We start from the raw sequence: 230,686 nt of genomic DNA on the forward strand, positions 1-230,686 counted from the left end.
ACCAGAAAGAGATCGCGGCAATACTCGGGGTCAATCAGTCCACGGTTAGCAGGGTCTTGAAAGCCATGAAACGAAAGTGATGCACAGTATGCAGTGCCTGCATATTCGCATGCAAAAGCATGGGGTACACAAGTTGTGGACGTTCACTCAGGCCAGTTATTTCAAGGGGTGGAAGAGGCCATCCGAAAATATGCATCTGCATACGCCATGTCCTAAATTCAGACGCAAATAGACGTTTCCTGACGGGTTCGACAGCGTAAACATTCAACCGGAGGTTCCCCGTGAGCCCTTGCCATCCGCTTCCTGCGGGCAAAAAGAAACCCGCGCTACTGGGGGAAGTAATCGCGGGCTAAGACCATTAGGAGAGGGTATGACCCTCTACGTGGCTGTAGGTCTGGATAGGTGGGTCAGGTGGTTTGGCACAGTTCTGGCACGTTTTGTATCTCTTTAACTTCCTTTTTGTACTTCCTGCCAGTGTTTAAACTGGGAGGGTCTTAAACCATAACGGGCTAATACGCCTTCGTGTAAACGGCGTAGTTCTTCAATAATCAGCGATGATAAATCTGAGCGTGAGGTTTCCTGAATATCTTCTGGTAGCAGGGCTTCAATCAGATCGATAGGGTCAGAATCCGGACTGAGAACAATTTCATTGACCATTTTTTTAATCAGGTTTCGGTGTTGGAGCCGTAATGGGTCAGGCTCAGCCAGCTGTTGCTTGATGGCCAGGTATTCCTGCGTTGAGCGTTCATAAGCCCACAGATAGAGATCACGTAATAATTCAATCCGGGTCATTTCATAAACACCCAGCGTCGCACGGCTATAGGCTTGTTCCGGGACATCCAGAAAAGTAAGAGGGCAGAGGTTCGCCCGGATTAATGGCAGGTTGGCTGCCAGACGTGAAGTCCGCTTGTTCACATCAGCAAAGGGTTGCAGATAGGGCAGGTGGACCATCATAAAGAAAGACTGTTCAAACGGGTCTTCAATCTGACTGGCTTTTTGCAACAGAATATCGAGTAACTCACTGATAAGCACTTCGCCTGCCAGTGGCCTGAAAACACTTTTTCCGATTTCTACCTGATGCTGTCGAATCCGGCCTTCATCAGCAGGATTCGGCAACAAATTTTCGGACAGTAAACTGTGAAGGTTAAGCAGAGTAAAGCGGTTGTATGAAGCGGTTTCTGCATTATCAACCAGCAACTCTATGGCAGACTTATGATTCAGAATCATCTGAGTTTCGATAGCGGCCTTACCTTCCGCAGCATGCCCTTCCTCAATAAGTCGGACAGTATCAAGGCGGCTGTAGGTATTGCCTTCCAGATGACTGGATGCCCAAGATAAGTCAATCAGAAAGCGATCCAGGATTGCACGGCCATAAGTGCCAGCGGGTTGCGATGTCTGTTTGGTGTCACCCATGCGCCAGAGCTGCTGGCGAATGGGGGCTGATAAGTAATAGGTTTCGTTGGGCTGGTAGGCATCCAGAAATTCTCGCTGATAGCCGATGGGGTGTCTGGACTCTACTGGTTGCTCTATATACGCCAGAATATCTTTACTGTCTGCCGACAGTGGAATAAATGCAGGAAAATCCTCAGGCTGAAAATCATCCTGGCTTGCCTGAGACAGGTTCAATACCTGATATCGCCTGCCGCGCCCCTCACCAACAGCAGCGATCTTATTGTCGGCCAGTAAGTTGTTTAACCAACGCTGGGTTGTACGGCGGGTAAGATTTGGGTAAGCGGCCAGCAGTTCCGAGATAGAAACTGGCTTGTTGGCTTGAATGATAGCCTGGTATAAATCAGAGAGAGTATTCATAGATGTGGCGCAATTTTGAAGCCCTTTGGCACAATTATGGCGCATTTTATCTAATCGCGCCATAATTGTGCCATTGCTGTTGCGCGATTTGCTCTTATCTTATGAGTTAAATGTCTGAATCTGGAGCTGGAAGAGTAGGAGTATGAACTTTCTCGATTGCTTGCCAGTCACCTCGCAGCTGATATCCATTATCTGAAGCCGTATCGGGGATAAACTCGCCATAGACTTTCCGAAGCATCTGCGTGTCCACATGCCCCAGTTGACGAGCGACAAAATTCTCATTTTCGCCTTCTTTCAATAACATACTGGCGTAGGTGTGCCGCATCATATATGGGCGCCGGTAGCGAATTCCGGCCAATATACAGAGCTTCTGAAAGCGATTACGGAACTGGTTAGTATTACGCCAGGGCTTGTTGCTGTAGTCGGCATGAAAAACAAACGGACTGTGGTTTTGAGTATAGGGCTGCTGCCTGACCAGGGCAGACAAGGCGGATGGCAACAGGACCAGATCCCTTTCACCCAGCTCGCCGGTTTTTATCTCCTTGAGAACTTCTCTTTCTTCAGGCTCTTCTTCAATCATGGAATAACCACGACGGAAGACTTTTGCTCTGGAAATACAGGCGATGCCCCGGCAGAAATCAATATCCTCCCAGTGCAGGGCAAACAGTTCTTCCGGGCGAAGTCCGGACCAGAAGCCAAATTGAATGATATGGGCTTCCTGTGGTCGTTCTGCAGCGGCTAATAGTTGGGAAATATCTTCCAGAGTAAACACATCCAGCTTTTTCTGTTTCTTACGGGCTCGTTTTTTCTGAAGTGTCTGGCGCGATTCTTCCGGCCATTCGAAATCCACAAATGGGTTGTACTCCACCAGGTTCTGAGATTTTGCATACTTGAAAGCGGAGCGCAGAGGCGATAGGTAGCTTTTTAATGTCGTATTACTGATATGCCTGTTGCCCATTCTGGTTACCCACTGAGTGATATGACCGACACGGAACTCCGGCAGAATCAGGTGTCCGAACTCAGGCTTGATAAAGCGATTTGTGTAGTAGCGATAATTATCTAAAGTCAGATCTGCTTTGCGATGGCTGGCATATTCTTTCAGATAGATATCAAGCAGTCCGGCGATGGTCAGGTTATCCGGGCTTCGAAGCTCAGATTTTGCCAGTTTGTGATCGGGAAAGTGTTCACTCCACTTGAATGTGCCGCTGCGTATATCACGCTTTGCTTTGGCAAGAATCCCAGCAGCCCAGTCAAGGTCGGTTTGGGTGGGCTTCAAATCAGGAAGTGTGATGTAGTGGCGTTGCCCCAGACGGCTGAAATTTATTCGTACGGTGTCGCCTCGAAGTTGAACGCCTCTTGGTATTTTTAATGCTTTCGCTGACTGTGCTCTGCCCATTCCTGCACCCTCGGTAAGTTGATCCAGCGACAACCGTCTTCCAGAACCTTGGTGTGATACCCTTCTCGCCAAATATTGCTAGCCAGCTTGGCGTTGACGGTATTTCGGGTTTCTCCAGACAGTTCACAGTACTTTTTGAGTTTGACCCAGTGAATCATACGGCTGGCTCCTTGGTGAAAAAAGGTACACAACATCAATCAGATACTGATGTTTGTTTAATGGCCTTATAAAAAGTTGGAGGTAGGTTATCCGGCTGACTTTGATACCATGTTTCGGAGGTGATGCGGGTATTATTGAACTGCTCCCGGGTGATCCACTGATGCTGAACGGCAGCCTGAAGAATTTGTTCTGTCAGCTCGGTCAGAGAAATGTTTCCCTGCCTTAACAAGACAATATGATCAGGGGGATGCATCAGAAAAAGTGCAGGGTAGCGAAGTATATTCAACTTATCAGGTGGGTGTAGTTCCACTCTGTTTGATGTGATGCCGGGGAGTAACACGCCATCTGTTGAGATAGGGACAAGCATAAATTCAAACTGATGGCAGAACTGCCGTAAAGATTTCAGCTGAAGTTCACACAAGCGACAACGCCCCTGATAGTAGAAAACCAATCCTGCTTTTTTACCGAGTTCTTTTAAAACGGATTCTTTGGCTTGATAAGCTATATCATCTTTAATCTTGGCGGCAGCTGGAGATATCGGGCGACGGACGTTTTCATCCAGCAATGGGTCACTTTCAATCACCTGTTTGCTAACACGGGCAAATTGTTCTGCTTTTTCTTTGACCAATCTATCGAGGTAAAGGTAGTTGCTGACGTTTTCCTGACTGGGGTGATCAATGGCTTTGTCCAGGTATTGACCGATATTCTTCCTGATCCATGCTGTTGAGAGAGGCTGAGCTCTTACATTTTGAGCATTGATTTCTCTCTCTTCTTTTTCTGGCTCGATGATCTGTTCATACCAGAACCAGCCTTCCGAGTGGCGATCAAACCATTGCGGATCGGCTGAAACACTGGCTGAAAATAATCCTGTTAGTAGAAGAAAGAACAGCATCAGACTTTCTTCTGCCAGTTCGCTGTCCACCATCCCAGACATAGTGCAGTCAGCCAGGCTGCAGCAGGAATCAGTAACACAGGAACGGGCAGGGGGATAATGATCAAATACAGGAATAGACCAGGAATCCATTTTGATGCCCTTCGGCTCCAGAGGTTTTGCAGGGGGCTGGTGTAATGAAAATCGTGATAGCGGATTTTTCGGATTAACAGGCCATCGATAATGGCAGCAATAAACATCACGCCCCAGAAGGGCAGACAGGCCAGCAATACTGAAACCCGATAGAACAGCTGTTGCATCAGGCTCAGAAAGTTCTTAACTACACCCTGAAAGAACTCGATCACTTTTGCCAGACCTTCTCCCATTTTTCTGTCTGGAGTTGTGCGCTCTATAAGAAAGCGCTGAATACCAGATTTCACAATGGTTGTTGCAAATAGGTGGTTCCCAGTTCGCATAATCCAGACTGCATTGTCCTGTCCCAGTCTTCGGGCATATTGCTGTTGTTCTTTTTGCAGGTACTGATTCATGCTTTGTCCGGAAATCGCCAGCCAGAGCAATATCAGGCCAAGCCCAAAGCACCAGATAGTCAAAGGACTGACTTGTTTTTGAGAATGTGTCATATGAGAGATGGAATCGAATTATCAGGATTTTGGAGCACAGAGAATCGGAATTCTGCCTTTCAATAAACGTCCGCCGCCCAGTCGGGCTACGTATTCCAGGTTGGGCAGCTCGCCCAGTAGTTGTGGTGGGAACAGGTCTCCGGTTTCTTCCAGTTGTTGCTCGCTGAGGTTGCCGGTAAATTCCATGGGATGGTTGGCATCCGTGCTGATGCCCTGATTGCGGATAAAGTAGCGATAGCGAACCGGTGGCAGTTTATCTGTAATGAATTTCTGGGTATCGGGGTTCTGTGTTCTTAGGCAGATAAGGTGATTACAGTTGTCGATGAACTGTTGGGCAGCAGCTTCCGAACCTAACTGAGCTTCAAAATCAGCCAGAGTCTGGGTGGCGACGTATAACCGGAATTTTGCCCCCCGACCTTTGTTCAGCAGGGACAGCAGTTGAGGGCAAAGTACTTCAGCGGCTTCATCTACGAACAGGTTGATAGGTTTGTCATTCTGTTGTGAGTCTTTCGATGAATAGTTGTAACGATCACCGGCGACAGCGGCCAGATCAGCCAGTAACAGCTGACCAATGGCTTTTCCCACCATGGGATCAGACAAGGAGTCGAGCCCGAAATACATCACCTTGTTTTGTTCGATCAGATTCGCTGTGTCTGTGCAGGGGCGCAGATCGTCAATATCGGTAGGGTCAGGTGATAATAAGCGAGCCAGTGGACCGCCAGTCAGCATTCCGAGAGCAGGCAGTAAGGTGGCAATCATTTTGCTGTAATGCGCCCGGTCATGTTCAAACAAGGAGATCAGACCTTCTACATCTGTGCATGGGGATTCTGGCATCATCTTCTCCCGATAGAATTCTATCCAGCGTCGTGCAACAGCCTCGGTGTTACTTTTACCCTTCGCCTCTTTTCCCTGGGCAGTATTTGGAGCCTGGGTATTATGACGGGTACAAACAATAGTGAGCGCTTTGATCAGTAGTTTGGTTACTCCTCCTTCTAATCCCTGTCGAATCATCACCAGAGTGGGACGCTGCCCACAAAGCAAATAGCCCTGAACCACCGCATCTACGGCTTTCTGGGCAAATGCCTGAAAGGGCGCATTATCACCACCAGATGGCATTAACCCTGAAATCCGACTGGCCAGTTCACTGGAACGGTTAAAATTTTGAAGCAGGTTGATTCGGATAGAATCTGCAGGAAAGCCCGGATGAAACTTCATGAACCGGTATTTATTGCCTGATAGCTCGCAGCTTCTGAGAGTGTGGCTGGCAAGGTCATGGTCGCCTTTGGGGTCGATGATGATCACTGGTTCATTTCGTAAAACAGCTTGTGTCACCAATAAATCAAATAGTCGGGTTTTGCCACTACCAGGGACACCAATAACCATAGTGTGCATTTGAATCTGTTCAAGGGGCTGGTATAACCGTTCTTCATGCTCCTCCATACCATGAATCCAACCTGCACCCATGGTTTTTTCTGATTTGGCGGGGAGGTTATCACTGCGTAATAAATCCCACGCCCGTTGTCCATGAAGCCGTTGCCACTCAAAACCCCAGCCTAACCAGACTCCCTGTTCCTGATTCTTTGTTTGCAGCGATTGGCATTGCTTCCGGGTTAGCTTGAGAAGAGCGAGCTTTTTGCCTTTTAATCGCCGGTGTTGCTGCCATCTTGGTATAGCCTGTGCCAGACGGGTAATCGTCATGGCAGCACAGAAAGAAGACGTCAGAATAAAACCAATCGGTGGTAGTGAGCTGAAAAACGACAGTGTGTGAGCGACGTTCATAGCTGAAAACCAGACAACAGCGGAACTCAGCTCATAAACAGGTCGCCAATTTTGCAGATAAGGGCGATCACTGATCATGCTGCTCTCCTGCACTCTCTTCTGCATATTCTTCTGCAAAAGAGCCTGATGGCAGCCATTGTTTGCATTGTTGGGAAATGGCGGGCTGTAGCGCAATAAACAAACGGCTGTTACGACGAAAAATGATTTTATTTCCGAAAGGAACGATCCAACCTCTCTGGTTCCACTGTTTAAGCAAAATATCCGGTTCTGGTAGTTCATCGGATTCCACAGAATCAGGCCAGGGCAACAGAAGGCTGTCTTTCGCCCACTTGATAACTTCACTGTGGAGGTTGGATATAGCCTGCTCAAGCCACTTCAGTTCATCATCCTTTCCAGCTTCTGGCTGACCATCCGATTTTGCCGGCTTCATAATCTGGTTAAGGGCTTCTCCACGAACAAAATGCAGTTTGACGCTTTTCAGGCGAGCCAGCTCAACAGCATTGATGATTTGTGATACGCCATGGCCATTTTTTTGCCCGGTCAGCGCACTGACAAAGGTTTGCCAGAGAGTGCCATTATCTCCATCCGGTTGCAGGAGATTACGAAATGCCTGTGGAGTAAGCTGCGGTAACAGCAGTAGATTGATGGCGGTATATTCTGGCGTTAATGGTTTCTCAGGATTGGTATCACACTGCTTCCAGTGAGGTGCGTAGTTTGTAATACGATGCTGTTGCAACCAGCTTCCAAGAGGCTGCTGGAAAGCTGGCCACTGTTCTGGTGAAAGCTCTCCTGCTTGCTCACTTGATTGCTGTTGAACCATAAGACAGGTCGTCATTCGCCCACTGTCATATAAAAGCCCAGCGACGCCTGCCATTAATCGCCAGAGTGGTTCCCTCGCTCTGCGCTGATCCGGATACAAATCATGATCTCTGTGAATCTGTTGCATAGCCGTGACAGACCAGAAAGCGGTTTCCAGTGCATGGCGAATTGCTCCAGATGGCTCGCAATGGTGCTGAGGATGAGCAGGTAGAAGATGCAGCCAGTGGGTGAGATTATCCAGTGTCTGGTCAAACAAGAGCTGTAGTTCTGTTGGCAGATTCAGCTGCTCATTCACCTGTTCCACTAGCTTCTGTTGCTGGTGAAGGATGGTTCCGGTGCCTACCTGATATCCGGCGCAGCCTGAACTGGATTTTATGGACTGTTCTTGTTCTTGGGCATCATTGGGCAATAGAGCTGTTTCATTGTCAGCATGATGCGGATGCAGCCAGTGATTAATAATCGATAAAGCTTGTGAAGTCGTCATCGCTAAAGCCCGAAAATGGAATTAATAATGGTGGGCGTGACCTGCAATCCAACAGCGGCACCGACCCCGGTGGCAAAGCCGATCAGCGAGTTGCGAGCCATACCGTAAGCCAGCCCGATCAGGACGAAAGAGATCGACAGTGTTCGACCCAGGTCTCCCTTGATCCAGCCCACCAAACGACCATAAATTTCTGCAAAATCACTGGAGCCTGTCGCATTGACAGGATTGGCCGCCTGCAACTCAGGAGGTAATAAAGAAAAAATGATCAGCGTTGCCAGTGACAGCATCACTTGCTGCTGTTTCACTATGCAGGGGTGTCTCTCAGAAAGGGGTAGAAGTACATGCATGGTCAATGACTCCATTAGTCATCAGAAGGTGAATAGACGGGAATGGCAGACTGCCAGTCTCTTGGAGCGATATCCGTCATGACGATTCCGCCGCTGTGCCAGTTACCCTGTTTATCAACCCAGGGGGCGATCCAGATTCTCAGGATTTGAGCGGGTGTGCGGTTCGGCACCGCTTCGGGAGTTACAATATGAAGGTTGGGTTCTGGATAGCTTTTGGGAGAAGTGGGGAGGAGGTCTTCAGAAGGCAGTGAATCAGAATCCTGATAAACTTGTCTTGCCGATTTACATACGCCCTTACCGGGTTCCGGGCAGGCATACTCAGCTTCTCCAACGCCGAATAATGAACAGCCCTGAATAATAGGTACGAGCGAAACTATCAGAAGCAATGCCCTGGTATCGTGTTTAAACATGGGGGGGAAAGTCTCGAAAGATTAGTTTTTAAGACCACGGGTTAGAATAAGGTCTACCTTGCGCTCGGCGCTGATTTCAATGACTGGCACCATCTGGTCAGCCAGCTTCAGGTAAAAGTCAGCCAGTTTTTCCAATGCTTTGTTGCTGCCCTTAATCAGTGAGCTTTGCAGGGCTTCGCTGCCTTTTAACCCAGATTGAAAAGGCGATTGGATTTGACCATTCTGGTTGGGTACCACTGAAAAGACTGGAACGGGTTTGATATCGAATGCTTCACTGACACCGCTGAGAAATCCTGCCATAGCCGCCTTGGCCATCACTTGCCCCTGTTTGCTGACCAGCCTGCCTCGTAAACCGGCCTTGCCGTCCTCTCCAGCGATATAACCCTCTAAAGGTCGTTCAATCACTTGTTCTTTACTGTTGTGTTTGAAGATGCACGACAGGGTTTCACTGCGAAGATAAGCCCGTTCGGAACTCAGGTCGCCATAACCGGAAGCCAGCACAAAGCATTCTCTGACATTGGTTCGATAGCGGTTGGGCAAAATTGCTGAGGCTTTTATACGAATAAGTACAGGGTAAGGTTCACGTCTTGCCCCTTGTCCTGTGGGAACATCCAGGCCGGTGATTAGCTGACCGGATAACAAACTGCCAGCGGGTAGGCGTAAGAGCTTTGGTTTATCTTCAGGCTTGGAATCCAGTGCCACCGCCTGAGGATATGTAGCTCCCAATACCCGGATAGGTCTGGGTGGTTGGGGAGGTGCATCATAGTAACCGGGCTCATTGTAATTGGTCGCTGGTGATTGGCTGTACTGGTTCCATTGCAAAACATCAGGAGTCTGCTGTGGAGTTGAAGGTTCAGGGACAGAAAAGGTGTTTTGATCAGGTTGCTCTGGCTGATTTAGCAGTCGGATTTCCTGTTGCAACCTCTCCATTTCCTGCTGGTGCTCTTCGTGCAAAGCTTTCTGTTGATGATGGATACGTTCCAGATCAGCACTGATTCGGTTCAGTGTTAACTCTTTTGGGGGGATGCCGGTAAAGTCAACGGATGAAGTGGTTTGCTCTGGTGCTTTGGTCACGTCTGAATCCTGCCGTTTACTGGTGACAAAAATCAGAGCAACCAGAATGATTGCCGTGCCAAGCACAATGGTATAGCGTTTTACTCTTGGCGTCAGGTAATGGTTGAGAGTATTCATTGGTTTATTTTTAATAGGTCAGCAGGGAAGGGCGTACCACAGGTGCTGATTCCTGATCGGGCGTATTCAGCAGAATAAACAGTTCTCTGCGCTGGCCGGGATGTAGAGTGTTTTTCGGCCACATGGCGACAGCGGTGGTATGGCTGCCCTGACAGTTTTTCTCATGGAAAGTAAGAGGCTTTTCGGTAGCGTTCCTGGCTGTCCCAACCAGAACCCTGAAATAATGCCCCTGGACGACCTGCCCCTTGGAGAAATCAAATGTCAGACCGTCTTGCTGACAATGCCGAATATCGGCTTTATAAAATTTTTCCAGTTCATACCCTTCTGGCACTTGCCCTTTAACAAGCATGGACAGCAGTTCAGTAATGCTCTGCTGATAGTCTCCGGCTTCCTCAAAGCGTTTGGCTGCTTCTTTATTCCTATTCATTTTCTGTTGCCATTGTTTTGATAATGAAAGCTGGATTTCTTTGGGAGGGACATCAAGTAGCGTGACCAGCAAAGAGAGTGCATGAGCTTCACTATCATGGGGTGTGATATATACGACAAAGGGCTCTTCTTGTTGGGAAGAGAGATAAATCACTGAACCTTCAATACGGATATCAGCCTGATCAATTGTTCGAATCTGAGGCGCAGAAAAGGGCGTGACAATCCGGTTTAAGTGCAGACGACTGAGCGTGACCGGTTGTTGCTGACCTGGGGAAACTTTTAATTTCACAGGGGCCGCCGCCAGAGTGAATGAGCAATACAGGCACACAACAACAGCAAAGGCTTTGTTCATAACGGATTCTCTGAAAGAAGAGGAGGGTTATTTCAAGTCAGATTCAATCTGGATGGCAGCAAGCACAGGTCGATAACGAATCAGGTTGAACTGAAAGGTAAATGTTTTCTGCCCCGACAGACGTTGATGGCCGGACGATAGAGCACTGTTACCTGTCACTCTGACCTCACGGATGGTTTCATCAAATTCAATCTGCGATGGCTCAAAGCTCAGGGAAACCTGATCTTCTCGTAACTGTTGGAACTGTTGATTCAGTGTTTCATGTACTTGTTGATACAGATTGGGCGACAGCAAACTTTGCAGCCTGGCTTCCAAAAACGACAGATTCTGTGGATTGAGGTTTCCCAGCAGTTCAGCCAGTGAAAGCCCCCACCACTCGTAATAGATCTGAGAAGCTTCACCGGATTGAATACCGATCTGCCTATCCATAAACGGCAGGCTCAACTCAACAGCCGGTTTGCGGTTCAGGCAGTGGATCAGCAACAGTACATTGCTCAGCACCAATACCAACAGAATCAGCCTGTCAACACACAGCTGTTGTCGCCATTGTTTCAGGCGTTGCAGATAATCTTGAATGGTCATTTTCGGGAAGGGTAAAAGACCCGGACATAAGGGTTGGGTAAGGTTCTGGCTTTCACAAAATAAAAGCCCAGCCAATAAAGTCGGTGACTTAGATGCCCGTCAGGATGACGATCCCGGAACCGGCGATAAACACGAATCGCCATCCAGCCAAGAAACATGCCAAGCAACAGCTGGTCAAACCAGATACCCCAGATCAGACCAACGGCTACCGGGTAGATTTCATCCAGTGACCAGAACAGGAACTGGACTGGGTCGTTGATGGTGCGCGGAATTTCCACTGACTTATTGTCCTTGATGGCGTATTGATTCTGTTTTCTGGGATTGATAGTAATTGAGGTCGGATGGGCTGATGTTGTTGTATCGGGCTTCCAATCGTTTTCGACTGTCTTCCCGGTGTTGGTCGAAATCCAGCCTTGAACCCTTACCTGTCAGAGTTTCCAGATTTAGCTGTTTCAGGGTATCGGCATTCAGCTCTGGCAGTTTGTTTTGCAGTTTTAATAGTGCCAGCCATTCACTAAGGTCAATTCGGTTCCAGTCAACTGCATGGAGTGTTTCGGGAGAAATGCCCGAACAGTCAGGATGTTCAGCAGAGCCCCATCCTGTTTTCAGCTGCTTTCTGATCTGCACTTGCAGGATGCGGGATAAAGGAGAGCTGAAGCAGCAATAACTGTTGTATTCCATGCTGGCTAACCCGAGAAACTTGGATTCGCTGTAACTTCCAACCTTGTGACAAGTTTTCATTTCTCTCTTGGCGGCTAATTCAAATTCTTCGTCTTCACACTTGTTGGTGATCTGGATAATCAGTTTGGTCATGGTGTAAGCCGTGTAGATCATGGTGACAGCACTGATGGCTGAGGTAATGGCAGGATTCATAATCAGAGTTTGCTGGCTGAGGTGTCCGCCCTGAGAAGCCAGGTTGTTGCCAACGGTTCGGAACAGCAGGTTGGTGGCATCTTCGCCCAGAATTTTATGGACGACTTCGGCCATCTTTCGCATCAGCTGTTGCTGCATATTGCCGAGCATCGTCTTCTGAGCTTCCTGCGACAGTTCTCCGGCAATAGGTTTTGCGGTGGCAGTCTGGGTATGGACTTCAGAGGGAGTTGGCCAGAGCTTTTCTGTGAGCTTGTCCCAGCTTTTGCCCATATCTGACCATAGATTTTTTGCAGGCTGGCTGAGCTTGTTGATGCCTTGCATCAGCGGTTCCCGCATCTTCTGGTAATGCCCGGTCAGCTGATTGGGAAAATTACCTTGCAGATGGATGGCTGACTTATCGAACAGGTAGCCCATCAGGAGCAGGTTCATATAACTGGCAAAATTCACGTTCGTAGGCAGGTTACAGCAGTCCACCATATTAAAAATGCCCTGTTTGCAGGTGCAGGGCTTGCCACTGAAGATCCTGCAACCACTCCCATCTTGATTGCACTGCATATCATGTGACATATGTTTTGCTGCATGGAGACCGCTGACGGCACTGGCAAAGTCGGTGTTCTCCGCATTCGTTATATTGGCCTGACACTCGCCTAACATGCACTGCATAGGCTGACCTTCACAGTGAATACTCTCTTCAATGCCAATGCGATTCAGGTTGCCTGTGTAGCCACAGTCGTAGCGATCCTCGCGGGTGTAACAAATGCCAGACTTTTCACCAAGACAGCGGCTATCCAGAAACTCACAGTTGGGATCGTTGGCATACTGAGCACAATGATCAGGCGGATACTGTGTTGATGCTGTTTTGTAGTAAAAGCAATCGGCTTCAGCTCTGGCGGTTTTGCAATCTGATGGTAACTGCGATGACAGGCTTGGTTGCAGTGGAATCACTTTACCGTGAACGGTATGTTCTGCATCATTCATAGTTTCAAGGCACTGGTACGACAGACTGCACAGTCCATCACTCTGCCATTGCTTCATTTCTTTCAGTTGCTCCAGTGCTGATGAAGGCGCCCAGCGATCATTTTCTATCAACTGGCTGATATCGAAATACAACTTAATCAGAGCAAAACCTTCGCCCTGATCACCAACAGAAGTGCGAATTTTGAAAGTGACTTGGTTACCTGCACCATCCAAGACACTGCTATCCAGTGAAACAGGACTGTTCAGGTGAAAATTAGAGTCCAGTTCACATCCTCCACCGCTTTCAGGCGGGAAATCAGAGTTGCTCTGCCAGACTTTCTTATCATTGATCCAGACCTGCAGGCGGTCATCCCAGCGGGCTTCCTGAAGCACTGCATGGCTTAATGCCTGTGGTCTGGGTAGCGTCACCGTGAAGGTTTCTTCCTTAATACAGCAACCGCAGTGATAGTAGTTATCCGCTCCCGCATCCTTGCCTAAACGAATCTGTAAGCAGCCTTCTTGATCCGACTGACTTTCACAACCGTTCATGCCTGATAGCCCAGAGCCGGAAATATATTCTGCGAAGGGCTGAACCCTGATTTTCCGGTGTAACGTAATGCTGTCGTCTGTCACCACAGCTCGTGTGCACTCACGAATATCGGGACTATGCACTTGGCGGCCTTGTTTTAGCACCAGTTTTTTCTGGTAATCACAGCCTTTAAAATGCTGTCGCAGACGGGCGATGGTGGCACTCATTTCACCGTTCTTATCGTATATGGGATTGCCCTGAGCATCGGTAGGCCAGTGCTTTTGTTTTGACCAGGTATTGGGGTGTTGCAGGGCATTAATGCTCTGTTCCACAGGATGAAGAATCTTGTGTTCGTTGGCATCGGGGTAATACCGATCCGGTGACTGATTCAGTAAACGCCATGCTTCACCTTCAGGAGATTGTTCCGTTTCCAGTTGTTGCGCCCGCTTTTCACCAAAGGACTGCAAACCATCGAAATCTTCATTCTGGTAGTAGCCTTCCAGCTTTTGGCGGTGAGAGCTGTCTGAAGGCTTCTCCATCATCAGATTTGGCACTTGGTTGGCAATAGAGTCAGGATTTCGAGTAATAGCTTCAGATTTCTGGTTGATCTGGTGGAGCCAGTTTGAGCGGGTATGTTGCTCAAATGTACGAATGGCTTCCTGAGTGGTTTCTGCCATTACGGTGTGAAAGCAGAAAGCGAATAATCCACTCAGCAGTTTGTAGAAATCAGGTTTTATCATTGGCTGGCGGTTTGACAGCAATCCCGATACTGCCAAAGCAGATACATCGCATCATCTTTACCCAATGGGTGACGGTGCATTCCCCATGTTGCCGCTGAAGCTCCGATCCAGTGTGCTTTCTGCTTTTCAGGTTCCGGCCAAAACATGCTCATTTTGTACTGGCTTTTGGGGAGCCACGGGGTGATTTTGCTATGACACTGAGCTTCTTCACCGATGGTTTTTCTGCCAAGCCCAATTCTGTGAATCTTGGCTAAAGCCCGTGTTGCCAGCAAGCTGGTGTTATCAGAAAAGTGACCGTAGGTACTGGTAAAACCGGATAACGGATAAAGGGAACCCCAGCTGCCAGCGCACCAATGCAGATTATCCATAGACTGTGAGTTCAGGGCGGCTACACCATCAGCGGTACAGGCATTCATTGCCGCAGGATTTGCATAAGCAGCAAGGTCAGGTGAAATCAGAGCTGCTAACTCAGGATGATTCCACGAAGGATCTACTTCCGACAGATTGATCAGGTCAAAGTCCACCAAATCGCTTGTACAGCCGCCAATGCCGGTAAACATATTGAGCATTTCTATCAGTGGCAGGCTGTAAACGTGGGCGTGGAGATAGGTTAAGCCTTTGGGAATATTGGCAGAACCCAGTGTTCCCCAACGACGCTGGTCAACAATAGGCAGCTTGTGACCACCCAATGCCATCAGACAGCCGGGACTGCGAGTCAGCTCTACCAGTCTTTGAGGTCGCCAAAATCCTGTAGTCACTCCGGGGTGAAACATACCTGCGCTGTCTTCACATAAACACAGTCCTGTACTGGTTTTGGCTCTGTCACTGGGTTCTTTGCCGGAACCCAGCTTTGCCAGCCCTATACGAATCGGAAACAACTCTTTCCAGGGCACAGAAGTAATCAGCTTCTCAGACAAAATCGACACATTCTGGCACAAGGCTTGGGAAGGATTATCTGTGGTCTCCAGCGCATAGGCAGATGAAATCAAAGCTTTTACCCATGACACTATATCGACCGCTGAAAACGGTAATGCTGCCGCAGTGGTGACTCTCCAATGACTATGGTTTTGAGGTGCCAGCAATACAGGCAAAGCTGTCAGTTGAAAGCGCCGGATCAATTCTGACGGCATGATATAGATTTGATGCTCATGCCAGAGGCTGGGTAGTTTCTGAAGCTGTTGTAATGAGCCATTAGAGACTAATATCAGCGCATCAGGGTATTGATATAACCACGGAAGCACCGCTTTCTGTTGCTGACGGTCGTTGATATCCAAAGCAATTATGGGGGTATGCCAATTGCCAGACACTTTCAGTATTTTGCTGGAAGCCTTTTGACTGGTTGGCAGCTTTGCTCCGAAAGAAAAGGTTTTGGTCTGCAATCGCTTCTGTGCCTTTTTCTTGAAGGGGCTTCCAGTTCTGCTGTTTGAGTCGTTGTAACAAAGATTCCAATAAATCCGGTTCGCTGATAGGCAGCGTTGAACCATAGGCACCAATATTGCCACGCTTGCCTGCGTGGTACTGGCGCATAACCCAGACAGGTGAAGTAACACCAAAAACGGTCAACTCAGTATTGCCGTTCATGACAACAGCCATCGCAGGCACTTGATATATATTCTGCTCCCGGAACAAAACAGGATTGATCTGAATGCTTTTACTGGCATCTGCCTGTTTTATCCGGTACTGCCAGCGAGTAATGCTGTCAGTCAGATTGGTATCTTTGGCACCCATTCCTCGCACGATGATATTGAGGTTCTGAAGCAATTCTGTTTCCCGTAATATCTCAACCAGGGCCGTTTCACCCATGGTTTCAGATACAAATAGATTAATGGTGAGGGCAGAAGACAGAGCTGTATTGGCTGGCAATAAAAGAACTATCATCACCAGCCTGAAGGGTAGGGGAATCATGCGTTTCTCAGAGCATCAATGCGCTGGCGAACATCAGGACGAGTCAGGTAATGCCAGACGGCTCTTGTTGCCTTCGTATCTGACAGGGCGCGATGCGCCTCTCCCTCCCATTTGTGCAGGACATACCGACTGGCCTTGTTAAGATTCTGCCATTTGTAATTGCCATAGCGATGGTTCCATTCACCGAAGTGTTCGGCAAAGAGAAGCATGCAACACTGGACGCTTTTTGCGACTCCAAGCTCAGTACCCAGGTATTGGCTGTCGTATGCCTTGTTGTAGATCACGACTTCCTGATCCTGAAACAATGTCCGGATTGTCGGGCGTAGCGCATCATACGTAGGTGCATGGGCAACCTCTTTCGGGCTGATTCCGTGAATCGCCTGAGCTTCTGGCCAACAATCATGGTGTGTTGGTTTAACCAGCGTGTTCAGTAAAGCTTCACCATTATCATCGATAATGGCTATTTCAACGATTTCGTCTTGGGCGCTCAGGCCGGTGGTTTCAGTGTCAACGTAAATAGTCATACAGCATTCCTGTCTTTCAGTACCTGCATAATGGCATCACTCAGGGAAAGCCCCTGAGATCGATAAGTTCGGATCGCACTCTCATCTTCGGGATGACTGGAGTAGAGCAGTTTTTTGAATGGGTTCAGAATCAGCCGACCAATTCCAGATCCCTGTTCAGTGAGCACCAATGCTTCTGAATACTTGCCTTCCACCGTATGAACGGTTTTTAGCAGTTTGTAGCCTTCTGGTGATAAGGGTAACCGTTGCTGTTTTTCCAGTTCATTGATGGTGGACAGCTGTTGCTTGAGTAGAAACTGAGTGGCGCTGTTATCCATTGCTGCACGCCCAGCAGCGGTTTCGTAGAAATCTTCGATCCGCTGTGCGGCCATGAGATTGGCTCCATTAAATCGTCGAAAGCGACGGAAACCGTGTTCAATGAACAAAGCGGCTCCCTGAGTGTCCCGCATCAGGTTCCAGGCTTCATCAATCACGACCAGTTTCCTTCGGCTGACATCACCAAAGTACATAATCTGCTGGATCAGGTAGATCAACTCCAGAATTACGACTCGCTGAAGGTGTTTGCGACTGTCCAGGTGCCGCAACTCCAGCACTGTAAATGACTGGTTGATATCCAGCGTATTGTCACCACAGAAAAATCGACCATATTCGCCTTTTGAAGTGAAGGCACTGAGCTGCACGGCGAGGTCGGTTATACGTTCATCCGGATGTTGCTGTAATCGTTCCTGTAATAGGTCAATGGAACTATCGGTACCTTCACCTTCCCAGAGTTCCCGAATCTGCTCCCGTAAACTGGCTTCCTGGTACGGCGTTAATGGCTCTCTTGGTGACACCATAGCAATAATCAGCGCCAGCAGAATATCACCTTCCTCTTCATAGTCATGAACCAGGGCAAAGGGGTTCATACCAATCTCACTGCCCTGATCAAAATCCAGAAACAGTCCATCAAAATGCTGGCAGAGTTTCTTGTACCCCTCGCCAATATCCAGTGCCCAGCACTGCCCACCACGAATCAGAATATTACTGATAATCTCATTGACCAGGACAGTTTTGCCCGCTCCGGAAGTGGCGGCAATAATGGCGTTGTAGTTACTATTGGATTCAAATAGCGACAGGTTCATCAGTTGCCCCCGGCGGGACACCATATTCAACAATGCTTCCTGATGCCCTGACCAGTCATCAAACAGCGGCAGTAATGGAACAGCATGACGGGTCGCCAGGGTCTTCTCATGCATGGCAATGGTTTGAGTGCTTTTCTGGGCATTACCGGGCAGGGTGTTAAGAAACATCGGAAGCATGAAATACACGTCTTCATAGAGCATGAAACCCAGTTCACGAAAGTAGCTGCAGGCGTTGGACGACAACCGGCTGGCTTCTTTAGTGGAATTGCAATAAAGCACCAGAGAAAACGTCAGTTTAAGAGGGGCATCACCCTTGTTAAGTGCTTCAAACAGCAAATCGAAATCTTTCTTGCGCTCCATAAGTCTCGGTTCAAAGCGAGTAATGGGGCTGGAGGCTTGCTGTATAGCAATGCGCTGTTTGTTGCTCAGTGACGATTGCAGCTGATTGATTGAGGGGAAATGGAGTAGTACATGAATATGAGCGTAACACTTGATACCCCGGTGTCCGTTCTGGCTGTCACCCAGATAATTGAATGCCTGTCCCAGCGGTACATAGGCTGGCAGCTTCTTGGCGATCAATACTTTTGCGACTCTGGATTTTTGTTCAGAACCCAGTTGAATCTCATTCGGTGAGACTTGCAGTGGGGTATCAGGATCGAATACCTGTCGATTCAGAGGTCTTTCTGAATCCACCTGAGCACCATCGATTGCCCAATGTCCGTGCTCATGATGATTCACAAGAATCATGTTCAGGCGCAGCCAGTCATTTTGGCTCATGGGAACAGATAACAATCCGGCGGTTTCAATCCCTCCCTGGAAGGAAGATTTAAGCCGACGGATTTTCAGTAAATCATCTTCGTTGGGTGACAGCTCTCGGGTAGGAACTTTAACGGTGAACCATAAAATCCCATGCCTCAGCATTTGTTCATTGGTGACTGGGTCATGAACGCCAGACTGCAACTGCTGAATATTCTGTTTCAGCATGGCTTTGAAACGTGGTTCAGTTCGGTCCTTCGCCAGCATCAGTTGGTGAATGGTGTTCATCACATCGGGGCTGGAGATCAGACCACACTGCAACAGAGTATCGTCAGGCCAGTCCTGATTGAGTAATCCGTTCAGCCGGTCATCCAGTCCACTGTCCAGACCGCTGAGAGGCAAGCTGAGAAATCCGAAAAACAGATGTTTATCGTCGCATAAGAAAATCTGGCTTTCAGGGTCATACGCCCGGGTAGTGAGCAGTGAATCCGTATATTGCGGTTCTACAGGCACAGTTGTATTGGCGTTGGCGAACATTCGGCATTTCCCGGCTGATTTGAACTATGTTGATTAACGCAAGTGAAAACTCAGTAGGTAGCTACTGGGAGGTGAGGATGATGAATTTGTTAAAACGGATTAAAGGGTTTGTTGCGAGTCTGGCATTGCTGACTATTTGTTGTTTGCTGTTGGAGCAGTTAGGGTACCTGGTTTTGGTTCCGGGCTATGGCTGGAAGCTTCTGAGTTCTCCGGTTCTCTGGAGCCTGTTTTCTGTTGTGTGTTTTTCTCTGCTATGGCGGTTTGACCGGAAGTACCCTGAAGATAATTCTGTTCCAATTGACTGCGAAGGCTGGAGCCCCAAAAGAAGAATAAATCCAGCGACTGGCTTGCCAATGGCAGGTGGCATTGATAGCTCTGGCGCGACTTATGGAGGGCGGCCAGAGTCAGGTTTGATGAAATCAGACAACTTCTGGCTCATATCCCTTTGAGTTCTCGATAGCTTGCTTGATGACTCTTGAAAACGGCCTTTATCCTGTCTGCCGAACACCCTCTGATTGTTATCTAACTGTCGCTGCTGAATCTCTTTCCCGACATTGCTGCCAATATGTTCAGGAGGCATAGTCGTATCAAGATAATTGCCCTCCATCGGAAGTAAAGACTGCCCTTTCAACCATTTTTCAACTGACTGTTCATACTGTCTCAGTTCTGGCTGGTAGAGCCGATTCATCTCTCCGATAAGTGTGAGTGCAGCATCGGTATGCTGCGGATTATCTGCGGCGTGGGTCAGATGATTAAATGCGTGCTGACCTAATACAGCTCCATGGTCTCCCCAGCCTCTACTGATCTCAGCAATGGATTGCCCCAGACGATGACGACGATCTTCCGGATCAGAGCTTCGTTCATATGTTGGATCACGATCTTTAACCAATGACGCAAACGTCGCAGCCTGAGTATCCGTAAGACCTTGGGATACGGCTCTATCAAAAGCTTCGTTATAGGTCAGCTTAAGCCCAGGTCCCGATGTGGAAGGGGCTGTACCATAGGCACTGTGTTTTAGCAGGCTGGTGATGTAGGGCTTACTTTGACCAGAATGGAGGAACTGGCCACTAATCGATTGACTGAACTGATTATGGGTTTTAGCCAGAGGCTGGAGAGCCTTGGGCAATTGTCGTAGGGCAGGTGATTGAAGATTTGCCTCTTGTAAGGTTTTTGATTCTGGTAGCTGGCTGGATTTTGACAGGCGTTGTTTAACCTGGTCGTCGCTTAGGGTTTCAGGTTGACGTAATGATCTATTCACAGTGCCTGCAAGACTGCCATCACTGACTGGTTGTGAAACCAATGACTGATTGGATTCAGGGCTGTGCTTCTGAGTATCTGAGCTGATTATGCCCGCTTTCTGCAAAGCTTCACCCAGCCTTCCCAAATCTGTCTCACTGGAACTATTCAGATAAGTTGAAACCAATGCCGCAGCCAGTGTTTCTGATGAGTTGGCAAACTGCCCACTGAATCGTTGAACATTGCGGTTAACCTGCTGCTGGAACTCAGGATCAAAGGGCTTTGATTGCAGTATGTTCATGGCTGGTTCTGAAGTTGCCAGGCGGTTTGTCCAGACAGCAGGGCCACTTTTCAGAGCCTGTCCCAGTTGTTGCTGTAACTGACTGGCTTGCTCATAACTCTTTTCGTTAGTAAGACTGTCCTGCGCCATTTTCTGGTAGGACTGGTTATCAGTTATACCCAGTTCTTTCATCCAGCTTTGGGAATAACTTTGACTGGCGTCCATTGAGAGGGCTTTCTGAAGTTGAGAACTCCAGTTCTTTGAAAAGCTTTCTTTGTTCAGGTATGAAATTGCATTCTGGAACACATCTGTCTTGATCTCTCGGTTGGCTCCAGTGCTTTGCTTTTGATAATTTCCGTGAACTCCAAATAAGCTGCCCAGCAAGCCATTTTTCGAAATACCAGCTCCGGTTTCAAGTATCTTTGTAGTTGCCATATCTTTAGCTGTTTGAGAGTTCAGACCAAACTGTTTTTGTAAATCTCTCGCTAAATCATCCCTCATCTGGGCGGTCTGGCTTTGGCCTGTGCTCAGGCTACTGCTGAACTGCCGTAACTCCCGGCTATCAATAGTGTCACCATACCGTTGCTGAATCGCATGACTGGTTGCCTGGCTGAAAGCCATCCCGGAAGATTTTCGTGCCGCATCTTTCGATTGCACGAGATTGGATAGGTGACTACCGGCCGATAATGCCGGAACCACCTGATCAATCTGTCCGCGAGTCGCTCCCTGTTGTGGTCCGATATTCCAGCCTGCCTGCTGGTTGATGGCAGAACCGGGCATCATAATATCTGGGGCAGAAACCTTCTCATTTACGAAATCACCGCTTTGCATTCTGCCAGCAAGGTGAGTAGCGGTTATGGCACTGCCATAGAGCAACATCAGAACCAGGGCTGGGGTAGACGCTGCCATCAGACCTCCAACACCTAACCAATATTCCAGAATCGGTCCCGACTCCATAATTCCGGTGAAACTGGTGATCGGAGCTGAAAGTGCAGCCATCGCTCCCTGTGAGACCAGAGTAATATAAAGGTTATTGATCGCAAGTACTGGCATCCACAGCTGAATCCATAACAACAGCATCAGATATTTGAAGGCCAGACGGACTCCAAACAATCCGACACAGACCAACAACCCCATCAGTGGAGTCACTGCAAACACAAATCCTTCGATATAAGCCATCATTGCCCGCATACTACTCAGAAACAAATGCTGTTCGCCTGCCCACTGGGTATTGCGCTGCAATATTGCCTGCTGGGTCATAATGGCAGCTTGCGGTTGTTGCATGTTCTGTAGTTTTTCGATGGTGGCATCGTGATATATGGGGAGCAGGGCAGAAGCCATCAGAAAATTACGGCTCGATTCGGCACCCTGGCTTAATGCCTGTAGTGCTGAACCCAAGGATAAGTTTCTGTCAGGGAAGGCGTTTTCTCTTTGAATCTGCTGATCGAACCAGCTCATCATTCTCGGCTTCAACCAGGTGAATGCTTCTGTGCAGGTCACATTGGTAGGCTGACTATTTTTATAAATCAAAGTCCCGAATACTTCAGAAGGAAATTCCAGTGCGGCTAGAATATCGCTGTTATTGAAGACCTCATGAACTGTCTTGAAATTCAGATCAATGCCAATCAGGGTGCATTCCTTGATGTAGTTTCGCCATGACTGAGCCAGCGCCGGATTGTTCTGAAACTGGTTCATAGCTTTGCTACGAGCTTCCATCATTCGAGTCAGACTGGACAAATACCCATTACGGGTGAGCTTTGCAGCATCGGTACTATGGAAAGTTTGCTCAAAGGTTTCCGTCAGCTTCCAGGTCAGTGTTGAAAGCATACTGGCTGTCAGGACGATACCAAATGGCACATTATCGACCTTGCGGTTGGTGTCGGTGTAAACATCATATATATCTACATCGATACCCTTGTAGCTCTTGCCAGCCGCAGGCAAACCAAACAGAGCTGAGTAAATCAGCAGGCTTAGCAGCAGATGTTGAAATGCCGGGAACTTGCCAGCCATCAGCCCCTGTAGAGCGAGATAAAATGCACCAATAGTGAAACCAATCTTGATGGTCATCAGGAATTCAGGATCATTGACGATCATCACCAGGCCATTCAGGACGGTGTAGAGAAATCGAGCGTCGCCAATGGAATAAATGGTTTCTATCATTTGGTTTTCTGATAGTGTGCAGAGTGATCAGGTTCCAGATGAAGCCTCTGGTATCGTTTCTGTTCAGCCACCGCCAGCATATGGCGATAATCCTGAATCAATTCACCAAATCGGCCATAGCGTTCTCCCAATCTTTGAAGTTCCTGGTGTAGCTGTGTTTTTGAAGACTTCAAAGTCTCCTGAAGCTGTTGAGCGAATGGATGATAGTCACCTTCCATTTTCACCAGCGAGACCGTGATATGGTGCAGGTCTTCCATAAACTGATGCACCATGTAAAAAGCAATATGGGGTGCTGCCTGGGCTATAAACAGTTTGGCTAACTGAACGTCGGCAGCCGTTAGGTTGCGTATCATACCTCCGGTGCCGACAGGCAAATTCTGAAGCAGTGCTGTGGCTGAAACACCGTTTACTGTAAGCAGGGAATCTTTTGCGTTGCGATGCCAGTGATCAGCCAAAGCATTCAGCAATTGGATTAAGTGCTCAGACAGCCCAGAGAGTTTCTGCTTATCCATCAATGTCATAGACAAACAACCTGAGTGGTTACGACAACGGTACAGACCCACCTGCTCAGAGCCGTAAATCAGGTCTTCCACTTTCAGCTGGTTACCGATATAACTGAAAAGCCGTGGTTGAGTATCACCAGAATCCATGGAAACAATGATCGTCCCGGTCAGGCTCATAACTGCTTCCCGATATTCATTGCCGGTAATGGCTGAAGATTTTTTCAGTGCATTCCACACCAGATTCCCCAGCATCTTTTCCTGATCCTGTGGACTGGATGATTGCCGCCAGGCTTTCACCGGATCACGGTTGGATAATCCAGTGCCGGTAAACGACTGGAAAGTATCAGCAACATTGGCACGGCTGATATTGAGCGAAGCATCGGTCTGAAACTTCTTCATGGCCGCAGGCATCGGCATACTGTTCACTATGCCTTGCCCCATTTGGCAGGAATTGGAGAACAGACTGTTTAGGTGCATGATCTTTTCCTGCAAGGCTTCAATATGCTGATACGCCTTTTCGTTCATGGCGCTGATTGCCAAACCCAGAAGATAACCAGAAGCATTGCCGGCAATGTCCCGGATCAGTTTGTTGAACTGTTCGCTGTTGATGAAAGAAAACGAGCCTCCATATAGATCAATACCACCGCAGCCTGCTGAAAACTCAGGAGGCACAAAGCCCATAAGATTGGTCTCGTTGATCCGGGTTCGGGCATGAAAAGAGCCTCCTGAAATAACTCCACGACGTTGAGTCTGATATACCGCCGGATCAGAACTGCTGGAAAGAGTGTTTAGCATTTTGTTCAGTTCCTGCTGTAGTGAACTGGCATGGACCAGCGCTATACAACAGGCAATGAGTAAACCTGTGAGCAGCAATTGATAAAATGGTTTATGGCTGCTCCTGATCTTTTGGATTGTTCTCTTCATCATCACTATGCTGGAGCTTCTGGTATTGAATGTACTGGCTGCGTAGCGGAGCAAAACGCTCAGAACAGAAGCTTATGCTCTTGCTGATGATCTGCCCCCACTCATGAATTGGTTTTCTTGACTCCATCCGTCCCCATTGCCGGGTCAGCCACAAGCGGTCACATTTCTGAATGAGAAGATCGTAATTCTTCAGAATATCGACGTAGGTGATGACCTGGGGAGTTGTACACTGGATCGTAAAATTTTTCGGCTTGTTATAACGGATCGATGCTTTGCTGTTGTTCGGTTGGGGCATGGCATCAAGAAAGTTCTGTAGGTTTTGATCCAGGCAGTCGAATTCCTGAGTGATCTGCTCAATGGCTTTGGTTGATAAATCATGCAGTGACTGATTTTCGGAGTAAACGACTTCAAGCATAAACAGAAGGTTTTTCAAACGATAATCCATCCACTGGCACATCCTCTGTCCCTGATGAGTTTTTAAACTGAAGTCCATCAGCAAAGCTGGCTGGGAACGATTTTTTCGTTTTCTCATTTCAAAATGCGGGTTGAGCTTAATGAGTTCGCACCCACGCTACCGCCCGTCCTCGACCATAGGGGAATTCGGCAAGCATTTTTTACAGACAAAAAGACACCTGTTTTTTGCAGAGAAAAAACAAAGCAGGAGGAATTGGTTAAGTTCAGCAGCTCAAAAAATGAGTAGAACTTTAACCTGATCGTAATGAAATGAGAGTTGTGACGCGGAAAATCAGCTTTGATAAAAAAGCGGAGCGCAGGGAAGGGCTCTTTAAACAGAGTAAGGTCGTCATGATACAACTCCTGAGAGAAGCTCACGCCGAAGTCACAAGCTGACTGCCAGAAAGGCAGTCTGGTGGCTTTGACATATTGGTAGTAACAAGAAACCTGACCAAGTGAAGAGGATTCTTGCAGATTTAAGATCAGGTATTTATTCGGCTAAATACCTGATCAATGGTGGATTATAGATGAGATTAAAGTTTGCCAGGGAAAAGTTGAAAGCTATTTTTTAATAAACAATATTGGTTTTTATAACTCTCTTTTGAAGACGCAAAATGCTATGAGAGAATGATTGAAATCTGTTTTCCGGTGAAACGTGATGGCAGATGCTGGTGATAGCCCTTTGCAATAGCCGCCTCAACAATATCGGGAAGGCGACGAACCCCCAGCTTAATTTTCAGCATTTCAACACGGCTTCTTGCCGCACGCTCAGTAATATTTAGAATTCGGGCGATTTCTTTTACCTTTCTGCCGCATAGCAACAAGAAAAGAACTTCAGCAATAGGATCGGTTAAATCTGCTGGACGCTGATGAATGATGGAGATATCGGATTTGCCTGTGAAATAGTTGTAGAGTCTTTGCAGCCCCATAACGCCATCTTTCCAATAATCCAGCACGTCCCGACCCTGATGTAAAGTGCCGACTATTTCTGCATCAGTGGCCCTGACGTCAGAAGGTGTAATGATCTCGTTGTCCAGTAGAAAAATGGGTGTTTTGCGGAAAATATAAACAAACCACTCGCTATCTTTACTGGGATGTATATCAAGAACCTCAATGGCTTTTCGTTCTTGCAGACAGTGATGATTTTGTTCCACAAAATCAGTGGCACAGACGTCATAGCAAGCAGCGGGAGGCTCGGTCATATGACGACCTTCAAAATCATATTTTTTATTGAGCCCTACCACTTTGTTGAGATTTTTATTGGCGTAGGCAAAGCGATTCTGGGTATCCATTATGTCCCAGACATCCTGGGGATGGTATTCCATCAAAGCACGATAGTGCGATATTACAGAGCGAGCCTTTTCCATAACAGAATGACTGTCTTTTCGGGTGATGGATGAAAAAATACGTTTGTTGTTTTGAGGAAGATAATCAAACACTCGGATGCCTATGTGACTGCTCTATGTAACGAGGCAGGGCAGCATGATCCGGTCGCTATTGAGATGTTCAGGCGGGCAGACAAACATCAGTACCAGGTCAGATGTCGCCTTGAGCTGGTGTGCGGTACCGGCGTCTATGGTGAAGTTGTCCCCTGTAGACACCTTGCGTGACAGTGTCTCGCCAATCTGACCGTTATCATCTACCGCTGCGGTATAAATAATGCCTTCGCCGGAAAGGATAGAATAGACCTCTTCTCCAGCGGTGTGATAGTGGCAGCCGACCTTGTTGCCTTCCTTGATTTCAGCACTGAACAGGCAGAAATCTTTGCCAGAAGAGAGCGGCGCAATGGCAATTCCGACATTTTCATCTGTTTTAGCCAAGTTGAGGGCTTCTTTGATATTGATAACGGTGTTCACAATACTTCACTCAATATGAATTTTTATTCGATCGCTCAAAGCATTGTTGAAGATTTGGAAAAGGCAAGATTATTGAATGGCAGTTATTAAAATGATTTGAAATTGATAATAGGCTGATTAATAACCGTTTGATACAGGAAAAATTACAGGTTTGTTTTTTGGAAAGCTGATTTATACTGCGAACGATTTGTTTTTAATGAGAGGCCACTTCTGTTATTTCGATTGAATTTTAATACTGAACCCCGTCAAATGAATTTGAGAAGCCGACCTGTTAACTCCGATACCCTTTTATCCAGAAGCGTTATCCGTAAGCAGTAAGAGACAGAGTACCCAGCCGAATGGGCACTCCGCCGATGTTCACCAATAGGGGTGAACCGGCCTCTCAACCAGCCCCTACCAATATGTCAAAGTCACAGGCTGATTGTGAAACCGCTGGTTATTATAGTCAGACCTGTGACTTGGGCGTAAATACTTTTTTGGAGTATTTATGTTCAGGTATCTCCTGTGGGCATCCTTTGTTTTAAAGGATGCCAGTTTAAACCTTCTGTTCCTCCGGTATGCTTCAAAGCATGCTCTTCTGCTGATCGTCCGATCGAGACTGTTCCGAAGTTTATACCCGATTTTCCGGTAATCGCTGTGCATCCTGCTGTTGTTTGACAGGCAGCAGATACTTTCAATCCGGCACAGCGAACTGCTCTGCTTTCCTCCCATGGAAACCATGAAAAGAAAAAGCCCGGTCACGGAACCGGGCTTTCTGTAGCAATGTTTGTTGTGTCAGTGCAGGACCATACATTGCCTGTTCTCTGTTTAGTTGAGATTGGCGTGTCTGGCAAGGTTTCTTGTCATGAACAAGTTGTCTGATGATCCGATTGATCCAACTGGCTATCTGCAAGAAAAAAAGCTGGATTTTGCGTTATTGAGTTCTCTGATTGGTTTGAGAGTTGTAAGGGACTGGTGGTATGGCGATTGTCTTGAGTATCCGCTTATAAACGTCAAAGGGCAGGTAGCTGGCTGTGAGCGAATTTATCCGCGAGGTTTGTTGAATAAACGTTGCCCAGATCGCTTCACAGCCAAAGACAACAAAAAGGTCACCAGAGGTACAAAAGTTTCTCAGAACTTTGCCTTAGTGGGTATTTTTCATGCGGAGCTGCCCAAGTACCTTGGCAGTCTGAGAATCGTTGGCGGTATGGCAGATGCGATTAATGTCTATCTGGCTACTGGTGAGCCTGTGGTTTGTATCGTCGGAGAGAATAATGCCCGGTCAATTGCGGTACAATTGACTCAGGAATGGCCGCACCTTGCCCGGAATCTGATTGTTGCTCTTGATCACGATCTGCCGGGAATAATGGCCTGTCATCGGGCAGGTTTTCGGTGGGTAGTACCGCAAAGATATGGTGAGGACTGGAGTGATGTTCGAATTGATGCCGGATTACAGAGTTTAAAGCGACAACTGAAGTGGGTGAGAGAGCCTATTCAGCCCATCGATTTAAAATCTGTACCTGCACCTGCTGTCGAGATGGCAAAGGACAATTTCTGTGGTGACTATCAAAGCGCCCTGAAGCTTCTTGCCAAGGCCAATAATGAGCAATGTGCAGCAACACTGGCGAAAGCCATTGTCAGCCGGTTTCACCATAAGGTGCCTGCCCAGTGCGATGAGCATGATTTTATCCATAGGATTCAGGCTGCAAACCCTTACCTTCTGCACCCTGATACACTAAACCAGCTTAAACGGCAGCTAAGCGGCTATTGCTTCAGACAGCAACAGGTGATTCAGGGTGAGTGCGGGTTAAGCTCTGGCAAAAAGAAGTCGCTTGCAGAGCGTTATCATTCTGTTTCAGCTATCAATCCCAAAACCGTTTCTTTGGAAAAAGGGCAGATCACCCTGATCAAAGCCCCTTATGCTTCGGGCAAGACTAAGTTAATGTCAGCATTGTCTCAGGCAGCTTTGCAAAAAGGAGATCGAGTTCTGGCAGGTACTCACCTGGTTTCCCTGGCTCATGAACTGGCAAGACGACTGGGGCTGGAGAGCTATCTCGATATCCCGGAATCGTTTATGGCAACGGTCAACCGACTGGTGACGTGCATCAATAGCTTGTGTGCGCAGAATGTCAGTCGGTTTCTGGAGTCAGGCAAGATCGATATTCTTCTGCTGGATGAATTTTCACAGCATATTTCTGTACTGGGAACCAGCCCGCATATCAAAGACCCATCAGTACTGGCGCGCTATCTGGATTTGATTGAACAAACGCCTACCGTCGTCATCTGTGATGCTGACCTGTCCTCTTATCATGTAGGACTGTTGCAGGAGTGGTTTCCAGAACGGGAAATACACTTTTATGAGATGCCATATTCTCAGGATGTAACCCTTACCTGTCAGTTTGCTACAGGAAGAGCTCAGGCAAAATCGGTCATTGATCACCAGCTATTACCGTCCATCGCCCAAGGCAGAAAAATTGCGATTGCTACAGATAGCAGGGTGTATGCAGGCAAGATGGAAAAAATCATCCGTAAACAGTTCCCTGATATTTCAATGCTGCTGTTCCATGGAAAAAACCGCAATGAACCTGATCAGGTGGCTTTTCAGAAAAACTTTGATCAGGAAGCGCAACGATACCAGGTCATCATCTATACACCAGCCATTGAATCAGGCGTATCTATCCAGGCACCGTTCGATCAGGTATTTGGTTTTTCCCATAACGTTGTCTTGCCGACGAAGTTTGTGCAAATGCTTCGGCGATTCCGGTCTGTCGAGCAGTTTACCGTTGTCGCCGATCTTATTTTCGGCAAAAAAGACAATGAAGACTGGCTGGCTAGAGTACGGGCATTGCAGTACGCAGAACGCTATGTTCGCAACACCGATGGCGTAACCGTTGGCGAATACGACGGGTTTTGTGAAGAAGAACGTAGCCGACAGATAAAGCTTAAGGCACTGGGCGGCAATGGTCTTTTTTACCTAATGCAAAGCAGAGGGTTTTCTATGGAGTATTACCAAGGCAGGCAGCAGTCTGAATATTTTGAATTGTGCTGGAAAGTTACTGAAGAGGAAGTGGAAAAAGAGGAGAGGGCGGCGATACAGCAATCGCCCATTGTGTCTGCAAGCCAGTACGATGAACTGTCTCATAAAGTAGAGCCAAGGCTGCAGGAGATATGCAGCTGTGAACGCTACCGAATATGTGAAGAGCTGGGCATTGAGGCAGTAGCCCTGAAAGAAGAAGATATAGAGTTTTGGCAAAGAGTTGGGCTGACACGGCTCAGACGATTCATGCAGTTCCCATTGCCGGATGGTAGCCACTACCAACCGCAGCCAGATCAGGAAGGCACTTCCATTTGTCACCGGCGGTTTGAATCAATCGGTGTCGATGTTTATCGAGAGCTTCTGATACCGTTATTTCCCAACTGGGATTACCAGCAATCCTGGGGGGAGTCGGAAGCAGAGCTGGTTCTAGACAGGGTTGAGGCTTACCACAACGAATATCCCTTCATGCTGAACCAGCTCAAACTGATACCGGATTCTGTAATCTTGAACACGGTGGAAGGAGCAAAATTCCAACGCCCAAAATCTGCCTGCAATTTCGTCAACCGATTACTGAGAATGGCTGGTTTGGTCATCAGTAGTCAGCAGATTCGCACAGGGGAAATGCTTCCTGACACTGGCAAAGAAAAGCGAGTAAGGCGCTACAGTATCAATCAGGAATCACTGGCTTGCATGCGTGGCTATGCCCGTTCCAGAGCGGCTCACAAGCAAATCAATCTGGCACACACTGGTGTGAATAGTATAAAAATAAAGCAAAGTGTGACACCCTACAATCAAAAGCTTGAAGGGGTACCTTCACAAGAAGATGGTATGGATAATACAGAAAAACCAGTAAGCGGTAATGTTGCTTTATGTCTCCATGAGATGAATTTTTGTGATAGGAAAAATTATCTCAGGAGATTGAAAAACCAGCAACTGAAGATATCCTCAGGTGATTTGTGAAGCTAAACAGAATTAGTTATAGTGTTTCCTGTTGATAAATGATGTTGTTATCAGTTTACAAAATATAGCCATACTTTATGGCACCTTAACCTCGATAACCCAGAATACGAATGAGGTGGAATATGACGACGGATACGTCTAGTTCGTTTAATTCGATAATTATAAATGCCATCACTAAAGCAGTAGAGCTATCTTCTGGCAAGTCCACCAAAAAACATGATCAAAAACAAAAAATTGCAGGTTTTTGTGGAGTTGGCGGGCCTACAGGCACAGGCAAGACGAGCGCTTTAACTCGATCTGGTGATGATGGTACTTCTGCTGCTCTGGAGTATATATTAAAGCAGGGCTATCAATCAGTTTTTGTTACTCACCGTTGGAACATTCTGCAAGACGTGTATCGTGCTGTTGCAAAACGTACTGACAGTCAAGGGAATCCCTTTAGAGCTAGTGTCATTTACGCCCAAGTCGATACAATACTGGCTGCATTCTTAAAAAAAACACTTCCTCATGAAATTGGTATCCAGTATGAGGATTTGCCTGATCCAGAAGAAGAGCTTTCTGTACTAGAGAAAGAAGGGTTATTCATTGACGAAGGCTTATCTGAAAAAATTCGCATCGAGTATCAGGGATTAATATCGAGTACTCAGTATCTTGAGCAGATCAAAAAATATAATCGAAATCCAAACGCTGTTACTGAGCAAAGAAATCTCGAAGAAAAAATCCAGTGGTCATGTAGTCAAATTGAACACTTGTTACTTAAAAATCTATATAAACTCGAATCTTTGCTAAAGGAGTTTGAGAAAAAATCACAAACTGATGATCCAATAACGGATGAATACAGAGAAAGTGTAAAAAAATACCGCTCAAACCCTCTGATACGCAGAATTTTTCCTGCTATAGCCTGGCATGATGAGCAGCAACATATATTGATCATGACAACCCATAAGCTATATTCTGGTTTTTACGATGGGGTATCAAAGGTTCGTCTTGCTCAAGGAGGTCTTGAAGGCAGAGTAGTTTTTATTGACGAGTTTGATTATCAGGCTGATGTACTATTGGATTTACTGGCTGAATCACAATTAATACAAGAACCACCTCAATGCCTTGGGCAGTTATTAGAAGAGGGAAGAAGAGTATTATGTAGACTGCGTTATATAAAAAGCCCTAACGTTAAGACAGTATATAAAAATCTATCTGAAATTTTGAATGAACTTGAGGAAAAGTTAGATGAGATGGGGGTCGATCTAAGATCATTACGTGCACTTGTGGTTCCTCTGGACAATGACGACAACCCTGTTTCATTTAAAGAGCAGTATCTCTTTCGTGCCGACCACTTGGTTACCAGTAAATCGCTGACATTGCGGGCGCAAGAACATGGCTATGTGGTATCTGAACGACAACCTGGGCCTCCTTCACCGGAAGATATTTATATCGAAGACTTTCTCAGGGTAATGGAGACCTATCTGAGAAAATTCACAATGCTCCTCACTGAGCTGTCTAGCTCCGAGAATGATCAGGCACAGTCGTTGGTCAGCAGGTTTAGTAGTATCCTTTTCGACTCAGTGAACGATTTTAAACCGGCATACTACAGCTCAGCACTGGCAAGAATGTCACTTAAGGCTCCAGCGAAGACAAATTTTGCTGAAATTACAGAGTTGGCAAAGGACAATATCCTCCCTAACAGTCACGCCAATATTTATGGCTTTAGCAATTGGTTACTACGAGAAAACCCTGATCATGCTGATGTGGATAAATTACGACTTCAAATAAAGCGTGCTTTCTTACCGACGACTCCAGAGGCTTTATTAGTCAGCCTGGCGAGTAGGAACATGGTATTTGGTCTATCAGCGACATCATTTATTGAGCGTGCTGTTGGTCACTTTGATATTCGCTGGGTTCGAACAGCTCTACGCTATGTAGGGGAGGCCAGAACTAAATCGCTGACAAATTCTTTCCTTGGAGTGCAGTTTAACGAGCGTCCAGAAAACTGGTTCTCTAAGCCAATTCCATATGTTGAATCAGAGTCGGATATAGAATTTCAACAATGCTCAATCAGTACGATAAAAGAAGCCAAACAATCCTTGCGGCAAACTCAGGCAGAAATTGTAATTAACAAGTTCAATACTCTGTATCAAAGTGAGCCTTTTCAGGAGTTGCTCGAAAGTTTGCCCCTAGACTTCTTCCAGAGAGGGAATTCAGAACTTAATGAATTCACTGAGAAACAGCGACATCAAGTGCTAGCAAAATTACTTGAAGTCATTCAGCTTGCTTCAGAGAGATCGCAACATAAAGGGCAGTTAGCTTTTGTAAATTCAATCTATTTTTTGCGTAAGTGGTTAACTGAACAGCAAGCGGAATACAGCTGGAATCAACTTTCTTGGTTGCATAAAGATCAAGAGTTTTATAATGAAAGCAATAAGATGCTAGAACCCTTGAAGGGTTTCGAAAGTAGCTTTGTCCCTGTGATTTGTCATAACCAGCCAATGATTCTATGTTTGCTAACCGCTCAAAATCAAAAACAACGGGGCTTTGATCGGGCTTATCAGGCAGCTTTCAATAGTGGAAGGATTGTTCTGGTAATAACCCAAAATGCATCAGCTACAAATGGCATTAATTTGGATTTTGAACATCCTGAGCTTGGTTGTATGATGGATTTGAGCTGTCTTTACTTGATAGAAGGTCGGCATTACTTTTTCTCAGCTTATAACTCTGAGGATCGTGATCCTATGGCTCATTCAGGTGTTCAAATACGTAACCTGGACAAACTCCGACGTTCTGGTGAGTTATCAAGAGAACAGCATCGGTATTTCTTGTTACCTTTAATGAACAATGATTCAAAACTCATTCAACGCTTGAACCGCCTTTATAAACAAACGAATGATTATGTAGGGAATATAGCCGCTGATGCTCAGCAGCAAGTTGGGCGTATTGAAAGAGTATGGGGTTCAGTTCCAGAGGTTGAAATCCATGTTTCAGAGCCGGTAGCTGAAGTATTAGCTCGGTTTGCGGCATTACCTTATGCCTTTGAAAATCACCGAGATCAGATCAGCGACCTGAACAATCAGTTGCTTGATTATATCAATAATTGGGCAGCGAGTCAGGGCGGTGATTTCTTTGAACAGCTTACAGCTGCTGTTCAAGATGCTAATACAGCTCAAACAATAATTGATGACTATTTGATTGGACGAATTAAAGCCAGTAGATCTCCAGAAACCAAACAGGAGGAGGTTATTGAAATATCCAAACTATGGAGTAGTTTGGGTAAGGCTGTGCTGCAAATGGATCTTCCCTGGAAAAGAAAATGCAGTGAACTCGGTCTTGACGGATTTGGTTCTATTTCCCTTTATGAATGGGCATGTATTGAATATCCAGAAAACCATATTTCAGGACAGCCGATATGGTATGACCCTGATACTTGGCAGTTTTTTAAAACGCCAGATGCTGGCAGAATCCAATATCAACCTGAAACCCTTTACCAGTGGATTCAAAAACATACTTCAATCATAGATTGGTTCAACAAAAGAGGATTTCGTACCTCCATGTATCCCCCAGCTTCAGAACTTGAGGAAAGATTTTCTTTTCATCCATTGGTTAGTCAGCGACTGTTGCAGGGACGATTGGGTGAAGAGGCTGTTAGGGGATTGCTGGAAGGGCACAAAATACAAACTCATGCATACCTGAATCATAAACAAGTTCTTGAGCTATATGATTTTACAGTAGTCGACACTGTTTACCGTGTTGATGCCAAATTTTATGGCTTGGCAAGCCTTAATATGGCTGATGATGACTATCAATTATGGATAGAAAGAGGTTGTGATGAAGATACTGCACCTCTAAGTTTGATAAAAAAACTCAAAGCTATTCGGGCAGCCGAAGGAACTGAGATATGTCTTGTAATCGTAAATTTAGTTGCTCAACATGCAGATACTAGGCTGTTGGGATTTGATCAGAATTTATCTCCTGTTAATGACGTTAATGAAGCGGATATTGTTGTACTTGGCGGCTGTCTTACAGATGATCCACTTAACCGCTTAACACCAGGTTTTGGCCAATTAGTAAATCTCCTTCGGAAAATGAGCAACTAAAAAGGGACTGACTGAAATGAATACTGAAGTAAACCCGCTAGTTCGTAAACTGCCTTTGTCCCATCTTGTATACAAGGATGATGAAGTAGATCGTGCTCTGGCTGAAAAATTGGTGGTATATCATTACCCTCTACCCAAAAGTAGCTATCGATGGAAGGAATGGGAAGGGCTATTAGATCATACCCTCTCAAACAAACAATACCCTTACTTGATGCGGAGTTATAACGGTCAGTTTGGTCTGTTTGTCGCTGTAGATCAGAAGGAAGATCAACCCCCATATATTGTCAATGCGGATAATCAGCGTATACACCCTCAGAGAATTTACTATGCCCCTTCATTAAATCCTGTCTGGATTCGCCTGATTATGCGTAAGCTCGTTGCTTTTGGTAACCATTGCAAAGGTTCTCACACGCTAGGACGCCCACTGTTAAAAGTGGATGTATGGAAAACAAAAAAAAGTACAGGTATCAATGCAATTAGTTTGGATTGTCGAACACAACAGCTTAGAGATGGAAATACTACTGAAATAGTACTTTTTTATGAAAATATACCTTTGCGTCCATTATCAGAGGATTACGAGTCTCAAAAGATAAGAAAATCACTTTGGGTTTATGCAGAGAAAAAGGTTCTGGTACGTTGGATTCCAAAAAACGGAGAGAAACCCACAAGTCCAGTATATTGTGAAATATCCAAAGACAAAAACAAACGCAAAACCAGACCGTTCATTGATTTGGCTAATGAACAGAAATTTAATACAAGCTGGCCAAATTTAATCCTGCCAGTACAAAGGGAATTCATAAAGTGTGCTGCAGGATACGGATTTGTTTTAAGGCCAAAAGTGCTTAATCTCCAAAGGTTGGAAAATAAAACCAAATATAAAACAACATCAGATAAAAATCGTACAGGATCAGTTTTCTCAAGCTTGTCACTGGATAAAGAAGTATCTGTACTAGATCTTCGTGTTAATAAAACAGTAACAACTGGACAAATCATCGACAAACTCAATGCTTTTCTGCAAAAAAGCATGATAGAAGCATCATTTAGGGTAATTGTTGGTTTTGATGAAAATAATTTAGATGACTTATCACTCGATCGAAATGATCAGCTACTGATCCTTCTTGATCAACGCCCAAAAGTTCCGGGTGACCGCTATCCTTTGACTAGTGTTTTCAAAGGCAAGGTAGCTAGTCAGCATTTGAACGTCAATCCTTATGATTTGACTGATGAAGATGAACTAGAGAATTTATCACTTGGTACAGAGGAAAAGCCAAGTCCAGCCTACTATCTGTATGACTTTGATGATTTTGATAGAGAGGGCGTTGAAAGCAATCTTAAGAGAAATGCTGAGGTTGTAATTAAAGAGTTACATCTTAAGCATCTTATTATCTCACCTAAAGCTAGAATCAGTAAATCTCTGAGTAATGAGAAGGAGCTACTCACTGAACACCTGACAGTCATTACAGACGGTTATCTTTTTACGGTTAGAAATGATCGGCCAGTGATTTTGCCTTTCAATCCATCGGATAAATCTGCCTTGAATTTATGTGACAGTGTATTAAAGAATCACAGAATATCATCCATTGGATTATTGGCACTACTAAAAGATAAATGGCCATACAGCTATAGGCCAGAAGTTGTAATGCAACAGTTTGGAACTCCGTCAGAAAAGCAAACCCGGTTTGCAAAACGACTGACATTTGTATTACTAGGAGAATCAACTATTTTACTTCAAGATCCAAAATATGATCGCCCCCATATGCTCCCTGAAGGCATGGAAGAAGTGACCCAAACTTTACGGCAACAAGGTGCAAAACTGCCGCTACAAGAGTGGAAATTACCGACTCTTAATGAAATAATAAAACGCATTGATTTGCTAACCAAAAACAAAGAATTTACAGCTGAAAATCAGAAAAAGCTCAATGCCAGCCTTGGTGATTTGACGAATTTCTGGGAAGAAGGCCGGCAACAACTGGCAGATGATGAAAAGTATGAAGCCCGTTTAAAAGATATGGTGAATGCTTTTAATAACAGTTACAAAAAGCACTTAAGGAGAGAACTCGGTTTGTCCGATGATCAACATCCTCGAGGCGATACGCAACTGCGTTCTTTATGGATGACATTATTATCAGCTCTATATAAGCGCTCCATGACAGACCCCCGGCGTTGGCTGAGAGATGTGCCTGGTATTAATGCTATCTGGCATGATCCAGAACAATCGTATTATGTAGTAGGGCAATTGGCTTCTGCTCAGAAAAAACTATCTCGCCAACCGAGCATACGACAATGGCATGCATTAAAAGGTCAAGTTGATACAGAGCTACTGGCATCGTTGATTGATGTAGACTGGGTTCGAATGAACCAGCTAGCTGGCAACCCCTGCGTAGCGACCCTAATACGTAAATGGCAGGAATGTCAGCCTGAACCTGGTGCAGCTCTAATACCACAGAAAAACAAGCCTTTATCTGTAACAGATCTAAAAGAAGAATATTCAGTCAGCATATAATTTGCACCAACGTATATGAATAGGGGAGGTATTTATACCTCCCTTTGCTCTATTAGGGATAAATCTTCTGCATCTGCCAATTTTCTTATAGGCTAATTTTCTGCACTTTTCAGCTTTTTATTGTCTTCAGTAACCCAGGCCGTCAGCCCATTAACACTCCCGCCTTTAATCAGACCAGCCGCTGCACTGGGGCTACTGAATTCATGATCTTCTGTGAAAGACAAATAGTTCTCAGTTTGTTCAAGAATACCTTTCTGAATCAAACGATCACGATATTTCCGGGCTCCGGAAGCAAAAGCTTTATTGGGTGTCAGCACAGCTTGAGAGCCTTTGAATACAGTAAACCCAGACTCTGAGCGTCTGCCTGTTGCTACCAGATTTTTGGTTTTGCAGTAAAAAACAGACTCTTTATTTTCAGATGCCTGGTTCTGTTGTGGCGTAAAGGAAATAGCTGTTGCCGGTGAAGAAAAATGATGAATTCCCAAAACTGGCAATAGCTGGATCATTCTCTCGATAAATACGTCCATTTCTGCTCTGTCGGCTTCTGGCAGTGAAGAGCCGCTGGAGGTCGCATTCATTACGGTGACCAGCTTGCTCCTTTGAGCCATCTGAATCAACTTACCTTCAATATATTTGATATGAGCCTTGGTCAGATTATCATCCTTACTGACGAAAGCAGAGGTATGAATCCAGTAATCCTTGCCCTCATTCTGAGCATGCTGCTTCAGTCGTTTGGAAACATTTTCAGCTTCGCCAATATAGATGACAGGCTCATTATTGTCGGCATCGACGCCAGTCAGAAGATAAACCCCTGGGCTACTTAGCTCAGAACGTTGCAGATAATCATTAAGATCATTCCGTGGTCCGGCAATTGCTTTGCCAGTCCAATTGGAGATTTCAGCCGTCCGAAGCCCGGTCGGACTGCCTTTGACGAGAAATAATTTTATGGTTGCTGCTTGCATAAATAGCCTTTAATAAACCCGAACATCAAAACCCAACGCTCGAAGTGCTTTACTGGTTCTGCCATTTCTTGGTGGAGCCACTTCTGGGCGAGCCCAACCAACCAGCTCCGCAATAGAGTTCAGACCATAATGAGCAATGCCATATTCTCTGGTTCTACCAGCGAGATACAGGCGCTCCCAAAGATCTTCATCGCGTCCTTCATAAAGCACGAAATGCAGCAATTTGCGAACATCCCAGCCTTTTTCATTCCTTTGCGCTAACAGCCATTCTGTAAACAATGGCAACCTGTCCTCAAGGCTCATGGATTTTACATCCGGACGGCCAAGCATTTTGGTGCTGAGCTTTATAATATGATCACAAGTGGCGTGGGTGTAATAAAGAACCTTCTCAAATTCGTCCTTTGAAAGCGTCAGAATTTTATCTTCTGCCAAATGCTCTCGAATATAGGGCGCATGAACATAAAGATTCTCATGTTCATTGGATGGTGCTTCCCTCTGGATTTTCCACCATTCCATGATTTCCCGGACAGCGGTTTGAGGGTTACTCTTGTTGGATTGGTAATAGTCCTCGTAAGGCTTCTTGTTACCTTCACCCACTTTATTGTAATAATAAGCGTGTAAAAACTGATCGACTTGCCACCCAGGCGGAATAGAATGCTCAACCCAGGCAGGGCGATAGTCTGTCAATTGCGAAGCAATACTGCGAAGTTCTGTAAGGGTTGAGTGCCATTCTTTCTGGAAATTCTCCTTTTGCTTATCAGCTGCTCTTTGTTTCTGGATAAAACTTGGTCCTTCCCAGAGAGGAATTCGTCGTTTATCTGCACCTTTCATACCCATGTCACGGCGAAGGTTTTGCAGAACCTTCATTTCTTCCACAACTTCGCGAGTCAGCGGGAAGGCTTTATCCAGTGTATTCAAATAATCAAAAAACGTTTCAAGCTCTGGAATCATGCCATTAGATTCCAGATCTTCTTCCGTCAAAAACAAACCAGCTTCAATGTTAGTCAGCCAGGCTCTGTCAGTATGATTGGCAGAGCCGATGTAAGCACCGTAACCTTTCCACCAGATCACTTTGCTATGAAGAAAATCCGGAATCAGTTTGCAGTAGACATTATCACTATGATGGCGTAGTAATCGCTCCAGCATGGGAACTACTACCGGAACGGTATGGTCATAACGCATCCAGATATCAAGCCTGAGTTTGTTATTCAAACAGTTCCCGATAAGGTCTTCATCCTCATTACTGCCATTGGAACCATAGGCAATAGCAGCAAGAACGCCGTCAATCTCATGCTCACTGGTTGGCAGGATATCTCTTAAATGGGTGTTGTTTAAGCGGTTGGCAATGAATTTCACAAATCGTCCTGGATGGCCAGAGCAGGCTGGCCTGTGATTTATCTTTATTGGAGAGGGAAGGGAGAAAAGAGTCAGCCCTGATAGTTGATGGCTATCAACCAGTCTTCAGCCGATATACCTAACAAAATCCGTCGAGTCGTAAAAAATGAAGGCCAGCGATGGCGAAACCATCTTTCTGCAAGTTGGGCTTTGTAGTGTCGGTTATTGGCTTTCCGAGCCCTTGCGGCAGCCTGGTTGAAAAACTTCAGTACTTCCCTGCGATCATCCACTAGGCGAGAACAGTTCAAATTCAAAATCCTGATGGTTTCTGCAACCAATGTTTCCAGACTGTCATAACTGTTATCAATATCCTGTAATCTGGCGCAGGCTTCCGGGTCGGGTCGCAGTTCACAGGTACGCAGGTCAAACTTAAACAAACAAGGTGTATTGATAATCCGCAGCGGGTTCAGCACATAACCTTCACAGGCTTCTGGTATCTCGCCAGCACTGATCAAATGGTCTTTGTAAGCATCACAGCTAAGATTTTCCGGAAGCTGATAGTTAACTTTATCTGCTTCAGTCTGCCTGGAACCGCCCATACAAACCCCGATCATATTCTCCCAGTCCAGAGTCCAGTTATGATCAGGATTTGATACATCCGATTTTGGATGGAAATGCTCTACTCGCTGATGATTAGACCGCTCCTCTGGCAGCTCGGTTTCACAGAAGGCACACAAGTGCCCCTGATCCTGAAAAATTTGTTGTTTAATTTCAAGGTAAGGGCCAGTGTCTCTCAGAGCCTTCCATTGGGCATCAGGGTTTTGATCACGAAACTCAGTCAGGGCAACAGGTTCAGAACTCTTACCTATCTTCTTCACCGTCTAACTCCCATTGACGGTTTTCAATATGAAGATCAGCTTCCGTCAATGCCGACTCCTCACCCTGGAAAACAGCATCCAGTTGCTGGCGTTTATCTATGGCTTCTGGAGTGTTCCATTGATCGGCATAAACCAGATCAAGGTACTGATTCAGCAGAATAGTGTTCGGATCGTTTTGTGGTCTCTGCTCCACACCGAAAATACGCTTCAGAATACGGGAAGCTTCTGCACCCTGAGTCCCCGGAGCGGCAGAATACAGCTGACCATTATTTATAATCCGCAGTTTTTCCGATGCCACTGTAGAAACAATCTGAGGACTATGGGTAGACACAATCCACTGCACATTCGGGAAGGTGCGATGCAGATCAGGCAATATTCTCTGTTGCCAGTCAGGATGCAAATGAAGATCAATCTCATCAATCATTACAACACCCGGAGTTGCGAGAATATCATCAGCTTCAGGGTTTGCGGTTGCCATTCGGCTGGCGATATCCATCACCATTGCCAGAGTGGTACGAAAACCGTCGCTAAGCTGCAAAATGCTCAGGGTTTCGGTATGACCATCAGGCTTTTTCCAATCTACAAGAAAATCAGCCGGATTAGTCTGGGTACGGGGATTAGAAAACTCAGGCAGCAATCCCTCCCGCTTGCCATTACCTGAAATAGCCTGGCGAATGGCTTCAAGCGCAGGTAAGCAATAATCAAAGTCTCGATGCTTCTCCATAGCTCGTCGTTCTTCATCTTCAAGGTTAAAGAAACGCTCAAAGAACTGTTTAAAATTAACCCGAGAATTCAGTGAGCCGGAAAAAGCTTCAAACCGTGAACCGGTTTTATGGAAACTCAATTTGGGTTCCGGAATATTGTCAAAAACACCTCTGCCAGTTCCGTAGTAGGCAATCACCGGAAGAGAGTAGGGGCTATCATCATTCTCACTATCAATAAAGGAATCAACCCACTCATTCAGTGCTTTGACTCCTTTGGCGGAAGGAATGGTTTCAGTTGTTTTTTTCGTTTTATCCCGGCGATCGGTGATATCCCATTCAATACCGCTGGTAGTTTCCAGTGCGATCCGTAGATAAGGCCGCAGCTTGCCAGCCTCATCAAGCTTTAAATCTGTGTTTTTAGTGCGAATACCACTGATCTTGGGCAGTCGCGTAAGAAAAGGTCCAAGACCACGAGCCAAGCCATCCAGAACCGAGGTTTTACCCTGACCATTCCAGGCCACCAGAACCGTGAAATCGGGTTCCAGCTCAAGGGAGAGAGAGTCGAACGCCCGAAAATTGGTTAATTCAATCTTTTTTAATTTCATGTTGCTCCAGAGGAACCAACGTTTTAACGCCTCAATCAGCCGCTGCGCCGAAGGCGCAACGAACTGGATTGATTTGTTAGACTAACGGATATTCTAGCGAACTTTACTGCCTTTGTTCCAAGCCTGTTGTATCAGAGTACCTGATCCACAAACGACTCAAAACTATCGGCCTTGGCAAAACCAACATTTTCACCTAGTGCTTTAAAGTGCTCCCGACCACAGTCAATCTTGGCCTGTTCTGTTGGGCGCAGGGAACCGCTCAGCAGTGAGCCTTTGGTTTCTACCACAAAATAAAGTGTCTCTTCATTATTATTCTCTACCAGCACCGCCCAGTCCGGGTTATAAGTACCCAGTGGAGTATCAATCTTGAACCAGTCCGGCAATTTGGCATAGACCTTAACTTCTTCGCTCTTTTCAAATGCATCGGCGAAATCATGCTCGACACCCGAGTCGTAGACCACATGGTCATACACGGATTTATCTGATTTCAGCATATTCTTGCCAAGATAACCCTTCAGCTCTTTATCCTGAAACAGCTCCTGACAGTAATAGTGCTCGTCGCCAATCTTCTGGTATTTAATACCATCCACAATAAACTGGCGCATCACCTGCTGGATAATGGCAGTAGCCTCATCAATAAATTTCTGAGGGTTATTGCGGAAGGCATCCAGCCGGTTGCACTGGGTAAGAATGCTGACAATAGAGCGGCGGGTCAGATTAGTGGCATTTTGCAGATAGCTAACAATATCCGGCAGTTTATAGTCTTTGGCATCATAAATGTAAGACTGGGTTTTGCTCTCCTCAATCTCCAACTCACTGCGTTTGATTGCCACTTTACCCTTGGCGTACTCAAACTTGGTTTTGCCCGCCACCAGATCTTTTTCAATGGCTCTGGCACATTTTTCCACCAGATCATGGTGGTTAAAATCCACCCGGTAACTGGTTTTGAACTTGATGCGATCCCAGAGATGCTTAAACTCATCGCCCAAGTAAATGGCTTTATTCAGCTTCACGGTTTCCCGCTTACTGCCATCTTTAATATTCAGGCCACCGGCCACTTTCTTCAGAACCGCCTGAATCTGTTCAGCCCTGTTCCATCACATCGTAAGGCAGGTCTACCGAGCCTTCTTTTAGCGCCCGTTTCAGATCATCCTGAACCTTGCCTTTTTTATCGATATAACCGCTATCCAGCAAATGCTGCCAGATTTGCTCCGACTTCTCAGCACCCAGGTATTCCGGCTTCTCACCCTCGTGTTTCACCACAATATTGGCAAACAGATGATCATCCACCACGCCAAAGCGAATGCCTTCTTCCTCTTCAATCTCTTTTTGCAGTGTGGCAACAAATTCTTCATAGGATTCGTTTGCCATGACCGTCAGAGTGTTTACATCAAAACCATGCACCCGTTCACCGTCCTGATTCACGGCAATGCGCAGACCCCGGCCGATCTCCTGACGCTTTTTAGTCACCGAGGTGGTTTCATTCAGGGTACAGATCTGGAATACGTTGGGGTTATCCCAGCCTTCCTTCAGAGCCGAGTGAGAGAACAGGAACTTCAGCTTACAATCCAGGCTCAGCAGACGTTCCTTGTCTTTCATAATCAGGTTATAGGCACTTTCATCAGCAGCGGTTTTTCCGCCTTCACCTTTGGCAGAGAGCTTCGACTCTTTGAACAGGGCGTCACCAGAACTGTCCTTCTTCTTATCAATGGCAAAATAACCATTATGCAGTTCACTAACAATGTCTGCCGGTGAAGTTTCCTCAAACAGGCTACGATACTTACCCTTGCGGGCAATGGTCACATATTCTTCTTCAAAGATTTTGGCGAACTTGCCCTGTTGTGCAACGCCATCCTCGTAATAGCGGTAATTCGCCACCTTGTCGATAAAGAACAGGCTCAGCACCTTAATGCCTTTAGGAATCAGCAGAAGCTCTTTTTCCAGATGTTCTTCAATGGTTTTTCGAATCTGTAACCGCTTAAATTCATCTTCATCCACGCCGCCAATGGCTTCGCCTTTGCGAATTTCTTCCGGTTTACTGGTAAAATCGATGTACTCATGGCCTTTTTCGCAATAGATATCGTTAATCACATAGCCTTCGTACACATCACGGCCACCGGAAAGCTCATATAAATCGTCATTGGTCTTAACGGTTTTAGTCGTTCGCCTGACCGAACCCGCCTGCATCACATCCATTTCAATTTTGGCAGAAATCCCACTTTTATTGCTTTTGGCATCCAGCAGCTTGATATAAGCCTTATTATGCCCGTCCCGCACATTGATATGAGCCACTTCAATCTGCTTTACCAGCTTCTGCTCATAGGCATCAATGGAATCCAGCTTATACAGCAGGTTGTATTTATCCTTGTGGGTAGCCGAATAACGGAAAGTGCAGAGCGGGTTTAACGACGCAATCGCCTCTTTGGATTTCGCCGTGGTATCCACACTCTGGGGTTCATCAATAACCACCACCGGACGGGTAGAGCGGATAAATTCAATAGGTTTCATACCATTAAGCCGGTCATCACTCCTGTGGATCAGGTTGGCTTTGGTCTCTTTGCTGGGATCGGTAAAGCTTTTACGGAAAGCATCAATATTGATCACCATGATCTGGATATAATCATTGGTGGCAAAACTTCGCACCTGCTCCCGTTTTTGGGAGTCGTACACGAAATAATCATACTGAACATTGTTGTACTGGTCTTTAAAGTGCTGCTCCGTGATTTGCAGCGACTTATACACGCCTTCCTTAATCGCCACCGACGGCACCACCACGATAAACTTGGTAAAGCCATAGCGTTGGTTCAGCTCAAAAATGGAGCGCAGGTAAACATAGGTTTTACCGGTGCCGGTTTCCATTTCAACGGTAAAGTCCATACTATCCAGCGCTTTGGACTGCTTCAGCCCCTGATTCAGCTGCACCTGCTGGGTATTTTCCAGCACTTCATCGGTCAGTAGCTCCAGCCGGTTACCAATACCCAGATCATCATGCTCGGAGCTCTGTAACATATCGGGCTGATGAGCGGCAGAAGTACCATAGGCGGGTACCGAAAAATTGGTCTGGCAGGTTTCCTGACCTTCAAACACTCCCACCACCGATTCGATGGCTACTTTCTGGTAATCCAGATCGGGATTAAATTGAATCTTCATTCTTTATAACCCCTCAGATGCTTTTCACATCATCAATACCATACTGCTTCAGTACCTGAATGGCATTGGTTTTAACCACATCATTGGCAAAGCCTGCGTCTTTAAACACCACTCGCATCATTTCAGGCTGCAGCTCTTTATTCAGCTGGCCAATGCCTTCTATCACCGGCATTTCAATCTGGTTATCCAGGCAGACCATTAAGGCACCGAAGCCGATGTTATAGACGGTTTTGTCACCAATCATGTGTTCTTCGATAGGCAAGGTCAGGTCGAGGCCGTATTTCAGCAGGATTTCGTAGAGAACGTCTTCGGCGGAGCGATCTTCTTTCAGGCTGTCGTCTGCGCCCAGAACCATTTGTTCCAAGTTGTCAAAATCGGCATCCCAGGGTTTGATGTTGCTGGAGTCGAGTTTGAAAAATTTGAAACCAATGTCTAGTTTGCTAATGCCATCCTTACTTTGGTTTTCAGAAACAATTCTTTCACCAGCAAGAGAAATTCGTTTTAAACCCAGTTCCGATATGGTTTTGTAACCATTTTTGAAAGCCGTTTTTTTGGGGTTGCAGGCTTCAGGTAATTGAACAACGATAAATTTTCTATCACCTTGGTCTTCAAGGTTTAAGTTTATGATGCTTTCTGCTGTACTACATGAACCTGCAAAAAAATCCAAAACGATATCTTTCTTCCCTAGATCACAGTACTTAAAAATGCGGGCAAGGACCTCATGGTCTTTTGGGTTATCAAATAATTTAGCCCCCATTAAATTTTTTAGGTATTTCACTGCTACTTGAGATTGCTTATACATAACGCTTGGCATGACCTGCAAACCAGCAACCACTTCTTCCTCTTCATCTTGGTCTGCAACATTCTCTTCATCAAGAACTTCCCCCTTAACAGGTAGCAAGTGAGCTTTTCGAAACGGTGGGTCTTCATGAGTATATCTGAAAGCAACGAGTCCTAAATCAATTTGTTCTTGCATGGACTCAGGGTTACTGAACCTCCAACCGGTATCAGGAACCCTGCATGGTTGTTTTGTTTCAGGATGAATCACGTCGTAACTTGGACCATTGTCTCCTGGCCAAGAAATATCTCTATCTCTCCAAGGGCCATTCTTGTCGACCCATTTATATCTACTTAACTTTTTGGATGGGTGGTTTTTTGGAAGCTTTTTATACCAGTCTCGAAGGTCACTCTGAATACTTTCATAGTCAGAACCGTATTTATCCACGAGTATTTTATACTCATCAACGATTTCCTTTGCTCCAGGTTTAGGCTCTCTCCACTTTGTCTCTCTCTCTTTCAATAATATTAAGCTTTTGGCATATACGAGGATATATTCATGGCCAATAGAGAAAAGTTTTGCATCATTCTTTCTAGTTTTTTCCCAAACCAACTGGGCAATAAAATTACCTTCACCAAATATTTCATCAGTGATCTTTTTTAGATTTTCAATTTCATGTTCATCAATGGATATAAAGATTAAACCATCATCTTTTAAAAGATTTCGTGCTAATTTAAGGCGAGGGTAGATCATATTAAGCCAATTAGAATGATAGCGTCCCGATGTTTCAGGGTTGCTAGATAGCTTATAGCCTTCATCATCGGTCTGACTTGTTAATTCTAAATAATTCTTAATATTATCCTTGTAGTTATCCGAATAAACAAAATCCTTTCCCGTGTTATAAGGTGGATCAATATAAATCATCTTCACCTTTTTGTGATAACTCTTCTGCAGCAGCTTCAGCACTTCCAGGTTATCACCTTCAATAAACAGGTTCTTGGTGGTATCCCAGTGTTTGGACTCTGCTTTGCAAGGGCGCAGGGTGCCAGTAGAAGGGGTCTGCGCCAGACGACGGGCGGCAGCTTTACCATGCCAGCTGAAGTTATAGCGTTCTTTATCGCCATCAATCACCTGCTGGCCAACCAGCTCTTTCAGCACATCGGCATCAATTTTGGCGCCATCGGCATCTTCGGTAATCAGCTCCGGAAACAGCTGTTTCAGCTTGCTGATATTGTCCGCTACAATATCCATGCTCCGGCTATTGGCATGGGTTTCGGTGATTTTTTCCATCGGTGGTATCTCTGGTAAAGGTCTGTATCAAAAAATCAGATGAGAGCGTTAAAGTTGGGTCTTCAGAGCCTGAATCGTTTGATCCAGCTGTTTGATGTGCATATTCAGTTCAACTTTATAGTTAAACCGTGTCTCTTTTTTCAACTCACTTCGCAGCTGCGCCAGCTGTTGCTGGTGGTTGCGTAACTGATCTAACCGGGCTTGCCGGTTATCTTCCGTATCGGTGCTTAAGCGATAACTGCCGGTATATCCGGCGCAGTTCAGGGCAACCACTCGCTGAACCAGATCCTGATAACACTGGTACAGATTATTAAAGCGACAGTGGCTTATGGCAAAGTCATTCAGAAAATCCTGCTGCAATACTTCTGGTTGGTGCAGGTTTATCCAGCCCGTATCAAAGCTGCGTTCAAGGGTTAGCCTGCTATTATCAGCCTGGTTAATCCGTTTGTAGGCCAGCTGAATAGCTATTTGCTGCTCATGTACAAATACCAGCACCAGCGGGTAGGGAATAGCCCGCTGAATGATATCCGCCAGTTTGCTGCGCTGGCTGTCGGAGGGTATCACTCCTTTGAGGTTGACTTGCAGCAGGGCAATTTCAAGGTATTCCCGTTGTTCATCGATATATTTGGGAATATTGATGGTGACCGGTTTCAGGGTGTACCGCCATTGAACGGTATCAATCTGTTCACTGAACCGCTGCTGGTCCGCTTTACTTAGGCTGGCATTATCGTAAAACTGCTTTTTGTAGACACGCTTACCTAAAAAACAGGAATCAGGAATAGCCAGTTGCTTATAAAAGCGTTCCAGTAACATCATGCTACTCCCTGATTGATGATCAGATAGCTCACCACTTCAAAGTCTTCCATTCCCTGAAAACTGTCCTGGGTCAGATGGGTACCACCCCGGCTGAACAGGCTGTCGATGCCTTTTTCTTCGCTTTTACCGATAATGCTGCCCACAGCGGTTTCCAGCAATTGCCGGTAGTGGCTCATATCTTTGCCGTTGTTTGTGATGGCATGAAACGTCTGGATAGCAGGCTGGTCAGGCAGATGATGGCCTTGCCCCTGTTTTCTCAGAATATCCAGCATTTTTTTGGTTTGTGTGAAAGGGTATTTCACTTCGTTATCGTCGGTTACATACACCAGATAATGGGGTGCCAGAGCATAAGCATCGGTGCTCTGACCCTGAACCGGTGTCAGCTGCTTCAGGCAGAATAATACGCCGGGTTCAATACTCTGAAGAGATAATGCTTTGTCAATTGTGCAGCAGCTAAACAGTCCGGTATACGCTGACTCTAATTCATCCAGATGTTCTTTCATATAACCGGATAAATCCATACGGAAGTCATTCAGGGTCAGGTCGGTAATGGAGACACTGCCGGAAATATCTTCCAGATCCACTACATTGTCCTGTAATTCCTGTAGCTGACGACGGCGGTATTCCAGATCGTTCATCTGTTTGCCGGTGTCCTGCTCAATCACATTTTCTTCACCGGTGGCGGAGATATCCAGCAGCACCATACGACCACTGACCCTGGCTTCAAGGTTAATGTATTCATCCAGCTCCATATTGGGCCAGAAGTTGACCAGCTGAATCACTGTGTTTTTGGAACCCAGTCGGTCTACCCGACCAAACCGTTGGATAATCCGTACCGGGTTCCAGTGAATATCGTAATTAATCAGGAAATCGCAGTCCTGAAGGTTCTGGCCTTCGGAAATACAATCGGTGGCAATGAGAATATCGATTTCTTCGGTCAGGCTGTCGTCGATTTTTCCCCGTTCTTTGGACACGGGAGAAAATGCCGTGAGCAGATTATTCAGATCACTGCCAACACCGGTCATGGTGGTTTTATTACTGCCTGAGCCGGTCACCAGTGCCGAGTGTAAACCCAGTGTCGTTTCTGCCCATGGGGCAATTTGCTGATATAGATATTGGGCTGTATCCGCAAAGGCGGTAAAAATAATGACTTTGCGATTGTTGGTGTTTAATGGGTTTTGACACTTGTTCTCAATCACCGATTGCAAACGATGCAGTTTCGCATCCCGTTCAGCATCAATGGCCTGAGCTTCTGTCAGCAGTTGCTGCAGGCGGGCACGGTCTTCTTCTAGATCCTGACGCCAGAGGATATGGTCCATATCCTTGATCAGAATTTTAACCTTTTTGCCTATCAGGTAGTCGCCGAATTCCGGGGCATCCACTTCAATATCATTAATGCTTAGCTCTTCCACTTCGTCACTGGCATGGTTGGCCAGTTTGTCCAGCAAGCCATCGACTTCCGCCAGAAGTTTTCCCAGGGTAAGGGAAAAGGAATGAATGGAGCTTTCCATGCGCTTAAGCAGATTTACTCGCATCAGATGAATAAGGCTCTGCTCACGATCCACCATTTTGAAGACCGAACCGCCTTTTACCTCAATATCGTATTTGCGGTTATATTCCTGTCGTTTATCCATTCGTACATATTTCAGGGGTGCGTAGGCACTGAGGTTAAGGCGACGGATAATTCGGTTGATCTCTCTGAGGGGTGGGAACTGACCTTGAGCATCAATATCTTCTTTGATGTTCAGTGGCTTCAGACGTTCAGGGAAAGCGCCGATTTCAGCAATATCATAATATTTCTCAATATGCTTACGTGACCGGGCAATGGTGAGCAGATCAAGCAGTTTGAAGTAATCGAAATTCATGCCGTCCAGCAGAGCTTCGGTGGAACGCTGGTGTTCTTCGAGCTTGAGCCACTGGTTAAACTGGGTCTGGGCTTTTTTCAGGGTGATTTCGATACTGGCGATACCATGCTCTTCAAGGGCAGTATCCTGACCTTCGGTAATGAATGCCACCTGATTTTTCAGGTCGTTCATGCGGTTATTGACCGGGGTGGCTGACAACATCAGTACCTTGGTTTTAACGCCGGAACGAATGATTTCATCCATCAGGCGGGAGTAGCGAGTGTAACCTTCTTTTGCGGTGCTGCTGTTACGAAAATTATGGGATTCATCAATGACCACCAGATCATAGTTGCCCCAGTTAATGGTTTCGAGATTGATCTCTCCGGACTTACCTGAGACCCGTGTCAGATCGGTATGGTTTAGCACATCGTAGTTGAAACGGTCTGAAGCCAGCAGGTTGCGTTTGTCGTTTATGGTATAAACCGTCCAGTTCTCCCGAAGCTTTTTCGGGCAGAGAACCAGTACCCGGTCATTGCGCAACTCGTAATACTTGATAACGGCGAGAGCTGAGAAGGTTTTACCCAGGCCGACACTATCAGCAATAATGCAGCCGTTATAGCGTTCCAGCTTGTCAATGGCACCAAGAACGCCATCTTTCTGGAATTTGTAGAGTTTGTTCCAGACGACGGTATCCTTAAAACCGGTTTTGCTTTTGATAATGCTGTCTTCGTCGATCTCTTCCAGAAAACCTTTGAACAGGTGGTACAAAGTCAGAAAGTAGATGAACTGAGGGGACTGGTTCTGAGTCAGTTTGTTCAGCTGATTGAGCAGCAACTCTTTGGCATTGTGGGCAGAAGGACTGTCCCAGATAGCGTCAAACCATTCCAGCATACCTTTGGTCGCACTGGGTTCCGTAAGACACATATTCATATCAAATTGGTCAGATTCGCTATAGCCAAGACCGGTACTGGTAAAGTGAGAGCTGCCCTGTATGGCCACAGACTGCTCATTCTGCTTTTCTACATGGAAAAGGTTCTGGTTAGCCATTCCAGTGGCTTTGATATGGACCTTCTGTTCTATCCAGCGAGCACATTCTTTAGCAACCTGCATCTGGTTAAGCTGGTTTTTAAAGCGTTGCTCGAAAATGTCTCCGGTCAATTCGGGGAAAGGGTTAGTGGAATCTTCGTCTGAATTTACACTTCTTGATAGCAGCAGGCGGGTGTCATCCAGCCTTGAAAATTCCTTTTTCAGTGACTCAAAGCCATAAATCGAGAACAGCCCCGAAATAATGGATAATTTTGAGCCTTTGGTGAGCTGATTGCGCAGGGTATCGCCCACCTTTCCATTTTGCTTGTTGTCCAGAAGCATATTGATTGATTCCCGAAATCAGGTACGCTACCGCCCTGAGGATTCGCTGGTGTTAGCGGTGCATGGGCCTCGGTAGCTTCAGGTACGAATTGTTAAATGAGTAAAGGATACTGAAACTCACCGGGCTTGTATCTAGTGGACTGTGCTAGTTTGTTAGTTGTCGTCTTTATCTCGAACGATGCGGCACAGGCGGTCAGTAATCAGCATAACTTCTTCAGGGGTTAATACTTTTGGCTGGTGGCTGATAAATGCGGGCAGACCTTTGGGGTTCAAAAACCAGACTGTTTTGTTGCTCTCGCCAGACTCTACATACCACCCTGGAAACAGAACCACGGGCTGAACCTGGGTATAGGTTACCCGTAGAATTCTGAAGGGTTTCCCTGAGCCATCTGGCTTCGCCCTGAGCTTGCGGGGTGATCTGGCTGTATTGATTAAAAGGTGTGTGAACCGTATCGCCTTTGACGATGATTTTGAAGCGGCCTTTTTCTGGTCGTGACAAGGTTTTGGTTTCAATGGTAAATAAGCCATATTCGCTAATGACAACATGGTCAATATTAAAGTTGTCTGCGGGAATATCGTGAAATATCTGGTAACCGTGGGCCCTTAGTTGTTCCAGAAAATGCCCTACCTCTCGCTCGCCCTCAAGCCCCTGCTGAAGCTTTTTTACTGTCTTTCTTATCTGCATGACTTTGAAGGCACAGAAAGCAATGACAATGATGGCGGTGATTGTCCAGTAAATATGAAAATAGGGTACCGGGTTGTAAAACTGTATCCATTCAAAAGCGGCTAAGGCCAGGCTGAACACAGCCATAGCGATATAACCACCGGCTTTGTCATTAATCAGGTATTGAATATGTTCTTCCAGCGACTGACCCGGAAGGTGCAGAGGCTTCTTCTTGATAGGAGATATGTTTTTGGTCATGTTCGGGGCAGGTTCCGATTCATATAGGGTTGTCATGTGAGAATCGGCAGAATTAGCCTGAGCCAAAGTCTGTATAAGCGGGGTTGAAAATGGCATTATCTTGAACATTGTTTTTCAGACAGTTGTTCAGCCATGCCCCAGACCATTGCTTTTTACGAGCAGAACTCAGATTCTTTCTTTGACTCCACGGTAACGGTGGATGCTCAGGCTTTATATGATCAGTTTCTACCACTGTTGCCAGAACAGGCGCATATTCTTGATGCTGGTTGTGGTTCTGGCAGAGACTCTCTGGCCTTTTTGAAGGCGGGTTATCGGGTTTCTGCTTTTGATGGCAGTGAGAGTATGGGGCAACGAGCTTCGGGTTTGACTGGCCTTGATGTAAAGCATTCGTTGTTTCTGGATTTCAGCTCTGATGAACAATTCGATGCAATTTGGGCGTGTGCCTCTTTGCTCCATGTTCCTTTGCAGGAATTGTCGGTAACCTTTTCTCATTTAAGTACATTTTTAAAAGGCGACGGTCTTTTTTACTGCTCATTCAAACTTGGTAACGGCGAAGAAAAACGAGGTGGGCGTCACTTTACCAATCTTGATGAGCAAGGTTTTGAGAAAGTGCTTAAGAGCACTGACCTGACCATCGCCAGAACCTGGATCACCCAAGATTTACGCCCCGGCCGTGAAAACGAACACTGGTTAAACGCTATTCTGAAAAAGGCTTGATGTTGCATGGAAGCTAGACCGCTTGATCCTCAATATTCCACTGAAAATAATTCTGCTCTACTGACTACCGGCGGGCTGAATGATCCGTTACTGCCCAAGCTGATTGATGCCATTAATCAGGCACAGAAAATTGAGATTACCGTTGCCTTTATCCGCATCAGTGGACTGAAGCTGTTGTTTGGTGCTTTATGTGATGCGGTGGATCGTGGCACAACTATTAAGGTATTGACTTCTGATTATCTGGATGTGACTGACCCACAGGCTTTGCGGGAACTGATGCTGCTGAAAGAGCGGGGCGCAGATATCCGTATTTATCAGTGCGACGGTCAGCAAAGCTTTCATATGAAGTCGTATATCTTTATTCATACCCATGAAGGCGATGTTATTGAAGGCTGTGCTTATGTGGGTTCCAGTAATATCAGTAAAGCGGCGTTAACTACTGGGCATGAATGGAATCTTCGGCTGCAATGCAAAGGTAACTCGGATGATCTTTATGTTCAGCAGTTTGCTCATATTCGTCAGCAGTTTCATGAAATTTTCAGCCACAATCTGGTTCAGCCTTTAAGCCATAAATGGATTGATAGCTACCTGAAACGTCGTCGTAAGATGCGGTTGGTGGCTGTAGAACCTGAAGAACTGATTGAAGCGCCGACGCCCAGTGATATTCAGACAGAAGCATTGCAGGCATTGCAGCAAACAAGGCTGGATGGTTATCAGAGAGGGCTGGTGGTTCTCGCAACGGGTTTGGGTAAAACTTGGCTGGCGGCGTTTGATACTCAGCAATGCAAAGCAGACAAAGTGTTGTTTGTTGCCCATCGGGAAGAAATCCTGATGCAGGCTCAGCAAACCTTTGTGCGGATTCGCCCGGATGCTCGCACCGGCTTTTATAATGGCAAGCAGCGTAATAAAGAGGCGGATATGCTGTTTGCCTCGGTGCAAACCCTTGGTCGTATGGAGCATCTGGCTCAGTTCAGTAAAAATCATTTTGATTATATTGTGGTGGATGAGTTTCACCATGCCGATGCCAGAACTTACCGTAATCTTCTGAAGCATTTTGATCCAAAGTTTTTGCTTGGGCTGACTGCCACGCCAGAACGAACCGATCAGGCAGATATCCTCAGTCTTTGCGATAATAATCTGGTATTTGAGCGTAATCTGGTTCATGGCATTAATGCTCAGCTACTGGCTCCCTTCCACTATTTTGGTATCGACGACAAATATGTGGATTACGATGAAATCCCCTGGCGTAATGGCAAGTTTGATATCGGAGCTCTGGAAAATGCCTTTGCTTCCCGTAAACGGGCAGAGCATATCCTGAATCACTGGCAGGAGAAGAAGCAGGTAAGGACGCTCGGATTCTGTATTTCAAGGCGTCATGCTGATTTTATGGCTGCGGTATTTGCCAAAGCAGGGTTTCGGGCAGCAGCGGTTTACAGTGACTCTGAACTGCGCCGGCATGAAGCTTTAAACCAGTTGGAAGCCGGGGGGCTGGATGTACTGTTTTCTGTAGACCTGTTTAACGAAGGTACAGACCTGCCAGCCATTGATACTGTGTTGATGCTTCGCCCTACGGAATCCAAAATTCTGTTTCTGCAACAGCTTGGGCGTGGGCTGCGGTTGCATAAAGATAAGCAGCAGTTGGTAGTCATTGATTTTATCGGTAACCACAAATCCTTTCTGACCAAGCCTGTTGTCTTGCACAATAGCCATTCAGTCCGACAGGTGACAGAGCAGATTAAACAACAGACGACAACTCTGCCTGATGGTTGTTTTGCCAACTATGATCCGGAAGTGATTGATTTTCTGGAGCGTATGGCACGTAAACAGAAAGCCAGCATGGTCGAGGAGTATCAATCTCTGAAATCACTGCTTGGCTATCGTCCTACTGCTACCGAGTTTTATCATTATCTGGCGGAAACAGGGACTGATTTCAACAAGGTTCGCTCTCAGAACGACAGCTGGTTTGCATTGCTTGATCATGAGAAAGAACTGAGCCAGTCAGAGTCTGAAGTTGCTGGCATTTACCACCAGTTCTTACTGGATGGCATTGAGAAGGCGTCCATGACTCGATGCTTCAAGATGATTTTGCTGGATGCTTTTCTGGAGCTGGATGGGTTTATCTCGGCACCGACCACAGAAGCACTGGCAGCTAAGAGCTGGCATCTTCTCAAGCGCCGTCCAATGCTTTATAGCTCTGAGCTTCCTGCCAAGCAGCAAGCAATGTCTGCCGAAGATAAAGGTTGGCACAGCTACTGGAAAGGCAACCCGATCAACGCTTTTGCAGAGGGAAAAAATACTTTCTTTGAAGTCAGGGAAGGGCGGTTTACTTTCAAAACAGATGTTCAGCCGGAGCATCGGGATATTTTGCATCAGCTGGTTCAGGAGCTGGTGGAGCTGAGGCTTGAGCAATATTGCGTAAGAAAAGGCTTGCGTTCAAAGTGATCGGCTACACTGCGTGACTATAAAGCAGGTAGCAGAGTATTTTTAATAGAGACCGTGTATGGATATTTTATTTTCAGCCTCTAATGCGTTTTGCAAGTATTTAAAAGAGGATCTGAACAGGTTGCCCAGTCCGGACGACAAGCGTATAGGCACTCAACCAGTCCAGACAACGCAGGAATGTATGGCCTGGCAGTGTCATGCGGTTAAACGCCCGTCGAGCCAGGGCGAAAAAATTGATGTTATTGCTGTTGAAGCTCGCAGCCGCTACGTGATCCTGTTTTCCGATCCACAGTTTGAGTCCCTTGATGCATTTTTTAAATTATTCAGAAAACGCTGGGCTGAACAAAGTGTGCATATGGCGATTGAAAGTGGAGCTGTGGCCAGTGCCATGGCAGATGATATGTTTGAGCAGTTCAAGAATACGCCGATCACGGCTCTGTTTTGTAAAAATACAGACCTGAGTATCAATGGCCATGTCAGCGATGCCCAGCAATGGCTACTGCAATCTTATGAGCACTATGGTGTAGATGATCTGGACAGGGAAGAAGAATTTGGTTTAGGCCGACATATCAACCAGTTTCGAAAAAAGGCAAAACCCTTCCCCGGTGCAAAACGGCAGGAATCGTTTCTTCCTATGTCAAGAATAGTGGATGACTGGCTATACCGATTTGCTAAAGGTTTATCTGAGTGGTCGTATCCGGATACCGAGGAAGGGCATTTTCCAAATCCATACCGGCTGGAAAGTCATCGGGAGTGTGGGCAATTTTCTGTCACAGTTGATGAACTCCTTAAGGAGTCAATACCTGATAATGTGGTTGATCTGGCCGATGCTCGCCGCAGAAAAGAAAAGTCAACGGCATAGAAGAGTATCTGTCAGGCTGCTATTCTTGTCTTTCATGTAATCTGGTTTCTGTAACGATTGGAGAAGATTTATCTTCGACGCTTTGGCTTACAGAACCAGATCATTTGCCGTGAGGCACCGACCACTCTTCGCGAGTCTTTCATACAGCTGAAAATCAGCTGAGAGGTTGCCAGTGCATAGCGACTCTGGCACACGGGTTGTTTGATGGCTTTTTCAGAAAAAGCGTCAGGCAGGTCGTCTCCAAAAGCTTGTCCATTTCTATGCAATATTGAGTTGTACGTTCGTTATCACCTAGTTCACAGGGTCGTAGAATTTTTGTTGCTCTGATTTGGGAAAGCTCATTTCCAAACAGCCATGAGCGGAAAATGTTGCCTGGTTCATCACAGATAACCAAAGCAGCATTTTCGCAATAGAGAGCCGCTTCCAGAGACCGTCTCTGTTTGTATTGGTATTCGTGCCTTGCAAACTGACCAGTGTCTTCTATCGGCTTTCTTTCCATTGTTTTGTTCGTTTTCAGGGCGAACTTTCATAAGCAGGCGTGATACTAAACCCGGCCAGTCGATGTGCTGGTTATAACGGTTATCGCCTCAGCTGCTGGCATCAGCAAAGCTCTGCTCTTTGTAGCGATGAGCGTCACTGCCCGCAACCCCTGCGTTACAGGCTGTCCCGTCTGGCCACTGCGTGATGTGGCCTCACATTAAACTTGGATCAGGGTTCCAGGGGCAGATGTCCGTCGTTTTCTGATTTTTCGACATAAGTGCCAGTTCTGGATGGAAGGGGAGAGTTATGCCTCAATTTCTGACTCATAATGATTGTAATTTTGGCTATGGTCGTGGTTTGTCCTATGCCGGACACAATGCTCTGAAGGTGGCTATGCCCGGTCAGTTTCATACGGTGGCAACCCACTCAGACCGTTGGAAGCAGTTTTGTCTCTGGGCAAAATGCATGGGGATTAGGGAAGCTCATGAAATCAACAATCACACACTCAGGCATTATGCCGAGTATCTGCGTGCCCGCCTGAATGGTGAAGGTCAGTCGTTATCTGTAGCAACGGCACAAAACCGATTATCGACGTGCAATGTGGTGTTGAGGGCATTGCGTGGGAACGGTGATATCAGCATTAAACCAGCGGAAGCATTACAGGCCAATCGACATAAGGTCAGAACGGAAGCACCGGAGCTGAGCCGTGAAAATCTGGCGCAGGTGCAAGCGGACTTGATCATGAAAGGCCATGATCGTGTAGCCGCCATATTGGGCTTATGTCGTGAGCTGGGGCTTCGTTCTAAAGAAGCGGCATTACTGGATTGCCAGAAAGCTCTTCAGCAATACAAGGAGAGTGGCAGCATTGATATTGAACTTGGCACCAAAGGAGGAAGGGGTAAGCGGACTGCAACCAGCCCATCCCGGGCTGAACGATGGGTTCCTGTCACGGATACTGCGCTGCTGGCTTTAACTCAGGCTGCCAGGCTTCAGGGAACAGCCAATAATTTGATTCCTGCCGGGAAACGGCTGCCGGATTTTCTGGCACGGGTAAGAGAAAGCAGTGGCTCAGTTCTCAAACAGTACGGACTGAAACACCGTCATGACCTGAGGGCGGCTTATGCATGCGAGCAATACCAGCGGCTGACGGGAAAACCTGCGCCAGTGATAGCGGATGATTTTGTCGTCGATAAAAGCAGGGATCTGGAGGCAAGACAGAAAATTGCTGCGCTACTTGGGCATAATCGGGTGGAAGTCGTGTCTGCGTATATAGGAAGCCCTAAAGGGAAGGGGGCTGACTCAAGCCGCACGAGAAAACACTGACTCATTCAATGCTTTCTGGTACAGCCTGGAATCAGACTTACCGTTGTGTTTGTCCTTACGCTTGTAGCGGGTTTTCAGTTCCACCTTGCGCTGCCTGAACATGGGGTTACTCATAAGTTTCAGCACTGCTGAAGCAGGGCGTTTTCGTTTGGATTTAGCCATGATGCTCTCCTTTTTAGGGAATATCAGTTTATCACAGGTCGTTTATATGATCATTTCTTGCAGGAATCGTTCGATTTTTGCGGGGAAAAATCAGATTCTTTGTCCTATAGTGAAAGTTCCTTGATACCTGCTAATCGGGAATAGACTTTCTCTTGTATGAGAGAAGTCCGTGACGTTATTGATTAACAGGTTATGAGACCACAGAGGTTAGAGTGTCGGCTGACCCGGCGGATCAGATGCTCGTAGCGGTGTGGTTTCCTTCATAGCGTGGTTGTTATGAGCGTCTCGTGATGTTGCGAGAGTATCCGGAGATGAACTGAACGGTCTGCATCTTGCGATAACAGTCTTGAAGGTTCGCAGCGAAAGCTGATTTTCAATTAAGGCAATAGTTTATCCGTTGCCTTGTCATTCCAGTCACTTTGGTGACTTTTCAAGCGACGTATGGGTTTGTCGGCTGGCTTTGCCTGTCTGAACTCTACGCCCTTCTGCATGGCAGAATTTCTCTGTCATGTAGGGAAGTTCTGTCTTGCGTCTTGTTTTCAGGAAAGTGAGAGAGCTTCTTATGAATCACTCTTGTGTTGTTAATGATGGTGGCAGCAGTGCCAACGATCTGGTGGCTCGTTTTGCGGAGCGTTATGGGTTTCGTGAAGATGAGTTGCTGAATACGTTGGCACAAACTGCGTTTCGGCAGCAGAACGGCAGTGTTCCTACACGGGAGCAGTTGCTGTCTCTGTTATCGGTTGCGGATAGTTATGGGCTGAATCCTTTCATCCGTCAGATATGGGCGCTTTCCGACAGGAAAGGTGGTGTGTTGCCTGTGATATCTGTCGATGGTTGGGTATCAATCATGAATTCTTACCCTCAGAGCGATGGTATGGAATTCAGCTATCCGGACGAGCTGATTACCTTCGATGAAGATATGAAAGCCTGTCACCCGTGGATGGAGTGCATAATTCACAGAAAAGATCGGGAACATGCCATTAAGGTGCGAGAGTACCTTGATGAACTGTACCGACCAGCGGTGATAAAGAATGGCAAGAAATTTCCAGGCCCTTGGCAGACGTGCCCTAAGCGCATGCTCCGTCACAAAAGCCAGATTCAAGCTATTCGGATTGCTTATGGTCTCAGCGGATTATTTGAACCGGATGAAGCAGAACGGTTACTGGAAACCCAGATGGGTGAGCCAGTGCCTGATCTGCGGGAATCTGAATCAAAGCTGGCAGAAGCAGCCAGTCATGACGTGAAGGAGCGTGAGAAGAAGGAGGCAGTTGAGCCTGTATCGTCCGAACTGGATGTTTTGGATGATGCACTGGCTGAAATGGCAGGGGAGTTATTGCCAGCGAAGGATATTGCGGGTGATGAAGTACCTGATCCTGGTGATCTTGAACCACAGGTTGTGTCGTTCATTGACCAGATTGTGGATCGAGCCAAGGGAACAGGAGCATTTACCGCCGCTCAGGGGTTTGCCCAGGAACGGTTTAAGGAAGATGGTAATGCTCTGAATTACTGCCTGTTCCGTTTGGATGAAGCACAAGCAGCATCCGCAGCACCGGCGGCTTAAGGTGATTTGTGATGAAGCAGGTCAATCTTGAGCAACGGTCAAAGGAGTGGCATGACTGGAGACGTTGTGGTGTTACGGCCAGTGATGCGGCGGTGATCTTAGGTCAATCGCCTTATAAATCACGGTGGCAACTCTGGGCGGAAAAATCAGGGATTCTGAAGGAGCCGGATTTCTCTTCAAACCCTCATGTTCAACGTGGGATTGATGATGAGGATGATGCAAGAATTCGGATGGAGGAAGCATTGGGCGATGCGCCTCTCTTACCTGTTTGCGGTGAGTGGGAACAGAACCCGAGGTTGCGTGCAAGCTTCGACGGGATCACCAAAGACGGTATTCCGGTAGAACTGAAAGCTCCATCGGAAAAGGTTTATCAGGAAGTGAAGGCTTTGAAGGATCAGTCAGAAGGGTATCGACGTGCATTTGCACAAGTGCAATTTCAGATGTTGGTTGCTGATGCACCAAGATGCTGGTTGTGCTTTTACCGCAATGGTATGCCGATTCTTCCGGCTTGTATCAACAGGGACGAGCACCTGATTCAACAGTTGAGGCAGGAAGCTGAATCTTTCTGGCAGCTTGTGGAAGAAGGTGATGAGCCGGAGAAAGATCCAAATCTGGATGTGTTTGTGCCACAAGGTCTGTCGGAGCAGGCGCAATGGCACAAGCTGGCAATGGTCTATCGCCGTCGTCAGTGTCGTCTGGATGAGTTGAAAGGGGAACTGGATAGCAGAAAATCTCAGCAGAAACTGTTGCAACAGGAGTTGCAGAAGTTGATGGGCGCTTTCCGTGTAGCTGAGTCTGATGGTTTACGAATCTGCTGCAGTGAGTGCAGCGGTTCCATAGATTATCAGAAAGCGCTCGAAGCATTGTGCAAGCAGCACCAGCTGGCGTTGCCTGATCTTGACTCTTTTCGCCGCAAGGCAAGGGAGCAGGTGAGAGTAACCCTGCTCGATAAAAGAGTGGACGAGAAAGAACTGGAAATCGAAGTGACTGGGAGCGAACTTTTGGTCTTAAACCCAACGGTCAGTAACCAAAGCTTCTATTTCTGAATCAACATTTCATTAACCCGGGTGGGGCAGTCGTTTTCCCCAACCGGGTGAAGATTTCTGCCCTTTTTTTGTTTTATGAGAGTGCAGGATATTTACGATGGAAAATGATGTTCAGTCTGAGCCAGCTGGTTTGCAACCGGCATTTTATGAGCTGAATGAAACCTTCGATCTGGATACTAATCAACTGATCCTGCTTGAAGGTTATAAAGAGTGTGGGCATCCCGCTGTACCGGCTGTTCAGCCTTACGTGTTTGACAGAGACCGGCTGCGAAAGCTGCTGGCGTTTCTCGATAATCCGGAAGGTGACGGCCTTTACCTCACTGGTCCCACAGGGTGTGGAAAAACCAGTCTGGTTTCTCAGGCTGCTGCAAGGTTGCACTGGCCTGTGCAGATGGTGCCCGTACATGGAAGGTTAGAGTTGGATGATTTGCTGGGGCAGAAAGTATTGGATAAGGGGTCAACTCCCTTTCAGTATGGCGCTCTCAGTATTGCGGTAAAAGATGGTCATATTCTGATATTGGATGAGATGGATGTGGCAGACCCCGCCGAACTTGCTGGATTGTATGACCTGCTGGACGGTGCGCCTCTCGTATTGGCGCAGAACGGCGGAGAAATCATTCCGGTACATCCTCGATTCCGGTTTGTTGCCACGGGTAACAGTGCCGGGGCAGGGGATGGCAGTGGTTTGTATCAGGGAGTGTTACGGCAGTCGTTAGCCTGGCTGGATCGATTCAGGGTTATCGCAGTTGATTATCCTGATGAGTTCACTGAGCTGATGATTTTGAACCAGGTAGTACCAGACCTTCCGGTGGTTGTCAGGGAGAAGATGGTGAAACTTGCTAACGAGGTTCGTCGTCTGTTTACCGGTGACTCTGTTGGAGGAACTGGCGAAGGAGAGTCGCAACTCAGTGTCACCCTGTCCACTCGTGGACTGGTGCGCTGGGCAAAGTTATCTCTTCGGTTTCAGGGCGCGCCCAGAGTGTTTGAATATGCTTTGGAGCAAGCTCTGACTGCCAGAGTGGAAGCTGCGGAACGACAGGCGATTCATCGAATCGGGCACGATGTGTTCGGCGATTTATGGTCTTCAGGAGTGGACTCATGACCGACTCTCTTGGAAAGCAGGCTGCTGTAACCAAGGTGTTAGATCAGATGTCTGTAATTGCTCTGGACTGCTCCATCTGGTCGGGCGCCCGTCGTCTGAAGCCAGAGGATCTGGTTCTGGGTAAAGGCGGGCAGCTGCCGCCTGATGAAGTGGTATCGCTGGGAAGCAAAAAACTGTGTAAACGGGAAGTGTTGAAGCCATTTCATCGACTGAGGGATCAGGCGTGCCGGCTTTGTGGCAGAGAAGGAGTGCGTTTTCTGGGTGGTTATGCCGTGCCCGATCATTATGTTTCAGGTCTGAGCCTGAAACTGGATCAGGTGCAGCAGGACTTTAATCAGGAAAAGCAGGCGTTTCTGACCGGTTATGACCAGCATATTCAGGAATGGGTGAACGCCCATCCTGATTTTGCAGAAGCCATAAGGAGTGCCGTGCCGGATGCTCAGGATGTCGGTCAGCGTTTCCATTTTGGATACACGACTTACAAAGTGGTGGCATCCCCCCAGCCGGAGAATCTGAATCAACAGGTTAATCAGCTGGGTGGCACACTGCGGGAGGAAATCAGTCGGGATGCTCAGGCTTTGTTTGAGCAAACCTTCAGAGGGAAAAGTAAAGTCACCCGGAAAGCCCTGAATCCGATACTTCGGCTCAGGGATAAACTGCACGGGTTATCTTTTGTTGATCCCGGAATTTCTCCCATAGTGCAGCGGCTGGATGCCGGGTTATCACAATTGCCGAATAACGGAGCATTAGAAGGCGAAGTGCTGACTCAACTGATGGAGCGGGTTTTATTGCTGTGTTCGATTGAACAGATGGAACGGTGTGCGGAAGGCTTGACGGCCATAGATTGCCCTTATAAAGAGCAGCCTGTGACAGCCCAGAATCAGGAGTCAACTCAACCTCAGCCGCCAGTGGTAAATAATGCAGAGATTCAAGAAGAACCTGCTATTGAGCAACAGGTAGTAGTGCCGGAGGAAACGGCTTCTACGGCCACTTTCTACTTCTAAACCGACTGGTGTAAGCCAGTCACCCTAAGCGGGACATAGTGCCCGCCTGGGCAGGAGCTATGTCCCTTTTTTCTTTCTTCTTTTTATAGGCGAGGTATTTGGATATGGCTCCTGTTTTACAGCGTGCATTACCAATCGTTGGTAGTGCATTGGGTAGAAAAATGGGCGTTCGGGTTGAAGTCTCTGGTCGGAAGGCATGCACAGATGGTGAGTGTATCTGGATTCCTGCCTTTGATCCTCAGCGGCGTGAACAGGAAACCCTTTGCTGGGGGTTCTTATCGCACGAAGCCGCTCATGTGCGTTACACGGATTTTGATCTGGACTATGAAGGCTCTGCCTTACGGTGCAGGCTCACTAACTTACTCGAAGATATTCGCATTGAAAAAGCAATCAGTCAGGAATATCCCGGTGCTGCATTTTCTCTTGCAGAAGTCGTCAGGCAGTTAGTGGCTGAGGGTCGTTTAGGTGCGCCAAAAAAGAGTGATCCACCTGTGAAGGTGTTAAACGACTCTTTGCTGGCGGTACTGAGATTTGAGGTGTTAGGGCAGAAGGCATTGGAGCAGGAAGCAGTGAAAGCCCGTGAAGTGATGAAAGCCTGCTTTCCAAGGCAGTTACTGGATTCGCTTCATGGACTTTTGGGCAAGGTGCCTGATTTGAAAAGCACGAAGGAAGCTTTGAACCAGGCTGACCAGATCATCGCGTTGTTTCAGAATCTCAGCAATGACAACTCTGAAAGCAAAGATTCAGGTGAGGAGGGTTCTGGCAAAACAGAAAATTCGTCAGGAGATCAGGAAACCAGTTCTCAGCATTCTGAAACGCAGGATCAGGAGGATAAACCAGATTCTGTGTCAGGTGATGATCTGGAATCCGATTCTGCGGAAGGCAAAGGTGATAATCCTGAGAATTTGTCTGGCAGTGATGACCAGGTCGTTTCTGGAAACGGAGATGCTTTAGAAAAGGCTGAAGACCTGCTTTCTCAGAAGGACTGCTTGAAACAAATCCTTGAGTCCTCAGATTTTGATTGGCCTGAAGACCTGTTTGAGTCTGTGGCAGGAGAGTTGGAATCCTGGAGTAGTGAGCAATCAGCAGGCTTTTCAGCGGTAACAACGACACCTGATATCGATGAAGTGGTTATCAATGATGAAGACAGGGAAGCCGCAAAGGATTTGCTCTGGAAGGTAAAGTCAGAATCAGCGCAATTAGCCGCACAGCTTACCGGCATGGTTCAGGCCAAAACCTTAACCAGAGATCGTATCGGCAAGCGAGGTATGAGAATAGAGAGTAAACGGCTGCACCGAATAGCTCTGGACGATGGTCGCTTGTTTAAACGACGATCTGAGTCCATAGAAATCAATGCAACTGTCCATATTTCTCTCGATATCTCAGCTTCAATGGCTTCAAGGATGCCATTGGCAAGGGAGGCGGTTCTGGCTCTGATCATGGCATTGAAGCCGATCAAAGGTGTCAATGTGACTGCTTCCGCCTATCCGGGCACGGCAGCCGAACGTGTTTATCCCATAGCTTCAGGCAAGGAATCTGACTTGGGAGCTGCAGGAATACTCTCTACTTTGGATAGCCATGACTCAACCCCCATGGCCACAGGATTGTGGCATGCAGTGCATCAGATTTGTCAGTCAAACGCCGAGAGACGTTTGATCCTGATGATTACTGATGGTGCGCCGGATATCGATCACCATGATGCTGTAGTTGATCTGGTGAAACGCTGCGGGTATTCAGGAATAGATGTTGTGGGATTGGGGATCAATATTCAGTTGCCAGAAGGGTTGTTCACGAAAAGTCTGATGATTGAACAACTGACACAACTGAAAACCTCTCTTTTCGATTTAACTAGAGACTGGCTAATTGCATAAAAGCAAAGCGTCACTCATTGCTCCAGCAGTGGGTGGCGTTTTTTTGATGAAAATCTACGCTGATTTCACGGGTTAGTTTGTCAATTTGCGATATGCTGTATATAAATACAGTGCCGTTAGATCAGAGTGAACCATATCAAAATAGTCAGAAAACCAGTCCAGTACCTCTTTATATTCACACATAAATGAGGTGAGTTATGTCTGAAAAAATTAAAACCAGAGCGGCTATCTGGGTGGATGGCCGCCAACGACAGAGGGTCAGTTACTTTGTTACCGCAGAAGATGCTGCTGAATGGAAAGCAAGGATAGAAAGCCTGATGCAGAGGATGAAGCTGCAAAAGCAACTATCGGGTAAAATTAGGGGCTGATCATCCCCAAGTGCAGGCTGGTAATGAGGCGCTCAGGTCAGAAGGGTGCCAGTGCTGGAGGGTGAATGATTTTTTCACTGCCCTCGAATCCGCAAAAAGAAATATCTCTGAGGCACTGGGAGATGAATACCCGATGCTAATAGATGGAAATGATCTAACAGATTTTTTCGAGTCGCGGGTAGAGCAGGGCATCAGCTTGGGAGAGCTGGATATTGAAGCATCACTGCTGAAAATAATTTTTCAATGGGGAGCAACGCCGCAACCCCATAAGGCAAACAAGGTTCAGTTTGCCTTCGAACAAGTGGTGCAATGCAACGTGCATCAGCTCCCTGCAGCAGAGGAGCCTTATCGAAACGAGCGTTTTTGTCCGGAAGATGTGGAAACTGAAGACAGTGATTCAACAGAAAGTGATTCATTAACAGTCAGGGCGTATCAACTTTCTTTGCAGGGGCTGTCACAGCGTGAGATTGCTAAAGCTCTGGAGATAAGTCAGTCATCGGTATACAGGGCTCTGAAGAAGGCAGAATTGTCATGAACAGGGTGATTCAGAAGGTGATTCCTGGGGGCTTAAATGCAGGAGGTACACAGATTGTGTACCAACTAGACCAACGTTCTCTCACAAGGGATCGGAAGAAATCAAACCCCTTGATTCAGGGTGAATCACTTTGGCACGTTTTTGGCACGTTTTGATGCGCAAATACACGCACTTTTACACACCTGAATGAGGCAAAAAATGAAAACCTGACTGATAGGATAAAACCATGAAAACTGTGTCAAGCCTTGATATTAAAGGGATTATGCTTTTTCTACAGGCAAAAAGAAACCCGCCATTCTGGGGGAAGAAGTGACGGGCTAAGACCATTAGGAGTGAAACATAGGTACACAATCCAAGTACCAGGGTCAAACTAGTGACCCAGGCTGCCTGATCGTAGGGGGAAGTCGATCAAGTCAGCAGGGGTAATTATGGTGCAGATTTATCCTGCGTCCACTTATGTATAAGACCGTTTCCGAATAATCAGCTTTTGTCAGCTCGATATCTGGATTATGAAGGGGGAGTCCCCCTGTTTTCAGACAACACGTCGGAACCTGTAACATGCAGATTTTCTGACTTTACCTGCTGTAACTCTCTGATTTTATTGGGAGTAATGTAAAACTCTGCCTCTTTGCCTTCCAGTGCGCCATGACCGTGCCAGGGCAGCAGTTTGTAATCAGAGTGGTGGGTATAGTCGAGAAAAGGGTATTTAATAATGCGAAAGTAGGGAGAGTAGTCAAAATCCCTGGGGGTACACAGTCTGGGATTGCGCTGGAACAGCTGTACACCGTGTTGACTGTCGAGCTTGACCAGCGGGAGGATCGGAAAATGGATAAAGCTGAACGCTTCAGCAATCATGCTGGAGCACACGGTTTTGGTTTCCTGTCCGGGTGAGCTTTCAAACAGGCTGGAGCGCCAGCGTCTGGGCAGAATCGCGTAAGGAAAAAAGAACCTTGCCAGATCGAGAATATGCCGGACATCATAGTCAAGCCCAAGGCGGCTGACTGCATAATGAATAACCTTCTGGCTATCGCCGTAGCTGAGGCCGTTGGGACGGCAAATGCGCAGATGATCGCCTTCGTAGCGGCTTAATGGATGAACGACGGTTCCGTAACCCAGCTCGCTTTCTATAACCAGTTGTTCGTCCGGAGAACCACCATAGGATTCCTTTATAATGTCCCGAACCCGGTCGTCTTCAATATCGTGCAGGCGACCAATATACAACATGGCGTGGGACCATGGACTCTGGGTAATCTGCTTAATAACGTTGCTGACCCTGGAACGGCCTTCGATCAGCAATACATCACAGGGTTTGATTTCGTGCCGGATGCGTTCAAAATCGCACTGAGGACTGGTGATGTCGTGCGCTTCCTGCATAAGCCAGTTCGTTAACCAGCTGGCCAGCGTTTTTATGAGCTGCATTATTGTTCCCTGCAATTGAGCTACTCCCTCAAAGATTAGCATCGGCGGTTTTCATTCAGGGGTTAATAAACATTAGCGTCCTTCATGCCTCAATTTGACGTTATAATGACCCTGTTACAACTTCGTGTAAGTTAACTTGCGGTTTTAAGTCATAAACCCGACAACCAAAACGACAATGACGGAACAGCTCGTGTCTGAAGATAAACTCACACCCACATCGCTGACTGAAACTCTGCAGTCATTGCAGCAAAAAGGCTTACCTCCGGTACATGACTGGAACCCGGGTTTTTGCGGCGAAATTGATATGCGCATCTGTGTTGATGGCCACTGGGAATATATGGGTTCACCGATTGGCAGAGAATCGATGGTGCGCCTTTTCTCCACGGTTCTCCGGCATGACGATGACGGGCATTTCTATCTGGTAACGCCTGTCGAAAAGGTACGGATAACCGTTGATGATGTACCTTTTGTGGCAGTTTCTGTAGAAACTGTTGATGAGCATCTTGTGTTTACGACCAATGTTGGCGATAAGGTAGTGCTTAACCAGCAACAGCCATTAAGGCTGTCGGATGCGGGCAGAGGTGTGCCTTATATTCTGGTCAGGGATCGTCTTGAAGCTCGTATTCATCGTAATGTGTATTATGAACTGGTCAGCATGGCTGAATTGCAGATGGTGCATGATCAGGAGCAACTATGTATAAAGAGTGGCGAACATTACTATTCACTTGGAATGGTTGAATGAGCTAACGGTTTTACTGTCATGCACTTATGTCTTGAATTCAGGCTGGATGTTTTTGTATGAACACAAACATTATTATCGATACTGATCCGGGTATTGACGATGCCATCGCCCTGCTACTGGCAGCAGCCAGCCCTGAGCTGACTCTTACTGGTGTTACAACGGTCGGGGGTAATGTTTCGCAACAGCAGGCCTTTATCAATGCGCAGAAAATACTTCAGGCCGCTGGAAAGCGGGTACCCGTGTATCGAGGTTGCGAACAGGCAATATCCAGACCTTTAAAACCGGACACAGAAGTGATTAATGGTCAAAATGGCCTGGGTGACATTGACTGGCCAGAAGCGAAGCCAGGACTGGCCCAGTCGACCAATGCAGTAGATTTTATTATTACCAGGGCTCAGGTTAATAACCCGGTTACCCTCTGTATGCTGGGACCGTTAACAAACCTTGCCCTGGCTCTGGTGATTAACCCTGATATCGCTGCTGGTATTCATAGGGTTGTCATTATGGGCGGTGCTCTGAAAGTATCCGGTAATGTCTCAGCCGTTGCAGAGTTTAACTTCCATACAGACCCCGTAGCAGCAGACATTGTATTTCGTTCACCTCTTAACATCACACTGTGTCCTCTGGATGTAACTGAAACATTAAAATGGCGTGATGGTTGGCTGGAGCCTTTATTGCGGGGCGAGTCGAAGGCGGCACAGCTGACAGCGGAGATGCTGGGTTTTTATCGGGCAGGTGAGGGTGGAGGTCTGCACGATCCGGTTGTGATTGCCTCATTAATAAAGCCTGAGATAATGCGTACCCGTCCATGTGATATTCATATTGAGACAAGAGATGAAGGGCTGGAAGGGCAAAGCAGGGCGGTCTGGTCAGACAGTGGCAAGGTCAGGGCAGTCATGGAGGCTGATGTGGATACTTTCTTCAACCTGCTTGGTGAAAGGTTAATGTCACTGCCCTGAGCTGAGTTGTTTGGTTTGAATCGAGCAATGGGGCTGCCCTGATGACAGCCCTGTTGATCACATATTAGGGTAATTGGGACCTCCGGTACCCTCCGGTGTTACCCAGGTAATGTTCTGGGCCGGGTCTTTAATGTCGCAGGTTTTGCAGTGAACACAGTTCTGGCTGTTGATCTGGAACTGTTTTTTGCCGGTCTCCTCATCTTCAATGACTTCATACACTCCCGCCGGACAGTAACGCTGGGCAGGTTCATCGAACAGAGGCAGATTGCTGGTGATTGGAATATCAGGGTTAGTCAGTTTCAGGTGGCAGGGCTGGTCTTCTTCATGGTTAGTATTCGACAGAAAGACTGAACCCAGACGATCAAAGCTGATTTTCCCGTCTGGCTTCGGGTATTCCAGTCGGGGGCAGTCCGCAGCCGGTTTCAGCTGTTTATAATCAGGCACTGTGTCGTGCAATGTAAAAGGCAGCTTACCGTTAAAGAGGTTTTGGTCAATAAAGGCAAAGGCTGCACCAAAGATATTGCCAAATTTATGCATGGCCGGACTGAAGTTACGCTGCTGTTGCAGTTCTATACCAAGCCAGGACTGATCAAACCGGTCCTGATAGCTGGTCAGGTTTTCCCGCCCTTCAGAACCTGCCTTCAGGGCATCAAACACGGTTTCTGCTGCAATAAGCCCTGACTTCATGGCTGTATGGCTGCCTTTAATCTTGGCGGAATTCATTGTTCCTGCGTCACAACCGAGTAACAAACCACCAGGGAATGACATTCGTGGAAGCGACTGCGGACCGCCTTTTGTCAAAGCCCTGGCTCCATAGGAGACACGCTTGCCGCCTTCCAGGTATTGTTTGATGACCGGATTGTGCTTATAGCGCTGGAATTCTTCAAAAGGACTGACGTGAGGGTTGGAATAACTCAGGTCGGTAATCAGGCCGACCACTACCTGATTGTTTTCAATATGGTATAGAAAACCACCGCCCATCGAGCCGCTTTCCTGCAAAGGCCAGCCCGCCGTATGCACGACAAGTCCTTCCCTGTGCTTATCCGGTTCCACATCCCATAGCTCTTTTATTCCGATACCGTAATGTTGTGGGTCTTTGCCTTCATCCAGTTTGAACTGTGCGATTAACTGTTTGCCCAGATGTCCACGACAGCCTTCGGTAAACAGTGTGTATTTGGCGTGCAGCTCCATACCGGGCATATAGCTGTCTTTCTTTTCACCATTGGCAGCTATCCCCATATCCCCGGTGGCAATGCCTTTTACACTGCCGTCTTCATGGTAAAGCACTTCTGATGCGGCAAATCCCGGAAAGATCTCAGCCCCCATGCTTTCTGCCTGCTCCGCCAGCCAGCGGCACAGATTGCCAAGGCTGATAATGTAATTGCCTTCGTTGTGCATGGTTTTGGGAACAAACAGGTTGGGAACCCTGATGCTTTTATCTGCGCTGCGTAGCACATAAATATCGTCAGCGACCACAGGCGTGTTCAGAGGAGCGCCTTTCTCTTTCCAGTCAGGAAAGAGTTCATTAAGGGCTGTCGGTTCAAAGACAGCACCTGAGAGAATATGAGCGCCGACTTCTGAGCCCTTTTCAACCACGCAGACACTGACCTCCTGACCGGACTCTTGTGCCTGCTGCATTAAACGACATGCGGCGGATAAGCCTGAGGGACCAGCACCCACAATGACTACATCAAATGCCATAGATTCGCGTTCCATGGTGATTTCCCCCTTTGTTGAGCTGATTGCCCATTTATTATTGTTATTAGAATTCAAACAGTTGTTTTATTTTGTTACGAATTATAATCGCACGTAACATGAATATCACCTATAAAATAGGTGTTTGCCGATAACGGAGGGAGTGCGCCTGCTGTTAAACAGGCGTACAGAAGACTGATGCGTTAGTGAGAGCTTTAATGAAGGTCGTTAACGGGCGAGCAATGAAGTGGCTTTATGTAACCGGAACCCGGCGATCATAGCCAGAAAAAACAGGATAATGTCAGCACTCCCCGATAACAGGCTTGTTACAGCCGGTCCCGGACAGATACCGGCTATCCCCCAGCCGATACCAAATAATGCAGTACCCAGCACCAGTGGTTTATCGACTGTTGTCCTCTCTGGCAGATGAAAGTGTTCGGCATTGGCAGGCTGCTGCCGTTTCAGAATCAGCCAGGTGGCAGGCAGGTTGACCAGAATCGCGCCGCCCATGACCAGCATCAGCGTTGGGTCCCAGAAGCCGGTTATATCAAGAAATCCCAGTACTTTATCCGGACTGGTCATACCTGAGATCACCAGACCAGCACCCATGAGCAAACCGGAGATCAGGGCTGTCACTATGTTTATCATCATGTCTCCTACATGTGCCTCATGAAATAGACGGTCACCATGGCTGACACCATGAAAACCATGACAGCTACCAGTGAACGCAAAGAAAAGCGGGATAAGCCACAAATTCCGTGACCGCTGGTGCAGCCATTACCCAGACTGGTGCCAAAGCCTACCAGCAAACCGGCAATAATGAGTCCTGAAGCCGGTAACTGGCTATCAGCAGCGGGTAAATCCAGAACCCGGTGCAGAACCGTTCCGCTAATGAGCGCGCCGGCAAGGAAAGCCAACCGCCAGCTCCTGTCACTATTGGTCAGATTACTGATAATTCCGGAAAATCCGGCAATTCTACCGTTGGACAGAAGCAACAACGCTGCCCCCAGTCCTAGCAGAATACCTCCGGCCAGTCCCTGTAAAGGTGTAAAATTAAAGATCTCAGTCCATGGCATCATGCTGCCTTCCTTTCCGTTTGCCTGAGTGTTCTTAGGGAGTGGCTTTGCCTCCACATGGCATAACCGCCAGCAAGGTTAGAGCAGCTGTAGCCTTTCTGGCTAAGAATCCGGCAGGCGAGATAGCCACGAAGCCCCACTGCGCAATAAACGATAATGGTCTTATCTTTGGGAAGCTTATGGAGCTGTTGCCGCAGATTGTCCAGCGGGATATTAGTGCTGCCGGGAATGGTGCCTGATTCTATCAGTTCATCCGGGCTTCTTACGTCCAGAAGGATACTGTCAGTCTCAGTCAGTACTTCGGTCAGGTTTTCAGAGTAAACCTGCTCAACGGATTTATTTAAAACATTAACAGCAGCAAAGCCCGCATAATTGACAACATCCTTGGCTGAACCATAAGGAGGGGCATAAGTCAGCTCCGCTTCTTCCAGATCATAAACGCTCATGCCTGCCTGAATGGCCATGGCGATGACGTCAATACGCTTGTCGACACCATTCAATCCGGATGCCTGCGCACCCAGCACTTTTCCTTCCGGGCTGAACAGCAGTTTGAAATTGATCTTGCACGCGCCAGGGTAGTAACCGGCGTGGTTATTGGCATGAATATAGACTTTCTTATAGGCGGTACCACTTTGCTGTAAGACCTTTTCGTTCAGCCCTGTACTGGCGATGGTTAAATCGAATACTTTGCAGACGGCTGTACCCTGGCTGCCACGGTATTCGGCATCTCCGCCCAACGCATTAATGGCAGCAATCCGCCCCTGTCGGTTGGCGGGTCCGGCCAGTGGAATCAGTGCAGGCTTTCCAAAGACCCACTCATTGATTTCAATCGCATCGCCAACGGCATAGATGTCTTTTTCTGATGTCTCCATACGACGGTTGACCGCTATGCCACCGGTTTTACCGGTTTTCAAACCGGCTGTAGTAGCCAGACTGGTTTCAGGGCGAACGCCAATGGCAAGAATAACGAGGTCGACGTCCAGATGTGAACCATCTGTCAGTGTTAAAGTCACGCCATGCTCATGGTGGTCAAAGCGGTTAACACCTGTATTCAGTTTCAGGTCAACACCTTGCTGGCGCAGGGTGGTATGCACAGGTTCTGCCATTTCTACATCGACAGGTGCCATGACCTGTGGTGCCAGCTCAATCAGAGAAACAGACAGGTTTCTGTGTGTCAGCGCCTCTGCCATTTCAAGGCCGATAAAGCCACCGCCAATTACGGCAGCTCGTCGTGTATTAGCAGAGTCCAGTGTTGTCAGAATCCGGTCCATATCCGCCATATTGCGTAACGTCATGGTGGCAGGATTATCAATGCCTTCAATTGAGGGGACGAACGGTGCAGCACCGGGGCTGAGGATTAACCGGTCGAAGGACTCCTCATAGGATTGACCGGTTCTGTAATCCAGAGCGGTAACGGTTTTCTGTTCTGGAGTAATGTTTGTGACTTCGGTTTGAACCCGCACATCAATATTGAACCGGTCGTGCATTTTTTCAGGTGTCTGGATCAGTAATGCTGCACGATCAGGAATATCACCGCCAATGTGATAGGGCAGGCCACAGTTGGCAAATGAGATCTCACCTCCGCGTTCAAACAGAATGATTTCTGCAGATTCAGAAAGGCGTCTGGCTTTTGCTGCCGCTGAGGCACCACCTGCGACACCACCGATAATCACAATTTTCATAACATTAGCAATATCTAAATAAGAATATACTAATATAGTAATCTGATTTGTGTTTCATTAGCAATCTCTAATATTATTTTCCTGACAAGAACGAACCTGACAACCGGATAACTATGTCTGAAGTAATGCCCATCGACATTAGAACGATGCGACAAAAAGTGCGTAATGCCGCAGCACTGTTAAAAAACATGAGTAACGAAAACCGCCTGTTGATTCTCTGTCATCTTAGTCAGGGGGAAATGTCTGTTTCACAGCTCAATGAGCGTTTTGACCTGAGCCAGTCTGCCCTGTCACAGCATCTGGCCCTTCTGCGCAGGGAAGGGCTGGTGCAGACTCGCCGGGAATCTCAAACCATTTACTACTCATTAGACAGTCAGCAGGCTGCCCGACTTATTGAATTCCTGCACAGTGAATTCTGTTCGTAACCGGCTTTAAAATAGCTTTCAAAGAATTATACGTTTGAACCCTTATTGACAGGCTGGTAGACTCCACTGTCGCAGAGGTTGTGAATATGGGCGACAAACGTAGTCTATATCCCGCATCCATATATCAAGCCATAGACAAATAAAAAGGGAAGGCTGCGAACCCATGAAAATTCTTGTAGCCGTTAAGCGAGTCATCGACTACAACGTCAAGGTCCGCGTCAAGCCGGATCATTCAGATGTTGATCTGACGAATGTCAAGATGGCCATCAACCCGTTCTGTGAAATCGCCGTGGAAGAAGCGGTTCGATTGAAGGAGAAAGGGGTGGCCAGTGAAATCGTAGCGGTTTCCCTGGGTACTAAAGCGTGTCAGGAGCAGCTCAGAACCGCGCTGGCGCTGGGTGCTGACCGGAGTATTCTGGTTGAAACCGATGAACCGCTCAGTTCCCTGAGCGTTGCCAAACTGTTAAAAGCCATTGTTGATGAAGAGAAGCCAGACCTTGTCATTCTTGGCAAGCAGGCGATCGACAGCGACAATAACCAGACCGGACAGATGCTGGCAGCATTATCCGGTATGCCACAGGCGACATTTGCTTCAGAAGTGAATGTAGAGGGTGACAAAGTGACCGTAACCCGGGAAGTTGACGGTGGCCTGCAGACTCTTGCCTTATCATTGCCAGCCGTAGTGACTACCGATTTGCGCCTGAATGAGCCCCGTTACGCCTCACTGCCAAATATCATGAAAGCCAAGCGCAAGCCTCTGGACGTTAAAACCCCCGAAGCACTGGGAGTCAGCGTCTCTTCAACCATTACCACTCTGAAAGTTGAGCCACCTGCCCAGCGCACTGCAGGTGTAAAGGTCAGCAGTGTGGACGAGCTGGTAGAAAAACTAAAAAATGAAGCGAAGGTAATCTGATGGCTATTCTCGTTGTTGCAGATCATGATAATGCAGCCCTGGGTGCAGCCACGCTGAACACTCTTGCGGCTGCCGGTGCCATTTCTGCCAGTAGCGCTGGTAGTGAGATTCACCTGCTGGTGGCAGGTTTCGGATGCGCGGGCGTGGCAGAAAGGGCTGCGGCCGTTAACTGTGTTGGTAAAGTGCTGTTAGCTGATAACGCCTGTTACGATAACCAGCTGGCAGAAAATGTCAGCCTGCTGGTGGCTGAACTGGGCAAGAATTACAGCCACATTCTTGTGTCCGCTGGCACGACGGGTAAAAACCTGATGCCCAGGGTGGCTGCCTTACTGGATGTTGATCAGATTTCCGACATTATGCGTGTGGAAAGTGATGATACCTTCGTGCGTCCCACCTATGCCGGTAATGCCATTGCTACCGTTCAGTCTACTGCGTCTGTGAAGGTGATTACTGTGCGTACGACAGGGTTTGACCCTGTGGCTACGGAAGGAGGCAGTGCCAGCGTTGAAGCACTGGATATTGTCCATGATGCAGGCATCTTCCGGTTTTGTCAGTGAAGAGCTGGCGGAGTCAGACCGTCCGGAACTGGCTGCTGCAGAAGTAGTGGTATCCGGCGGCAGGGGCATGGGTAATGGAGAGAATTTTGAAATTCTCTATAAACTGGCCGACAAGCTGGGTGCTGCGGTGGGTGCTTCCCGTGCGGCAGTAGACGCAGGCTTTGTGCCGAATGATATGCAGGTAGGACAGACGGGCAAAATTGTCGCTCCCAACCTGTATGTCGCTATCGGTATCTCGGGTGCCATACAGCATCTTGCCGGTATGAAAGACTCCAAAGTGATCGTGGCAATCAACAAGGACGAAGATGCCCCTATTTTCCAGGTAGCAGACTATGGTCTGGTAGCAGACCTGTTCGAAGCCGTACCTGAACTGGAGCAGAAACTGTAGAAACCGCGGGCAGGGGACCCTAAACGTTCCCTGCCCGTCGATTGTCAGGGATAGTCCACTTGCAAATATGGAAGGCGAAGCTCTTATAGCAACAATAACATTCGGGAGTTTGCTTTGATTCGTATTTTGATCGTCGATGATCACGACCTGGTACGAACCGGTCTTTCACGTATGCTGGGTGATATGCCAGATATTGAAGTGGTTGCTGAAGCATCCAGCGGCGAAGAAGCTATTACAGTCTGCCGGAAAGTGTGTCTTGATAAAGAGCGCATTGATGTTGTCCTGATGGATGTGAGAATGCCGGGTATTGGCGGCCTTGAAGCAACTCGTAAAATTCATCAGTTTAATCCTGCCATAAAAGTCATTGCCGTGACGATTTGTGATGATCAGCTCTACCCCACCAAGTTAATGGAAGCCGGTGCTTCAGGCTATGTCACTAAAGGCATTAATATCGATGAAATGGTCACAGCGATAAAAGCGGTGGCCAGGGGGCAGCGTTATATCAGTCCCGATATCGCCCAGATGCTGGCACTGAAATCGCTACAACCGGACAGCGACTCTCCGTTTGACGTACTCTCAACCAGGGAAATGCAAATCGCACTGATGATTGTCGGCTGTGAAAAGGTGCAATCGATTTCAGATCAGTTATCTCTAAGTCCTAAAACAGTCAACAGCTATCGTTACCGAATATTCGAGAAGCTGAATATTTCCAGTGATGTTGAACTGACGCATCTGGCTATACGACACAGTCTTGTGGAAACCGTTTAGTCCTGCCCGCTTCGAAGGGTATACTGGTCGAAATTTCTATCTCTATCATCAGGCTTTATGGATACAGGCGATCATTCCGAACGCTTCGACTACAAGACGTTTCTTGAGCAGGCTCCCAACCGCCCGGGGGTCTATGATATGCGTAACGAGCAGGGCGAAACGCTGTATATTGGCAAGGCGAAAAACCTGAAAAACCGGTTGTCCAGCTATTTCCGGCCTACCGGTCTGACCACAAAAACCATGGCACTGGTCAGCAAAATCCACAGTATCAACCTGACCATCACGCGTTCAGAAACGGAAGCGCTGATACTGGAACAGAATCTGATTAAGGACAGGCGACCCAAGTACAATATTCTTCTGAAAGACGACAAATCCTATCCTTATATTTATCTGTCGACCGAGGATGAATTTCCATCTGTCGTCTACCAGCGTGGTAAGCCGAAAAGTAAAAAGGGTCAGTTTTTTGGTCCTTATCCCAGTGGCTGGGCAGTACGGGACAGTCTTAACCTGATGCAGAAGGTTTTTAAATTACGACAGTGTGATAACAACTATTTCCGCAATCGTACCCGTCCGTGTCTGCAGTATCAGATTAATCGCTGCAAAGCGCCCTGTGTCAATCTTGTCAGCAAAGAAGAGTACGAGCAGGATGTGGCTGATACGCGACAGTTTCTCGAAGGGAAAAGTCAGCAGTTAATTCGTACCCTGATTAAACGTATGGAAACTGAGTCGGAACGCCTCAACTTTGAGCAGGCTGCCGACATTCGTGACCAGATCAACCATCTCCGGCAGGTTCAGGAAGCACAGTCAGCCGATAAAGGGGCTGCGAATGCCGATGTGGTTGGTGTGTCTGAGCAATCTGGCAGTGTCTGCTTTGACGTCCTGTTTGTACGTGGGGGCAGAGTGCTGGGGCATAAAAGTTATTTCCCTGACTTCAAACTTGAAGCCGACAGAAATGACTACCTGGCAGACTTTCTTGGGCAGTTTTATATCAAGCTGAGTGACAGTCGCGACTATCCTGCCGAGATCATTATCCCCATCGAATACCAGGAATCAGCCGTACTGGCCGAAGCGATCACGGAAGTGAGTGGAAAAAAAGTCGCTATTAAACACCGTGTACGCGGGGAACGCAGTGAGTGGCTGGAGCTGGCCAATAAAAATGCTGATATGAGCCTGGAGAGCCAGCTCGCCAGCAAAACCCATAGCCTGCAACGAACAGAACAACTGACGTCGCTTTTATCGTTGTCAGAAACCATCAGCCGGATGGAGTGTTTTGATATCAGTCATACGTTCGGTGAAGAAACCGTGGCGTCCTGCGTTGTGTTTGGCTCAGCCGGTCCTCTGAAAAGCGAGTATCGTCGTTTTAATGTCAAAGGAGTTACGGCCGGTGATGATTATGGCGCTATGCGCTTCGCCCTGCATAAGCGCTATAAAAACCTTAAAGAAAACCCTGAAAATACCCCGGGCGTGATCATTGTTGATGGCGGCAAAGGTCAACTTGGTATTGCTGAAGAGGTGATGAATGAATTGTCCCTGCAGCATATTCCCCTGCTGGGTGTCGCTAAAGGCGTCAGCCGAAAGCCCGGGCTGGAAACGCTGATTTACCAGGGCGCTGAGTTGCATTCCAAAGGAAATGAGGCAGCGCTATTGCTGATCCAGCAAATAAGGGATGAAGCGCATCGTTTTGCCATTACCGGTCACCGACAGCGTCGACAGAAAGTACGACAGAAATCTACCCTTGAGTCTATACCCGGTGTTGGAGCCAAACGACGTTCAGCCCTGCTGAAGTTCTTTGGTGGACGGCATGGTGTTATTGAAGCGCCTGTTGAAGAGCTGGCGAAGGTTGAGGGTATCAGCCGTAAGCTGGCGGAACAGATTTACGAACACTTACACTCTAACTGACTTGTGCTTCAGGTATTTGATTGTACTTGTAACAGCATCTGTGTAAGTTATGCATGTTTTTTCATTCACTGGCGACCCACATTATCCGGTCGTCAGTGGCGACTGAGATTCACGCTGGATTACAATCCGAACTATGAATGTCCCGAATATACTGACATCACTGCGTATCGTTCTGGTACCGTTTCTGGTACTGGTTTTCTACATGCCTTATGAATGGAGCTACTCGGCCTCTGCAGCGATCTTTGCTGTGGCAGCCATTACTGACTGGTTTGATGGTTATCTTGCCCGCCGCTGGAACCAGACCACTGCTTTTGGTGCGTTCTTTGACCCGGTTGCAGATAAAATCATGGTAGCCACCGCGCTCTGTTTGTTGATTGAAGAATTTGGTGCATTCTGGATGACAGTACCCTCTATGATCATTATTGGCAGGGAGATTGTTATTTCGGCTCTGCGTGAATGGATGGCTGAGCTGGGCAAGCGCACCAGTGTTGCGGTTAACAGGATTGGCAAGCTTAAAACCGCTGCGCAAATGGTGGCAATTACACTGCTTCTGTTCACACCTGTGCCTTTGGCAGGGATTATTGGTTATATTGGTCTCGCCCTGCTTTATGCTTCTGCAGTACTGACGTTATGGTCAATGTATGTGTACCTTCGTGCTGCGTGGCCTGATTTATCCCCGTTCTCTAGGGGCTGAGCACAAATGATGTGCGCAAGGTGTTGACACAACGAGAAAAATTCTTAAACTACGCAGCATCTTCAACGGGAACAACTTCCCGGAAAGATTAAGCGGGAATAGCTCAGTTGGTAGAGCACAACCTTGCCAAGGTTGGGGTCGCGAGTTCGAGTCTCGTTTCCCGCTCCAATTTAGATTTGAGTGTGAAATGCAACCTTACTAAGGTTGGGGTCGTCTCTTTATAATAAGAGCGAGTCTCGTTTCCCGCTCCAGTTTAAAAGGCGAGTTAGCAAAGCGGTTATGCACTGGATTGCAAATCCACGTAGACCGGTTCGACTCCGGTACTCGCCTCCATATTTGAAAAGACAACAGGTGTTGTTTTTTCAAAGCTTGAAGCGCTACAATGCTTCAAGCGCCCGGGTGGTGAAATTGGTAGACACAGCAGACTTAAAATCTGCCGACCGTTAGGTCGTGCCGGTTCGATTCCGGCTCCGGGCACCATACAGAAAGGCCATCGTTCATTCGATGGCCTTTTTTTTCGCCTGTTTCAGGGCTACAGCCCTTGAAACGCCTGCTTTCCCGCTAAAATATTCAACCTTCAAAAATTTTATTCCTCACTATTTTTCACCTCTTTTCACTGTGTTTTTCGTTCAAAAATTTCCACTTCCTGACCACTGCTTCCACCACTAAGCTTTTCCTGTGAGAGTAAGCCTAAGAGGGTGATTTCCATGGCTTCATATGAAGAAAGAATCCACGGGTGGTTGGTGCGAATTCATAAGTTTGGAGTGCGAGAAAGCAAAACTTTCGACACAAAAGAAGAAGCTGAGTCCTGGGCTAACAAAAGGGAAGAAGAAATAGCCGCAATGGGCAGCTCTGAACGGGAGGTTGCCAAAGTACGAAGGCAGAAGGTAACCCTGCGCCAATGCTTTGAACGATATATCAAGGAAGTAAGCCCCAAGAAAAAAGGCAAGGAGACGGCTCTCCGGGAAGGTAAGCGGTTTATGCAGTTCTGCACCAATCCTTCACACGAACCACTGGGCAGTTTGATGGATAAGAAAATGTCAAAAATTGAGCCCCATCATATTGCCGAGTGGAAACTGAATCGCTTGAATCATGTAACGAACAGCTCGGTGGTCAGGGATAAAAATTTTCTCAGCCATGTATTCAGCACAGCTAGGGAATGGGGGTATATAGAAGAAACACCGTTCGGGGGGAAAGTGAAGTTCAGTGAAGACGATGACAGTGACCGGGATCGCAGGGTCACTGATCAGGAAATTGAGGAAGTACTGTTTGCCCTGGATGATTGGGATCGGCAGAGAAAACCGGAAACACCCAGAGAGACAGTAGCGCTGTTGTGGTGTCTTTGTCTTGAAACCGGAATGCGTTTACAGGAAGTGAAGTTTCTAGAAGCGGCCGAAATTGATCTGGAATCGGGTGTGATCGATTTGCCCAGAGAAAGAGTTAAAGAGAAACGGAAAAAGTCAGTGGCTCTGACGGATGAAGCCATCCGGTTAATTCAGTTAGGCAAAACAGAGGAAAAGTATTGGTTTGATAGTAATAAACTGAATGTCAGCTCTATCTTCTCTCTGGCTAGCCGGCAGACAACCATAGAAAACCTCCAGTTCCGGGATTCCAGACATGAAGCTTTGACTCGTTTATCTGAAAAGCTGAAACCCTTTGAATTAGCCCGTCAGGCAGGGCACAGGGACATGAACAGAACCTTAAAATACTATCGCAAGACAGCCAGAGAGTACGGGCAGAAACTGCGAGATTAACTGACGGATCGCTTGCGACCTCTCTTTTTGGGATGTTGTTCACCTATATTGTCAGACTTGATGTAAGCATTTTCAGCCCACAGAATCACATCACTGTTTAACCATCGGGGTTTGCTTTTGTGGCGCTGACCATCAATAACGATTTCGTTATGCCTGGGAGGAGGGAAGCCGGTCTGTTTGACCAGAACATTACGAGTGTAATTGATAGAGTGATCAAGAAAGCGGGCGATGCTTTTTATTGACCAGAACTCGATTTCATTTTTCATCGTTCAGTACCTTTAACAAAGGGCCGGGCAACTCATGATGGGGGAAGTGGAGTGAAGGTAGCGAGTGAGAACCTGCAATTTTTGTAGCGGTGTATTCCTGTTCATCGATCCATTGTTGCTCGAAGGCTACTTCAACCAGCCGGTCAACCAACTCAGTGAAGGAGAGTGCGCCCTGACGAACCAGCTTGATATTGCTGGGCGGGCGCATCAGGAAAAGCGCAGGATAAGCAAGAATGTTCAACGCACCCGGTGGTGATAAGTCAATGTGACTATTAGGGAACTCTCGAATTGTGTTTCCGTCCGTTGATATTGCAATGATTTCAAATCCATAGTTCATTCGCAGCAAGAGAACAGCTTTGGCCTGAACATGACATAGGGGGCAACTGCCCTTGTAGTAAAATACCAGCCCTGCCATTTTAGCGATTTTTGTCAAAATGGCTTCTTTGGCTTTGTAGGCAATATCATCTTTAATTTTTGCTGCTGCGGGAGATATAGGGCGTCGGATGTTTTCATCCAGATAGGGGTCGTTTTCTATAATCCGTTTGCCAGCATGGGCAAATCGCTCGGCCTTATCTTTCACTATTTTATTCAGATAGAGATAAGCACTGATATTCTCTTTGCTTGGGTCATCTATTGCCCTGTCCAGATATTCACCGATATTTTTTCTGATCCAGCTGGCAGGAGGCTCTTTTGATAATACGGCTGACATAGCTGGATTATTGGTTTGCTCTTCTGGTTCAGGTATCGATTCATACCAGAACCAGCCCTCAGAGTGTCGGTCAAACCATCGCTCCTCCGAGATGGCGGTTGCTGGAAAAAGCAGTAATAAAAGAAGGAAGAAAAACATCAGACACGTTTCTGCCAGTTGGCTGTCCACCAACCGAGTGAAAGGGTGGTCAGCCAAGCCATTACAGGAAACAGCCAGACGGGAAAAGACCAGGGAATCATCACCAGATATAAGAACAGTCCCGGAATCCAGCGGCACAGTCTGCGGCTCCACAGGTTTCGTAGTGGGCTGGTGTAGTGGAAATCATGGTAGCGAATTTTCCGGATCAACCATCCGTCCATGACCGCAGCCAGAAGAACGATGCCCCAGTAAGGAAAGCAGGCGATTAGCAGGGCAATACGATAAAACAGTTGTTGCAGAAGCGTCAGGAAGTTCCGGACAACGCTTTGGAAAAACTCGATGGTTTTGGCGAGCCCTTCGCCCATCTTGCGATCCGGCGTAGTGTGCTTCAGTAGAAAGCCCTGAACGCCCGTTTCAAACACTGTTTTGCTGTAGAGCCTCTGTCCTGTATTGATAATCCAGATTCCATTACCTTCTCCCAAGCTTTGAGCGTATTGCTGTTGCTCTTTCTGAAGATATTGATTCATGTTTTGTCCGGGGATAGCCAGCCAGATCAGAATGAGACCCAGCCCATAGCACCAGACGACGATGGGGCTGGTCTGTTTTTGAGAATTTGTCATGGATTGTTTTGATATCAGAGGTTCAGGATTCTGGAGAGCAGATGATCGGAATACGACCTTTCAGCAGACGACCACCGCCCAGTCGTGCCACATATTCCAGGTTGGGGAGCTCGCCTAACAGTTGCGGCGGGAACAGGTCGCCGGTTTCCTCCAGCTGTTGTTCACTTAAGCTGCCTGTAAACTCCATTGGGCGGTTGGCGTCGGTGCTGATGCCCTGATTGCGGATAAAGTAGCGGTAACGAACCGGTGGCAGTTTGTCGGTGATAAATTTCTGGGTTTCGGGGTTCTGGGTTCGTAGGCAGATTAGGTGGTTGCAGTTGTCGATAAACTGTTCCGCTGCCGCTTCTGAGCCCAATTGCGCCTCAAAGTCCGCCAGTGTCTGGGTGGCGACGTACAGCCGGAATTTGGCTCCCCGTCCTTTGTTGAGCAGGGATAACAGTTGTGGGCAGAGTACTTCAGCGGCTTCATCTACGAATAAGTTAATAGGTTGATCATTTGTGGATGAGTAGTTGTAACGATCACCTGCCACAGCGGCAAGATCGGCCAGTAACAGCTGCCCGATAGCTTTTCCCACCATCGGGTCGCTTAACGAATCCAGTCCGAAATACATCACCTTGTTTTGTTCAATCAGGTTAGCCGTATGAGTACAGGGTCGAAGGTCGTCTATATCCGCAGGGTCGGGCGATAACAGTCGTGCAAGAGGTCCACCGGTTAACATGCCCAGAACAGGCAGCAGGGTAGCGACCATCTTGCCGTAGTGCGCCCGGTCGTGTTCAAACAGTGAGATCAATCCTTCTACGTCGGTACATGGATTGTCAGGCATGGTCTGTTCTCGGTAAAGCTCTATCCAGCGGCGAGCTACGGTATCCTGATTGGCCTTACCCTGTTGTGATTTTGAAGTGATTTTTTTCTCGGCTTCAGGACAGTGGCTTGAACACACCGCTGTTAAAGCCCGTATCAACAGCCGGGCAACACCACCTTCCAACCCTTGCCGAATAAGTACCAGAGTGGGACGTTGACCGCAGAGAAGATAGCCCTGCACCACAGCATCCACCGCTTTCTGGGCAAATGCCTGAAACGGTGCGTTATCACCGCCCGACGGCATCAGCCCGGCAATGCGACTGGCCAACTCGCTGGAACGGTTAAAGTTCTGTAACAGGTTGATACGGATGGAGTCCGCCGGAAAGCCGGGATGAAACTTCATAAAGCGACGTTGACTGCCTGACAGTTCACAACTTCTGAGCGTATGGGAAGCAAGGTCATGGTCGCCTTTGGGATCGATGATAATCACCGGCTCGTTGCGTAGCACCGCCTGAGTGACCAACAGATCAAACAGCCGGGTTTTGCCGCTGCCGGGAACACCAATCACCATGGTGTGCATCTGAACCTGTTCCAAGGGTTGAAACAGTGTTTGCTCATGCTCTTCCATGCCATGAATCCAGCCTGCGCCCATAATACTCTCAGATTTGGCGGGCTGGTTATCGCTGCGAAGCAGGTCCCATGCCAGCTGTCCGTGCTGTCGTTGCCACTCAAAACCCCAGCCCAGCCAGACGCCTTTCTCACTGTTTTGTTGCTGAAGGGTTTGGCACTGTTTGGCGGTCAATGTGAGTAGGGTCAGCTTTTTGCCTTTCAACCTCCGGTGTCGCTGCCATAGGGGCAGGGCTTGAGTCAGTCTGACGAGAGTGGTTGTGGCGCACAGAGCGGTGGTCACCATAAAACCAATTGTTGGCAGGGTGCTGAAAAACATCAGGGTGATGGCAATATTCATTGACGTGAACCAGAGCACCGCCGAGCTGAGTTCATAAATGGGTCGCCAGCTTTGCAGGTAGGGCTTGTCGCTGATCATGGTGTAGCCTCTGCCGCTGCATTACTGGCTGGCAGCCATTGGCGACACTGTTTAGATATTTCCGGTTGCAACGCAATCACCTGACGACCATTGCGGCGAATGATGACCTGGTTAGCGATGGGGCGCAGCCAACCCTGCTCTTGCCAGCACTCCAGCAGGGCATCGGGTTCGGGCAATCCTTCCTGACTGGAGACATCTTCCGGCCATTGCAAAAGCAGAGACTCTTTTGCCCATTTCACACTGTCGGGGTTCAGTCGGGACACCACCTGTTTTAACCACTCCAAACCATTTCCAGACGGTTGTTTTGAAGCCGTTTGTTTTAAAGCTGTCTCTTTTAACGTTGGCTGCTCTGGGGCAAGGGGGTGAGCAAGACCTGTCAGAGCTTCTCCCCGTACAAAGTGCAGTTTGACACTTTTCAGGCGAGCCACTTCCACTGCATTCACCAGTTGTTTAACCGCTAAAGGGCTACTCTGCCCCACCAGTGCGCTGATAAAGGTTTGCCAGAGAATGCCCTTATCATGGTCTGGCTTTAAGGCATAACGTAGGTTGTTGGGTATCAGTTGTTCCAGCAGTAACAGGTTTGTCCAGGTATATTCTTGTGGAATGGGCTTATCGGGGCGGGATTCACAGTGCTGCCAGTGAGGGCAGTAACGTTCAATTCGGTATTGTTGCAGCCAGCTTTGCAGACTTTGCTGAGTCGCCATCCACTGTCCGACCTGTTCATCCCTGATTGTTACACAGCTGATCATGCGTCCACTGTCATGCAGCAGTCCGGCGACACCGGCCATTAATCGCCAGAGGGGCTGTCTTGCCCGGCGTCGATCCGGGTAGAGATCATGATCCACATGGATTTGTTGTGTGGAAGACACCGCCCAGAAAGCAGTTTCCAGAGCATGGCGTAAGGCTCCGGCGGGTTCACAATGATGCAGGGGGTGAGCAGGCAATAAGTGCAGCCAGAGAGCCAGCTGATCCAGCGTCTGGTTAAACAGTTCCTGCAGTTCATCAGGCAGACAGAGTTGTTCATTGACCTGCTGAATCAATAGTTGTTGCTGATGCAATATGGTTCCTACTCCCACCTGATAGCCTGCACACCCCTCTGACGGATTGGTATCCGGTGCTGGGTGGGGTGTTGGCAGAGATTCCGTTTTTTGATGAGGGTGCAGCCAGTGGTTAACCACCGATAAAACCTGGGAAGCGGTCATGGTTAGAGCCCGAATATGGAGTTGATAATGGTGGGAGTCACCTGCAAACCAACAGCCGCACCGACGCCGGTAGCAAAACCGATCAGGGAGTTGCGTGCCATGCCGTAAGCCAGTCCTATCAGGACAAAGGAGATGGACAGTGTTCGACCAAGGTCGCCTTTAATCCAGCCCACTAATCGCCCGTAGATTTCCGAAAAATCATTGGAGCCTGTGACGGTCAAAGTGTCTGCAGCCCAGAGTTCTGGCGACAATAAGGCCAGTATCAGGATTGCTGCGGTTTGCAGCATTATGCGTTGCTGATGGAGGTGGCTTTGTAAGAAGTGGGGAGTGCTGGCAAGACAAGATAAGGAATACATGGGATACGTCTCTTAGTCAGTGGAAGTGTAAATGGGAACCGCAGACTGCCATTCCCTCGGGTAGATGTCGGTCATCACCACACCGCCGCTGTGCCAGTTACCCTGTTTATCCACCCAGGGGGCGATCCAGATTCTCAGGATTTGAGCGGGTAACCGGTTTGGGATTGATTCAGGAGTGATGACATTTAGATCAGGTTCTGCTTTGGTCATGGTGGGTGGTTGTGGCGGTGTTATGGGTTCAATGGTGGAGAGGTCGGTGTCCCTGTAGACTTGCCGTGCGGATTTGCAGACCCCTTTGCCGGGCTTCTCACAGGCATATTCACTTTCTCCTATTCCCAAAACGGAGCAGCCCTGAAGGAAAAAGGTTGAAGCACAAAGGAACAAGGTCACGACGATTTTGAAATGTTTTACGCTCATGGCTTTAACCCTCGGGTCAGGATCAAATCAACTTTTCGTTCTGCGCTGATCTCAATAACCGGTACCATTTGATCCGCCAGTTTCAGATAAAAGTCCGCCAGCTTTTCCAGAGCTTTGTTGCTTCCTTTGATCAGTGAGCTTTGCAGGGCGTCACTGCCTTTTAACCCGGATTGAAAAGGAGACTGAATTTCACCGTTTTTATTGGGTACCACTGAGAACACCGGAACAGGTTTGATATCAAAAGCCTGACTGACACCACTGAGAAATCCTGCCATCGCCGCTTTCGCCATGACCTGTCCCTGCTTGCTGACCAGTCTGCCCCGCAAACCTGCCTTGCCATCTTCTCCGGCTAAATACCCTTCCAGTGGTCGTTCAACAATCTGCTCTTTGTCTTTGATTTTGTTGCTGAAAATGCACGACAAAGTTTCACTGCGAAGGTAAGCCCGTTCTGAACTCAGGTCGCCATAGCCGGAAGCCAGCACAAAACATTCACGGACATTGGTTCGGTAGCGGTTGGGTAAAATAGCGGAGGCTTTGATTCGGATAAGAACGGGATAAGGCTCCCGTCGTGCGCCTTGGCCGGTGGGTACATCCAGTCCTGTTATAAGCTGACCCGATAGAATACTGCCAGCGGGCAAACGCAATAACTTGGGTTTTATCTCTGCCTTGGTGTCTGTTGTTGCCGGAGGCGTGAAAGTAGCGCCCAGCATGCGTATGGGTTTAGGTGACGGCGGAGCTTCTTGCTCTTCAGGCTCAGGGTATTGCAAGGGAGGGGGTTGGTTATAATGGTTCCAGCTCAAAACGTCAGGAGGCAAGGGTTCTGGTGAATTAATGGCTTCTGTAGCAATGGTTTTGCCTTGAGCCGGATCAACGCTGTTCAGTCGTTTAATTTCCTGTTGTAACAGCTCCATCTCTTTCTGATGTTGTTCATGGAGTGCCTGTTGCTGCTGATTAATGTTCTCCAGATCGGCGCTAATGCGGTTCAGGGTCAGCTCTTTTGGAGGAACGCCGGTAAAATCCACGCTCTGTGCGTTTGTCTCATCGGTTTTGTCGCCCTCCGGTTGATACTTTTTGCTGGTGACAAAAATCAGGGTGATGATGACCAGAGCACTGCCCAGCACAATGCCTAAACGTTGGACTCCGGGCGTTAAATAGCGGTTAAGGGTGTTCATGGGCTTTTTATGAAAAGAAGAATCAGTAGCTGAGTAATGAAGGGCGAACAGGAGGAGCTGACTCCGGCTCTTCAGCTTGGGAAACAATAAACAGCTCTCGCTTCTGTCCCGGATATAAACTGTTTTTCGGCCACATGGATACCGCACTGACGTAACGACCATGACAGCTCTGCTCATGGAAGGTCACCGGTTTCTCGGTGTGGTTTCTGGTGGTACCGACCAAAACATTAAAATGATGTCCTTGAACCTGTTGTGCCTGGGTAAAGTCAAAGACCAGTCCATCCTGCTGGCAAGGTTGCACAGTGGAAGCGGTAAACTTCCCCAATTCGTAGCCTTCCGGGATTTGACCTTTGACCAGTGTCTTTAAAATATCGGTGATGGTCTGTTCATAGTCTGCGGACTCTTCCCATTTTCGGGCAGCTTCCCGATTGCCCAGTAAGATTCGTTGCCATTGTTTGGACAGGGTGAGCTGGATCTCTTTTGGTGGTACGTCCAACAAAGTCACCAATAACGACAGGGCGTGGGATTCATTGTCGGGAGGAGTGATGTACACGACAAAAGGTTCCTCCTGTCGTGACGAAAGGTAGATAACAGGGCCTTCTATACGAATGTCCGCCTGATCAATGGTGCGTACTTGGGGTGCGGGAAAAGGTGTCACGATCCGGTTCAGGTGCAATCGGCTCAATGTGACCATTTGCTGTTGTCCGGGGGACACCTGCAATTTTACCGGGGGTGTTCCGGCTGCGATTAAGGGTGATCCAAATAAAAGGCAATAAATACAGACGGCAGAAGCCAGTGTTCTGTTCATAGTGAGGTTCTCCAGGGGGATTATTTCAGGTTGGAATCAATCTGAATGGCAGCCAGCACAGGGCGGTAGCGGATAATGTCGAACCGGAACGTGAAGTTTTTTTGTCCCTTCAGCCTTTGATTACCAGAGTTCATTACTGCATTGCCCGTGACCTTTACGGCTTTTGATTCTTCAATAAATTCAAGATGTAACGGTTCAAAGCTCATGCTGACTTTATCGTCCCGCAATTGACGGAACTGCCTGTTCAGTGTGTCCTGCACCTGCTGGTAGAGGTTGGGAGCAAACAGGCTTTGCAATCGGGATTCTACAAACGACAGATTCTGTGGGTTTAGATTGCCCAACAGCTCTGCCAGCGACAGCCCCCACCATTCATGGTAAGCGACAGACGCCTCACCGGAATGAATCCAAGCCTGAGTTTCCATAAACGGCATCAGTAGCTCTACCGTTGGCTTGCGGCTCAAACAGTGAACAATCAACAGGGCATTGGTAACGACCAGAATCAGCAGGATCAACCGATCCATACAGAGCCGTTGTCGCCACTCTTTAAAGCGTTGCAGGTAGTCGGTGATGGTCATTTGCGGCAGGGATAGAAAGTTCGGATATAGGGGTTGGGTAATGTTTTGGATCGGGAGAAACAGAACCCCAGCCAGTACATTCGATGGCTCAGATGCCCGTCAGGGTGCCGATCCCGAAATCGCCGGTACAGCCGTATCGCCATAATGCCCAGCAAAATGCCAAACAACAGATGATCAAACCAGATACCCCAGATCAGGCCGACGGCGACGGGGTAAACTTCGTCCAGTGACCAGAACAGGAACTGGATGGGGTCGTTGATGGTGCGGGGGATTTCCATGATTTCCACTTTTGTGAAGTTAATGTGTTTTCGAATATTTCGTTTATTGCTATTTCGTTTATTTCGATTAAACTGTAGATAATGACAAACTCAGGAAGTACGCCATCAAGGACTATCTATGACTACCAAAGACAAACTGACCCTGCCTACGGCAGAAGAGATAGCTATTGCACAAGAGTGCAGTCGGGAGATTTCGGCCTACCTGGAAACAGGTACCGAGTCACAACAAATTGCCATCAGCTCTAAGGATGGTGAAAAGCATGCTCTGTCGATTCCCACCAGAGCATTAAGCCTGCTGGTTGATATCCTGGCGCAGCTCGGACAGGGCAATGCTGTGAAAATCATTCCTATTCATGCTGAATTAACGACTCAGGAAGCGGCAGATATTCTTAATGTTTCCCGGCCTTACCTTGTCAGGATGCTTGATCAGGGGGAGATTCCACATCACAAAGTGGGTCGTCACCGCAGAGTGCGCTATCAGGATCTGATGGACTACAAAACAGCTGTTGATGCCAAAAGGCTATCGTCTCTGGATGAGCTTTCTGCCCTGTCCCAAATGCACGACCCGGAGTATTGATGGCTTCCCAATTTACAGCGGTTTATGATGCCTGCGTCATTTATCCCTCAGTCTTACGAGATGTTTTGCTGCGACTGGCTTTGACGGATACATTCAGGGCTAAGTGGACCGACAGGATTCACGACGAGTGGACTCGCAACCTAAAGGCAAACCATCCGGACATTGATGAAAACTACCTTCGAAAAACAAGACAGTTGATGAATTCCCACGTCAGGGACGCTCTGGTCGAAGGTTATGACTATTTGATTGATTCAATTGTTCTGCCTGATGAAAATGATCGTCATGTTGTGGCAGCTGCCATCGCCTCAAACGCTGATGTTATTGTCACTTATAACCTGAAGGACTTTCCCGATGAAGCTCTTGCGCCTTTCGAACTTCAGGCCATACATCCGGACAGCTTTATTCATGACTTGATCGATTTACATCCTGCAGAGGTGATCGGGGTTATTCGAACTGCAAGAGATTCCCTAAAGAACCCTCCAATGACCGTGGACGAATACCTTGGCAGGCTCAGAAAACAGCGCTTACCGGAAACAGTAACCTGGCTTGAAACCATGAAGCTGGCTTTGTGATCGTTTTTACTGACGGTTCTTAGACTTTCGCAGGTTATCCGTTTTCATTTGTTGGTAATGGTTTACGTCTTGAGTCGTTAGCCCCTGGTAACGGGAATTCAACCGCTTCCGGCTATCTTCCCGCTGATCGTCAAAATCCAGCCTGGAACCTTTGCCTGTGAGCTTTTCAAGATTGAGCTGCTTCAGTGTATCGGCATTCAATTCCGGCAACTTGTTTTGCAGTTTCAGCAGTGCCAACCATTCGCTCAGGTCTATTCGGTTCCAGTCTACCGTTTGTAAGATTTCGGGAGTGATACCTGAACAGTCTGGATGTTTGGCTGAACCCCAGCCCATGTCCAACTGCTGCCGAATCTGCACTTGCAGGATACGGGACAGAGGCGAGTTGAAGCAGCAGTAGCTGTTAAATTCCAGACTGGTTATTCCCAATAACTCGGACTCTCGATAACTGCCGATTTTGTGGCAGGTTTTCATCTCTCGTTTGGCCGCCAGTTCAAACTCGTCATCTTCACACTGGTAAGCGATCTGTACGATCAGTTTGGTCATAACATAGGCGGTATAGAGCATGGTGACGGCACTGATGGCCGAAGTGATGGCCGGATTCATCATCAGCGTTTGTTGACTCAGCTGCCCACCCTGTGAAGCCAGATTATCGCCTACAGTTCGGAACAATAGATTGGTGGCATCTTCTCCTAGCACTTTCTGGACGACTTCGGCCATCATTCGCATGAGCTGTTGTTGCATATTACCGAGAACACTCTTTTGCGCTTCCTGTGACAGCTCTCCGGCAATGGGTTGAGCTGTCGCAGCCTGGGTGTGGACTTCAGCGGGTGTTGGCCAGAGCTTTTCGGTGAGTTTATCCCAGCTATTCTCCATATAAGAAGCCACATCTGACCAGAGATTTTTTGCAGGTTGAGTGAGCTTATTAATACCCTGCATCAACGGCTCTCGCAATTTCTGGTAGCCTCCGGTCAGGAGGTTGGGATAATGACCTTGCAGGTGGATCGCTGACTTGTCGAACAGATAGCCCATCAACAGCAGGTTCAGGTAGCTGCCAAAATTGACGTTGGTGGGGAGGTTGCAGCAGTCCACCATATTGAAAATACCTTTTTTGCAGGTGCAGGCTTTACCGCTGAATATCTGACAACCACCACCATAAGGGTCACACTCCATATCGTGCGCCATATGTTTTGCGGCGTGGAGACCACTTACCGCACTGGCAAAGTCCGTATTATCAGCATCGGTAATATCTGCCTGACACTCTCCTAACATGCACTTCATAGGTTGGCCTTCGCAGTGAATGCTCTCTTCGATGCCGATGCGATTCAGTGAACCTGTGTAGCCGCAGTCGTAGCGGTCTTCTGAGGTGTAGCAGACTCCACCTTCTTTTGATGGAGAGTCTCCCAGACACCGGCTGCCGAGAAATTCACAGTCAGGATTATTGGCAAACTGGGAACAGCCATCGGGAGGTTGTTGTATGGCGGCGGTCTTGTAATAAAAACAATCAGCCTCTGCTCTTGCTGTTTTGCAGTCGGAGGGCAGTTGTCGTGACAAGGTAGGACGTAACGCTATCACTTTGCCATGAAGAGAGTGTTCTGCCTCTGTCATCCGTTCAAGGCAGTGGAACTGAAGGTTACATAATCCATCCTGTTGCCACTGTTTCATGGCTTGCAGCTGTTCAAGTTGGGAAACAGGTGTCCAGCGGTCTTCATCCACCAGTTTGTCCATATCAAAATACAGCTTTAGCAGAGCGTAACCTTCGCCCATATCTCCTACAGATGTTCGTATTTTGACCGCCAGTTGATGATCCAGGCTTTTTAAAACAGCTCTGTCCAGTGTAACGGGGCTATTCAGATAAAAATTCTCGTCCAGTTCACAACCTCCGCCGCTCTCTGGTGGAAAGTCGCCATTGCTCTGCCATACCTTCTGATTGTTAATCCATATTTGCATCCGGTCATCCCAGCGGGCTTCCTGAATGACGGCACGGGTAAGGGCTTCCGGTTTTTGCAAAGTGACAGTGAAGGTTTCCTCTTTGATACAGCAGCCGCAGCGGTAGTAGTTATCTGCGCCCCGATTTTTGCCCAATCGAATCTGAATGCAGCCTTCATATGCAGAACTACTTTCACAGCTGTTCATACCCGATAAACCTGAACCGGAGACATATTCAAGGAATGGGCTGATTCGGATTTTACGGCTAAGCGTTACGCTGTCGTCTGTGACCAATGCCCGGGTGCACTCCCTGATATCGGGGCTGTGTACCTGTCGATCCTGTTTCAGTACCAACGTTTTCTGATAGTCGCAGCCTTTGAAGTGCTGGCGCAGCTGGGCAATGGTGGCGCTCATCTCTGCATTGGAGTCGTAAACCGGATTGCCCTGAGCATCGGTAGGCCAGTGCTTTTGTTTTGACCATGTATTGGGGTGTTGCAGGACATTCACACTCAGCTCCATAGCTCCCAGAACTCGGTGTTCATTGGCATCGGGATAGTAGCGGTTGGGTGATTGGTTCAACAGGCGCCAGGCTTCGCCTTCCGGTGACTGCTCGGTTTCCAACTGGGTTGCCCGGTGTTCACCAAAGGTTTGTAAGCCATCAAAGTCTTCACTGTGATAAAAGCGTTCCAGCTGTTGTCGGTGTTGGTGGTCTTGAGATTTTTCCATGATGAGCGTGGGGGCAGAACCAATAACCGACTCCGGATTACGGGTAATGGCTTCGGTCTTATGACTGATGTCGTTGAGCCACTGGGAGCGGGTGTGTTGCTCAAAGGTTTTGGCAGCTTCTTCTGCAAAGGCAGTGGTTATGCAAAAGAGAAGAAGGCAATACACTTTGTTGGGCCGACAATACTTCACTGGCTCACTGCCGTCTGACAACAGTCCCGGTACTGCCAGAGCAGATACATGGCGTCGTCTTTACCCAATGGGTGCCGGTGCATTCCCCATGTTACTGCAGAGGCACCGATCCAGTGAGCCTGCTGTTTTTCAGGCTCTGGCCAGAACATGCTCATCTTGTATTGGCTTTTGGGTAGCCAGGGTGTAATACGACTGTGGCACTGTGCATCCTCGCCTACGGTTTTTCGGGCAAGGCCGATGCGATGAATCTTGGCTAATGCTCTTGTTGCCAGCAGGCTGGTGTTATCAGCAAAGTGTCCGTAGGTGCTGGTAAAGCCAGACAGTGGATACAGGTTTCCCCAACTACCAGCGCACCAGTGCAGGCTGTCCATTGGCTGTGAGTTCAAAGCCGATAAGCCGTCCGCAGTACAGGCATTTAAGGCTGAGGGGTTGGCATAAGCGGCAAGGTCTGGTGAAAGCAGAGCCGCTAACTCTGGATGATTCCATGAGGGATCAACTTCCGACAGATTCATCAGATCAAAATCCACCAGATCGCTGTTGCAACCACCGATACCTGTGTACATATTCAGCATCTCAATCAATGGCAAGCTGTAAACATGGGCGTGCATATAGGTCAGCCCTTTGGGGATATTGGCAGAGCCTAATGTTCCCCAACGACGCTGGTCAGCAATAGGCAATTTGTGACCGCCAAGCGCCATTAAACAGCCCGGACCACGAGTGAGTTCTATCAATCGTTGTGGTCGCCAGAATCCTGTAGTGACTCCGGGATGAAATATGCCTGCACTGTCTTCGCACAGACACAGTCCTGTGCTGGTTTTGGCTCTGTGATTTGGTTCCTTGCCGGAACCCAGCTTTGCCAGCCCGATACGGATGGGAAACAACTCTTTCCAGGGGACAGAGGTAATTAGCTTTTCAGAAAGAATCGGTACGTTCTGGCACAGGGCTTTTGAGGGATTGTCTGTGGTTTCAACGGCATAGGCTGGTTGTGTTGTTTTGGAAATCAAAGCTCTTGCCCATGACATCACTTCAATGGCTGAAAACTGTGATACTTCTGCTGTCGTCACTCGCCAGTGATTCTGGCTTTCCGGTGTCATTAATGCGGGTAAGGCTGTCAGTTGAAAGCGATGAACCAGCTCTGGGGGCATGATATAAATTGGATGTTCTTGCCAGATAGACGGCAGTGTTTGAAATTTTTGCAACGAGCCATTTGAAACCAGCACCAAAGCGTCAGGATGTTGCTGTAACCACGGAATCACAGCTTTTTGTTGCTGACGATCATTGATATCAAGCGCAATTATTGGTGTTTGCCAGTGACTGGAAAGTTTCAGGACTTTGCTGGATGCTTGCTGGCTGGTTGGCAGCTTTGCTCCGAAAGAAAAGTTTCTGCTCTGTAACCGCCCGTGTACTTTTGCCTGTACAGCCTGCCAGTCCTGTTGTTTTATGAGTTTGAGCAACACTTCCAGCAAATCGGGTTCGCTAACGGGGTAGGCCGAACCTCTCAGACCCAGATCACCCCGGACACCAATTTGAAACTGCCTTAACAACCACTCGCAGGAGGTAACGCCCGCAACTTTCAGCAACGGCTTGCCGCCCTCAGATAAAAGCAGTGTGGGAACCTGAGTTATACCTGCGGCACTAAAAGCAACCGGATCAATCTGAATCCCATGATTCGTGCCGGATTGCTCCAGAATAGTCTGCCAGTATCGTACGGTTCGGTTCAGAGGTTTATCGCCCGGTAACAGCCCTCTGGCAATGATGGAAATCGACCTGTCTTCCGGCAGAGTTCTGAGAATATCAGTTATAGTCGTTTGTCCAAGGCTCTCGGATATAAACAGCTGAACTGTTATTGCTGGCTGTTGTCCCCATGATACCCGTGGTATCCAAAGGCATAGAACCAAACAAGACAAAGTCAGAGTGTTCCTGCGGTTTTGTGCAGCTTTCGGTTTGTACATGGCTGTGTGGTGTTGATACATTGAGAGGAAAGACAGGCTTCCATCAGCCGGAGGTAGGCAATGATACCGGTCAAGAGAATTAACCATGTGGGCATTCGTGTAAGTGACCTGCAGACGACCAGGGATTTTTATGAACAGCTCGGTTTTCGGTTTCTGGCAGGCCCTGTGGGACCAGAGCCGGTTGCCGTTATGGAGCATCCCTGCGGCGTCAATCTTAACTTTATCCTGAACGCAACAGTTCAGCCGGGAGAGAATATCCTGATGGATGTTGACCAGAAGCATCTGGGCTATACCCATATGGCGCTTGAAGTGGAGGACATCAACGAGGTTCAGGAGCAGTTGCAGGGGCTTGGTATTGCCATCACAGAAGGTCCTATTACTACAGACAATGGTGCTCTATTGCTGTTTATACGTGATCCTGATCGCAATGTGATTGAGTTTCATCAGCCCGGAGATAAACTTTAAGACAGTGTATTCCTGTCTCTTAAAACCTGAACAATGGCATCACTTAAAGCCAAGCCCTGATCACGATAAGCTCTGATAGCCCCTTCATCTTCCGGATGACTGGAGTAGAGCAGTTTTTTAAAGGGATTCAGAATTAACCGACCAATACCGGAGCCCTGTTCTGTCAATACCAGAGCTTCGGAGTATTTACCTTCCACAGTATGAACGGTTTTCAGCAGCTTGTAGCCTTCGGGTGATAAGGGCAGGCGTTGCTGTTTTTCTAACTCGTTGATGGTAGCCAGCTGTTGTTTCAGCAGAAACTGGGTGGCGCTATTGTCCAGTGCGGCTCTGCCTGCGGCGGTTTCGTAAAAGTCTTCGATGCGCTGGGCAGCCATGAGATTAGCACCGTTAAAGCGACGAAAACGACGGAAGCCGTGTTCGATAAACAGGGCAGCTCCTTGAGTATCCCGCATCAGGTTCCAGGCTTCATCAATAACAACCAGTTTTCTTCGGTTCACATCGCCAAAATACATGATCTGCTGGATCAGGTAGATCAGCTCCAGAATCACCACCCGTTGAAGATGCTTGCGGTTATCGAGGTGGCGCAGCTCCAGTACGGTAAACGACTGGTTAATATCCAGTGTATTGTCACCACAGAAAAAACGACCGTATTCTCCTTTTGATGTGAATGCACTGAGCTGTAAGGCCAGATCGGTCATACGCTCGTCCGTATGATGTTTTAACCGCTCCTGCAATAGATCAATACTGCTTCCCGTACCCTCATGCTCCCATAACTCACGAATCTGCTCCCTCAGTCCTGCTTCCTGGTAAGGTGTCAACGGTTCTCTGGGCGATACCATGGCGATGATTAACGCCAGCAGAATATCCCCTTCCTCTTCGTAATCATGCACCAGGGCAAAAGGGTTCATGCCGATATTACTGCCCTGATCAAAATCGAGAAACAGGCCATCAAAATGATGGCAGAGCTTTTTATAACCTTCGCCAATATCCAGCGCCCAGCACTGCCCACCACGGATCAGGATATTGCTGATCATTTCGTTCACCAGCACTGTTTTACCGGCTCCGGAAGTAGCGGCGATAATAGCGTTGTAGTTGCTGTTGGACTCAAACAGTGACAGGTTCATTAGCTGCCCCCGTCGTGAAACAAGATTTAGCAACGCTTCCTGATGCCCCGGCCAGTCATCAAACAGGGGCAGGAGTGGAACGGCATGACGGGTCGCCAGAGTCTTCTCATGCATGGCAATGGTTTGGGTAGCCTTCTGGGCGTTGCCGGGCAGTGTGTTGAGAAACATAGGTAACATAAAATAGACGTCTTCGTAGAGCATAAATCCCAGTTCACGGTAATAGCTGCTGGCATTGGACGACAGGCGATTGGCTTCTTTCTCAGAGTCGCAATACAGAACCAAGGCAAAGGTCAGCATTAACGGCGCATCCCCTTGGTTCAGTGCCTCAAACAGCACGTCAAAATCTTTCTTGCGTTCCGTCAGTCGGGGTTCAAAGCGGGTAATAGGGCTAGACGATTGCTGAATAGCGATTCTCTGTCGGTTACCGAGGGAAGACTGCAACTGTCTTATGGGAGGAAAGTGAAGCAGCACATGAATATGGGCATAGCACTTGATGCCCCTATGCCCATTCTGGCTGTCACCCAGATAGTTAAAAGCATGACCAAGCTGTGCGTAGGCGGGGAGCTTTTTGGCCACGAGAACTTTCACGGCACGGGACTTACTGCCTGAACCAAGGCTCAGATGAACAGGGGATACTAATAGTGCAGTGTCCGGATCAAACACCTGTTGGTTTAAAGGTTTTTCGGCATCAACTCTGGCTCCATCCAGAGCCCAACTCCCCTGTTCAGGATGGTTAACCAGAATCATATTCAGGCGCAACCAGTCGTGCTGGCTCATGGGCGAGGACAGCAACCCTGCGGTTTCAATGCCACCCTCAAAAGACGATTTGAGGCGTTTAACCTGTAGCACCTCATCATCACCGGGTGTACGCTCCTTGACGGGTACTTTGATGGTGAACCATAAAATACCATGCCTGAGCATCTGTTCATTGGTCACAGGTTGATGAATGCCTGATTGCAGCTGTTCAATATTCTGCTTCAACATGGCTTTGAAGCGTGGGTCAGCACGGTCTTTGGAGAGCATCAACTGACGAATAGTCTGCATCAGGTCAGGGCTTGAAATCAGTCCACACTGCAACAGCGTGTTTCCCGGCCAGTCCTGATTCAATAAGCCATTGAGCCGGTCATCAAGCCCGGAATCCAGTCCGCTGAGTGGCATGCAGAGAAAGCCGAAAAACAGGTGTTTGTCGTCGCATAAAAAGAGTTTGCCTTCAGGGTCATAAGCCCGGGTAGTAAGAAGCGCGTCGGTAAATTCAGGTTCTATTGGCACAGTCGTATTTGAATTGGCGAACATTCGGCATTTCCCGGCTAATTTGGACTATGTTGATTGACGGATGTAAATACTCAGTAGGAAGCTACTGGGAGGTAAAACGATGAATCTTCTGAAACAAATTAAAGGGCTTGTGGCGGGGCTGATATTCCTGGTTGTTGGTTCTCTACTGATGGAACAGTTGGTCTATCTGCTTTTTTCACCAGGCTATTGGTGGACGCTTGTAGAATCTCCGGTGTTCTGGAGCTTGTTTTCTGTAGGGTGTTTTTATCAGCTATGGCTGCTTGATCAAAAGTTTCCAGAACAATATTCGGATGAGGGCTCTAAGATTCAGGACGATGAGCAACCTATGAATGAAACTAACCCGGCAACGGGCTTACCAATGGCTGGTGCTTTAGATATTGCTGGCAACCCCTATGGAGGAGATGATTCAGTCAGGTTTGACCTGATCTAAAAAGTTTTGCTTTATTTCCCTTTGGGTTCGGGACAACCGACTTGATGATTCCTGGAAATGTTCTTTATCGGGTCTGCCAAATACACTCAGGTTGTTCTCTGCCTGGCGTTGCTGGATTTGGTTTCCTATATTGCTGCCAATATGCGCAGGGGGCATAGTCGTATCTAGATAGTTGCCTTCCACCGGGAGCAGTGATTGCCCCTTCAGCCATTTTTCCACTGACTGCTCATATTCTCTTAGTTCAGGCTGGTAAAGCCTGTTCATTTCACCGATAAGAGTGAGTGCTGCGTTAGTGTGTTGTGGATTGTCTGCTGCATGAGTCAGGTGATTGAAAACGTGCTGTCCTAAAATCGCATCTTTGTCACCCCAGCCCCTGCTGATTTCAGCTATCGACTGCCCCAAACGATGACGACGATCTTCCGGTTCAGCACTTCGTTCATATCTGAGGTCACGATCTTTGACCATTGACGCAAAGGCAGCTGCCTGATGGTCTGTAAGGCCGTGGGATGCTGCTTTATCAAAGGCTTCATTGTATGTCAGGCTTAGCCCCGAACCAGAGGTGGAAGGCTGTGTTCCATAGGCACTATGCTTTAACAGGCTGGTGACATAGGGCTTACTTTGACCTGAATTCTGAAACTGACCCTGAATAGAATCGCTGGACTGTTGGAATGCCTTGATCAAAGGTTGCAAGGCTTCGGGTTGTTGTGTAGCTGCTGCTCGAAGGTTCGCATTCTGAAGAGTTTTTTGTTCAGGCAACTGTCCGGATTCTGAAATTCGTTGCCTGACTTGCTCGCTATTGATGCTTTCAGGTTTGTGAATTGCATCTGTAACTGACTTGGAAAGGTTGCTATTTCTGTTGGCTTCAGGCACCAATGACTGATTAGACAGCGGACTATCATTCAACGACCCCGAACTGATGATACCGGACTTTTGTAGAGCTTCGCTCAACCTTCCCAGGTCATTCTCGTTAGGACTGTTCAGATAGGATGATACCAGTGCGGCAGCAAGAGTTTCTGAAGAGTTGGCAAACTGCCCGCTGAACCTTTTAACATTGCGGTTAACCTGCTTCTGAAACTCAGGATCGTAAGGCTTTGACTGCAGTGTATTCATGCCAGATTCAGAAGAGGCTAAACGGTTCGCCCAGACCGCCGGTCCCGTATTCAGGGCTTTTCCTAGTTGTTGCTGCAACTGGCTGACCTGTTCATAGCTTTTTTCAGTACTGAGGCTTTCCTGAGCCATTTTCTGGTAGGACTGGCTATCGTTTACGCCGAGTTCTTTCATCCAGCTGTGAGAATGGCTATTACTGGCATCCATGGAAAGTGCTTTTTGTAATTGTGAATCCCAGTTTTTTGAAAATTGTTCACTACTAACGTGAGCCAGCGCATCCTGAAAGCTATCACTTTTAGAATCTCGGTTCATACCAGACCATTTCTTCTGGTAGTTGCCATTAATACCGAAGAGACTTCCAAGAATGCCTCGTTTTGATATTCCACCGCCAGCTTCCAGTACTTTTGAGGTAGCCATATCTTCAGACATCTGGGAACTTAACCCAAATTGTTTCTGCAAATCTCTTGCGAGATTATCTCGCATTGAGGCAACTTCACTTTGCCCTGAGCTTAAACTGCTGCTGAACTGACGTAACTCCCGGCTATCAATGGAATCTCCATACCGTTGCTGAATTGCATGACTGGTAGCCTGACTGAAAGCCATACCGGAAGATTTTCTTGCCGCATCTTTGGATTGCACAAGGCTGGACAGATGACTGCTGGCAGATAATGCCGGAACCACCTGATCAATCTGTCCCCGTGTCGCCCCCTGTTGAGGTCCGATATTCCAACCGCGCCTGCTGATTAACCGCAGCTCCGGGCATCATAATATCCGGCGAGCTGATTTTCTCGTTCACGAAATCACCACTCTGCATCCTGCCTGCCAGATGGGTGGCTGTAATCGCACTGCCGTATAACAGCATCAGCACCAGTGCGGGGGTAGATGCTGCCATTAATCCACCGACGCCTAACCAGTACTCCAGAATCGGCCCCGACTCAATGATGCCGGTAAAGCTGGTAATGGGAGCTGACAGTGCTGCCATCGCTCCCTGTGAAACCAGCGTAATATAAAGATTATTGATGGACAGAACCGGCATCCACAACTGAATCCAAAGCAACAACATCAGGTATTTAAACGCCAGTCGCACACCAAACAGACCTACGCAGACCAGCAACCCCATCAACGGAGTAACCGCAAAAACAAACCCTTCGATATACGCCATCATCGCCCGCATACTGCTCAGAAACAGGTGCTGTTCTCCTGCCCACTGCGTATTCCGTTGCAGCAATGCCTGTTGGGTCATAATGGCTGCTTGAGGTTGCTGCATATCCTGAAGCTTCTCGATAGTGGCGTCGTGGTAAATGGGCAGCAGGGCAGAAGCCATCATAAAATTACGGCTGGATTCTGCACCCTGGCTTAACGCTTGCAGGGCTGATCCCAGCGTCAGGCTTCTTGCAGAGCTGTTGTCCTGCTGAATCTGTTGATCAAACCAGGCATTGAGCCGGGGCTTTAACCAGGCGAAGGCTTCATTGCAGGTCACTGACGTAGGCTGTCCATTGCGATAAATCAGGGTGCCAAAGACATCGGATTGAAATTCCAGGGCAGTCATCACGTCGGCGTTACTGAATACCTCATGGGTGGTTTTGTAGTTCAGGTCGATACCGATCAGTGTGCATTCTTTGATGTAGTTGCGCCATGACTGCGCCAGAGCAGGGTTATTCTGAAACTGGTTCATGGCTTTTCTGCGGGCTTCCATCAACCGGATCAGGCTGGATAGATAACCATTGCGGGTTAGTTTCACCGCATCCGTTGTATGAAAAGCCTGTTCAAAAATTTCAGTCATTTTCCAGGTCAGGGTAGAAAGCATACTGGCGGTGAGGGCAATGCCGAAGGGTACGTTATCCACCTTGCGGTTGGTGTCGGTGTACACATCATATATATCCACGTCGATGCCCTTGTAGCGACTACCTCCCGTCGGTAAACCAAACAGAGCCGTATAGATCAGCAGGCTTAACAGCAAATGCTGAAACGCTGGAAACTTGCCCGCCATCAATCCCTGCAGTGCCAGATAGAAAGTACCGATGATAAAACCGATCTTGATGGTCAGAATAAAGTCAGGGTTGCTGACCATCATCACCAAACCGTTCAACACGGTGTAGAGAAAATGGGCATCTCCGATGGAGTAGATGGTTTCCATGCTAAGGGTTTGCCGGAGTCAGACGGGAAGGTGAACGCTGAGCTTTTGCCGGTGGCAGTTTCTGATAACGTTTCTGTTCCGCCACGGCTAGCATATGCCGATAATCCTGAATCAACTCACCAAAGCGACCGTAACGCTCGCCCAGCCTTTGCAATTCACGATGCAACTGAGTTCGTGACAAGTTCAGTGTCGTCTGTAATTGTTGGGCAAAGGGATGATAATCACCTTCCATATTGATGATTGAAGTGGTGATCTGGTGCAAATCCTCAATAAACTGATGCACCATATAAAAGGCAATATGGGGTGAAGCCTGGGTGATGAATAGCTTGGCCAACTGTACATCAGCTGCCGTTAGATTGCGGATCATTGCCCCTGTACCCACGGGTAAATTGTGTAGAAGGGCAGTTGCCGACACTCCGTTGACTGTTTGTAAAACACCTCTGGAATTTTGATGCCAGTGATCCGCAAGGGTATTGAATTGCTGGGTTAAATGTTCTGCCAGCCCGGATAGCTTTTGTTTATCCACCAGATTCATGGACAGACAACCGGAATGGTCTTTGCAACGGTACAAACTCACTTGCTCAGAGCCATAAATCAGGTCTTCCACTTTCAGCTGGTTGCCGATGTAACTGAACAGTTTTGGCTGGGGATCGCCGGAATTCATGGAGACAATAATGGTTCCAGTCAGGCTCATTACCGCTTCCCGATACTCATTGCCGGTAATAGCCGAAGATTTCTTCAGGGCATTCCAGACCAGATTGCCCAGTAACCTTTCCTGATCCTGAGGGCTGGCAGATTGACGCCAGGCTTTGACCGGATCTCGGTCAGACAGCCCTGTTCCGGTAAATGACTGAAAGGTATCCGCTACATTGGAACGGCTGATATTAAGTGAAGCATCGGTCTGAAACTTTTTCATGGCTGCGGGCATAGGCATACTGTTCACCAGCCCTTGACCCATCTGGCAGGAATTGGAGAAAAGACTGTTCAGGTGCATGATCTTTTCCTGCAGGGCTTCAATATGCTGGTACGCTTTTTCATTCATGGCGCTGATGGCCAGTCCCAGCAAATAACCGGAGGCATTACCGGCAATATCCCGAATCAGTTTGTTGAACTGCTCGCTATTGATGAATGAGAATGAGCCGCCGTACAGATCGATGCCGCCACAGCCTGCGGAGAACTCTGGCGGTACAAAGCCGGTCAGGTTGGTTTCATTAATGCGGGTTCGGGCATGAAACGCACCACCGGAGATTACGCCCCGACGCTGGGTTTGGTACACGGCAGGATCAGAGTGAGTGGATAAAGAGTTGAGCATCTTGTTCAGCTCTTGCTGTAATGAGCTGGCATGTACCAGAGTGATACAGCAGGCGATCAGCAAGCTAAAAAACAGACAGTGACAGAAAAATTTAAGAACTGACACCGCTCTCAGCCTGCTCACTCTCGTCACCACTATGATTCAGTTTTTGATATTGAATGTACTGACGCCGCAGAGGGGAGAACAGTTCCGAGCAGTGACCAATACCCCTGGATAAAGTTTTAGTCCATTCATGAACGGGCTCTCTGGATTCCTTCCGGCTCCATTGCCCAGTCAGCCACAGCAGGTCACACTTCTGAATCAGAAGGTCGTAGTTTTTCAGAATATTCACATAGGTGATGGCCTGGGGCGTTGTACACTGTACGGTGAAATCTTTAGGTTTGTTATAGGTGACCGAAGAACCTCTTTTGGCAGGCGGTGGCACTTCATCCAAAAAGTTTTGCAGGGAATGATCCAGTGCTTCCAGTTCCTGAGTGATCTGCTCAATCGCTTTTACAGAGAGATCCTGCAGATCGTGGTTTTCTGAGTAGACCACCTCCAGCATGAACAGCAGGTTTTTCAGGCGATAATCCATCCACTGGCACATTCTCTGCCCCTGATGTGTTTTCAGATTGAAGTGCATCAGTAATGCCGGCTGGGAGCGTTTCTCTCGTTTTTTCATATCAGACTCCAAATAAAACTGAACTCGCCCCCACGCTACCGCCCATCCTCAACCATAGGGGCATTCGGCAAGCATTTTTTGCAGACAAAGAGATACCCTGCTTTTTTTTGCAAAGAAAAAAACAAAACAGAGGAATTGATTGAGACAAACAGCCCTGAGAGCAGTTCGTAAAGTAAGTTGAGTCCTAACCTGACCTAAATGAAACAAATGTCGTATATTGGGGGAGCAGTTTTGATATATAAACAGAATGCAGGGAAGAGACTTTTGAATAGGGAAAGATCGTCATGATACAACTCCAGAGAGAAGTACATGCCGAAGTCACAAGCTGACTATAAGGACGACAGCCAAGTGGCTTTGACATAATGGCAGTAACAGAAAGTCAAACTAAAAAAAACGAATTTCTTGCCGTTTAAAAATCAGATATTTCTTAGGCTAAATACCTGATCAATGGATGATTATAGAAGAGCTGATGATTTGGCAAGGCAAAATTGACAGTTATTTCTTAATAAATAGTATTGCTCTTTATAACCTACTTAATGCCGGTGCCGGTGAATTATGAGAGAACCTTTGGACTAATGGTTTTGCTGATATTCTGGCATGGGACGTGTGGGAAATTTTACTACAGCAAAGAAAAAAAATTGTGAAATAATTCTCTGCTAGGGTATTTACAGAGTGAAGTTATGGTTTTTGATAATATGCCTCGGACAAAAAAACATATCATTGGTGACTATGCTCGTGAAAACAGGGTGACTGAAATGAGAGAGACGCTTGCTTATGTTGGTGAGGCTTTTAGATTTTTTATGGAAAGTACTAACGAGCCATGGGAGATAGTCGATTGTTACGGAAATTACTGTTTTGGAAACGCAGCATTGAAACGATTGCTTTGCCTGTCTGATACTTTTAATTTCGAAGGCAAGCACTATTCGGAAATCCCTGCACGTCCGTTCGAAGAGTGCGCCCTGGATTTCTATCAGCAAGATGTTAGGTGTATGAACACTCGCGTTCCAGTTAAAGTATTGGATGTCCATATGGATGATGATGGAGAGTGGTTTTGCTACATTTTTGAGCGGACACCGTTGGTTAATAACGATCAAGTCATAGGGTTAACTGATCACGGAAAGTCTGTCATAAAATTCTGGAAAGAATCGATGAGTTATTTGCTGGCCATGCAATATTATTTTACGGGAGAAAAGCAGGTTTCAATGCAAATATCCACTACCAACAATTTATCTCAGCGTGAATCCGAAGTATTATTTTTCTTGTTAGGCCAGATAGAACCTAAGCGTATTGCCCGGTATTTGAACCTGAGCTTAAGCACTGTCAATTCTTATATTGACCGAATGCGCAAAAAGCTTGGATGTCAGACGACACCACAATTAATCGAAAAAGCTGTATGGCTAGACCTTCATAAAATTCTTCCTGAAAAATTAATGGGTGACTGTCATATATCTTTAATTCTTGATTAAAAACCTGAGTAAAAAGCCATGTTTATGATTAAGTACCTTTTGAAGCCTAGCGGTGTAAGTGGAATTGGAGTTTTTGCAAATCAGAGCGTAAAAAAGAATGACATAGTTCATCGTGCTATGTTGTCAGATGATCTTATTCTTTCTATGGCAGAGTTCCATCAATTAACTGATGACCAAAAAACGACAGTACAACATTTTGGTTACTTTGACAGGAGATTGAAGAAATGGCGGCTTGAATCTGGTGATATTAAATTTTGCAACCATTCAGAAACACCCAATGTAACGTTAGTTAATACAGATTTACTGGCTTTGAGTGATATTTCTTCTGGAGATGAGATTTTGCATAATTATGAGGAGATTGAAGAATCGAGAGAGATTTGAAAAAACAATATAACCGTGTTTTATTGAATGTATTGTGAAGCCAGGCTGTTAAGTCCGATATTCTTTTATTTAATAGCAGTATCTGAAAGCAGTAAGAGACAGAGTGCCCTGCCTAAAGAACACTCTGTCAGCGTTCACCACAGGGGGTGAACCGGCTTCTCAACCAGCCCCTGCCATTATGTCAAAGTCACAGGCCAACCATGAAACCGATGGTTATTATAGTCAGTCCTGTGGCTTGGGCGTAAATACTTTTATGGAGTATTTATGTTCAGTTATCTCCTGAGGGTAACCTTTACTTTAAAGGGTACCGCTCAACGTCTTTTATTTCCTCAATACGCTTCAAAACATGCTTTCTTATTGATCGTCCGATCAATAATATTTCGAAGTAAAGCTATTCCTGTAACCACTGTGCATCCTGTTGTCCTTTGACAGGCAGCAGATACTTTTCAATCTGACACAGTGAGTTGCTTTGTTCCCCATGCTGAAAGCATAAAAAGAAAGGCCCGGTCACGGAATCGGTTTTTCTGTAGCAATGTCTACTGTGTCAAAGCAGAACCATACATTGCCTGCCCCTCTCTGGCTGAAGAACCGGTAGAGACTGGCGTGTCTGGCAAGGTTTCTTGTCATGAATAAGTTGTCTGTAGATCAGGTTGATCCAACCGGCTATCTACAAGAAAAGAAACTGGGCTTTGAATTGCTTGCTTCACTGGTTGGCTTGCGGCGTTCACAGGACTGGTGGTATGGCGATTGTATTGAATACCCGTTGGTAAACGTCAAAGGTCAAATAACAGGTTGCGAACGGATTTACCCCCGTGGCCTGTTGCATCAGAAAAGCCCGGGGCGCTTTGTTCCTAAAGACAATAAGAAAGTCACCAAAGGTACCAGAGTATCTGAAAGTTTTGCGCTGGTGGGCATTTCACTACCAGAGTTGCCGCATTATTTTGGCCGTCTCAGGATTGTCGGCGGCATGGCGGATGCGGTAAATGTTTATCTGGCCACTGGTGAGCCTGTGGTCTGTATTGTTGGTGAAAACAATGCCCGGTCAATTGCCGCACAGTTGACACAGGAATGGCCGCATCTTGCCGGGAAGCTTATAGTTGCCCTGGATCATGATCTGCCAGGGATAATGGCTTGCCATTGGGCAGGTTTTCGCTGGGTGGTACCGCAGAGGTATGGTGAAGACTGGAGTGATGCCCGACTTGATGCTGAACTACAGGGTTTAAAGCGACAGTTGCAGTGGGTGAGGAAGCCTGTACAGGCTATCGATTTAAAATCTGTACCCGCACCTGCTGTTGAGATGGCAAAGGATAATTTCTGTGGTGACTATCAAAGCGCCCTGAAGCTTCTTACCAAAGCCAATAATGAGCAATGTGCTGCAACACTGGCAAAAGCCATTGTCAGCCGCTTTCACCATAAGGTTCCAGCTCAATGCGATGAGCATGACTTTATTCAAAGGATTCAGGCTGCGAACCCTTATCTGCTGCATCCAGATACACTGAATCAGCTCAAACGGCAGTTAAGTGGTTACTGTTTCAGGCAACAACAGATTATTCAGAGTGAGTGCGGGTTAAGCTCTGGCAAAAAGAAGTCACTGGGAGAGCATTATCACTCAGTATCAGAACTTAACCCCAAAGCCGTTTCTTTGGAGAAAGGGCAAATCATTCTGATCAAAGCCCCTTATGCGTCGGGCAAAACAAAGCTGATGTCAGCACTTTCTATAGCTGCTCTACAGAAACACGAGCGAGTCTTGACGATTACCCATCTGGTTTCCCTCGCACATGAATTGGCAAGACGACTGGGGCTGGATAGTTATCTGGATATCCCTGAATCTTTTATGGCAACAGTTGACCGGCTGGTGACGTGTATTAACAGCCTCTGTGCCCCCAATGTCAGCCGATTTCTGGAATCCGGAAAAACAGACATTCTTCTGTTGGATGAATTTTCGCAGCATATCTCCGTGCTGGGGACTAGTCCGCATATCAAAGACCCTTCGGTACTCGCCCGCTATCTAGATTTGATTGAACAAACGCCTACCGTCGTTATCTGTGATGCTGATCTGTCTTCTTATCATGTGGGGTTGCTGCAGGAGTGGTTTCCAGAGAGGGACATACAGTTTTATGAGATGCCGTATTCTAAGAATGTAACCTTTAACTGTCAGTTTGCTGTAGGAAAAGCTCAGGCTAAATCGGTCATTGATCATCAGCTGTTACCGTCCATTGCTCGGGGCAAAAAAATAGCCATTGCCACTGATAGCAGGGTATACGCAGGCAAACTGGAAAAAATTATCCGCAAGCAGTTCCCTGACATTTCCATGCTGCTGTTTCATGGAAAGAATCGAAATGAACCAGAGCAGATGGCCTTTCAGAAACACTTTGATCAGGAAGCCCAGCGGTATCAGGTCATTATCTATACGCCAGCCATTGAGTCAGGTGTTTCTATTCAGGCACCATTCGATCAGGTGTTTGGTTTTTCCCATAACGTAGTTTTGCCAACGAAGTTTGTGCAAATGCTCCGGCGGTTCCGGTCTGTCGAGCAGTTTACTGTTGTTGCCGATTTGATTCCCGGAAAGAAGGACAATGAAGACTGGCTGGCCAGAGTCCGGGCATTGCAGTATGCCGAACGCTATGTCTGCAATACGGATGGTGTATCGGTTGGAGAATACGACGGATTCTGTGAAGCAGAGCGCAGTCGACAAGTGAAGCTCAGGGCGTTGGGTGGCAATGGTCTTTTTTACCTGATGCAAAACCGAGGGTTTTCTATGGAGTACTACCAAGGGAAAGAGCAGTCTGAATCTTTTGAATTGCGCTGGAAAGCCACTGAAGAGGAAGTGGAAAAAGAGGAGAGGGCGGCGATACAGCAGTCGCCTATTGTCTCTGAAAGCCAGTACGAGGAACTGTCGCATAAAGTTGAGCCCAGGCTACAGGAAATATGCAGTTGTGAACGCTACAGAATCTGTGAAGAGTTGGGCATTAAGCCTTTAGCTCTGAAGGAGCAGGATATTGAATTCTGGCAAAAGGTCGGACTGACTCGACTCAGGCGATTTATGCAGTTTCCATTGCCGGGCGGCAGCCATTACTTGCCACAGCCTGACCAGGAAGGAGCAGCTATTTGCCATCGACGATTTGAATCCATTGGCGTCGAGGTTTATCGAGAACTTCTGAAACCGTTATTCTCCAACTGGGATTACCAGCAATCCTGGGGAGAGCAGGAAGCAGGGCAGGTAGTGGACAGGGTTGAGGCTTATCATAACGAATATCCCTTCATGCTAAACCAGCTTCGGCTGATTCCCGATTCAGTGATTATGAATACTCCGCAGGGGGCAAAATTTCAGCGCCCGAAATCCGCCTGCAACTTCGTCAACCGATTACTGAGGATGGCTGGGCTGGTGATCAATAGCCAGCAAATTCGTACCGGGGAGATTATCACTGAAACAAATAAAGAAAAGCGTGTCAGGCGTTACAGCATCAACCAAGAGTCACTGACTTGTATGCGAGGCTATGCCCAGTCCAGATCGGCTTATAAGCAAATAGCGCTGTCACACGCTGCGGCAGATAGTATAAACATAAAGCAAGGTGTGACAGCTTATGAACATGAGCTGGAAGTAACGGCAGGCAGGACATTGCATATCGCAACGGAACCCCGACAACCTGCAAAAACTGATTACCCGGATATACTAAACACCCCATCAGGAAATATGGAAAAATCAATCATTAACTCACAGTACCAGCCGGAAATAACCTGAATGCGAACATCACAGTCACATCCCTTGCTTATTGATACTGTCTCTGTTCACGGTAGATGGTTTGATGAATAGTCAGAAACAGAATGAAGATGTGGTGGTAAGTTGTGCCAGAGCCTATAGATATTTTTGCCATACTGTTCCTACCTTCGACAGATTCCCGAGACTGGAGGCAATTCTGCAATGGCAAGCCAGTCATTTAAGCTTCATGACTATCAACGACCCGCCCTTATAGCACCTGGTCAGGCCGGTAAATTACTTCTGCACTCCTGCTGCGCTCCCTGTGCCGGGGAAGTCATGCTGGCGATACAGGCGTCGGGCATTGAGCAGACGGTATTCTTCTACAATCCCAACATCCATCCGCATGAAGAGTATGAACTTCGCAAGGATGAAAACAAGCGATTCTGCGAAAAACTAGAAGTGTCGTTTATTGAAAATCACCGATGCGGACTATGACAGGGACAACTGGTTCGAGCGGGTCAAAGGGCTGGAAAATGAACCAGAGCGGGGTAAGCGCTGTACAGTGTGTTTTGATATGCGTTTTGAGCGGACGGCACTGTATGCCAGTGAACACGACTTTCCCGTCATCTCCAGCACTCTGGGCATTTCCCGCTGGAAAAATATGGAACAGATTAATGAGTCTGGTACAAGGGCGGCATCCCGATACCCTGAAATGACGTACTGGACCTTCAACTGGCGAAAACAGGGCGGGAGCCAGAGAATGATTGAGCTGGCCAAGCAGGAAGCTTTTTATCAGCAGGAGTATTGCGGTTGTGTATACAGCCTGCGAGACACTAACCGGCATCGAAAAGCCAATGGCCGGGAGAGGATAATACGGTTGGTTAATTTCTATGGCAGCAAAGCGGATGAAGCTGAAATTATTGCCTCTACAATGACGAAAGGCACATAGTACTGACGCCAGTACACAACAATTTCGATATTGAATAAGGTGCAAAAAGTTCTCGTTTTGTCGGCTTCAGCTGGTAAGGCAGGGCATCATAACCCTGTCAGAATTTAAGTGTGAGGGTGGACACACAAACAGTAAAACCATATCAGAAGTTGCTTTCAGCTGGTGGGCCACTCCTGCCGGAACTGTAAAACTATCTCCTGCAGTCACCGGACGGAAGCAAATATCTTCAACCTCCCCCATATCACCCACAGTGGCAGTATAAATAATGCCTTCCCCCGAGAGAATGGAATAGATCTCATCACCTTCCTTATGATAATGACACCCGACTTTGTGGCCTTCTTTCATTTCAGTGCTGAACAGGCAGAACTCATTCCCCGAAGAGAGTGGGGCGATTGAGATGCCTACGCTATTATCTTTTTGGGCTTGTGCAAGGGCTTCTTTGATATTGATGATGCTGCTCATAAGAAAATAACCCGTTATTTTTTCTCTGGTTCTTTTTCCGCAAAGAAGCATTGGTTATAAATCAGGCAATATCAAGTTTTTTAAAGGTTATTGTCGGGGCTGGAATGGTTGTTTTGATGTACACTTTCAGTGAACAGCGCATTAGCAATTTTCAGTTGCTCTGCTACTCGACAGATAACTGTAAAAATATACAGTTACAGCGGTTGTGTGGTAAAAATGCAAGAATGAACAATCGGGTCATTCAGGCATTATTCTTTGAGCAATAGCAAACAAGTCGTTCAACAAGGCTTTGTGCTTAACCGCAACAGTTGGGATCACAATGGACATTCCGTTGTTTCACTGTGGGTTGTCACTGACGATGAGCCTGCACGACTGGTGATGGAGCATGAACAGCCACTGTTCTTTGTAGAATCTGGCAGCCAGAAAGAGGCTGCTAACCTGCTGGAAACAAAGAATATTGCTCACGACACCAAGCCTTTAACTCTGGCAACGTTTGAGCATCAGTCAGTGACTGCCTTCTACTTTTACACGCTCGATACCTTTTATCGGGGGCAGGAACTGCTCAGGAAAAGCGGTATCACGGTTTTGGAAGGTGATATTCGTCTTCACGAACGCTATCTAATGGAGCGGTTTGTTTATGGCGGCATTCGCTTTATCGGTAATCCAGTGTCCAGACAGGGCTTCACCGAGTATCAAAACGTTCGAATAAAACCCGCTGAATACCTTCCCTTATTCAAAGTGATCTCTCTGGATATAGAGTGTTCCGCCAAGGGCGAGCTTTACTCTATTGGTTTGTCAGGGTGTCAGGCCGACGTTGTATTAATGATCGGTAATCCACAGCCAGACAGCCCGGACTGGATTCACTGGGTCAGGGATGAGCCATCTTTGTTACGAACCTTTGAACAGGCAATCCAACACCGTGATCCGGATATTATTATTGGCTGGAATGTTATCAACTTCGACTGCCGTTTGTTATTAAAGCGAGCCCGGCAGCATGGCATCACACTGCGGATTGGTCGGAATCGTCAGGCAGCCCGCTGGCGGGAGCGAGCCGATACACAACAGGGGTTTATTACCATTCCGGGGCGGGTGGTGGTTGACGGCATCGACGCTTTAAAGTCCGCCACTTACCAGTTTGACAGCTTCAGCCTGGAATCCGTCGCCCGGCAGTTATTGGGCAAAGGCAAGGAAACCGAAGACGTTGATAACCGCATGGCCATTATCAACCATGACTTTCACCACAACAAAGTCAAGCTGGCAAAGTACAACCTTCAGGATTGCCGGTTGGTGGAAGAAATATTTGACCATACCCGTGTACTGGATTTCCTGCGGCTGCGCAACCAGCTGACCGGCCTGGAGCTGAATCGTATAGGCGGTTCAGTAGCGGCTTTCACCAACTTGTACCTGCCCAAACTGCACAGGGCAGGCTACATTGCTCCCAACTTGCCGGAAGACGGAGGGCTCGCCAGCCCCGGTGGTTATGTGATGAACTCCAGGCCGGGACTGTATCGTAATGTGCTGGTTCTGGATTTTAAAAGCCTCTATCCTTCTATTATCAGAACTTTCAAGATTGACCCGTTGGGGCTAATCGAAGGTTTAAAAGCTCCGGACGACGCTATTCCCGGATTTCGTGGAGCCAGTTTTTCAAGAGATAAACACTTTCTGCCCGATATCATCACCTCATTGTGGCAGCAGCGGGACGAAGCCAAGAAAGAAAAGGATTCTGCACGTTCTCAGGCGATCAAGATTCTGATGAATTCGTTTTATGGGGTTCTGGGTTCCGGAGGTTGTCGATTCTACGACACCCGCCTTGCCAGCTCCATTACCCTGCGTGGTCATGAGATTATGCAACAGACCGCTCGCTGGATAGAGGAGGCAGGGCATCAGGTTATCTATGGCGATACGGATTCAACTTTTGTGCTGTTGGAAGAGTCGTTGTCAGCGAAAGAGGCTGAAAAGACAGGGGATGCTCTTGCCGATATGATTAACCAGCATTGGCAGCAGAAACTGCGTGATGAATTTCACCTTGACTGCCATTTGGAAATTGAGTTTGAAACACTGTACCTGCGCTTCCTGATGCCGACAATTCGGGGCGCAGAGACCGGCAGCAAAAAACGTTATGCCGGTCTGAAATACACGACCGGTGACAAACAACTGGTGGTCAAAGGTCTTGAAACCGTCCGTTCAGACTGGACACCTCTGGCCAAAGCTTTTCAGACAGAACTCTTCCTTCATGTATTCTGCGATCAGCCTCCTGTTGACCTGGTCAGGGATTATGTTCAGCAAACCCTGAACGGTGAACGGAATGAGCAACTGGTTTACCGCAAACGGCTCAGGCGGAAACTCGATCAGTACGTTAAAAATGTACCACCCCAGGTGCGAGCAGCACGGCAGGCCGATGAGCATAATCAAAAACTGGGCAAACCCCTGAAATACCAGAACCGGGGCTGGATCAGTTACTTGATGACGGTGAATGGTCCGGAGGCAGTGGAGTATCAACAGAGTGCTATTGATTACCAGCACTATATTCAGAAGCAACTGAAGCCGGTCGCGGATGGGGTTTTACCATTTGTTGGACTGGATTTTGCGGAACTGGTGGATGAGCAGATAGGGTTGTTTTGAAAGAACGTCGCTATTAATTCCGGGCGACTTACAAGAAAATGCTTTTGTCACGGGTGGTAGTCTATGGTAACTGAAAGCAGGCTTTATCGTTAAAGAATCTCTGACTAACTTAAGCAGAAAAACCGGCATTAAACATGTTCAAACACAATAATAAACTCTCCCTTTCTCCTTCTGACCTTACCCGTTACGTTGAAAGCCCCTTTGCTTCATGGATGGATCGTCTTGCGCTGGAACGACCAGGTTCTGTGCCACAGCAAGACCCGGAAGACCCACTGATGATGGTGCTGCAACGAGAAGGTTATGCCCTGGAAGCCAGCGTTGAAGAACAATTCATGCGAGATGGGCGTTCGTTTCAAAAGATAACAGCAACTTCTCTGGATCAACGGGCAGGGTTGACCCGACAGGCACTGAACAATGGCGTAGATGTGATTGCCCAGGCGCAATTAGTCAGTGATTTCGGGTTCTGTCAGTTTGCAGGGGTTGCTGATTTTCTGGTGAAGAGTTCCGATGGCCAGAGCTATGAGGTGTGGGATGCCAAGCTGAGCACCAAGGTTAAACCGGTATTCCTTTTACAGCTGTGCAGCTATGTCCTGATGCTGGAGAGCAGTTACCGCATTAAGGTCAACGATATTGGCGTGATGCTGGGCAACGGGGAAAAAGAGCGGTTTAAGGTGTGTGATTATTTTGCGTATTTCAAACAGCAGCTCAACACCTTTTTTACGGCACAACAATCATTCAGCCCGGACCAGATGCCAGACCCCGCCGACTCAAAAAAATGGGGTAACTGGTCAGAATATGCTGAACAACTTCTTATTGAACGGGATCATCTGTGGCAGGTGGCAACCATCACACAAGGGCAGATTAAAAAGCTGAAGCATGCTGGTATTCAAACTATGCAGGCTTTGGCTGAGTCTGCCCTGAAGAGAGTAGCAGGCATCCACCCTGAAGTGTTGCAACGCCTGAAAGCTCAGGCTGCCATCCAAAAACGAAGCGCAGGCAAACCCATTCCGGACTACGAAATACTGGAACACCCAGCTGGTGAGGCAAAAGGGCTCGCACTCTTACCGCCTCGTTCCCCACTGGATGTTTTCTTTGATATTGAAGGCTTTCCGCTGGATGAGGGCGGTTTGGAGTACCTCTGGGGCAACACTTATTTTGATGAGTCGGGTACAAAGCAGTTCAAAGATTTCTGGGCTCACAACCGGGAACAGGAAAAGCGGGCTTTTGAAGGCTTTATTTGCTGGGTGTACGACCGCTGGCAGCAAGACCCGGCCATGCATATCTATCACTATGCCAATTACGAAATTGCCGCCTGTCGCAAACTGATGGGACGGTTTGGCTGTTGCGAAGACGAAGTGGATCAGTTGCTCAGAAATGAAGTATTCGTGGACTTATACAAAGTGGTCAAAGGCGGGATGTTGCTGGGTGAACCCCGTTATTCCATTAAAAATGTAGAGCATTTGTATCGGGGCAAACGGCAGACCGAAGTGGGGACAGGCGGTGATTCCGTTGTCGTGTACGATGTCTGGCGACAGGCAAACCTTAAAGGCGAAGAAGGCGATACCTGGGAAACCTCCGCCACCCTTAAAAGCATTCGGGATTACAATATAGACGACTGTGATTCCACACAGGAGCTGACCGCATGGCTTCGGCTAAGGCAGCAAGAGCGAGGTATTGGTTACGTTGGTAAATCTGAAAAGGTAGAGCCGGAGATTAAAGAGACGCTTACTCAGCGTTTAGAACTGCGGGACAGCCTGCTTGAACAGGCAGAAGCACTGGAAACCACCGACTCTAAACAGTCAACTCTGGCGAAAAACCTTGCCTGGATGCTGGAGTTTCACCGTCGTGAGTCCAAGCCGATATTCTGGAAACTGTTTGACAGGTTAGGGCTGGAACCTGCAGAGCTTCACGATGACCTTGATTGCCTTGCCCTTTGTCAGCGGACAGATCGACCACCATTCCCGCCTACTCCCAAAGCCCGTCAAATGGCTTATGAATTTCGTTTTGACCCTCAACAGGAATTTAAAGGTGCCAGTAAAACCTTTTACCTGTTGGGCGTGGAAACGGATGATGGCAAGCGGGTAAAAGTAGACTTCATCAAAGAGGCCAGTGATCTTGAAAACGGTCTGGTAGTTATAAAGTCTAAAGATGAACCGCCATCACTCGTGACCCTGATACCCGATGAATACGTGGCAACTACTGTTATAGAAAAAGCTATTGATCAGGTCGTTTCTGATTTTGCATCGGGGAAAAAACGACAAGGCGCATTGTTTGACTTTCTGAACAGGGCAAAGCCGGTTATTCGCAACACTACCGGCGGAGCCATTGCTCCCAGCACCGATCCGGACCAAAAGCGGCAGGAGATTATCAGCGCAGTAACCCAACTGGATAACAGCTATCTCACCATTCAGGGACCACCGGGTTCTGGTAAGACTTTCACCGGCAAATATCTGATTGCTGAACTGGTGAAATCTGGAGCCAAAGTGGGCATATCCAGCAACAGCCATAAGGCCATTAACAACCTGCTACTGAAAACCGTGGAGCTTTGTGAAGAGCAAACTATCAGTGTTTCGGTGGCTTGCACCAAAAATACCGGAGAAGACATCGAAAACGCAGGCATACCCGTTATTAAAAACAATGAGCTGGCTGACTATGTTGATCAGCCCTGTATTATTGGCGCTACCGCCTGGGGTTTCGCACGGGATGAGATGGTTGATACGCTGGATTACCTCTTTGTGGATGAAGCTGGGCAGGTATCGGTAGTCAATCTTGTGGGCATGAGCCGTTCCGCTAAAAACCTGGTGTTGATGGGGGATCAGATGCAGCTGGGGCAACCCACTCAAGGTACCCATCCCGAAGAAAGCGGATTGTCCATTCTGGATTACCTGCTCCATGAATCGCCCACCATTTCCGAGGATATGGGCGTATTTCTGGGAACCACCTTCCGAATGCATTCAGCCATCAACCGGTTTATTAGCCAGCATATCTACGAAGGAAAACTGCGTTCCAACTGGGGTAATGATAAACGCATCATAAAGGTTCCGGACGATTACAAAGGCGTGCTTCAGCAAGAGGCAGGCATTCATTTTGTGCCGGTTGACCATGAAGGCAACACTCAGGCATCGGATGAAGAGGTAACCGCTATCAAGGCTTTAGCAGAGGAACTGATCGGCAGAACCTTTGTGAATGAAAATGGCGAAGAACAACCCATTGACTGGGACGATATGCTGTTTGTTGCTCCTTATAACCACCAGGTCAGAAAGCTCACTGATGCGCTTGGAGGCAGGGCTAAAGTGGGCAGTGTCGATAAGTTTCAGGGGCAGGAAGCACCTGTCGTCTTTTTAAGCATGTGTGCCAGCGATGCCAGTGAATCCCCGAGGGGCTTGAACTTTCTGTTTGACAGAAACCGAATCAATGTGGCGATCAGTCGGGCGCAGTCGCTGGCGATTGTCGTGGGTCATCCCGGTTTAGGTCACCTCAATGTCAACAGTATTGAACAAATGACATTGGTGAACCTGTACAATGCGCTGGTTGATTATGGTCGAAAGCCTGATGACGATAATAACTAAAGGCAACGACAGTCAGGAAGGAAACAATCATCACCATGTACGACATTATCGGCGATATCCATGGCCACGGCACAGCACTGGTAGAACTCCTCAAAAAACTGGGCTACACAGAGAAAAACGGTGTGTTCTGTCACCCGGATCGAAAAGTCATTTTTGTTGGTGACTTTATTGATCGGGGTTCAGAACATAAAAAAGCACTGACCATTTGTCGCAGCATGGTAGAGCAGGGCAGTGCGCTGGCAGTGATGGGAAACCATGAATTCAATGCCATTTGCTATGCGACACCTGACCCTGAGAATGCGGGTGCATTTCTGAGAAAGCATTCAGAATCAAACCGGCAGGCGCATCAGGCTTTTCTGGATGAATACCCGTTTGGTTCAGCAGAACACAAAGACATAATCGACTGGTTTCGAACGTTGTCATTGTTTCTGGATTTGGAAGCGATTCGTGTGGTGCATGCTGTCTGGCATCATCCCAGCCTGAGCATCATACAGCCATGGATCAATGTTAATCACTGCCTGTTGAGCGATGCTTATGTCGAAGCTTCAAGGCGTGGAAGTGACCTTTATGATGCCGTTGAAAATCTACTCAAAGGCATTGAGTTCAGACTACCGGAACCGTACAGCATTACCGATCAAAATGGCAAGGTTCGCAACGAAGTACGCCTGAAATGGTGGGATGAGCAAGCAACCCGATTGCCTGAAGCGGCCACCAATACAGGCAATACAGAGTTACCAGACGTGGATTTGCCTAATACCATTTTCCGCTACAGAGATTCTGTGCCGTTATTTTTTGGCCATTACTGGATGCAGGGAGCCCCTGAAATACTCAGCCCAAGCATAGCCTGCGTGGACTACAGCAGCAAAAGCAAGAATGGCAAACTGGTGGCCTACCGCTGGCAGGGCGAGCAAACCCTTAATGATGATCATTTTGTCTGGGTGGATCGGGTGGGTTAATGTCACTCCACTCCACCCCTAAAATATCCCAGAGGTTGGCGACAGTACTCAGCAATATAAACAGCCCAAAAGCCAGAGCGTTCATAACCACAAAGCCCAGCGTCAGGCGTTTTGAAAATAACCGGATAAGACTGCCGATGGTTAGTTGACCCAGGAAGTACAGTGCCAGCAAGAAGAAAAGAAGTACCAAAACTTGCGCTATTGTCATAACTGCAATCCTTCATGGTTTCTGACCATTGCTGTTTTCAGGATACAGTTTGGACAGTTGACAGTCAGCCCCAAAACTCTAAAGTAAAAGTGTAGCGCCGATTTATTCCCACTTGCAGGCGCATAACAAATATCGCTAAACAGGAGAGATGCTATGTCCCAGTCTATTTTTACCACCGTCAACGGAACCCCTGTCCACGGGGTTATCACCCACTACGACCCATACGATATCACCGTAGAAATCACTCAGCCGTTTACCCGCTTCACGGCTGGCTGTCATATTCCCTACTTTGCCCGGAGCCATAAACATTACAAAGGAGAAGAGGGCATGAAGAAAGCAACTGAGTTGCTGACCGGATTGTATCGGGATCTCGTCGCAGTGAACTCAAAGAAGGCCCATTTGCAGTCAGAGATAAGAAAGCCAACAGGCTTGCTGGACAACATTCGGGCAATCCAGGAAGAACAAACCACACTCCGGCAGCAAAAATCCTCATTGAAAAAGCACTTTAAAGAGCAGGCTATTTCCCAGAAGAGCTACCAGTCGCAGCTGAAAGCACTGAAAGACAGGGATTTTGAGCTGCGCATGGTAATCGATAACGCTAAAACCGACTTTTTTGACAAGCACCTTTCCGGGCTTGGCGGCTTTGTCAGCACGGAGCAACTGTTTGATTTTCTGGCAGAGTGAACGAGTTTTTTTTCCTGATAGGGAGTAATTGAATTTATAGAAATAAAACTATGGTCTATATTGTTTGCGAGTAAAAAAAGGAGTACGAGCATGAAAAGGGCTTCTTAAGCTAATTTTTCTAATCCCGATATATCTATTTTAAACAGATGTTCCATGAATGGAATTGATATAAATGATGCCCATCATAACTAATGAAAAGGCTCAGAGCCTACTTATAAAAATAGTACGCTTTAACCATGCATGGAAAAGCGCTCAAAGACAATTTGGGCAGAATTCCGGAATTGCTACTGCCTTACGAGATCAAAAAGCTTGCCTGCAGGCTGAATTATTGAGGCATTTTGAGGAGGCTTACCTGGCTAGTGATCAGGATGTTGAAAATGGAGAGGAGCTTTACAGCGTAAGATTGTTTCAATCTAGGAAAATTGATGGTTTGACTCGAAGTGACGTTGAGCACATGCCAGTTCGGATAGCAAAAGAACTATTTACAGAACACGAACTAAGGATGTTACTGAGGCATACTAATGACTGAACTACTTTTCCAGTTGCTTAATTCCCTCGACGGACAGATTACTGTTGGGATCAGTGCTTTTATAGGTATTTGCTTTACTATAACGGTGCTGAATGAAATATGGGATAAACGAAAGGAGCTAATAGAATGGAAAAGAGTCAACAATAATTTTAGAAGTATTACTGAAAATAGCGATGAAAATTCATTATCTGATGAGTTGAAAAAGATAAAGCAGCATTATTTTTCGCCATTACGTTCAAGTGATGGAACAGTGTTATTACGGATGCTGCCCCATGTGTTTTCTGGTCCCCCTAAACCCAGCAAACGCAGGTATATGATTGTTGTTCTTAGCTCCGTTGGTGTTATTGGTACCTTCTGTGGAATTGTTGTTGGCTTATCCGGATTCGATGAAGCAACTGTAAGGGGAGGTGCAGATGAGATGCTGACCTCCATAATGACCTTACTTGGAGGGATGCAAACAGCCTTCTGGACTTCTTTAGTCGGTATGTCTGGCTCAGTTATGCTCTCCCTCTTCATCAATTGGCAAGAAAAGGCTCGCCGAATCAATCATAAGGCAGTTTCAGATAAATTTTTCGATCAATTTCGGCTTGAAACTCTGGCTGATTTTCTTGATCAATTATCGGGGCAGAATCAGGAACAGTTAGCCAAAAAGCAGTTGATTGCTGCCCATAAAAGCGCTCAAGCCTCAGAAACCTTGTTGAAAATGGGTACATCTTTGGAAAAAGCTGCCCAGAACTTTGATGCTGACAAGATAGGTGAGCATATTTCAGGCTCTCTGCAAACCATTTTTGCCACTGAAATGGTTCCTGTGTTTAAGGATATAAGTCGTGAGCTAGAAGAGCTGAGAGCTATAAAACAGGATAATGGCGAAAAAGTTATTCAAGCCATTATGGCTCAGCTCCGTTCAGAAGTGATTCAACCCCTTGCAACACAAATAAAAGAAACTTCTGGATTGGTCCAGGAATCTACTAAAGCTGTATATAGCTTACAAGAAGAGCTTGGGGATATTGCGACAAAACTAGCCAGTGCTGTTTCAACTATACAAACCTTCCAGGAAGAAACACTCGGCAGGCTTTCAGAATTTGCTCAAAAGCTACAGGGCATTTTGGGTGGATTCCAGAATGATACAAAAGTTATCCTGCAAGGTGTTGCTGACCAGCTGGATAGTGCTGTGCAGAAAAGTCTGTCTGCAATGAATGCTCAAAAAGAAGCTTTTGAGCAAAGTGTTCAACACGCAGCAGGTACATTTAAAGGAATTAGAACAGAGTTTGAACAATCCCTTGATAAGCATGCCAAGGTGCAAAAAGAAATGCTGGATGATACTGGTCGGCGTGTCGAGGGAATACTGGACCAGAGCGCTAAGTCATATCAGGCTCAACTTGAGTCTATGGAGCAGGTAGGAAAGGCTGCTTCAGATTTGATTGACTCATCACGGAACAATTTAGAACTTACCCTTAAGAACGTAGAACAAGTATTGGTACGAACACGCAAAACCGTTGAAGAAGAGCTAGAAAAATTCCGGGAGGATTATCAGACAAGCTTGACGATGTTTTTCACTGAGCAGAATAATTTATTGGAAAATACGCTTGGTGAACAGCGTGATGGAATTGCTTCAGTTGTAGAGCAATGCAGTGGTGTATTCAAAGAAGAGTATGAGCGTCGGCTAGAGCTTGGTGTCAAGTTGAGCGGTCATTTGGATGAGCTTCAAAATACTGTAGATATCATAAATAAGTTAACCCAAGCTACACAAATGCTGGATGCTGCACACTTTAACCAGATAGAGCAAACAGCAAATGCTATTGGGCGACAAGTTGGCAGGTTGGAGAAGTCGTATCAAACAACATCTGAACTGTTCGGGAATTTACTAAAACAGGTTCCGGATGCTCTAAACCAATATTTTGAAAGAGCCAATACTACACATAATGAATACTTTACAGAAATGGATAAGGCCTCTGCCAAAATTCATAACAGGTTGTTGCAATCAGCAGAATATTTGATATCAGGAGAGCATCAAAGGCGTATTATGGATGAGGATGGAGCCAATTCGTAATGAATTTTACAAATAACAATGATTGGCAAGAAGAGCCTGATGATGGAACGGGGACTGAATGGCTTTCGGTTGCTGATTTGATGTCAGGACTTTTACTGCTTTTTGCACTGTTAATTGTAGCCGCACTTTACCAGCTAAAAACAATTCAGGAAACTTCAGAACATAAACGTATAGTTATTATTCAGGCACTAGAGCGACAATTGAATGACAATGGAATAAATGCTGAGGTTAATCCTGAAACAGGAGATATTACCTTGCTTGATTCTGTTCTTTTTGATTTTGACAAATACTATCTAAAGCCAGAAGGCAAAGTTTTTTTGGATAAATTTATACCAGTATATGCGAATGTCATATTTAGCAACCCAGTTGTAACCGAGGAAATTGTAAGAGTTATTATTGAGGGGCATACCAGCTCTGATGGAATACGTTCCTACAACATGAACTTGAGTTCTAGAAGATCGAATAGTGTTTATCAGTACATAGATCAAATGAAAATTAACAATAAACCTGAATTTCTGAAAAAAATATCGATTTCAGGGCGAGGCTCTATGGATGCCAACCTTGAAAAAGGTCTTGCTGAAGACCGAAAGGTTGTATTTAAAATGCAATTCCGATCGGAAGAAGCATTTATGAACTTTCTTAAAGGAAGTTAAATCTAATGGGCAAGCTTAGCTTTAGTTCCTTTGGTCAGGCTTTGCCTTTAGAAATGCAGCTTCTAGCCCGGAAGTTGGATCAAGTACAACCAAAAGTAAATTTTGATGATCTAATACTTCCAGTACTGCCTGCACGTGACATTGATGAATTGCTGCAAGCCATATCAGAAGACAAGGCTCAAGAAATATCATTGTTAGAATGGATCGGTCTGTTTGATGGAAAGGAGGAGTGGGATCGAAGCAATAAGAGTAAGCAACAGAAAAGTAATATTTTGATCTGGAAGCACATTTGCAAATTACCGGCTGCCAGAAGACAAGCTATGTGGAGACTTTGTCAGTATCTGGCTGGCCGGACTGAGTTGCTTCCAAAGGGGATGGTGAATACATTTGACACATGTATCACCATCATTGAACGAGTCGAAAGTCAGAGAACCCGCATTATTCAAGCCATAAGGAAGCGGAAAGGGTTGGGGGTAGCCATGTTAGCATTAGAAACTGGATGTAAACCGGCGCAGCTCTTTGCTAGAGTTGGCTTCCCTCCCGAGGCAGCAAAACGACTGAATTCGCTTGATTATCTTGAGCAAGCTTATAAGGAAACAGGATATAATCAGAACTCTTCCGCTTATATAACTATTTTTAAAAAGCTATCAGTTCAAGAGCAGGATGAATCTGTCGCCAGGCTTTTAAAAGCAGGTGATAACGATAAGCTTGGAAATATTGATAGATTATTGGAATTATTAAAAAATCGTTATAGCCCTGAGATTCAGGGAAGTCGCTGGTCTTTTTTAGATACGCAGGCAAAAAGTAGTCTCCGTGAACTTTTAGGATATGCATGGTTTACAGAGTTCAGGCGTCTTGTTTATCTTTTGGCTTCGGCAAAAGTGAGTCGGGTTACCAACCTGGATGAGAGGTCTTGCAACCAACTTAAGAAGCGAGTTACATTTTGGGAAAATTACCAAAGTCGATTAAGAAGTTTTCGAGTTTTTTTTCCTGACCGGACAGCCTATCTTGCCAGTAATCAGGGAATCAGCCTTTCTAACTATGGGGCAGTTGATGGTTTTCCAAGTATCAGTCAAGAGACAGAAGTCTGTGTACTTGAGTTTGAAAAGTATATTATCATAGAGTTTCTTCGAGGCCATATCAGTGAGTTAAGAGTATTTGAGAAATCTTCAGGTAATGTAAATAAGCTTTTATCTTCATCTCGACTGAGCCTTCACCAGATTTTAGACTTAGAATGTAAGCATGAACATGACCATATGATTTTCTGGCAAAATTCTTGCGCCGATATGTTGAAAAATAAGTGTTCTATTATTCCAGATGATCATTTATGTAAATTCAAAATTGATGATGGTTTCTTTATTCCTTATAGTAAAAAAGGTGGACTCAGACCTTTGACTCAAGAACAAATAAACGACAGGGAGAGCCAGCTCAGAAAGAACACTCAGCGATCAAGGAGTAAGTCATTAAAAAAAGTTGAAGATATCAATCTTCAACCTGAAGATAAATTGTATTTTAAGGAGGACTCAAACGCTTATGCTTTTGTCGATTCTGTAAGTCCCACTGAAATCGTGGTAAGGGTTTCTAATGGTACAAAATTTAACGTTCCAAAAGACCGTATTTCTGATTTGTTTTTAGGCTTCTCATAAGATGATTAAGTAAAGATGTAGCGTCGATTTATACTCACTTACAGGCGCAGCTCAATACCCCCACCCGGAACCCCCCAGAGGCTCCCCATTCAGCAAATCCCTGCTGCGTCGCCACTGAGGTAAAAAACGATCCATATAAGCCTTGAAACGGTCGTTATGGTGCCGTTCCAGCAGGTGAACCAGCTCATGCACCAGAATATACTCCAGACACTCAACAGGCTTTTTAACCAGCTCAAGATTGATAAGAATTCTGGCCGCTGAAATATTGCAGGAACCCCAACGGGTTTTCATTTTTCGAATATGCCAGTCAGTGACCTCAACCCCGATGACCGATTGCCATTTCTGCAGTAACGGAGGGATTTGCTGTTTTAACTGCTCCCGATACCATTCCGTCAACACCTTTTCACGGTTAGCCTGACTGGTTCCGGGAGCAACGGTCAGCTGCATCCAGCGATTGTTTTTCAGCTTGAGAGAGTGTGGCCCATGCTGTTCCAACACTTCAAGGCGATAGCGTCTTCCCATAAAATAGTGGCTCTCCCCCGCAACCATTTCCCTTGGAGACTGCCTTGGCTGGGCTGCAAAAGCGGCTTGCTGTTTTCTGATCCAGGCAAGGCGGGAAATAACAGCCAGCCGGATGTTTTCGTCCGAAATGTGTTCAGGAACGGCGATTCTAACCCGTCCATCCGGTGGGTACACAGCCAGATGCAGGTTTTTAATATCCTTGCGAACAACCTCCACAGGAATATTTCGAACCACCATAAGGTTTTCTTCCGCGTTTTCTTGGGAACTCAAACAGCTATTGCCTCTTGTTGATCTCTCTCATCCATGGGTATCAATAGTCACCCTGACTTTTTACCAGCTCAACAATAGCATCCCGTTGATCGGCTCGCTCTCCCAGAGCATGTTCAATGGCTTTGCTGACTTTTTTCAACTTAAAACGCTGGTCTCGCCAACCTTCTTTTTTGGTCATCATAACCGCCTGATCCACTTGCAGGGCCAGCGCTTCATCATGGTCAAGGTTGTCATACAATGCCCGTTTGGCGGCTGTGTCCAGTGAGTTAGGGTAGCCACCGGAACCTGTTCCTTCAGGGCTGACGATTTTGCCTGCCAGCTCCTTCACTTTTTGCAGATACTTTTCATAATCCAGAGCTTCTTTCTTGCGCTGCTTAATCAGGGCATCCAGAAGTTCAGACATTTTTTCGTAATATCTTGGGTTGTTGGCCTGTTCATCAATGATCACCTTCCGCATATTGTTCTCAATGGTTTCTGCCATTGAGTCCTTATCCTTCCGGATATTTCTGGGCAGCTTCTGTAGTTCACTTAAGTCATTTTCTACAATCAGGTCAATCAGGCCCAGCTCCTCGAAATCCGCAATCGTTTCACTGTCATCGGCTCGAATGTAATTATCAAATAAATGACGCATAGCAGGCTCGTAGAGCTTCATATCGAGATAATCAGCGCTGGCCAGTTTGACCTCTTTGCAGACATCATCAAAATGAGTGACATCTTTCTTTATCTCTGCTATCTGCTCAGGCGTGAGACCCGCTTCAGGCATCTCATTGGCAAGGTTGGCATAGGCTCTGAGCAGTGAACCTACCGCTTTGTACAGGGCGACACGCCTGGGTTCATTTTCCTGCAAGGCGTCTTTATCACTGGTATCCGCCGCACAGAAATAATGCAGGTAATCTCTGGTGGCTCTTGGCTCCCTGACCGGCTCACAGATCGCTTTAACAGTTTCCAGTGCCGCTTCCAGTTGCTCCCGGGCTTTTTCCAGCCGGTCTGTTAGCAGACCTTCCACATCGCTGTCATCAAACCCCTCCAAAGCACCGTCGGTGTAATCATTGATGGCGCCTTCGAGACGTTTGAACAAATCCTTGTAATCGATGATATAACCGTATTCCTTATCATCACCATCCAGCCGGTTGACACGGCAGATCGCCTGAAACAGGCCGTGATCCTGCATCTTTTTATCGATATAGAGGTAGGTAGCCGATGGCGCATCAAACCCGGTCAGCAGTTTATCCACCACAATCAACAGGCGCATCTGTCCCGGTTCTTTGAGAAAGCGTTCCTTGACCTGAATTTCAAACTTCTCCGTCATGCCCATGGCTTTATCTTCAGGCAGGTCAAAGTGATCAGCCAGCATTTTGCGGTAGATTTCATACTGCTTAAGCTTTTCAGTCAGACCTTCACCACTCTCTTCACCCTTAATATCACTGGTGGCCGGTTTATAGCTGGTGATAATGGCACACTTGCCCTTCAGGTCGGTCTGATTGAACATTTCATAGCATTTACAGGCCTGATAGATACTTGAACAGACCAGCATGGCATTGCCATGACCATCCATCAGTCGGGGCTTGGTCTCCATATCCAGCAGAATATCCGCCACAATTTTTCGCAGACGATCCTGACTGGACAACACCTTCTGCATCGTGCCCCATTTCTGCTTCAACTGGCTTTTCGCCAGGGCAGAAAGCCCCTTGGTTTTTGCGTCAAACCACTCATCAACCTTGTTCTGGTTAGTGACGTTCTGGTCGATATCACGGGCTTCATAACGAAGGTCCAGTACGACCTCATCACTCACCGCTTCATTAAATTTGTAGGTGTGAATGTAAGTACCAAAGACCTCAATGCTTTTCTTCTTATCTTTTTTCAGTAGCGGTGTACCCGTAAAACCAATAAACAGGGCACTGGGCAGAATCAGCTTCATGGCGTCGTGCAATTTGCCGGACTGGGTTCTGTGGCATTCATCCACAAAGACAAACAGCTCGCCTTTGGCTTTAAAGCCATAAGGCAGGCTCTTTTTCATAGCCTCAATAAATTCTTCCGTTGCCTTGTCATCCTCTTTCTCTGACCGACGACCAAACTTGTGAACCAACGAGCAGACCAACCACTCACCGGGGCTGTTCAGGGTGCTGATGAGTTTCTCGCCACTGGGTGCCCGGAAGATATCTTCATCCACCCCGTTAAAGACTTTTTCGATCTGTTCGTCCAGTTCCGTCCGGTCAGTAATAATCACCACACGGGCGTCTTTGATATTTTCCCTGATCCACTTGGCCAGCCAGACCATGGTCAAACTTTTACCGGAACCCTGAGTGTGCCAGATAATGCCGCCGTTTCTGTTAGCAATACGCTTTTTAGCCGCCTGAATACCAAAGTACTGATTCTGTCGACAGGTCTTTTTAATACCGGCATCGAAGACAATAAAGTCGTGAATCAGTTCCAGAAAACGCTTCTTTTCGCACAGGCGGAGCAGGGCGCAGTCGAGGGGGTTATCAGAACGGTCACAGCCATCACCGGGCAGAAACTTATCTTCATCCGCAAGTTTTGGTGTCCAGGACGGATTTTGCTCTTTCCAGCTCAGATAAAACTTTTCCGGTGTTTCGATGGTTCCGTAGCGCAGCCCTTCCGTATCATTCCCCGCCATCACCAGTTGCTGGGTGGCGTAGAAATTACGGATAAAGTCTTTTTTCTGATTATCCAGATTCTGTCGTATGCCTTCGCCAATGGAGACTTTCGAGCGTTTCAGTTCCAACACACCCAAGGCAATACCGTTCACATAGATAACAATATCCGGTCGCTTATTGTTGACACCCTTAATGGAAACTTCTTCAGCAATAGCGAAATGGTTGTTCTCCGGATGCTTCCAGTCAACCAACCAGACCGTCTGGTTTTGTTCTCCTGCGCCTTCCTTAACCTTTACGCCGTATCGCAGCAGCCGGTAAACCTCTTTGTTGGCATCATAAAGGTTTTTCCCTTCGCCAAGCGCCGCCCCCTTATTCAACTCCCGCAGGGCTTTATTAATCAGTGTGCCGTTATATCCCTGTCTGGAGAGGAAGGTGGTCAACAGACCTTCCTCTATATTGCGGTTATTCTCCCGGGGCTCCCAGTTGCCCAGATAACCATAATCCAGATGATCCTGAAATAGCTGGACAACACGATCCTGAGTTGCCCGTTCCTTTTGGCCGACGGTGTTCATTATTCTTCCTCCCTGTACTCCAGATGTTGACGGGCGGCTTCTATAGACTGCTTCAACTTGGCTTCCAGCACCTCTTTCGGCGGCAGACTAGTCAGGTAGTCGGCGACCCGGATATTGCTTTTATCCAGTTCCATCAGTTCGATATGTTGCTGGTTTTTGCCTGTGCATTCCGCACACAGTGTGTGCTGAATCTCTGAATCGGGAAATACCTGCGCTGCCCGCAGGCAATAGCGCAGCAAGGTTTCGCTCCAACCCCGGCCATAGGTTTGGGTGAGCTGGTGGGCGAGGGTGGCGACAATCTGCTTGCCATACTCGGCTCTTTCATTAGCCAGCACTGCCTCATTGATGCGTTGCCCCACATGAAGATAGAGCAGGGTGAGTTCGGCATTAACGGCAACCGCCGCCCGTTGCCGGGCGCTGTCGATCAGGGTGCGGATATCGCTGACCAGTTGTTGCTCGTCAGAGGGCAGGGCAGATGCGGTATTAGCTGAGGGTTTGTTTTTCTTGCTCATATCAGCCGGGTTCTCCCTGTTAGCAGTTCTTGCATCATGCCTTGTTTTAGTTGTTGGGTTTTGGTGAGCTGATTCTTGACTGACTCAATCTCTTCATCCATGTCTGAAAGAATTTTACCGATAGCTACCTGCTCCTTATATGAATGAAAAACTGGCAATTCATAGTTTTCAATTGCAGACAATGGAACTCGACGGTGTCCGGCTGAACCAACCATTTCAGCTTCAAGGTCTGCTCTGAAACTTGCAAGTAAAGTTTGTTGGTAAATGTATTGAGGATCATTGCCTTTTTGAGCCCTCAGCACATGAAATTCAGTGCTACCAAAACCAACCTGAGTATTTATGTTATCGAGAAATGCACCCTTGCCATTTTCAAAGCAAGGGGTGATTTTTGCTACAAGAACATCATTCTTTTCAAAGTATGTGAATCCAGATTTTATCTCTGAGAAAGGTAAAACATTTGTGCCTTTTATACGGGCATCTTCTGAAACGTCCTGCATTCCGATAAAGGTAACATCTTCATTTTCGGAGATTGTTTTTTTACTTATAGTTTGGTCAAAAAGTTCACCGAAACGAGTGGCTGATGAGCTTTGCTCTTCAAACTCAGGCAGGCGCTTTTTCCCCGTCAGCAGTTGCTGCATGGTGGCGGTTTTGATGGCGCGCTTTTTGGCGATCAGTTTTTCCAGTGATGTGATCAGGGTGTCAACACCAGACAGAGCCTGAGCTATTAACTGTTGCTCCTCAAGAGTCGGAGGTACAGGAATAGGATAAGTTTTGAGCTTTTGGCCGTTGATGTTTGCCTGACTAACAGCAACACTCAGGATCAGTTTGCTGTACTTCTTTGCCTGATTGGTATTAAGAATGTAGTTCAGGTATTCCGCATCCAGTAACTCTTCCTTTCTGTTTATACGAATCAGATACCCAGCGAAAATAGCAGGAAATTCCCCTTTATAAATGGACGTTTTTCCAACTAAATCAACAGTGTTTGTGCGATTAAAGAGAACATCATTGTGATTCAATTGGTACTTGGAGATTTCAGCTTCATCATCTGTGTAAACAAGGTCGTCCCAATCAACTTGCCCATCCTGAAGGTTACCCATACGCAGAACAGGCATAGCTCCAGAGCTAGAAGACTTCGCAGAAGAACCATATTCAACACTATGAACCAGCTCACCTAAAGGTTTTACATCCCAATCTTCAGGAATAATCCAATGCTCAGTCTGTTTATACCCAGCTGGCAACTGCCCACTGTCCACTGACAACTGACTCACCATCTTACCCCCATCTTCTTCAGATGCCCATCCACTTTCCCAGCCAGCTCACTCACCATTGTCGTCAGTTCCGGCAAAGGCTCAGCATAACGCTCTTCCAGAGTTTTTACCCGATTAGCCAGCTGCTGGGTAACACGCTCTACTTCCGCTTTAATATCACTTTTAATGGTGGCCAGCCATTTGTCTTCGATCACCAGCTCCTTGATCTGTCGTTCATCCAACTCCGGATACTTGTCGTATACCGCCTGATCCAGCTTGGTTTGAGCTTCTTTAACGGCTTTATTGGCAGCAGCTTCTTTGTTAAACAGGCTCTGGCACTTTTTCAGAACTGCAATCTCGTCATCATCCGACAGCGAGTTTTTCAGGGCTTTCAGTCGAGCAGTCACCGTTGCCTTAGTGACTTTTTCCTTATCGTTTTTCGCTTCTTCCAGCAGACCATCGTCGCCTGCATTCTCTTCGATATAGGTTTCTACAGCCTGAGTCGCCTCATCCTTCTTCACCTGCAATGCATCCACAGTATTTTGCTGTTCTTCAAAATACCGGGCAACAATCAACGACGGAGGAATTAGGTCGGATTTGTATTTGACCTTGTTAATCACCAGGTCAGGCGTTTCTTTCAGTTTCTCGCCTTTCGCCACTTTCAGGGTTCGCAGCTCATTACCGGCTTTCCAGCCATCCTGGGTGATCACATACACATCGTCCTGCATATTCTCTTTCCAGTATTCCATCAGCAACTGGTAGATATCGTATTTATCCAGCAGGTCGGCTTTGGCAAAGCGGGTAAGCAAATCTTCAGACAGCGTGTGAATCAATGCCTTGGCATCGTCGTCAATGGCAATACTCTCCAAACGGTGCAAATGCTCCGCTTCCCACTGGTCGTAAATCCTGAGGCTGCTGGTGGAGAAAGCCTTAAACTCCTGATGGGCCAGAATGGTGTTTTTCACCTGTGTGGCTTCAATACAGGCATGGCTGTAACCACTGAGATCGGAAGGTTTGAACAGGGTGTTTCGCAAATTGGGGAATACCCGCCAGAAGTGGCTTAACGCATCAATATCCCCATCAGGAATACCACCACGCATGTGGGCGGTGAGGTCGTGCAGGTCTTCCGCTTCAGTGGAATCGATATAACGGGGAATATTCAGGTTGTAGTCGTTATCTTCAATCTCCCGGTAGTTCACCATACGAGCGTAGCCGGGCAGGGGCGTTTGATGGGTGAAGATATCAACAATTTTATGGATATCCTGGGCACGCAGACGGTTTTTATTGCCATCCTTCATAAAGCCCTTGCTGGCATCCACCATAAAGATTCCGGCACGGCTGGACGCCTGCGCCTTGTCGATCACAATAATACAGGCAGGAATACCGGTTCCGTAAAACAGGTTGGCAGGCAGACCAATAATGCCTTTGATATAACCCTGTTTAATGAGGTTCTGGCGAATACTGGCTTCCACATTGCCACGGAACAACACGCCATGAGGCAGAATCACCGCACCCTTACCGCTGCTTTTCAGGGACTTGATAATATGCAACAGGAAAGCGTAGTCCCCGTTTTTCTCTGGCGGAATACCATAGTCAAAACGACCAAACTCATCATCTGCCGGGTTCAGGCCAGTGCTCCAGGCTTTAAAAGAAAACGGTGGATTGGCTACAGCAAAGTCAAACTGTTTCAGGCGGCCATCGTCTTCTTTCCACTGGGGGGAAGAGAGGGTATTGTCCTGCCAGATTGATGCATCCACATTGTCGTGCAGAATCATGTTCATACGCGCCAGTGCTGAAGTGGCGTTGTCCATCTCCTGCCCGTAAATGGTCAACCCTCGGGGAGCCTGGTCCGCCGCTTTCAACAACAGGGAGCCGGAACCACAGGTCGGGTCATAAACGGTTAAATCCTGAGAGGTGTCTTTGGTGATACCGACCACTTTAGCCAGAATCTGGGAGACTTCGGCAGGGGTGTAAAACTGTCCCTTACTCTTACCGGACTCCGTGGCAAAGTGGCGCATCAGAAATTCATAGGCATCACCCAGCAAGTCATCACCGTGCGCCCGATTCGCCCCTAAATCCAGCCCCTGAAAAATACCGACCAGCTTGGACAGCCGGTCCTGCATCTCCTTGCCTTTGCCCAGCTTGTCTTCATCGTTGAAGTCGGCAACATCAATCACGCCTTTCAGGTCGTTCTCTTCCGCCAGCGCACCGATGATTTTGTTGATCTTGTCGCCTATCTCTTTGTCGCCTTTCAGGGCAACCATATCGCCGAACGAACCACCTTTTGGTACTTCCAGCAGAAAGTCAGGATCATTATCGGCTTTATCAGAGACGTACTTCATAAACAGCATGGTCAGTACATAATCCTTGTACTGGGAGGCATCCATCCCGCCACGCAGCTCGTCGCAGCTTTGCCAGAGGGAGGAATAGAGTTCGGTTTTTTTGATGGCCATATAAAATCCGGGGGAGGTGTCAGCCATTGTCATACGACGGCTGATACATAATAGTCTGCGGGTTTGTCAGGCAGTAGTGGATGCCTGAACGTGTATAAACGAAAATTACCGGAATTATACTGTGAGTCGCCTGTAGAACCTACCGTTGAGGGGGAATAATTCATGTGGGACAGCTATGCGGAAGGATAACCTGTTATGTATCTGACAAAGTGGAGAATGAAATAACCCACTTTGTCAGATACGCTTACGTTAGAGATACCAGCTTACGAATCGGTACTTACCGCTAAATAGGTTGGCCAGCTGCCAGAGTTGACCATATTAGCCACTTTGAACTTCTCGAACATAGAGACGATCTGGTCGTCTATTTCTGCCCGGAAATCAAACTCCATACCGTCTTTGTATGGCATTCTGGCATACCAGTAGCCCATTCCTTGATCAAGAAGAATTTTACTTTGCTTTCCTGATGCCCAATCGATAGTAATTACTCTGCCATGCATCAGCTCCTTTGGATGATCAAGAATCTGAATTTCAGGCTCACAACTAAGAACACTCTGAAGCCAGCGTGATAGAATCTCTTCCTGATCGTTAGCGTATACCCAATCATGGTTGATCCAATAACTGCTGTCACGATTGCTTGCCCGGAGACTCTGTACTGCAACCCGTTTGAGTTTTTCGCCTTTAAACAGATGTAAAAAACCACTCAAGAGCAACAATGACCAGGGTGATTTCAAATACCTGTCAGAGTAACTCACCTGAACAGCACTATCGCTTTCAATCAATGCAGCCAAGTCTGGGGCTTTTTCTTTTATTAGTTTATTAAGTCTGTTACACAAGGAAATGACCGGGCCATTCAGTTCAGTCGTGAGCTGTAGAATCGATGTGCCAGCCGCTACAGGGCTCCAGCCTGATGTATCTATTGGGCTGCTTTCTACGACACTGATCGCTTTTGATGAAATCAAAGTGTAGGTCTGTTCAGACTGTAGCCAGTTTTCTCCCGGTTGTGTCAGCTCCTTTCTGTTGCTGTAGAGACTGTAGCATTCAACATCGGAGTAGACCTGAACCAGAAGATAGGGATCACTGCTTAACCAGTTCTCGCCCATTGCGACAATACTGATGCCAAAATCACTGAGCAATTGCAGGCTACGTTTAGCCTCATCGTCCAGATGATCTGGATTTTCAACAGCCAGACGGACAGCACATTTATCCACTATTTGCCAGCTCAGGACAAGTTCCCTGAACGCTGGATGGGCTAAATCCCACTCACTGACAGCCCCTGTCAGTGCAATCTGGATTGTCTTTTGCCCGGCTTCACCTGATAGTTTGTTCATTGATGAGCGAATGAACTGCAAACTGGTTTGAGAACAGTAGGTGGCACCACTGATGGAGCTGAAGTCTTTGGGAAGCTCCAGATAAGCGCTGAATTCACAGTCTAAAAGCCACTGTTTTGCAGCGTTTCTATCCAGCTCTTCCTGTTCAACCCGGCTGTCTTTGCTGGCGAGGCAGGTAGAGCAGACGTTTTCGCAATGGGCTCCACACTCCAGCCGGTTGTGAACTTTTTTAAGCAGACTTGATATGTTGCTGACACCTGCAACAACAAAGCCCGCTCCCCCACTTACAAGATCAAATACCTGCACAACAGATCGCCCCTGACCTGTTTCAAGATCTTTATCGAGCCTGTATCCGAAGCCCATCTCTGTGCTGGCAATACCCAACTCGTCCGCTATTGCATCCCTTAAAGCAACAGCCAGAGTGGTTGCTATCACCTGGTGTGCAACAGAGTCACTGAGCCATTGGCCGGTAACGGGGTTTCTGAGATATATCTCAAGCACATCGGTCTGGATTTTATACCCCAAATGAACATGAGGCTTAACGGACCCGGTACACTCTTCCAGCCTGCCCTGACGGGGTTTCCCGCCAATGGGTCTGTGAGTATTTGGCACCGCCAAATACTGCGGAATGGTGCCGTCCACATTCATCGAGTCTGCTTTGCCACAACTCATGCAGATTGCATAGCCTTTCTCATGCTCACCCGAAGAATGGTAGAACACAGAGCCGTTATGTCCGTATTTGATAAAACCGCATCGTTTATCCGGGAGGCTTAACGCTTCGCCAGTCAGCTCTATCCTTGGACGCTCAACCTTTATAAATTTCTGAGAGCTAATATCGTTGCTGGTGGCTTCATAAAAATCAGTTGTAAAGCCAGCTGGCCGTAAGATTTCTTTTTTCTCAGAATGCCGTATCTCTGTATGGCAGTGATTGCATTTCAAGTTATCACTGTTGCTGTAGGCATTCTCAACGACACCTGTAGCACCACAGTTATTGCACCGCCAGGCAATATCAAACTTCTGAGTGTTCTGGAAGGCACTGAAAAGCTGAATGCCAGCCGAACGATAAACTCTGCCATCAATAACGATCTGGGCTCCCGGAGCATACTCCCGAATGGCTATATCCATACCACGGCTGGGTTGTTCCTTAGCTGTGAAGATATTATCTTCCCGGCTGGCTTTGTCTTTATTCTTTCGACCCCTGTCTTGCTTGAAATCTTCAACATTATAATTGTTAAAGTTAACGACATTTGTAGGAAAGCCGTACCCTGGCAAAAATGCGCGGGCAGCAAGATCCCGAAGCAGGTATTCCTCTTCATGCCTTTTCATTTCCAACTGAAGGGCGCGTTTATAAGCTGGCTCCAGATCTGCTTTCAGCTTACTTTGCAGTTTGTTAAACTCCTGTTGCCAGCGCTCCTGAATTTCCCTGAGTTTTTCCACTCCATCATTACAGATTGATACCAGTGAACGCCCTGTCAATCCTGTATTCTTTACAAGCTGCCGGATAGATTCTTCTATTTCATCAGGCTGAGATTGAAGCCAGTCGATAAATTTCTGACATTGTGACTCGTTCTCGCCACCATAGAACCATTTTACGTTCAGCTTCGTTCTGTCACGGTCAGTACTGGCGTATTGCTTAAGAAACATGGCCAATAACATAGAATTGACATGACGCTGAACAATCCGGTCAGAACTTAAAGTAATGCCTGGTGCGGGTATAGCGGTAATGAACGGCCACTTAGGATTGGTGAATGCTCTCTGGTTATGTGGGTCAGCCTTACAAAGTGTGTATGAAATGGCTCGTGCTTCATTTCTTCGTCCTGCACGTCCCGCACGTTGCAAGTAGTTAGCTGGGTGTGGAGGCACATTATTCATGACAACCGCTGAAATACCACCAATATCGACGCCCATTTCCATGGTGGTCGAACAGTTCAATACATTCACTCTGCCAGTTTTAAACCAGTCTTCGTATTGGTCAAGCTTCTCAGAAGACTGCTGGGCTGAGTGTTCAGCAGTGCGGTAATAGAATCCACCTTCTACGGTTCGGTCATTGATATCAGTCCACAGATTCTCATTCCGGGCAGCCTTAATGTCGCTGTTCTGTTCGACCAGGCGACGGATCTGGGTTAAAACAGGGACGCCACTACTATCAGTAGTCAACTGAGATAAATCTGGTATTGTGACCTTTCGGCAGCGGAAATCCTTTTCCTTGTAATTTCTGGGAAGGTAGGGAGTGAGTCCCCTGAAAGTGGTATCCAGCAAACGGTGTGTCAGTGGGCAAACCCATGCTTCTGTAGGCAGTGAGAACGTTAATGTTTCCAGTTTTAAAACCCGACCTCTGTCTACTGTTTCCAAAATCAGAGTTTTTTCGGTCAAATCTTTCCATGCCTGCCGGAGCCATGAATTTATTTTGTCCGCCTGAAGTTGTACCTTTCTATCAAAGCCAGTGGCGGTTTCTAAAAGTTTTACTAAACGATTGGGTTGTTTAGGACTGGCAATTGGCCACTTTTTAATGGTTGTACTGGTCTCAATATCAGCGTCTGAGGGAAATAGTTTCTTGGGTGTAAACCTGCTTCCCATCCAGCTTTGCATTACTGGGTCAAGGGCAATAAACGTGTTCTCCCGTATATAAAAGTCCAAAGCTACTTTCAGGAAGTCTTTCCAGTCCTGTAGGGTCAGAGTAGTTTGTGGATCAAGGAAATCGCCCGTTGCAGGCACAGCGGGCGTGCTTTCCCAATACTCTGGTGAGCTTTGTATTCTTTCAAGACCTTTATAATTTACTTTTACGAGCCCAAGCGTTTCAGAGCTGTTTTGATTTTTTGGTCTGCGGGAAAATTCCCTTGCCATAAGCAAGGCTGACATTCGAAAACCAGCCATAGAGTCACCAAACAAGATTGGGTTTGCATAGCGGTTATAATCGAGAATAAATTTGCTGATGTCTGAGGTGCTGGCAAGTTCTTTGACTATATGATCCCACTCCAGCTCAACAAAATTACGTTCAGTGCCACCTGAGTTGACCTTTTCTGCTTCTTTTCGAATCTGATCGGCAATGGTGTGTAAGCCTTTTGCTTCCATGCTTAATGCTTCTTCAATCAAGCTTTCGTAACTCAATGCAGTTTTATTCTGTGGCTCAAGATTAGCTTTTGCCTGGGCTCCTCTTAACGACGAAAAAACAAGCCCTCTTAATTTGGAACGTTCAGCCTCTTGCTGCATTCGCACAGCCATTCTAGCTGTACCCTGACGGCTATCTGTAAAGGTGATTAGCTTGCGGCCTCGTCCGGGCAACTCCTCAGGCGATTCTCCGTTACAATCTTTTTTATCAGGATCTGGGCAAAACTCCAAAACCGTAGGCACAGCATTTGCCACATAGAAGGGGGAGCCCAGATAAGCTTTCTGTAAAAAGCTATCTCGCCTGGAAGTATCCACGCCACAATTTGAACAGCACTGGTCTCTGGTTGAAGCTATTTGAATGGAAGTGCTTCTCTGGGCAGACAAACTGCCAAGTTTTAATGACTCCAGATCAAGAGATACATCCAAATATTCTGCAAATTTACTGCCATTAGATGCAATAGCAAAAGACTGTCCGGACTTTACACCTGACGATGAGTTATCATTTTCAATTGGTAGCTCATCTTCTTCGGGTTCATAAGTTAAAGAGAATTCATCACCAGAGTAGGGGCTGCATTGGTGCAGCTCTCCATGACGATCTTCAGCAACAAGGTGGGGAGCCTTACAATCATGGCAGAAAGCTAATTCATAGACAGGTGCCTGACAATTGCAGCGAGACCGTTGCGTTACATACACGTTACCAAATGGCCAGTCTTTTAAATGCCCACTCTTGGCAGTACAGGCCGGGTCGACACAACTCCATAAACCATGCAGCATTCGTTGGAAAAAGTGTGCCCTCAGCTTCAGGAATGGAGGCTCATCACTGGAGTAGCGGGTGCCGGTTAATAAGTCTAACCATTTGAGAACTTCTTGTTGCTTACTTTTCCAATCAGTGTTTTTGAGATCGGAATCAACACAATTGATCAAATCATTCAGATCAAGAGGTCTGTCATGGCTGACTACAGCGTGGCGCAAAGCAGTAGCTATATTGCTTTTCTCCAGAGCTTCAAAACGCTTTTGAGAAACTTCTTGCTCAGACTCAATGGACAACAATTGTTCCAAAGTCTGATTTTCTTTTGGGTGTACTGCAATATCAGGCCATACTCTTGAGCCACCGATTACATTGACCTGCTCTTTATCCACTCCGGCAAGACCAGCCAGATAGTCTCTTAGCTTTTCCTCTGCTTCAGCCCCAGCGATGGTTGCGGACGTTGCAATAAAACGAATGTCTCTGGCTTGTTTGCCAAATGCCTGAACTACACGTCTCAGGAGCAGAGATAATTCAGCTGCCTGCGAACCGATATAGGTATGTGCTTCATCCAGCACAATCCATCTTAATGAACCCTCTTTACGAGAAATATCAAGAATAGGGCTGTCTACCTGCCTGACCAGCATATATTCAAGCATCGTAGCATTGGTCAGCAGGATAGGTGCTGGCTCTTCTCTCAGGGATTCTCTGGACAGCTGTTGGTTAGGGTGCTCTCTTTGCAGTGTCCTTATTTTTGGTGATGACTTGCTCTCTTCAGTTTTGCCATTGTATAGGCAGAAGCGAATATCTTTGTCAAAAGCTCTGGTCCAGGCATCCAGCCGCTCTTGTTGTGAGTTTATAAGGGCGTTCAATGGGTAGAGGAATAAAGCCCTGACGCCTATCAGGGGCTTCTTACTTTCCTGCTGCTCTCTGATAAGGTCCTCAAGAATAGGAACCATAAAACACTCAGTTTTACCTGAGCCAGTACCACTGGTAATGACGGCTGATTTGGGTGTGTCATCAAGCAGAGTGTTCCATGCAGCTAGCTGATGTTTGTAAGGGTGAGCTGTTCTGGGAAATTGGTAGGCGTGGGATGTTTCAAGGGTATCTATAAGTGTTTTTGAAAGTAAGCCACCTTCGAGTTCGTTCAGAGTTTTGGCTGATTCCTGCCAGCCAAATGTATGCTCAAAAACAGGTGGAGCCAGGAAACAGCCTTCTGCACCGAGTTCATCATTCATCTGGCAGGAAAGGTGAGTTCTAAGGCCTGTGTCATTTATTCCGAGAACACTGAGGGTTGCTTCTCTGCTTCGGGACAAGCTCTGCTTAACCAAATCAGTAAAATATTGCATATCTATCTCCTATTCATCTTTGGCCAGCAGGTAAGAAACCATCAATGCATGTACTGGTGTGTACCAGTTATTTCGGTCGAAATCAGAAATATTTTGAATGTTATATTTCAAGTATGCTTCATCGGAATAAAGCGACGACATGCTCGTTTTTCCGGCGGTGACATAGGCCATAAAAATTGGCAGCAGAGTGGCAGCATGGGTGTACGTCATGCTTGACAAGAGCTTAATTGTGTCTGGCAGTTCCTGATGTTGAACCCATGCTCTTAGTTCAATACCAAGCGCTGTTGGCCATTGCCTGTCAGAGCTGTGTTGCTGGCGTAAGCCCTGATACCACTGAGGTAGAATTATTTCCAAAGGTGGCGTCTTTTGTAAACTCTCTTTTTTTCCTGTAGCGATAAAATCACCCAGAAATTTAAATCCAGAAACAACAACTAGCAGCACATTCCGGCGATTTTCTAACAGGTTTTCTAATAGGTCTTCACTCAAACCTAATTGTTCGTACCAGTTCTTGGCTAAATTATAAGATTCATGCCAAATTGACACAGAAATGCTTTCCCAGATAACTGCCAACTCATCTTTTATTCGAGAGCAGAACCTTTCGTCCAGTTGAAGCCTGAAGATGGCAGCAGCCAGCGCTTTGGGGTTTCTTGCAACAGACTGCCAGGTTTCAAATACTGACAGGGGCAGGTGCCCAAAATTCGCTTTGAGGTCTTCTAAATAATGCCAACCGCTATGTGTCAGATCCTGGCTCATCTCCTGCACCTGAATATCAATAACATCTGGATTGTCATGGGGGTGGAATAGCTGAGTTGCCTGATGCAGTGATTTTGCTTCGGTGACATTTTTATCATTATCAATTTTTGTCAGATGCAATGCAGGGCGGAACTGCGTAGAAGACTCTGAACAGGGATAGATCAACCAGGGGCCAGATTTATCCATAGCTGCAAGAATTTCATAATAACCCGTTCCAACCCCCTCGGATTTCATCTGATGAATTTCAACTGGCTTTTGTTTGGGGTCGGGCAAAAGCATGGCTTCGGCGGCGACAGGCTCACTGATGACATGACTGTTATGATCATATATGGCAAAGACATTATTACCTTGCCACTCAATAAATCCAGAGTAACGCCGGATATTCAATCTCAGAAGTGAGTGGGTAGAATCTACAGTAAGCCTGATGAATGCGTCCTGATCATCTACAGAACCAAGAAGTTGAGCCATATCATTCTGAAAACTGAATAGGCTGAGTGGTAGAGGCTCCTGACCAATCTTGAAAGAATAGTGTCTGGTTAGTTTTTCAGCATTCTTGTACTTGATATGACTGGCAACAAGCTGCATATTTAAATGAAAAGTTTGTTCAAGAGCCTGACCTGAAAACAAAACCAGTTGTGTTCCCAGCAGGTCTGACAACGTTAACTCATTATCTTGTATTTGTGTTCCATCAGAATCAATAAGTCGCGCACCCTGATAAGGATAGGGCAATATCAACTCAACGGGTTCTGTGCGTCGATCACTGGATACTTCAAGGCGAAAACGTGTTGGAACATTGTCTGAGCTATGCTCCAGAATAATGTAGTGATGCTGTCCTGTTTTTTCTTCCCTGTAAGTGATGTCATCACCAAGAACTTGAAGTAGTAGATCCCTGCCATTATGGACTCTTATTTTTGCTGGCTGACCACTAACAGCTGGTAAGGTAGATAAGTAGAACCCTTCAGGCAGTGTACTGATTCGTCGCTGCAGAAGTGTTTCGCCTTGTTCGTTTTTTATAGAGTAGGGAACCGTTCCCGCTTTCGAATAAGTATGAACATTGTCGATTTTTTCATTGTTTACCCAATGATGAAGGTCATGTATGTCGTATGAGGAATCTTCTGGAAGATTAAGTTTTGGAAAACCGACAAAAACAGTATTAGAGCGTGACTCAAAAAGGGCTATTTTACCGGTTAAATAGGGCTGTGATGAGCTGTCTGATTGAGTTTTTAGAGTCAGTCTATATATATCTGGTGCTTTATCGATCAGCAAATCATCTATTGTTTCAAACCAGTTTGCTGAATCTGGTTCCTCTGAAATCAGCTCAGGTGATCCGGATATAATGCTGGCTCCAAAGGGTAAACGCATTCTGGCCTTTGACGATGCAATTTTGCATGAGGCCTGGGCTGCCAACCACCATTCATCTTCTCTAGGCTCGAAGAAGAGTGGGCTATTTGTTAAGTCAAGAGCGCTGTTATCAAAATTAAAGATATGAACAGCCCGACCACTGTCCATAAGCTTTAGCACTATAGGTAGCACGACACGCTTTCTCTTGAGAGAAATCACAATTTCTTGAAACCTGATTTTCAGGCCATTTTCATCACTTTGAGCATATACAGCGCCACCCTTGGCCAACAGCTGATCACCCTCAAAAAAACCAAGTTCAAATCTCGTAGAAGTCAGGTTTTCAATAAACGGAATAATTGTTTCTCTGGGGAGATACAGCTCACTGGTGATAGACCAGTACGGTAGCGCTCCCTGAAGTTTATGTTCGCAAGTAAAAGCTTTTTCATTTTCCAGAGAGTTTTGTCTCTTTTGATGCCTTTGTCCTGCATCCTTAAGCCACTCATTGAGAAGTGATTGTGCATTTGCTTCATCCAAAGGCACGGGAAATGCGTAGCGCCAGTCTGGGCTTTTTTTATCAAGAAATGCAACAGGATTATCTTGTTCTTTGATGTCGAATTTTTCAGCAAGAAACATTAATTGGTCAACAATTCCAGCAAGAAGTTGCATTGTCTCATGATTGGCAAAAGCGTCTGGTAAGTAATTTTCTGACCCACTAATGATATCGAGTGTCGTTCTAAGACCACGTTCAGTTCGATAGTAATTCTTCAACCCTCGCCTGACTGTTCGGCCAAAGCCATTGTTTTCACTCTGAACTAACTGCCATGGTAACCCTCCCTCAGCAAACAAGGAGCCAAGCAGGTCTCGTCTACCATGATGATCACGAACTCTTATACTTCGACCCCAGTAGCCTACTAGTCCATTCTCAAGAAGGTGACTTCTTTGTGTCGAGGAGAAACTGATTCCAAGCCTGTTTTCCACCTCACTCCATGACCAGTCACCATCGCGTTCCCTCCGAAACCATTCTGAGACGAATAAGCAGAACCCTGCCGCCCAATGTGTTGTATATATAGGGCTCAGGGCTAAATCGCTATTTTGTCTCAGAAGCGATTCTAGCTGCTTATATTCTTCGTGAGAGGCTTGGTAGCTGAAGAGGGGCTTTCGACTCACAGGCCCTTGAAAGTGTCTTCTGGTGAATAAAAATTCACTTAACCAGTTTTTTAATTGATTTATTGTTGGCATCTACAATCACCCCTAGAGCCAGCAGAATGATAGATCAGCTGGCTACATCCTTTTAAATATCTTCGATTCCTTGCTGCGAACGAACATTAATCAGATATGTTACCTGATACCCTGAGCTTGCCCCGAGAGAGGCTTCATTAAATGTTTTTAGTCAATTCGAAGTAGAATCTCTTTATAGATAAAGCGTACAGCTAAGTTCCTATTCTAAGCAATAATTAGAGTTAGTTCCGGGATAGATAGTTGTCAAAATCACTCCTGATCTCAACCAAAGGAACTTCCCAGCAGGCACTTTGATGCCTATCTTGATACTCCTCTCCAGAGTCCTCACTGCACCAGGTTACCAAGCCTAAAATATAAGCCGTTTGTTTGTCTGGTATTTTAGCCGCACTCAATACCTGTGAACGCTTTGCACTCAGGGCTGCCAAAGCCTGATCCTGGTAAATCAATTTATGCCCTTTGGCATCCTGCTGCAGAATCAGCTGATCACCCACGTTCAGCTGACGGAGTATTGTGTGGATGCGATGATTTTTATGAAAATTGCCAGCATAACTGAGATACAAATCCTGCAATCCGAGAATCTGGTATTGTTTCAGGGGATAGTTTCCGTGGTTTTGTGTCGTGCGAACACAAAGTGCGTCTTCTACCCCTTCAGTCAGATCGTGGATATGAGGATTACTGCAATCATTTCTCCGGAAGATCACCAGCAAATCCATTGCACGGGTCATCCCCACATAAAATAACCGTCGTTCCTCTTCCTGTTCCTGTGGTTTGCGAAGCTGCCAGCTTCCATCCAGAAGGATAACCACTTTAAATTCCATACCCTTGGCACTGTGAACCGTTCCAAGGAATATGCCTTCTCCGAGCCTTTGTTCTCTTCTGGACTCCCTGAGGTAATCAACGACGTACGCCGTAAATGCACTGACAGGCGTTTCGCTCGCGGCTGTTTCCTGTTCCCAATGTTCCAACAGCGTCAAAATCTTACTTTTCCAGGGTGACTTGGGCAGTTGCAGTGCAGTGAACCATTCCCAAATTTGTCCGGTGTTAGCCAGTTCACTCTTATGTTGATCCAGTGCATTCAAAAGCTGTTGAAATTCCCTGATTCTGAAAAGAGGCAGGTTCTGGTTATTTTCCAAAGGGAGGCTGAACGGTATACCCCTGTCTTCCAGCGCAGATCGAATATGGGTCAGTTCCTGTTTGCTGATGCCGTTTCGGGCGAGGATTGCACAGTCACTCCACTGAATTCCAGGCATGATGCGCTTCAGTCGTTCCAGTTCAGCCACGCAGCCTGATGTTTGTTGCTTAATATCGTCGCACTGAATGATTTGTACCTGACCTTTACTGACAGGGTCGCTGCTTTCGAGCTTGCCTCCGGCTGGCTGGGTCAATCGGCCTTCATTGATGGTAATGTCATGACGGGTTTTCATTCGATCCCGGTTACTTTGAATCAAATGGTTTGCGGCATGGATGATGTGCTTTGTAGAACGGTAATTCTGTACAAGGTGGTGACGTTGTGCCTGATAATCCTGTTCAAACTGTCTGATATATTGAATATTGGCAGCACGGAAGCCATAAATGCTCTGGTCGTCATCGCCCACGGCCAGAATGGATAGTTTCTCTTCCCCTTCCTGCAGGGAGCGACCGGTGATGGCAGAAATCATTTCGTACTGTTGCTGGTCAATATCCTGATATTCATCCACCAGAACATGCTGAAACCCAGCCAGTAGTTTTTCCCTGATCTGGTCACCTTCAAATCCGGGTAAATTGATTTCTCCCCGAAGCAGGGCTGTGGCTTTGGGAATCAAATCGTCAAAGTTAAACTCTTCAGCTGACTGTTTTTGTTGTTTGGCATGGAAGCTGATGCCGGTCAACCGCATCGCCAGCCCGTGGAAGGTTTGTACGGTCACGGTTCGAGCTTCTTTACCCAGCAGTTTTTGCAGTCGCTTCCTCAAGGTGATGGCTGCACTGTGGTTGTAACACAAAACAAGAATGCTGTAAGGGCGAACCCGCTGAATTCGTAACAGGTAGGCACAGCGATGTACGACAATTTTTGTTTTACCTGAACCCGGCCCAGCAAGAACCAGCATGTTTTTATCGACAGGTGCCTGAACAATGGCTTGTTGGTGAGGATTTGCCAGGGAGTCAACAATATTTTTCAGGGATTTCTGGCTGGTCGCCAGCTTCAGAATTGATTTTCTGCCACGGAAATACTGGTTAAGAAAACCGGCGTTATCCTGTTCAAAATAATCCCTGACCATTCGTAGGGCTGACGTCATTTTTTGCAGACCCAGTCGAACGTATTCGTTCATCACATGAATTTGAGTGATTTTTGCTTTGTAATGCCGGAACAACGGATCGTAGTCGCCTTTGTTATAACGTCGGGAGCTGGCTTCGTTATTCAGCCGTAAGGTCATAGCTGAACGGAACACCGCCAATCCCTGTTGGAGGATGATGGCTTTTTGTTCGTGCAGAAACAGAATGCCACGCTCTATGGCGGCCATTTCTTTATCTTTGCTCACATCCAGCGTCATATCCTGACGAATGGAGTCCCGAAGGCTCTCAAGGGAAAACTCTACCAGTACCTCTGTTTGTGAGGACTGCTCTGCTGTTGGTATCGCCTGATAAAGTGTTTCCAGAATGCGCTGAGAAAGCCCGTGACGCTTTTCCATAATGGTCTGAATCTTTGACCAGGGTCTGCACAGGGTCACTTTGTAATGATCTTTGCTGATGTAATTAAGCTTGATGCTGCCCCTGGAGCCAGCCAGTCCCCGCCCGTCTTCTGATAAACTCTTTAACAAATTTCTTAATAGCGCCGGATTACTGAAACTCAAATCCTCATCAAGCATCGCCTGATTGAGCTCACGGATATTCAGAGGATAAGGCGTGTCATCGTGATCATCCGGGTGTGCTTCCCTGAGTTTCGACAGCATTGCCTTTTCCAGCTGGCACAGTCGTTGACAGGTAAGCCTGGCATTGTTTTTTCCCTTGGGGCGCAGAAAAGCGGTCATCAACAACCCGTTGGAAACCAGTCCGACATCAGCCATCTGGTTAAGGATTTTTATGATATCGGCGGTTTTAAGCTGACTGCGGACTTTCGGGTCTTTGATCTGGGTACCAATAGCTTCCGCCAGATCATCGGCTCTGATCCCCTCATCGGGTTTGGTATTGATCAATGCCTGTAAAATAATATCCCATTGTTTACGGCGAAAAGGCGTCAGGCTCAGTCGGTCCAGTTGCTCTGAAGCCTCTTCAAGACTGGAGAACAGGGCTTGCCCCTGAAACACCTGATTAGAATTTTCGTTTCTCTCCAGAAATCCTGAACGCTCCAGCCATGCTACCGCAGTTTTCACCTTGGTATCAGCGGATTTATCATCCATGTCAAAGGATGTGTCTACGGCATCTGATCTCAGTAGTTCTCCTGTAGTAACAATAATATCCTCACCCTGCTTTTTCTCAAGGAAACGGATGCCTCGCAGGAGCTGCTGTATATCGTTTTGTCGAACTTCCGAGAGAGCACCCAGCTTAAACTGGGTCTCTATATCCTGCTCATCGAAGAGCAAAATACATTCGGCGGGCTGCTCGTCACGTCCGGCTCGCCCTGCTTCCTGCAGATAATTTTCCAGTGAGCCGGGAATATCCGCATGAATAACCAACCGGACATTTTCTTTGTCTACCCCCATCCCGAAGGCGTTGGTAGCACAAATAATCTGTATATCCCCGGCTATAAATTTTTCCAGAATGTCTTTCTTCAACGGGGCTTCAAGCCCTCCATGAAAATGACTGACAGAGAGGTCTTTGCGGATAAGAAACTCGCACAACTCTTCGGTATGTTTTTGTGTCGCACAATAGACGACGCAACTTCCATCAGAAGTCAGGCGCTCTTCAATCAGCTCAGCGACACGACCGTGTTTTGCGGCATTGCTGGTGGGGTGAACCTCGTATAAAAGGTTGGAACGCTCAACACCACCCAGAAAAAGCTGTAACGGCTGATTCAGCTGCGTTTGAAAGTGCTGACAGATATCTTCAATAACATCGGCTTTTGCTGTAGCGGTGTAACAGGCTACAGGGGGTATTGACAGGTTGTTTTTAGCGGTACTTTCACGAATAAAGCGCCCGCAGTATAAATAATCCGGCCTGAAATCATGTCCCCACTTTGACAGGCAGTGAGCTTCATCAAAGACCCAGCAACCAATTTCCCGATGAGACAGTGCATTTATAACGGATTTATTTCTCAATTGTTCCGGGGAGATGTAGAGCAGGGCAATATCGCCAAGACGCACTTGTTCGAGCACTGCACCTCGTTCAGGTGGTGTCAGCATGCCATAAACCGCAGCCACTGCCATGGTTCCGGTCTTTTGACGGAGATTGTCCACCTGGTCTTTCATTAGCGCCTGCAGAGGGGATATAACCACAGTTAATAACCCTCGTCGCTGGTAGCGCACCAGTGCCGGAATTTGAAAGCAGAGGGACTTTCCTCCCCCCGTAGGAAGTATCCCAAGTAAAGGTTTTTCATTCATACCCTCTTGCACAATATCTCGTTGCAGGGGGCGTCCGTCGCTGGTCGTACGAAAATCAGGGTAATTAAAATACTTGTTTAACTGTTTGACCGGATCATGATTTTCTGAGCAGTAATCACAGGTTGAATCGCCGCAATGAATATCCCTTAACTGTTTCAAAATGTCGGAAACCTGCGGAAAAACGATGACGCACCCAGGGTGGAAGTACCGAATTACCACCAGAGACAGTCAACCATGCCAGGCTGTAAGCCATCAGAGGTTTACTTTCAGCGTTGGTAAGATGAGCAATGACCACAGTCTTGGCCTGAGCGGGGCAGGTTAACCCCAAGGTAAGGCCCTTGAAAGCCGTGATAGCCTGAACGTCCGATGTAAACGGGTTGTTAACCAGTGAGGCAAAAACCTGCTCCATGCCGTTGCAGTCGTTACCGTGGGTAGCGACGCAAGCCGAAGAAAAGCAGTAATGATAAAACCGGATCAAGTCGGGTGTCTCTTTCGCCTGTTGCTGAAAAGCCTGATATTGCTCATGGAAGATGGTAGTCGCCAGCCGTGCATCGGCCACCGGATCATTGATTGAGTCTTTGACCAGCTTGTAGTCTTTTACCAGTCGGTGATAAGGGTTACGGGGAAAAGCCAAAGGAGACAGGTATAAAGTATCAATAACCGGCTTGTTCAGTAGAGATAATTGAGGGGCGATACTCTCTATAACAGGCAGGTCATGGCCGAGCAGGTTGTGACCGAGAAGAAAAGGGCAGGGCTGACAGAAATTATCCAGGTCGGAAAGGACTGAATCCAGATTTTTTCTGGAAATCTTCTTACGCTCAAACTGTTCACTGTCAGGGTGCGACAGAGCTCCTATATGATGGATAACACCTTGACGGGTCGTTTCAAGATCCAATGCAACAAAGGATGATAGTTGATCAGACAAGCTTTTCATCATAAATAAAAAGGGCTTTTTATTCTTTCAGATTATGAACTTAGACTTATTTATACAAAAAAGCTATCGGCATAAGAATGACTGACATCAGTTAATCTGGCTGTTTCGTTTGCATCGCAATAAGACAATGGCATCATAAGTTCACTGTTATGATCCAATGACCATCTTCTTTTATGACTCAGACCATCGACTTTTACGAACAGAACGCTGATTCGTTTTTTGAGTCCACCGTCGGTGTGGAAGCTCAGGATTTGCATCAGGCATTTCTGGCATATCTCCCCCAAAATGCGACCATTCTTGATGCAGGCTGTGGCTCGGGTCGTGATACCCTGGCTTTTCTCAGGCAGGGGTATCGGGTATTTGCTTTCGATGGCAGTGAGTGCATGGCAAAAAGGGCAGCAGACTTAACCGGCCTGCCGGTACAGACGTCACTGTTTCTGGATTACACTGCCGGACAGCTGTTTGATGGTATCTGGGCGTGCGCCTCATTACTTCATGTGCCAGTGGAACAATTAGCCGTAACCTTCTCACACTTAAGCAAGTTTTTAAAAAATGAGGGCGTTTTTTATTGCTCTTTCAAGCTGGGTTCCGGTGAGGTTGTGCGAAAAGGGCGACACTTTACTAACCTCGACGAACCGGGGCTTGAAGCCATTTTAACGACAACTGACCTGGAAATGGCCAAAAGCTGGATCACCACAGACCTGCGCCCCGGTCGGGAAAATGAACACTGGTTAAATGCCATTCTGAAAAAGGCTTCTCTTAAAAAGGCTTGATAACGCATGGAAGCAAGACCTCTTGATCCTCAATTTCATCAGGATAACAACTCTGCACTCTTGACCACTGGCGGCCTGAATGATCCGCTGCTGCCAAAGCTGATTGATGCCATTAACCGTGCTCAAGAGATTGAGATCACGGTAGCGTTTATTCGTGTCAGTGGATTGAAACTCCTGTTTGGTGCATTAAGCGATGCGGTTAATCGTGGAGCCACCATTAAAATATTGACCTCTGATTATCTGGATGTCACTGATCCCCAGTCATTACGGGAACTGATGCTGCTGAAAGAGCGTGATGCGGATATTCGCATTTATCAGTGCGACGGACAGCAGAGCTTCCACATGAAGTCGTATATTTTTATCCATACCCACGATGGCGATTTTATAGAGGGCTGTGCCTATGTAGGCTCCAGCAATATCAGTAAAGCGGCATTAACCACGGGGCATGAATGGAATCTTCGGCTGCAGTGTAAAGGCAGTACTGATGATCTTTATGTGCAGCAGTTTGCCCATATTCGCCGTCAGTTTCGTGAAATATTCAGCCACAGCCTTGTTAAACCTTTAAGCCATGAGTGGATTGATAGCTACCTGAAACGCCGTCGTAAAATGCGACTGGTGGCTGTTGAAGCTGAAGAGCTGATAGAAGCCCCTACGCCCAGTGATATTCAGACAGAAGCGTTGCAGGCATTGCAGCAATCACGACTGGACGGGTATCGGAGAGGACTGGTGGTTCTGGCAACGGGTTTGGGTAAAACCTGGCTGGCGGCTTTTGATACCCAGCAGTGCAAAGCAGAAAAGGTGTTGTTTGTCGCCCATCGTGAAGAGATTCTTATGCAGGCGCAGCAAACCTTTGTACGGATTCGCCCTGACGCCCGCACTGGTTTTTATAACGGTAAAGTGCGTAATAAAGAGGTTGATATGCTGTTTGCCTCTGTGCAAACACTTGGGCGGGCGGAACACCTGCAACAGTTCAGCAAAGACCATTTTGATTATATTGTGGTGGATGAGTTTCATCATGCTGATGCCAAGACCTATCGTAATCTTCTTAAGCACTTTGAGCCTGAATTTTTGCTGGGTCTGACTGCAACACCTGAGCGAACCGACCAGGCGGATATTCTCAGTCTCTGCGATAACAACCTGGTGTTTGAACGTAATCTGGTCAGTGGTATTAATGCCCGGCTGCTAGCTCCTTTCCACTATTTTGGTGTTGACGACAAATATGTGGATTACGACGAAATCCCCTGGCGCAATGGCAAGTTTGATATTAATGCTTTGGAAAATGCCTTTGCCTCCAGAAAGCGGGCAGGGCATATCCTGACACACTGGCAGGAAAAGAAGCAGTTAAGGACGCTTGGCTTCTGTATCTCCAAACGCCATGCGGATTTTATGGCAACGGTTTTTGCCAAAGCCGGTTTCAGGGCTGCGGCGGTTTACAGTAACTCTGAACTTCGTCGGCATGAAGCGCTAAATCAGCTGGAAACAGGGGAGCTGGATGTCCTGTTTTCTGTTGACCTGTTTAACGAAGGTACTGACCTGCCAGCCATTGATACCGTGTTAATGCTTCGACCCACAGAATCCAAAATCCTGTTCCTGCAACAGTTGGGCAGGGGGTTGCGACTCCATAAAGACAAACAGCATCTGGTGGTCATTGACTTTATAGGTAATCATAAATCCTTTCTGACCAAGCCGGTTGCCCTGCACAATAGTCACTCTGTCCGGCAGGTTACGGAGCAGATCAAACAGCAGGCGACCGCTTTGCCTGATGGCTGCTTTGCCAACTATGACCCTAAAGTGATTGATTTTCTGGAGCGTATGGCACGCAAGCAGAAAGCCAGTATGGTTGAGGAATATCAGTCCTTAAAATCACTGCTTGGCTATCGCCCTACGGCTACTGAGTTTTATCATTACCTTGCGGAAACAGGAACTGACTTCAACAAGGTTCGCTCGCAAAAGGGTAGCTGGTTTGCACTGCTCGATCATGAGCAGGAGTTGAGCAAGGCTGAGTCTGGAGTGGCCCACACCCACCATCAATTTTTGCTGGAGGGTATTGAAAAGGCATCTATGACCCGATGCTTCAAGATGGTTTTGCTGGATGCTTTTCTGGAACTGGATGGTTTTATTCATCCACCGACCACAGAAGTGCTGGCAACCAGAAGCTGGCATCTGCTTAAACGCCGCCCTGCACTGTATAGCTCAGAGCTACCGGCCAAACAGCAGGCAATGGCTGCGGAAGATAAAGGCTGGCACAGCTACTGGAAAGGGAATCCTGTCAAAGCTTTTGCAGAAGGGGAGAATACCTTTTTTGAAGTTAGAAAAGGACAGTTTACCTTTAAAGCAGATGTTAGACCTGAGCATCGGGATATTCTGCACCAGCAGGTGCAGGAGTTGGTAGAGCTGAGGCTGGAACAATACTGTGTGAGAAAGAAACTACGACCACGTTGACATTTAATCCTGTCGATACCGGACGTTTGCGGGAGGCTTTTGACTTTTTTGTGCTCTGGTCTCCTGCTCAGAACCCTGACCCTCTTTGACCACAATGGGAGAGAAAATCCCACTCCGGTCAATTTTATCAAAGCCCATTTCAGCGGCTTCACTGTACAGCGCACCAATAGCCTGATCCACCTCGATATACAACTGCTTCAGCTTTTTTTCAGCCCGTAGCAGAGGGTATGAGCCCAGCGTCTGATAGAGAAAATCAGACGCAATGCATACGCGATCCCAGAACTCATAATAATGACCAGCGTTTGGCCGGATAATAGGGGCTGTCTCTACCAGGGTAGTCTCATTGTTAACCATTTTTTCCATCAGCACGGGCATTAAAAATGCCCGGTGATGGAAATGGATGTCCGCTCGCAGTTCATCAGGACAATCACCAAGACAGCTAACTGGATTTTCAGTCCAAGCTTCGACATTGCCTTCATCGTCATAATAAACTTCATGGACTGCAAACATGGATTCCGTGGTTTCTGGGTCGCAGGTTTCAATCACGCGGTAATTCCAGGTCATTGTGACTTCTCCTCTACTTAACCTTTCACATTCACAATCTGCCGCAGTGTGCGTACGACCTCGACGAGATCGTCCTGCAGGCTCATAACCTTATCGATGTTTTTGTAAGCGCCGGGAATTTCATCCAGTACGCCCTTGTCCTTCCGGCACTCAATGCCCAGTGTCTGGTCTTCAAGATCACGGACAGAGAAGGCTTTTTTGGCAGCGGTACGGGACATGCTCCGTCCTGCGCCATGGGCGCAACTGCAAAACGCTTCAGGGTTGCCTTTACCACGGATAATATAAGATTTGGCACCCATAGAGCCTGGAATAATACCCAGCTCTTTGCTTCTGGCCCGGATAGCCCCTTTACGGGTAACCCAGACTTGTTGCCCGTCATGGACCTCTTGCTCAACAAAGTTATGGTGGCAGTTAATGGCTTCATTGATGACCGTGAACGGCTTCAGGTGCTGGTGCAGCACTTTCAGAATACTGTTCATCATATGCTCCCGGTTCAGCAGGGCGTAGTTTTGCGCCCAGGCCACGGCCTCAACAAAGTCATCAAAAAAGTCAGAACCTTCTTTCAGGTAGCCAAGATCTCTGTCGGGCAGATGAATCTGCTGCCGTTCCATATCCTTGCGAGCCAGTTGAATAAAGTACTGACCAATCTGGTTACCGATGCCCCGGCTGCCTGAGTGCAGCATCACCCAGAGGTTGTCGTGTTCATCCAGACACAGTTCAATAAAATGGTTGCCAGAGCCAAGGCTGCCCATCTGGCGCACGAACTTATCCGGGTTACCCCTTTGAATAATATTTGGGTGCTTTTCCAGAATACGTTGCAAGCCACTGGCGACCGGTGAATCGCCAGCTATCTGTGCATCTTTATGCTGTCCGCCAGCCCCAAGAGGAATGACCTGTTCAATGGCATGACGAATTTGCAGAAGATTATCCGGTAAATCAGTGGCTTTCAGAGATAGCTGAACCGCATTCATTCCACAACCAATATCTACCCCGACAGTCGCAGGAATAATGGCCTCGGTGGTCGCAATAACAGACCCTACGGTTGCACCTTTGCCCAGATGGATGTCGGGCATCCCTGCCACATGTTTGTGAATAAAGGGCAGGCTGGCGACTTTGCGCATTTGCTCAAGTGCCTGCGGGCTGACTTCATCCGTCCAGATTTTTACGGGCTTCTGGGTCTCCGTACCCTCTAATAAAGTGATCACTGGCATAATGTTGTACCTCTCTCATTATTTTCAGCGGTATGGTTCAAAATAGTGCGGAACAGATGATTGATGGAATCAAATGATGCCGCTGTCGTTGGCTGGCCGCCCCTGAAGGCTTCCAGCGTAAATAGTTGTGATTCAATAAACTCATGCAGCGCCGGAATTGCCTGAATGGTTTTTGTTTCTCCGTTACTACGTTTGAGAATAAGGAGTTCCTCAATGGCTTTATTCACCGGGTGGTTAGCCCCAAGAACCGATCTTAAACGATCAAATTCGACAGGGGCTGGCTCCTGATAATGTTTCAGCCACTGTATGGCCAGTAACGGGCGCAGCACGTAGAAGTATTTCTTTAAAGGCACTTCTTCCTGCTGCAAGTACTCCCGGTAGTTGGATTTAGCCATGCTTCGGTAGTGATATATCCCTTTGTCTGTTTGATAGAGGTCAGCGACCAGTTGCCGGGCGTGATGACTGAACAGCCCGTTATCCCAATACACAACGGGAGATTGCAACCACTCCACCAAGGCAGGGTTTGAACGCCATAACAGCTTGAGGGCTTTTCTCAGTTCCCAGCCGTTGATATCCAGCTCATCGACAATGGGGTATTCAATCACATCCCGTTTCTGCTCAAGATCAACAGAGAGATACCACGATGGTGCGTGTGAATAGATAAAGCGTACATCGTAGTCACTGTCCACAGAGGCAAATCCCCAGGCACGACTGCCGGATTCAACGGCATAGTGAATAATGACGTTATGCTCTCGTTCTATGTCCTCAATACGTTGCAGGATTTCATCTCTCATACTGCTTTCCCTGAAAGTTGGTGTCTCGGTCATTGGTTCTTTCTGGTGTACTGAAGAGTTAGATCAAATACTGTGCCAATAAATTCATGGCCAACTAAAAAATCTTCTAACCTATTGATCTACAGGGGGGGTACTGCTGATTTGTGGTGATTTGACCGTATCTGGCTATTGTTTTGAATAATGAATAACTACAATAATTGATATGAATATATCTTATTCGATAGGTTCTTTTTGAGAGATCCTATGACTAGAAAAAAGAACGTTGTTGTCAGCATTCTGGGCATTGTCAAAGACAATAAGGGCAGGGGCAGCAAACGCTGGTCTACCTGGAGACCTAATGTCAGCTTGGTCAGTCAGGATAATTTTCAGGTTGACCGGCTGGAACTCCTATATAGCCCTGATTATCTCAGGCTTGCCCGTAAAGTGATGGAGGATATCCAGTCGGTATCACCTGAAACAGAGGTTGTTCTGATAGAAGCGGCATGGAAGGATCACTGGGATTTTGTTGAAATTTACAGCTGGTTGTATGATTTTGCTGAGCATTACCCTCTGAATACAGATGAAGAGAATTACTATTTCAATATCACCACAGGCACGCATGTAAACCAGATTTGCATGTTTCTGATCAGTGAAGCCAGGCTTTTTCCCGCTCGGATTATCCAGGTATCGCCAGTTCCTGAGAATGAAGATAAGGCAAAAGGTAAAATCCACATCATTGATCTGGATCTCTCCCGATACGATATTCTGGCTAAGCGCCTGTTCGAGGAACACCTGACAGGCAGTGACTTTCTGAAAGCCGGCATTCAGACTCACAGTCAATCCTTTAATCAGGTCATTGCAGAAATTGAGCGTGTGGCCATCCGCTCCCGCGACCCGGTGTTGCTGGAAGGTGCTACCGGAGTGGGCAAAAGCCAGCTGGCAAGGCGTATCTACGAGCTGAAATCATTGAATGACAAAATTACAGGCAGTTTTGTTGCCGTCAATTGCGCCACCCTGAAAGGTGAAGGAGCCATGTCCGCTCTGTTCGGCCATCAGAAAGGCGCATTCACGGGAGCGGTTACTAAGCGGGAGGGGTATCTGAGACAGGCGCATCAGGGCATTTTGTTTTTGGATGAAATTGGTGAGTTGGGGCTGGATGAGCAGGCCATGCTGTTGCACGCTCTGGAAGAAAAACGCTATTACCCTGTAGGCAGTGACAGGACGGTATACAGTGACTTCCAACTATTGGCAGGCACTAATCGGAATCTTCGTGAAGCCGTTAAACTGGGAAGCTTCAGGGAAGACTTGCTGGCTCGTATCGACCTCTGGCACTGGCAACTTCCCAAATTAAAAGATCGTCTGGAAGACCTTGAAGCGAATATTGATTATGAACTCCGGCAGCATACGCGTCTGTACAACAAGCAGGTACGGTTCAACAAAGCGGCAAGGGCTGACTACCTGGACTTTGCCAAAAGCGATCAAGCCCAATGGTCGTCTAATTTTCGAGATCTGAACGCCAGTATTACCCGAATGGTGACATTGAGTGAAAGCGGGCGGATTGATGAAGAGAATGTCATGGCAGAAGTCACCAGACTCAAAACCCGATGGGATACTTCAGGAGAAGACAAGGGTTTGTTGTTGGCAGATTATTTACCACAGGAACAGATCAATGGGATGGATTACTTTGATCAGCTACAGCTGCGTAATGTGATCGAAGTTTGTCGGCAGAGTCGCTCTATGGCAGAGGCGGGAAGAACCCTGTTTAACGTCAGCCGTCAGAGCAAGGCAAGCCAGAACGACTCGCATCGGCTGCGACATTATTTGCAGAAGTTTGGCTTGAATTTTCAGGATATTCGGGCTTAAAAAGACTGATATGAGTAAAACCTGCTATTCTTTTCGTCTCCAGCGTTTCTGTAACAACAGGAGAAGTTTTCCTTCGACGCTATGTGTTGCAGAAACTAACTTGTGCCGTGAGGCACCCACCACTCTTCGAGAGTCCTTCCACACAGCAGTACCTCTGCTGTAATGATGCCAGTGCATAGCGACACTGGCTCAGGTTGATCAGGCAGTACTTTTGCCGGATCGACTGTTACCAGACACTTATCAGATATTTGCGATAACGCATTCTGCTTTCTTCATCTCTCAGCTCACCGAGCAGCAGGACAGGCATCGCAAATGTTCAGGGTAATTGCATTTCCCCAAAAGCCGTTTCAAGAGACCCTCTCTTGGTGTATTGGCAGCCGTACCATACAGCCAGACCAGTGTCTTCTACTGGCACTTATTGACGATTTAGTGGGCTTTTTTATAAGCAGGCGAATTCGCTGAACCCGACCAATCTTCAGTATTGGTTATAACAGCCATCGCCTCAGCTGCTGGCATCAGCAAAGCTCTGCTCCTTGGAGTAATGAGCGTTACTGCCCGCAGCCCTTGCGTTACAGGATGTCCCGTCTGGCCACTGCGTGATGTGGCTTCGCATTGAACTTTGTTCAGGGTTTTTGGGGCTTATTTTCCGATGTGCCAGATATGGATGGAGGGAATAGGCTGTGCCTCAGTTTTTAACTCGTAATGAGCATAATTTTGGCTTTGGCAGGCAGATGTCCTATGCAGGGCGCAATGCGCTCAGAGAAATGATGCCCGGTCAGTGCTGTACAGTAGCAACCCACGCTGTGCGCTGGAAACAGTTTTGTGCCTGGAGTAAGACCCAGAATATTTGTGAAGCCCATCAGGTGAATAACCAGACTCTGAGACATTATGCCGTTTATCTACGCGCGAGGCTGGAGGGACAGGGTAAACTCTTAACTGTTGCCACAGCACAGAATCTGTTATCAACCTGCAATGTGGTGTTGAAGGCACTGAGAGGCAATGAAGATATTCGAATCAAACCTTCGGAGGCTTTACAAGCAAACCGAGAGAAAGTTCGAACTGAACCACCAGAATTGAGTCGTGAAAAGCTGGCACAGGCGCAGGCGGAGTTGATATTGAAGGGGCAGGAGCGCATTGCCGCAGTCTTAGGCTTATGTCGAGAGCTTGGGCTTCGTTCCAGAGAAGCGGTGTTGCTGGATTGTCATAAGGCTCTTGAGCAAAATAAAGCTTGCGGAAAAATAGATATTGAACGGGGAACGAAAGGCGGGCGTGGCAAGTCTACCATTACCAGCCCTTCAAGAGCTGAACGTCTGCTGCCAGTATCAGACTATGCTCGTATAGCCTTGGTTCGGGCTGCAAAGTTGCAGGGCAAAGGGGATAACCTGATTCCCGCCGGTAAAAAGATTGAGGATTTTCTGGCGTTGGTGCGTATGCATAGTGGCCCTGCTCTCAAGAAGCATGGACTGAATAACCGGCATGACCTTCGGGCAGCCTATGCTTGTGAACAATATCAACTGCTTACCGGAGATTTGGCACCTGTTTTATCAGGCCATATTGGAATAGATGAACACAGAGATTTACAAGCTAGACAGGACTTAGTTCAGCTACTTGGGCACAATCGAATCTCAGTAGTATCAAGTTACATAGGTAGCCGTAAAAAACAGAAGGGTTGACTCAAGCCGCACGAGGAAGCACTGATTTACTCAATGCTTTCTGGTACGACCTGGAGTCAGACCGACCGTTGTGTTTCTCCTTACGGTTGTAGCGGGTTTTAAGCTTTTCCCTGCGTTGTCTGAACATAGGGTCGCTCATGAGTTTCAGCACTGCCGATGCAGGGCGTTTTCGTTTGGGTTTGGCCATGATGTTCTCCTTAATAGCCTCATTTTTATGAACTCTGAGTGTATCACACAGGGTTTTTAGAACTGTATTCAATATTTGATTCTTTCCGGCAGGAAAAGTTCTCTCCACAGCACAGCAATCAGCATTGAATATATACCTGCCTGTCCTATAGTTAACTCTCCTTTTACCTGCTCATCAGGAGCTGGCTTTATCCACTCAGGATAAAACCAGTGACGATTATGATGATAAGGTTGTTCGATCGCACAGGTTAGAGTGTCTGCTGACCCGGCAGTTCAGGCGTTCGTAGCCGTGTGGTTTTCCCGGAGATTGGCTGAAAGGTTGTATCGCCCGATACGCTTGAAGGCTGACAGCGAAAGCTGGTTTTCTACCAAGGGTTGGTATTTATCGCTGCCCTGTCATTCTCGTCACTTTGGTGACATTTCACATGATGTATGAGTTTCTGGCTTGCTGCTGCTTGCCTGATTAATCGTACATATTCTGCATGGTAGAACCTCTCTGTCATGCAGGGAAGTTCTGCCTTTTTGTTTTAAGGAGAACTTCCATGGCTAACGCTAATGGTGTGAATGAGAGCGCCAATGATCTGGTGGCTCGTTTTGCGGAGCGTTATGGCTTTCGCGAAGATGAGTTGCTGAATACTCTGGCGCAAACTGCATTCAGGCAACAGAACGGCAGTGTTCCCACACGGGAGCAAATGCTGTCTTTGTTGTCTGTCGCTGACAGTTATGGTCTGAATCCGTTCATTCGGCAAATCTGGGGGCTATCTGATCGACGTGGAGGCGTGTTTCCTGTTATTTCCATCGACGGTTGGACGGCAATTATGAACTCATATCCGCAAAGCAATGGCATGGAGTTCAGTTATCCCGAGGAGCTGATTACCTTCGATGAAGATATGAAAGCCTGTCATCCCTGGATGGAGTGTGTGATCCACCGAAAAGACCGGGAACACGCCATTCGGGTGCGTGAGTATCTGGATGAATTGTACCGGCCTGCGGTTGTAAAGAATGGGAAGAAATTCCCTGGCCCCTGGCAGACCTGTCCTAAGCGTATGCTTCGGCACAAGTCACAAATTCAGGCAATTCGTATCGCTTATGGCCTCAGCGGGCTGTTTGAACCGGACGAAGCGGAACGGTTACTGGAAACCCAGCTGGGTGAACCAGTCCCCAATCTGCAGGAGCCGGAACAAAAGCCTGTTGAGATCACCAGAGATGAGGTGATGGAAAAGGAGCCTGAATTATCCGAGCAAGACGCTATGGATGATGCAATGGCTGCGGCTGAAGCTGAATTCATAGCATCGAAGGAAGTGATTGAGTTAGAGGCGGTTGATCCCGATGGTATTGATCCACAAGTCCTGTCGTTTATCGATCAGGTAGTGGAGCGAGCCAGAGGAACGGGAGCATTTACAGCGGCACAGGGCTTTGCCCAGGATCGCTTTAAGGATGATGGTAATGCCTTGAATTACTGCCTGTTCCGGTTGGATGAGGCACAAGCAGCATCAGCGGCACCGGCGGCTTAAGGTGATTTGTGATGAAGCAGGTCAATCTTGAGCAGCGGTCACAGGAGTGGTTGGACTGGCGGCGTTGTGGGGTAACTGCAAGTGATGCTGCTGTGATCCTTGGGCAATCACCTTATAAATCACGCTGGCAGCTCTGGGCAGAGAAATCAGGGATTCTGAAGGAACCGGACTTATCTGCAAACCCTCACGTTCAGCGTGGGATTGAGGATGAAGACGATGCAAGGATTCGGATGGAAGAAGCGTTGGGCGATGCGCCTCTCTTGCCTGTTTGTGGTGAGTGGGAACAGAACCCAAAGCTACGAGCCAGTTTCGATGGCATTACCAAAGACGGCATTCCGGTAGAACTGAAAGCTCCGTGCGAAAAGGTTTATCAGGATGTGAAGGCTTTGAAGGATCAGTCGGAAGGCTATCATCGTGCCTTTGTGCAGGTTCAGTTTCAGATGTTGGTTGCAGATTCAAACCGCGCCTGGCTCTGTTTCTATCACAAAGGTTTGCCGATTCTTCCCGCCTGTATCAACAGGGATGACCACCTGATTCAGCAGTTGTGGCTGGAAACGGAAGCTTTCTGGCAGCGTGTGGAAGAAGGTGATGAACCGGAAAAAGATCCGGAACTGGATGTGTTTGTACCGCAAGGCCTGTCGGAACAGGCGCAGTGGTACAAGCTGGCAACGGTGTATCGTCGTCGTCAGTTCTGTCTGGATCAATTGAAAAAGGAGCTGGATGCCGGAAAGTCTCAGCAGAAGCTGTTGCAGCAGGAGTTACAACAGTTGATGGGAGCCTTCCGGGTCGCTGAATCCGATGGCTTGCGAATCTGCCGGAGTGAATGCGCCGGTTCCGTGGATTATCAGAAAGCACTGGAATCCTTGTGCAAGCAGCACCAGCTGGCTTTGCCTGAGCTTGACTCTTTTCGCCGTAAGGCAAGGGAGCAGGTGAGGGTGACCTTGCTGGATCAGAACGTTGACGACAGGGAATCAGGGTTGGAAGTCGCTGGAAACGAACTGTTGGCATTAAACCCAACGATCAGTAACCAGAGCTTCTATTTCTGAGTAAATCGTTTCACGATTTACAGCTTTTTCACCCGGGTGGGGCAGTGATTCTCCCATCCGGGGGTGGTTTCTGCCCTTTTTTGTTTTTAAAAGTACAGGAATCAAACGATGGAGAATGGAGCTGCCCAGCAGCCACAGGCTGCATACCAAAATCCTGAAAGGATTTTGCAACCAGCGTTTTATGAGCTGAATGAAACCTTTGATCTGGATACCAACCAACTGATCCTGCTTGAAGGTTACAAGGAATGCGGGCATCCCGCAGTACCGGCTGTTCAGCCTTACGTGTTTGACAGAGACCGGCTGCGGAAGCTGCTGGCGTTTTTGGATAATCCGGAAGGTGATGGTCTTTATTTGTGTGGTCCGACGGGGTGCGGAAAAACCAGTCTGGTAAGTCAGGCAGCCGCAAGACTGCACTGGCCAACACAGATGGTGCCTGTTCATGGAAGGCTTGAGCTGGATGATCTTTTAGGTCAGAAGGTTCTGGAGAATGGCAATACACCCTTTTTGTATGGAGCATTGAGCACTGCGGTGAAGGAAGGTCACATCCTTATTCTTGATGAAATGGATGTGGCTGATCCGAGCGAGCTGGCTGGATTGTATGACTTGCTCGATGGTGCGCCTCTTGTGTTAGCGCAAAATGGTGGAGAAATCATTCCGGTACATCCACGGTTCCGGTTTGTTGCCACAGGTAACAGTGCAGGGGCAGGGGATGGCAGTGGGTTGTATCAGGGAGTATTGCGGCAGTCGTTAGCCTGGCTGGACAGATTCAGAGTTATTGCGGTTGATTATCCGGATGAATTCACTGAGCTGATGATTCTGAATCAGGTAGTGCCAAACCTTCCGGTGATCGTCAGGGAAAAGATGGTGAAACTCGCTAACGAGGTTCGTCGTCTCTTCACTGGTGGCTTTGATGGAAAGGCTGTGGAAGGTGAGTCACAACTCAGTGTCACCCTGTCCACTCGTGGACTCGTGCGCTGGGCAAAGTTATCACTTCGGTTTCAGGGTGCGCCCAGAGTGTTAGAGTATGCTCTGGAACAAGCTCTGACTGCCAGAGTGGAGCCAGCGGAACGACAGGCGATTCATCGAATCGGGCATGATGTGTTCGGGGACTTATGGTCTTCAGGAGTGGACTCATGACTGATCACGCTGCTGTAACCAAGGTTTTAGATCAGATGTCTGTGATTGCTCTGGACTGTTCCATCTGGTCAGGTGCCCGTCGTCTGAAACCAGAGGATTTGGTTCTGGGCAAAGGTGGGCAGTTGCCGTCTGATGAAGTGGTGTCGCTGGGAAGCAAGAAACTGTGCAAACGGGAAGTGCTGAAGCCGTTTCATCGCCTGAGGGATCAGGCGTGTCGGCTATGCGGTAGAGAAGGAGTCCGTTTTCTTGGTGGGTATGCCGTGCCCGATCATTATGTTTCAGGTTTAAGCCTGAAACTGGATCAGGTCCAGCAGGACTTTAATCAGGAAAAGCAGGCGTTTCTGACTGGCTACGACCAGCATATTCAGGAATGGGTGAACACACATCCTGACTTCGCTGAAGCCATAAGGAGTGCCGTGCCGGATGTTCAAGATGTAAGTCAGCGTTTCCATTTCGGATACACGACCTACAAAGTGGTGGCATCGCCCCAGCCGGATAACCTGAATCAACAGGTGAACCAGCTGGGCGGCACATTGAGGGAGGAAATCAGTCGGGATGCTCAGGCTTTGTTTGAGCAGACCTTCCGAGGGAAAAGCAAAGTCACCCGGAAAGTCCTGAACCCGATTCTCAGGCTCAGGGATAAACTTCACGGCCTGGCTTTTGTTGATCCCGGAATTTCTCCCATAGTGCAACGGTTGGATGCCGGGTTGTCACAACTGCCGAATAACGGAGCGTTAGAGGGTGAAGTGCTGACTCAACTGATGGAGCGGGTTTTATTGCTCTGTTCAGTTGAACAGATGGAGCGTTGTGCGGAAGGGTTGACGACCATTGATAGCCCTTATAAAGAGCAGCCTGTGAAGGTGCAGAATCAGGAATCAACTCAACCTCAAGAGGCAAATGATGCAGAGATTCAGAAAGAGCCTGCGGTAGAACAACAGATGGTGGTACCGGAGGAAGCGGCTGTATCTGCCACTTTCTACTTCTGAACCGGCTGGTGTAAGCCAGCCATCCCAGGCGGGACATAGTGTCCGCTTTGGGCAGGAGCTATGTCCCTTTTTTCTTTCTTCTTTATAGAGAGAGCGAGGTAATTGGATATGGCTCCTGTTTTACAGAAAGCATTACCGATAGTGGGCAGTGCATTGGGCAGGAAAATGGGTGTTCGGGTTGAAGTGTCTGGCCGGAAGGCATGCACTGATGGTGAGTGTATCTGGATTCCAGCCTTTGACCCGCAGCGGCGAGAGCAGGAAACCCTTTGCTGGGGTTACTTGTCGCACGAAGCAGCCCATGTGCGTTACACGGACTTTTATCTGGACTATGCAGGCTCTGCCTTGCGGCTCAGACTCACTAACTTGCTGGAGGACGTGAGAATTGAAAAAGCAATCAGCCAAGAATATCCCGGTGCTATATTTTCTCTTGCGGAAGTCGTCAGGCAGTTAGTGGCTGAAGGTCGTTTAGGTGCGCCAAAAAAGAGTGATCCACCTGTGAAGGTGTTAAACGACGCTTTGCTGGCGATACTGCGATTTGAGGTGTTAGGGCAGAAGGCATTGGAGCTGGAAGCATTGAAAGCCCGTGAAGTGATGAAAGATTGTTTTCCCGGGCAGTTACTGGATTCGCTTCATGGACTTTTGGGCAAGGTGCCTGACTTGGAAAGCACGAAGGAAGCTTTGAACCTGGCTGACCAGATCATTGCGTTATTTCAAAATTTCAGCAATGAAAACTCTGAAAGCAAAGATTCAGGTGAGGAGGGTTCAGGCAAAACAGAAAATTCGTCAGGAGGTCAGGAAACGACTTCTCAGCATTCTGAAACGCAGGATCAGGAGGAAAAAACAGATTCTGTATCAGATGGTGATCTGGAATCCGATTCTGCGGAAGGGAAAGACGATAATCCTGAGAGTTTGTCTGGCAGTGATAACCAGGCTGTTTCTGAAAACGGAGATGCTTCAGAAAAGACTGAAGACCCGTTCCTGAAACAAATTCTGGAGTCCTCTGATTTTGACTGGCCTGAAGATCTCTTTGAGTCCGTGGCAGGGGAGCTGGAATCCTGGAGTAGTGAGCAATCAGCAGGCTTTTCCGCAGTGACAACAACACCCATGGTTGATGAAGTTGTTATCAGTAGTGAAGACTGGGAAGCAGCAAAGGATTTGCTCTGGAAGGTAAAGTCAGAATCAGCACGATTAGCTGCACAGCTGACCGGGCTGGTTCAGGCGAAAACCTTAACCAGAGACCGCATCGGCAAGCGGGGTATGAGGATAGATGGGAAGAGGCTGCACAGGATAGCTCTGGACGATGGTCGTCTTTTCAAACGACGTTCTGAATCCATAGAAATCAATGCAACCGTTCATATCTCACTCGATATCTCAGCTTCGATGGCTTCAAGGGTGCCATTGGCACGAGAGGCGGTTCTGGCTCTGATAATGGCATTGAAGTCAATAAAAGGAGTCTCTGTGACAGCTTCTGCTTATCCGGGCACTGTGACTGAGCGGGTTTATCCCATAGTTTCAGGCAAGGAGTCCGACCTGGGGATTGCAGGAACACTCTCTGCTTTGGATAGCCATGACTCAACCCCCATGGCCACAGGTCTGTGGCATGCAGTGCATCAGATTTGTCAGTCAAACGCCGAGAGGCGCCTGATTCTGATGATTACTGATGGCGCACCGGATATCGACCACCATGATGCGGTGGTTGATCTGGTGAAACGTTGCAGATATTCAGGAATGGATGTTGTGGGACTGGGAATCAACATTCAGGTGCCGGAGGAGCTGTTCCCAAAAGGTCTGATGATTGAGCAATTAGGTGAATTGAAAAATGGACTCTTCAGTTTGACCAAAGACTGGTTGCTTTGCTGAAACTGAAAACGCCACCCACTCATGCTCTGAAGCATTAGGGTGGCGCTTTTCATGGATGCAGATCTGGCTGCATCGCCTCAACTGTACATATGCACAGTTGTGATTCATGCTCACCGTACAAGTGAATAAAGTATGTTATAGTTACTGTAATAATTATTACGGTAACTTGTCATGAGATTTTATAATCGCGAAGACGAGCTTGAGCAGCTTCAGGAGTGGAGTGAACAAGCCTCTAAAGGAACGGCCCACCTGACGACTGTTGTAGGAAGACGCCGGGTCGGTAAAACAGCGCTGTTAAATAAAACCTTTCCTCAGAACACGGCTGCTGCAGCTTCTATCTATCTGTTTGTATCCAGAAAACAGGAATCATTGCTGTGTGAGGAGTTTGTCGAACAGATCAGAACGGTTTTAAATATTCCCATATTTGGTCAGCCTGCACGTCTTCGGGAAGTCATGGAAATCCTGTTGCAGTTCAGCATCACGACGCCGGTTACCGTCATACTGGACGAATTTCAGGATATCCAGCGGGTTAATCGGGCGTTTTTTTCCGAACTTCAGAATTTATGGGATCGGTACAGGCAACAGAGTCGTATGCACCTGGTTTGCTGTGGCTCTTTATACAGCCTTATGACCCGGTTGTTTCAGGATGGACGAGAGCCCTTGTTTGGTCGAGCCGATCATCGCATCAACCTTCAGCCGTTGCGTTGTCGCTATATCGCTCAAATGCTGAATGACCGGCAGGAGTTTACGCCTGAAAAACTTCTGCAGTGGTACATGCTCAGTGGCGGTGTTCCTAAATATCTGGAGTGGCTGTTTAACATTGATCCTGCAACCGACCTTTGGTCGCAGCTGATTAACGAACACAGTCTGGTCATTGAGGAAGGGCATTATCGTCTGGCTGAAGAGTTTGGACCTGAGCATAGTACCTACTTTTCCATATTGGCTGCTATCGCTTCCGGTAGTACGAGCCGACCTGAAATAGAATCTTTGCTGGGTATTTCTGTGGGGCCACAGCTTGATCGCCTGGAAAATGAATTTGATATTATCAGTCGCAACCGACCAGTGTTGTCTAAACTGGGCACCCGGTTGGTTAAATATCGTATTGCCGATGCTTTCCTGGCGTTCTGGTTTCGCTTTATTTATAAGCATCGTAGTGCGGTAGAGATTGGCAACTTCCCGTTTATCCATAAAGTCATTGAGCGTGACTATCCAACCTGGAGTGGTCACTGGCTGGAAGAAATTGTCAGAGAAGTGATTGCGGAAACCGGTGAATACAATATTGTGGGTAGTTACTGGGAAAGAGGCAACCAGAATGAAATTGATCTTGTAGCGGTCAATGAACTGGATAAAAAAGTCCTGATTGCTGAAATCAAGCGTAACCCGAAAAATATCCGCAAAACGCATTTACAGGAGAAGGCCACCAAGTTGGTGCAGCAACTGAAGGGGTATGATATTGAGTACAGGGGCTTTTCTCTGGACGATCTGGCAAATTGGTTTTAAAGGCGACGCTACGCGCATAAAAATGATTTTTCCTTACCCAGTACCGTGAAATTCGCGTAGGGCGTGATTTCAAAATCATGGCTAATATGGCTATTACTGCTCAGACGGACTCAAGGCAGGGAAGAGGGTGACCACTTGACACAGAGAAGTGTTCCGGTTGGGCTCCGACCACAGGCACCCTGAAAGTATCCGGAAAACAGGCGAAGCTGGCAACGTTCAAATTTTTTGATCACAACAGGATCACCACTAATTCAGTAAGTAACTGAAAAATTGAGGATTAATTTTCCGGCTCCGGGCACCATACAGAAAGGCCATCGTTCATTCGATGGCCTTTTTTTTGCCTGTGTCCCGTCCTGATACCGTGTACTTCGCCCACCACCCGGTAATTTCTCAATACCACCTTTATTCAATAAATCAGACAGGTGTCGAGTAGCTGTTGCCTTACTGACTTTAGCTACCTCCTGATATTGGGACTCACTGATTCCAGACTCAAACCCCTTCTCACCAACATCAAGCAGCCGGTTAAGCACTTTGATCTGTTCATCGGAAAGCCCTGCGTCGTGAAATGCCTGCCAGAATCGCGCTGGACATGGCATAGAGCCGGATACTCTGGGCATCGGCTTGTGCAAGAGCAAGGTCGATGATGGCCTTTTGGTAGAGAAATCAGGTGCTCTGCATCCGGCAGTAAAAACATAATGGCTTGACGTTCGAAACCTGTGCTTTATTTCAAAAATGATTGACGCTTTGCGTTGGGTAGAGCAAAGTCAAACCCAACATTTATTCATTATAGATTTTGCGCCTACAAGGAATACAAAGATGACAATCGGAACCCCCAGAGGAAAAACCAAAAAGCAGGAAAACTTCCTGCTCAATATCCTGTTGAATGTCGCCATTCCATCCCTGATCCTGACCAAACTTTCCGGAGAAGCTCATCTGGGCGCATTTTGGGGATTGATTGTAGCTCTGATCTTTCCGATCACTTACGGAATCTACGACTTTTGCACCAGAGAAAATGTGAACTTTTTCTCTATCTTCGGCTTCATATCGACACTGCTGACCGGCATTATTGGGCTGCTTGAGCTGTCTAAATCAGTTCTCATCCTGAAAGAAACCTCAATGCCACTCTTGCTTCTGACCTCCTTGATCCTCTTCAAAGATAAAGCCAGCAATTTCCTGAAAGAAGCTTTCAGTCAGGCCATTGACTTCAATAAAATCGAGGAGACGATTGGTAGGCAAGAGCTGGATAAAAAAATCTCCGACCTTATGCTTATGTTTAAGGGGTCTTTTTTAGTATCTGCCTCTTTAAATTTTTTTCTTACATACTCCATTATCCAGAGCGAGCCCGGTACAAGCGAGTACACTGCGGAGCTGGGGCGTATGGTTGCTCTAAGCACCCCTGTTATTGCAATACCCTGTACGGCAATCATGATGATTGCAATCTACCGGTTCTTTAATTCCATATCAGCGGCAACAGGCCTCACCACTAACGAACTGATTCAGCAATAAAACAGAAAGAGTATTGTCGATGTCTGTTGCGACTCCTGGAATAAGCTGGTTGCAGAGACTGGTCGAATAGCCAGCCTCTGCTTTCGGAGCTGGGCGGTTATCGAATAGTTATTTCGTATGATTGGTATAAGACTTAATCTAAACCTTTATAACAGCAAATCTGCCTCTCTTGCCTGGGCATCCCACTTAGGCAGAGTATTTTCAATAAACTCTTTTTTCTCGGCATTCAACTTGTCCATATCCAGACCAATGTATGCCTGAGCCTTGGCTTTCGTTGAAATATCCGGCATCTTGATTTCATCATTAACACCGTGTCTGGACAGAACGCGACTGATCTCCAGCCGGGCTTCGCCGGCTTTTTCCATTGCAGACCCCAGAATTCTTAACACTTCTTCCGGTGCATGGAACGAAGCACCATGAGAAGCGATCGAATAATCCCAGCGCCACTGGGCATGACGAATTAATGTCAGGGCTTTCTGCATTTCTTTTTCGGTCGCGCCGGCATCCCAGGCAGCTTTAGCTTCAATATGAGCCCGTACCAGCTGGTCTTCGGTCTTGATCTTTATCTCTTCTACCTGATCCTGACGGGCGTAAGTCACTTCAAGCAGATACTTTTCATCCTGAGTGTGACAGGTTTTACAGGTCGCCTGCACATCACGCAATGGGCTGACAATCTGGTGATCGGTAAAGGTTACCCCCTTATCGCTACGCTTGGGCATATGGCAGTCTGCACAGGCCACATTATTACGACCGTGAACGCCTAATTGCCAGATTTCCCAACCCGGATGCTGAGCTTTCAACATAGGCGCACGGGACAGGGCATGCGTCCAGTCAGCAAACTCTCTCTGATCGAAATAAGCCTCGACACTTTCCGCTTCAATACCATTTGCCCACGGGAACACAACTTCATTGTTCTTGCCGCTGAAATAGTATTCGCTGTGACACTGGGCGCACACCAGCGACTTGTTATCCTGAACCGTCTTAGCGGCCGGATCCTTACCCATAGAAACTAGCGCATCATTCAGGAATGGACGACCAGCTTTCAATGGCATTTCTTTTTTGCTGGCATCATGGCAGTCAATACAACCGATGGTGTTCACTACCTTATTACCTTTGGAAGCCCACTTTCCCTCAAAGAATTTTTCCGACCCTTCTGTTGCAATCAGTCTTGTCACATCCGGGCTTTTACATGTCCAACAGGCATTTGGCATCGGACCGTCATCAGGTCCTTTCGGGCTACCGGTTCGCAGGGTTTCCCGCATATCTTTTAAGGCATACATGTGTCCTCTGGGTGCATTATAATCCCTGGAAAAACCGTAACCCGCCCAGAGAACCACCAGACGCGGATCTTTTTCCAGCATGTCTTCCATCTTGTTACCAAGATGCTTGCTCTCAAAATCCATATCCGACGTGTTATGCCAGGTTTCATACTGCCTTGGAAAACCATCCCGAAACAGTTCATTTCGGGCTTCCAACCCCTTGTTTGCAGCAAATGAAATCCCTGTGGTCAGAAAGGTAAGCAATACCCCGGCTGTTAGCGCACGCAATCCTGACATGCTTTTACTCCTGATATATATAATCTGTGATCGTTAAAGAGCAACTCTTTTAAATCCAAAAAAACATCTCGTTCAATCAGAAAAAGAGAGCATCAAATTTTTTATAAGACCGGTGTTGTTGGTTTAGGAAGAACCTTGGTTCTAAGATTTTGTTTGGGCAATTTATGTGCAATCCCCTGATGACAATCAATGCAGGTTTTATTCTCTTCCAGCATAATTTCGTGATTGGCTCTCGCCCATTCATACTGATGCTCAATAGCGCGTTCAAAATTGACATGACAGCTTCTGCAGTTTTCAGAGTCATTTGCCTGCATATCTGCCCAGACTTTTTCCGCCATTGCCAGCCGGTGTGCTTCATACTTTTCCGGTGTGGCAATTTTTCCGGTCACTTTTCCATAAAGTTCCCGCAACCCTTCTACTTTACGAACCACTTTTCCTAATGTATCAGCTGGTACATGACAGTCCGCACATTCGACCTGTACCCCCGAACTGTTCAGGTAATGAACTGTCGTTTTGTATTCAGCAAATGCATTGGCTTCCATTTCATGACAACTGGTGCAAAAGGCTTCCGAACTGGTGACTTCCATCACCTTTACCCCTCCACCCCAAAGTACCATTCCAACGATAACGCCCCCTGCCAGAAAGGTACCCGCAGAGTACCTGGCCAGCGACTTCCTGAAAAAAACTGACCATTTTTTTGAATTCTTCATTATCTCCCCTTATGCACAAGCAACCCTGGCCCTGACTTTTGCTGGTGTGTTTAAATTGAACAAATCATTAAAAGTTTTTAATCCATCGTTAAACTGGTTTTAAGATAGTGATGGAGACTTCTACTCATTACTTAATACTTGAACAAGCTATAGACAAAATACGTGGCAATGCTCAAATCAATTGGAGAATGATATTTTCTTGTTAATCATGATTTACCACTCTAATACTTATTATTCAGTGACATTTTAATAGTTCAAGCCAATACGATAGGTGACACAGGTCAAAGACCTCTTTTAATCTGCTTTGAGATATTAACTCGACTTTAGAGTGAGCAGGTTTCAATAGTTGCCCAAATAAAACACAAAATGATGTACTGCCGTTGAATTTTCAGGAAACCTGTAAATTGTTAGTGGCTACCAATGTTTGAATACGGAAATAGCAAACCAGGACAAGGCAGTTTAATTAAAAATTGCCTTGTCCATACTTTCCCTGAAAGACAATGGTTGATCAGGCATTCAACTTAAGACGCCGGACTGATTTCCAGATGAATAACATCCGTAGAGCCTACTTCAACAAATCTCACCTGACCTTCATAATCAGGCATGGAGATGTCACCCGCCAGACTGACACGGCCAATAAGATCCAGCGATTGAAGGTCGCCAAGACTTCCACCGTGCATCATCATGGCCGAGTTATCATCCAAAGTCACTTCTCTTGGCAGGTCAGCCACGGTCATTGGCACTGCCGCTACCGGCGCTCTCTCCCCACTGGCCCGGGCAAACACAATGACACGGGCATCAGCGGGTAATGTCTGTAGTTCGGGAGCCAGAGTGACTTTAACCCGTACTTCCGCTGCCGGTATACCCAGCTGTTGACGGGCTTCACGAATGCCTGCCAGCAGATCCTGACGGGCAATCGTATTCTGTTCAACCTGCAGTGCCTGATTCCAGAGACTGATCGCTTCCTCAAAATTATCCTGCTGGAATGCATCAACACCATTCAGGCTTAATGCTGTTGCATTGCTTTCATCAACAGCCAGTGTGGTGGCAACCAGACGCCGGATTTCATCGGTCATTACTCTGTCTCCGGCATGATAAAGTGCCTGAGCCAGTTGTTCCGCTGCCTGGAAATGACCATCCGTTGTCTGATACAGCTGACGATAAACCGTAACGGCTTCATCCATCTGACCATTGGCCCGATAACGATCCCCCAGCAGAAACATGGCCTGAACATTGTCAGGGCGTTTACGGTGCCACTCCTCAAGAGACAGGAGAGTTTCTTCAGCGGTTGTTTCCGGATTTCTCAGTATTGAAGTAGCATTCAGCTCCACCGAGGCACCCAGTTTCAAGTAGACAGGTAACGCCAGAACCGGAATAAGAATCGCCACAGTCAATGCATAAGGAAGTGCTTTGCGACTACCTGTCTGCGCAGTTTCCGATTCATTTCCTGTGACATCAGTCAAAAGCTTTTTTTCCAGCTCTGCACACAACGCTTCAGCTTCTGCCTGAGAAATCAAACCACTGTTTGCTTGCGCTTTTATTTCTGCTCTCTGTTCGTGAAAACAGGCGATATTGGTCTCTTTATCTGAAACCTCTCCGTTATCTTCCCTGCTTTTGTCCTTTCCGATAAAAGGTGCAACAACCAGTGCCATGCATAACAGCACTAATAACAGGGTAACTAACCAGAATGTTGTCATGATTGTTTACCGCCTAGTATTTTTGCCAATGTTTCCTGATCCTGCTGATTCATTTTTTCATCCGGTTCAGAAAAATTAATGCTTCTGAACACACGGAAAAGCACAAACAATCCAATCAACAATATAAAGAGCGGGCCAAACCAGAGTGCCGCCGTACGTGCATCCAGTGGCGGCTTATAAAGCACAAAATCACCGTAACGAACCAGCATGAAATCGACGATGTCACTGTCACTGGCCTGTTCATCGGTAATCAGACGGTGTACTTCACGACGTAAGTCGTTGGCAATCGGGGCATTGGATTCTCCGATAGACTGGTTCTGACATAAAGGACAGCGCAATACATCATTCATTCGGGAAAATTGTTCTCGCTGCTCAACACTGTCAAATTCATAGGTTTCGATAACGGCATAGGCGTTATTGACACCTGCCAGTAATGCGAACACCATCAGAAGGCCACTTAACCGCTTAATGACACTCACAGTTTTGCCTCCTCTTCCAGCATTTCATACAGAGGCTTCACCTTTTCATTCCAGACCTTTCCATCCAGAATGCCTACATGCTTGTAACGGATCACGCCTTCCTGGTCGATCAAAAACGTTTCCGGCGAACCATAAACACCCAGATCAAGCCCCAGCCGGCCATCTGTATCCTGAATGTTATAAAGGTAAGGACTGCCACTATGAGACAGCCAGTTAAGCGCCAGCTCAGGACTGTCCTTGTAGTTGATACCCACTATACTGAAGCCGTCACTGGCAATATTCACCAGTTGAGAGTGCTCTGCCTTACAGGCAGGGCACCATGAACCCCAGACATTGAGAAGATAGACCTGCCCCTTCATTTCATCCTGAGTCACCTGTCGTTCTTCTTCGAGAACGGGCAGGCTGAATTCAGGCAATGGACGATTCAACAACACAGATCGCAGAACGGTTTTATCTTCCATAAACAGACCTGCCAGCAGCAGGGTACAGAGGATCAGAAAAAAGCCCAGAGGCAAAAAAAGCGTCCAGCGTTTCATGCCTGACCTCCCGCTAATGAAGCACCCGTAGCCCGGGGCTGACTGATTTTTTTCCTGACCCGCACCCGGTAACGACGATCGGAGACTGCCAGCAACCCGCCCAGCGACATCAGGATTGATCCAAACCAGATCCAGCGAACAAAAGGCTTAACGTACAGACGAACCGCCCAGCTGCCATCACCCAGAGGCTCTCCCAGAGCCACATACAGGTCACGAGTTAAACCTGCATTGATGCCTGCTTCCGTCATAGGCATCTGCTGCACCACATAAAGGCGCTTCTCGGGATTCAGCACGCCAATTTCCCGACCATCACGAAACGCTGTTACACGACCATAGTCCGACACATAGTTAGGGCCGTTTTTGCGGGATACACCGTCAAACCGGAATGCATAATCCCCCACCTCAGCCATTTGACCGGGTGCCATACGCAAGTCTTTCTGAACGCTGTACCCTTCACTTAAAGCAACACCGATAAAGCAAACCGCCACACCCAGATGTGCCAGGTGCATGCCCCAGAAAGCAGGCTTGAGTTTCCTGACACCCTGTAATAAACCGGTATTGCGAGTCTTGTTCTGAATATCCCTGATCATGGCCAGCACCATCCAGAACACCAGCCCCATAGCCAGCGCTTCACTGATAAGGAACCGGCTGTCGTAAAACAGACTGAACAGCAGACCACCCAGAGCCGATACGACAAAAATCCAGCGAACCTGACTCATCAGCCACTGTGTAGAATTATGCTTCCAGTTAAGAATGACACCAAAACCCAGCGCGAATGCAAGGATCATCGCCAGGGGTACAAACACTGTATTGAAATAAGGAGGGCCCACTGAAATCATGCCCAGATCCAGCGCATCCAGTAACAGCGGGAACATCGTACCCAGCAAGACCGTGGCACAGCTGGCAACCAGTACTACATTGTTCACCAACAACAGCGTTTCACGGGAAAGAAGACCAAAACGAATAGTACTGCGCACATCCGGAGCCTTGAGTGCGAACAGTGCCAGTGAAGCACCCACCACGACCAGCAAATAAATCAGAATAAACAGACCCCGGGTCGGATCACTGGCAAATGCATGAACCGATGTGAGCACACCGGAGCGAACCAGAAACGTTCCGAACAGACTGAGCGAAAACGTGGCAATCGCCAGCAGCAATGTCCAGCTTTTGAACAGCCCGCGCTTTTCAGTGACTGCCAGAGAGTGCATCAGTGCGGTGCCTGACAACCAGGGCATCAGCGATGCATTCTCAACCGGGTCCCAGAACCACCAGCCGCCCCAGCCAAGCTCGTAATAAGCCCACCAGCTGCCAACGGCAATACCAGCCGTCAGAAATACCCAGGCAACCGTCGTCCAGGGACGCGCCCAGCGAGCCCAGGCACTGTCCAGCTGACCACCGATCAGGGCTGCGATGGCAAAGGCAAAGGCTGCAGCAAAACCAACATACCCCATATACAGCAGTGGCGGATGGATAATCATGCCAAAGTCCTGCAATAACGGGTTCAGGTCAGACCCTTCCATGGGTGGAAAGGGCAAGATACGAGTGAATGGATTTGAAGTCAGCAGGATAAACAGCAAAAAGCCAACGCTCACCATACCCAGTACTGCCAGAACCCGGGAAGACAGCACCAGCGGCAGCTTTTCGCTGCGCAGTGCAATGGCCATTCCCCAGCCCACCAGGGTCAGTATCCACAACAACAGTGAGCCTTCATGCCCACCCCAGGTAGCCGTTATCTTGTAAATAACCGGCAGCAGGGTACTGGAATTGCTGGCGACATAACTCACAGAAAAGTCATTGGTCAGAAACGCATAAACCAGGCAGATAAACGACAAAAGAACCATAAAAAACTGACCAATGGCCAGGTTCTTTCCGGTTTGCATCCAGCGAACCTGTCCGGTAAAACTCCCGACCAGAGGCAGAATGCTTTGCAGAATCGCCAGACAGGTGGCGAGTATCAGAGCCAGCAGGCCTAACTCAGGAATCATAATGCTTCCCACCTCCGGTTTCGGCATCCGACAGAGCACGTTCAACTTCTACCGGCGTATAGTTTTCATCGTGCTTGGCAAGCAGTTCCTCGGCAACAAAGCGGCCACTATCATCCAGTGTTCCGGTGCCGACAATGCCCTGATCTTCACGGAACAGGTCAGGAAGGATACCGGTATACTCCACTTCAACCTCATGGGCACCGTCTGTAATCAGAAAGGAAATCAGCAGGCTGTCCGGGTCTCGCTCTACGGTACCGGAAACAACAACGCCCCCACCTCTGATGGTCTGCCCAACGGGGGCCTCTCCCCTGACCATCTCACTGGGTGAAAAAAACAGGTTAATATTTTGACTAAGGGCAAACACCACCAGTGTTGCAGCCAGAACTGCCCCCACAATCAGCAGAGAAACCAGAGTTAACCTCTGACGACTTACTCCATCCATTTTTTTACTTCCTAAAGAACACCTAAATGGTTTATGCAACAGTCTGACGAGAGAGACGACGCAGAAGTTTCTTTCGAGACAGCAGTGGCGCAATCACGTTGTACGCGATCACTGCCATGCCAATACCGTAAGTACTCCAGACATAGATACCGTGTCCATCCATATGAACAAGGCTGGAAAAACTGTCAAAATACATCATTATTTTCCTGTGACTTCCTTTGTTATTGACTGGCGATCGCTTCACGAACCCATCGGGTTTTTGCTTCTCTTTCAAGAATTTCCGTTCTCAGTCTTACCAGCATCACCACCAGAAAGAACAAGTAAAAGGCCGCAATGCTGATTAACAGCGGATACAACATTTCCGGTGCCATGGAAGGCTTTTCGGTCAGCGTTAAGGTGGCTCCCTGGTGCAGAGTGTTCCACCACTCCACGGAGTATTTGATGATGGGGATGTTGACCACGCCCACCAGTGTCAGGATGGCGCAGGCTCTGGCCTGGGCACCGGTGCCACGAATAGCGCCACGCAGGGCAATGACACCAAGGTATAAAAACAACAGAATCAACATTGAGGTTAAGCGGGCATCCCACACCCACCAGGTTCCCCAGGTCGGCTTACCCCAGATGGCACCGGTCGCCAGCGACAGAAAGCAGAATGAGGCCCCGATGGGTGCCATGCTTTTCAAGGCCATATCGGCGAGTTTAATGCGCCAGATAAGCGTTACAGCACCCGCCATCGCCATCATCACATAAACGGCAGAAGCCAGAAACGACGTGGGAACGTGGAGAAAGATAATGCGATAGCTGTTTCCCTGCAGGTAATCCGGTGGAGCAAATAACAGCCCCCAGATCAGACCGGTTGCCATCATTAGCGCTGCCAGAATCGCCATCCAGGGTAACCACCGGCCACTGATTTCATAAAACCATCGGGGAGAACTTAATTTGTGAAAAAACGTCCAATTCATTACTTTTACTTACATCTCAGCCATCAACCACAACACGCAATGCACCGGCAATTGCCAGCGGTGCCAGACACAGCCCGGCCATTAGCAAAGCCCCCATCCACAACAGGTGTCCGGTATAGGGCATGCCTGCCATTGCGTTCTGAATTGCACCCGTACCAAAAATAAGGGTGGGAATATAAAGAGGAAGGGACAACAGCGTCAGCAGCACACCACCACGCTGTACCCGAACCGTCAGAGCTGCACCAATCGCGCCAGTGAGACTCATGAGAGGCGTACCGATTAACAGTGTCAGAAACAGTGCCGGAAAAGCCTGTGCTGGCAGGTGCAGCATCAGCCCTAATACCGGAGCCATCAACAGCAGTGCAACCCCCGTAGTCAGCCAGTGCGCCACCACTTTCGCCAGAACGAGCAACGGCAAAGGATGGGGAGACAGAAGCAACTGCTCAAGGGAGCCGTCATCGTGATCACTTTTGAACAGGGAATCCAGAGAAAGCAACACCGCCAGCAGCGCACCAATCCAGACAATTCCGCCTGCCAGCTGTGACAATACTTCTTTCTGTGGCGCGATACCCATTGGAAACAGGCTTGCCACCATCAGATAAAAAGCCACTGGATTCAGGGTTTGCCCCGGAGTACGAAAGGCCAGAGTGAGGTCACGTCGAATCAGAAATAAAAATGCCCTGCGACCGTTCAGGGATTCACGGGAAGGGTTTGACGCTATTTTACCGGAAGTCGCACTCATACTCATAAGAACACATCCTCTTTGTCCTCGTGAGCATTGCCAGATTCGGCAGGCACATAGTCATCCAGCCTGATTTTGCGAACCCTGCCTGACAGGTCCGACAATACCTGGTCCGACAATGCCTGATGACTGGTAATAATTACCATCCCTTTATTGGTAACATGCTTTGCCAGCAGTCGTTCCAGCCATTGGATGCCGTGATAGTCGATGGCTGTGAAAGGCTCATCCAGAATCCAGAGCAGCGCATTGCTGACACTTAAATCTGCCAGCGCCACCCGCCGATGCTGCCCCGCTGACAGGTGACCACAGGGCGTGTCTTCATACCCGCCAAGATTCACCTGCTTCAGTGCTTCAATAATACTCTGTTCGTTACAGTGCTCATTTCTCAGGCTGCTGCGCCAGAGGATATTCTCCACCGGTGTCAGCTCCACCTTGATAGCGGGCTTGTGTCCAAAATAAAAAGATGACAGCCGGAAGTCTGCATAGTCACGGCTCAGTGGCTTTCCTTTCCAGAAAATACTCCCCCGATAATCGTTGGAAAGGCCTGCCAGAATTTTTAGCAGTGTCGTTTTTCCGGTGCCGTTTCCACCTTCAACCTGAAGCAATTCAGCGGGAGATAATGTTATAGAGAGATGCCGAAAGAGTGTTCTGTCATCTCTTTCGCACCCAAGATCCATAAGTTCAAGCAACTGGTAATCCTTGAATTAACGATTTAATGCAGGCTTATTTGTAGTAAATTGTGCCCATTTTATTTGCCACCCAATCCAGACTTTGCACAAAACTACAACTCAACTGTCTTTAATGCCGTGATTTGTATCAAGAAATACGCCAGCCCCACCACCGATTTTCCGATCAGGCACTATTGATTCTGAGCCGGGGTGATTTTATTCACCCCGTAAACACTTTATACCCATCAGACTTTCAAACCCCGTTATGAACAAGCCATTTGAGCCCAACACAGAATATTGAACTCAAATGGCTGCACAACAGGAGATTTTGAAAGTGCGATTGGTATTAGTTCCAGTCTTTCACATCAGTCATAATTGGAAGTTCATGGGCTATCCCTTTGTGACACTGGATACAGGTTTCCCCGTTTTCCTGTGCCATGGTATGAGCCTTCTGAGCCACTCTGGACTGCAATGACAGATCCATTGCACTTTCGGTATGACAGGCACGGCACTCCTGAGAGTCATTCGCCATCATGCGATCCCATTCACGCTCGGCCATTGCACGCCGATGAGCGTTGAACTTTTCCGGTGTGTCCACCTTACCCGTCAGGTGCGCCCAGACTTCTTTGCTGGCCTGCACTTTGCGTAGCATGGCCGGACCAAAGTCAGCAGGCATATGACAACTGGCACAATCTGCCTGAACACCTGAAGCATTACTATAGTGGGCCGTCGCCTGATATTCCGGATAAGCGTCATCGGTATGACAGCTGACACAGAACTCCATGCTGTTGGTGTAGTCCATCACCGCAGTATATGTGCCCTGAAACACCAGCGCAGCCGCAAAACCAAAAGCCAGCAGCACGCCCATGGAGATTTTGCCGGATGGGCTGCGAAGCAGAGTCCAGCAACGTTTTATCAACGATTCCTTTGCCATGAATCTCTCCTTACGGCTTTAATGACTGAACCGGCTCGAAGGTGTTTTCCTTCAATGGTTTCGAGTCATGCTGAGGCACGTGGCAGGCCAGACAGAAATAACGGTCCGGGGAAACAGCCGACAGCTGTTCACCATCGCGGTTCTTGTAATGGGACACCGCAATTCGGGTTGCGCCCCACTTGCTGGCGTTGTTGGAACTGTGGCACTGCAGGCAGGTATTGGCATTCAGATCAGTCTGGGAGCGATCAATCTGGTGCGGCACCAGCGGTGGCATTTCCACAAATTCCAGATCGTAACGCTTGCCTTCAATGACTTTTGCCATTAGCTCCGCAGGTGCTTCTTCACTAATGTTGACACTGCGAAGGGATTCCAGCCCACCCAGCTCATCGGTGTTGACAAAATCAGCCACCGCCATACTGCTGACCGCTGTAGCCAGCGCTAGACTCAATAGTTTTTTCATTGTCTGTTTCACTCTTGATCTTCTGCGAAGGCTTCCGGCATTACGAAACCGGAAGTCTTACAAATTCCCCGAATCAGGCTTTTACCACTTTCACGGCGGTTTTCTTGAAGTCAGTTTCCCGGGACAACGGGTCGGTTGCGTCGACCAGCAGTTTGTTCACCAGCTGTTTCGCATCGAAAAACGCCATATAGGTCAGACCTTTCGGCATGCGGTTACGCCCCTTGGTTTCTACACGGGTGCGCACTTCGCCGTAACGGGAAATTACCTTGATTTCATCACCCCGGCGCAGACCACGTTCTGAGGCATCGTCAGGATGCATAAACAGTTGTGCGTCGGGGTAAGAGCGATGCAGTTCCGGTACGCGGCGGGTCATGGAGCCGGAATGCCAGTGCTCCAATACTCGTCCGGTAGACAACCACAGGTCGTATTCTTCATCCGGAGACTCGTGCGGTGGCTCGTACGGCAGGGCAAAAATCCAGGCCTTGCCATCGGGCTTACCGTAGAAATTAAAACCTTCACCTTCTTTCACGTAGCTGTCATAGCCTTCGCGGTAACGCCACAGGGTTTCTTCGCCATTCACCACCGGCCAGCGTTTACCGCGGGTCTGGTGATACACTTCAAAGTCTGCCAGGTCGTGTGCCTTGCCTCGACCAAAGGCGGCGTACTCTTCGTACAGACCTTTGTGGACGTAGAATCCAAAATCACGGGATTCCTGATTCAGACGTTCTTCGGGTATTTCATCCAATGAGAATTCATTTGCCTTACCGTTGGCGTACAGTACCTCGAACAGGGTCTTGCCACGCAGATGAGGGACTTTTTCCAGCAGTTCGTCCGACCACACTTCTTCCACTTTGAAACGTTTGGAGAACTCCATCAGCTGCCACAGGTCGGAACGGGACTCACCCGGCGGCTGCACCTGCTGATACCACATCTGGGTACGACGTTCGGCATTACCGTAGGCACCTTCCTTTTCAACCCACATGGCGGTTGGCAGAATCAGGTCGGCAGCCTGTCCGGTTACGGTCGGGTAGGGGTCAGAGACAACAATAAAGTTGTCCGGATTGCGATAGCCCGGCAAACTCTCGTTGTTAATATTGGGCGCTGTCTGCATATTGTTGGTACACATCACCCAGTACGCATTCAGCTTGCCATCCTTCAGCATCCGGTTCTGCAACACTGCATGATATCCAACGGTTCCCGGTATGGTGCCTTCCGGCAGCTGCCAGATTTTCTCAGCCATGTCACGGTGTGCTTTGTTATTCACCACCATGTCAGCTGGCAGACGATGGGCAAAGGTGCCGACTTCACGGGCAGTACCACAGGCAGAAGGTTGTCCCGTCAGGGAGAACGGACCGTTACCGGGCTCGGAAATTTTGCCGGTCAGCAGGTGGATGTTGTAAATCAGGTTGTTCATCCACACACCACGGGTGTGCTGGTTAACCCCCATGGTCCACAGGGACACCACTTTTACCCCGGGATCGGCATACAGTTTTGCCAGTTCTTCCAGGTTTTGTTCCGGTACGCCAGACAGTTTGGAGACTTTCTCAACGGTGTAGTCGCTGACAAACCCGGCATATTCTTCAAACGACATAGGTGTTGAATCACCATTGCCCGGGTTAGCCGCTTTTTTCTCCAGCTCATGATCCGGACGCAGGCCATAACCGATATCGGTGACACCACGACGGAAGTGGGTGTGCTTTTTAACAAACTCTTCGTTCACACTGCCGGACTGAATGATGTAGTTGGCAATGTAGTTACCAATGGCAAGATCCGTCTGCGGTGTGAAAATAATGGAGTTGTCGGACAGTTCAAAAGAACGGTGTTTGTAAGTGGACATCACCGCCACTTTGACATGGGGGTACCCCAGACGGCGGGCGGTAAGACGTGCCCAGAGTACCGGGTGCATTTCAGCCATATTGGCACCCCAGAGTACAAAGGCATCGGCGTGTTCAAAGTCGTCGTAGCAACCCATTGGCTCGTCCATGCCGAAGGTACGCATAAAGCCCACCACGGCAGAAGCCATACAGTGTCGTGCATTAGGATCGATATGGTTGGAACGGAAGCCAGCCTTCATCAATTTGGCAGCTGCATAACCCTCCCAGACTGTCCACTGTCCGGAACCGAACATGCCGACTGCTGGCATCTCATCAGAATTGCGGCTTTTGGCGATAGCCGCTTTCCACTTCTCCGCCATGATATCAAATGCCTGATCCCAGCTGATCGGCGTAAAATCACCGTTCTTGTCGAACTGGCCGTTCTTCATAAGCAGCAGCGGTGTTTGAATACGATCCTTGCCGTACATAATCTTGGACAGGAAGTAACCCTTGATACACGTCATACCCCGGTTGACCGGAGATTCCGGATCGGCCTGAGTCGCCACTACCCGACCATTCTGGGTACCTACCAGCACCGAACAGCCAGTACCACAGAAACGGCATGGGGCTTTGTCCCACTTAACTTCGGAATCCTTGCTGCTGGCAATCAGCTGGCTGGCAGAAGCCGGTATACTGACCCCGGCTGCCGCAGCGGTGGCAGCAACGGCGCTGCTTTTAATAAAGTCACGACGACTTTGTTTCATGTTTCACTCCCTGAGTAGTGACGTTATTTCGAATTCAGTCTTCAGTTCCCTGATGGGAATACACCAGTGCGGCAGACATCACACCCTGCGTCTGGTTAATACGGCTGATCGTATCGATCATGATTTTCTCGCCAGTCTGTTCCTCAATGGTGACTACCAGCTTCCCTGCCGGGTCTGTTTCGTGTACCTCAACACCGGCAAAACCATTCAAAATTTCTGTGACACTGGCACAGCACTCTGGCCGTGTGTGAACCAACAGCCCTGCAATGGTGAAAGCTTTGTCGTTGACAGGATCGATATTAGAGTGCTTCATGGGTGTCGTTCTGTTTCAGCTCTATGGCAATAACAGGGCAGGATGATGAGCATTCACCGCAGCCCCGACATAAATCGGTATTAACATCAGGTTCAGCCATACCATTCGCCCGCAACCGGAACTCAATCACTTCGTCGTCACAGGTTTCTGCACAGGTACGACAATAAACGCCTGCTTTCGCCAGACAGGCTTCTCCTATCACTGGCTTAAGTGTCCAGGGGCTTTTCGCAGAATCTGTTAAAGCACCCACCGTACAGGCTTTCTGGCATTCACCGCAGAAGTTGCAGGACGCCCTGGAAAAATCGACTTCAGGAAAACCACCACTGCCTTTTTTCAGCAAACCGTTTGGGCAGCGTTCAATGCATTCGGTACAACGAATACAGGTATCGAGAAAGATGTTCTCGCTGATACTCCAGGGCGGACGAACAGGTTTTTCCTGATTAAACCTGCCCCGTAAAAACCGACGGCGGGACAGACTGGTTTGTGACTTCATGGTGTTGATACTGAATATTTTGTTCATATCTTAATAAGTTAAAAAAACCATAAAAGACCTGAAAAGCGCGTCATGATTAGGGGGTAATACCCAGCCATACCTCTTTAGGGGTACATAAAAGCCACTATCATTCCGGCTTGGGTTTGATACACGAAGCTGTCATGCTACCCATCCCTTCTGATAAACCCCGGACAGGGTTATTAGAGGTAGGGCCTGCAAACTGACTGTTTATTGACTTGAATCAATTCAGAAACACCATTCATTAGCCAGGGAAGTATGAATCCGTTGTCGTCTCACCCTCTCAGAACCAAAGCGCTTGTTGTCATCATTAGTGTTGGCATACTGGGGCTCACCAGCGTCATGGCCTCTCTCTGGTTTGCCATGGCGACCAAATCGGATGCCGAAGCCATTAATGTTTCCGGTTCTCTGCGTATGCAGTCCTGGCGGCTCTCTGAACAGATTCTCATCCCTGAACTGACCGATACCGAATCCCTGGGTTTACTGATTGATATCTATGACAAGAGCATCAACAATCCGTCGCTGACCTCACTAATGGAGCTTAATAATCAACTGGGTAAACGTTATCGGTTGTTAAGGCAGGAGTGGTTCAGCCATATGCGACCACTGTTAGAATCTCTGGATTCGCACCCAGAGTTTATTCGTTATGTACCGGATTATGTTGACCGAATTGATGCGCTGGTGTTTGCCTTACAAAACGACACTGAGCAAAAGCTAAGAAAACTGTTTATTTTTACCGTACTGTCAATGTTCGGAATGTTGTGTATTGGTGTCATTGCCATCCGCTATATTGGCAAAAATCTGCTTTTACCTATCGAAGCATTGAGTCTTTCAGCAGAAAGAGTTCGTACCGGGCAATTCGATGCCCTGGAGCTGAACTACACCAGGCCGAATGAACTGGGGCAACTGACCAGTACGTTTAACAGTATGGCAAATGAACTCGACCAGTTGTATGGACAACTGGAAGCGCAGGTGAAGCAGAAAACCCGATCACTGGAAGTGTCAAACACAGCCCTTCAGCTGCTTTATAACGCATCGCAGACGATTGGCATTAATCCTTATGACCGGGTAAGCCTTGAAGAACAGCTGTCGCAGTGGAAGACTCTGCTGAATCTCAAAAGCTGTTATCTCTGCATAAACAACAATGCCGGAAAAATCAGCCTGCGTCGTATTGATCCTGAACATAATCCCGACAATCAGTGTTGTCAGCAAAAGCAGTGCGATGAATGTCATCAGTCATCCGTTGACGACCAGCAGTTCCCTCTGAGATTCAAGGGAAGGCAGTATGGTTACCTGCGCATCAGTGCCTGCGACCGGAAGAACCTGTCTAACGACAGCCGTCAATGGATGACAACCTTCTGTGACATCGTTGCCAGTTCACTGTATCGCAGCAGCTATCAGGTGCAGGAACACCGGCTTCTGCTGATGGAAGAGCGTTCGGTGATTGCCAGAGAACTCCATGACTCACTGGCTCAGTCTCTGTCCTTCCAGAAAATTCAGGTGGCCCGACTGCAACGCCAGCTATCGCGACAAAATACGACAGAAGTCATTGACGGAATTGTTGATGAGCTGAAAGAAGGCATTACCAGTGCTTACCGACAGCTTCGGGAATTGCTGAACACCTTCCGGCTGAATATTTCACAGGGCAGCCTGGAAGAGGCCATTCATGGCACACTGGCTGAATTTGAAAAACGTTCTGATACCATCCATTTTCATCTTGATTACCAGATTAGGTATCTGTCACTTGACGCTCATCAGCAAATTCATATCCTGCAGATTATTCGTGAAGCTCTGGTCAATACCATCAAACATTCCGAAGCATCTGATGTAAAAATAACCTGCAAAAACCATGAGGATAGGGAAGTGCATGTACTCATCGACGATAATGGCAAAGGTTTTGACTTCCCTGACAACCCATCTGCAAACCACAGCGGTCATTATGGTACCACCATTATGCAGGAGCGCGCCGTGACACTGGGGGGGCAGCTGTCGTTTGAGCCGTCGCCTGAAGGCGGTGCCCGGGTGAAACTGCGATTTGCAAACAAGGAAACAGCTAATGACTAAAACCAGAGTATTGCTGATTGACGATCACCCTTTGCTCAGAAAAGGCCTTGCCCAGCTGATCAACGATGAAGACGGTCTGGAGGTGGTTGGTGAAGCCAGTAACGGTATTGAAGGGATTGAGCTGGCAGACAGTCTGGCACCTGACCTGATACTGCTGGATCTGAATATGAAAGGCATGGATGGGCTTGAAACCCTGAAGCTGATGCGTGCCCGAAACATATTTATTAAAGTCGTGGTACTGACGGTTTCTGAACATAAGGAAGACGTAGCCGCCATGTTTCGTGCCGGGGCCGACGGTTACCTGTTAAAAGATATGGAGCCGGATGACCTGCTGGACAACATCGCCAGAGCCGCATCGGGAAAACTCGCCGTTGACGACCGTCTGGCTGAGATACTGGCCTCAGTGCTGCGCCCGCAACCCGAGAGTAACAGCAAGCTTGACCTGCTGACGCCAAAAGAGCAGGAAGCGTTACGTTTTATTGCCGAAGGGGATACCAACAAGGTCATTGCACGAAAAATGGCTATTAGTGAGGGAACCGTGAAAGTTCATGTCAAGCGACTTTTACGTAAACTAGGGTGCCGGTCACGGGTTGAGGCTGCTGTCTGGTTCATTAACCGGGCAAAGTAACGCTTACAGGGTTAAAAAATACATGGTTCAAAAACGGGGCTTGTACAGCCTGGCTGACCAAAAATGACACAAATTACTTTCTGGGAAAGTCCGGGAGGAGGCCTGGTAGTTGGAAAAATCACATTGAGACACTGAATAAGCTGGAATCAAGTCGTAGTGAGCAGCTGCTCGACAGGTAACTGTAAAAATATACGGTTACGGTTGTTTTGTGGTAAAAATGCAAGAATGAAAACACTGGTCATTCGGGGCAGTTATAGGCCTTCCATTCAACATAGGCACTGTCGTGTTCTGACAATACGGCAGTCAGCTTGTCCATTTTTCCATCAAAGTAATTTTCTCCCTTGCTGGCAAACGAAGGCAGTAACAGGGTTATTTTGCCATCAAGGTCAACTTCAATGGGTGCGTTAGATTCAGGCATAGTTTCCATGCTGCTTTTTCCGATTAACTTATCATAAGAAACAATAAAGTTTATTGGATACAGCTTTCCCACATTTTCAAACTCAGATTTCAGAAGTTTTCTTAAAATATCAAACACATGAACAGAATGGCCGGTGTTTCGGTATAAGTCATGAACTTTGTAAGCAACAATGGTGAATTTATTATTGTTTTGGTAGGTTGATCTAACCACTAAAACTTCCTTGGGCATACCCCTTACAGGGCTAATATCGATACATCGCCATATCTTCTGGTGGATACTGATGCTCATTGAAAAATCATTTTTATCCAGAATCAATACTGGAAGTGGCTTATCCATAAATATTTTACTTATCAATTAAATCAGTGAGTATCATGGGCCGGGAGCTGCTCATCCTGACTGATGTCAGCATGCAACTTTGCCCGATCAGCTTTGCTGATATATTTCGGTTTATTGTTTTTGGGCGCTAATTTGGCTTTAGCTCTTTTAGCCCGTGCTTTTAAAATCTGGTTCCCTTTTTTACGGCGGTTCATAGTGGTTAGCTCGATTTGTAAATACAGGTATCATATCAGCTTCAAATGCGAATCCAAATTTATATAAATGCGTTTGTTACTTTGATTTATTTAATTAGTTAATTAAATCAGCGGGCATCATCTTAATGCTGCCCACTGCCTTTTTGTCAGAGAACACGTTTCATCGTCGAGTATTCACCTCCGGTTGATAGAATGACTGTTACATCGGTTTTATTCCGGTTTCGGAAAAACCAGCCATGATTACCGGTAAACTCCGCAATCAGTTCCCCTTCAGAAACCCAGAAATAGATGGATCTTTCTCCCTCATTCATGACCAGCTTGACCTCAGCCTCCTCTGCCAGCTTCTCTTTTATTTCTCCCATTTCTGTCAGCTCATCATGATTATGAGAAAGCGCATGGTAGAAAAGTGCCTTGTGGGAACTGCTTTCCAGTGAATAGCCTCTGCTCAACCAGAGGCTACTCAACCAGAGACTGTAGTCGTCTAACTGATCAGATCGCTTCCGGGGCTTTCGTGGCAGAGCCTGTCAGTACCGACATCAGGCTTTGTACGACAATGCCTGTCAGACATGGAATTAACCAGCTGGTGTTGACTGTATACAGTGGCAGGTTTGCTGTAAATACAGTGTCCAGAGAAGCCGGAATAACGCCGACAATATTCATTGCGTCGACCGTGCCAAACAGAAGCGTCAGAATCATCGCTACATTATGGGCAGGCTTAACCTGCGGAAAATAGTGAGACACAAACGATGCTACCACCAGGGCAATAGCCACCGGACACAATATCAATATGGCTGGCAAACTGAAGGTAATGATCTGCTCCAGGCCAAAGTTGGCAATGATGCAGGTGACAATAACAACCGTACAGGACACAAGGTTCCGGTTTAATTTAAAGGTTGAGCTGAAATACTCCGCATTAGCCTGAGTCAGGCCAACGGTAGTACTTAGGCAGGCAAGAATAATGATACCTGCCAGCAACAACTGACCAGACCCGCCAAAGATTTCATAAACATAGAGGCTCAGGATTTCACCACCATTGGCTGCTCCCTGGGTAATCGTAGTAGCGGTTGCTCCAACGTAGCCCAGTGCAAGATAACATCCCCCCATTAATACGGAGTAAATCAGGGCGATATGCATTGTGGATTTTGCGATCTGGGCAGAGGAGGTCACCCCTTTGCTATTAATAGCCTGTATGATCACCCAGCCAAAGCCAACGGCAGCCAGAGCGTCCATGGTCATGTAGCCCTGCATCACACCTTCGGTTACAGGTGCAATGGCGTATTGACCGCCCGGCTCTGCAGGATTGCCCAGCGGGAACAACAGCGCTGCCACAGCAATAGCGGCCAGCATGAGAATCATTGCCGGAGTCATCACTTTGCCGATCAGGTCCACCAGCTTTTGTGAGTTATAAGTCAGGAGCAGAGTAATCAGGGAAAACACAATGGCAAATGGCAGCAGCAAGTCGCCCTGTACAAAGGGACGTAATCCCATCTCATAGGCAACGGTAACGGCACGGGGCATGGCAAAAGCAGGGCCGATGGCTACGAACAATCCGATCCAGAATCCACGGCTCAACACGGTTGCAAGTGGCGAGGTTAACTGGCTGGCTTTACCCACCATACCCAGTACAACCAGAGCAAAGGCAGGCAGTCCGACGGCCGTAAACAGAAACCCGGACATGGCTGGCAGCAGGCTTGTTCCTGCTTCAAGCCCCAGGGCCGGGGGGAAGATGACATTCCCTGCACCAAGAAACAGTGCAAACGTCATCAGACTGATAACGACTGTATCTTTAAAACTCAATGCTTTGTTGTTTGTTGAGTGTGCCATGAGCACTCCTGACTCTGGTTCAAAAGGTGTCCCATCAGGTGCTGGCGAAGGAAGAGATAAGTTTGGAGATGCTTCTTCCGCCAGTCATACTGACGGAAAATTACACCGCCAGCTAATAGCTAATGACTACTTGTAGTAGTACAGCGACTAGTAGCAAAGCGACGGAAATGACCAGGACGGCAGGCACAGCAATGCGGGCTTCGAAAGAAGCTTTTTCAAGACGCATGGCACAACCTGACTGCATTTACATTTCCTGTAATAACGGTGTATTTTTTCACCATAAAGCACAGGGCCTATATATGTAAACCGGTATAAATACATACAAAATGCTGACAATTGTATTCATAGCCATTCTGAATCCCTGTACGTTTTTTGTCGAGTATGCCACAGAGCTGAGGAAAGAGCCGTTGCCCCCTCTTGAAGTGTCAGCCCTGGACCGGTTTGATGAATTACCTGACTCATCAGAGTAGCCATCCCGGTATTTTTTGCGCCCTTAACGATAAGGCGTATCTTTCAAACCTGTCTAAACTGCTATTGGCTGGCTGACGTCTCCCTGTCGTTACGAAACGTTCATTAAAATACGACTTATGACGGATGTCTCTCCTTCGCCCGATGGTTACCAGTGGTCTCTATTCCCCCCCTTTCTAAAGGTTTATCCGAATGAGCACAGTAGCAGAGATTATCTCCAGAATACCGGTTCTCCAGGAACTCGAAGCGGATCAGGCAGAACAGGCTGCCAGACTGTTTTCAGTAAAGCGCTTTGCCGCAGGGGAGGTAATCCATAAAGAAGGTACCAGGCGTGATCAGCTGTTACTTATCCAGTCCGGCAGTGTCGACATCCTGCAGATAACGGAAGGAAAGCCTTCATTACCACTCATCACCTACGGTCAGGGCGATGCACTTGGTGAAGGCGTACTGCTGGGTGAAGCGGACTATTTCACCACGGCTATTGCCAGAACATCCGTGGACAGCCTCGTGGCTGATGGTGACAAACTACGGGAAATGCTCGACAGTGATGACGCTCTTAAAATCCGCGTCTATGGGCGGGTCATTAACAGCCTGCTGATGCGTATGACTCGCCTGGCACCTCGCGGTACTCCGGATTCGCTGGAGCTGTGTCCCGGTAATACCCGTACCGAGCGGGACCTGCTGGGCGACAAAGAAGTACCTGACGATGCCTACTTCGGAGTACAGACTGCAAGGGCAATAGAGAATTTCCAGATTTCCGGAATTCCTATTTCTCTCTATCCGGACTTTATCGCTTCCTTTGCCCTGGTAAAAATTGCAGCAGCCAAGGCTAACCGTGATTGCGGAGTTATTTCCAGTGAGGTGTGTGAAGGCATCGAGTCTGCAGCCCACGAAATTGTTCAGGGTAAGTTACTTGAACAGTTTTCTGTTGATGTCATTCAGGGTGGGGCAGGGACTTCAACCAATATGAATGTTAACGAGGTGATTGCCAACCGGGCGCTGGAGTTAATGGGGCATGAAAAAGGTGACTACCAGCACTGTCGACCAAACGACGATGTTAATGCTTCCCAGTCAACCAACGACGCTTACCCGACCGCTCTGAAACTGACCATGTTGACCAGCAATCAGAGGCTACTGGCAGAACTGAAACGACTGGTGTCTGCATTCCGTGCCAAAGGGCAGGAGTTTGACAATGTTCTGAAAATGGGGGCGCACTCATCTGCAGGACGCTGTACCCATGACGCTAGGGCAAGAGTTTGAGGCGTTTGCTTTGACTATTGAAGGCGAAATTGCCGGTTTAGAAGCAGGTGCCAGAATGCTCCTGCATATCAATATGGGGGGAACTGCTGTCGGCACCGGCCTGAATGCACCATCAGGCTATTCGGACAAAGTCGTGGAATACCTGCGCAAAGAAACCGGCTTTCCATTCGAGCTGGCACCAAACCTGGTGGAAGCGACATCAGATACTCAGGGTTTTGTCACCTACTCAGCACACCTGCGCAGCCTCGCTATCAAGCTCATTAAAGTGTGTAATGATTTGCGGCTTATGGTGTCAGGACCACGTTCCGGCTTTAGTGAAATCAATCTGCCCGAACGTCAGCCGGGCTCATCTATTATGCCGGGCAAGGTTAATCCGGTCATTCCTGAAGTGATTAATCAGGTCTGTTTCAAGATAATGGGCAACGACCTTACGGTCAGCATGGCGGCCCAGGCTGCCCAGTTACAACTGAATGTTATGGAGCCTGTTATTGCGGCTTCTGTGCTGGAATCAATTCGTATGATGATGAACGGATCAGCCACATTAAGGAACAACTGTATTCAGGGCATTACTGCAAACCGGGAGGAGTGCAGACATTATGTTGACCACAGTGTTGGTGTGGTGACCGCACTGGTTCCTGTTCTGGGCTACAAGCCTTCAACGGCCCTGGCCGCTGAAGCCCTGAAAACCGGCAAAGGACTGGTTGAACTGATTCGCGAAAAGGGGCTGCTGACTGAAGCGCAAATAGATGAAGTGCTTGAACCTGAACGCATGGCCTGGCCTCAGGGACGTTAAAAACTTGCATACTGGTCAAGTTTTACATACTATAGCGACGCGTTCGCAAGGCACTGTTTTAAAACAAGTTCTTGATTTTTTAAAACAAATGGATAGCATTGTAAGCGCGTCAGAGATGACAGGGCGAGTTAGCAAAGCGGTTATGCACTGGATTGCAAATCCACGTAGACCGGTTCGACTCCGGTACTCGCCTCCACTTTCTATTTTCAGCAGTTCTGATATTCATCTGAATTGCGCCCCTATAAGGCGAGTTAGCAAAGCGGTTATGCACTGGATTGCAAATCCACGTAGACCGGTTCGACTCCGGTACTCGCCTCCATTTCTACTTCCCCCTATCGTTTTTCAAAAGATTTCTTTCACTCTTCCTGTTTCCGTTATTCCTGTTTCCGTTATTGCAAAGATGTTGGATAATTCGCTGATTCGTTTATCGTGAAAATATTTTTTCTCACTGGTCAGTTTCCATGTCGCTACCTTCATCATCACCACAAGCATCACCACAGCCACAGGCTCTGCCATCACTCAGCCTGATGGTTCAGGGAACAACCTCTGATGCCGGTAAAAGCGTGATTGCTGCAGGCTTGTGCCGGGTACTGCGTCGACGCGGCATTCGTGTTGCACCTTTTAAGCCTCAGAATATGGCACTGAACAGTGCGGTGACCATTGATGGTGGCGAAATTGGACGAGCCCAGGCTGTTCAGGCCCAGGCCAGTGGTATTGAGCCTCACTCGGATATGAACCCGGTATTGTTAAAACCGAATTCGGATATTGGTGCCCAGGTGATTGTTAATGGGCGTGCCATTGGCGAAATGAATGCTGTGACTTATCACGAATTCAAGCCCAGAGTCCTGAAAGCCATACTGTCTTCCTATGATCGCCTGCGAAGCAGTTATCAGGCTGTTGTCGTAGAAGGCGCAGGCAGCCCGGCAGAAATTAACCTGCGGGAAAACGATGTTGCCAATATGGGGTTTGCTGAAGCCGCTGACTGCCCGGTGATTATTGTTTCGGATATTGACCGTGGTGGTGTTTTTGCCCATCTCTATGGCACTTACAAACTGCTCTCTCCATCGGAACAACAGAGAGTAAAAGGCTTTATTATCAATCGTTTCCGTGGGGATATTAAACTGCTTTATTCAGGACTTGAGTGGCTTGAGAAAGAGCTGGGAAAACCTGTTCTGGGGGTATTGCCTTATCTGCATGGTCTTCATCTGGAAGCGGAAGATGCAGTGGCTGAACAGCAGCTCAGCAACGACAATCAGGATAAACTGGTGATTGCAGTACCCGTCATTAGTCGTATGAGTAACCATACGGATTTTGACGTACTGCGTCTTCATCCCGGGATCGACATCCGCTTTATCAGAAAAGGTCAGGCGCTGCCTGCCTGTGACCTGATCATTCTGCCCGGTAGCAAAAGTACTCGTACTGATCTGACGTTTATCCGGGACAATGGCTGGGACAGCGACCTGCTCCGGCATCTTCGCTACGGGGGTAAAGTCATGGGTATTTGTGGTGGTTACCAGATGCTGGGGCATTGGGTACATGACCCGGAAGGGATTGAAGGAGAGCCCGGAAGTTTGGCTGGTCTTGGTTTACTGGAGCTGGAGACCACCATTGCTGAAGAAAAGCAGTTGCGTCGTGTATCAGGAGAGCTGAGTTTCCCGGATCAGCCAGCTGCCAGAGTAACCGGCTATGAAATCCATGCAGGAAAGACGTCCGGCAAAGCGCTGGAGCAACCGATCATTCAGCTGGAACAGCATGAGGATGGTGTGCTGTCAGAAGACCAGCAGATATTTGGTTCCTATCTGCATGGTATTTTTGATCATGCTGAAGCCTGTAAAGCGATTTTGCACTGGGCAGGCAGGCAGGACATCGACATTCCTGACTATAACCTGATCCGTGAACAGGGGATTGACCGGATTGCCGATGCTATTGAAGAGCATGTTGATATGAAACAGCTGTTGTCTGCAATGAGCAGCTGATACCTTTTCTAGTCCATGGCTATACGACACTGACTTCCAGAGCCGTATAACCATGAGCAATTGATTGAGTAGTGCCAGTACTGATATTCATCGGTTTACTGAATAGCGGAGCATCCACGACAAGGGTGTGAAACTCACCGTCTTCACCGCTCGGACAGATACCAAGGTTTTTAATGTCTCTGGCAAGCTGTGGAGTCATTATCTGACCCAACAGGTGATCAGGCAATCGTTCAGATTGAATGCTCACAATTATCGTTCTTATATTGGAACTCAGCATATCAGCCAGTAACGCTTCTCTGCTCTTCAGCCAGAGCGGAAAAGCGGCCTGAATACCGGCCTCACTGGTAACCCTTTCAAACCATACTTTATGGGATTCCAGATCGATATCCCCAAATACAACGGTATTAGCCTGAAATTGACTCTGACTTTCTGCAATGACCGATTTCAAGTGACGTTCATATTCTCCCCAGCCTGAAGAGCGGAACAGTATGGGCAGGCCCATTGCATTGGCCTGGGCCTGAAGCACCGACCGGCTTAAACCGTGGGCGCTGGTGTGTTCACCGTCTTCACTGAGCATGGTAAAGAGCGCAACGGGACTTGCCCCGGACTGCTGTGCGAGATGCAGTGCATAACAGGCATCTTTGCCACCGCTCCAGGAAGTGATGAACTGGTTTTTGTACGGATGATTTGCAGGCTGGTTATCAGGCATTTGTTCTTTTGTCAGATGAGGTGGAGAAAAAGCTGAAGTGTACAGCCTTTAAGCCAACCTGAACTCAACTGTTTGTCACCCGTCTGGATGCAGCTCAATCCAGAAACGTCCACTGTTGTGCAAATACAGATCCAGCACCTGACTTTTATGGACATCCTGATAGTAACGAAGGGTCTCTGGCAGATAGGCACCATTTTCAGAATAAAACTTCATACGCCTGAAATGTGTATCCATGACTCTGATGTCGATGGCATGGTCAGAATCGTCATCGGGGAATTTGATTTTAAGGTGTGCGGAGTAAAGCTGTTCACTGGCAAACCATTGGCCAATCAGCGTTAGCATCGAGTTGAATTCGATATGCTGGAAGCACTGTCCCGGCTTTAGTCTGAAGTTAAATACACGTGAGTTCTGTATAGGGCGAGGCCAGGATTCTATAGGCTCAATAGTCTGACGATAGATTGGAGAATGCAGCATAAAATCGACTTCAGCATATTGCTCAGGATTGGCTGTCAGCGTCATGACCAGTACTCCCTTCTTTCCCACGAAATTATTATTGCTTTTATCACGCTTGCCTGTGCTGGTACTCAGCATTACACAATTTAACGATGCCTTACTCCTCCATTTTGGTTATAGCTGTCATCAGTTTTACTTATTGTGACGGACTTATTATCACGCCTTTTTTTGATGGCTTTTTTTAATAGCTATGGAAGTACTGTGAAGCTGTCTGCTATGTTGTTGGATAGAAATTTAATAACGTCGGGTGTGTTATGGCTTATCAGGTTCCTCTGTTTATCAATGGTCAGTTTATAACGTCTGCCTCAACGATTACTCAACCGGTGATTAATCCTGCGACCCAGGAGGTGCTGGCAGAGTTGCCCATGGCAACTGATGCGGAAATAGAGCAAGCGGTAGCCGGTGCCAGACAGGCTTTTAAGTCCTGGAAAGATGTCCCGGTTCCTGAACGCGCACGATCGATGATGCGTTATCAGGCACTGCTTAAAGAACACCATGATGAGCTGGCGGAACTGCTGGCAAAAGATACTGGCAAAACCTTTGAAGATGCTAAAGGTGATGTTTGGCGCGGGATAGAAGTAGTCGAGCAGGCAGCTAATATTCCCGCCTTGCTGATGGGCGAAACTGTCGGGAATGTCGCCGGAGGCATTGATACCAGCAGCTACCTTCAGCCACTGGGGGTTTGCGTTGGTATTACCCCGTTTAACTTTCCGGCAATGATTCCACTGTGGATGTTTCCTCTGGCAGTGGCCTGCGGTAACACATTTATTCTGAAACCCAGTGAGCAGGTGCCGCTGACGCCTGTACGTTTACTGGAGCTGCTGGTTAAAGCTGGTATTCCGGACGGTGTGGTACAACTGGTTCATGGTGGACAAACTCAGGTCGAACGACTGCTGGAACACCCCGATACCAGGGCGATTTCTTTTGTAGGCTCTGCAAGCGTTGCACAGTCCATTTACAGGACAGGCACTTCTCATATGAAGCGGGTGCAGTGCATGGCAGGTGCCAAAAATCACTGTGTAGTTATGCCGGACGCTGATAAAGAACAGGCACTGAATCAGCTCGTTGGAGCTTCAGTGGGTGCTGCCGGTCAGCGTTGTATGGCGATCAGTGTCGCCGTGTTTGTGGGCCAGAGCAAAGCGTGGATTCCGGAATTAGCCGACAAACTCAGCACCCTGCGACCCGGAGCCTGGGATGATACCGGAGCCGCTTTTGGGCCGGTGATCAGCAAAGCGGCAAAAGCACGAATTACTGGTTTAATTCAACAGGGAAAGCAGGAGGCAACCTGCCTGCTTGATGGCAGTGATTGTGAAGTAGAAAGTTTGCCCGATGGCAACTGGGTAGGACCGACACTGTTCACTGACGTGACACCGGAAATGGCTATTTATCAGCAGGAAATATTTGGCCCGGTGCTGTGTTGTGTCTGTGTTGACTCACTGGAAGAAGCGATTCAGCTGGTTAATCACAACCCTTATGGTAATGGTACGTCTATTTTCACCCGTTCTGGTGGAGCAGCCCGGAAATACCAGCATGAGATTGAAGTGGGACAGGTGGGTATCAATGTGCCGATTCCTGTGCCTCTGCCATTTTTCTCCTTCACTGGCTGGAAAGGTTCTTTTATGGGCGACCTGCACGCTTATGGTAAGCAGGCGGTGCGCTTTTATACCGAAACCAAAACGGTCACAACCCGCTGGATATACGACGAAGAAGAGACATCTGGCCAGCCTAATCTCACTATTAACCTGAAGTAGTCACAAAAAGGTCTATAAAGAAGGACTTTCCAGATCAATTAATATGGGAGGGACTATGGATTTTTCGCTGAGCGATGATCAACAGGCGTTTATCAGTACTGCCAGGGCATTTTCAAAGGATGTTCTGGCACCGGGAGCAGCCCTTTGGGACAGAGACCATATTTTTCCTGTCGAGGTATTCAGACAGGCAGGTGATCTTGGTTTTATGTCGCTGTATGCACCAGAGGAAGCGGGCGGGCTGAACCTGTCACGGCTTGATGCGAGTCTGATATTCGAAGAACTGGCACAGGGATGTACATCCACTACCGCTTTTATGACCATCCACAATATGGCGACCAATATGATTGGTCGCTATGGCAGTAAAGCATTAGTCGACCAGTGGGGGGCGGATCTTACTTCAGGCCAGAAACTGGCTTCCTACTGCTTAACAGAGCCGGGATCAGGTTCCGACGCTGCATCGCTGACAACCTCTGCCAAAACAGTAGATGATCATTATTTGGTCAATGGCAGCAAGGTCTTTATCAGCGGTGCCGGTGCAACGGATATTCTGATCGTAATGGTCAGAACCGGCGGCAAGGGCGCTAAAGGCATTACGGCTCTGGCTATTCCGGCTGACAGCGCTAATATTCACTACGGCAAGGCTGAAGACAAGATGGGCTGGCACTGCCAGCCTACACGACAGATAACCTTTGATGGCGTAAAAGTGCCTGTCAGTCACCGACTGGGATCAGAGGGTCAGGGTTTTAAAATGGCCATGGAGGCATTGGACGGTGGTCGTATAAACATTGCGAGCTGTTCCGTTGGCACCGCCCAGGCTGCCCTTAACCATGCCATTAGCTACAGCAGAGAACGAGAGCAGTTTGGCCAGTCGATAGCTGAGTTTCAGGTGACACAGTTCAAACTGGCGGATATGGCGACGGAGCTGGTGGCAGCAAGGCAGATGGTCAGGCTGGCGGCCTGGAAGCTCGATAACAGTGAAGCAGAAGCCGGTGTTTACTGCTCAATGGCTAAACGACTGGCGACCGATCTCTGCTTTAACATCTGCAACGAAGCACTGCAGATTCATGGCGGTTATGGCTATATTCGTGAATATCCTCTGGAACGTTTTGTCAGGGATACCCGGGTACACCAGATACTTGAAGGCACCAATGAAATCATGCGAATGATCATTAGCCGTCGTTTGTTAATGGATGATGTGGCCGAGGTGATACGATGATTGAGAGTACGACGATTAAGAGTACGACTTCCAAGCTAAAACTGGACATCACTGACCATACTGCCCTGATTACTCTGGACAATCCGGGTGCTAATACCTGGGATCTGGAAAACCTTCAGGGGCTTTGCACGCTGGTTGAAAAGCTCAACGATGACCGAAGCATTTATGCCCTGGTTATCACCGGTGCCGGAGAAAAATTCTTTTCCGCAGGTGCTGACCTGAAACTGTTTGCTTCTGGTGAAAACGCCGCTGCTTTGGATATGGCCAGGGCATTTGGTAAAGCCTTTGAGACACTGGCGGCATTTCGGGGTGTATCCATTGCCGCCATTAATGGCTTTGCTATGGGAGGAGGGCTGGAAGTGGCGCTGGCCTGCGACATTCGTATCGCTGAAGAGCAGGCCCAGTTGGCACTACCAGAAGCGAAGGTAGGGTTATTGCCCGCCGCAGGAGGAACACAGCGTCTGCCGTGGCTGGTTGGAGAGGGGTGGGCAAAAGCGCATGATATTGTGCGGTGAACGTATAGCAGCTCAACAGGCTGAGCGAATCGGACTGATTGAAGAGATGGTTGCAACTGGTGAGGCCAGAGACTGTGCGCTGGCACTGGCAGCGAAAGTGGCAGAACAGAGTCCGATAGCTGTGGCGTACTGCAAGCAGCTTATACACCATGCCAGAGATGCAACCATTGCAGGAGCTTTGCCAGAGGAGCGGGAACGCTTCCTTGATCTGTTTGATACGGAGGATCAGCAGGAAGGCGTTAAGGCATTCCTTGAGAAACGTAAGCCGAACTGGAAAAACGCCTGAACGCTGAACCAGTAACCAGGAACCAGGAACGAATTAGAAGGATAATTATCATGGCAAAGATAGCTTTTATCGGCCTTGGAAATATGGGTGGCCCAATGGCTGCCAATCTTCTTGCAGCGGGTCATGAAGTGACCGTCTTCGACCTGGTCAGCGACCTGATGCAGCAATTGACTGACCAGGGGGCAAAGCCAGCAGACAGCGCACTGGCGGCAGCTGATGGCGTCGAATTTGTAATTACCATGCTGCCTGCAGGCCGGCATGTGGAAATGGTTTATCTGGGGGACAGTGGCCTTTTAGCCTGTCTTGAAGGATCACCTCTTATTATTGATTGCAGCACCATTGATGCCCAGACTGCAAAAAAAGTCGCCAGCGCTGCATCAGAACTGGGTCTGGATATGATTGATGCCCCTGTGTCGGGCGGTGTTGCTGCCGCAAAAGCTGGCACACTGAGTTTTATGTGTGGCGGTGCAGAGAAAGCTTTTAACCGGGCCAGGCCGGTTCTGGCAGACATGGGGAAAAATCTGTTTCATGCCGGCCCCAGTGGAGCAGGCCAGACCGCTAAAATCTGTAACAACATGCTCCTGTCAGTATTGATGACTGGCACTGCTGAAGCGCTACAGCTTGGCGTTGATAATGGGCTTGACCCAACAGTCCTGTCGGACATTATGCTGGCCAGTTCGGGCAGAAACTGGGCGCTGGAAGTTTATAATCCTTACCCGGGCGTTATGGAGTCAGCACCTTCCAGCCATCAGTACCAGCCCGGTTTTATGGTGGATCTGATGGTAAAAGACCTTGGGCTTGCAATGTCGGCTGCTTTAGAAAGCAGCTCTGCTGTTCCCATGGGCAGCGCTGCCCGGAATCTTTATATGGCTCATAAAAAGAAAGGTCATGGCAAGCTGGATTTCTCCAGTATTCTCCAGGCACTTAAGTAGACAAATAAATAGACTCTTCAATAAAACTCTTCAATAAAAAGGTGGCGTTGTGGATCTCAAGAATAAAGTAGCCATTATCAGTGGTGGTGCTTCAGGCATTGGGGCAGCGACCGCCCGCCGTTTTGTTGCCGGTGGCGCACAGGTAGCGGTTTTCGATATCGATCGTCAAAAAGCGGAAGCGTTACTGGAGGAGCTGGGCAGTTCTGCTATTTTTTGCCCGGTTGATGTGACAGATGAGGCGTCGGTGCAGTCAGGCATCGACACCATCAGTGAGGAGTTTGGACAGATTCATATCTGCTGTAATTTTGCAGGGGTGGCGGATGCTGCCAGAACTGTTGGTAAACAGGGGCCTTTTCCTCTGGATCAATTCAGAAAAGTGATTGATATTAACCTGATTGGGACGTTTAACGTTATGCGGCTTGCTGCAGTAAAAATGGCAGCTAATCAGCTGATCTCAGAGGAAAGTGGTCGTGGCGTGATTATCAATACTGCGTCTGTTGCAGCATTTGAAGGTCAGATGGGACAGGCCGCCTATAGCGCGTCCAAGGCAGGCGTTGCCGGACTGACCCTGCCGGTTGCACGGGATCTTGCCAGCCTGAGAATACGCTGCAATACGATTATGCCTGGACTGATTAAAACCCCCATGTTTGATTCCCTGTCTCCGGAGTTTATTGAATCATTGTCAGACAGCGTACTGAATCCAAAACGACTGGGCAGACCAGAGGAAGTCGCCCATCTGGCTCAGTTTATGGTTGAAAATGATTACCTTAATGGCGAATGCATTCGGCTTGACGGAGGCATCAGGATGCAGCCGAGGTAGTCTCATCAGAGACCGCCAAAGGCGGTCTCTAATGAAAGCATTTGTCAGATGGTTTATTAGTTGTTGGGAAGTCTTGACAGAATAAGCTTTAAAGTTTCTTTGATTTCTATGTTATCAGCTTTCAGTTCAGAGACGTCAGTCTTCAGCTCGGAGACATCACTCTTCAGTTCAGAGACATCTGTCTTTAGTGTGGAAACGTCACTCTTCAGTTCAAAGACATCTGTCTCCAGTGTAGAAACGCTACTTTTCAGCCCGGAGACATCGGTCTTCAGAACAGAAATGTCAGAACCTTGCTGGTCTATTTTTTGTTCAAGACGATCCACTTTGCTGTCGAGAACTTTAACGTCTGAACGTGTCTCACCAACGATTCTGACCAGATCGGTCAGCGTACTCAGTTGGTGATCTGGCTCATTGTCAGATGCTTTTTTAGCTGTTGCGCTCATGCTTTACTCCTGATTGGCTGAGGTACAGCATAGCAGAGAATGGTACAGAGTCAGCTGACTCTTGCCCTGATTTAGCGGTATGGTGACCGGCTGATTTTTTCAAACAGCCAGTTGCTGAGATGAAATAATTTTTCCTTGTTGGACGCATAAGAAAAATTAGGGGCTTTCAGCAGTACGGAGGGACGACCATTAATCTTGAAAAGGTATTCAGTCCAGCGGTGAGAACGATCCATATCGACATGATCAACCTCGTTAAAGTCGGTAAATATATCTCCAAAATAGCCTGACAGAATATCGACGGTATCCTGCCCTGAGACAATTATGAATTCTGGAAGGCACTGCTCCATAATGGTGTTCAGTATCGGGCGTGAATGTTCCAGAAACAGATTCTGTCTTGATAATGACAGTTCTGTCCATTTTTTGGTTTTAAACGGGCTGCAATAACAGAAAGTGGCGTTTTCCAGTTGCTGTTGTAAATGTTCATTCTGTTTAAACGCAAAAGAAGCATTCCTGAAATAACGCCGTGTAGAGAAGCCATCAAGCAGTAAATTTGTGGTTAACAGATCAGCATTAAACTCGCTGTCCTCATCAATTAGTGGTGCCAGACCTAAAAAGAGAATATTGTTGGAAGCGTAATTTTGCCCGAGAAACAGCAGCCCACCATGTCCCCTCTGTCTGGGGTATTCAGTGATCAATTTTTGATTTTGATCAAGTGCTATTTGTTTCAGTTCTTCAAGCATCATTATTATGTCTGTTTTTTACCGTGAAAGTTTTTTCATCAATGGGGTGACGAAAAAATGCTTCATGCGCTAATGGCTGTTTATATAACTCTAAACCATGAACGGTTTTACTGACAAGGTGGGGCAGATAATCAACGCTTGTCTATAATAACTATGCAAATAAACAAGCCTGTTACCCGGTTAGACCTTTCTGTTGTAGCTACCTGAATCGGCACTGTTTCACGAAAGTTCCAGATAATTAAAGGTTCTGCAACCTCATGGAAGAACAAAACACTCAGGAATCACCCCTTGATACTGAATCGCCAGCAGCTGCAGAGATTGCTCCTCAAAAGCCTGCTTCCAGAATTGAAACCGCTGTTGCCAACAAGGATTACATCATTGATGCATCCCTGGAGAATGTTCGTCTGGAAGTTCGAGGGCCGGACTTTGCCATTATCCATGAGGACGGGTCAGAGCTGACTGTGTTAATGGGGGGTATCCTGACAGCAACGGGTCAGCCCGTTCGCTTCAGGTTTGCCGATGGCAAGGTACTTGATGGCGATGATTTTCTTGCCAAAGCCAGTCATCATAAGAACGTTGATGTGCAGCATGTAGCACAACATCAACCAGAATCAGAACCAGAGGCTGAGCTGGGAGAATATCCTGACAAGTCAGAAACTGAGCCTCAGCCAGAGCTGCCAGAGCTGGCACAGCAACCGGAAGCTGCCAGTGAATCAGCATTTAATAAGAATTTTGCCGAAGAAATCGGAAAACTGAAAGAGAATGTCCAGAGTTCCGGTCGTGATGCTCTTTCTGAGTTCCAGAAGCTGCTCGCCAACGAATTTAACAAGCTGGAAAAAATCACGATTCAGGATGTGCAGGATACCCCGGAATCTACAGATAACTCACCGCCCCCTTCTGATTCAACCCCCAGTGCGCCGGAAGTAGAGCTGCCCGAGGTCACCGCCACTGCCGGTGTCGGGCCAGGTTCCGGTGTTGGTTTTGACTTCACTGTTTCTCTGACCAACTATGGCTCGGTGGAGACAATAACAGGTTTCCATGTTGGCGGTGGTGGTTCAGCGGAATCAGCGACCAATAGTGAATACAACATTCAACTGGATAATGAAGTCATCAACTATCCGGATTCTGACCAGATTTCTGGCTTTGATGGAATCACGGTCACAGGAGATAACAGCACTTACTTCACCACGTCAACGATCAGCAGAGTGTTGTCAATCAACGGCGGTGATCTGGCAACGGATGTTCAGGGTGTCACCATCTACAGCCTTCCTGATGGCTGGACCATTGAGAATGGTATTTTTAGTGAGGGTGATCCTGATAACGGCATCCCTCCATCCTGGTCGGTAGGAACATCGTCCTTCACCATTATCCATCCAACCAACATCCAACAAGGCATATCTACATTTGAACTCCGCTTTGAAGTCAGCTTTATTGAGGAAGCGGCTCGTGAACCCGAAGTTTTCCTGGTTCCCGCCTATGTAACAGAAGGCAAAATAGCTGATGATTTACAGGGCGAAGTTAAAGGCCAGTCCGCACTCGTATTCAACTTGTTGCACAATGGAGACGAGATCGATCTGGGTGCCGGTAATGATGTGGTGGACGCCTCAGTTGGGGACGATATTATTCGCACCGGTGCAGGCGATGACACTATAAAAGGCGGTCCGGGGGCTGACATTATTGATGGTGGAGCCGGAACCGACACCCTTGATTACAGCGGCAGTGTGGCAGGGGCTATATCCAGTGGGGTCGTGGTTGACCTTGGAGCGGGTACGGCCACGGATGGTTATGGCGATGTCGATACTGAAATCAAAAATATCGAAATCGTTCAGGGGTCTGCTTTTGGTGATGAGCTGACCGGTAGTGGCAATAATGACGAACTCTATGGTCTGGGCGGTAATGACACACTGAAAGGCGCTGGTGGTAATGATTTGCTGGATGGTGGTGACGGTGAAGACACCCTGAATGGCGGAGCTGGAGCAGATACCCTGAATGGCGGGGCTGATGACGATACCCTCAATGGCGATGGTGAAGCCGATATTCTCAGTGGCAATGCAGGCAATGATACGCTGAATGGTGGAGCTGGGGGGGATACGCTATATGGCAATGAGGGGAATGACACACTGTATGGCGATGGAGAAGATGACGAACTCTTCGGAGGAGCCGGGGAGGATACCCTGTACGGTGGCGATAACGATGATACCTTATCCGGTGGGGATGATAAGGACACATTATTCGGGGGCGCAGGTAACGATAATCTTTCTGGTGATGAAGCTGATGACACGCTGTTTGGTAACGAAGGTAATGACACTCTGACCGGTGGTAATGGTAACGATACTGTTGAAGGAAACAACGGAAATGATACTTTTATCAGTGGAGCCGGGACTGACTTTTACTATGGCGGCGATGGTGATGATAAAGCGGACTACAGCAATCGCAATGCAAACATCGTTGCAAACTTAACGAAAGGCGAGGTGATCAAACGAGATACCGGGGAGTTTGATACTCTGGACAGTATCGAGGATATCGTCGGTACTAATTATAACGACACTCTGGTCGGTGATGGTTCTGGTAATGAATTATCGGGAGGCGAAGGCGATGATATTCTGATCGGTGGTGATGGAGCCGATTTATTAGACGGTGGGCAGGGTACTGACACCGTGGATTATTCCCTCAAAACTGATCTGCTAACCCCTCAGACTAATGCGATTATCATTAACCGGGCAGATTCTGAAGTCACTGTCGAGGATGGTAGTGGCGCAACGGATACTCTAAAAAATATAGAAAAGATCATTGGTTCCGCAGGCTCAGACACCATTGATTACAGCACTCTCACTAGTGGAGTTACAGCATCGCTTGAGAGTGGCAACGCTGAGTTTACTGTTGCCAGCCAGACTTATACGGATCAATTCAGCAGTATCGAAAACATCACAGGGTCGGAGCAGAGCGATACGCTGACGGGTAGTGATTCCGACAATACATTACTGGGCGGCGATGGTGACGATACCCTTATTGCACGAAGGGGTAGCGACATTTTTAATGGTGGTGATGGCAATGATGATACCCTGGATTTCTCAAACTCGGACTTTGCTATAACCGCTGACCTGTCCACCGGTGTTGGTAGCGATACCAGCGGCGATGCCGATGACCAGATTCTGAATATTGAAAATCTGGTGGGCAGTAGTAAAGGCGATACCCTGACAGGTGACAATGAGGTAAACGATCTGCAGGGCGGTGGAGGTAATGACTCCCTGTCAGGCGGTGCCGGAGCTGATACTTTAGATGGTGGCGCAGGCGAGGATACTGCTGATTATTCTTCAGACACTAATGCTATTACGATTAACCGGGGAGATAGTTCGGTCTCCGTTCTGGATGGTAGCGGCGCAGCTGACACACTGACTGATATTGAAATCATCACTGGTTCCACAAACTCTGACACCATTGATTACAGCTCCGTTACAAGTGTTGGTGTTATCGCTTCCCTTGAAAGCGGCACTGGTACGTTTAACGGCGTTACAGATACATTCAGCAGCATCGAGAACATTACGGGATCGGGTCAAGACGACGTGCTGACAGGGAGTAGTTCCAACAACACATTACTCGGTGGCAATGGCAACGATACCTTTTATGCAAGAGGTGGCAGCGATATTTTTAATGGCGGTGTTGGTAACGATACCCTGGATTTCTCAAACTCCGCCTATGCCATAACCGCAGACCTTTCTACCGGAGTTGGCAGTGATACCAGTGGCGATGCCAATGACCAGATTATTGATATAGAAAATCTGGTGGGCAGTAATCAAGACGATACGTTGACCGGTAACGGTGATGTAAACCATCTAAAAGGCGGCGGAGGTGTTGACACCCTGAGCGGTGGAGCCGGTGATGACGTATTAGAAGGTGGAAGTGGAAACGACATTCTGACAGGTGGCACCGGAGCCGATACGATAGACGGTGGCGAAGGCAGTGACACTGCTGATTATTCTTCAGACACGGCTGCTATCACGATTACCCGGACAGACAGCTCGGTTTCCGTTCAGGATGGCAATGGAGACAATGATGAGTTGATTAGCATAGAAACCATTGCAGGTTCCGACCATATAGACACCATTGACTACAGTGCTGTTTCCGCTGCGGTTGAGGTTTCACTTGTTAACAATACGGGAGAGCTTCGTTATAGTAATCAGTTTAAAGATTCTTTCAGCAGTATCGAGAATGTTATCGGTACTGACTATAACGACAAACTCACCGGTAATGGTTCTGACAATGAGTTACGGGGTGGCGACGGCGATGATACTCTGGTCGGCGGTGCCGGAGCCGATGTCTTAAATGGTGGCGTCGGTAATGATACTGCTGATTATTCAGAGGATGCTAATGCCATTACAATTAACCGGCTAGACGCTTCTGTCACCGTTCTGGATGGCAGTGGGGCAACAGACACACTGACTGATATTGAAATCATCACTGGCTCCTCGCACTCAGACACCATTGATTACAGCAAAGTTACTAGTGGTGTTGTCGCTTCTCTTGACGATGGTACCGCTGAATTTACCGTTGGCAATCAAACTAATACTGATCAGTTCAGCAGCATTGAAAACATCACGGGGTCGGATCAGATCGATGTACTGACGGGTAGTGATTCCGACAACACATTACTGGGTGGCAAAGGCGACGATACCTTTTACGCAACAAAGGGCAACGACACCTATGATGGTGGTGATGATATTGATACCCTGGATTTCTCAAATTCCGATTTCGCCGTGACGGCTGATCTTTCCTCAAGCTCTTATACCAGCAGTGGTGGCGGCAATGGCCAGATTTCGAATATAGAAAACCTGGTGGGCAGTAGCAAAGATGACACTCTCACTGGTAACAGTGATGCAAACCATCTGGAAGGGGGCGGAGGTAATGACACCCTGACGGGCGGTGATGGAGCCGATATTCTGGATGGTGGGGAAGGGACTGATATTGTGGACTATTCGTCACAGTCCAGCGCACTCACTATCGCTCTGGATTCCGGGAACTTCTCTTTTGTTGGTGGAGACACTTTAACAGGGATTGAAGGAATTATCGGCTCGACCAGTGATGATACATTCATTAGTGATGAAGCCAATAATACTTTTGATGGGCATACAGGTACAGATACCATCGATTACAGTACAGCTTCTGTCACCGGTGCCTTGAAAGCCAGCCTGACTGACCAGCTTGCTACGTATGTCTACAATGGCAATGATTACACAGACATCCTTTTGCGGATAGAAAATCTGGTGGGTACGGATCATGAAGATGTGCTTGTAGGAGATAGCGGGGTCAATGAAATTTCTGGTGGTGCCGGAGAAGATCGAATTGATGGGCGTGGTGGAAACGATAAACTCGATGGTGGCGCAGGTTACGATACTGTCGTTTTTGAAAATGCCAGAGCAGGTATCGATTTAACAATAAGTAATAATAATACCACATGGTCGCAGGTAAAGATTGGCGGCGTCAATGAAGGCGAGTTGTACCAAATAGAATGGGTGGTGGGTAGTAACTTTGACGACAAAATAACCGGAAACACTGATACCACCCAATTATATGGTCTTGGTGGTAATGATCTTCTTGATGGTGGAGTGGGTAACGATATCCTTGATGGCGGAGAAGGTAACGACGAACTGATAGGTGGCTCTGGCTCTGACAAACTTATTGGCGGTAAAGGTGACGACATTCTGATAGGTGGTTCTGGAAATGATCTCTTTTTTGGTGGTATTGAGGACGATACAGACTTCGATGGTGTTGATACTGATGGTTTTGATACGGTCAGCTTTTCCGATCAGACCTCCGGGGTTACTGTGGATCTTTCTCTCCAAAATACTCCTTACCTGGCTCCGGATAATGGCGAAGGCAGTAGATTTGAACGAATGTACAGTATAGAAGCAATCACTGGCTCCCAAGGTGCTGATACCCTGACAGGTATCGCCGGTGCAACACTTAAAGGTGAAGCTGGGGACGATACACTTAATATTGATTTCTCGAAACTGACTGATACTACTACTCGTCTGGGCGGCAGTGATAATAAAACTCTTCTGGATGGTGGTGACGACAACGATACGCTGCATATCAAATCCGCCAGTGGCTCCTTCAATCTGGGTGACTATAAAGACCTGATTGATAATATGGAAACCATTGACCTCAGCAGCAACTCAGACACCCTTGATATCACCATCAACCTGAGCGATATTGATGAGATGACTGACGGAGGCAATACTCTGGAAGTGAAAGTTGACAGCAATGATGTTGTTATGATCAACGGCAACTTCGAAGCGATCGATGGTTTGTCATACTCTGAAAGCGGTAATACATTGACTGTTTATTATGTCTGATGGCTGACTGATAGTCAGCCCCCGTGTTGGGTGTTACCCTGAAGGGCATAGACGTTTCGCTCGACCCAACCTGCGATATCTTGTCATGGATGACCTATGCCAACCACTGAACAACCTTTCCATGCTTCCAGCCTTTCTGATGCTTTTTTAACACTGGTTCGCCTGTCGGGCGCGGATCTTTCTGCCGAGGTGAGCCGGGAGTTATTGCTGCAAGGGATGGATGTCAGACAACTGCAACAGCGCTGTGAACGGTTTGGATTAACCTGCCAGCGTAGTCTGTCTGCACTGGGTAAACTGCCTGAAACCGCTTTCCCATGCCTGTTGCAGATGAAAGGCAAACGTTTTGTTGTGGCACTGGCAGCCCGGCAGGGTGAGTTGCAGGTGCTGGATAAACAGGGCCAGCCGGTCTGGATAAAAGAAAGCGTTATTGGCAGTCGCTTTTCCGGAGTCTGCTATGCCATTCATAAAGCAGGGGAGCCTGATGCCCGGATTCCAGCAACGGCTTTCGGCTGGTTAAAGAGAGAGGCCTCGCAACTCTGGGCAAACTATGCTCAGGTGATCGTTGCCACTCTGCTGATTAATTGTCTGACGCTGGCTGTGCCGGTTTTTACCCATTTTGTATTTGACAAGGTGTTGCCGAATTATGCGACAGAAACACTGGTGGCGGTCACCATCGGCATTGGTCTGGTGATTCTGGCAGACTTTGTCCTGCGCTGGCTCAGAAGTTTTTATATTGATGATGCCTGTCGACACATTACCCGACAGGCTGAACTGCAACTGATTGACAGCCTGTTGCGTCAGGAAGCTCATCAGGTCAGTCTGTCACCAGCCCGCCTTGCTCAACAGGCTCAGAGTTTTTCCCGGGTAAAGGAAGCCCTGTCCAGTTCCATTCTTTTAACCGCACTGGATATACCCTTTTTTATACTGTTTACCGCCGTTATCGGGTTGATAGGTGGCCCGCTGATGTGGGTACCCATAGCGGTTGCAGCGGTTCTGGTTCCGGCATCCATCATCAACTATCGTCTGACTCGCAAACGTTCTTCCATAGCGACCACAGCCCAGACAGAAAAGAATGCCTGTCTTCATGAACTGACCCAGGGACTTGAGACCATCCGGGCCATGGGAGCAGGGCAGAGCCTTCTGTCCCGCTGGCGGGTTCTGGTGAACAGCAGTAACCGTCATGATTTCAGCCATCGAAGGGTGGGGTCGGTACTGAATGCTTTTGTTATTTCAGCCAGTCAGATTGTGGTGGTCGCGACGCTGGTCATAGGGGTGTTTTTAATTCAGTCAGGGCAGCTGGCACCCGGCAGTCTGTTTGCCTGTATCATACTGGGCAGCCGGGCGGTGGCACCGCTGATGAATTTAACCCAGCTGTTAAGCCGGATTAATTTATCAAGACAGGCTCTAAGACAACTTGATCTTCTTTTTGCCAATTCACCGACAGAAACCACTGACGGGGAAAAACAAAGACTCTACCACTTAATTCCCACGATAGAGTTTAAAGACCTGAGCTTTCGTTATCCCAGTGATAATCAGGATACGCTGCAAGGTATTAACCTCAGTATTTCAGCTGGTGAACGGGTAGCCGTTGTCGGTGCTTCCGGTAGTGGCAAGACAACGTTGATCCGGCTTTTATCCGGTGACCTGATACCTGACAGTGGGCGTGTTTCCGTGTCCGGTCATGATCTGGCTGGCCTGCATCTGGCGGATGTACGACAACATTTGAGTGTATTGCATCAGCAGCCTTTTGTGTTCAGTGGTACGCTACGCAGCAACTTATTGCTGGGCAATGCCTCTGCCAATACAGCGGAGCTTGACCGCGCCTGCTTTATTACCGGGCTGGATCAATGGGTGAGCCGTTGTCGTAAAGGCTATGAACACCCGATCGGGGAGTGCGGCAGTAATCTGTCGGGTGGACAGAAACAGGCGCTGTGCCTGTCCCGAACCTTGCTTCACAGTGGTAGTCTGCTGGTTCTGGACGAGCCAACCAGTGCCATGGATAATCTGTCGGAGGCTCAGTTCTGCCAGCGGTTACCCGACTATCTGAGTGAAGACCAGACGTTATTGCTGGTAACGCACCGGGCCAGTCTGTTACAGCTTGTGGATCGCATTATTGTGTTAGCCCATGGCAGGGTGGTGGCTGATGGGGCAAGGGACGAGATACTGAAAAAGATGCAGGCCGTTCGCACCAGCTGATGCGAACCTTCTGTATTTATCTGATCACCTGTTTCCAGGCAGACATAGTCGGTACAGCCGGTGTAACGCTCTGAACAGCCGCAGCAGCAGGTCTCTGTGAACAGACTGAGCCTTCTCTATGGTTTTACCCAGCTCATCCTGACCAGCATGGAACTGTTCAGCAAGCGCCTGTTCAGTTTCTTTCAACCGGTTACCGGCAGCCGTTGCGAAGGCTCCGGGTAACTGCTGTGACTGCTGATACAAGGCTTCAGCACTTTCTACCTGCTTTTTCATCAGTTTCACAGACGCAAGCTGTGATTGAATCATTCTGTGTCGCTGGGCGCCGGATTCATTATTCTGCGAATCCTGTCGTGCGCTCTGGTCACTGATTAAGCGAGTCTGTTTCTGTAGTTCATCGCTGGCACTGGACATAATATCGGTCAGCTGCCCACAGGCCTCCTGTACCGCTGCCTGAATGGTTTCAGGTTCATGGCGTGACAGGGCCTTCTGGATAGAATCCAGCGTCTGGTTGTGGGAATCGGTATGACCATGAATCTCTGTAAGCGTTGAAAGTTGTTTTTCATGCTTTTCAAGCAGTTCTTTATTGTAAGTGCTGGTGCTGCGATGAATATCGGTCAATGCCGAGAGCTGCTGTTCATGCTTTTCAAGCAACGCCTTATTATTGGTCTGGGCATGGTTATGAATATTAACCAGGGCTGAGAGCTGTGTTTGTGAGGTTTTCTGTGTGTGCCTGCTGATTCGACAACAGATTCTGCAAGTGTTGCTCTATATTCACCAGCGCCTGTTCTGATTCTGCCGAGTGAGATGGAGAGTGTGCTGGAGAGTGAGAAGCGGAGCTGCTTTCAGAGTTACCCTGTTGTTTATTACTGTGCTTTTCAATACCAGCCGTGAACGATGTCATGGCATATTCATAAATCCAGTTTGAATAGCTGTTGCTGAAAAGGGTGGCAGCCTTGTTGACGCTCATAGCCAGAGCGCCAAGTACCACGGAACTGGCCAGACCGGTCAGCGAGGTGCCAAAGGCGGTTCCCATTCCGGCCAGAGGTTGCTCCAGATGCTTGATCAGAAAAATAAGTGTTTCAGTAATCTCCTGTTCGCCAGTCAGACCCATGGACAGATTGCTGATCATGCCAGAGATGGAACCTACCGTCGCTGAAAGACCAATAAAGGTACCCAGAAGTCCCAGATATATCAGCAGGTTGACAAAGTAACTGATACGAATACGGCGTTCATCAAAACGGTTGTTAGCGATATTCACCATACTGCGGGCAACCGGTGTTGGAATCTCTGGAATTTCACCGGTTTCTTTTGTACTGTTTTCCAGGCTTTTATACAAATCCCCCATGATGAACATTTTATGCTTGTAGTTCAGCAAAGCCTGGGCATCACGGGATTCAAACAGTATGGTGTCAAGGTCGCATAATGCCCTGAGGTCACACTTCAGGCGATAGAGATTGCGAAAGCAGATAGAGACTCCCACCATAAACACGGTCGCAATCATACCGTTCATAATAATGTTGGATTGCACTACGTGGGAGACAGTATCCCGGGCAAGAAACAGAACAACACCGGTGCCTGCCAGAACCGTATACATCCTGCGGTAATAACGATTCATATAGTCTGGGCTTTTGACTCGAACCGCATGCATGATTTCAGACATAGGATTCCCCGGTATCAGAGTTGAGATACAGATTCTGTCACTTTATTCAGGTAAAACATGACGTTCATCATGCTGCTGTAGTACTCGTAGTGAAAGTACACATCGTCGACCATGCTTTTATGGTAATCATTCTGTGCTGTTGTAATGTCAATCAGGTTTCTCTGACCCAGGTCGAACTCTTCACGGTATAGCTGTACGATCTGTTTGTTGATGTCCAGAGCCTCTGAATTCAGCCGTCTCTCTTCCCTGAAACGCATCATTGTGTTGTAAGCTTCCCGGACATCTTTTTCCAGATTTTTCAGATAGTCATCCAGCTGATATTGTGAGCGCAGAAACAGGGAGTGGTTTTCGGAAATGCGCTGTTCAAGATTTCCACCATCCCAGAGGTTATAAGACAGAACCACGAGCATTTTATTGTCGGTTTTCCATTTGCTCAGGGTCTGCAGGGATTGCTCACTGGAAACGCTCGCCTGCAGGGAAATATCGGGGTAACGCTCACTGCGACTCTCTGCCAGGCTTGACCGGGCCGACTCAACATTCTGTCGTTTAGCCATGGCTCCGTAATAACTGGCCCGGGTTCTGGTGATGACCTCAGGCAGGTTAAGCGCCACGTTCATCTTTTCCAGAGGAGGAATGACCAGGTTATCTGGTGTCTGCCCGACAATCAGGGTAAAGGCTTCGCGGGCAAAAGTACTATCGGACTGGTAAGCAACCTGAATGGTCCGGGCATTTTGCAACAGGCTCTGTATACGTTGTACATCGGCAAAACTTGAAGCCCCGGCTTTTTCCCGCTGTTGCATCTGTTCAAGCAGCTTTTCATAAAAGGCAATGTTGTCGCCCATCAGATCAAGAATCTGCTTTAATTTCAGCACTTCCAGATAAGCCTTGGAAACCAGCAATGCCAGCCGCTGTCGCCCCTCTTTGCGCAGATACTCTTTATGTTTAAGCTTGAACTCTGTGGATTCTATCTGGTGTTTGGTTTTATAAAAATCAAACAGAATCTGTTTTACATCGAGGCTCGATCGGGTATGTTTTGTCCAGGTTTTGCCGGTTGAGCGAGAGCTGCCGCCTTCTGCAGTTAAGGATACCTGCGGATAATAGCTGGATTCTTTTTGTTTCAGCCTTGCTTCCCCGGCTTCCACATCAATGTTCAGGGTTTTGGCGATAGGGTTAGTTTCCATCGCCAATTTGACTGACTCATTAAGTGTCAATGACCATACCGGAGATGCAGCCACCATAAAGCACGCTGCCAACAACCGGCACCCGGTTTGAAAATAGCAGGCTGGTATACAGGTTGCCTGTGATGCTTCATCAGTATCCTGATTTTTACAGATAAAATTTTTCACATTCATTTTTAGGCTGCTAGTTGCAAAAAGGCTGATAGTTGATAAGAAGCCCTGTTAATAATCTGGGACATCGGCACTGTTTGATTTTTTTATAGAGTCAGATATTAAAAAAAGACGTGCAGGGACGATAAACAGTAAGAACAAAGCGATAACAGGTTCCAGCACTCCTATGTCTAAAGATGCTCAGGAAAACCCATGGCCCGGATTTGTTGATGTGCTTTCATCAACATTGCTGGTTTTTGTGTTTCTGGTAATCATACAGTTGCTGGTCATTGCGGGCGTCAGTATGAAAGTCAGCCAGACGGTGACAGAAAAAATGTTGCAGGAATTACTCAGGGAAGCTGAAGAAAAAGCCCTGACCATCACTGAGACCGAAATCGCTCAAATAAAGGAAAAATCCAGCCAGGTTGAACAAACCGTTGTAAAAGAGAAAGAAAATCCTGTGTCACTGGTAGCGACTAAAGATAAGCTCGCTATTGTATACAAGGGGCTCAGTACACTGCTGGAAAATGACGACAGCGAGCAGGTAGATCAGTGGATTAAAGACAGAATTGATCTTCTCCGCACCAGCGATATTCTGCTGAATGCCTATCTGGGCAGCGCGACCCTCTCAACCAGTACATCTTATTATGTGTCGTATAATCGCATGATGGATATCAGGAAGCGCCTGGTGTTACAGGGCGTACCCGGTGACCAAATAAAGGTCAGGATTCATGACTCAGACCGGGAAAACCATAATAAGGTTGAGCTGTGGGTTCTGGAATCCACTCCATGAGAATACCCCACCCATTGCAATTGCTGTTTTCCAGGCACAGTATCACGGCCATGTGCCTGCTAACACTCACACTACTGCTAATCTGGTCCTGGCAAACGCCTATTGATCGCTTTGTGTATGGTCAGGGCAAGGTGACGACCTTCAGCGACCATAAAGTTATTGAGCACTTTGAAGGGGGTATTCTGTCTGGTATACACATAGCCGAAGGGCAGACGGTACAGGCAGGTACACTCTTATTCAGCGTTGAAAACCCCGGTGTCCTGGAAAATGCCAGCCGCATCCATGAACAGTTGCTGGCGAAGAAGGCTAAAACGTCCAGGCTGCAGGCAGAGTACCTGCAGAAACCTTTTATCGCATCAACAGACCGTTCCCAACCCTGGCAGCTTCAGGCAGAAACCTATCTCAAAAATGAGCGCCAGCTTTTTTTGCTAAGGGAAAATAACCTGCTTGAAGATGAGCGCATTCTCGAACAAAAGCGTGCAAAAGAGCAGGCAAGATTCGAAGAAACCACTCAAACCCTTAAAGACCTGGACATTGAACTGGCCGTTGCTACAGAACAACTGCAAATACTGGAACAGAGCATGAAAAACCGGGCAGGTTCCAGAGTCGTTCTATTGGACAAGCGTATGGAAGTGGTACGCACCCAGACCCGCATGAACCAGTCCAGGGCAAAACTGCCGGTCATTGCCGCCAGCCTGAAAGAACTTGAACTGCAAAAACAGCAGTTACGGCTGAAGTTCCGTGAAGCGGTGCAGGATGAGTACAATCAGGAGATCGCTGAAATTGCGCTGCTGCAAGAACAGTGGCAGATATCGAAACAAAGGCAGGTGCGGACGGAAATCCGTTCTCCAGTCAATGGAACAGTGCATCGGCTTTACACCTCCACTGAAGGTGAAGTTGTCACCCCCGGTACAGTTATTGCCGAGATCGTTCCTGAAAATGAACCCTTGTTGATTGAAGCCCGGATAGATCCCTATGACAGAGCCAGGGTATGGCAGGGGCAGGATGCCAACCTCCGGGTCACCGCTTACGATTACAGTGAACACGGAAGCCTGTCTGGAACGATAAAGGAAATCAGTGCCGATACTTTTGTTGATGAACTCTCCGGGCAGCCTTACTATCAGGTCATTATCACCACTGACTCGTCCGGAAAAAGCGAGGAACACCCGCTGATACAGGGCATGACCGTGGACGTTAATATTATTGCTGGCCGGCAGTCTGTTCTTTCCTACCTGTTACCCGATGCTCTGTCCATGACGCCTTTCCAGTCGTCCCTGAATCCGGGGGCAGGGGAGTAGTCAGACTGGCTGGAATTACGTCGCATTATTCACATCAATACGACCAATGAACCGCTTATCAGCATGAGGTTGATGGATAAAGGATCCTTATCAAGGATTCATAGTAACCATCAGCATAATCATCTTTCCCAGAAATTTGCTGATTGTGCGTCTGAAAGAGCAGATGATGATGAATGCAAGGATATGCAAGTGAAAAGAGTTCTCGCCATCCCTACTTTGATTTGTTCTATTTTACTGGCAGGTGGGTGCAGCCCATTGCCGCAAGCTACCAATCCCAGCAATTCACCACAAGGTAAACTCCAGTCTGCCCAGCACTGGAAAGCCATCGCCAGGCATGTATCTGAACGCATTATTGAACAGGCTGATATTTCAACCAAAGCACTGTATCTTGATGAAAAGCAGCTGGACACACAATTCTCCAGAGTTTTTTCAAAACAGCTGGTTAGTGAACTGGTCAGCAACAAAGTAAGTTTGCAGCTTAGTCCTGCCTCAGCTTCAGTCAGGAATGCCCTTCAGCTTATGATTGAAATTGATGCCATAAAACACCCTGACGACAGGGATGGGACTTATTTACCTTTGTCTCCCGCTCTTGCTAATGCATGGTTTATCTGGTCTTTAAAATCTGATGCCGTTTTCGGTTTCGTGCCAACGGTCGTTGCTGTTGACGTCTACAACAGTCTACCCACAAGGACAAATTCAGAAGTTGTCGTCACCACAAAGCTGATGGATGGACAAAAAGTATATTTTTCAGAAACCAATGTTTATTACATAACTGATCTATCTATGAGTCAGTTTAAAAAGCTGCGAACAACGCATTTGACCAACCAGGAAGTTCCTGACGGGGATTTAAAATGAAAGCACTCCTTTCCCCACTGCTGTTAACAGGAGCGTTAATGCTGCTGGCAGCCTGTAAAACCCAAACTGTTTATAACGAACCTGAGCCTATAGACCTTGTTGCTGTAACCACCGGTGCATCAAAGGCTCTGGCAAAGAAAGTAAAGAACTCGTTGTCCGCTGATGCCATTATTCTATCCACCAGTCTTGCCAATATTGATGACCTCAACTCCACTTCCACCCTTGGCAGGGTGATCTCTGAACAGCTGGCTTCAGGGTTGATGCAGAGCGGCTATCGCCTGAAAGAGATAAAAATGCGTAGCAATGTATTTATCAGTGAGGAAAAGGCGGGTGAATTTACTTTGTCACGCAGGCTGGCCGTACTAAGCAAAAGCCACGATGCGGGTGCAATCCTGACTGGAACCTATGCCGTTGCCAGCAAAACGGTCTATGTTAATGCGCGTCTTATTGATACCGGCAATAGCCTGGTACTGGCCAGTGTAGACTTTCAGTTACCGCTGGATGCAGATATGCGAACAATGACCCGGAAAGATCAGTTTATTTCTCGCAGTATTCCCAAGAAAACAACTCCCGTGATTACGCGCACATTCAAAAGTACTGATTATTCCGAGAAAAATCGTTCGGAGTAGACGCCAGTCAGTGATAGAAAAAAGCACTTAAACGACTGGGAAAGCCGTTCTTCTCTTTCAAATATTTCAGAAGTATCTGTAACGGCATCAGTTTCAGTGCAGACCTTGCCTTTTGGAATCCTTCACCATAAATCGGGTCCTGGCTTTGCTCTATCAGTGTGCGCCGGTATTCTGCATCTTTTGACGCCTGATTTTTCAGCCAGATATATTCCATCAGTACACACATGCCTTCTTCCACCTGTAACGGCAAATCATGATAGTGGTTATAAAAAAACCAGGCGTGGGTCAGCTCGTGTATGGCGATAGTGCGAAAGTGTTCTTCAGGTAATTTGTTTTGAATGAGAATACGATCAAACTGTCTGCCAATAATTCGCCCGCCAGAAAATGTTGTCGTCCATTGTGCCAGTCCCAGAATCGGTCGTTCATTATGAAAGTTGTGGCGACTCGCTGTTCTCAGTTCGTCGCGGTCACACAATATGACCGGAGTTTGGGTCTGGTTCAGTTTTAACCCGACAGAAGCCAGTGCAAGACGCATTTCGTTTAAAAGGCTTTTGGCACGTTCCTGTGTATCGACCGCCCTGAGCGTACACAGATTGCATACCAGCAAACCATCTGGATGCAACATGCCGCCATCCGTCAGGTGTTTACAGACAATCCGGCCGCAGCTGGAACAGTTAGAATAATTTGTGTGGGTGTTGCAGAAAGCATTACCCCAGAAGTCAACCAGATACTTACGGGTCAGCGGCTTACGACAGACTGAGCATAATGGCCGGTGCAGTTTCCGGTGGCAATCCAGATGCCAGGGCATGCCATCATGCTCAATATATCGGTTTTTGACCGTTTGACGACAACCCGGGCAACGCAGACAGCGGGGATGAAAGGGGCGACCATTAAAAGCAACAAATGTTTCATTGATTAATGGTCGTTTACAGGTACGGCACGTAAAGCAGTGGGGATGCCAGTCTGCCCCCAGTGCTTTCAGTCCATTGCCGTGAATGGCTTTGTGACAACTTTTGCATTCGGTAGCCAGAGCAGGAGCCCCTGTGCTTTAAAGTGTCCGTTTGATTGCGATGGTCAGTCCGTCTGAAACAGGCAGCATCGTCATATCGACCCGATGGTCCTGATGAATTTTACTGTTCAGGGTTCGGATGGCGACCGTATCTTCATCATTACTTGCTTTATCGGCCACGCGACCATTCCATAAGGTATTATCAATAAGAATCAGGCCCCCGGGGCGAACCAGTTGCAGGCACTGTTCATAATAGTCATCGTAGCCGACTTTATCGGCATCGATAAATGCCATATCAAAGGTGTTTGCCTGCTGTTGGTCAAGCAGTTGTTGAAGTGTTTCAGTGGCAGGTGCAAGCCGCAGGTTTATTTTGTCTTCAACACCGGCTTTTGCCCAGAATTCTCTGGCGATCCGGGTATATTCTTCACTGATATCACAGGCAATAATGCTGCCATCGTCTGGTAAAGCCAGAGCGACGGCCAGGGCGCTGTAGCCCGTAAATACTCCAACCTCTATCGTTTTCTTCGCGGCGGTCAGTTTTGCCAGCAAAGCCATTAGCTGTCCCTGTTCAGGGGAAATCTGCATAAAACAGAACGGATGCCGGGCAGTGACCTCGCGCAGTTCTTCGAGCACAGAAGGTTCCCGCAATCCTGTTGAGCAAAGGTACTGATGAAGGGATTCTGTCATCGTCAGTGTTGTATTGGACATGGTCTTACCTGTTATCTGTATTACAGTTGATGATCCATTGTCAGCGCCTTCAGCCGGCGTGCTTCTACATGATAGTACTGGCTGGTTGTATTAATGCTATCGTGACCGGCGAAAATAGCCAGATCCTCAATGTCCATTTTCCGGGCCAGATGTGTTAACGCCGTATGTCGCAGAGAGTGAAACGGCATTTCCTGAAGCCGGTACTGTAGATTGATGTCATCAGTCTGTTCGGCACAAAACTGCATAAAACCCTGCCACCAGAAACGCAGCCCTCTTGACGTCAGTCCTGAAACAACACCTGCGCTTTTCCGGCGTCTTGGAGCCAGGGGCAGGGCGTCTCCTGTAATGCCTGTGTATCCGTAAAAACTGCGATAGTCTTTTATGGTTTCATGCAGTTGCGGATTGACGGGCAGGTTGCGACGTTTTCTGCCTTTGCCCAATACGCTGAGATAATAGCCGCCTTCATTATCCGGATGAATGTCATCGCAGGTCTGTCCTGTCAGTTCCGACTCCCGCAAGGCTAATGCATAGGTCATCCTGATCATGAAATTGGTGCGTACTGATTCCATGATTTCTTTATGGGTAGAGCAGGGCATGGAACCCAGACACTGTCGCACATGTTGCCATTCAGGCTCGTGAAAATAGCGAATGACCTTGCTGCCACGGGCCGTTTTTTCTCCTGACCGAACCAGTGAGGCTGCCGGGTTACCCATGGTGTAGCGGTTGCGTTCAAGAAAACCAAAGAAGGCGGACAGCACATCAATCACCTGGTCAGTGCTTTTCCCGGGTTTGATCGAGGATTTGAACAGTACCTTGTCAGGCTTTCCCGGCAGGACACCGGGTTCCAGCCAGAGAGGAGGCAGATTCTGAATAAAATGCAGATAAGTCTGCAAATGCTTCAGACGAACCGCAGCGTAGTCAATAGCCTGCTCCTGATAGATAAAAGCGGTAAAGCGAATGATCTCCCGCTCGTAGCGCCTGCGGGTTTCCTGCGAACGGGAACCGGATTTATTCAGAAACAGGGTCAGGGCTTCGCTGTCATTGCTTGCGCCCATCAGGTTATCCGCACCAGTCACTTCGCTGCGAATGGAGCGCATCAGTGGCAGATGTTCCGGGTTAATCAATTCAGTCATTATTAACAGTCACACTTTTTTATCGGGCTTGATGAGCTATTTATTTTTACTATCCTGAGAGACCTGCTGGCTGAGACTCAGTTTAAGAGCTTCAGAAAAACCACGCTCTTTCTCCAGCTCTTTTTCCAGCTGATGAAGCCGGGTGGCTATCTGTTCAGACTGCTCAAGTTTTTCCTGCAACTGTTGTACCTGAAGGTTGGCAGTACTTAATTCTGACTCCAGCCGTTCAGAGCTGACACTGATCTCTTTTAATCGGGTGATGTCGGATAAAACCTCTTCTTCATTGCTGTTAATTAACTGGTGAACGCTTTCCAGCAGATGCCGACTGGCTGCAAACTCATTGTTCTGCTGTCTGAGATGGTTACGCTCTTCACAGGCTTCTAAATGAGCCCGGGACTTTGACTCCAAACGGTACTGGATTTCATTGCGCTCTTTTTCCAGCTTGAACTGATTTTCCTTTTCCTGCTTCAGTTGCAGTTCGATGTCAGCGCGCAAGCGCCGTTCATCATCAACCACTTTCATCCAGTGGTTCATCTGGGCATCGTGCTTGGTGTCCAGCTGGCGTTCCAGTGCCTTTAAAGCATCAGCATGATCCTTTTTTGCCTGTTCGATCTGTTCTGCCAGAGCTTCTGACTTGTGAGCCTCGTTGTTGAACTTCTCTGTCAGTGCGATCTGTTGCTTTTCCAACGATGTGTTTGCTGCCTGAAGCTCTGCAATTCTTTCCTGCAGTTTCTTGCTCTCATCAGTCAAATGCTCCTTCTGCTCTTTGAAGTTGAGTCGCTCTTCCGAGAGCTGGCGGTTCATTTCCTGCAGGTTGTCGATTTCCTGATTGGCTTCTTCCTGAAGGCTTCTCTGTTCTTCAGTCGCATCATGCTTCCACTGAACCAAGCCCCTCTTTAAGACTCTTACCAGATCAGCAGGCAGTTCTGTATCAACCTCTTTTTCTGAATCATCCAGAAAGCGCCATTCGTTGTAATAAGGCAACACGGTCTGTTTGCCCATCTGCGCGAGTCTGGCGACTTTATCGGCATTAATGCGCTCACCACTTTGCTTCAGGTCGTCCAGAACCCGGAAAACCAGTTCACGACGCTGCAAATCCTTATTTGTCTCTGACATGACAATATCTCAACCGTAAATTCAATAAAACCAACTATTAATACCAGTATTATAATACTGGTATTAATAGTATCAAGAATTATTTATTAATACCGGTAACTGAACTTACCGGTAGTATTTGACAGTATTCAGTTAATATTGATCGAAGCGGGGTTTTGCTGTGTAATAGGCACAAAAACAAACATCTGTTCTAACAGAGAAAGGAGAAAGTGGATGAAACGCAGACAATTCTTGAAGACAGCCGCAGCTGTCAGTTTGATCCCGGTATTACCAGCTTCAGCACAGCAGACAGATGTGTCAGAAGACGAGCCGCTGGCAAAATCGCTCAATTATGTGAAGGAAGCCGGGAAAGCCAAAGGACATGCTAAATATGCAGAAGGGCAGATTTGCGGTAACTGTATGTTTTTCAGACCTGACCAGAACAACGGATGTGCTTTGTTTAGTAACCGCAGAGTAGAAAAAGAAGGTTGGTGCCTGAGCTGGGTTGCAACGCCGTAAAAACAAACAGGAACCTGTCGCTGAAAACGGCGGGACTGGCAAACCTGCAAAAGGCTTATCCCTGGCCTGGCAGATTAAGACACTAGGTGGGCAGGTGGCAGTAGAACGTTGTTAAGCGATAGGGGCTCAAGCTGGGGATCTGGACTCACCCAATAACCAGCGCTCAGCATAACTGAGCCCATGCCTCAAAGTACTACTTCATGGTACGGGACTTGTTTTTGATCTTCTCAACCAGCTTTTTACCTTTAGCTGTCAAAGCCAGCTTAAAATAACGACCATCTGCCTCATGCTGGCTTTTCTTGATCAGCCCAAGACCAGGGCGGTCATGTCGACCTTCTCCCAGACGCTTGACGCTTACAGCAATATCGCTTGGAGTCCCACAGGTCAGCTTTTCTTCATTCACCAGATCGGTAATGGTTTCTCCGGGATTTTCAGAGACAACCAGAAGGATCTGCCACTGGATGATGGTCAGAGGATATTCCTGAAGAAGCTGAGTGAGTTTGATTAACCCTTTTATTGTCATCTTTCAGTTCTCTTGTCGTTAATTGAAGGGTACTTACTGTGATGGAGTCGTCGTCTAACCACTGAATTAACAAAAAATGATTCAGCAAAACTTAATGTTTCAATAACAACCCCACAAGAACAAATATTAGACACTTTTAGCCTGTTTAGGCAAATTTAATAAAAGATTATCGCAATTTACTACTCTGAAAGCTCCAGCCGTTACATTTCGGAACACTTACAAGACGGGGCTTTGCTCAAAAATTACTGAGACTTTATTGCTAAATAACCAGAGAGAGGGATCTGCAGGCAATGAAAAAAGGAAGACAGGGTTTATGTAATAAATTAAAAGGCAGCGGGACAACCTTTCATAATCAAACCATCAAAACCCGCCTTACAGGTCAAATATAAAGCCCGGAAGCAACCATGGTCGCTTATTAATCGTTACAACATTAGCTCTGATTTCCCGGACTGGAGAAAAGGCGCGACATTGGTTGCACCAAAGTACAATAAACTTTTTGCTGAACAGCAAGGCTGAGTGTCCATCTATCCATTTGCAGCTACACAAACGACAACAGAAGTGCAGATGAGAGCAACCCATAAGTACGGACGATTCTGATCTTTATTGAATCACAGGTAGCGGACAATTGAGTTAAGGGGCAGCCACCTTTAACTTCGCATAATGTATATTATGTTAAAATCAATAACCACGCAAAAGGTTGAGTTTCATTGTATGAAGTAACTCAACCTCTTCCTTCTTTATAAAGGGTTTGAAACGTCTTCAATGACCACTGCTCTACGAGATGCCCTGCGATCCTCTAACCTGCCTGCCATGACCAGCAGACACGGTGTAATAAAGAGAGTCAGCACCGTTGCAAATGACAGTCCGCTGGCAATAGCGACTGAGAGCTGATTCCACATCTGTGTTGATGGCGCGCCAATATCAATTTTATGGGCAAACAGATCAATATTGACTGACAGCACCATGGGCAGCAAGCCAAGTACGGTTGTGACGGTAGTCAGGAGAACAGGCCTTAGACGCTGGGCGCCGGTACGCAGCACTGCCTGGGTGGCGTCCATCCCTCTTGCCCTGAGAGTATTATAGGTATCGATCAGTACAATATTATTGTTGACGATGATACCAGCCAGTGAGATCACACCAATACCACTCATCACGATACCAAAGGGCTGTCCGGTAATCAGCAGCCCGATGAAAACCCCACCGGTAGACAGTACGACTGCAGACATGATCAAAAAGGCCTGGTAAAAACTGTTGAACTGACTGACGAGAATCATTGCCATAACAAACAAAGCCACGGCAAACGCCTTGATCAGGAAGGTCTGACTTTCCTGCTGATCAGCCTGTTCACCTTTAATTTCAACGGTGACGCCATCCGCTAAACCGCTGGCCTCTATTTCAGCAAACAGTTCCGGCATAATCTTGCCCAGCTGCTCTCCTTCCAGCAGTTCCCCCCCAATATTGACACTGCGAAGGCCATCAGTGTGGTTGATATTATCCAGCTGGCTGGCAATGCTGCGTTCAGTAAAGTGACTGATAGGCACCAGCCCTGACGCCGTCATCAGCCTGAGCCTGTCAATACTCTCCAGATGCCTGTCCTGTTCAGGAAAGCGTATACGAATATCGACTTCATCATTACTGTTATCCGGACGATAGCTGCCAACCGTCAGCCCGGACGTGACCATCTGGATCATGCTGCCTGTCGTAGAGACATCCGCACCGAACCTTGCTGCCTGAGTGCGGTCAATGTTCATCTGCCACTCATAACCGGGCGTTGAACCATTATGTTCGATATTTACGACCTTGGGGTGGTTTCTCAGAATGCGCTCTACGGTTCTCAAACTGTCATTAAGATGCGCAAGGTTTTCAGAGAAAATGGTCAAACTTAATGGCACACCTGCAGGCGGCCCGTCTTTTTGCCGGTTAACCAGTATATCCAGTCCGGAAAAAACAGACAGCCGCTCTTTTATCTGCGCCATGACTTCCGGAGCAGGCCCCCGGTTCTGCCAGTCAACCAGTGTCAGCGACAGTGTGCCTATTGTTCGTTTATCACCGGTTCTGGCATAGACAGACTTAATAGCAGGAATATTCACAAGACGCTCTTCTGCCAGCTGAATAATCTCGTGCTTTTCATCAATGGAATAATTACTGGAGTTAGCCAGTATACTGACCCGGGCATAGTTGGTTTCTACGTTGGGGAAGAACTCAACACCATTGCCGATTCTGGCAAAAGTCCAGTAAACACCACACACCAGCAGAAAACCGGACAATACTATTTTTCCGGGATGGCTCAGGGCTTTGGTGAGAATCCGGGTATAACGCCCTGACAAGCCAACCATTGTCGTTAACTCCCCTGCCTCTGAGGCTTTAACGTTAATGGCTTCTGCCGGCGATAATTTTCTTGGCTTGCCAATCAGCGCACCGATGGTGGGAATAAAGATCAGCGCCATCAACAGTGAAGCCGACAGTGTGGCAATCAATGTCAGTGGCAGATACATCATGAATTCCCCCATCATGCCCGGCCAGAACATCAGGGGGAAAAACGCGGCCAGCGTTGTCGCTGTTGAAGCAGTTATAGGCCACGACATACGCAGCGAAGCCTGTAAATAAGCCTCTTTGCGTGACAGCCCCTCACTCATTTTCCGGTCGGCAAATTCAGTTACCACAATGGCACCGTCAACCAGCATACCAACGGACATGATCAGGGCAAACAGCACAATCATATTGATGGTCAGACCAAAGATCGCGATCATTAAAATGCCGGTCAGAAAGGCTCCGGGAATCGCCAGCCCGACCAGAACCGAACTGCGTAATCCCAATGCCCCAAGAATAACAATCACCACCAGAATAACCGCTGACAGTACATTATTCTGCAAATCGAGCAACATTTGTCGTATGTCTTCTGACTGATCCTTGCTGTAGTCCACCTGCAGGTTTTTCGGTGCCTGTTTCTGCACTTCAGCAACAATAGCTTTGGTGATTTCAATGGTCTGGATGATATTTTCACCCGGCCGCTTTTTGACTTCCAGAGAGACACTCGGCTCGCCGTTCATGCTGGCGTAACTGCCACCGTCCTTGAATGTACTGCGCACCGTGGCAACGTCCGCAAACGTTATCACCTTATCGCCGTCTGCCTTAACCGGTTGTGCCAGAATATCGGGCGGGGGTTTTATAGACGGCAGGCACCTTCACAGCAAAACGACCGTTACCATTATCCACATTACCCGCAGCTACCAGTTTGTTATTGCTGGCCACAAGGTTCACGACATCGGCGGGTACCAGGCCGTAACTTTCCAGTTTTAACGGATCAATAACGACATCAATAACATCTTCACGATCACCACCAATGGTGACTTCAAGAATCTCTTTGCGCCCTTCAAGAACATCACGGATTTTTCTGGCAATCCGGATCAGGGCTCTTTCCGGCATATCGCCCGACAGGATGACCGTGATAACTGGCTCCATGCTGGCAATGGTCACCTGTTTAACCACCGGTTCGTCACTGCCTTCAGGCAGTTTGCTTTTGGCCTGGTTGACCTTATCCCTGACATCCGCCATAACTTTGCTGATATCCAGTCCGGCTATAAACTCCACTGTAATGGAGGCATGGGACTGGGAAGCCGTTGAAGTCATTTCTTTAATACCGGCAATGCCTCTTAATTCCTTTTCAAGGGGAAGCACCAATAGCCGTTCGGAATCTTCCGGAGAAATCCCTTCATAATGGACGGAGACATACACGACGGGAATGGGAACATCCGGTGCCGCTTCTTTTGGAATGGTTATATAAGAGAGGGTTCCCAGCGACAATAACAGTACAAACATCATTAATACGGTTCGGCTGCGGGACAGTATGCCTTTGATGACTCCGTGCATGATGTTACTCCCCGGCGACCAGGGTCGCATCACTGGCAGCCACTTTCACACGACTGCCCTCTTTTACAAAACCCTGCCCACGGGTAATGATGCGGACATTGGCAGGAATGCCGCTGAGCCAGAGACTGTTGCTACCGGTTTTTACAATCTCGGCAGGCGTGAACTGCACAATATTATTGCGATCTACCCACTTAATGCCCGGCACCCCACTCTCATCAAGGCTCAGTAATGCCGGACTGAGTTCTACCGCCCTGACCTGCCCCATTACCAGGTCGGCCTCAACACTGAGACCGGCAGGGAGCTTCATATCGGGATTGGCGATAGCCAGTTCGACATTAAATGTACGCGTTGCGTCATTGGCTTTGCGTGAGATGTAACGGACTGTCGCTGTGGCTGAACGTTTACCCAGCAATCGGATTTCTGCTTTGTCTCCAGCTATCAGGGACTCGATAAGTTCCTGAGTCACATCAACGGACACAATCAGCGGGTCCAGATCAAGAATTTCTGCGACGGGGTTGCCACGGTCAATAAAGTCACCCAGCTCAACCATTCGATGATGAAGAATACCCGTGACAGGTGCCTCAATGCGGGTGTTATCCAGATCTATCTGCAGTCGCTGCAGTCGGGATTCCGCTTCAGCCACTGCCAGTTCCAGTTGGGGCAGCTGGTTGTCGGCAATCAGGTTTTTCTTTTGCAGAGCCAGGGCTGAGTCCAGATCCAGTCTGGCTTTTTTCACCTGAGCCCTGGCGGACTTCAGTTCAGCCCGGAGGTTTCCTTCCCGCAGAGTTATCAGAGTCTCCCCAGCCCTGACCATAGCACCCCGTTCAGCCTTTACGCCAACAATGCGTGCAGCCAGTTCGGAACTGACGGTAATAATCCGGTCTGGCCCGGTTCGGCCATATAATGCCAAAGTCCTTGGGATCAGTTCCTGGTTAAACGGTCGGGCATTTACCGTGGGCAGGCTATCTTCAGTAATAGAAGCTTCAGTAATAGAAGCTTCAGCAGTGGAAGCCTGACTGGAATCCGTGGGTGTCTGGTTCTTATTGGGATCATTAATATTGGTGATATCAGCCGTCAGCAGATACACCCCTAAAATGATGGCTGTAGAAACCGCTGCCAGCCAGGATTTACCGGGAAGGTTTGTATTGAACATGATGTTGATTACAGTCCATGTTACTGCGTTTTTGTTATTATCTGCAGGCACACTACCCGACTTCATCCCTTGCGACAAGGTGGGAACCAGCAGTATTTTGATTTTTTGATGTCTAACAGGTTATCTGCACTTCAAACGGTTTCGCCAGCACTCTTACAGTTTCTGTACCTGAACGAGGAGACTTATAAACTCTTTACAACTGTTCAGGCTGTTCCGGTTTTGGTCGAATTTATAAAAAGAGCCACCATCAAGTGACAACACTATGATTCCTGATGCAGGGCAACCACGACCCTCTTCTTCTGATCGCAAGAATCCGGAAGACTCTGGTGAAACCAGCAAGCAGCCAGAGTTACCGGAGTCAGCAGCCTCAGCAACAACCGATTCAGGAGCCGTTAAAGTCTCGCACCGGACAGCCAGACCGGCTAAGGCTTCCAGCCATTTAGGGGCATCAGGTAAAGTTTCATTCGATACATCATTGTCCAGATTAGAGCTGCAGCTGAAGCTGATGGGGGCTCTTTATTTATATAAAAACGAAAAGCCAGCTAAGGGGGAAACTCAGCAGGCGTTTATAGAAAGGTTGAGCATTATACATTTTTACCAGTCTGAGCTTGCTCTGGGGAATATTGATATAAATCTGACTAGTTTTCAAAAACTGGAACAGACCAAGTCTGCAAACATAGGTTGCACCCTGTTACTGTCTGCCGCCATGACAAAGCTGAAGCTTAATGATCGCAGAGGGTTGATGGAGCTAACGAATCGTTTGCTGGATAACTACGCTGATGTACTACCCGATTTTATTGAACTTCTTAATCTGAATCATGAGTACAACTTTAATCCCACTGCTTTTGAGGATGAAGATAAGCTGACTTTTTTTTGTGAGCTGGCAAAAAAGTCACACTTTATGCCATCGATCTGGTTGATGACAAAACTGGCTCTTAAACCGGGCGGTCCCATTTCACCAGGCTTGATTATCGATCTGCTGGCGTCCCTAGAGGCAACTGACAAGCTTCACGGTCTGGTACTCTCTGCTTTTGTGCTTAGCCCGGATGATGTTGAGGCCGTCATAGAACTGGATCGCCCACACAACCGAACGGAATACCATCAGGCACTCTGGATTTTTGCCTGCCTCTTTAATCTGAGTGATAAAGATTACTGGCCCGGAAATCCCGGTGGTTTTCCGGAAAAGCTTCAGAAGTCCCTTGCTTCGTGTTTAAGACAATCAGTGCTTGAAACAAGAGACAAAATGTTCACTCAGGTGATGGAAGAAGTAAAGAGTCTCGAGCAGATCGACGAAGAAAAAGATAAACAAAGACTTCTCAGGATAGAAGGCCAGTTGAAATCCTTATATGGAGTTGAAGACACTAAAGCCGCAGAAAGAGATTCTGAGCTTAGCAGCTATCAAAGAGATATTTCCGGCCTGATTCTCGCCTGGCATACCAGGCAGAGGTTCATCCAGCGTGAAGCCAACCCGCTACAATGCGCCAGTATTCTGCGCAGGATTGGCAGACGTGAAAATTTCAAACTGGTTTATATGGATGCTGCGAAAATATTCGCCAGTTTCGGCCACTACGACAAAGCCCTGGAGTGCCTGGCTGAATTATTGAGTAACCCATTGCCATCAGGGCATCGGAAAATGGTCATGCACCAGTATGAAAGTTATTCTCTGGCCCGGCAGGCAGCTGTCTTTAGCAAGACAACCTCAAGTACTACAGACGAAAATGAATGGCTGGTGGGAACCGGGGCCACCGGACAAACCGGAGCCCGAAAAAAAAACACCTCGAAAGGAAAGGGTAAAAAAGGCAAGGGCAAAGGTAAAAGGACAAAAGATACTCGACCAGCGCAAAAGACTGAAAAGAGTAAAGAGTCACATTCTGAGGCGGTTGAAGGTTCAAGTCAGCTTCCTGTCCCTGAGGCTACTACCCATGAGATGGGCCGGAAGCAGACAGCAAACGTCACGGAAGTCAGTCAGCCAGAGCAGCCTTCAACGTCGGCTGTACCAGAAGTTTCTGCCCCCATCAGTTCAGAAAAAGAACCTAAGGCTAGAAAATCGTTTCATCCGGAAGGCGGGTGGTTGCCGGATGGGCATCGGGAAGTATCCATCTTTCAAAGAGACATTCACCTGGCCCGCGACAACTGCGACCTGAAGCTGGAAGCGAAGACGATCAGCCGCTGGTTAAACAACACACGGGGGCAGCCTGTTTATGGCCGAATCTGTGAAGAAGCCGCGTGGTTTTATATTCGCCAGATGGAGTCACCCTTCCCCAATTTATACGCTCTGGATGGAGAAACCGTCAGTAAGCGAACCGATATGGCAAAACTGGCAGAGCAGTGGCTTAGCCGCACAGAAGCCTGTTACTTTCAGACACCCAGAAGCATCGGTAACAATCCGGATGAATTGAGGGAGCTTATTGTCAGCACCTACGCCAGTCATCCTGACTGGCAACAAAACTCCGAGTATCGCAAAAGAATACGGGGCATCTGTTCTTCAAGAGGACACCTTTATTCCAACCTGTCCGCTTATACATCGGGTGGTCAATACAGCTGGTCACATCATCAAAAACTGACGGATCGCTACAGAGCGTTTTATCATCTGAAAGAACTGGCTGATCCTGAGTTCGAGCTGATAAACGCAAATTTTTCGGGAATGCAACTATAAGCTTCGGGCCTCACTACTCCTGCCAGTAAGCTGCGCCAAAGTCACAAAGACGGACACAAGCACGATGCCCGGAAAGTTAATTTGGATTGATAGAATCAGTCACTAGCGAGTACCTCCACTACCAGAAGCAGAAGCTGTTCTCCTGCTAGAAAATTTCGGGCTTAAGGCGTTAACCTCAAATAAACAGGCATGTTTATAATTCATCATCGCCGCTCTTCTGGATAAGTCCTCAAAAAATTCATTCAAAAGATCTGAACTGACTGACGTTTCACCAAATTGATGGGTAAAAAACTTAAATATCTCGCCTTTTTTACAAACAGCTATTGTACCTGAGGTTGCCGATATTGGGCCCAACCTGAGTAAAATCCCCATAAATTCATAATCTTTTCTTAAAATACTAACTATGTCGTTTATTTCTATCAGGTCACTTGTATCCGGCCTGTTAAAGTGGAAACCCATAGCTCGTGTATTACATGATTTATTTATGCAGGCAAATAATATATCAATATTATAGATAGGAGCAGTGAATGTTGGATTCTTCAGCTTAAAATTCGGATCACTCAGCCCGAAGGTTGGGTTAATGCGTTGAATAACTTCTTCATCGATTTCATTGGCTTGCTCCAAAGCAAATAAAGAGTTTATAGCTGACAGTATGGACGCCTCATTATCTCTAAAGTCTAAATTAAATTTTATCCACATCAATGAAATACCTAGCCCTGCGTGTTTTTCAATATCAAGTCCATAGGTTTTGGAAGTCTCAAACTGATTGTACTGTCTCCGGCTAATTGGTTGGTTCCTTCGATCTAATGTGGATGACCTGGATCTGAAACTGGACCTGAAGCTGGAGCGGGATAAGTTAGAGGAACTGCGGGATCTAAACATGCGATGTACTTAAACTGAGAGCTTGACCCTACCTATTATATGATATCAATAGAAAAAATCCTGAAATAAAACAGATAGCCGTTTGGAATTCCATCGTTTTATGTAAGACATCAACTTTCATTAACCAGCCCCTGACAGACTTATCCCCCGGAAAATTAACTGTCTCTATGCGCTGTGTACGGCCTTTTGTCTGGAAAGTTTACTACCGGTTTCCTCCCACAGCCGGGTTGGGTATGATGCCCCTCCAGCGACCACAAAAAGAGACAGACCTGGAATGAAGATCATCACATTTAATGTCAATGGTATTCGTGCCCGGCTTCATCAACTGGAAGCCCTGATTCAGAAGCACGAACCTGAAGTGATTGGCCTGCAGGAAATTAAAGTCGCCGATGAAAATTTTCCAGTCGAAGCCATTGAATCCCTTGGTTATCACATAGAGTATTTTGGTCAGAAGACTCATTATGGTGTTGGCCTGATGAGCAAACGCAAGCCTGTGCAAGTACAGAAAGGTTACCTTTCGGATGCCGAAGATGCCCAGCGGCGAATGATTATTGCTGACTACGAAACATCCGGCGGCAACCTTTATACCGTGATCAATGGCTACTTCCCACAAGGTGAAAGCCGGGAACACCCCGTCAAATTTCCAGCCAAGAAGCAGTTTTACCAGGATCTGATGACGACCCTGAAAACATCCTGTAAACCGGGTTCCAATGTGGTTGTGCTGGGGGATTTCAACATTTCACCCACTGATGATGATATTGGCATAGGTGCGGACAACGCCAAACGATGGCTGCGAACTGGCAAATGCAGCTTTCTTCCGGAAGAACGGGAATGGTTTCAAACCTTATTAAGCTGGGGGCTGCAGGATTGTTACCGGGAGATTCCTCCGGAAGCGGCGGACGAACTCTACAGCTGGTTTGATTACCGAAGCCGTGGCTTCGAACGTGAGCCAAAGCGTGGACTGAGGATTGACGGCATACTGGCCACAGAGTCCATGATGCAAAAATGCCTGAGTACAGGCATTGATTACGATATCCGCAGTATGGAGAAGCCTTCAGATCATGCACCGCTATGGGTGGATTTCGATTTTTGAACGGTGCTCTGCAGGCTATTAGCGTTGTCTCTGGTCAATCAGAAACAACAGACACCTTCTGAGTTTGCTCAGTTGGGGGCCTTGCTGGACTCTGGCTGGTTAAGTCAGCTGGAATCCCTCTGGCAAAGCCTTTTTGTGCCTTTCCAACCGGGTGATGTGCGACAAACCGATGGCCTGATTAAGCTGGTGAGCTATGAGGCAGAAAGTCGTTCCTCGGTTTTAACGGTCGAATCGGCAGCGGATTGCCTGAATCAGTTTAAAGAACTGGTCGGACATTTTCGGAATTTTAACCTTGAGTGGTAATGGGTTACCACCTGATCACCACTATGCAAAAGACCATGCTGTGCTGCTTTGCAGGAATGTCCACCTGTGTGTTGATTAAAGAAATTCGGGAGGCTGCTGGACTGGATCAGGCTACTGATAGTCAGCCCAGCAGAAGGGCGTTGTTTCATTGATGATGTTATCCCACAATTCGTTTACCCTTTTGGTGACAGACTGTTCAAGAGACTTATCAAGCCATTGCTTTCGATGGTCGGCAATATCATCTGCAGCTCTCCGAACCGTTTGCTCCTGAAGTTGGCTGGACTCGTTGGACTCGTTCGAATAGTACTCCAGATTTTCCATCATCAGCTCCGTCGAACTCTTTATTTCTGCGGTTCGCTGAGCAAGCGTTTCATCATGTTCGATCATAAAATTCAGAAATTCTTTGTCATTTCTGATCTGGTTCAGTAAGAACTCAGTAAAAGCCTTTTTGTTTGCAACACCACTGATGAACTGGGTTCTGAGAGAATTCATGATCTCCGGAGGCTGCTGACCGATTGCTCTGTGACACTGCACAATGGAGTTTTCCGGGAAATTGCAGATCGTTGACAGCTCATTTTTAACCGTTGCCCTGATTTCCGTGGACTCGGCGCTTTCAATCAGAGGTATTCCATTGCGACCAACGGTATCTGCCAGCACCCGGTACACCATGTCTTCATTGAACAACAATTTCAATTGGCAAAATAGCTTCGATACCGACACATTGCCTTCTTCAGAAGCGACTGTTCGCTTCAACTCCAGTAAAAGCATTCGGGTTTTAATCTGGTCAAGGGTTTCTGCTGTATGATCCTGGCAGTCCTGTCTCTGTATGCAATTGATCATCGTGGCAATTTCAACACCAACCGCTTTAATTTGAGTTTCCGGATAGGAAGTGAGGTTCTGCAGTATTTCCAGCCAGAGTTTCCCCAGATTTGCTCCCTGATGACTGGCTGCTCTGATCTTTCGAGTGAGTGTATCGAAGGCCCTGAAGTCCTGTGGTCGTAATGTATCAATGAGAGAACTCATGCAGTTGTTAATTTCAACACCCCCAAAATGACGGTTACGACGCCGCCGCTGGTGTCTGGTATTACTCTGCTCATAGGAACGAGTAAACTCTTCGGTGAACGCAGTGCTTTCCTGATGTATTTCCTCGTCTGTCATGGGGGTGAGGTACAGGTTTGGATAACCGGCCAGTGGCTCAGCCACCATGCTCCTTTTACTGTCAGGCAGCTCATCCTGAATTTGTCTGAGATACTCTGCCTTTTTTCTCCATGCCATATATCCGCATTTTGGATAAATCTGTGCATGCACTTTCAGGACGCTGCGTTCCCCATTGGCGAAACGGGGCTCCATGATTCCACCACAGGAATGACAGATCAGCTTTCTCTTATTTGGGGAAAAATAAATCCCTGCATCGGAGAGGTCATTGACGTTTCTAAATCCGCCAATCAGTCTGGTTGCTTTCAGATATTGTTTGGCCATGGTGCCTGACAGTGACTGAATACGCTCTGAAGGGTCAGCCATAAGGGAGTTGTAGAGAACTGGAGCAGCAGCAGGGGTGTTGTGTTGACCCCTGTCCAGATAAGGCTGGTATTCGTCACTGTCGAAGTTGTCTGCCACTGATCGGTGGTGAAAACGTGAGGCGCTGGTTGGCTCGGTTTCCTCAGGCTCAGAAGACTCCGATGGGGAAGCCCTGTTTATTGATGAATTGTTGTTAGTTCCCGGAGTGGGTGAGTATCCATAAGCCATTAATCTATCGTCCCTTATTGTTTTCCGTATGACGTATGGACTTGATATGGCCGGAATAGTTTCATAATTCTTCAGAATACACCTTAATACCTGTACATCAGGTTCAGGAAAACACAGTGATAGTTTGACCTGTCTCTCATTTTTAATGTTCTGTCACATATGTAGCCTGCAAAGCACCCATGAAAATCAGCCCAGAATTTCTACCGGATCACCCACCGATATAACACCTTCATTGTCGTGATTAAGGTTCATACCAAACAGTACGCCCTTTTCCCCTCTCCGATAGTTAGCCAGTGTCTGAAGGGGTTCTTTGCCCTTTATTCCTGTTTGGGTATCAATGGTTGTCATGATGCAGCGGGTGCAGGCCTTGGATACCCTGAATTCGACAGAGCCTATACGAATACGCTGCCAGTCGTCCTCCGCAAACGCTTCCAGACCATTAATAACAATATTGGGGCGAAAGCGATCCATCGGTACAGGTTGTTCAAGCCGTCCATTCAGGTCTGCCAGCGAAGCTTCTGAAGTCAGAAGAAACGGAAAGCCATCAGAAAAACTGGTCAGGTCACTGGTCAGGGCATAACGCTGATCGACGGGACGCTGGCACCCTTCATCCATATAGACCAGACGACAGCTAAACCCCATATACTCACTGAACCACTGTGCAGCCTGATCACCGGCATCCAGTGCAGCACATACATCCTTCCAGACTGTTACTTCGAAACGTTGGCGTGGCTCTTCTTTCAAAACGGGCTCTTGCAAAAGGGGTTGTAAAACACGTATATCTTCCATCCCCGGTGCGTTAACAACCATGCCCTGATCATCGGGTTGTGCAACGATATGAACCATTTTCGGATGCTGACGCTGGGTAATAAACTT

At 47.6% G+C, this 230,686-nt stretch carries 181 protein-coding genes, 5 tRNA genes and 3 pseudogenes (2 of these 189 cut by a window edge); 77 read left to right on the top strand and 112 right to left on the bottom strand.

Annotated features, from left to right (window positions below):
- On the top strand, positions 1 to 80 hold the 3' portion of the coding sequence (locus V5J35_RS22595; protein WP_354009290.1) for a helix-turn-helix domain-containing protein. It extends 619 nt beyond the left edge of the window; 80 of the gene's 699 nt are visible here — the last part of the coding sequence; the start codon falls outside the window, past its left edge; its stop codon occupies positions 78 to 80.
- Positions 81 to 447: 367 nt separating this feature from the next.
- Here V5J35_RS22595 and V5J35_RS22600 read toward each other — a convergent pair whose 3' ends face one another.
- The 23 genes from V5J35_RS22600 to V5J35_RS22715 form a co-directional block, all read right to left on the bottom strand.
- Positions 448 to 1,872 carry a Fic family protein gene (locus V5J35_RS22600; RefSeq protein WP_354009291.1) on the bottom strand — a complete coding sequence of 475 codons (1,425 nt, stop codon included), beginning with the start codon at positions 1,870 to 1,872 and terminating at the stop codon, positions 448 to 450.
- A 43-nt stretch (positions 1,873 to 1,915) separates the two neighbouring features.
- The gene (locus V5J35_RS22605; RefSeq protein WP_354009292.1) at positions 1,916 to 3,205 is read right to left on the bottom strand and encodes a tyrosine-type recombinase/integrase; all 1,290 of its coding nucleotides are present in this window, start codon (positions 3,203 to 3,205) and stop codon (positions 1,916 to 1,918) included.
- Positions 3,175 to 3,363, bottom strand: coding sequence for a hypothetical protein (locus V5J35_RS22610; RefSeq protein WP_354009293.1), 189 nt, complete (start codon positions 3,361 to 3,363; stop codon positions 3,175 to 3,177). The genes V5J35_RS22605 and V5J35_RS22610 overlap by 31 nt, the downstream gene beginning before the upstream one ends.
- A 35-nt stretch (positions 3,364 to 3,398) precedes the next feature.
- Positions 3,399 to 4,289 carry a conjugal transfer protein TraF gene (gene traF / locus V5J35_RS22615; protein WP_354009294.1) on the bottom strand — a complete coding sequence of 297 codons (891 nt, stop codon included), beginning with the start codon at positions 4,287 to 4,289 and terminating at the stop codon, positions 3,399 to 3,401.
- The gene (locus V5J35_RS22620) at positions 4,256 to 4,846 is read right to left on the bottom strand and encodes an IncC plasmid conjugative DNA transfer DtrJ family protein (RefSeq protein WP_354009295.1); all 591 of its coding nucleotides are present in this window, start codon (positions 4,844 to 4,846) and stop codon (positions 4,256 to 4,258) included. The genes traF and V5J35_RS22620 overlap by 34 nt, the downstream gene beginning before the upstream one ends.
- 51 nt (positions 4,847 to 4,897) lie before the next feature.
- Positions 4,898 to 6,733 carry a conjugative transfer system coupling protein TraD gene (traD, locus tag V5J35_RS22625; RefSeq protein ID WP_354009296.1) on the bottom strand — a complete coding sequence of 612 codons (1,836 nt, stop codon included), beginning with the start codon at positions 6,731 to 6,733 and terminating at the stop codon, positions 4,898 to 4,900.
- Positions 6,723 to 7,958, bottom strand: coding sequence for a TraI domain-containing protein (locus tag V5J35_RS22630; RefSeq protein ID WP_354009297.1), 1,236 nt, complete (start codon positions 7,956 to 7,958; stop codon positions 6,723 to 6,725). The genes traD (V5J35_RS22625) and V5J35_RS22630 overlap by 11 nt, the downstream gene beginning before the upstream one ends.
- Before the next feature lie 2 nt (positions 7,959 to 7,960).
- Positions 7,961 to 8,263: a TraA family conjugative transfer protein gene (gene traA, locus V5J35_RS22635; protein ID WP_354016503.1), complete on the bottom strand. Its 303-nt coding sequence runs from the start codon at positions 8,261 to 8,263 to the stop codon at positions 7,961 to 7,963.
- 56 nt (positions 8,264 to 8,319) lie between these two features.
- Positions 8,320 to 8,715, bottom strand: coding sequence for a TraV family lipoprotein (locus V5J35_RS22640; protein ID WP_354009299.1), 396 nt, complete (start codon positions 8,713 to 8,715; stop codon positions 8,320 to 8,322).
- A gap of 21 nt (positions 8,716 to 8,736) precedes the next feature.
- Entirely contained in the window at positions 8,737 to 9,906 is a 1,170-nt protein-coding gene (locus tag V5J35_RS22645) for a TraB/VirB10 family protein (protein ID WP_354009300.1), read from the bottom strand.
- Positions 9,907 to 9,916: 10 nt separating this feature from the next.
- The gene (locus V5J35_RS22650) at positions 9,917 to 10,684 is read right to left on the bottom strand and encodes a TraK domain-containing protein (protein WP_354009301.1); all 768 of its coding nucleotides are present in this window, start codon (positions 10,682 to 10,684) and stop codon (positions 9,917 to 9,919) included.
- Positions 10,685 to 10,711: 27 nt separating this feature from the next.
- A complete protein-coding gene (locus V5J35_RS22655; protein ID WP_354009302.1) occupies positions 10,712 to 11,266 on the bottom strand; it encodes a TraE/TraK family type IV conjugative transfer system protein in 555 nt (184 codons plus the stop codon).
- On the bottom strand, positions 11,263 to 11,544 hold the full coding sequence (gene traL, locus V5J35_RS22660; protein ID WP_354009303.1) for a type IV conjugative transfer system protein TraL: 282 nt from the start codon (positions 11,542 to 11,544) through the stop codon (positions 11,263 to 11,265). The genes V5J35_RS22655 and traL (V5J35_RS22660) overlap by 4 nt, the downstream gene beginning before the upstream one ends.
- Positions 11,545 to 11,548: 4 nt before the next feature.
- Positions 11,549 to 14,365: a conjugal transfer protein TraN gene (gene traN / locus V5J35_RS22665; protein WP_354009304.1), complete on the bottom strand. Its 2,817-nt coding sequence runs from the start codon at positions 14,363 to 14,365 to the stop codon at positions 11,549 to 11,551.
- On the bottom strand, positions 14,362 to 15,672 hold the full coding sequence (locus tag V5J35_RS22670) for a TraU family protein (RefSeq protein WP_354016504.1): 1,311 nt from the start codon (positions 15,670 to 15,672) through the stop codon (positions 14,362 to 14,364). The genes traN (V5J35_RS22665) and V5J35_RS22670 overlap by 4 nt, the downstream gene beginning before the upstream one ends.
- Positions 15,578 to 16,270, bottom strand: a complete 693-nt coding sequence (locus tag V5J35_RS22675; protein WP_354016505.1) for a TrbC family F-type conjugative pilus assembly protein — start codon at positions 16,268 to 16,270, stop codon at positions 15,578 to 15,580. Before V5J35_RS22675 ends, V5J35_RS22670 begins: the two co-directional genes overlap by 95 nt.
- On the bottom strand, positions 16,267 to 16,794 hold the full coding sequence (locus V5J35_RS22680) for a 3'-5' exonuclease (RefSeq protein WP_354009306.1): 528 nt from the start codon (positions 16,792 to 16,794) through the stop codon (positions 16,267 to 16,269). Before V5J35_RS22680 ends, V5J35_RS22675 begins: the two co-directional genes overlap by 4 nt.
- Positions 16,791 to 19,208: a type IV secretion system protein TraC gene (traC, locus tag V5J35_RS22685; protein ID WP_354009307.1), complete on the bottom strand. Its 2,418-nt coding sequence runs from the start codon at positions 19,206 to 19,208 to the stop codon at positions 16,791 to 16,793. Before traC (V5J35_RS22685) ends, V5J35_RS22680 begins: the two co-directional genes overlap by 4 nt.
- A 385-nt stretch (positions 19,209 to 19,593) precedes the next feature.
- Positions 19,594 to 22,884, bottom strand: coding sequence for a conjugal transfer protein TraG N-terminal domain-containing protein (locus V5J35_RS22695; protein WP_354009308.1), 3,291 nt, complete (start codon positions 22,882 to 22,884; stop codon positions 19,594 to 19,596).
- Complete coding sequence (locus V5J35_RS22700) at positions 22,881 to 24,182, bottom strand: conjugal transfer protein TraH (protein ID WP_354009309.1); 1,302 nt, start codon at positions 24,180 to 24,182, stop codon at positions 22,881 to 22,883. Before V5J35_RS22700 ends, V5J35_RS22695 begins: the two co-directional genes overlap by 4 nt.
- 91 nt (positions 24,183 to 24,273) lie before the next feature.
- Positions 24,274 to 24,843 carry a hypothetical protein gene (locus V5J35_RS22705; protein ID WP_354009310.1) on the bottom strand — a complete coding sequence of 190 codons (570 nt, stop codon included), beginning with the start codon at positions 24,841 to 24,843 and terminating at the stop codon, positions 24,274 to 24,276.
- A 538-nt stretch (positions 24,844 to 25,381) separates the two neighbouring features.
- Positions 25,382 to 26,203, bottom strand: a complete 822-nt coding sequence (locus tag V5J35_RS22710) for a helix-turn-helix transcriptional regulator (protein ID WP_354016506.1) — start codon at positions 26,201 to 26,203, stop codon at positions 25,382 to 25,384.
- A 21-nt stretch (positions 26,204 to 26,224) separates the two neighbouring features.
- Positions 26,225 to 26,584 (bottom strand): cupin domain-containing protein, encoded by a 360-nt coding sequence (locus tag V5J35_RS22715; protein ID WP_354009312.1) that lies wholly within the window; start codon positions 26,582 to 26,584, stop codon positions 26,225 to 26,227.
- Positions 26,585 to 27,464: 880 nt separating this feature from the next.
- Between V5J35_RS22715 and V5J35_RS22720 the strand changes: the two genes are divergently transcribed.
- The 3 genes from V5J35_RS22720 to V5J35_RS22730 all read left to right on the top strand — a co-directional run bounded on the left by V5J35_RS22720 (position 27,465) and on the right by V5J35_RS22730 (position 37,184).
- The gene (locus V5J35_RS22720) at positions 27,465 to 30,596 is read left to right on the top strand and encodes a plasmid replication protein, CyRepA1 family (protein WP_354009313.1); all 3,132 of its coding nucleotides are present in this window, start codon (positions 27,465 to 27,467) and stop codon (positions 30,594 to 30,596) included.
- A 122-nt stretch (positions 30,597 to 30,718) separates the two neighbouring features.
- Positions 30,719 to 34,681 (top strand): hypothetical protein, encoded by a 3,963-nt coding sequence (locus V5J35_RS22725; RefSeq protein WP_354009314.1) that lies wholly within the window; start codon positions 30,719 to 30,721, stop codon positions 34,679 to 34,681.
- Positions 34,682 to 34,697: 16 nt separating this feature from the next.
- Complete coding sequence (locus V5J35_RS22730; RefSeq protein ID WP_354009315.1) at positions 34,698 to 37,184, top strand: hypothetical protein; 2,487 nt, start codon at positions 34,698 to 34,700, stop codon at positions 37,182 to 37,184.
- Between the two features lie 92 nt (positions 37,185 to 37,276).
- On the opposite strand, the gene V5J35_RS22735 is transcribed toward V5J35_RS22730, so the two are convergent.
- The 10 genes from V5J35_RS22735 to V5J35_RS22780 all read right to left on the bottom strand — a co-directional run bounded on the left by V5J35_RS22735 (position 37,277) and on the right by V5J35_RS22780 (position 51,836).
- Complete coding sequence (locus tag V5J35_RS22735) at positions 37,277 to 38,146, bottom strand: GIY-YIG nuclease family protein (protein WP_354009316.1); 870 nt, start codon at positions 38,144 to 38,146, stop codon at positions 37,277 to 37,279.
- Between the two features lie 9 nt (positions 38,147 to 38,155).
- Positions 38,156 to 39,502 carry a phospholipase D-like domain-containing protein gene (locus V5J35_RS22740; protein ID WP_354009317.1) on the bottom strand — a complete coding sequence of 449 codons (1,347 nt, stop codon included), beginning with the start codon at positions 39,500 to 39,502 and terminating at the stop codon, positions 38,156 to 38,158.
- Positions 39,503 to 39,573: 71 nt separating this feature from the next.
- A complete protein-coding gene (gene ptuB, locus V5J35_RS22745; RefSeq protein WP_354009318.1) occupies positions 39,574 to 40,359 on the bottom strand; it encodes a retron Ec78 anti-phage system effector HNH endonuclease PtuB in 786 nt (261 codons plus the stop codon).
- Positions 40,343 to 41,668: an AAA family ATPase gene (locus V5J35_RS22750; RefSeq protein ID WP_354009319.1), complete on the bottom strand. Its 1,326-nt coding sequence runs from the start codon at positions 41,666 to 41,668 to the stop codon at positions 40,343 to 40,345. Before V5J35_RS22750 ends, ptuB begins: the two co-directional genes overlap by 17 nt.
- Before the next feature lie 131 nt (positions 41,669 to 41,799).
- Positions 41,800 to 42,726, bottom strand: coding sequence for a restriction endonuclease (locus tag V5J35_RS22755; RefSeq protein ID WP_354016507.1), 927 nt, complete (start codon positions 42,724 to 42,726; stop codon positions 41,800 to 41,802).
- A gap of 25 nt (positions 42,727 to 42,751) precedes the next feature.
- Positions 42,752 to 44,818: a DEAD/DEAH box helicase family protein gene (locus tag V5J35_RS22760; RefSeq protein ID WP_354016508.1), complete on the bottom strand. Its 2,067-nt coding sequence runs from the start codon at positions 44,816 to 44,818 to the stop codon at positions 42,752 to 42,754.
- Positions 44,819 to 44,831: 13 nt separating this feature from the next.
- Complete coding sequence (locus V5J35_RS22765; RefSeq protein WP_354009321.1) at positions 44,832 to 46,886, bottom strand: site-specific DNA-methyltransferase; 2,055 nt, start codon at positions 46,884 to 46,886, stop codon at positions 44,832 to 44,834.
- Between the two features lie 48 nt (positions 46,887 to 46,934).
- Complete coding sequence (locus V5J35_RS22770) at positions 46,935 to 47,702, bottom strand: DUF4391 domain-containing protein (protein ID WP_354009322.1); 768 nt, start codon at positions 47,700 to 47,702, stop codon at positions 46,935 to 46,937.
- Entirely contained in the window at positions 47,699 to 50,914 is a 3,216-nt protein-coding gene (locus tag V5J35_RS22775) for a helicase-related protein (RefSeq protein ID WP_354009323.1), read from the bottom strand. The genes V5J35_RS22770 and V5J35_RS22775 overlap by 4 nt, the downstream gene beginning before the upstream one ends.
- Before the next feature lie 214 nt (positions 50,915 to 51,128).
- Positions 51,129 to 51,836, bottom strand: coding sequence for a nuclease-related domain-containing protein (locus V5J35_RS22780; protein WP_354016509.1), 708 nt, complete (start codon positions 51,834 to 51,836; stop codon positions 51,129 to 51,131).
- 132 nt (positions 51,837 to 51,968) lie between these two features.
- Here V5J35_RS22780 and V5J35_RS22785 point away from each other — a divergent pair, with 132 nt between their 5' ends.
- The 4 genes from V5J35_RS22785 (at position 51,969) to V5J35_RS22800 (ending at position 57,660) form a co-directional block, all read left to right on the top strand.
- The gene (locus V5J35_RS22785) at positions 51,969 to 52,553 is read left to right on the top strand and encodes a class I SAM-dependent methyltransferase (RefSeq protein WP_354009325.1); all 585 of its coding nucleotides are present in this window, start codon (positions 51,969 to 51,971) and stop codon (positions 52,551 to 52,553) included.
- Between the two features lie 6 nt (positions 52,554 to 52,559).
- Positions 52,560 to 54,995 (top strand): DEAD/DEAH box helicase family protein, encoded by a 2,436-nt coding sequence (locus V5J35_RS22790; protein WP_354009326.1) that lies wholly within the window; start codon positions 52,560 to 52,562, stop codon positions 54,993 to 54,995.
- A gap of 58 nt (positions 54,996 to 55,053) precedes the next feature.
- Positions 55,054 to 55,857, top strand: a complete 804-nt coding sequence (locus V5J35_RS22795) for a hypothetical protein (RefSeq protein ID WP_354009327.1) — start codon at positions 55,054 to 55,056, stop codon at positions 55,855 to 55,857.
- Positions 55,858 to 56,643: 786 nt separating this feature from the next.
- The gene (locus V5J35_RS22800; RefSeq protein WP_354009328.1) at positions 56,644 to 57,660 is read left to right on the top strand and encodes an integrase domain-containing protein; all 1,017 of its coding nucleotides are present in this window, start codon (positions 56,644 to 56,646) and stop codon (positions 57,658 to 57,660) included.
- Here the strand turns inward: V5J35_RS22800 and V5J35_RS22805 are convergent.
- Positions 57,637 to 57,822, bottom strand: coding sequence for a hypothetical protein (locus tag V5J35_RS22805; protein ID WP_354009329.1), 186 nt, complete (start codon positions 57,820 to 57,822; stop codon positions 57,637 to 57,639). The genes V5J35_RS22800 and V5J35_RS22805 overlap by 24 nt on opposite strands.
- A gap of 562 nt (positions 57,823 to 58,384) precedes the next feature.
- Between V5J35_RS22805 and V5J35_RS22810 the strand changes: the two genes are divergently transcribed.
- From V5J35_RS22810 to V5J35_RS22840, 7 genes are all read left to right on the top strand, one after another.
- A complete protein-coding gene (locus V5J35_RS22810; protein ID WP_354009330.1) occupies positions 58,385 to 59,383 on the top strand; it encodes a recombinase RecT in 999 nt (332 codons plus the stop codon).
- Between the two features lie 11 nt (positions 59,384 to 59,394).
- Entirely contained in the window at positions 59,395 to 60,429 is a 1,035-nt protein-coding gene (locus tag V5J35_RS22815) for a lambda-exonuclease family protein (RefSeq protein WP_354009331.1), read from the top strand.
- 97 nt (positions 60,430 to 60,526) lie between these two features.
- A complete protein-coding gene (locus V5J35_RS22820) occupies positions 60,527 to 61,531 on the top strand; it encodes an AAA family ATPase (protein WP_354009332.1) in 1,005 nt (334 codons plus the stop codon).
- Positions 61,528 to 62,535 carry a DUF3150 domain-containing protein gene (locus tag V5J35_RS22825; protein ID WP_354009333.1) on the top strand — a complete coding sequence of 336 codons (1,008 nt, stop codon included), beginning with the start codon at positions 61,528 to 61,530 and terminating at the stop codon, positions 62,533 to 62,535. Before V5J35_RS22820 ends, V5J35_RS22825 begins: the two co-directional genes overlap by 4 nt.
- Positions 62,536 to 62,639: 104 nt before the next feature.
- A complete protein-coding gene (locus tag V5J35_RS22830) occupies positions 62,640 to 64,406 on the top strand; it encodes a vWA domain-containing protein (RefSeq protein WP_354009334.1) in 1,767 nt (588 codons plus the stop codon).
- A 197-nt stretch (positions 64,407 to 64,603) separates the two neighbouring features.
- Positions 64,604 to 64,774, top strand: a complete 171-nt coding sequence (locus V5J35_RS22835; RefSeq protein ID WP_354016510.1) for a hypothetical protein — start codon at positions 64,604 to 64,606, stop codon at positions 64,772 to 64,774.
- Between the two features lie 133 nt (positions 64,775 to 64,907).
- The gene (locus V5J35_RS22840; protein ID WP_354016511.1) at positions 64,908 to 65,309 is read left to right on the top strand and encodes a helix-turn-helix domain-containing protein; all 402 of its coding nucleotides are present in this window, start codon (positions 64,908 to 64,910) and stop codon (positions 65,307 to 65,309) included.
- Positions 65,310 to 65,816: 507 nt separating this feature from the next.
- Here the strand turns inward: V5J35_RS22840 and V5J35_RS22845 are convergent.
- A complete protein-coding gene (locus V5J35_RS22845; RefSeq protein ID WP_354009336.1) occupies positions 65,817 to 66,728 on the bottom strand; it encodes a YiiX/YebB-like N1pC/P60 family cysteine hydrolase in 912 nt (303 codons plus the stop codon).
- A 190-nt stretch (positions 66,729 to 66,918) separates the two neighbouring features.
- Here V5J35_RS22845 and V5J35_RS22850 point away from each other — a divergent pair, with 190 nt between their 5' ends.
- Positions 66,919 to 67,470, top strand: a complete 552-nt coding sequence (locus V5J35_RS22850; RefSeq protein ID WP_354009337.1) for a DUF1285 domain-containing protein — start codon at positions 66,919 to 66,921, stop codon at positions 67,468 to 67,470.
- A 56-nt stretch (positions 67,471 to 67,526) separates the two neighbouring features.
- Positions 67,527 to 68,429, top strand: a complete 903-nt coding sequence (locus tag V5J35_RS22855) for a nucleoside hydrolase (RefSeq protein WP_354009338.1) — start codon at positions 67,527 to 67,529, stop codon at positions 68,427 to 68,429.
- 57 nt (positions 68,430 to 68,486) lie between these two features.
- Here the strand turns inward: V5J35_RS22855 and V5J35_RS22860 are convergent, their stop codons facing one another.
- From V5J35_RS22860 to V5J35_RS22875, 4 genes are all read right to left on the bottom strand, one after another.
- Positions 68,487 to 70,145, bottom strand: coding sequence for an electron transfer flavoprotein-ubiquinone oxidoreductase (locus tag V5J35_RS22860; protein WP_354009339.1), 1,659 nt, complete (start codon positions 70,143 to 70,145; stop codon positions 68,487 to 68,489).
- A gap of 207 nt (positions 70,146 to 70,352) precedes the next feature.
- Positions 70,353 to 70,775: a DUF6691 family protein gene (locus V5J35_RS22865; RefSeq protein WP_354009340.1), complete on the bottom strand. Its 423-nt coding sequence runs from the start codon at positions 70,773 to 70,775 to the stop codon at positions 70,353 to 70,355.
- 5 nt (positions 70,776 to 70,780) lie between these two features.
- Positions 70,781 to 71,203 carry a YeeE/YedE family protein gene (locus V5J35_RS22870; RefSeq protein ID WP_354009341.1) on the bottom strand — a complete coding sequence of 141 codons (423 nt, stop codon included), beginning with the start codon at positions 71,201 to 71,203 and terminating at the stop codon, positions 70,781 to 70,783.
- Positions 71,200 to 72,882, bottom strand: a complete 1,683-nt coding sequence (locus tag V5J35_RS22875) for an FAD-dependent oxidoreductase (RefSeq protein WP_354009342.1) — start codon at positions 72,880 to 72,882, stop codon at positions 71,200 to 71,202. Before V5J35_RS22875 ends, V5J35_RS22870 begins: the two co-directional genes overlap by 4 nt.
- A gap of 113 nt (positions 72,883 to 72,995) precedes the next feature.
- Here V5J35_RS22875 and V5J35_RS22880 point away from each other — a divergent pair, with 113 nt between their 5' ends.
- The 10 genes and pseudogenes from V5J35_RS22880 to V5J35_RS22925 all read left to right on the top strand — a co-directional run bounded on the left by V5J35_RS22880 (position 72,996) and on the right by V5J35_RS22925 (position 80,280).
- Positions 72,996 to 73,307 (top strand): ArsR/SmtB family transcription factor, encoded by a 312-nt coding sequence (locus V5J35_RS22880; protein ID WP_354009343.1) that lies wholly within the window; start codon positions 72,996 to 72,998, stop codon positions 73,305 to 73,307.
- Positions 73,308 to 73,470: 163 nt separating this feature from the next.
- Positions 73,471 to 74,220, top strand: coding sequence for an electron transfer flavoprotein subunit beta/FixA family protein (locus V5J35_RS22885; protein WP_354009344.1), 750 nt, complete (start codon positions 73,471 to 73,473; stop codon positions 74,218 to 74,220).
- Positions 74,220 to 75,165: pseudogene (locus V5J35_RS22890) on the top strand (electron transfer flavoprotein subunit alpha/FixB family protein). The gene V5J35_RS22885 and the pseudogene V5J35_RS22890 overlap by 1 nt, the downstream one beginning before the upstream one ends.
- A gap of 114 nt (positions 75,166 to 75,279) precedes the next feature.
- Entirely contained in the window at positions 75,280 to 75,933 is a 654-nt protein-coding gene (gene uvrY / locus V5J35_RS22895) for a UvrY/SirA/GacA family response regulator transcription factor (protein ID WP_354009346.1), read from the top strand.
- Between the two features lie 57 nt (positions 75,934 to 75,990).
- Entirely contained in the window at positions 75,991 to 77,832 is a 1,842-nt protein-coding gene (uvrC, locus tag V5J35_RS22900) for an excinuclease ABC subunit UvrC (RefSeq protein WP_354009347.1), read from the top strand.
- Positions 77,833 to 77,965: 133 nt separating this feature from the next.
- The gene (gene pgsA / locus V5J35_RS22905) at positions 77,966 to 78,526 is read left to right on the top strand and encodes a CDP-diacylglycerol--glycerol-3-phosphate 3-phosphatidyltransferase (protein WP_354009348.1); all 561 of its coding nucleotides are present in this window, start codon (positions 77,966 to 77,968) and stop codon (positions 78,524 to 78,526) included.
- A gap of 92 nt (positions 78,527 to 78,618) precedes the next feature.
- Positions 78,619 to 78,694: transfer RNA gene (locus tag V5J35_RS22910), tRNA-Gly, on the top strand.
- Positions 78,695 to 78,785: 91 nt separating this feature from the next.
- Positions 78,786 to 78,859, top strand: a tRNA-Cys gene (locus V5J35_RS22915).
- 60 nt (positions 78,860 to 78,919) lie between these two features.
- Positions 78,920 to 79,006: transfer RNA gene (locus tag V5J35_RS22920), tRNA-Leu, on the top strand.
- 227 nt (positions 79,007 to 79,233) lie between these two features.
- A complete protein-coding gene (locus V5J35_RS22925) occupies positions 79,234 to 80,280 on the top strand; it encodes a tyrosine-type recombinase/integrase (RefSeq protein WP_354009349.1) in 1,047 nt (348 codons plus the stop codon).
- Here V5J35_RS22925 and V5J35_RS22930 read toward each other — a convergent pair.
- The 11 genes from V5J35_RS22930 to traL (V5J35_RS22980) all read right to left on the bottom strand — a co-directional run bounded on the left by V5J35_RS22930 (position 80,277) and on the right by traL (V5J35_RS22980) (position 88,667).
- Positions 80,277 to 80,546, bottom strand: coding sequence for a hypothetical protein (locus tag V5J35_RS22930; protein ID WP_354009350.1), 270 nt, complete (start codon positions 80,544 to 80,546; stop codon positions 80,277 to 80,279). The genes V5J35_RS22925 and V5J35_RS22930 overlap by 4 nt on opposite strands.
- Positions 80,536 to 81,393 (bottom strand): conjugal transfer protein TraF, encoded by an 858-nt coding sequence (locus tag V5J35_RS22935; RefSeq protein ID WP_354009351.1) that lies wholly within the window; start codon positions 81,391 to 81,393, stop codon positions 80,536 to 80,538. Before V5J35_RS22935 ends, V5J35_RS22930 begins: the two co-directional genes overlap by 11 nt.
- The gene (locus V5J35_RS22940) at positions 81,393 to 82,013 is read right to left on the bottom strand and encodes an IncC plasmid conjugative DNA transfer DtrJ family protein (protein WP_354009352.1); all 621 of its coding nucleotides are present in this window, start codon (positions 82,011 to 82,013) and stop codon (positions 81,393 to 81,395) included. Before V5J35_RS22940 ends, V5J35_RS22935 begins: the two co-directional genes overlap by 1 nt.
- Positions 82,014 to 82,035: 22 nt before the next feature.
- Positions 82,036 to 83,859: a conjugative transfer system coupling protein TraD gene (gene traD, locus V5J35_RS22945; RefSeq protein WP_354009353.1), complete on the bottom strand. Its 1,824-nt coding sequence runs from the start codon at positions 83,857 to 83,859 to the stop codon at positions 82,036 to 82,038.
- On the bottom strand, positions 83,856 to 85,061 hold the full coding sequence (locus tag V5J35_RS22950) for a TraI domain-containing protein (protein WP_354009354.1): 1,206 nt from the start codon (positions 85,059 to 85,061) through the stop codon (positions 83,856 to 83,858). The genes traD (V5J35_RS22945) and V5J35_RS22950 overlap by 4 nt, the downstream gene beginning before the upstream one ends.
- A gap of 2 nt (positions 85,062 to 85,063) precedes the next feature.
- Positions 85,064 to 85,348 (bottom strand): TraA family conjugative transfer protein, encoded by a 285-nt coding sequence (gene traA / locus V5J35_RS22955; RefSeq protein WP_354009355.1) that lies wholly within the window; start codon positions 85,346 to 85,348, stop codon positions 85,064 to 85,066.
- A gap of 81 nt (positions 85,349 to 85,429) precedes the next feature.
- The gene (locus V5J35_RS22960; protein ID WP_354009356.1) at positions 85,430 to 85,834 is read right to left on the bottom strand and encodes a TraV family lipoprotein; all 405 of its coding nucleotides are present in this window, start codon (positions 85,832 to 85,834) and stop codon (positions 85,430 to 85,432) included.
- Positions 85,831 to 87,006 carry a TraB/VirB10 family protein gene (locus V5J35_RS22965; RefSeq protein ID WP_354009357.1) on the bottom strand — a complete coding sequence of 392 codons (1,176 nt, stop codon included), beginning with the start codon at positions 87,004 to 87,006 and terminating at the stop codon, positions 85,831 to 85,833. The genes V5J35_RS22960 and V5J35_RS22965 overlap by 4 nt, the downstream gene beginning before the upstream one ends.
- Before the next feature lie 22 nt (positions 87,007 to 87,028).
- Positions 87,029 to 87,814: a TraK domain-containing protein gene (locus tag V5J35_RS22970; protein WP_354009358.1), complete on the bottom strand. Its 786-nt coding sequence runs from the start codon at positions 87,812 to 87,814 to the stop codon at positions 87,029 to 87,031.
- Positions 87,815 to 87,834: 20 nt separating this feature from the next.
- On the bottom strand, positions 87,835 to 88,389 hold the full coding sequence (locus tag V5J35_RS22975; protein WP_354009359.1) for a TraE/TraK family type IV conjugative transfer system protein: 555 nt from the start codon (positions 88,387 to 88,389) through the stop codon (positions 87,835 to 87,837).
- Positions 88,386 to 88,667 carry a type IV conjugative transfer system protein TraL gene (gene traL, locus V5J35_RS22980; RefSeq protein WP_262567795.1) on the bottom strand — a complete coding sequence of 94 codons (282 nt, stop codon included), beginning with the start codon at positions 88,665 to 88,667 and terminating at the stop codon, positions 88,386 to 88,388. The genes V5J35_RS22975 and traL (V5J35_RS22980) overlap by 4 nt, the downstream gene beginning before the upstream one ends.
- A gap of 118 nt (positions 88,668 to 88,785) precedes the next feature.
- On the opposite strand from traL (V5J35_RS22980), the gene V5J35_RS22985 reads away from it, so the two are divergent.
- Together V5J35_RS22985 and V5J35_RS22990 are read left to right on the top strand one after the other, a co-directional pair.
- On the top strand, positions 88,786 to 89,244 hold the full coding sequence (locus tag V5J35_RS22985; protein ID WP_354009360.1) for a helix-turn-helix domain-containing protein: 459 nt from the start codon (positions 88,786 to 88,788) through the stop codon (positions 89,242 to 89,244).
- Positions 89,244 to 89,816, top strand: coding sequence for a PIN domain-containing protein (locus V5J35_RS22990; RefSeq protein ID WP_354009361.1), 573 nt, complete (start codon positions 89,244 to 89,246; stop codon positions 89,814 to 89,816). Before V5J35_RS22985 ends, V5J35_RS22990 begins: the two co-directional genes overlap by 1 nt.
- A 6-nt stretch (positions 89,817 to 89,822) precedes the next feature.
- Here V5J35_RS22990 and traN (V5J35_RS22995) read toward each other — a convergent pair whose 3' ends face one another.
- Both traN (V5J35_RS22995) and V5J35_RS23000 read right to left on the bottom strand, forming a co-directional pair.
- Positions 89,823 to 92,657 carry a conjugal transfer protein TraN gene (gene traN, locus V5J35_RS22995; protein WP_354009362.1) on the bottom strand — a complete coding sequence of 945 codons (2,835 nt, stop codon included), beginning with the start codon at positions 92,655 to 92,657 and terminating at the stop codon, positions 89,823 to 89,825.
- On the bottom strand, positions 92,654 to 94,564 hold the full coding sequence (locus V5J35_RS23000; RefSeq protein ID WP_354009363.1) for a TrbC family F-type conjugative pilus assembly protein: 1,911 nt from the start codon (positions 94,562 to 94,564) through the stop codon (positions 92,654 to 92,656). Before V5J35_RS23000 ends, traN (V5J35_RS22995) begins: the two co-directional genes overlap by 4 nt.
- Before the next feature lie 105 nt (positions 94,565 to 94,669).
- Between V5J35_RS23000 and V5J35_RS23005 the strand changes: the two genes are divergently transcribed.
- The gene (locus V5J35_RS23005) at positions 94,670 to 95,074 is read left to right on the top strand and encodes a VOC family protein (protein ID WP_354009364.1); all 405 of its coding nucleotides are present in this window, start codon (positions 94,670 to 94,672) and stop codon (positions 95,072 to 95,074) included.
- On the opposite strand, the gene traC (V5J35_RS23010) is transcribed toward V5J35_RS23005, so the two are convergent.
- Positions 95,071 to 97,491, bottom strand: coding sequence for a type IV secretion system protein TraC (gene traC, locus V5J35_RS23010; protein ID WP_354009365.1), 2,421 nt, complete (start codon positions 97,489 to 97,491; stop codon positions 95,071 to 95,073). The two genes, V5J35_RS23005 and traC (V5J35_RS23010), sit on opposite strands and share 4 nt — an antisense overlap.
- Before the next feature lie 79 nt (positions 97,492 to 97,570).
- On the opposite strand from traC (V5J35_RS23010), the gene V5J35_RS23015 reads away from it, so the two are divergent.
- A complete protein-coding gene (locus V5J35_RS23015; protein ID WP_354009366.1) occupies positions 97,571 to 97,921 on the top strand; it encodes a hypothetical protein in 351 nt (116 codons plus the stop codon).
- Here V5J35_RS23015 and V5J35_RS23020 read toward each other — a convergent pair.
- The 4 genes from V5J35_RS23020 to V5J35_RS23035 are packed head-to-tail and all read right to left on the bottom strand — an operon-like array spanning position 97,898 to position 103,138.
- Positions 97,898 to 99,709: a hypothetical protein gene (locus V5J35_RS23020; protein ID WP_354016512.1), complete on the bottom strand. Its 1,812-nt coding sequence runs from the start codon at positions 99,707 to 99,709 to the stop codon at positions 97,898 to 97,900. The two genes, V5J35_RS23015 and V5J35_RS23020, sit on opposite strands and share 24 nt — an antisense overlap.
- A gap of 4 nt (positions 99,710 to 99,713) precedes the next feature.
- Entirely contained in the window at positions 99,714 to 101,165 is a 1,452-nt protein-coding gene (locus V5J35_RS23025; protein ID WP_354016513.1) for a conjugal transfer protein TraG N-terminal domain-containing protein, read from the bottom strand.
- Between the two features lies 1 nt (position 101,166).
- Positions 101,167 to 102,582: a conjugal transfer protein TraH gene (locus V5J35_RS23030; protein WP_354009368.1), complete on the bottom strand. Its 1,416-nt coding sequence runs from the start codon at positions 102,580 to 102,582 to the stop codon at positions 101,167 to 101,169.
- Entirely contained in the window at positions 102,569 to 103,138 is a 570-nt protein-coding gene (locus V5J35_RS23035; protein ID WP_354009369.1) for a hypothetical protein, read from the bottom strand. Before V5J35_RS23035 ends, V5J35_RS23030 begins: the two co-directional genes overlap by 14 nt.
- Before the next feature lie 680 nt (positions 103,139 to 103,818).
- On the opposite strand from V5J35_RS23035, the gene V5J35_RS23040 reads away from it, so the two are divergent.
- From V5J35_RS23040 to V5J35_RS23055, 5 genes are all read left to right on the top strand, one after another.
- Positions 103,819 to 104,604: a helix-turn-helix transcriptional regulator gene (locus tag V5J35_RS23040; protein ID WP_354009370.1), complete on the top strand. Its 786-nt coding sequence runs from the start codon at positions 103,819 to 103,821 to the stop codon at positions 104,602 to 104,604.
- An 18-nt stretch (positions 104,605 to 104,622) separates the two neighbouring features.
- A complete protein-coding gene (locus V5J35_RS23045) occupies positions 104,623 to 104,985 on the top strand; it encodes an SET domain-containing protein-lysine N-methyltransferase (RefSeq protein WP_354009371.1) in 363 nt (120 codons plus the stop codon).
- A gap of 625 nt (positions 104,986 to 105,610) precedes the next feature.
- Entirely contained in the window at positions 105,611 to 108,727 is a 3,117-nt protein-coding gene (locus tag V5J35_RS23050; protein ID WP_354009372.1) for a plasmid replication protein, CyRepA1 family, read from the top strand.
- Between the two features lie 180 nt (positions 108,728 to 108,907).
- Complete coding sequence (locus V5J35_RS24310) at positions 108,908 to 109,180, top strand: epoxyqueuosine reductase QueH (protein ID WP_419095770.1); 273 nt, start codon at positions 108,908 to 108,910, stop codon at positions 109,178 to 109,180.
- Positions 109,155 to 109,634, top strand: a complete 480-nt coding sequence (locus V5J35_RS23055; protein WP_419095771.1) for an epoxyqueuosine reductase QueH — start codon at positions 109,155 to 109,157, stop codon at positions 109,632 to 109,634. The genes V5J35_RS24310 and V5J35_RS23055 overlap by 26 nt, the downstream gene beginning before the upstream one ends.
- A 66-nt stretch (positions 109,635 to 109,700) precedes the next feature.
- On the opposite strand, the gene V5J35_RS23060 is transcribed toward V5J35_RS23055, so the two are convergent.
- On the bottom strand, positions 109,701 to 110,096 hold the full coding sequence (locus V5J35_RS23060; protein WP_354009373.1) for a cupin domain-containing protein: 396 nt from the start codon (positions 110,094 to 110,096) through the stop codon (positions 109,701 to 109,703).
- A 255-nt stretch (positions 110,097 to 110,351) separates the two neighbouring features.
- Here V5J35_RS23060 and V5J35_RS23065 point away from each other — a divergent pair, with 255 nt between their 5' ends.
- From V5J35_RS23065 to V5J35_RS23075, 3 genes are all read left to right on the top strand, one after another.
- A complete protein-coding gene (locus V5J35_RS23065; RefSeq protein WP_354009374.1) occupies positions 110,352 to 112,718 on the top strand; it encodes a DNA polymerase II in 2,367 nt (788 codons plus the stop codon).
- A 134-nt stretch (positions 112,719 to 112,852) separates the two neighbouring features.
- Complete coding sequence (locus V5J35_RS23070; RefSeq protein ID WP_354009375.1) at positions 112,853 to 116,287, top strand: TM0106 family RecB-like putative nuclease; 3,435 nt, start codon at positions 112,853 to 112,855, stop codon at positions 116,285 to 116,287.
- Positions 116,288 to 116,322: 35 nt separating this feature from the next.
- On the top strand, positions 116,323 to 117,243 hold the full coding sequence (locus V5J35_RS23075; protein ID WP_354009376.1) for a metallophosphoesterase: 921 nt from the start codon (positions 116,323 to 116,325) through the stop codon (positions 117,241 to 117,243).
- Here V5J35_RS23075 and V5J35_RS23080 read toward each other — a convergent pair.
- Entirely contained in the window at positions 117,203 to 117,451 is a 249-nt protein-coding gene (locus V5J35_RS23080; protein ID WP_354009377.1) for a hypothetical protein, read from the bottom strand. The genes V5J35_RS23075 and V5J35_RS23080 overlap by 41 nt on opposite strands.
- Positions 117,452 to 117,604: 153 nt before the next feature.
- Here V5J35_RS23080 and V5J35_RS23085 point away from each other — a divergent pair, with 153 nt between their 5' ends.
- The 5 genes from V5J35_RS23085 to V5J35_RS23105 all read left to right on the top strand — a co-directional run bounded on the left by V5J35_RS23085 (position 117,605) and on the right by V5J35_RS23105 (position 123,013).
- The gene (locus tag V5J35_RS23085; protein WP_354009378.1) at positions 117,605 to 118,135 is read left to right on the top strand and encodes a hypothetical protein; all 531 of its coding nucleotides are present in this window, start codon (positions 117,605 to 117,607) and stop codon (positions 118,133 to 118,135) included.
- 172 nt (positions 118,136 to 118,307) lie between these two features.
- On the top strand, positions 118,308 to 118,664 hold the full coding sequence (locus V5J35_RS23090; RefSeq protein WP_354009379.1) for a hypothetical protein: 357 nt from the start codon (positions 118,308 to 118,310) through the stop codon (positions 118,662 to 118,664).
- A complete protein-coding gene (locus tag V5J35_RS23095) occupies positions 118,657 to 120,714 on the top strand; it encodes a hypothetical protein (protein ID WP_354009380.1) in 2,058 nt (685 codons plus the stop codon). The genes V5J35_RS23090 and V5J35_RS23095 overlap by 8 nt, the downstream gene beginning before the upstream one ends.
- Entirely contained in the window at positions 120,714 to 121,367 is a 654-nt protein-coding gene (locus tag V5J35_RS23100; RefSeq protein ID WP_354009381.1) for an OmpA family protein, read from the top strand. Before V5J35_RS23095 ends, V5J35_RS23100 begins: the two co-directional genes overlap by 1 nt.
- Before the next feature lie 5 nt (positions 121,368 to 121,372).
- A complete protein-coding gene (locus V5J35_RS23105; RefSeq protein ID WP_354009382.1) occupies positions 121,373 to 123,013 on the top strand; it encodes an EH signature domain-containing protein in 1,641 nt (546 codons plus the stop codon).
- A gap of 51 nt (positions 123,014 to 123,064) precedes the next feature.
- Here the strand turns inward: V5J35_RS23105 and V5J35_RS23110 are convergent, their stop codons facing one another.
- From V5J35_RS23110 to V5J35_RS23150, 9 genes are all read right to left on the bottom strand, one after another.
- Positions 123,065 to 123,805 (bottom strand): M48 family metallopeptidase, encoded by a 741-nt coding sequence (locus V5J35_RS23110; RefSeq protein WP_354009383.1) that lies wholly within the window; start codon positions 123,803 to 123,805, stop codon positions 123,065 to 123,067.
- Between the two features lie 40 nt (positions 123,806 to 123,845).
- Positions 123,846 to 126,992: a type I restriction endonuclease subunit R gene (locus tag V5J35_RS23115; RefSeq protein WP_354009384.1), complete on the bottom strand. Its 3,147-nt coding sequence runs from the start codon at positions 126,990 to 126,992 to the stop codon at positions 123,846 to 123,848.
- The gene (locus V5J35_RS23120) at positions 126,992 to 127,504 is read right to left on the bottom strand and encodes a DUF1016 N-terminal domain-containing protein (protein ID WP_354009385.1); all 513 of its coding nucleotides are present in this window, start codon (positions 127,502 to 127,504) and stop codon (positions 126,992 to 126,994) included. Before V5J35_RS23120 ends, V5J35_RS23115 begins: the two co-directional genes overlap by 1 nt.
- Complete coding sequence (locus V5J35_RS23125; protein ID WP_354009386.1) at positions 127,501 to 128,775, bottom strand: restriction endonuclease subunit S; 1,275 nt, start codon at positions 128,773 to 128,775, stop codon at positions 127,501 to 127,503. Before V5J35_RS23125 ends, V5J35_RS23120 begins: the two co-directional genes overlap by 4 nt.
- On the bottom strand, positions 128,769 to 131,204 hold the full coding sequence (locus V5J35_RS23130) for a type I restriction-modification system subunit M (protein WP_354009387.1): 2,436 nt from the start codon (positions 131,202 to 131,204) through the stop codon (positions 128,769 to 128,771). Before V5J35_RS23130 ends, V5J35_RS23125 begins: the two co-directional genes overlap by 7 nt.
- Positions 131,205 to 131,467: 263 nt before the next feature.
- The gene (locus tag V5J35_RS23135) at positions 131,468 to 137,734 is read right to left on the bottom strand and encodes a DEAD/DEAH box helicase (RefSeq protein ID WP_354009388.1); all 6,267 of its coding nucleotides are present in this window, start codon (positions 137,732 to 137,734) and stop codon (positions 131,468 to 131,470) included.
- A gap of 9 nt (positions 137,735 to 137,743) precedes the next feature.
- A complete protein-coding gene (locus tag V5J35_RS23140) occupies positions 137,744 to 141,067 on the bottom strand; it encodes an STY4851/ECs_5259 family protein (RefSeq protein WP_354009389.1) in 3,324 nt (1,107 codons plus the stop codon).
- 221 nt (positions 141,068 to 141,288) lie between these two features.
- Positions 141,289 to 145,740, bottom strand: coding sequence for a RecQ family ATP-dependent DNA helicase (locus tag V5J35_RS23145; RefSeq protein ID WP_354016514.1), 4,452 nt, complete (start codon positions 145,738 to 145,740; stop codon positions 141,289 to 141,291).
- Positions 145,697 to 146,506 carry a PolC-type DNA polymerase III domain-containing protein gene (locus tag V5J35_RS23150; RefSeq protein ID WP_354016515.1) on the bottom strand — a complete coding sequence of 270 codons (810 nt, stop codon included), beginning with the start codon at positions 146,504 to 146,506 and terminating at the stop codon, positions 145,697 to 145,699. The genes V5J35_RS23145 and V5J35_RS23150 overlap by 44 nt, the downstream gene beginning before the upstream one ends.
- 182 nt (positions 146,507 to 146,688) lie before the next feature.
- Here V5J35_RS23150 and V5J35_RS23155 point away from each other — a divergent pair, with 182 nt between their 5' ends.
- Positions 146,689 to 147,288 (top strand): class I SAM-dependent methyltransferase, encoded by a 600-nt coding sequence (locus V5J35_RS23155; protein ID WP_354009391.1) that lies wholly within the window; start codon positions 146,689 to 146,691, stop codon positions 147,286 to 147,288.
- Between the two features lie 6 nt (positions 147,289 to 147,294).
- Positions 147,295 to 149,730 (top strand): DEAD/DEAH box helicase family protein, encoded by a 2,436-nt coding sequence (locus tag V5J35_RS23160; protein ID WP_354009392.1) that lies wholly within the window; start codon positions 147,295 to 147,297, stop codon positions 149,728 to 149,730.
- 3 nt (positions 149,731 to 149,733) lie between these two features.
- On the opposite strand, the gene V5J35_RS23165 is transcribed toward V5J35_RS23160, so the two are convergent.
- From V5J35_RS23165 to V5J35_RS23175, 3 genes are read right to left on the bottom strand one after another with little or no spacing between them, the layout of a single operon-like run.
- Positions 149,734 to 150,294 (bottom strand): hypothetical protein, encoded by a 561-nt coding sequence (locus V5J35_RS23165; protein ID WP_354009393.1) that lies wholly within the window; start codon positions 150,292 to 150,294, stop codon positions 149,734 to 149,736.
- A gap of 17 nt (positions 150,295 to 150,311) precedes the next feature.
- Entirely contained in the window at positions 150,312 to 151,505 is a 1,194-nt protein-coding gene (locus tag V5J35_RS23170) for an RtcB family protein (protein ID WP_354009394.1), read from the bottom strand.
- Positions 151,496 to 152,332, bottom strand: a complete 837-nt coding sequence (locus V5J35_RS23175; protein ID WP_354009395.1) for a nucleotidyltransferase domain-containing protein — start codon at positions 152,330 to 152,332, stop codon at positions 151,496 to 151,498. The genes V5J35_RS23170 and V5J35_RS23175 overlap by 10 nt, the downstream gene beginning before the upstream one ends.
- A 210-nt stretch (positions 152,333 to 152,542) precedes the next feature.
- On the opposite strand from V5J35_RS23175, the gene rtcR reads away from it, so the two are divergent.
- Positions 152,543 to 154,141, top strand: a complete 1,599-nt coding sequence (gene rtcR / locus V5J35_RS23180) for an RNA repair transcriptional activator RtcR (protein WP_354009396.1) — start codon at positions 152,543 to 152,545, stop codon at positions 154,139 to 154,141.
- Between the two features lie 680 nt (positions 154,142 to 154,821).
- The gene (locus V5J35_RS23185) at positions 154,822 to 155,814 is read left to right on the top strand and encodes an integrase domain-containing protein (protein ID WP_354009397.1); all 993 of its coding nucleotides are present in this window, start codon (positions 154,822 to 154,824) and stop codon (positions 155,812 to 155,814) included.
- A 1-nt stretch (position 155,815) separates the two neighbouring features.
- On the opposite strand, the gene V5J35_RS23190 is transcribed toward V5J35_RS23185, so the two are convergent.
- Positions 155,816 to 156,001: a hypothetical protein gene (locus V5J35_RS23190; protein ID WP_354009398.1), complete on the bottom strand. Its 186-nt coding sequence runs from the start codon at positions 155,999 to 156,001 to the stop codon at positions 155,816 to 155,818.
- Between the two features lie 541 nt (positions 156,002 to 156,542).
- Between V5J35_RS23190 and V5J35_RS23195 the strand changes: the two genes are divergently transcribed.
- The 6 genes from V5J35_RS23195 (at position 156,543) to V5J35_RS23220 (ending at position 164,043) form a co-directional block, all read left to right on the top strand.
- A complete protein-coding gene (locus tag V5J35_RS23195; protein WP_354009399.1) occupies positions 156,543 to 157,514 on the top strand; it encodes a recombinase RecT in 972 nt (323 codons plus the stop codon).
- 11 nt (positions 157,515 to 157,525) lie between these two features.
- Entirely contained in the window at positions 157,526 to 158,560 is a 1,035-nt protein-coding gene (locus tag V5J35_RS23200) for a lambda-exonuclease family protein (protein WP_354009400.1), read from the top strand.
- A 108-nt stretch (positions 158,561 to 158,668) separates the two neighbouring features.
- Positions 158,669 to 159,697 carry an AAA family ATPase gene (locus tag V5J35_RS23205; protein ID WP_354009401.1) on the top strand — a complete coding sequence of 343 codons (1,029 nt, stop codon included), beginning with the start codon at positions 158,669 to 158,671 and terminating at the stop codon, positions 159,695 to 159,697.
- Positions 159,694 to 160,683, top strand: coding sequence for a DUF3150 domain-containing protein (locus tag V5J35_RS23210; protein WP_354009402.1), 990 nt, complete (start codon positions 159,694 to 159,696; stop codon positions 160,681 to 160,683). The genes V5J35_RS23205 and V5J35_RS23210 overlap by 4 nt, the downstream gene beginning before the upstream one ends.
- 108 nt (positions 160,684 to 160,791) lie before the next feature.
- Positions 160,792 to 162,543, top strand: coding sequence for a vWA domain-containing protein (locus tag V5J35_RS23215; RefSeq protein WP_354009403.1), 1,752 nt, complete (start codon positions 160,792 to 160,794; stop codon positions 162,541 to 162,543).
- A gap of 171 nt (positions 162,544 to 162,714) precedes the next feature.
- Complete coding sequence (locus tag V5J35_RS23220; RefSeq protein WP_354009404.1) at positions 162,715 to 164,043, top strand: ATP-binding protein; 1,329 nt, start codon at positions 162,715 to 162,717, stop codon at positions 164,041 to 164,043.
- Positions 164,044 to 164,294: 251 nt separating this feature from the next.
- On the opposite strand, the gene V5J35_RS23225 is transcribed toward V5J35_RS23220, so the two are convergent.
- Positions 164,295 to 164,639, bottom strand: coding sequence for a hypothetical protein (locus tag V5J35_RS23225; protein ID WP_419095772.1), 345 nt, complete (start codon positions 164,637 to 164,639; stop codon positions 164,295 to 164,297).
- A 136-nt stretch (positions 164,640 to 164,775) separates the two neighbouring features.
- On the opposite strand from V5J35_RS23225, the gene V5J35_RS23230 reads away from it, so the two are divergent.
- A complete protein-coding gene (locus V5J35_RS23230; protein WP_354009405.1) occupies positions 164,776 to 165,549 on the top strand; it encodes a VC0807 family protein in 774 nt (257 codons plus the stop codon).
- 146 nt (positions 165,550 to 165,695) lie between these two features.
- Here V5J35_RS23230 and nrfA read toward each other — a convergent pair whose 3' ends face one another.
- The 16 genes from nrfA to napF form a co-directional block, all read right to left on the bottom strand.
- On the bottom strand, positions 165,696 to 167,105 hold the full coding sequence (nrfA, locus tag V5J35_RS23235; protein WP_354009406.1) for an ammonia-forming cytochrome c nitrite reductase: 1,410 nt from the start codon (positions 167,103 to 167,105) through the stop codon (positions 165,696 to 165,698).
- Between the two features lie 101 nt (positions 167,106 to 167,206).
- The gene (locus V5J35_RS23240; RefSeq protein WP_354009407.1) at positions 167,207 to 167,815 is read right to left on the bottom strand and encodes a NapC/NirT family cytochrome c; all 609 of its coding nucleotides are present in this window, start codon (positions 167,813 to 167,815) and stop codon (positions 167,207 to 167,209) included.
- A gap of 521 nt (positions 167,816 to 168,336) precedes the next feature.
- Positions 168,337 to 169,512, bottom strand: a complete 1,176-nt coding sequence (gene ccmI, locus V5J35_RS23245) for a c-type cytochrome biogenesis protein CcmI (RefSeq protein WP_354009408.1) — start codon at positions 169,510 to 169,512, stop codon at positions 168,337 to 168,339.
- Positions 169,509 to 169,991: a cytochrome c-type biogenesis protein gene (locus tag V5J35_RS23250; RefSeq protein ID WP_354009409.1), complete on the bottom strand. Its 483-nt coding sequence runs from the start codon at positions 169,989 to 169,991 to the stop codon at positions 169,509 to 169,511. Before V5J35_RS23250 ends, ccmI begins: the two co-directional genes overlap by 4 nt.
- The gene (locus V5J35_RS23255) at positions 169,988 to 170,527 is read right to left on the bottom strand and encodes a DsbE family thiol:disulfide interchange protein (RefSeq protein ID WP_354009410.1); all 540 of its coding nucleotides are present in this window, start codon (positions 170,525 to 170,527) and stop codon (positions 169,988 to 169,990) included. Before V5J35_RS23255 ends, V5J35_RS23250 begins: the two co-directional genes overlap by 4 nt.
- Entirely contained in the window at positions 170,524 to 172,512 is a 1,989-nt protein-coding gene (locus tag V5J35_RS23260) for a heme lyase CcmF/NrfE family subunit (protein WP_354009411.1), read from the bottom strand. The genes V5J35_RS23255 and V5J35_RS23260 overlap by 4 nt, the downstream gene beginning before the upstream one ends.
- The gene (ccmE, locus tag V5J35_RS23265) at positions 172,502 to 172,954 is read right to left on the bottom strand and encodes a cytochrome c maturation protein CcmE (RefSeq protein WP_354009412.1); all 453 of its coding nucleotides are present in this window, start codon (positions 172,952 to 172,954) and stop codon (positions 172,502 to 172,504) included. The genes V5J35_RS23260 and ccmE overlap by 11 nt, the downstream gene beginning before the upstream one ends.
- 31 nt (positions 172,955 to 172,985) lie before the next feature.
- Positions 172,986 to 173,153 carry a heme exporter protein CcmD gene (ccmD, locus tag V5J35_RS23270; protein ID WP_419095773.1) on the bottom strand — a complete coding sequence of 56 codons (168 nt, stop codon included), beginning with the start codon at positions 173,151 to 173,153 and terminating at the stop codon, positions 172,986 to 172,988.
- Positions 173,154 to 173,175: 22 nt separating this feature from the next.
- Positions 173,176 to 173,916, bottom strand: coding sequence for a heme ABC transporter permease (locus V5J35_RS23275; protein ID WP_354009413.1), 741 nt, complete (start codon positions 173,914 to 173,916; stop codon positions 173,176 to 173,178).
- A 16-nt stretch (positions 173,917 to 173,932) separates the two neighbouring features.
- Positions 173,933 to 174,664, bottom strand: a complete 732-nt coding sequence (gene ccmB / locus V5J35_RS23280; RefSeq protein WP_354009414.1) for a heme exporter protein CcmB — start codon at positions 174,662 to 174,664, stop codon at positions 173,933 to 173,935.
- Positions 174,661 to 175,347: a cytochrome c biogenesis heme-transporting ATPase CcmA gene (gene ccmA, locus V5J35_RS23285; protein ID WP_354009415.1), complete on the bottom strand. Its 687-nt coding sequence runs from the start codon at positions 175,345 to 175,347 to the stop codon at positions 174,661 to 174,663. Before ccmA ends, ccmB begins: the two co-directional genes overlap by 4 nt.
- A gap of 325 nt (positions 175,348 to 175,672) precedes the next feature.
- Complete coding sequence (locus V5J35_RS23290; RefSeq protein ID WP_354009416.1) at positions 175,673 to 176,260, bottom strand: NapC/NirT family cytochrome c; 588 nt, start codon at positions 176,258 to 176,260, stop codon at positions 175,673 to 175,675.
- Positions 176,261 to 176,270: 10 nt separating this feature from the next.
- Positions 176,271 to 176,732, bottom strand: coding sequence for a nitrate reductase cytochrome c-type subunit (locus V5J35_RS23295; RefSeq protein WP_354009417.1), 462 nt, complete (start codon positions 176,730 to 176,732; stop codon positions 176,271 to 176,273).
- Positions 176,733 to 176,793: 61 nt separating this feature from the next.
- The gene (napA, locus tag V5J35_RS23300) at positions 176,794 to 179,298 is read right to left on the bottom strand and encodes a nitrate reductase catalytic subunit NapA (RefSeq protein WP_354009418.1); all 2,505 of its coding nucleotides are present in this window, start codon (positions 179,296 to 179,298) and stop codon (positions 176,794 to 176,796) included.
- A 34-nt stretch (positions 179,299 to 179,332) separates the two neighbouring features.
- Positions 179,333 to 179,611, bottom strand: coding sequence for a chaperone NapD (locus V5J35_RS23305; protein WP_354009419.1), 279 nt, complete (start codon positions 179,609 to 179,611; stop codon positions 179,333 to 179,335).
- Positions 179,598 to 180,104, bottom strand: coding sequence for a ferredoxin-type protein NapF (gene napF / locus V5J35_RS23310; RefSeq protein ID WP_354009420.1), 507 nt, complete (start codon positions 180,102 to 180,104; stop codon positions 179,598 to 179,600). The genes V5J35_RS23305 and napF overlap by 14 nt, the downstream gene beginning before the upstream one ends.
- A 276-nt stretch (positions 180,105 to 180,380) precedes the next feature.
- On the opposite strand from napF, the gene V5J35_RS23315 reads away from it, so the two are divergent.
- Positions 180,381 to 182,186, top strand: a complete 1,806-nt coding sequence (locus tag V5J35_RS23315) for a histidine kinase (protein ID WP_354009421.1) — start codon at positions 180,381 to 180,383, stop codon at positions 182,184 to 182,186.
- On the top strand, positions 182,179 to 182,814 hold the full coding sequence (gene narL / locus V5J35_RS23320; protein ID WP_354009422.1) for a two-component system response regulator NarL: 636 nt from the start codon (positions 182,179 to 182,181) through the stop codon (positions 182,812 to 182,814). The genes V5J35_RS23315 and narL overlap by 8 nt, the downstream gene beginning before the upstream one ends.
- Positions 182,815 to 183,052: 238 nt before the next feature.
- On the opposite strand, the gene V5J35_RS23325 is transcribed toward narL, so the two are convergent.
- From V5J35_RS23325 to brnQ, 4 genes are all read right to left on the bottom strand, one after another.
- The gene (locus V5J35_RS23325) at positions 183,053 to 183,568 is read right to left on the bottom strand and encodes a hypothetical protein (RefSeq protein ID WP_354009423.1); all 516 of its coding nucleotides are present in this window, start codon (positions 183,566 to 183,568) and stop codon (positions 183,053 to 183,055) included.
- A gap of 23 nt (positions 183,569 to 183,591) precedes the next feature.
- Positions 183,592 to 183,762, bottom strand: coding sequence for a DUF2986 domain-containing protein (locus V5J35_RS23330; RefSeq protein ID WP_354009424.1), 171 nt, complete (start codon positions 183,760 to 183,762; stop codon positions 183,592 to 183,594).
- A gap of 146 nt (positions 183,763 to 183,908) precedes the next feature.
- Entirely contained in the window at positions 183,909 to 184,211 is a 303-nt protein-coding gene (locus tag V5J35_RS23335; protein ID WP_354009425.1) for a hypothetical protein, read from the bottom strand.
- Positions 184,212 to 184,251: 40 nt separating this feature from the next.
- Positions 184,252 to 185,586: a branched-chain amino acid transport system II carrier protein gene (brnQ, locus tag V5J35_RS23340; RefSeq protein WP_354009426.1), complete on the bottom strand. Its 1,335-nt coding sequence runs from the start codon at positions 185,584 to 185,586 to the stop codon at positions 184,252 to 184,254.
- A 660-nt stretch (positions 185,587 to 186,246) separates the two neighbouring features.
- Between brnQ and V5J35_RS23345 the strand changes: the two genes are divergently transcribed.
- The 5 genes from V5J35_RS23345 (at position 186,247) to V5J35_RS23365 (ending at position 190,083) form a co-directional block, all read left to right on the top strand.
- Complete coding sequence (locus V5J35_RS23345; RefSeq protein WP_354016516.1) at positions 186,247 to 187,314, top strand: lyase family protein; 1,068 nt, start codon at positions 186,247 to 186,249, stop codon at positions 187,312 to 187,314.
- Positions 187,292 to 188,107 carry a lyase family protein gene (locus V5J35_RS23350; RefSeq protein ID WP_354016517.1) on the top strand — a complete coding sequence of 272 codons (816 nt, stop codon included), beginning with the start codon at positions 187,292 to 187,294 and terminating at the stop codon, positions 188,105 to 188,107. The genes V5J35_RS23345 and V5J35_RS23350 overlap by 23 nt, the downstream gene beginning before the upstream one ends.
- A 122-nt stretch (positions 188,108 to 188,229) precedes the next feature.
- Positions 188,230 to 188,303: transfer RNA gene (locus V5J35_RS23355), tRNA-Cys, on the top strand.
- Positions 188,304 to 188,352: 49 nt separating this feature from the next.
- Positions 188,353 to 188,426: transfer RNA gene (locus V5J35_RS23360), tRNA-Cys, on the top strand.
- A 142-nt stretch (positions 188,427 to 188,568) separates the two neighbouring features.
- A complete protein-coding gene (locus V5J35_RS23365; RefSeq protein WP_354009428.1) occupies positions 188,569 to 190,083 on the top strand; it encodes a cobyric acid synthase in 1,515 nt (504 codons plus the stop codon).
- Positions 190,084 to 190,102: 19 nt separating this feature from the next.
- Here the strand turns inward: V5J35_RS23365 and V5J35_RS23370 are convergent, their stop codons facing one another.
- On the bottom strand, positions 190,103 to 190,792 hold the full coding sequence (locus V5J35_RS23370) for a Dph6-related ATP pyrophosphatase (RefSeq protein WP_354009429.1): 690 nt from the start codon (positions 190,790 to 190,792) through the stop codon (positions 190,103 to 190,105).
- Positions 190,793 to 190,867: 75 nt separating this feature from the next.
- Complete coding sequence (locus V5J35_RS23375; protein WP_354009430.1) at positions 190,868 to 191,311, bottom strand: hypothetical protein; 444 nt, start codon at positions 191,309 to 191,311, stop codon at positions 190,868 to 190,870.
- Between the two features lie 248 nt (positions 191,312 to 191,559).
- Between V5J35_RS23375 and V5J35_RS23380 the strand changes: the two genes are divergently transcribed.
- From V5J35_RS23380 to V5J35_RS23400, 5 genes and pseudogenes are all read left to right on the top strand, one after another.
- Entirely contained in the window at positions 191,560 to 193,056 is a 1,497-nt protein-coding gene (locus tag V5J35_RS23380; protein WP_354009431.1) for a CoA-acylating methylmalonate-semialdehyde dehydrogenase, read from the top strand.
- Positions 193,057 to 193,111: 55 nt separating this feature from the next.
- Positions 193,112 to 194,272, top strand: coding sequence for an acyl-CoA dehydrogenase family protein (locus tag V5J35_RS23385; protein WP_354009432.1), 1,161 nt, complete (start codon positions 193,112 to 193,114; stop codon positions 194,270 to 194,272).
- A pseudogene (locus V5J35_RS23390) lies at positions 194,269 to 195,073 on the top strand (enoyl-CoA hydratase). The gene V5J35_RS23385 and the pseudogene V5J35_RS23390 overlap by 4 nt, the downstream one beginning before the upstream one ends.
- 50 nt (positions 195,074 to 195,123) lie before the next feature.
- A complete protein-coding gene (mmsB, locus tag V5J35_RS23395) occupies positions 195,124 to 196,005 on the top strand; it encodes a 3-hydroxyisobutyrate dehydrogenase (protein WP_354009434.1) in 882 nt (293 codons plus the stop codon).
- Between the two features lie 49 nt (positions 196,006 to 196,054).
- Entirely contained in the window at positions 196,055 to 196,825 is a 771-nt protein-coding gene (locus V5J35_RS23400) for an SDR family oxidoreductase (protein ID WP_354009435.1), read from the top strand.
- A 56-nt stretch (positions 196,826 to 196,881) separates the two neighbouring features.
- Here V5J35_RS23400 and V5J35_RS23405 read toward each other — a convergent pair whose 3' ends face one another.
- Together V5J35_RS23405 and V5J35_RS23410 are read right to left on the bottom strand one after the other, a co-directional pair.
- A complete protein-coding gene (locus tag V5J35_RS23405; RefSeq protein WP_354009436.1) occupies positions 196,882 to 197,268 on the bottom strand; it encodes a hypothetical protein in 387 nt (128 codons plus the stop codon).
- A 71-nt stretch (positions 197,269 to 197,339) separates the two neighbouring features.
- Positions 197,340 to 198,011 (bottom strand): hypothetical protein, encoded by a 672-nt coding sequence (locus V5J35_RS23410; protein WP_354009437.1) that lies wholly within the window; start codon positions 198,009 to 198,011, stop codon positions 197,340 to 197,342.
- Between the two features lie 254 nt (positions 198,012 to 198,265).
- Here V5J35_RS23410 and V5J35_RS23415 point away from each other — a divergent pair, with 254 nt between their 5' ends.
- Together V5J35_RS23415 and V5J35_RS23420 are read left to right on the top strand one after the other, a co-directional pair.
- On the top strand, positions 198,266 to 204,361 hold the full coding sequence (locus tag V5J35_RS23415) for a beta strand repeat-containing protein (protein WP_354009438.1): 6,096 nt from the start codon (positions 198,266 to 198,268) through the stop codon (positions 204,359 to 204,361).
- 96 nt (positions 204,362 to 204,457) lie between these two features.
- The gene (locus V5J35_RS23420) at positions 204,458 to 206,557 is read left to right on the top strand and encodes a peptidase domain-containing ABC transporter (protein WP_354009439.1); all 2,100 of its coding nucleotides are present in this window, start codon (positions 204,458 to 204,460) and stop codon (positions 206,555 to 206,557) included.
- A 24-nt stretch (positions 206,558 to 206,581) separates the two neighbouring features.
- On the opposite strand, the gene V5J35_RS23425 is transcribed toward V5J35_RS23420, so the two are convergent.
- Genes V5J35_RS23425 through V5J35_RS23435 form a run of 3 tightly spaced genes read right to left on the bottom strand, consistent with a single transcriptional unit; the run spans position 206,582 to position 209,398 of the window.
- A complete protein-coding gene (locus tag V5J35_RS23425) occupies positions 206,582 to 207,208 on the bottom strand; it encodes a hypothetical protein (protein WP_354016518.1) in 627 nt (208 codons plus the stop codon).
- 34 nt (positions 207,209 to 207,242) lie between these two features.
- On the bottom strand, positions 207,243 to 208,217 hold the full coding sequence (locus tag V5J35_RS23430; RefSeq protein ID WP_354016519.1) for a hypothetical protein: 975 nt from the start codon (positions 208,215 to 208,217) through the stop codon (positions 207,243 to 207,245).
- A gap of 14 nt (positions 208,218 to 208,231) precedes the next feature.
- Positions 208,232 to 209,398 carry a TolC family protein gene (locus tag V5J35_RS23435; RefSeq protein WP_472924767.1) on the bottom strand — a complete coding sequence of 389 codons (1,167 nt, stop codon included), beginning with the start codon at positions 209,396 to 209,398 and terminating at the stop codon, positions 208,232 to 208,234.
- Positions 209,399 to 209,732: 334 nt separating this feature from the next.
- Between V5J35_RS23435 and V5J35_RS23440 the strand changes: the two genes are divergently transcribed.
- The 4 genes from V5J35_RS23440 to V5J35_RS23455 all read left to right on the top strand — a co-directional run bounded on the left by V5J35_RS23440 (position 209,733) and on the right by V5J35_RS23455 (position 213,120).
- Complete coding sequence (locus tag V5J35_RS23440; protein ID WP_354009442.1) at positions 209,733 to 210,338, top strand: hypothetical protein; 606 nt, start codon at positions 209,733 to 209,735, stop codon at positions 210,336 to 210,338.
- A complete protein-coding gene (locus tag V5J35_RS23445) occupies positions 210,335 to 211,636 on the top strand; it encodes an HlyD family type I secretion periplasmic adaptor subunit (RefSeq protein ID WP_354009443.1) in 1,302 nt (433 codons plus the stop codon). The genes V5J35_RS23440 and V5J35_RS23445 overlap by 4 nt, the downstream gene beginning before the upstream one ends.
- A 72-nt stretch (positions 211,637 to 211,708) precedes the next feature.
- A complete protein-coding gene (locus V5J35_RS23450; RefSeq protein WP_354009444.1) occupies positions 211,709 to 212,491 on the top strand; it encodes a hypothetical protein in 783 nt (260 codons plus the stop codon).
- Entirely contained in the window at positions 212,488 to 213,120 is a 633-nt protein-coding gene (locus V5J35_RS23455) for a FlgO family outer membrane protein (RefSeq protein WP_354009445.1), read from the top strand. The genes V5J35_RS23450 and V5J35_RS23455 overlap by 4 nt, the downstream gene beginning before the upstream one ends.
- Positions 213,121 to 213,127: 7 nt before the next feature.
- Here the strand turns inward: V5J35_RS23455 and V5J35_RS23460 are convergent, their stop codons facing one another.
- The 5 genes and pseudogenes from V5J35_RS23460 to V5J35_RS23480 form a co-directional block, all read right to left on the bottom strand.
- Positions 213,128 to 213,928: a protein DA1 gene (locus V5J35_RS23460; protein WP_354009446.1), complete on the bottom strand. Its 801-nt coding sequence runs from the start codon at positions 213,926 to 213,928 to the stop codon at positions 213,128 to 213,130.
- 87 nt (positions 213,929 to 214,015) lie between these two features.
- Positions 214,016 to 214,150 (bottom strand): annotated as a pseudogene (locus V5J35_RS23465) (LIM domain-containing protein); the annotation flags it as partial.
- Positions 214,151 to 214,168: 18 nt separating this feature from the next.
- A complete protein-coding gene (locus V5J35_RS23470; protein ID WP_354009447.1) occupies positions 214,169 to 214,837 on the bottom strand; it encodes an O-methyltransferase in 669 nt (222 codons plus the stop codon).
- Between the two features lie 20 nt (positions 214,838 to 214,857).
- Positions 214,858 to 215,970: a tyrosine-type recombinase/integrase gene (locus V5J35_RS23475; RefSeq protein ID WP_354009448.1), complete on the bottom strand. Its 1,113-nt coding sequence runs from the start codon at positions 215,968 to 215,970 to the stop codon at positions 214,858 to 214,860.
- A gap of 36 nt (positions 215,971 to 216,006) precedes the next feature.
- A complete protein-coding gene (locus V5J35_RS23480) occupies positions 216,007 to 217,086 on the bottom strand; it encodes a DNA-binding protein (RefSeq protein ID WP_354009449.1) in 1,080 nt (359 codons plus the stop codon).
- Between the two features lie 213 nt (positions 217,087 to 217,299).
- On the opposite strand from V5J35_RS23480, the gene V5J35_RS23485 reads away from it, so the two are divergent.
- The gene (locus V5J35_RS23485) at positions 217,300 to 217,584 is read left to right on the top strand and encodes a high-potential iron-sulfur protein (protein ID WP_354009450.1); all 285 of its coding nucleotides are present in this window, start codon (positions 217,300 to 217,302) and stop codon (positions 217,582 to 217,584) included.
- Positions 217,585 to 217,777: 193 nt separating this feature from the next.
- Here V5J35_RS23485 and V5J35_RS23490 read toward each other — a convergent pair whose 3' ends face one another.
- From V5J35_RS23490 to V5J35_RS23505, 4 genes are all read right to left on the bottom strand, one after another.
- A complete protein-coding gene (locus V5J35_RS23490; protein ID WP_354009451.1) occupies positions 217,778 to 218,107 on the bottom strand; it encodes a MarR family winged helix-turn-helix transcriptional regulator in 330 nt (109 codons plus the stop codon).
- A 737-nt stretch (positions 218,108 to 218,844) separates the two neighbouring features.
- Positions 218,845 to 221,223 (bottom strand): efflux RND transporter permease subunit, encoded by a 2,379-nt coding sequence (locus V5J35_RS23495; RefSeq protein ID WP_354016520.1) that lies wholly within the window; start codon positions 221,221 to 221,223, stop codon positions 218,845 to 218,847.
- A gap of 16 nt (positions 221,224 to 221,239) precedes the next feature.
- The gene (locus tag V5J35_RS23500; RefSeq protein ID WP_354016521.1) at positions 221,240 to 221,977 is read right to left on the bottom strand and encodes an efflux RND transporter permease subunit; all 738 of its coding nucleotides are present in this window, start codon (positions 221,975 to 221,977) and stop codon (positions 221,240 to 221,242) included.
- Between the two features lie 4 nt (positions 221,978 to 221,981).
- Positions 221,982 to 223,130 (bottom strand): efflux RND transporter periplasmic adaptor subunit, encoded by a 1,149-nt coding sequence (locus V5J35_RS23505; RefSeq protein ID WP_354009453.1) that lies wholly within the window; start codon positions 223,128 to 223,130, stop codon positions 221,982 to 221,984.
- 262 nt (positions 223,131 to 223,392) lie between these two features.
- Here V5J35_RS23505 and V5J35_RS23510 point away from each other — a divergent pair, with 262 nt between their 5' ends.
- Entirely contained in the window at positions 223,393 to 225,786 is a 2,394-nt protein-coding gene (locus tag V5J35_RS23510) for a hypothetical protein (RefSeq protein ID WP_354009454.1), read from the top strand.
- A gap of 102 nt (positions 225,787 to 225,888) precedes the next feature.
- Here V5J35_RS23510 and V5J35_RS23515 read toward each other — a convergent pair whose 3' ends face one another.
- Positions 225,889 to 226,485, bottom strand: coding sequence for a hypothetical protein (locus tag V5J35_RS23515; RefSeq protein WP_354009455.1), 597 nt, complete (start codon positions 226,483 to 226,485; stop codon positions 225,889 to 225,891).
- Positions 226,486 to 226,942: 457 nt separating this feature from the next.
- Here V5J35_RS23515 and xthA point away from each other — a divergent pair, with 457 nt between their 5' ends.
- The gene (gene xthA, locus V5J35_RS23520) at positions 226,943 to 227,761 is read left to right on the top strand and encodes an exodeoxyribonuclease III (RefSeq protein ID WP_354009456.1); all 819 of its coding nucleotides are present in this window, start codon (positions 226,943 to 226,945) and stop codon (positions 227,759 to 227,761) included.
- A 24-nt stretch (positions 227,762 to 227,785) separates the two neighbouring features.
- Positions 227,786 to 228,064 carry a hypothetical protein gene (locus V5J35_RS23525; protein ID WP_354009457.1) on the top strand — a complete coding sequence of 93 codons (279 nt, stop codon included), beginning with the start codon at positions 227,786 to 227,788 and terminating at the stop codon, positions 228,062 to 228,064.
- A gap of 111 nt (positions 228,065 to 228,175) precedes the next feature.
- Here V5J35_RS23525 and V5J35_RS23530 read toward each other — a convergent pair whose 3' ends face one another.
- Together V5J35_RS23530 and V5J35_RS23535 are read right to left on the bottom strand one after the other, a co-directional pair.
- On the bottom strand, positions 228,176 to 229,810 hold the full coding sequence (locus V5J35_RS23530; protein WP_354009458.1) for a hypothetical protein: 1,635 nt from the start codon (positions 229,808 to 229,810) through the stop codon (positions 228,176 to 228,178).
- Between the two features lie 186 nt (positions 229,811 to 229,996).
- Positions 229,997 to 230,686, bottom strand: the 3' portion of a protein-coding gene (locus V5J35_RS23535; protein WP_354009459.1) for an MOSC domain-containing protein. It continues 147 nt past the right edge of the window; the window shows 690 of its 837 coding nt (coding positions 148-837); its start codon lies beyond the right edge, outside the window; its stop codon occupies positions 229,997 to 229,999.

Source organism: Endozoicomonas sp. NE40, assembly GCF_040549045.1.
GTDB lineage: Bacteria > Pseudomonadota > Gammaproteobacteria > Pseudomonadales > Endozoicomonadaceae > Endozoicomonas_A > Endozoicomonas_A lisbonensis.

Coding starts and splice junctions, on each gene's coding strand:
- V5J35_RS23430 (WP_354016519.1), bottom strand. CDS start 208,217: ATGTCTGAAATCATGCATGCGGTTCGAGTCAAAAGCCCAGACTATATG.
- V5J35_RS23325 (WP_354009423.1), bottom strand. CDS start 183,568: ATGGATAAGCCACTTCCAGTATTGATTCTGGATAAAAATGATTTTTCA.
- V5J35_RS23015 (WP_354009366.1), top strand. CDS start 97,571: ATGAATCTTCTGAAACAAATTAAAGGGCTTGTGGCGGGGCTGATATTC.
- V5J35_RS23490 (WP_354009451.1), bottom strand. CDS start 218,107: ATGACAATAAAAGGGTTAATCAAACTCACTCAGCTTCTTCAGGAATAT.
- V5J35_RS23205 (WP_354009401.1), top strand. CDS start 158,669: ATGGAGAATGGAGCTGCCCAGCAGCCACAGGCTGCATACCAAAATCCT.
- V5J35_RS23090 (WP_354009379.1), top strand. CDS start 118,308: ATGATGCCCATCATAACTAATGAAAAGGCTCAGAGCCTACTTATAAAA.
- V5J35_RS22870 (WP_354009341.1), bottom strand. CDS start 71,203: ATGATGCCATGGACTGAGATCTTTAATTTTACACCTTTACAGGGACTG.
- V5J35_RS22675 (WP_354016505.1), bottom strand. CDS start 16,270: ATGATTCCCCTACCCTTCAGGCTGGTGATGATAGTTCTTTTATTGCCA.
- V5J35_RS23050 (WP_354009372.1), top strand. CDS start 105,611: ATGAATAAGTTGTCTGTAGATCAGGTTGATCCAACCGGCTATCTACAA.
- V5J35_RS23410 (WP_354009437.1), bottom strand. CDS start 198,011: ATGATGCTTGAAGAACTGAAACAAATAGCACTTGATCAAAATCAAAAA.
- V5J35_RS23170 (WP_354009394.1), bottom strand. CDS start 151,505: ATGCCAGTGATCACTTTATTAGAGGGTACGGAGACCCAGAAGCCCGTA.
- V5J35_RS22950 (WP_354009354.1), bottom strand. CDS start 85,061: ATGACCGCTTCCCAGGTTTTATCGGTGGTTAACCACTGGCTGCACCCT.
- V5J35_RS22770 (WP_354009322.1), bottom strand. CDS start 47,702: ATGATGTTACTGGAACGCTTTTATAAGCAACTGGCTATTCCTGATTCC.
- V5J35_RS22650 (WP_354009301.1), bottom strand. CDS start 10,684: ATGAACAAAGCCTTTGCTGTTGTTGTGTGCCTGTATTGCTCATTCACT.
- V5J35_RS22775 (WP_354009323.1), bottom strand. CDS start 50,914: ATGCTTCTGGACAACAAGCAAAATGGAAAGGTGGGCGATACCCTGCGC.
- V5J35_RS23370 (WP_354009429.1), bottom strand. CDS start 190,792: ATGCCTGATAACCAGCCTGCAAATCATCCGTACAAAAACCAGTTCATC.
- ccmE (WP_354009412.1), bottom strand. CDS start 172,954: ATGGATGGAGTAAGTCGTCAGAGGTTAACTCTGGTTTCTCTGCTGATT.
- V5J35_RS23200 (WP_354009400.1), top strand. CDS start 157,526: ATGAAGCAGGTCAATCTTGAGCAGCGGTCACAGGAGTGGTTGGACTGG.
- V5J35_RS23035 (WP_354009369.1), bottom strand. CDS start 103,138: ATGAAAAAACGAGAGAAACGCTCCCAGCCGGCATTACTGATGCACTTC.
- V5J35_RS23480 (WP_354009449.1), bottom strand. CDS start 217,086: ATGTCAGAGACAAATAAGGATTTGCAGCGTCGTGAACTGGTTTTCCGG.
- V5J35_RS23405 (WP_354009436.1), bottom strand. CDS start 197,268: ATGAGCGCAACAGCTAAAAAAGCATCTGACAATGAGCCAGATCACCAA.
- V5J35_RS22800 (WP_354009328.1), top strand. CDS start 56,644: ATGCCTCAATTTCTGACTCATAATGATTGTAATTTTGGCTATGGTCGT.
- ccmD (WP_419095773.1), bottom strand. CDS start 173,153: ATGATGTATTTTGACAGTTTTTCCAGCCTTGTTCATATGGATGGACAC.
- V5J35_RS22605 (WP_354009292.1), bottom strand. CDS start 3,205: ATGGGCAGAGCACAGTCAGCGAAAGCATTAAAAATACCAAGAGGCGTT.
- V5J35_RS22700 (WP_354009309.1), bottom strand. CDS start 24,182: ATGCTAAACACTCTTTCCAGCAGTTCTGATCCGGCGGTATATCAGACT.
- xthA (WP_354009456.1), top strand. CDS start 226,943: ATGAAGATCATCACATTTAATGTCAATGGTATTCGTGCCCGGCTTCAT.
- V5J35_RS22795 (WP_354009327.1), top strand. CDS start 55,054: ATGGATATTTTATTTTCAGCCTCTAATGCGTTTTGCAAGTATTTAAAA.
- V5J35_RS23070 (WP_354009375.1), top strand. CDS start 112,853: ATGTTCAAACACAATAATAAACTCTCCCTTTCTCCTTCTGACCTTACC.
- V5J35_RS22970 (WP_354009358.1), bottom strand. CDS start 87,814: ATGAACAGAACACTGGCTTCTGCCGTCTGTATTTATTGCCTTTTATTT.
- V5J35_RS22680 (WP_354009306.1), bottom strand. CDS start 16,794: ATGACTATTTACGTTGACACTGAAACCACCGGCCTGAGCGCCCAAGAC.
- V5J35_RS22845 (WP_354009336.1), bottom strand. CDS start 66,728: ATGCAGCTCATAAAAACGCTGGCCAGCTGGTTAACGAACTGGCTTATG.
- V5J35_RS22820 (WP_354009332.1), top strand. CDS start 60,527: ATGGAAAATGATGTTCAGTCTGAGCCAGCTGGTTTGCAACCGGCATTT.
- V5J35_RS23375 (WP_354009430.1), bottom strand. CDS start 191,311: ATGACGCTGACAGCCAATCCTGAGCAATATGCTGAAGTCGATTTTATG.
- V5J35_RS23440 (WP_354009442.1), top strand. CDS start 209,733: ATGTCTAAAGATGCTCAGGAAAACCCATGGCCCGGATTTGTTGATGTG.
- V5J35_RS22935 (WP_354009351.1), bottom strand. CDS start 81,393: ATGTTTTTCTTCCTTCTTTTATTACTGCTTTTTCCAGCAACCGCCATC.
- V5J35_RS23115 (WP_354009384.1), bottom strand. CDS start 126,992: ATGAACACCGTCGGCCAAAAGGAACGGGCAACTCAGGATCGTGTTGTC.
- ccmI (WP_354009408.1), bottom strand. CDS start 169,512: ATGACAACATTCTGGTTAGTTACCCTGTTATTAGTGCTGTTATGCATG.
- V5J35_RS22645 (WP_354009300.1), bottom strand. CDS start 9,906: ATGAATACTCTCAACCATTACCTGACGCCAAGAGTAAAACGCTATACC.
- V5J35_RS23380 (WP_354009431.1), top strand. CDS start 191,560: ATGGCTTATCAGGTTCCTCTGTTTATCAATGGTCAGTTTATAACGTCT.
- V5J35_RS23435 (WP_472924767.1), bottom strand. CDS start 209,398: ATGGAAACTAACCCTATCGCCAAAACCCTGAACATTGATGTGGAAGCC.
- mmsB (WP_354009434.1), top strand. CDS start 195,124: ATGGCAAAGATAGCTTTTATCGGCCTTGGAAATATGGGTGGCCCAATG.
- V5J35_RS23445 (WP_354009443.1), top strand. CDS start 210,335: ATGAGAATACCCCACCCATTGCAATTGCTGTTTTCCAGGCACAGTATC.
- V5J35_RS22930 (WP_354009350.1), bottom strand. CDS start 80,546: ATGAAAAATGAAATCGAGTTCTGGTCAATAAAAAGCATCGCCCGCTTT.
- V5J35_RS22860 (WP_354009339.1), bottom strand. CDS start 70,145: ATGGAACGCGAATCTATGGCATTTGATGTAGTCATTGTGGGTGCTGGT.
- traN (WP_354009304.1), bottom strand. CDS start 14,365: ATGATAAAACCTGATTTCTACAAACTGCTGAGTGGATTATTCGCTTTC.
- traD (WP_354009296.1), bottom strand. CDS start 6,733: ATGATCAGTGATCGCCCTTATCTGCAAAATTGGCGACCTGTTTATGAG.
- V5J35_RS23080 (WP_354009377.1), bottom strand. CDS start 117,451: ATGACAATAGCGCAAGTTTTGGTACTTCTTTTCTTCTTGCTGGCACTG.
- ccmB (WP_354009414.1), bottom strand. CDS start 174,664: ATGAGTATGAGTGCGACTTCCGGTAAAATAGCGTCAAACCCTTCCCGT.
- V5J35_RS23085 (WP_354009378.1), top strand. CDS start 117,605: ATGTCCCAGTCTATTTTTACCACCGTCAACGGAACCCCTGTCCACGGG.
- V5J35_RS22880 (WP_354009343.1), top strand. CDS start 72,996: ATGTCTGAAGTAATGCCCATCGACATTAGAACGATGCGACAAAAAGTG.
- V5J35_RS22695 (WP_354009308.1), bottom strand. CDS start 22,884: ATGATAGAAACCATTTATTCCATTGGCGACGCTCGATTTCTCTACACC.
- V5J35_RS22840 (WP_354016511.1), top strand. CDS start 64,908: ATGCTAATAGATGGAAATGATCTAACAGATTTTTTCGAGTCGCGGGTA.
- V5J35_RS23230 (WP_354009405.1), top strand. CDS start 164,776: ATGATTGACGCTTTGCGTTGGGTAGAGCAAAGTCAAACCCAACATTTA.
- V5J35_RS23040 (WP_354009370.1), top strand. CDS start 103,819: ATGGTTTTTGATAATATGCCTCGGACAAAAAAACATATCATTGGTGAC.
- traA (WP_354009355.1), bottom strand. CDS start 85,348: ATGCTGCAAACCGCAGCAATCCTGATACTGGCCTTATTGTCGCCAGAA.
- V5J35_RS23160 (WP_354009392.1), top strand. CDS start 147,295: ATGGAAGCAAGACCTCTTGATCCTCAATTTCATCAGGATAACAACTCT.
- V5J35_RS22875 (WP_354009342.1), bottom strand. CDS start 72,882: ATGAAAATTGTGATTATCGGTGGTGTCGCAGGTGGTGCCTCAGCGGCA.
- V5J35_RS22750 (WP_354009319.1), bottom strand. CDS start 41,668: ATGAAATTAAAAAAGATTGAATTAACCAATTTTCGGGCGTTCGACTCT.
- V5J35_RS22725 (WP_354009314.1), top strand. CDS start 30,719: ATGACGACGGATACGTCTAGTTCGTTTAATTCGATAATTATAAATGCC.
- V5J35_RS22985 (WP_354009360.1), top strand. CDS start 88,786: ATGACTACCAAAGACAAACTGACCCTGCCTACGGCAGAAGAGATAGCT.
- V5J35_RS22835 (WP_354016510.1), top strand. CDS start 64,604: ATGTCTGAAAAAATTAAAACCAGAGCGGCTATCTGGGTGGATGGCCGC.
- V5J35_RS23240 (WP_354009407.1), bottom strand. CDS start 167,815: ATGAAGAATTCAAAAAAATGGTCAGTTTTTTTCAGGAAGTCGCTGGCC.
- V5J35_RS23130 (WP_354009387.1), bottom strand. CDS start 131,204: ATGGCCATCAAAAAAACCGAACTCTATTCCTCCCTCTGGCAAAGCTGC.
- brnQ (WP_354009426.1), bottom strand. CDS start 185,586: ATGGCACACTCAACAAACAACAAAGCATTGAGTTTTAAAGATACAGTC.
- V5J35_RS23345 (WP_354016516.1), top strand. CDS start 186,247: ATGAGCACAGTAGCAGAGATTATCTCCAGAATACCGGTTCTCCAGGAA.
- napA (WP_354009418.1), bottom strand. CDS start 179,298: ATGAAACAAAGTCGTCGTGACTTTATTAAAAGCAGCGCCGTTGCTGCC.
- traL (WP_262567795.1), bottom strand. CDS start 88,667: ATGGAAATCCCCCGCACCATCAACGACCCCATCCAGTTCCTGTTCTGG.
- V5J35_RS22885 (WP_354009344.1), top strand. CDS start 73,471: ATGAAAATTCTTGTAGCCGTTAAGCGAGTCATCGACTACAACGTCAAG.
- traD (WP_354009353.1), bottom strand. CDS start 83,859: ATGATCAGCGACAAGCCCTACCTGCAAAGCTGGCGACCCATTTATGAA.
- V5J35_RS22790 (WP_354009326.1), top strand. CDS start 52,560: ATGGAAGCTAGACCGCTTGATCCTCAATATTCCACTGAAAATAATTCT.
- V5J35_RS22785 (WP_354009325.1), top strand. CDS start 51,969: ATGCCCCAGACCATTGCTTTTTACGAGCAGAACTCAGATTCTTTCTTT.
- napF (WP_354009420.1), bottom strand. CDS start 180,104: ATGAAGTCACAAACCAGTCTGTCCCGCCGTCGGTTTTTACGGGGCAGG.
- V5J35_RS22760 (WP_354016508.1), bottom strand. CDS start 44,818: ATGAAGATTCAATTTAATCCCGATCTGGATTACCAGAAAGTAGCCATC.
- V5J35_RS23175 (WP_354009395.1), bottom strand. CDS start 152,332: ATGACCGAGACACCAACTTTCAGGGAAAGCAGTATGAGAGATGAAATC.
- V5J35_RS23165 (WP_354009393.1), bottom strand. CDS start 150,294: ATGACCTGGAATTACCGCGTGATTGAAACCTGCGACCCAGAAACCACG.
- V5J35_RS23350 (WP_354016517.1), top strand. CDS start 187,292: ATGACGCTAGGGCAAGAGTTTGAGGCGTTTGCTTTGACTATTGAAGGC.
- V5J35_RS22940 (WP_354009352.1), bottom strand. CDS start 82,013: ATGACAAATTCTCAAAAACAGACCAGCCCCATCGTCGTCTGGTGCTAT.
- V5J35_RS23105 (WP_354009382.1), top strand. CDS start 121,373: ATGGGCAAGCTTAGCTTTAGTTCCTTTGGTCAGGCTTTGCCTTTAGAA.
- V5J35_RS22610 (WP_354009293.1), bottom strand. CDS start 3,363: ATGATTCACTGGGTCAAACTCAAAAAGTACTGTGAACTGTCTGGAGAA.
- V5J35_RS23415 (WP_354009438.1), top strand. CDS start 198,266: ATGGAAGAACAAAACACTCAGGAATCACCCCTTGATACTGAATCGCCA.
- V5J35_RS23455 (WP_354009445.1), top strand. CDS start 212,488: ATGAAAGCACTCCTTTCCCCACTGCTGTTAACAGGAGCGTTAATGCTG.
- V5J35_RS22805 (WP_354009329.1), bottom strand. CDS start 57,822: ATGGCTAAATCCAAACGAAAACGCCCTGCTTCAGCAGTGCTGAAACTT.
- V5J35_RS22965 (WP_354009357.1), bottom strand. CDS start 87,006: ATGAACACCCTTAACCGCTATTTAACGCCCGGAGTCCAACGTTTAGGC.
- V5J35_RS23225 (WP_419095772.1), bottom strand. CDS start 164,639: ATGCCATGTCCAGCGCGATTCTGGCAGGCATTTCACGACGCAGGGCTT.
- V5J35_RS23315 (WP_354009421.1), top strand. CDS start 180,381: ATGAATCCGTTGTCGTCTCACCCTCTCAGAACCAAAGCGCTTGTTGTC.
- V5J35_RS22990 (WP_354009361.1), top strand. CDS start 89,244: ATGGCTTCCCAATTTACAGCGGTTTATGATGCCTGCGTCATTTATCCC.
- V5J35_RS23385 (WP_354009432.1), top strand. CDS start 193,112: ATGGATTTTTCGCTGAGCGATGATCAACAGGCGTTTATCAGTACTGCC.
- V5J35_RS23475 (WP_354009448.1), bottom strand. CDS start 215,970: ATGACTGAATTGATTAACCCGGAACATCTGCCACTGATGCGCTCCATT.
- V5J35_RS22640 (WP_354009299.1), bottom strand. CDS start 8,715: ATGTTTAAACACGATACCAGGGCATTGCTTCTGATAGTTTCGCTCGTA.
- V5J35_RS22960 (WP_354009356.1), bottom strand. CDS start 85,834: ATGAGCGTAAAACATTTCAAAATCGTCGTGACCTTGTTCCTTTGTGCT.
- V5J35_RS23045 (WP_354009371.1), top strand. CDS start 104,623: ATGTTTATGATTAAGTACCTTTTGAAGCCTAGCGGTGTAAGTGGAATT.
- V5J35_RS23470 (WP_354009447.1), bottom strand. CDS start 214,837: ATGTCCAATACAACACTGACGATGACAGAATCCCTTCATCAGTACCTT.
- V5J35_RS23195 (WP_354009399.1), top strand. CDS start 156,543: ATGGCTAACGCTAATGGTGTGAATGAGAGCGCCAATGATCTGGTGGCT.
- V5J35_RS23485 (WP_354009450.1), top strand. CDS start 217,300: ATGAAACGCAGACAATTCTTGAAGACAGCCGCAGCTGTCAGTTTGATC.
- V5J35_RS23060 (WP_354009373.1), bottom strand. CDS start 110,096: ATGAGCAGCATCATCAATATCAAAGAAGCCCTTGCACAAGCCCAAAAA.
- V5J35_RS23260 (WP_354009411.1), bottom strand. CDS start 172,512: ATGATTCCTGAGTTAGGCCTGCTGGCTCTGATACTCGCCACCTGTCTG.
- V5J35_RS22730 (WP_354009315.1), top strand. CDS start 34,698: ATGAATACTGAAGTAAACCCGCTAGTTCGTAAACTGCCTTTGTCCCAT.
- V5J35_RS23305 (WP_354009419.1), bottom strand. CDS start 179,611: ATGAAGCACTCTAATATCGATCCTGTCAACGACAAAGCTTTCACCATT.
- V5J35_RS22720 (WP_354009313.1), top strand. CDS start 27,465: ATGAACAAGTTGTCTGATGATCCGATTGATCCAACTGGCTATCTGCAA.
- V5J35_RS22925 (WP_354009349.1), top strand. CDS start 79,234: ATGGCTTCATATGAAGAAAGAATCCACGGGTGGTTGGTGCGAATTCAT.
- V5J35_RS22825 (WP_354009333.1), top strand. CDS start 61,528: ATGACCGACTCTCTTGGAAAGCAGGCTGCTGTAACCAAGGTGTTAGAT.
- V5J35_RS23025 (WP_354016513.1), bottom strand. CDS start 101,165: ATGGAAACCATCTACTCCATCGGAGATGCCCATTTTCTCTACACCGTG.
- V5J35_RS23290 (WP_354009416.1), bottom strand. CDS start 176,260: ATGGCAAAGGAATCGTTGATAAAACGTTGCTGGACTCTGCTTCGCAGC.
- V5J35_RS22830 (WP_354009334.1), top strand. CDS start 62,640: ATGGCTCCTGTTTTACAGCGTGCATTACCAATCGTTGGTAGTGCATTG.
- traF (WP_354009294.1), bottom strand. CDS start 4,289: ATGGTGGACAGCGAACTGGCAGAAGAAAGTCTGATGCTGTTCTTTCTT.
- V5J35_RS23190 (WP_354009398.1), bottom strand. CDS start 156,001: ATGGCCAAACCCAAACGAAAACGCCCTGCATCGGCAGTGCTGAAACTC.
- V5J35_RS22705 (WP_354009310.1), bottom strand. CDS start 24,843: ATGAGAAAACGAAAAAATCGTTCCCAGCCAGCTTTGCTGATGGACTTC.
- V5J35_RS23215 (WP_354009403.1), top strand. CDS start 160,792: ATGGCTCCTGTTTTACAGAAAGCATTACCGATAGTGGGCAGTGCATTG.
- V5J35_RS23155 (WP_354009391.1), top strand. CDS start 146,689: ATGACTCAGACCATCGACTTTTACGAACAGAACGCTGATTCGTTTTTT.
- V5J35_RS23460 (WP_354009446.1), bottom strand. CDS start 213,928: ATGCCCTGGCATCTGGATTGCCACCGGAAACTGCACCGGCCATTATGC.
- V5J35_RS23530 (WP_354009458.1), bottom strand. CDS start 229,810: ATGGCTTATGGATACTCACCCACTCCGGGAACTAACAACAATTCATCA.
- V5J35_RS23510 (WP_354009454.1), top strand. CDS start 223,393: ATGATTCCTGATGCAGGGCAACCACGACCCTCTTCTTCTGATCGCAAG.
- V5J35_RS23125 (WP_354009386.1), bottom strand. CDS start 128,775: ATGGTGAGTCAGTTGTCAGTGGACAGTGGGCAGTTGCCAGCTGGGTAT.
- V5J35_RS23255 (WP_354009410.1), bottom strand. CDS start 170,527: ATGAAACGCTGGACGCTTTTTTTGCCTCTGGGCTTTTTTCTGATCCTC.
- V5J35_RS23500 (WP_354016521.1), bottom strand. CDS start 221,977: ATGCACGGAGTCATCAAAGGCATACTGTCCCGCAGCCGAACCGTATTA.
- uvrC (WP_354009347.1), top strand. CDS start 75,991: ATGGATACAGGCGATCATTCCGAACGCTTCGACTACAAGACGTTTCTT.
- V5J35_RS23095 (WP_354009380.1), top strand. CDS start 118,657: ATGACTGAACTACTTTTCCAGTTGCTTAATTCCCTCGACGGACAGATT.
- V5J35_RS23420 (WP_354009439.1), top strand. CDS start 204,458: ATGCCAACCACTGAACAACCTTTCCATGCTTCCAGCCTTTCTGATGCT.
- V5J35_RS23275 (WP_354009413.1), bottom strand. CDS start 173,916: ATGAATTGGACGTTTTTTCACAAATTAAGTTCTCCCCGATGGTTTTAT.
- V5J35_RS23135 (WP_354009388.1), bottom strand. CDS start 137,734: ATGCAATATTTTACTGATTTGGTTAAGCAGAGCTTGTCCCGAAGCAGA.
- V5J35_RS24310 (WP_419095770.1), top strand. CDS start 108,908: ATGGCAAGCCAGTCATTTAAGCTTCATGACTATCAACGACCCGCCCTT.
- V5J35_RS23075 (WP_354009376.1), top strand. CDS start 116,323: ATGTACGACATTATCGGCGATATCCATGGCCACGGCACAGCACTGGTA.
- V5J35_RS23515 (WP_354009455.1), bottom strand. CDS start 226,485: ATGTGGATAAAATTTAATTTAGACTTTAGAGATAATGAGGCGTCCATA.
- V5J35_RS23330 (WP_354009424.1), bottom strand. CDS start 183,762: ATGAACCGCCGTAAAAAAGGGAACCAGATTTTAAAAGCACGGGCTAAA.
- traC (WP_354009307.1), bottom strand. CDS start 19,208: ATGTTCGCCAACGCCAATACAACTGTGCCTGTAGAACCGCAATATACG.
- V5J35_RS23100 (WP_354009381.1), top strand. CDS start 120,714: ATGAATTTTACAAATAACAATGATTGGCAAGAAGAGCCTGATGATGGA.
- V5J35_RS22600 (WP_354009291.1), bottom strand. CDS start 1,872: ATGGCGCGATTAGATAAAATGCGCCATAATTGTGCCAAAGGGCTTCAA.
- V5J35_RS22630 (WP_354009297.1), bottom strand. CDS start 7,958: ATGACGACTTCACAAGCTTTATCGATTATTAATCACTGGCTGCATCCG.
- V5J35_RS23365 (WP_354009428.1), top strand. CDS start 188,569: ATGTCGCTACCTTCATCATCACCACAAGCATCACCACAGCCACAGGCT.
- traC (WP_354009365.1), bottom strand. CDS start 97,491: ATGTTCGCCAATTCAAATACGACTGTGCCAATAGAACCTGAATTTACC.
- V5J35_RS23140 (WP_354009389.1), bottom strand. CDS start 141,067: ATGCCAACAATAAATCAATTAAAAAACTGGTTAAGTGAATTTTTATTC.
- V5J35_RS22975 (WP_354009359.1), bottom strand. CDS start 88,389: ATGACCATCACCGACTACCTGCAACGCTTTAAAGAGTGGCGACAACGG.
- nrfA (WP_354009406.1), bottom strand. CDS start 167,105: ATGTCAGGATTGCGTGCGCTAACAGCCGGGGTATTGCTTACCTTTCTG.
- V5J35_RS22810 (WP_354009330.1), top strand. CDS start 58,385: ATGAATCACTCTTGTGTTGTTAATGATGGTGGCAGCAGTGCCAACGAT.
- V5J35_RS23005 (WP_354009364.1), top strand. CDS start 94,670: ATGATACCGGTCAAGAGAATTAACCATGTGGGCATTCGTGTAAGTGAC.
- narL (WP_354009422.1), top strand. CDS start 182,179: ATGACTAAAACCAGAGTATTGCTGATTGACGATCACCCTTTGCTCAGA.
- V5J35_RS23210 (WP_354009402.1), top strand. CDS start 159,694: ATGACTGATCACGCTGCTGTAACCAAGGTTTTAGATCAGATGTCTGTG.
- V5J35_RS23120 (WP_354009385.1), bottom strand. CDS start 127,504: ATGAGCAAGAAAAACAAACCCTCAGCTAATACCGCATCTGCCCTGCCC.
- V5J35_RS22865 (WP_354009340.1), bottom strand. CDS start 70,775: ATGATGATAAACATAGTGACAGCCCTGATCTCCGGTTTGCTCATGGGT.
- pgsA (WP_354009348.1), top strand. CDS start 77,966: ATGAATGTCCCGAATATACTGACATCACTGCGTATCGTTCTGGTACCG.
- V5J35_RS22780 (WP_354016509.1), bottom strand. CDS start 51,836: ATGACCAAAAACATATCTCCTATCAAGAAGAAGCCTCTGCACCTTCCG.
- V5J35_RS22655 (WP_354009302.1), bottom strand. CDS start 11,266: ATGACCATTCAAGATTATCTGCAACGCCTGAAACAATGGCGACAACAG.
- V5J35_RS23450 (WP_354009444.1), top strand. CDS start 211,709: ATGGATAAAGGATCCTTATCAAGGATTCATAGTAACCATCAGCATAAT.
- V5J35_RS22765 (WP_354009321.1), bottom strand. CDS start 46,886: ATGGAAAAAATCACCGAAACCCATGCCAATAGCCGGAGCATGGATATT.
- V5J35_RS22735 (WP_354009316.1), bottom strand. CDS start 38,146: ATGCAAGCAGCAACCATAAAATTATTTCTCGTCAAAGGCAGTCCGACC.
- V5J35_RS22855 (WP_354009338.1), top strand. CDS start 67,527: ATGAACACAAACATTATTATCGATACTGATCCGGGTATTGACGATGCC.
- V5J35_RS22815 (WP_354009331.1), top strand. CDS start 59,395: ATGAAGCAGGTCAATCTTGAGCAACGGTCAAAGGAGTGGCATGACTGG.
- V5J35_RS23505 (WP_354009453.1), bottom strand. CDS start 223,130: ATGTTCAATACAAACCTTCCCGGTAAATCCTGGCTGGCAGCGGTTTCT.
- V5J35_RS23220 (WP_354009404.1), top strand. CDS start 162,715: ATGAGATTTTATAATCGCGAAGACGAGCTTGAGCAGCTTCAGGAGTGG.
- rtcR (WP_354009396.1), top strand. CDS start 152,543: ATGACTAGAAAAAAGAACGTTGTTGTCAGCATTCTGGGCATTGTCAAA.